Raw genomic sequence first — 230,686 nt, 5'->3', positions numbered from 1 at the left:
CCATGGCGTCGGCCGGCAAGACGCTGGTCGAGCTGTTCGGGCTCGCTCGTGAGCTCAACATCGACGCCGAGGGCATCGACATGGGTCCGTCCCCGACGGACGCCGCCCTCGCCGCCGATCTGGTGCTGCCGATCGAGGAGCTCGACCTCACGGTCCGCTCGTACAACTGCCTCAAGCGTGAGGGCGTCCACTCCGTGGGCGAACTCGTCGCCCGCTCCGAGGCCGACCTGCTGGACATCCGCAACTTCGGTGCGAAGTCCATCGACGAGGTCAAGGCGAAGCTGGCCGACATGGGCCTGGCCCTGAAGGACAGCCCTCCCGGATTCAACCCGACCGCGGCTGTTGACGCCTTCGGTGCGGACAACGACGCGGACGGCGGATTCGTCGAGACCGAGCAGTACTGAAGGCTGCGCTCCGACAACCGGCGCCCCGGTCCTGACCAGGGCGCTCGGATCGGCGCGGATCTTTCATGAGGGGCACCCCGGGACGGACCGGGGTGCCCCTTCGCACGAACGGCAGTCCCCGACGAGCATGGTCTCGTCGGGGACTGCCGTTCGTCTTCGGCAGGTGGAGGGCGGCACCGCGTCTGATTGAGCGCGCGTTGCCCGGGAAAGCGGGTTGCCTGGGAACTTGAGCGACGTGCTTCGGACCGGAGGCACGCCTGGGGGAGCCACTGTGGCTGCTCCTTCGTGTGTCGAGGTCTGCCGGCTCCGCCGGTGAGTGATGCCGCCCCGGCGGGAGACACCCGCCGATGCCCGGCCTGTGCACACCCGGGTCGCGTCGACACGCCCTGGTGACCAGGAAGCGCTGGTCGGCCATCGCCGCGCCGACACCCACGCTCCGAGGAGGGCACGTGACAACATCCCGGTTGTACGGACGGCTCCGGGCCGCCGGGCCCGATTCCCGCCGTTCCGCCGAGAAGCAGACCCTGACCGCCGCAGGACGGGCGGGCTTCTCCGCGCGAGGTGTGGTGTACGTCCTCATCGGAGCACTGGCCGTCCGGATCGCCTTCGGCGGTGGCGAGGAGTCGGCGGACCGCCAGGGCGCGCTGTCCCAGATCGCGGAGCAGCCCTTCGGGAAGGTGATGCTCTGGGCGCTGGTCGTCGGGTTCGGCTGCATGGCGTTGTGGCGGGGTGCCGGCGCGGTTCTCGGCCGGGGGGCTCGGCGCAAGGCGGGCTCGCGGATCCTCGACGGAGGGCGGGCGCTCTTCTACGCCGCCGTCTGCTGGGCCACCGCCGTGTACGCGGCCGGAGGCGGCCAGGGCTCCAGCGGGAACGCCCAGTCCCAGGACTGGACGGCCTCGGCGCTGGGACTGCCCCACGGCCGGGTTCTGGTCGGCGCCGCGGGCTGCGTTCTGATCGGCGTCGGCGTGGTCCTGGCCGTCCGGGCGGCCATGCGGCGCTTCCTGCGGCAGCTCGACACGGGCGCCATGAGCCACCGTACGAAGCAGGTCGTCACCGGTCTGGGGGTGGGCGGAGGTGTGGCACGTGGTGCGGTCTTCGCCGCGGCCGGGGTCTTCGTCCTGGTGGCGGCCGTCCGCTTCGACCCGCACGAGGCCAAGGGGATGGACGCGACGCTGCGCAGTTTCACGCAGACACCGGCGGGGCCGTGGCTGCTGGTCGCCGTGGCGATCGGGCTGGTTCTCTTCGGAGTCTTCTCTTTCGCCTCGGCGCGGTGGCGTCGGCTGTAGGGCGGCGCACCGACTCGATCGAGTGGCTCGCGTGCCTACCCGAGATCCGGAGTGGACGCAACCGCTGGCGGTGGCAGGGCGGGAGCAAGGGATCTACCGTGAAAGCAGGAAGCAGATCCCAGGAGCGCGTCATGATCATCCTCGGACTCGTCATTCTCGTCGCCGCGGTGGTCGTCGGTGTCGTCGGCGTTGTGTCCAACAGCGGCGGTGCCCACGATCTCACCGGCGGATTCTCCGCCTTCGGAGTCGACATCACCGGCTCCACCGGCACCCTCTTCCTCTGCGGGATCGTCGTAGGGGCAGCGGGTCTGCTCGGGCTGAGCCTGCTCCTCGCCGGTGCGAGCCGGGGATCGCGGCGCGGCGGCACCGGACGGCACAGCGTCAAACGGTCCAGGCGCTCGACAGCCGTACCCGAGGACGAGCGGGACGCCCTGATCGAGGATCGTGGCTCCTCCCGCTCGTCCGGCTCCTCCCACGAGCGGTCGGCCCGGCTGGACCGAGAGGACGAAGATCCCGGCGGACCGGCCGAACGCCCCCGCGGGAGACACCACTGGTTCCATCATCGGGCCGCTCACTGACGACCCGGGCCCGCCGCCCGGCGACCTGCCGCGCACCTCACGCACGGTCTGGGACCCCCGACCGCTCATAATCGGGGGTTTTCGCATGTGCGGATCCGGGCCCTCAGCACCGGCCCCCGAGAACCTCGCACAAGCGGGTGTGCAACAAAACGCGCCCCCCACCGCATCGATGTATACGGGGGAGCAAGTTCCTCCACGAGAGGAGAGCACACAGTGACCGTGGGACGAAGGATCGCAGGACAGTTGGCGGGGGTGGGGGCGATCACGATGGTGATCAGCGGAACCGCGACCGCCGAACCGGCGGGGGGAGGCACCTGGACGGAGACGTCCACGGGCCAGGTCTCGGTGATGACCGTGGCCCAGCCGAGCGCGACGAAGACCTGGGCCGCCGGAGCCGAGATCGTGGGGGACCCGGAGAGCGGCTTCTTCCGGTTCACGCCCGCCATGTACGAACGTGACCTCGCCCGAGGCGGGGCGTGGAAGCGGACGGCGCTCCGGGGCGCCGACGCGTGGGACAGCCGAATCAACGACATCAGCACCGCCGCCGACGGCTCGGCGTTCTTCGTCGGTGACCAGGGACAGGACGGCCAGGGCGTCCTGGTCGGGCGCTACGTGGGGGGCGCCTGGCAGCTGACTCCCGGCACACTGCCTTCCGGGACGGTGGAAGGCAGTCTGCTGTCGGTGAGTTCGGTCTCGGGCAAGGACGCCTGGGCGGTGGGCCAGGGCTACACGGAGGACACCTTCACCCAGATCCCGGTCGTCCAGCACTGGGACGGCCGTCGGTGGAAGTCCGTAGAGATTCCAGGGTCGGCGAACTGGGGCCTGAACCAGGTCGTCGAGCTGGCACCGAACGACGTGTGGACGGTCGGAGTGGACTACGACACCGGTCAGTCCGTCGCCGTGCACTGGGACGGCCGCCGGTGGACGCGGACGCCCACCCCCGCGTTCCCCGACTCGGCGGTCCTCTTCGACATCGCCGCCCGCAGCTCGACGGACATCTGGGCCGTGGGCTGGTCCCGCGACACCGACAAGCAGCGTCCGGCGGGGATGGCCCTGCACTGGGACGGCAAGTCGTGGAAGCAGGTGCCGCTGCCCGCGGGCACCTTCTCACTGCAGGCGGTGACACTGCGGCCGAACGGCGGGCTCGCCGTCGTGGGCGGGAACGACGACGCGGCCGTCGGCCTGACCTGGACGTCCGCCGAGGGCTGGCGGTCGCTCGGACTGCCCGGGAGCGACCCTCAACTGCCCCTCGGCGTCAGCTCGGTGGTGGCCAACGGCACCCGCCTGACCGTCGGCGGCTGGCACTACCGGTCCAGCGGCGACGGCGACACCTTCAGGAGCGGCGCCATCCTCACCAGGTAGGGGGCCTCACCCAGAGGGTTCCTCCCGCAGGGGGCGTTCACGCCGTCCCGTCACGGCGGCAGTGCAGGAAGAGATGGGGCTCGGGCCCGGCGGCGGGGTGATCGGGGGTGAAGACGGTGCTGTGGCGGGACAGCACCGTCAGCCCCGCCGCGCTCACCATGCCGATGAAGTCCTCCTCGGAGAAGCTCGTCGCACGGACCGGCTCGCCCATGAACACGAACTCCATGTCCTCCACGTCCGCGGGCACGGTGGCCACCACCAGATGGCCGCCGGGCCGCAGCGCGAGGGCCAGGCGCCGGGTCAGGGCGGCCTGCTCGGCGCGGGTCATCTGCAGCAGTGAGAAGAAGACGCACACGCCGTCGAGCGAGTCGGCCTGAAGGGGCAGCTCCCGGATGTCGCCGCAGCGGAACTCGGCTCCGGGGACCTGACGGACGGCGAGTTCGACCATGACGGGGGAGACGTCGACCCCGAGCACCGTGTGCCCTGCCGCGACCAGCGCCGCCGCGGTGGGCTGCCCGGTACCGCTGCCCACGTCCAGCGTGCTCGCGCCAGGAGGCAGCCGCTCGAGCAGCCAGTCGAGCGCGGCCACATGCGCGGGGGCATGGGCGAACGCCTTCTCGTACTCGGGGCCCAGCGCGTCGAACAGCACGGCAGCGGGCGGCCGTTGGTCCTCGTGCCTCACGTCGGTGTCCCTTCGCTCGCCGGTCTGCATCGTCGCACCCGTCGCCCCTGGGCCACAACGGTCGACCGATGGGCGTCCGGACGGGCCGGGCAGGGAAGAATGGGGGCCGTAACCCACGGTCGGACCCTTGCGGAGGAGCGGGAAATGCAGGACGCGCGAGCGGGACAGGTCGCCGAACCCCAGGACCTCATCGATGTGGCCCGCCTGGTCACGGCGTACTACGCGCTGCACCCCGACCCGGCCGAACCCGGCCAGCGGGTGGCCTTCGGCACCTCGGGACACCGTGGCTCGGCCCTCGCGACGGCGTTCAACGAGGACCACATCGCGGCCACCAGCCAGGCCATCTGCGAGTACCGGGCCGCCCGGGGCACCGACGGTCCCCTCTTCCTCGGCGCCGACACACACGCCCTGTCCGAACCCGCGCGGATCACGGCACTGGAGGTGTTCGCCGCCAACGACGTGACCGTCCTCATCGACCGGACCGACGGCTACACGCCCACCCCGGCGGTCTCGCACGCCATCCTCGCCCACAACCGCGGCCGCACCTCCGGCCTCGCCGACGGCGTGGTGGTCACCCCCTCGCACAACCCGCCCGCCGACGGCGGCTTCAAGTACAACCCGCCGAGCGGCGGCCCCGCCGGATCCGAGGCGACCTCCTGGATCCAGGACCGCGCCAACGAGATCATCACCGGTGGCCTGAAGGACGTACGGCGCATCCCCTACACCCGCGCCCTCGCCGCACCCGGCACCGGGCGGCACGACTTCCTCGGCGCCTATGTGGCCGACCTGCCGAACGTGCTGGACCTGGAGGCGATCCGGTCCGCCGGTGTGCGCATCGGCGCCGATCCGCTGGGCGGCGCCTCTGTCGCGTACTGGGGGCGTATCGCCGAACAGCACCGGCTCGACCTGACGGTGGTCAACCCGCTCGCCGACCCCACCTGGCGTTTCATGACGCTGGACTGGGACGGCAAAATCCGTATGGACTGCTCCTCGCCGTACGCCATGGCCTCGCTCATCGAGCAGCGCGACCGGTTCGACATCGCCACCGGCAACGACGCCGACGCCGACCGGCACGGCATCGTCACGCCGGACGGGGGGCTGATGAACCCCAACCACTATCTGGCCGTGGCGATCTCCTACCTGTTCTCGCACCGGGAGCAGTGGCCGGCGGGGGCCGGGATCGGCAAGACGCTGGTGTCGTCCAGCATGATCGACCGGGTCGCGGCGGATGTAGGCAGGCAGCTGGTCGAGGTCCCGGTCGGATTCAAGTGGTTCGTGGACGGCCTGTCCGACGGAACGCTCGGGTTCGGCGGCGAGGAGTCGGCGGGCGCCTCCTTCCTGCGCCGGGACGGCTCGGTGTGGACCACCGACAAGGACGGCATCACCCTGGCCCTGCTCGCCTCCGAGATCACCGCGGTCACGGGCAGGACCCCGTCGCAGCACTACGCGCAGCTCACCGACCGCTTCGGCGCCCCCGCCTACGCGCGCATCGACGCCCCGGCCTCCCGCGAGGAGAAGGCCCTGCTCGCCAGGCTGTCCCCGGGCCAGGTCACCGCCGACACCCTCGCCGGCGAGCCGGTCACCAAGGTGCTCACCGAGGCCCCCGGCAACGGCGCCGCCCTCGGCGGCATCAAGGTCGCCACCGAGAACGCCTGGTTCGCGGCCCGTCCCTCCGGCACCGAGGACGTCTACAAGATCTACGCGGAGTCCTTCCTCGGCGCGGACCATCTGCACCGGATCCAGGAGGAGGCGCGGTCCGTCGTACTCACCGCCCTGGGCACCTGACACGGACCTGACCCCGCTACGGCACTCAGCGCCGCCCGGGCCGCCTCCGGGCACGGCCCGGCGGCCGGTGAACTCCGGACCGGACCGAACCCGATGTACCGCCTGCCGCGTGTGCGTGCACCCCGTCGGACGACGGCCCGCCCCACACGCGGCACGGCACTTTGACGTCTCTTGGGACGGCCGAGGTGCATGGAGTGCGGTCATCGGGCAAGGTGCGAGGAGTGACACGTGTGGGAATCATCGTCCTGACCTGGGCCGCAGCCATCGCCGCGGTCGTGGCTTCGCTCCTCGTCTCGCCCGTCTGGCTGTTCGCCGCTCTTCCACTCGCGCTCGTGAGTCTGCTGGGCACCTGGGACCTGCTGCAGCGCCGGCACTCCGTGCTGCGCAACTATCCCGTCCTGGGGCACGCCCGCTTCCTGCTGGAGCGGATACGTCCCGAACTCCAGCAGTACTTCATCGAGCGGAACTACGACGGGCGGCCCTTCGACCGGGACGTGCGCAGCATCGTCTACGAGCGCGCCAAGGGGACCGACGCGGAGGAGCCGTTCGGCACCGAACGGGACGTGTACCTGCCCGGCTACGAGTTCCTCGTCCCCTCCATGGCACCCCGCGCGGTGCCGAAGACACCACCGCGGGTGCGCATCGGCGGTCCCGACTGTGCCCGCCCGTACGACATGGCGCTGCTGAACGTGTCGGCGATGAGTTTCGGCTCGCTGTCGGCCAACGCGATCCTCGCGCTCAACGGGGGCGCCGCGGCCGGCGGCTTCGCCCACGACACCGGTGAGGGCGGCCTGTCGGAGTACCACCTGCGTCCGGGCGGCGACCTCGTCTGGGAGATCGGCACCGGCTACTTCGGCTGTCGCACGGGCGACGGTGATTTCGACTCCGGGGAGTTCGCGGACAAGGCGGCGCACGATCACGTCAAGTGCGTGTCCCTGAAACTCTCCCAGGGAGCCAAGCCCGGAATCGGTGGTGTGCTGCCCGGAGCCAAGGTCAACGCGGAGATCGCCCGGGTCCGGGATGTGCCGCAAGGACGGACGGTCGCCTCACCGCCGTACCACCGGGTGTTCTCGACCCCGCGAGAACTCGTCCGTTTCATCGCCCGGATGCGGGAGCTGTCCGGCAGGAAGCCGGCCGGCTTCAAGCTCTGCGTGGGCTCGCGGCAGCAGTTCCTCGCCGTGTGCAAGGCCATGCTGGACGAGGGAACGGCACCCGACTTCATCGTGGTGGACGGAGCCGAGGGCGGGACCGGTGCCGCGCCGCTGGAGTTCGCCGACCATGTGGGTACCCCCCTCACGGAGGGGCTGCTCACGGTGCACAACGCGCTCGTCGGCACCGGTCTGCGTGATCGGGTCAGGATCGGTGCGAGTGGCAAGATCGCCACCGGTACCGAGCTGGTCAAACGCATGGTGCAGGGCGCCGACTACGGCAACGCCGCTCGGGCGATGATGTTCGCCGTCGGCTGCATCCAGGCGCAGCGGTGCCACACCAACACCTGCCCCACGGGTGTCACGACCCAGGACCCCCGCCGGACCCGCGCCCTCGACGTCCGGGACAAGACGCCGCGCGTGCAGCGCTTCCAGGAGGCGACCGTGGCCGGCGCACTGCAGATCATGGCGTCCATGGGCGTCACCGACCCCGCCCAGTTGCGCCCGCACATGCTCCACCGGCGCATCGACCCCTGCGCCGAGCGTTCCTACGAGGAGTTGTACGAGTGGCTCGAGCCGGGCCAGTTGCTCGCCGAGCCGCCGGCCTCGTGGGCGGCCGACTGGCAGGCCGCCGACCCCGACCGTTTCACCGTCTGACCTTGTGACCTTGTGACTTGTGACCTGGAGGATCCCGTGGCCCGTACCGTTGCCCGCCTCATCGTCGACGCACTGAGCGAACTCGGCGTGCGTCAGGTCTTCGGCGTCGTGGGAGACGCGCTCAATCCCCTGACGGACGCCCTCCGCACCACGGAGGGCCTCGAATGGGTGGGATGCCGGCACGAGGAGGCAGCGGCGTTCGCCGCCAGTGCCCAGTCGCAGCTCACCGGAACCCTCGGCGTGTGCATGGGCACGGTCGGACCCGGTTCCGTCCACCTCCTCAACGGGCTGTACGACGCGGCCAAGAGCCACGCCCCGGTGCTGGCGATCGCCGGTCAGGTGCCGCTCGCCGAGCTCGGCAGCGACTACTTCCAGGAGGTCGACAACGACGCGCTCTTCAGCGACGTGGCCGTCTTCAGCGCGACCATCACCTCACCCGACCAGCTGCCGCGGCTGCTGGAGACGGCCGTGCGCACCGCACTGGGCCGCAAGGGCGTCGCCGTCCTCACCGTGCCGGGGGACCTGGGCGATCAGAAACTGACCGCCGACCGGCCGGCCCGGTTCTCCCTGAACCCTCCGGTCAGCCGACCTGACGACTCCGCCGTCCGCCGCGCGGCGGAACTCCTCGACCGCGCCGAAAACGTCACCCTGCTCGTCGGGGAAGGCGCCCGGGCGGCTCGCGAGGACGTCCTCGTCCTCGCCGACCGGCTGGCGGCACCGATGGTGCTCACCCTGAAGGCCAAGGCGGGCTTCGAGGGCCCGGCCAATCCCTTCCAGGTCGGCCAGACGGGCCTGATCGGCAACCCGGCCGCCGCGGCGGCCCTCCAGGACGCCGACACCCTTCTGCTGCTCGGTACCGACTTCCCTTACCGAGACTGGTATCCAGAGGGCCGTACGGTCATCCAGGTGGACACCGAGGCCACCCATATCGGGCGCCGGGTACCGGTGGACGTCGGGCTGGTGGGCGACACCGGCGCCACCGTACGCGACCTCCTCGGCCACCTCGCCGACCGGCCCGAGGGGACCCGTGACCGCTCCCACCTCGACAAGGCCCGCGCACACTTCGACCAGTGGCGCGAAGGCCAGGCCCGGCTCGCCGATCCCGCGCACGACAAGGGGATCGTGGGCCGCCTCCGTTCCGCGCTGGACAACCGCTCCCACGACATCCGGCCCGAGGCACTGGCCGCCGTCGTGGACCGGGTAGCGGCCGACGACGCCGTCTTCACCTCCGACACGGGAATGGCCACGGTGTGGCTCTCGCGCTTCGTCGAGATGCGCGGGGAGCGGCGCCTGCTCGGTTCCTTCAATCTCGGCTCGATGGCCAACGCGATGCCTCAGGCCCTGGGAGCCCAGTGCCTCGACCGGGACCGCCAGGTCGTCGCCTTCTGCGGGGACGGTGGGCTGAGCATGCTGCTCGGTGATCTCATGACCTTGAAGACCCACCGCCTTCCCGTCAAGCTCGTCGTCTTCGACAACCGGCGACTGGGCATGGTCAAACTCGAACAGGAGCAGGTCGGGATGCCGGAGTTCGGCACCGTCCTCGACAATCCCGACTTCGCCGCCGTGGCCGAAGCCATGGGCATCACCGGTATCCGGGTGACGGACCCCGCCGACCTCGAAGACGCCGTGCGGCGGGCGTTCCACACCGCGGGCCCCGTCCTGCTGGACGTCCTCACCAACCCCGACGAGATCGCCGTACCCGCCAAGCCGACGGTGGAACAGGGCTGGGGTTTCGCGGTGGCCAAGGTGAAGGAGGTCGTACGGAGCCACGGCGACACGAGTGATCACTGATAGACCGCGAAGCCGAGAAAGTTCGGAGGAACATCCGAGGAATGTATGTCGGCGGTCGGGGTACACGCGTCCGAGCCGGACGATGAACCGGCGACGACGAGACCGATCGACCGGGAGGGGCACATCATGACGACGACCGCGCGGACCACCGAACAGAGGGTGGACGTTCCGGAGATCGCGGACCCTTCCAAGGTCGCGCCCAAGGACGCGCGTGAACTGTCGAAGCTGTTCTTCGACCGGCTCACGGTGCTGGAGGAGGGCACGCCGGAGTTCCAGTACGCGCGCAACACGCTGATCGAGATGAACATGTCGCTGGTCCGTTACGCGGCCGGCCGGTTCCGCAGCCGTGGTCCGGAGGAGATGGAGGACGTCGTCCAGGTCGGCATGATCGGCCTGATCAAGGCGATCGACCGGTTCGAACTGACCCGTGAGGTGGAGTTCGCCTCCTTCGCCGTCCCGTACATCGTCGGCGAGATCAAGCGGTTCTTCCGCGACACCACCTGGGCCGTGCACGTGCCCCGACGGCTGCAGGAGGCTCGCGTCCAACTGGCGCGCGCCAACGAGGAACTGCACGGCAGGCTGGGCCGGACGCCGACGACCAGTGAGCTGTCCGAGCTGATGAGCCTGCCGGAGGACGAGGTCGTCGAGGCCCAGCTGGCCTCCAACGGCTACAAGTCGGCTTCCCTCGACGCGGCGATCGGCGGCAGTGAGGACGGCGAGGCCGCGCTGGCGGACTTCATCGGCGACGAGGACGCGGCCCTCGAACTGGTCGAGGACTTCCACGCCCTCGCCCCCATGCTCGCCGAACTGGACGTGCGTGAGCGGCAGATCATCCACTGGCGCTTCGTCGACGAACTCACCCAGGCCCAGATCGGCGAACGCCTCGGTGTCTCCCAGATGCACGTCTCGCGGCTGATCACCCGCCTCCTGACCCGGCTGCGCGCGGGCATGCTCACCACCCAGTGACATCACCCGAGTGACATCCGGCGGCCTGTGCGGGGGGAGTGAGGGATCACTCCCCCCGCACAGGCTTCGCCAGCTCCGCGTTGAACTGGGCGCCGACCAGAAGTGCCAGGTTGGACAGCCACAGCCAGACCAGGAAGACCACGATGCCGGCCAGCGACCCGTACAGACGGTCGTAGGTGCTGACGTGCGCCGTGTAGACGGCGAAGCCGACAGAGACGGCCAGCAGGAGTACGACCGCCAGCGCGCCGCCGGGCGCCATCCGGTGGACGGGGCGGGTGCGTGCCGGGCCCGAACGGTACAGGACGAGCACCAGGGCGACGGCGACCACGGCGATGACCGGCCACCGCACGGCGTTCCAGGCGAACTGGGTGCTGGTGCCGAGATCCAGCGCTCTGCCCAGACGCCGGGTGAGGTTGCCGGTGAGCAGCAGCGCGAGGGTCGAGGTGAGGAACAGGGTGATCAGGACCAGCGCCGTGCCGATGATGCGCGGAGCGGTGCGCCAGACCGGGCGGTCGGCGTCGACGCGATGCATCGAGTAGATCGCCCGGCGGAAGACGCTCAGATAGCTGCAGCCCGACCACAGCGCTCCCGTTCCCGCGACGAAGATCAGCGTCCACGCCGTCGACGACTGCTCGGCCATCTGTCGCAGGGTGCCGCGCAGCAGCTCGCGTGACGCGGCCGGGGCGGCCTGTGTCATACGGTCGATGACCTCGGGTTTGGCCGTGGGCATGGTCAGACCGAGGATCGAGAGGATCACCAGCAGCAGGGGGAACAGGGCCAGAACCGCGTAATAGGTCAACGCGGCGGCCCAGTCCGTGACGTCCTCGTTCCAGACGGTCACCGGCGTCCGGCGCAGCGCCGCCCGCCATCGCTCGCAGATGTGCTTCACCTTTGCCTTTTTCAAGAGCATCACCAGTGCTCGTGCTGGTGCCCCGGCTTTCCCTTTATAAACAGGGTGCAGTCGGTGAATGGCGGCGGAATTGCAGGGCACACGGCAATGTAGGAGGTTGATAAAAATGGTTCCCCTGCTGATTGTTCTGCTTCTCGCCCTGCTGCTCTTCGGTGCCGGATTCGCCGTCAAGATTCTCTGGTGGGTCGCCGTCATCGTGCTTGTGGTGTGGCTTCTCGGCTTCGTGATGCGTTCCACCTCTGCCGGCGGCAGCCGAGGCCGCTGGTACCGCTGGTGACCTGACCAGCACGCACGCGTTCGTTCCGGGGCCCGGCCGTCACGACGGCCGGGCCCCTTCGTGTTTTCGGAGGGGGCGAGGTGGAGACATGGGGAAGGTCGTACCGCCTGTGCGTATCGCGAACAGTGGCAGGGGTAGGCGTCTTCGTAGTCGGGGGCGGGACGGGCACGCACGAGGGAATCCGTGCGACCTCCTGCCGTGTACCCGTCCCCGGCGTGTTTCCGTCCACCACGATTTCCGTATCCGGCGGTTTCCGGGCCGCGGCGCCTGAGTTCAGAGAAAGCGCCGGATCGGGGTGACAGCGGTTTCCCTGACGCGTTGGAGCGGCGTCCGCCGCCTCCAACGAGTGAGATCGATGTCCACGCTGCGTGCGAGGTCCGCGTCGTAGTCCCGTTCGAGCGAGGCGGTGAACTCCTCGTCCAGGACGGCGAGCATCACCTCTTCGTCGTGGTCCATCGACCGACGGTTGAAATTGGTGGAGCCGATGAGGGCGGCGACCGAGTCCACGGTGATGATCTTGGCGTGCATCATGGTCGGCTGGAACTGACGGATGTGTACACCGGCCTCCAGCAGACGGGTGTAGTGGTGTTGACCGGCGAGCTGACAGGCCCGCTGGTCGGTGTGAGGGCCGGGCAACAGGATCTCGACGCGCACGCCGCGACGAGCGGTTTCGCACAGCAGGTCGATGAAGTAGGTGTCCGGAGCGAAATAGGCGGTGGCCAGCCGGAAGCTTTCCTCGGCGGAGCTGAGCATGACCCGGACGAGGGTCTGCATGTCCTGCCAGCCGATACTCGCGGAGCCGCGAACGACCTGCACCACCGACGAGCCTGTCTGCGGGTGTTCCGTGAAGCGGTCGCGGTCGTCGAAGAGTTCGTCGTGGCACTCCGCCCAGTTCTGCGCGAACGCCGCGGCGATACCGTCGATGGCGGGACCGCGCACCTGGACATGGGTGTCCCGCCATTCGGCGGGGCCGCGCGCGTCACCGCACCACTCCTCCGCGATGCCCACACCCCCGGTGAAGGCGGTGTGCTCGTCGACGACGAGGACCTTGCGGTGGCAGCGGTGATTCTGTTTGAACGGCGACAGCCAGGCGGGTTTGCGGAACCAGGCCACCTCCACTCCGGCGGAGGTCATGAGGTCCAGCAGCTCCCGCTCGATCTCCTTCGCGCCGAAGCCGTCCAGCAGCAGCCGCACCCGTACCCCCGCGCGGGCGCGGTCGGCCAGGGCGGCGGCGAAGTCGTGAGCGATCTGGCCCCGCCAGTACACGAACGTCATCAGGTCGATGGTGTGCCGAGCCTCTCGGATCGCCCCGAGCATCGCGGGGAAGATCTCGTCGCCGTTGCGCAGGGGTACCAGTTCGTTGCCTTCGGTGGCGGCCACGCCGATCAGCCGCTCCAGGCGACGGCGCAGGCGCAGCTTGCGCGCTTCCGCGTCAGGTGCCGTCTTGTGAGCAGGGGGTGCAGGTATACCGCCGAGTGTCACGCCGAAACTCCCACCGGACTATGAGGACGGAACGTCACGGGCTGTTGGACGAGCCCGCACAACCACGTTCCCGGTCGGCGCCGCGGCACTCCCCCGGAAGGCATGGAGGCGTGGGCGACGCACGGTCAACCACGCTCGGCGATCTCGCCCGCGATTTCCACGGCGATCTCGATGGCCCGTGCCGCTAGCGGGGAGTGGGTGCGATGCGCCTGCCACAGCAGGAAGATCTCGCGCGGCGGCGGTGCCGGCTGGAGTTCGTGGACGCACAGCGAGGCGTCGGAGCCGACGTCGGCGCTGTGGACGGCGAGTCGAGGCAGGATCGCCGAACCCATGCCGGCGCGCACCATCGACAGCACGGTCTCGTTGCCCGCCGTGCGGCACACGATGTGCGGCCGTACGCCACGGCGGGCGAGCGCCTGTTCCATCCGGGCCTGGTCGCAGATCGCCGGGTGAGCCACCATGGGCGCACCGTCGAGTCGGGCCAGGCGTACGGGGCCGTCGGGAAAGGTGCCGCGGCGGGCCACCAGCAGGTAGGGATCGTCGAGCAGTTTGCGGTGTTCGACGTCGCCGTCGACACGGCCGTCGAAGAACGTCAGGTCGAGCTCATGGACTTGGGGCTGGTCCGTCTCCTCCTCGAACAGCCTGATGTCGCAGTCGGGGTGCTCGTCCCGGAGCCCGCGTACGAGCAGCGGAAGGATCACGTTGGACACGCTCTGGAAGGTACCGATGTCGACCCGGCCGTCACCGGCCTTGAACCGGTCCACGGCTGCCGACAACGCCTGGGACTTCGCGAGCAGATCGCGTCCGTGGGCCAGTACGACCGTGCCGAGCGGTGTGATCCGCACCGGTTTGGGGCCGCCGGGCCGGTCGAACACGGCGCCGCCGACGGCCTTCTCCAGAGCCGCGATCTGCTGACTGACCGTCGACTGGGTGTACCCGAGTCGAGCGGCGGCCCGCCCGAACGACCCCTCGTCGGCCACCGCCGCCATCGTGGCGAGATGCCGCAGCTCCACCTCGGACATAAGCCCACCTCAGCCGTTGACATCGGCATTCACGATTGACTTGATCGGAAACTATCGCTTTTCACGATGGAAAGCCGAGTCTAGCGTGATGTTCATGACCAACAACCTTTCGCATGGCGAGCAGCTCGTGAAGATCAACGACACCGAGCTGTGCTTGGAGACCTTCGGCAACCCCGCGGCCCCGGCGATCCTGCTCATCGACGGCGCGTCCGCCTCGATGCTGTGGTGGGAAACCGAACTGTGTGAACGGATCGCCCGCGCCGACCGGTTCGTGATCCGCTACGACAACCGGGACACCGGCAGATCCACCAGCTACCCGCCGGGCCGACCCGGCTACACGTTCACCGACCTCGCCGGGGACGCGCTCGGCGTCCTGGACGCCCTGAACGTCCGGCGCGCGCACATCGTCTGCCGGTCCATGGCCGGCGGCATCGGGCTCATCGTCGGGGTGGACCACCCCGACCGGGTGGAGTCGCTGACGTTCGTCTCCACCTCCACGGGCGAGGAAGGGCTCCCGTCGTCGTCGGACGGACTCGCCGACGGCATCCCCGCCGATCCGGACCCCACCGACGCCGGCGCGGTGGTGGACTTCGTCGTCGCATCGGCGAAGGCGTGCTCGGGCGGCTCGCCCTACTTCGACGAGAGCGCCACGCGCACGCTGGTCGAACAGGACGTGGCCCGCACGCGTGACATCGCCTCCACCCTCGTCAACCACTACGCGATGACCTTCGACGGATCGTCCCGCGATTTCACGTCCGTCAGCGCACCGACCCTGGTGGTGCACGGCGACCACGACCCCGTTCTCCCACTCCCGCACGGACACGCGCTGCGCGACGCGATTCCCGGCGCGACACTGCTGACCCTGGAAGGCGCAGGACACGATCTGCCGAAACCGCTGTGGGACGTGTTCGTCCCGGCTCTGCTCCAGCACACCGCGGGTGGCCGGCCATGACCCGGCTACGGTCGGCGCTCTGGCTGCCGCTCTTCGACGAACTCGCCGACCCTGCGGCGATCGCCCGGCTGGCCGCCGAGGCGGAGGAGGCCGGCTGGCACGGCGTGTTCGTGTGGGACCACCTGAGCTGGCGGGCGCCGGTCCGCCGGGTGGCCGACCCGTGGATCACGCTGGCCGCGATCGCCACCGCCACCGAACGCCTCCGGTTCGGCCCCATGGTCACCCCCCTCGCCCGCCGTCGGCCGTCCAAGGTCGCCAGGGAGACCGCCACACTGGACCGGCTCGGCGCCGGCCGCCTCACCCTCGGCGTCGGTCTGGGCAGCGATCGCTTCGCCGGCGAACTGAGCGCGACCGGCGAGGAACTCGACGACCGGCGGCGGGGCGAGATGCTCGACGAGTCACTGGAGATCCTCACCGCCGCGTGGTCCGGCGGACCCGTGCACCATCACGGCCGCCACCACACCGTCGACGGGATCTCCTTCCTGCCCGAACCGGTTCAGCGCCCCGGCGTGCCCGTGTGGGCCGCGGGACTCCCCGGCAACGTCAAACCGCTGCGCCGTGCCGCCCGGCACGACGGGTTCGTTCCGGTCAACCTCCAACATCCCGACCAACTCGCCGACGTGGTGACCACCCTCACCGGTCTCCGCCGACGAACGACGACCCCGTACGACATCGCCGTCCCCCTCCCGCCCGGCGCCGATCCCGCACCCTATGTCCGTGCGGGTGCCACGTGGTGGCTGGCGGAGTTCGCGCCGGAGACAGTGTCGCTGGACCAGGTACGAGGCGTACTGCGGGACGGCCCGGTCGACACAGACACAGCCGTAGACACAGACGTCGAAAGGATTCGGTGACGGTGATGTCCGACCTGTTCGACTACGACGCGGAACTGCGCGCGCACAACGAACTCTTCCGAGCCGCTGCCGGCGTCGGCCCGCGCGACCGTGTGCTCGACATCGGCTGTGGCACAGGCCAGTCCACCCGCGAGGCCGCCCGCGCCGCCGGCGAGGGAAGCGCGGTCGGGGTCGATCTCTCCGCGCCCATGCTGGATCGGGCCCGTCGGCTCAGCGACGACCAGGGGCTGCGCAACATCACCTATCAGCAGGCGGACGCCCAGACCCACCGCTTTCCACCGGCCCGTTTCGACCTCGGCATCAGCAGGTTCGGAACGATGTTCTTCGCCGACCCGGTCGCCGCGTTCACCAACATCGGGTGTGCGCTGCGCCCCGAGGGGCGCCTGGTGCTGCTGGTCTGGCAGGAGCGTGACCGCAACGAGTGGGCCACCGCCATCCGCCGGAGCCTCACCGCCACCTCCGCCCCACCCGAGGGTCCGGACCCGTTCTCACTCGCCGACCCGACCGTCACGAAAGACATCCTGACGGCGGCCGGCTTCGCGGGGGTCGACTTCACGGACGTACACGAGCCCGTCCACTACGGCCCGGACAGCGCCACCGCCTTCGACGCCGTGCTCCGGCTGTGGGAGGTCAGGGACCTGCTCGCCACCCTCGACGCCCCGGCGGCCGACCAGGCACGCACGCGCCTACGCGCCACCCTCGACGCCCACACCACTGCGGACGGCGTGCACTTCGACTCGCGTGCCTGGATCGTCACCGCGCGCCGCTGTCCCTGACCGCCGTCGGGAGAGGGCGGCCGGAAACCCGTTTCGCCCGTCCTCGCCGCGTCCGGTACGGTCGCGGGGTCGTTTTCCCTGCCGGGCGCCCATGAGGTTCACGTGGGGCCACCCCGGCGGTTCCCAGGCTGAGAGCAGGTTCGGTTATGGCATGTCGTATCAGTGAACTCGTGCTGGGTTGTCGCGACCCCGAGGTGCTGGCACGGTTCTGGTGCGAGGTCCTGGACTTCGTCGTGCTCGACCGCGAGGGCGACGACATGTACGAGATCGGGGCGCGCGACGGGTTCGGCGGTTCGCAGCCGACGATCATCCTCAGTCGCAGGGACGAGCCGGAGAAGGGCAAGTCCCGGCTGCACATCGACGTCAACGCCACCGACCGCGACCAGGACGCCGAGCTCGAACGCCTGCTGAAGCTCGGGGCGCGCAAGGCCGACATCGGCCAGACGGGCCAGGAGCAGTGGCATGTCCTGGCCGACCCCGAAGGCAATGAGTTCTGCCTCCTCAAGTCCCGCCTCAACCCTCTCTGACACGCAGGACCGTGCGCTGAGCGAGGTCTCGGGTAAAGGATTCTTCGACTGAGAAGAAACCGAACACCGGAGACCTCGTAGCCATGCCCACCGGCTGACGAGGCGGCTCGACCCGACCGATGCGCAGTGCGCGCCCGGAACCGCCGTTGCCGGCGCCCGACAGGCCGTTCCCGGACGCTCTCAAGCGGTTCACGAGGGGCGGTCCAGAAGTATGTGCTACGCCAACCCTGTTCGACAGAAGGTGCGGGCATGACAGCGACGGAGCACATTCACCGAGCCGCGGCGCCCCCTGTTCACCAGCAGGCCGAAAACCGTCTATTGATAGCTGTCCGTCAATATTTCGCCGGGGTTGCGCACCGCGTGCCCCTTTGTCTCCGGGGGGACACTCCGCCAGGCTCGCCGGGGTTCCACAGACGTCCGTGTCGCCGACGCGGCCTCGTCATGCGCCACAGAGCGGCAGAGTACGAGAGGAAGGCATACGTGGAAGACATCATGACGCCGGATGTGAAGATCGTCCGTTGGCCGGCCGAGTCGGGCAAACTGGAGGGCTTCCGTATGCAGGGACTGCCCTGCCTCCTGGTGGTCGCCAGAGGTGCGCGGGTGCCCGAGTTGGCGGGCGCGCACGAGGACTGGGTGCGACAGCCGGTGGAGGCCTGGGAGTTGAAGACCAGAATCACGTCCCTGCATCTCAAGGCCACATCACAGAGCGCTCCTCCCGTCGTGGACGAGGACGGGCTGCTTCGCTACGCGGGCGCTGTCCTGCCCCTCACCGTCTCGGAGGCCGCGGTGTTGCGTGGGCTCGTACAGCGTCGCCCGGGAATGGCGAGCCGGGCGGAACTGGCGGAGCGGCTCCTGTCCGCCAACCGCTCCGCCAGCCAGAACGCACTCGACCTGCACATGATGAGGCTGCGGCGGAAGGTCATGTCCGTCGGGCTGGCCATAGAGACCGTGCGGGGGCGCGGGTTCCTTCTGAAGACCCGGTCCCTCGCCGATCCGAGCGGTTGACGTTCCGGAAAGGAGGAGAACGGACCCTGGGACAGGTGACGAGCCAGGGTTGGCCGAGGGGCGCAGGCTGCTGGGAGCGGTCCGGACGGGCGGAGGCGTACCGGCACTCTCAGACTGTGGCTGTTTCGGCCGGGTGCCCGGCGTGTACGGGGGCGCGTCGGCTCTTCGTACGGCCGGGCACCCGGTGGTACCGGGCCGGGCCGGACGAAGCGCCACGACCCGGCTGTCGCAAGGTCGTCTCCCGCCTGGTGGTACAAGCTGTGCGAGCGACCTCGCCCGGCGCGTTCCGGACGCCGGGCGTCGGCCACCGCATGGGACACGGCTCCCGGGCCATGCGGTGGCCGACCTGTCGTCGGCGCCGTACGCGACCCGAGGCGCGCCGATGCGGTGCTGACCCGTGGATCCCGGTGCGTTGATCCGCCGCATCACCTGGCGGGACCCGTCTATCGCGCCGGTTGGGTGGCGGAGTCGGGGGATTCGACGGCATCCGGCCGCGCGGCGGTGGCGGTGCCCGTGGGGGCGTCGATCCGGCCCGGCAGCCACACCGCGGCCACGACCGCGGCCAGCGCGAGCGCCCCGGCGGCCACGCCGAAGCTCACATGCATGGCCGACAGATACGCGTCCTGGGCCGTGGCCAGCAGTCCGGGGATCTGCTCGCGTGCGCCGGCCGGCAGAGCGCCCGCCTCCTGGAGTTCGCGGACCGCGACCACCGTGCCGCCCAGGGACTCCGAGGCCGTCTCCCGTACGCCTTCCGGGAGCACGTTCACGGCGCCGCCCAGCTCGTCGCGGTACCAGACGGACAGGATCGAGCCGAGCACCGCGACGCCGAGCGCGGCGCCGATCTGTCGCAGCGTGTTGTTGACGCCCGCGCCGATGGCGGCCTGCTCGGGTGCGACCACGGCCATCGTGGTCGTCGTGGTGGTGCCCATGACCAGGCCGAGGCCGAAGCCGGAGACGCCGAGCAGGATCTCGTACCACCACAGCGCGGTGTCGGCGGCGATGCCGGCCTGCCCGGTGAACGACAGGGCCAGCAGCAGCAGTCCGGTGGTGACGACGGCCTTGGGTCCGAAGCGCATGGCCAGCGGGTTGCTGAGGATGGCCGAGGCCACGGCGCCGACGGCCACCGGGAGCAGGATGAGGCCGAGTTCGAGGGGTGTGTGACCGCGGATGGCCTGGACGTAGAAGACCATCAGGAAGGTGCCGCCGGTGAGCGCGAAGAAGGAGAGGGCGAGGCTCGCGGTACCGGCCGCGAAGGACTTGTTGCGGAACAGCTTGACGTCCAGGGCCGGTTGCGCCGTGCGGCTCTCGAACAGGACGAGTACGGCGAGCAGAACCACTCCGGCGACGATCGTGCCCAGGACCTCGACGCTGGTCCAGTCGTTGGTCTCGCCGCCTCGGATCACCCCGTAGACCAGTGCGCCGATGCCCGCGATGGACAGCAGGACGCCGGGGACGTCGATGCGTGGCCTGGTCGCCGAGCGGGACTCGGCGAGGACCACCAGGAGGAGCACGGCGCAGACGGCGGCGATGGGCACGTTGATGAGGAAGACGGAGCCCCACCAGAAGTGTTCGAGCAGGAAGCCGCCGGCGATCGGGCCCAGGGCGATGGACAGACCGCCCAGCGCCGACCAGATGCCGATCGCCTTGCCGCGTTCCTCCGGGGCGAAGATGTCATTGATCACCGCGAGCGTGGCGGGCGGCACGACCGACCCGGCCACACCCATGACTCCGCGCCAGAAGATGAGTTGCTGGGGGGTGTCGGCGAAGCCGGCGAAGGTGGAGGCCGCGCCGAAGACGACCAGCCCGATCACCAGGACACGACGGCGGCCGAAGGCGTCGGCGAGGATTCCGGAGGAGAACATCAGGGCCGCGTAGAACAGGATGTAGGAGTCCAGGGCCCATTGGAGTTCGGCGTTGGTCGCGCCGACGTCCTGCTGGATCGTCTGCAGGGCGACGTTGAGGATGGTGTTGTCCATCATCACCATCAGGAAACAGCAGCCGAGGACCGTCATGATCAGTCCGCGTCCGCGCACGGGCGCGCCCGCCGATAATGCCCCGTTCACTACGCACCTCCAGTCAGAGGGGCGTCCCGCACCGGATGCCGCGCCCCACGCATCTACTACGGGAGCATAGTAGGTCGCGGGTGCGGGGGTGGGTGGTGATGGTGAAGTAATCCAGAAAGACGGTCCGGGAAGACGGCGGCCCGCTCGACGGGTTGGGCGCCCCGGCTCAGTGCCCGGGGCCCTCGTGCAGCAGCTTCTCGAAGCGTTCGCGCAGGTCGGGGACGTTACGGATCTCGTCGAGGAAGTGACCGACCGCGCTCACCCCGAAATCGCGGATGACCTCGCGCACGGCCATCGCCGCCTCGTCCGTGACACACGGGGTGTACGCGTAACCCCGGCCCGCCTTGGTGCGGTTGGCCGCGCCCTTTTCGGCGAGGCGGCTCAGCACGGTCATGACGGTGGTGTACGCCAGCGGGGTCTCACGGCCTGTGTTGAGCGCGCCGAGGACCTCCCGGACGGTCATCGGTTCGGGCGCCTGCCACAGAACCTCCATGATCTCGTTCTCCAGCGGGCCGAAGACGAGGCATTCCTGGGAGGTGCGGGATCGGTCGGCTGTCACCCCTTCAATCTACGGTGCCCGGGGCCCGAACGCCCAGAGGTGCCCGGATCGGACGAGGCGGGACCGGGCCGCGCCGCGTCCGCACGGAGGGGCCGCCCAGCGGGAACCGGTTCGGTCCGCTCGTCGCGCCGCTTCGTTTCGATTGCGCGCGGGTGGTCGGAACGCGTTCTCTTTCAATACTCCTTCCCCTTCCTTTTCCCGTCCTGTCGATACTCCCGTCCGTGCCCCCGAGCGATTCCTAAGATGCGGTCAACGCCGATGCGGCGCTTCGCTCTTGGGAATGTGTGACGGGAGAATCAACCATGACTGTCTTCGAGTCGACCGAAGTGGCCGAGCGGGTCTTCGGCACCCTCTTCGAAATCCTGTTGAAGGACGAGCAGTTCACTTCGCAGTTGCGTGCGAGCAACCTGTCCATCCGGCTGACCCAGACCAACCCGGACTGTGTGGTGCACGTGTCCGCGGACGCGCTGACGGTCGGGGCCGACGCACCCGAGGACGCGACGATCAGGATCAGGATGACGTCCGACACCGCACACCAGCTCTGGCTCGGCAAACTCATGATGCCGACCGCCATCGCCACCGGAAAGGTACGGATCCGGGGAAAGGTCGCCCGGGTACTGGAACTCGTGCCCATCCTGCGGCCCGCCTTCGACCGCTATCCCGAACTGGCGGCCCAGGAAGGGCTTCCCGTCTGAGAGCCCGCTCCCGCCGGTGCCCGACGGACCCACGTCACGGCACCTCGGTAATTCCCCTGCCTCAATCGGATCCGAGTTACGGAGTTTCGAGACCGACATGACGAACAACGACGAACTTGAGCTCAATTTCGACGTCCTCCCCGGCGAGGTGGAGAAACTCCGCCGCCAGGTGCGGGAATTCGCCCGCGAGGTCGTCGCACCCCGGGTGACGGCCCTCGACACGGCGCCCGCCGACGACTTCGACTGGGACATGGTCGCCCAGGGGCACGCCCTGGGCCTCACCCGCGTCGCGGTGCCGAAGGAGTACGGCGGCCTCGGCCTCGGCATGATCGGCTGCTCGGTCGCACTGGAGGAGGTGGCGTCCGTCTGCGCCGGCACCGCCCTCGTCTTCGGTGCCGCCATGCTCGGTCAGACCCCGGTACTGCTCTCCGGCGACCCCCGGCTCCAGGCCCGGTTCCTGCCCATGTTCTCGGGCGACGCCCCGGTTCTGGCCTGCAACGCGGTCACCGAGGAGGAGGCGGGCTGCGACCTGATCATCCCGGCCAACGCCGTCCACGCCCGCGACGTGATGACCGCCCGCCGCGACGGCGACCACTACGTCCTGAACGGAAAGAAGAGGTTCATCACCAACGCCCAGGTCGCCGCCTTCGCCTCGGTGTTCGCCAACATGGAGGGCGCGCCCGGCGCCACCGGCCTCACCTCCTTCATGGTGCCGCTCGACCTCCCCGGCGTGGTCCGGGGACCGGTGGCCGACAAGATGGGTTACCGGCTCTGCCTCGGCAGCGAACTGGAGTTCCACGACGTCCGCATCCCCGCCGAGAACATGATCGGCGAGGAGGGCGACGGCATGGCCATCAACATCGCGCAGAGCAACATGGCTCGCGCCTCCGTCGCCGGAATCTCCGTCGGCGTGGCCCGGGGCGCCCTCGAACAGGCCCTGGAGTGGTGCGACACCCGCGTCCAGGGCGGACTCCCGCTGCGCGAGCACCAGTTCACCGCTGCCAAGCTCGCCGAGATGTCCGCGAAGGTCGACGCGGCGCGGCTGCTCTACCTCAAGGCCGCCCACAAGGTCGACAACGAACTCCCCGCCCCCCAGTACGAACCGGCGGCGGCGAAGCTCTTCGCGGACCGCGTCGCCATCGACGTCGCCGACATGGCCATGTCCCTCACCGGAGCGCGCGGCTACGTGAAGTCCTTCGGCATGGAGAAGCGGCTGCGCGACGCCTACGGCGCCCGGATCTACGAGGGCACGCCCGAGGTACTCGCCCTCGCCATCACCGAGAGCCTCTACGCCGCCGGAGAGCCGATATGACGGGCCGGGACAACGGGTCGGAATCCACGCGGCAGTTACCGGAGCGGGAACGAGAACGGTACGTCTCGGACATCATCCGGCTGCACTCCACCCTGGACTTCCGCTCTCTGCCCGACCATGTCCTCGGGGACCCGCTCTACTCCGTGTACGACCCGACGGACGAACTGATCACCCTCACCGTCGAGGACGACCAGCTCCCGCTGCGCTACCTCAACGGCATCATGGGCTTCAGGCTCGTGCAGTATCTGCGGCTCGGCTGGATGTCGCCCCAACTCGTCTACGAGCGGGCGGTCTTCCGGGAGACGGTCCGCCACCCGCCGGGTGTGCAGAACGTCCACACCGTCAGCCTGTGCACCCGCACGGGCCGTATCCGCGGCTACATCAGCCTCGGCTGCTCCCAGGACCCCGTGTCCATGCCGCTCGACCATCCCGACCGCGGCCGGTTCTCCACCGAGGCGGCCCACGACATCGACCTGCTGGGCCGGTTCGCGGCCGACGGCCTGGGCACGCACCAGGCTTTCGAGATCAAACGGTTCGTCCGCGACCTCGAACTGCCGCCCGGCCCCAGCACCGAACGGGTGCCCTGGCATCTGCTGCTGGGCCTGGGCAGGGTCATCTCGGGAGCGGGGGACCGGATGCGCCTCATGCTGGGCGACGCCAAGGAGAAGGTGGCGATACGGCACTTCCGGCTCACCGGCTTCGACCTCCAGATCGACCGCGGCACCTCGCCCCGGCTGCCCGAGACAGATCTCATGGCGCCCATCTACGACCAGGACGTCATCGCCGTTCCCTTCGTCGCGCCGGTCCACGCCGACCTCGGCGACTACATGGACCTGATCGAGGACTACCTCGGTGGCGGCCCGGACGCGATGACGCTCATGGAACTGGTCGCCGCCATGACCGCCCGCAGGACGGGCGCGTACCGGATGAAGGAGGCGTCGTAGATGAGCGGTGGCAGTGGTGCCGAGGCACAGGAGAAGGCCTTCTACGGGGAACTGACCACCCGTAACAAGGGCGTGGTCAGCACCGGGGAACAGGCCGTACTGCGGGGCGCGACCGTCCTCGTCGCCGGCTGCGGGTCCATCGGTGGAGCGGCAGTCGAGCCGCTCGCCCGGCTCGGAGTGCGTTCCTTCGTACTGGCCGACCCGGGCACGTACGAGGTGAACAACCTCAACCGGCAGAGCGCGGCGGCCACCGACGTGGACCGCAACAAGGCCACGGTCGCCGGTGAGCGGGTTGCGGCCATCAATCCCCACGCGGACGTCAGGGTCTTCCCGGAAGGGGTCGGCGAGGAGACGGTGAAGGCGCTGGTCGACGACTGCGACGTCATCGTGGACGGCGTGGACGTGACGACCATGGACGGCTGGCGGGCCAAACACCTGCTGCACCGCATCGCCGTCGAACGGCGGCTGCCGCTGGTCACCGGATGGGACATCGCGGGCGCCCAGTACGTGCGCTGCTACGACTACCGCTACATCAGGGAACCGTTCGACGGAGCGATAGCCGAGGCCGACCTGGACCGGCTGACCTCCTGGCAGCTGCTGCTGCGGGCCGTGCCGCTGAAGTACGTGCCGGTGGAGATGCTGGTCGAGGTGAGGGCGAACCTGGGGCGGCCCGACTACAGCTTCCCGCAGGTCACCTACGTCGCCATGGTGTTCGGTGCCATCACCTCCCACATGGTGGTGAAGTTGCTCTCCGGGGCGACCGTGCGCCCCGAGGTGTACATCGACGTGCACCAGCAGATCCGCTCCACGCGGCGCCGGATGGCGACCCGGCTGCGCCGGACGGCGGCGCTCGCCGCCCTGGCTCCGGGGCTGCTGAGACTGGCCCGCGGCCGGAAGGGGAGCTGACCCGATGTCCGATCTCCACGAGCTGACGGCGCTCGAACAGGCCGCCGCGATCGCCGAGGGCGAGCTGTCCCCGGTCGAACTGACCGACCACTACCTCGGTCGTATCGAGGAAGCGGACAAGGAACTTGGCGCGTACCTCACGGTCACCGCGGAACTCGCCCGGTCCCAGGCGGAACGTGCCGAGCGGGAGGCTGTGGCAGCCCGTCGGGACGGCAGGCTCCTGGGAGCGCTGCACGGGGTTCCCGTACCGATCAAGGACCTCGTCCAGGTCGACGGGGTGCGGTGCACCTGGGGCTCGGCGGTCTTCGCCGGCCATGTCAGCGACACCGACGACCATGTGGCCACCCGGCTCCGGGAGGCCGGCACGGTCATGCTGGGCAAGACCAACACCGCCGAGTTCGGGCTGCCCTGCTACACGGAGAACAGGCTCGGCCCGCCGACCCGGCACCCGCTGAGTCCGGGGCACTCGCCCGGCGGATCCAGCGGCGGCGCGGCGGCGGCCGTCGCGGCGGGCCTCGCACCCCTCGCGCACGGCACCGACGCCGGTGGCTCCGTACGCATCCCCGCCTCCGTCTGCGGCCTGGTCGGACTCAAGCCGAGCCGGGGCCGGATCAGCAACGGGCCCTGGCGCCCGGACGTCACGGGGCTGTCGGTGCACGGTGCGCTGGCCCGTACGGTGGCCGACGCGGCGGCGCTGGTCGACGTGATGGCGGGGCGGATGCCCGGCGATGTGTACACCGCGCCCGCGCACGCCGGGGGCGTGTCCCTGGTGGAGCACGCGCGCCGGGAGCCCCGTGCGGTGCGCGTGGCGGTGCTGCGCCGGCCCATGGTGCCCGACGCGCTACTGCACCCCGACTGCGAGGACGCTCTCGACAGCACGGCGGCCGCCCTGGCCGCGCTGGGACACGAGGTGGAGGAACTGGAGATGCCTCCCGACGGGGGCGTCCTGGAGGCGTTCACCCGGGTCTGGTCGGTGGAGGCGGCGTCGTACGAGGTGGGGCCGGAGCGCGAGGGGGAGCTGATGCCCTTCACGGCCTGGCTCAGGCAGACCGCCGCCGGGGTGTCCGCGCGGGACTACCACCAGGCGCTCGCCACGTTCCGGGGCCTGGGGCAGATGCTCACGGACCTGCTGTTCGCCGCGTACGACGTGATCCTCTCGCCGGCGCTCGCCGAACCGCCGGTGCGGATCGGGGAGTTGCGCGACGACACCGATCCGGTGGCCGAGTTCGCCAGAATGACCGCGTTCATGCCGTACACCGCGGTCTACAACCTCACCGGCATGCCCTCGATCACCGTCCCGCTCACCCGCAACGCCGAGCGTCTGCCGATCGGCGTACTGCTGGGCGGGCGGTACGCGGACGAGGCGCTGCTGGTGTCGCTGGCGGCCCAGTTGCAGCAGTCCGCGACGACGTACTGAGGCACTCGGAGGCCGAGGGGATCCATTTCTTTCGGTCACTGGCTGGCGCGTATTCGCCCCTGTTTGCAATGGCAGTGTTCGCAATCGGATTAACTGGTCAAGTCGGAGTAAAATTCGCGGGACAGTGAATCCTCATTTTGTCCGGTTCTTGCTGGTTCTGCGGCAGGGGGTACCCAACGCGTACCCCCTGTATTCCTTGTGTTCCTTTTCGTTTCCGGGCTGTGCGGCTCGGTATAGTAATCCCGTCGCCATGGGGGAGAGGTGGCGATCCTGGGGAGGATGGGGGATGCTGGTGGAATTAAATGTTCTTGGCGCGCTGGAAATGCGTGTCGGCGGGAAGTCGGTGGTTCCTTCCGCGCCGAAACTCCGGCAGATATTCACGTTGCTGGCCATGCGTGCGAACACTGTGGTGACGGTCTCCGAAATCGTCGAGGAAGTCTGGGCGGGAGAACCCCCGAAAAGCCTTTCCACCACTCTGCAGACCTATATTCTGCAGATTCGGAAATCGCTCAGGGAGGCGCGGTCCGGGGTCGTCGGTCCGGTGCCGGAAAACGATGGTGTCGAAGGATCCATCGTGACCTATGACCGCGGATATCTGTTCAGCGCTCCGCAGTCCATCCGGAAGGACTTCGAGGAATTCACCCGGTCCGTCGAGACCGGGCACCAGTACGTGCAGAGGGGCAGGAACGCGGAGGCGGCCGAACTGCTCGGCGAGGCACTCGCGCTGTGGCGCGGTGACGTTCTCGTCGACGTCCGGCGCGGTTCGGTCCTGGACGCCTATGCGGTCAAGCTGGAGGAGGTGCGTCTCTCCGCGCGGATCCTGCGCCTGGACGCCTGTCTCGGACAGGGCGGCGATCTGCACCTGATCCCTGAACTCAACGCGTTGGTCGGGCTGCACCCCCTGAACGAGACGCTGCAGTACCAGCGGATGGTCGCCCTGTACCGGTCGGGTCAGGTGGCCGAGGCGCTGGCCGGCTACCGGTCCTTCTACGCGCAGATGATGGAACTGCTCGGGATAGAGCCCTCCGCGCACCTGCGAGACCTGCAGTCCGCCATCCTGAACTCCGCCCCGGTGCTGTCGGCCGTGGCGACCTCCGAGGAGATACGCCGGGCCGTCTCGGACGACGAGGTCGACGGGCGAGCGGTGCCGGCCCGGGTCCTTGTCCCGACCTGGAGCCACTCCCGTCGTTCCTCTTCCCCCGACCGCTGGAGGCCGAAGGCGACGAAGGCGTTCCTGCCGTCCAGGACGTCGCCCTCCAGGGGTGCGCGCCGGATCACGCTGGACGCCGCGGGCATTCCCCTGTCCGCGCTGATCAGTGAACCCGTCGAGGCGCCCACCCGGGCCGTCGTGGTCGCCATCCATGACAGCGGTACGAACGCCGACTACTTCGACGGCCGGGCCCACCCCCAACTGTCACTGCTGACGCTGGGATCGGCCCTCGGCTACACCGTCCTCGCCGTGGACCGTCCGGGCTACCGTCTCTCGGCCACTCAACTGCCCTGCGGACTCGGCCTGTTGGGCCAGGCCGCCGCCCTGCGCGCCGCTCTGGACGACTTCTCCTCCCGCTTCGCCACGGGCGGCGGCCTCTTCCTGCTCGCGCACTCCTACGGCGGCAACGTGGCGTTGGCGGCAGCCGCCGACCACACCCCGCCCGGGCTGCTCGGCCTCGACATCTCCGGCTGCGGTCATGAGTACGCCGTCGACCCGCACGAGGAGTCGTTCCTGCTCGACCGGGGCCGGTCGGCGAAGAACTGGGGTCCCCTGAGCCTCTACCCGCCGGGCACGTTCAGTGGCGCGCGTTGCAGGGCCGAGGACATGCCTGCTCGCGAACGTGCCGAACTCGCCGGCCGGCCCGGTCTGTTCCGCTCCGTCGCGCCGCGCGTCCGGGTCCCGGTTCGGCTGACGTTCGCCGAGCACGAGGCGTGGTGGCGCCAGGACGGCGACACCCTGGCCGATCTGGCCGCACAGTTCGTCGCCGCCCCCCGCGTCACCGTCGACCGCCAGCCGGACGCCGGTCACAACATCAGCCTGGGCTGGGCCGCCCGTTCGTACCACCTGCGCGCTCTGGCCTTTCTGGAGAGCTGCCTGGTTCCCCACGAGACGACCGGTGCCGAACGGTCTGCGGCGGTCTTCTGACGTGCCGGACCCGGGGCGCTCGCTCGAACGACCCGCCGGGGCCGGCGTTGCCGGTCAGGTCAGTTTTCGGCAGTACAGCGCGTCCGGGGTCCGTGCCGAGCCCAGCCGGGCCGTGTACGCGATCCCGGCCGCGTACTCGTCGTCCGCGCACTGGCCCTTGTAGTGGCCCTGGGCGAAGTCGCCGCCCCTGGCGGCCGGGCCCCGGTTGTCACCCCGGTCGAACCAGACGGTTCGGCCGCCGGCGCCGAGCCTCCCGACCGGAGCGGCCGCGCACAGGGCCGCGGAGACGGCGGAGCCCCGGACGCTGTAGCCGGTCAGGAAGTGGCCGTCGGCGCACTGGAGTTTGGTGTATCCGGACGCCCAGTCGCCGCCCGGCCGGACATGGCGTTCGTCGACGACCACCACATGTCCGCCGTCCGGGTCCCACAGGGGGCCGGTGGACACGTCCGAACACAGGCCCCGGTTGCCTGTGTGGCTGAGGCCGAGCAGCCGCTGTCCGTCGGGGCACACCGTCTTGCGGGCGCCGGAGTCCCAGTCGGGCAGCGCCCGCATCCGCCGCGACTGGACGAAGTCGCCGTGATCGGGGCTGAGCATCGACCAGTCCGTCACGCGCTCCACCGGGCCGGTGCGCCCCGGGGCCTCGATGAGCCGGGTCCAGGCAGCGGCCCGCCAGTCGTCGCCGTCGTAGACGCCCATACGGTGGCCCTGGGCGTCCCAGTGCAGGAGGGCCCAGCCGTTGCCCTTCCGGTTCTCGTGCCGGCCGACGAGTGGCCAGTACGCGAAGTCGGCGTCGGTGCGGATCAGTTGGTCGACGAAGTTCTCGAACCACGCCCGCGGCTTGCTCCCGGTCTCGTCCCGGCCGCCGACACCGAACTCGCTGATCCACAGGGGCGCGGTGAAGTGCTTGTCCGTCTCCGCGGTCACGAAGAAGGCCTGACGGTCCAGAACCCTGATCAGTTCGGCCGGGCTCAGGTCGCGGTAACGGGGATCACTGGTCTCGCCGGTGCCGGTGGCGCCGCTGTGGTTCGGGCCGGTGTAGTCGTAGAAGTGGGCGGAGTACACGAGCTTGCCGGAGCCGACGAGGGTGTGCGAAAGGCGGCGTACGGGCTCCAGGGTGGGGCGTTCGTGGGGCAGACCGTCGACGGGGATGCCGGTCCAGTTGATGCCCTCGACGATGATCAGAAGGTCGGGGTCGGCCTCGGTGAGGATACGGTCACCGACGCGCTGGGAGGCGGCGAACCAGTCGTGGTCGTCACCGGACCCCCAGTTGGGGTCGTCCAGGACGTTGCGGCGCACCTCGTTGTAGAGGTCGGCGCCGACGACGCGCTGATTGTCGCGGTAGCGGCGGGCCATGAAGAGCCAGTCGTTCTCCCAGGTCCCGGTGGACTGGCTCGCGTTCCAGCGTTCGTTGCCGTCGACTCCGCAGCACCAGCGGGTGGTGTTGGTGTGGTTGTTGAGGATCACCGCGAGTCCGGCGGCGGTGAGTTCCCGTACGGCCACGTCGTACACCTGAAGCGGGGTCCTGCCGCGCAGGGCGGGATTGGCGGCCACGGAATCGTCGGTGACGGGACGGCTGTCGTGGATCATCTCGTTGGAGAAGGGCAGCCGGACGCTGTTGATGCCGATCTCCCGGAAGCCGGCGATGATCTCGGCCATAGGAGCCCGGTCCAGGCCGAGCGGCATCCTGCCGGAGTTCTCCCCGGCGTGGTGGTCGGCGTCGTTGTCAGGGTTCCCCGAGCCGTTCCAGGTGCCGCTGGCGCCGTGCCAGTTGCCGGACCGCAGCTTGAAGCGGTCGCCGTTCGCGTCGACGATCCAGCGCCCCCGGGTGCTGAGTGGCGGCGTCCAGCCCGCCGCCTGCGCGGCGGCCTGCGGCCGGGCGCCGGCCACGGGGGCGGCTTCCCGTCCGGTCGCCGCCTCGGCCGTGGGCGCCACGGCCACCAGGAGGAGTACGGCGGCCAGGGCGGCCCTGGCCCTGGCGAAGGTTCCCGGCACGGTCGGCCTCCCGAGGCGACGTTGTCATGGCATCGTCATCATGGAGGGCTGTGCGGGATTGGTCCAGTCCTATGCGCGGCGAAACTGTCGCCGCGCCGCCAAGTGCCGCGCACGGCAGGCGGTTCACGGGAGGCTCTGCCGGACCCGAGGGCGGGCAGTCGCAAACCACCCGCACCACGGAATCGGCGCCAGGGACGGGAGGGCCCGCTGGGGGCCGGTCGTGTCAGGTGACCAACAGGCGGTTGAAGAACGAACGGTAGTGGCGCAGTGCCAGCCGCAGATCCTCGGTGTTCGCCTGTCCGCCCCGGTTCCACTGTCCTTCCAGTTCCTGCTTGTGGTCGGCGAACGTGGCGGCGAGTTTCTGCATCACCTCGGCGACGAGGGCGTCGGCGGTGTGCACGGCGTCGCGAGGGTCGTCCACGAACTCGTTCTGCACCTCCTGCCAGCGGGTGCGGAATCCTTCCTCGTCCTCGGGGGTGAGGAGCTGGGGTGCCTCGTCCTCGGCACGGTCGCCCGGGCCCGCCGCCCGGTGCCGCTGGGCGTCCGAACCGGTTTCCGTCATCTCGTCCCGCGTGCCGGAGTCGGTCGCCTCGGGCTCGTCCTCGGCTGGGTCGCTCGGCGTGGTCGTGCTCTCGCCGGGGAAGGTCGGCACCTCGGCCGACGTGTCCGCCGTCCCGTCCCCGGTGTACGTGTCGCGAGGGTGGGCGAGGTCGTCGGTGGACAGGCCGCTCCCGGTGGTGCTGTCCGGCAGGTCTTCGCGTTGCATGTCTTCTCCGTTCCCGGACGCCAGGGGCTCCCGGATCGGGTGACGGGCTGGTCACCGAGCCGGTCAGGCCCGGGTGCGGCGGGGTCCGCCGCCGTCGGAGAGCAGCTCGTCGAACAGGGTCCGGTAGTGCACCATGGCGCCCCGCAACTGTTCGGTGGTCGCCTCGTGGCGGGTGCTCAGCACATTGACGTCGTGGGCGGCCTGGTAGTGCTCAAGCGTGCGGCCGTGATCGACGGACAGGTCCTTGAGCTGTTGCTCGAAGTCCTCGGTCGGGTAACCGCGCTCGTGCATCAGGGAAGTCACCAGGCGGTCCGCGTCATGCACGGCGTCCTCCGGACGGTCCACGAACTCGTCCTGTACGCCGGTCCAGTCTTGGGCGTACCGCTCCCTGACCCTGCTGTCCAGCGGCTTGATGTCCAGCGAGTCGTGCCGCTTCTCACGCGCCCTGAGCTCACGCTCGCCGGCCATGCGGCTGTCGGCGTCCTCCACCGTTCGTCCGTACTCCGGGCCGAAGCGCTCGCGCAGCATCTGGCGACGCATGAGCAGCCGGACCGCCACAGCCGCCAGAGCGATCACCACGACGACGGGAATGATGATCGCCAGAAGCGTTCCTGTCGACATCGGTAGCCTCCTCAGATATGCCCTGTGTATTCATATTTATTGGGGTTACCGCTGGTTTGCCGTTGAAACGGAGATACGGGAACGAATCGCCGCAGTCGGGCGCACCGACCGCGCCGGACACATGGACCGGACACATAGAGGTGACGTGACGGGGCACTTGGGTCTCCCGGCCAATCAAGCAAGAGGGACAAGAGGGAGCCGACTCGTGATCATCGCTGGAGTCATCGGATTGTGTGTGGTGCTGGCCGTGCTGGCCTTCTTCCTTCCGCGCCTGTCGCGCCGCCCCGAACGCGGTACGCAGCGTTCGCTCGGCGCTGGTGCGCGGGCCGGCGGCAAGGCGCCCGGCATTCTGGGCAGGATCTTCAGCAAGCCGTTCCACACCAGTTCCCGTGCCGTGGGCCGTAGCGGCTCGGCGGGCCGACGTACCCGTGGCCGTATGCCGTTCTGAACTCAGTACACAGACACAGGCCTACGCGGGAGTGGTGGGATGAGGGCTGACCAGGCCGACGAGCTGCTGGACGGGCTGACCGTGGACACCAGCCGACAAGAGCGACCGATCCTGCTGGACGGGACCGGCCGACCGCTCGGGACCTGGCGCGAGAACCACCCCTACGACCACAAGGTCAGCCGAGGGGAGTACGAGCGGATCAAGCGCGTCCTGCAGATCGAGCTGCTCAAACTCCAGCGGTGGGTGAAGGACACCGGTGCGCGCGTGGTCGTCGTGTGCGAGGGGCGTGACGCGGCGGGCAAGGGCGGCACGATCCAACGTCTGACCGAGCGGCTCAATCCCCGGGGCGCGCGAGTGGTGGCTCTGGACAAGCCCACCGAGCGGGAGGCGGGCCAGTGGTACTTCCAGCGGTACATCCCGCATCTGCCGACGGCGGGAGAGATCGTCTTCTTCGACCGGTCCTGGTACAACCGGGCCGGCGTGGAGCGCGTGATGGGCTACTGCTCGAAGGACCAGTACGAACTGTTCCTCCAGCAGTGCCCGGCCTTCGAGCGGATGCTCGTCGACGACGGCGTCCTGCTGGTCAAGTTCTGGTTCTCCGTGTCCCGCGCCGAGCAGCGCACCCGTTTCGCCATCCGGCAGGTCGACCCCGTGCGGCAGTGGAAACTGTCGCCCACCGACCTGGCCTCGCTGGACCGGTGGGACGACTACACCGAGGCCAAGGTCGACATGTTCCGCGCAACCGACACCGAATACGCCGCCTGGACCGTCGTGAAGAGCAACGACAAACGTCGCGCCCGGCTGGAGGCCATGCGCAGTCTGCTGTCGCGCGTCGACTACACCAGCAAGGACGCTGAGGCGGTCGGCGCCCCGGACCCTCTGATCGTCGGCGCCGCCAACACCCTCCTGGAGCCCGGCGAGGAGGACACCACCCTCTCGCCCACGCCTCTGTCCCACCGAACCAGCGGGCCCGGCAGTCACCCCGGTTCCACCTGACGCAGGGGCGGCATCGAACGGGACGGGCGTATCGGCCGCGATCCCGCCGACCGGGGTGCTCATGGAGCCGGGAGCCGGCCCGCCGAGAGGGTCACGGACGGCAAGGGTCGTGCGGGACGCCACTCGTCCAACTCGGCCCCTGCGGCTACGTAACGAGATCGATCGAAGAATTTCGGTCGGCGTGGCACCGTTCTCGCTTCATTTCCCTCTGTTCAGATAGCCGAACTCACTGTGCACAGTGAGCGCTTGGCTACACCTTGACCCAGGGGGAAGAAAAATGACCAGTCCACGTAACAAACCAAGACGTTTCGGACGGATCGCGGCCGTGGGAGTCGCGCTGACAACCCTCATGACCGCCGTGACGGGGACGGCCACCCAGGTCGCGGCCTCCTCGAAGACGTCGGAGAAGCCGCCCGTGCCGTCGCTCACCTGGACGGACTGCCAGGGCGGCTTCGAGTGCGCGAACGCCGACGTTCCGCTCGACTACCGCAAGCCGCGCGGCAAGACCATCACCCTCGCCGTGGTCCGGAAGAAGGCCGCGGACCAGACGAAGCGCAAGGGCACGTTGTTCCTGCAGCCCGGCGGGCCCGGCAACTCCGGTGTCGACTTCGTACGCAACAACTACGCGGATCTGCCGGCCGCACTGCGCGACTCGTTCGACGTCTTCGGCTACGACGTCCGTGGCGTCGGCCGCAGTTCAGCACTGACCTGCTTCGACGACGCGAGGTACACGCGAGCCGTCACGGAGGCGAAGGGCGTGCCAGGCCCGGACGCCTACGAGCCGGCCCTGCGCCAGGCCGCCGAATTCGACCAGGCCTGCGTGGACAACACGGGCGAGCTGCTGCCCTACATCGGCACCGAGTACGTCGCCCGGGACATCGACCTGCTGCGGGAGGCGCTCGGGGAGAAGCAACTCACCTACTACGGACGGTCGTTCGGGTCGTACATCGGCACCGTCTACGCGGCCATGTTCCCCAAGCGGGTGCGGGCCCTGGCGCTCGACGGAGCGTACGACCCCGTCCACTACGCCAACCGTCCGTACGCGTACGACCGGCCGCAGTACCTGGCACTGGACGGCGCGATGGGCCGCTTCCTCGACTGGTGCGCCGCGGACCGGGCCACCTGCGGGTTCGGCGACGGCGATCCGCGCGCGGCCTTCGAGAAGCTGAAGGCCGACCTGGACGCCAACCCCGTCCCGACCGCCAACGGCGGCCAGGCCAACGGCTACACGCTGGTCTACCGGCTGATGTTCAACATCAACGAGGGCAAGGTCATCTGGCCCGAGTTCGGCGCCGCACTGCGCAAGGCCCAGCTGCGGGACAACACGTCCTTCCTGCTGAGGCCGCCGTCCCCGGCCAGCTTCGACTTCCTGGGCCCGAACGTGGCGGTCGAGTGCGTCGACCGGGACTACCCGCGCGACCTGGGCCTGCTGAAGCGCAAGGTCACCGCCTTCGCGAAGGCCGCGCCGCTGCTCGGCCCGGCGATGGCGTACGGCCCTCCGACGTACGACCACCAGCACGCCACCGCCTGCGTCCAGTGGACCGGTGGGCACGTCAGTCGCTACGACGGTTCCTACCGGGCGAAGGGCTCGGCGCCGATCCTCGTCCTCGGCACGACCGGCGACCCGGACACCCCGTACCAGGACGCGGTGGCGCTGTCCCGGCAGCTCGACAACGCCTCGCTCCTCACCTTCCGGGCCGAGGGTCACACCGCGTTCGGCCGCAGTGCCTGCGCGACGGACGCGGTCATCGACTACCTGGTGAACCGCAAGGTCCCGGCCTCCGGCACGACCTGTGCGGACGAGACACAGCCGCCGTCGTCCACACCGACGACGGCCCCGCCCGGCACCACGCTCAGCGAACTGCGTAACGGCGTCAACGAGCGCGTCGAGCGCATCGGCTCCGTGAGCTGACGTTCCCTGTCCGACCCCGGGGCGCCGGTCTGCCACGACCGGCGCCCCGGGCATCGCCGAGCCAGGAGTCAGGAGTGCCGGCCGCCCGGGGTGAGGGCCCGCTGAGGGTCCGCCTGCTGGAGTTCGGCGAGCAACTCGCTCTGACCGGTGATCAGTTCGGTCAGGATCCGGCGTGCCGCGCGGAGAAGTTCGGCCACATCGCCGCCGGCCAGGGCGTAACTGACGGTGGAGCCCTCCCGGATGGACACCACGATCCCCGAGCGGCGCAGTACGGCCAGTTGCTGGGAGAGGTTGGACGGCTCGATCTCGATCTCGTTCAGCAGGTCACGTACGGGGACGGGGCCGTTCTGAAGCAGTTCCAGGACCCGGATGCGCACCGGGTGTCCGAGCATCCGGAAGAACTCGGCCTTGGCCTGGTAGAGGGGCACCTGCATGGTGAATCGCTCGCTCCCTGCCGCATTCGACGGGCCGCACCCGGACCCGGTGACCCGGTACCTGCCACCACGGGCGGTCCTGCGGACCGATTCTCGTGCATCCGGCCCCGCACACCCACCGGATTGATCTGATCCCGATGTGCCCAGTTGAAGAAATCTTCAAGTCGTGGGCGTGCGAGGCTACGGAGAACGCGGCTCGCTACACGTCCAGTTGGGCTTCGACGCTCTTGAGCTGGTGGCGGGCCATCGCGAGGTTCGACTTCTTCGCATCGAGCACGAGGTAGAGGAACAAGCCGTTGCCGCCACGGCCCTTGAGCGGCCGCAGGATGTGGTACTGGCTGCCGAGTGTGATCAGGATGTCCTCGATCTCGCCCTTGAGGCCGAGGTGTTCCATGGTGCGGGTCTTGGCGCGGATCACGTCCGTGTTGCCCGCCGCCGCGACCGTCAGGTCGAGGTCCTTGCTGCCCCCGAGCGTGCCCAGCGCCATGCCGCTGGTGTAGTCGACCAGAGCGGTCCCCAGCGAGCCCTCGATCGAGGCCATGATCTCCTTGAGGCAAATCTCCACATTGCTCATACCGGTATCTCCTCCGCGTCCTGCGAGAGGCGGGCGTCGCCTCCTCGCCATTGCACGGACCCTATGAAGGGCACCCGGCCGGTGACCTTGGTGTTTCTGTACTGGCCGAGGGAGCCTCTGAAAAGTCGGATGATGCTACGTATATGACCGCTCGTGTCTGCCCAATGACCACTGGTACGGACAACTGGCGGGCCGTCGCGAGTCACCTCTGGCGGTCAGAGGCCTATCGGGGGGATACGGGGGCACACGTGTCTCACCCTTCGAGAGGAGCCGCTCCATGCTTGGTATAGCCGCGGCAGTACTGTTCTTCATCGCGTTCCTGATCAACGCCGCCGACATCTCGACGAACGACGTGTTCTCGTCCACGAACGTCATGCTTCTCGGCCTGATGCTGCTGGCCCTGCACGTCGCGGGAATCGGAAGCGGCTGGTCCGGCCGGAGACGCTGACCCCCCTTTCCCGCCGGCGGTGCCAACGGCCGTGTTTGAGAGGGGGATCTGAGGCGACACGGGGGAAGAAGGTTCTTTCGAGTGAGACAGGAGTGAGTGACTGTGGCTGCGGACGAGAAGGCCCAGGCCAAGGGCGAGCAGGCCAAGGGCAAGGTCAAGAAGGTGGTCGGCGGCGCGGTGGGCAACGAGTCCCTGAAGGCGAAGGGACAGGCCGAGGAGACCAAGGGCGACCTGCGTGCGGCCAAGGAGAAGGTCAAGGACGCGGGCAAGCCCAAGTAGGCGCATGTCCACTGGTTCACGCCCACTGATCCCGGCAGCCTTTTCCGCGGGCTGCCGGGATCAGTGCTGTCCGGACCGGGTGAGGACGCGGTCAGACGGGTTGCCACAGTTCGACTCGGTTGCCCTCGGGATCGGTGACCCAGCCGAATCGGCCGACGTCCGTTCTCGTCGGCATCCACGCCCAGGCAGTCGCGATACCACGCACTCAGGGCCGCCGCCCGCATGAAGTAACCGCCGATTCCCAGCACACGTTCCATGCCGTCATCCTGTCAGGCCTCGTGCAATTCGGTGAAGGTATCGAAACATTCGAGAAAATGGGCTTGAAGCATTTACCCGGGTTTCCTGAGATGTGTCGATGCCGCTGACCGATGTCTTGGATGGTGGAACATATTGTGCCGATGAACTGCAGAAATGGGACCTTCAGTTAACCATCGCTCACTTCGAATGTTTCGAAGAAAATACCGAACTATTGACAGTTGATGTGGCCCGGCCAACACTGTCGCGTGTTCCGCAGCCCCCATCGGTCCCACAAGGACGAGGAGGAAACACGCGCATGAAACACGCACCCGCACCCGCACCCGCATCCGCTTCCCGGCTCAGGCTGCTCATCAGTGGCGTCTGCACCATGCTGCTGGTCGCCGTGGCCACACTGACCCTGCCGACCACCGCTCAGGCCGCCACGGTCGTCACCACCAACCAGACCGGCACCAACAACGGCTACTACTACTCCTTCTGGACCGACGCGCCGGGCACCGTCTCCATGACCCTGAACTCCGGCGGCAACTACAGCACCTCATGGAGCAACACCGGGAACTTCGTGGCCGGCAAGGGCTGGAGCAACGGCTCACGCAGGACCGTCAGTTACTCGGGCAGCTTCAACCCGTCCGGCAACGCCTACCTGGCGCTGTACGGCTGGACGTCCAACCCGCTGGTCGAGTACTACATCGTCGACAACTGGGGCACCTACCGGCCCACGGGAACGTACAAGGGCACCGTCACCAGCGACGGCGGCACGTACGACATCTACCAGACGACCCGGTACAACGCGCCGTCCGTGGAAGGTACCCGCACCTTCAACCAGTACTGGAGCGTCCGACAGTCCAGGCGGACCGGCGGCACCATCACCACGGGCAACCACTTCGACGCCTGGGCCCGCGCCGGGATGCCGATGGGTGCCTTCAACTACTACATGATCCTCGCCACCGAGGGTTACCGGAGCAGCGGCAACTCCAACATCACGGTGGGCTAGCCATGACCCTCGTGAAAGCAAGGCGTCTCCCGTTACTGGTCGCCGCCGCTCTGGCGGCCGCCACCGCGCTCACCGGCCATGCCGCCACCCCGGCGCGGGCCGCCGCCTGCAACGGGTATGTCGGGCTCACCTTCGACGACGGCCCGTCCACCAACACGACCGCTCTGCTGGGCGCCCTCACCCGGAACGGGCTGCGGGCCACCATGTTCGACCAGGGCCAGTACGCCGCGGCCAACCCTGCCCTGGTCCGTGCCCAGGTGAACGCCGGTATGTGGGTCGGCAACCACAGCTACACGCACCCGCATCTGACCCAGCTCGGTCAGTCGCAGATCGACTCGGAGATCTCCCGGACCCAGCAGGCCGTCGCCAACGCGGGTGGTGGCACTCCGGTGCTCTTCCGTCCGCCGTACGGCGAGACCAACGCGACGGTGAAGGCCGTCGCGGCCAAGTACGGTCTGACCCAGATCATCTGGGACGTCGACTCGCAGGACTGGAACGGCGCCAGTACCGACGCCATCGTGCAGGCCGCCGCCCGGCTCACCAACGGGCAGGTCATCCTCATGCACGACTGGTCCGCGAACACGCTCGCCGCAGTGCCACGCATCGCGCAGGGCCTGACCGGCCGCGGTCTGTGCGCGGGAAGGATCTCCCCGGCCACCGGCCGAGCCGTGGCTCCTTAGCCGGCCCCTCCGACCGCGTCGGTACGCGGCGGTTCCCCACCAATGGCGCGACGGCCCCCAACCGTCGCGCCATTGTGCTCCTGGGGTGGACCCACATGAACCATGAACGAGACGACAGTGGGTAGGCGAGATCACGAGACGGAAACAAACAACGAGCTGAGACGAAGCAGAAACGATCCATGGGAAGAGTTCTATGGGCACCCCGACTAAAAACCGGGCATCGGACGAACGGGAACCCGCAGTCCTGCGATACAGCGCCGCCTGGGACACGACAGACGCATCGATCGCCGACGCCCGAGCGGCCGTCCGCGCGCTGCTGGCCGACGCCGGCCACCCCCCTGACCACCGGCCCAGCCAGGACGCCCAGCTGGTCGTCAGCGAGCTGGTCACCAACGCGCTGCGCCACGCCCCGGGCCCGGGCGGTCTGGCCCTGGAGGTGACGCCCGACGCCGCCCTGCTGCGCATCACCGTGCGTGACAACTCCCCACGCCCACCCGAGCTTCGCGCACACGACGTCCGCAGCGTCGGCGGGCACGGCCTGCAGTTGGTCACCCGCCTGTGCGAACAACTGCACACCATCGCCCTGGACACCGGCAAACAGATCGTCGCTCAACTGCGCCTGCGCAGCTCCGCCGAGTAGCCGACCTCGCGACTTCGTCCTCCCCGGCTTTGTCCTGGGCAGGCGCGACGGCGTACCGGAGGACGGCATCGCGTGGCGGCAGCCGGGAGACAGGGCAACCGCGAGACGCCCGGACGTTCGCCGCACCGGGCCCTGGTGAAGCCCGCTCTGCCACAGCCGTGTAACAGCGGCCGCACAGGTACAACCACCGCCCCGCTCCGCCGGTCGAACCCGGTGTGTCGCACAACTGCGCCGCGGCGGAACCGGTGCCGCCCGGCGCGACTCCTCTCGTCCCGACCGAACCCGGAGTTGCACTGTGCCCAGGAAGTCCTTGTCCACGCGGCTTGTCGTCACCGCCGCGCTCCTGCTCACCGCAGGCACCCTGTCCACATCCACCGCGTCGGCGAAGCCCTCCGACGACGCTCCCGCCCGCACCTACGTGCTGAAGGTGAGCACCAACCCGACCACCACCGACTTCTCCCACCGTCGCGTCGACGTCACCGGTACCGTCACCAAGGCCGACGGGACCCCGGCGCCCAACGTCCCCGTCACCATCCAGGAGGTCATCCGCTTCACCAGCTGGAATCCCTGGGGCGACCCGATCGACCCCACCGACTACGAGCCGCGCGACCTGGGCACGCCGGTCACCGACGCCAAGGGCAAGTTCACCATCCCCCACGTCGACATCGACCACGTGACCGGCAGCAGCCTGCTCGACGTCCAGCGCAAGGTGGAGATCACGGCCTCCTTCGACTTGGACGGCAACGGCAACACCCCGGAGGACGGCTCCTTCGCGCGCACCCTGGTGACCACCAAGGCCAAGGCCACCTCGGTCACCTACAAGGTCAGCAAGAAGAAGGTGAAGAAGGGCGACATACTCACCATCCAGGGCAAGGTCGCCCTTCCCAAGGGGATGGACCGCGAGGGCACGCAGGTCTTCCTGCAGACCTACTGGGAGAACGAGTCCCGTGTGCAGACGACCACTGAGGAAGACGGCTTCTTCGTGATGTCCGTACGCGTCCGGAACTACGACGGCACGTTCAAGCTGCGCACGGCGCCGAGGGATCTCTACGTGGCGGGCACGGTGCAGAACCTCCCGATCACCAACACCTCGCTCCCTCGCAGGTAAACCTTCAGACAGCGGGACCTCGGCCCGAGGCGGCCGAATGTCCCCGACGAAAGGGGGCCCGGTGCCCCCGGCAACGGGTCACTCTCGATTCACTGGAGGGTGACCCTTGGGGGTGTCCGGCTGTCCGGCTGCCCTGGGCCACGGGGTCCGCGGCCATGTTGCTGCGCAGGGAACGCCTCCGCTTGGATCCTGCTGCCGGACGGTGCCGCCGACCGTTTCCACGGTGCCTACCGGTCGACCCCGGACGACGCGACCCTGCGACGGGCGCGGGGCTGGGCGGTGTTGCACGCCCTCAGCAGGATCCTCATCGCGGACGCCGGCGTTCGAGGCCGCCCCGGTGGCAAGCCCACCTGGAGCCCGCCCGCCCATGCCTCGCTGCGACGCCTCCTCGCGACGGCCGGCCACTGATGGGCTCCTGACACGCCATGGGCCTCGCTCGGCCTGGAGAGCAGAATGTGACCATGCAACTTCCCACCCGGGCCGTCGAGGCCACCGTGCTGATCGAGGTCGTGAGGATGTCCGGCCTCCCGATCAGGCCAGGCACCCCGTACGTCGGCGAGGTCGTCGCCCACTGGGCCGGGAACGAGGCTTCCAGAGCCCTGGCCCTGATCGAAATCCTGCCGGGCAGTGCACAGTTCCGCTGCGGCTTCTCGCCGGGCTGGGGCATCCGGGCGTACGAGGACAGCCTCGACCAGGTGTTGTTCGAGGCGGCATTCTGCTTCAGGTGCCACGAGGTCCGGATGCGCGGCACGGTCGTGCCACCCGCGCTGTCCACGCAGTTCTTCGACGCGGATGCTTCGCCGGCCCGAAATCTCCTGGCCCTCTTCCGTGAGGCGGCCCCGAAGCCGGAGGTCCTCCCAAAGTGACGTACGCCCGTTTCCTCGGCATCACCGATCTGGTCGAAACTCCGTCCGTGGCGGTCGTGGTCGACGTCATGCGCGCGTTCACTGTGGCTGCCTGGGCCTTCGCCCAAGGCGCGCGGAAGATCGTTCTCGCCGAGTCGCTCGACGAGGCCCTGGCGCTCAGGGCTCGCCACCCGGACTGGGTGGCGCTCAAGGACGGTCCGCCCGCGCCGGGGTTCGACCTGGTCAACTCGCCCGGTCTGCTGCGCTCCGTCGACCTGCGCGGACGGACCGTCGTGCAGAAGACCACCGCGGGGACGGTCGGCGCCCTGGCGGTGAAGGAGGCGCCGCTGGTGCTGTGCGCCGGCTTCGTGGTGGCGGAGGCGACGGCTCAGCTGCTGCGGGCCCACGGCAGTGACGGCGTCACGTTCGTGGTCACCGGCGACGACGGGAAGGCCGAGGAAGATCTGGCGTGCGCCCAGTACATCGCTCGGCGGGCCACCGAGGCCGAGACGGACGCCACTGACTTCCTCCGCCGCGCTGCCGAGTCGCGCGCCGCCGCCCAACTGGCGGCGGGGTTGCGTCAAGGAGCCCATCCCGACGATGTCGCACTGTGTCTTGAGATCGACCGGTTCCCCTTCGCCATGGTGGCGACCTCGGAAGACTCGCTCATGGTCCTGCGTCCACACGCGATGCCCGCGAGTGCGCGAAGCGGCCGGTTGCCGAACACACCGTGCCCAGATCCCGGGCCGGAGGTCAGGTGACCGTGAAGTCCTGGAACTCCGCGATCCCACGGGTGGCGGTCCAGCCGTTCGCCGCCGTCATGAAGACCCCCACGTCCTGGGTGGCGGCGACGCCACCCGGCGTGGCCTTGCCGACGGTGGTCCAGGCCGTGCCGTCGGTGCTGGCCTCGCCCGTGTAGACGGAGCCGACGCGGGTCAGACGCAGGAACACCGGTGCGGCGAAGGAGCCCGCCAGCGCGATCGAGTCGAACGTACCGTCCTGGCCGGAGTCCCAGGACAGCACGCATCCGTTGGACGGCGTCACGGCCAGGTTGACGTACCCGGGGGAGCCGTCGGCGGACAGGTCGTCGCGGACGATGAGCCCGGCGCGGGCCCACCCACCGGTACTGTCCTGCGAGGCGACCCGCACCGTGGCGGTCGAGGCCGAGCCGAACGCGCCCGCGCGATGAACGGCCCCGAACTGGTTGGTGCCGGCCCACAGATCGGCGCCCCCGCCCTCGATGGCCAGCGCGGCGCCCGCCTGGCCGAAGACGGCGTCGTTGAAGTTCGCGGTCCGGTACGGGGCGCGCACCCCCGTGCCGGCCATGAGCCGCACCGACGCCGAGGCCGAACCCCGGGGCGTACCCGCCGAGCCCGCCGATCCCTTCGAAGCGCCGCCGCGGTACGACGCGGTGGCCCGGACACGGTTGACCAGAGCGTCGACGGAACCGGTGAGGGTGATCTCGAAGGCCGCCGAGAACCTCTCGCCCGGCGCGACCGAGGCGGCGGTCACCGCGCCGACCGGCCTGGCTGTCAGCCCCTCCGGCGTCTCGACGGCCAGGGTGACTCCGGTCGCCGGGGCGAACCCGTTGCGGTTGGTGAACGACACGGTGACCGTGACCGCACCGCCCTCGGACACCGCGCCCCTGGGGGAGGAGGCGGTCAGCGTGACCTGGTGGGTGTCGGCGGCCAGGGTGTCGCGCACCCGTCGTGCCAGCCGGTGGATGTCGCCGCTGGTCTTCGTCGGGTAACTGTCGTGCCCGTGCGCCCAGTTGTCCTCCAGGGTGAACCAGTCGACCGACTTCGGCGGCCGGTTCTGCCGCAGGGCGCGGGACAGCTCCCGGAAGTAGAGCGTCCAGCGGGTCAGATAGAGGCCGCCGACCAGCCCGGACCACTCCCGGTTGGCATAGTCGTGCAGCCCCTCCTCGCTGCTGGCCCGGCCGCCCCAGGTGGTGATGATCGACCGGGCGTCGTACTCCAGCTGGTCCTTCTCGGCCCTGGTGCCGCCCCAGGAACGGGCGTCGGCCAGCCACCTCCCGAGCAGGTGCTGCCCGCTGGTGGCCAGCACCCTGTCCATGAGCTTCATCCAGTCGAGCCAGACGCCGGTGAGTTCGTCGAAGCGGGCCCGGTCGGCCGTGTCGTAGGCGGCCTTGATCTGCGGCAGCAGCATCCGGCTGCGGTTGGACAGCACCTGCCGGGTCACATCGGCCAGGTCGTAGCGGTACGCCGAGTTGTCGCGCGCCGCGGGCGCCACCTGGAGCAGTTCCGTCAGCGCCAGGTCGAACGCGGTGGTGTCGTAGCGGTCCGCCTCAGGCCCCCAGGCCGCCGCTTTGTTCGCGCCCAGGCTCGGACGGGCCCCGAACAGACCGTCGGGCGCCTCGCTCCATCCGTCGGCGCGGGTCATGCCGTACGCCGTGTCGCCGATGATCCGCCAGGCCGCGAGGGCGTGCGGGTCCTCGGCGCCGTACCGGGACACGGCGTACGACGCGAACCAGTCGTCGAGGTCGATCGTGCCGGGCGTCCAGGCCAGGTCGGTGAGCAGGGCCAGCGCGGCGTGGTTGTTGTCGGCGGCCTCCGGCATCGCGGCGATGCCGGCCAGGGCGCTGTCGTCCTTGTCCCGCCACTTCGGGTACTGCTCCACCCAGTCCGGGGCGTTGGCCCCCATCGGGGTGTGACCGCCGAAGTTCCAGATGCTGCCGAACGCGTACGGCGTGCCGCCCCAGTCGCTCTCCCGATCGGTGACCGTGGAGTAGCGGTCCGACAGACCGTCGACGACGAACATCCCGGACCTGTCGACGGCGTCGAGGATCTCCCTGCTCGGGTTGTTCTGCCAGCCGAGGATCGCCCAGACGGCGCCCGGACGGGCCTTGCGCAGCGCCGCCTCCACGGCCTTCGCGGCCTGTCCCACGGGTACGTCACCGGCGTTGCCGCCCTCGTGCAGCAGATCCATCTTGTACATCGTGCTGTCGCCGAAGCGTTCCGACTGGGCCCGGTAGAAGGCGGCGGCGACCTCGCCGAACGCGGTCGTACGCGGGTCGAGCCAGTCGGGTCGCTTGAAGGCGCCCCAGTCGCCCTGTGGTACGACCGCCGCGTCACCGCCGTTCTTCGCGACGAACCCGTCGGGCACGGTACCGAAGTAGCCCGGGAGCACGGGAGTCATACCCAGCTCACGCAGCCGGGCGGTGATCTTCACGGCGAGGTCGGCGCGCTTCTCGATGAGCCGGCGGGACACCGGGCCGCCGAACCCCGACATGTTCTGCAGCAGCCACCACGGCTGATGGGCCGGGGCCGGGATCCACGCCCTCAACTCCGCGTCCGAGTAGCCGAACCGGCGGAAGGTGTCGTAGTAGACCGCGTCGCCGCCGGTACAGACGAGGACCTCGTTGATGCCGTGCAGTGCGAGGACGTCCAGCTCCCGTTCCCACGCGTCCCAGCCGCGGTAGGGGCCGGTGTACCCGTCGTTGGTGTCGTTGAGGGCGAACCGGTGCGGCACGTTCGCCGATCCGGCGACCTCCCCGTGCGGGGCGGGCAGCAGACTGGGAAGGTCCAACTGCGCCCCGTTCCAGGAGATGTCGGCCTTCGCCACGCGCGCGAGATAGGTGTTGACGCCGGTGAGCAGCACCGCCGGACTGGTGCCCTCCACGGTGATCGCCCCGGCCCGGCCGGTGACCCGGAAACGGTCTGTGGCGCCGCCGGCCAGCGTGCGCAGCGTGACCTGCCGGTGGTGATCGGGGAGCAGCCGCCGCAGCGCGAGAGACGCCGCGGTGGTGCTGAACGGCTCCGCCACCCCGCCCGCCGCCGCTGGGGCAGCCTGGGCGCCCTGCGGCGAAGACAGCAGCACCACACCGCCGAACACGGCTCCTCCGGCCAGCAGACGTCGGCGGCTGAGGGGTTGATTGCCTGTCATGAACGGTCCTACCTTTCAAGGCTTTGGCGGATCTCTGTTGCTCGGGCGGCCCGGCCGCACCGCGGCCCGTGTCAGACGACGGAGTGCAGTTCTCTGTCCGCGAGAGCGACGCCGGAGGCGAAGAGGCTGACGGGGTTGTCGTCCCGCCCGGAAGGGGTGTTGCGGTATGGCAGCACCACCGCGGCGGAGGCGTACTCCCCGTACCAGTCGGGCACCTCGACGGAGAAGTCCTGCTCGGTGCCCTCCGCGTACGAGACCTTCCCGGGGCCCGTGCCGGACAGCTGTACGCGTCGGCCGAACGACACCACGTTGTCCCTGGTCCCCGGCCCGGTGTCCGGCCAGGTGAAGGTGATCCCGCCGAAGGCGACCGAGGCCCCCGGGGTGAGCCCGGCCGACGCGAGCGCCTCGGCGGACAGGCTGGAGCGCGAGCCGTCGATGTCGGCCGTGGTGGTGGCGTCGTCCGAGGAGATCCCGGTGTTGCCGAAGGCACCGGCCAGGGATCCGTACGGGAGTTGGAGCAGCTCGGTCGCGCGGGTGCGGTCCGACCCGTTCTCGTGCACGTCGTAGAGCGCGTGCGCGAACAGCGGGACCACTCCTGCGGCTTCGTCGGAGAGGTACAGCACCGTGCCGCGCAGCGGGATCCCGGTGGTGTTGGTGAGCTCGGCGGTCAGTGTCACCGCCTGACCGGGCTCCGGGGCGGCCGGCTCGTGGGAGAGCGACACGGGTGGCGGGAGGAAGTCCTCCTCGGGGTGGCAGGGGCTCATGCTCCCTCCACGGAGAAGCGGTCGAAGACCGCGCGCACGGTCGTCCCGGGATAGTTGGTGTTGACCGCGCTGGCGACCACACCGGCGTCCAGGGCCCCGCTCGCCGACGGCACCGTCACGCTCGCGACCTCGGTCCAGGACAGCAGGTTGGTGGTGCTGTATGCCGTGTACGTGGTGCCGGACCGCACCAGCCGCAACCAGGACGGGTGCGCGGAACCACCGCCGCCTGCCCAGGTGTCGAGCCTGCCGTCGCCGTCGCTGTCCGTCATGAACTCCAGGCCGAACCGCAGCGACATGGTCAGTACGGCGTAGCCGCCCTTCTCGGGTGCCGTCAGGTCGTTGGCGACGGCGATGCCGAACTTCGCGGTGGGGTTGTCGGTGCCGGTGAGGCTCACCGCCTTGACCTGCACCACGCTCGACCCGGTGGCGGCGCCGGGGAGGAGGACGACCCCCTTCTCGTCGGCGCCACCGGACAGGTCCCGGCCGCCCGCCCAGATCACCAACTGGCTGCCGTACCGGCCGAACTCGGCGTCGTCGGTGGTGGCGTACGTCCGGTACGGGGCTCCCACCTCATTGGGCTCGTAGGGGACCGTGAACGTCTTCGCGGCCCGCGCGCAGTCGCTGCCGCACCCGTCGACGTCGAAGACCGCGTGCGCGGTGAACGCCACGTCCCCGGCCACGTCGGCCGGCATCCGCGTCTCCCACCGCCGGGTGATCCGCGCACCCCGCCGCAGATCACCGAGGGGGACGGTCTTCGCCGCCGTGGTGGCGCCGGGGTCGATCAGATGGAGCACGGCGTTGCGGAGCGGGAAGGAGCAGTCGTTGGTGAGGACGGCGGTCGCGGTGACCGTGTCGCCGCCGGTCGGTTCGGCGGGTTCCGTGGTCACGGTGAGCGTGGGCCCCAGGGTGTCGTACGCGGTGGTGTCGCGGATTCCCATCCGGCTCACCGGTCCCAGTCGACGGTGAGGACGTTGGCGATCTCGCTGGGGAGGGACGGCGGGACGGTGATGTGGATCCTGCCGTCACGGCGGGTCCACCTCAGGTCGCCGCTTCCGCCCAGCAGCCTGATCCGTGAGGTGGCGCCGACCGGGATGTCGCCCGGGACCGAGACGGTGCCGCTGGGCGCGCCCAGCACGATGATGTTGAACCTGCCCGGGGAGACGGTGTAGCGGATGCCGGGCGTGCTGCCCTCCTCCTCGGCCCGCACCCAGGGCGTCGAGCCGTAGATCGCGGGGCCGTTGACCTTCAGCCAGGACCCGATGTCCCGCAGCCGCTCCTGCATGACGGCGGGAATCGTGCCGTCCGGCCTGGGGCCGATGTTCAGCAGCAGATTGCCGTTCTTGCTGACCACGTCGGTGAGGAGATGGATGAGGAACTCGGAGGTCTTGTAGTCCTCGTCCGGTTCGTGCTTGTTGTAGCCCCAGGAGTAGCCCATCGTCATGCAGCACTCCCACTTCTGCGGATCCATCGTGGGATTGGTGCGCTGCTCGTAAGTGGCGAAGTCGAAGTGGGTGTCGAAGCGGTCGTTGATCACCACGCCCTTGGGGTGTCTGCGGTTCTTGGCCCGGTTGTAGTAGTGGGCCATGGGTTCCTCGCTGCGCCACGGCGGGTTGCCGTCGGGCCGGAACCACTGTCCGTCCGCCCACAGCAGCTCCGGGTCGTAGCGGTCGATGATCTCGTACAGCTGTTTGAGTTCGTAGTCGCCGACATAGTCCTGGACCGGCTTGTAGCCGGTCAGCGGGATCTCCTCGTCGGTGTAGAAGTTGCGCATCGGCCTGCCGATCGCCGGGTTGAAGTACTCGCCGAGCGAGTAGTACAGACCGGGCCGCACGGTGCCGCGTCTGCGGGCGGCGGCCATCAGCTCGCCGACGAGGTCCCGCTTCGGGCCGTACGCGACGGAGTGACGGTTCGTCACCCTGCTCGGGTAGAGGGCGAACCCGTCGTGGTGCTTGCTCGTCAGCGCGAAGTACTCGGCGCCCGCCTGCTCGAAGAGCCTCACCCAGGAGTCGGGATCGTACTTCTCGGCCCTGAACCGGGGGATGAGGTCGTCGTAGGTGACGTTCTCGCCGTAAGTGTCGCGGTGGTACTTCCACTCGGCCGAGCCCTTGGTGCTCTGGTACCACAGGTACCACTCGGAGGCGCTTCTCGGTGTCGCGCCTCCGATCACCGAGTAGACGCCCCAGTGCACGAAGACGCCGAACTTGGCGTCCTTGTACCAGCGCGGCACCGGATGGGTGTCGAGGGACGACTTCGTGGGCCGGTAGTCGGGGATCCCGGTCCCGTTCCCGGTGGGCGTCGGGCCGGTGAGGGCCTCGGCGGTCCCGGGCGGGGCGAGGAGCACGGCGCCGCCGACGGCGGCGGCCGTGGTCATGAGCTGCCTGCGGTTGACTGCCATGGAGGTGCCTCTCACTTGGCGGAGGAGAAGGAGTCGAGGACAGCGGTGGTGGTCTGGCCCGGGTAGTCGAGGTTGACGGCGCTCGCGACCATCCCCGCGTCGCCCTCGCCGCCGCTCGCGGACGCCACCGTGGCGGTGGCGATCTGCTGCCAGGCGATGCCGTCGGCACTGGCGTAGGCCGTGTACGTGGCCCCGGAGCGGGCGAGCCTCAGCCAGGCGGGGTGGTAGGAGGAACCGCCGCCGGCCCAGGTGTCCAGGCGGCCGTCGCCGTCGCTGTCGGTCATGAACTCAAGGCCGAACTGGGCGGACATGGTCAGTACGGCGTAGCCGCCCTCCCCGGGCGCCGTCAGGTCGTTGGCGACGGCGATCCCGGCCTTGGCCGAGGGCCCGCTGCCGGTCTGCGTGACGACCCGGGCCGTCACGGAACCGGAGGAGGGTGCGGCGCCGGGGAGGTAGACGGCGGCCTTCTCGTCCTTCCAGCCGGACAGGTCCTGGCCGCCCGCCCAGATGGCGAACTGGCCGCCGTTCTGAGCGTATTGGGCGGAGTCGGCGGTGGCGGTCGTCCGGTACGGCGCCCGCACGCCGGAGGGGACGGGGGTGACCGTGGCGTCCACCTCGTCGGTGTCGGACCGCCGTTCGCCGCCCTGCCGGTAGGAACCGCGCACCGCCAACGGGTGGGTGCCCCAGACGGTGCCGGAGCCGGGGGTGACGGTCCAGGTGACGGTGGCGCTCCTGCCGGGGCCCAGGACCCGGAGGCGGGTGCCGCCCGCCGGTTCGGCGGTCCAGCCCGCCGGGAGATCCAGCCGGGTACGGACGTCGGTGACCGCCGAGCGGCCGTCGTTGGTCAGCGTCGCCGTGATCCTCGTGCCCTGGCCGCCGGCCTGCAGGCTCGGCCGGTACGGGGTGAGGCGGACCCGGGTCGAGGGGCAGTCGCCCGCCACGCGCAGACCGGGCAGGTCGACGGCGTCGGCGAACGCCTTCATACCGGTGTCGTTGGGATGCAGATGGTCGCCCGAGTCGAACGCGGCGGCGTAGCGGGTGGGGTCGGCGGGGTCCCGTACCGCCCGGTCGAAGTCGGCGTACCCGTCGAGGACGCCGCCGGAGTCCCGGACGAACGAGTTGACCTTCTGCCGGTCGGCTTCCTTGGCCTCCGTCCACCAGTCGCCCCACCCCCGGTACGGGACGACGGTCGCGCCGATCAGCCGAAGCCCCCGGGCACGCACACGCCGGGCGATCTCCTTGATGCCGTCGATCACCTGGTCCCCGGAGGCGCCGCCCCAGCTGAGGTCGTTGACGCCCTCGAAAAGGATCACCGTCCGGGCGTTCGGCTGGGCCAGGACATCGCGCTCCAGCCGTTCGAGCGCCGACGGGTTGCCGTCCGTGCCGGCGGTGATCCGGTTGCCGCTGATGCCCTCGTTCAGCACTCCGGCGGTGGTGGAGCAGCCGGACAGCCGGGCCGCCAGATAGTCGGGCCAGCGCCGGTCGGCGTTCGCCGTGGAGGACGCCCCGTCCGTGATCGAGTCGCCGAGCGCGACCACGGAACCGGCCGCGCCGCCGCCCCGTACATCGACACCGGTCAGGAACGGGAACGTGGAGTCCGTACGGGTGAAGGCGGTGCCGGCGGCGTCCCCGGCGTGGTCACCGCCGCCGTCGGGCGTCCAGTAGACGGTCTGCAGGCCCATCCAGTGCTGGCTGATGTGGGTGAGCCGGCCCGGGAAGTACAGGCTGACCACCACGCCGCTCCGGGCGGGCACGGAGAGCCGGACCTGGTCGCTCGCCGCCTCCCCGCCGGCCGGGATCGTCAGCTCGCTCCTCCCGCCGAAGCCGAGCCTTCGCGGCTTCGTGACCGCGCCGCCGCCGTCACCGAGTCCGACCGTCGCGTGCCCGACGGTCACCGGCTCGGTGGTGAAGCCGTTGGTCAGCCGGATCCGCACACTCGACCCGCCCGCGCTCACCCGCACGGGAATCCGTACGGTCACCTCCGAGGTGCCCGGGTCGTACGCGGCGTGCTGGGCGGTCGCCCAGGTTCCCGTCCACCCCTGTGTGTGCCGTGTCTGTTGCGTCCGCTGAGCCGCTTCCGCCGTGGGGGCCGGGAGCAGCAGTCCCGCCACCAGGGCGATCACGGCCATGGCCAGGGCCGCCGGTCTTCCGCCGTGTCCAACAACTCCGAGCACTACCGGTCCTCCTCAGGAACAGCCGCGGCCGAGGCCGAGCGACGTCAGGTCGATGGAGTCGGCGAGCGCCTGCATACCGGCGTCGTTGGGATGCAGATGGTCGCCCGAGTCGTACGTCTCGGCGAGCCTGCGCGGGTCCGCCGGGTCGCGTACCGCCCGGTCGAAGTCGGCGTAGTCGTCGAAGACTTGGGCGGAGTGCCGTACGAACGCGTTGACCCGCCGGCGCCGCGCCTCCGTCTCCTCGGTCCAGCCACCCCAGGTGAAGCCCATGTACGGGGTGATGGTGGCGCCGACGACGCGCACACCGCGTTGGTGGGCCCGGCGCGCGATGGTCCGCATCCCGGCGATGATCTGCCCCGCACTCGCCCCGCCGAGGTCGTTGATCCCCTCGAAGAGGATCAGGGTCCTCGCCCCCGGCTGGGACAGCACATCCCGTTCGAGACGGTCCGGCGCCGACGGGTTGGTCTCCGTCCCGGCGGTGATCCGGTTGCTGGTGATACCCGCGTTGAGCACCCCGGCGCCGGGCCGGCACGCGTTCAGCCGCGCGGACAGCAGGTCGGGCCAGCGCCGGTTGGTGTCGGCCGTCGAGTAGGACCCGTCGGTGATCGAGTCGCCGAGCGCCACCACCGCCCCCGCCCCGGGCGCGCTCACGTCGACGCCGGAGAGGAACGGCCAGCTCGTGGTGGTCCAGGTGAAGGCGTCACCGCCGGTGTCGGCGGCATGGTCGCCCGCCCCGTAGTCCGTCCAGTACACGGTCTGCTGCGCCCACCAGTGGTCGGTGATGTGGGTGACCCGACCGGACAGATAGAGGCTGACCACCAGGTCGGCACCGGCGGACAGCGGGAACCGGACCGGGTCGCTGACGGCTGTGCCGCCCGCCGGGATCGTCACCTGCGGCTTCCCGCCGAATCGCACCTCGTACGGCCGCTCGACCGCGGAGCCGCCGTCGCGGAGCCCCACGGTCGCGTGACCGATCGTCACCGGCTCGGTGGCGTACGCGTTGGACAGCCGGACGCGTACCCGGGAGCCGCCGACGCTGGTGCGCACCGGCATCCGCACCGTGGCCTCGGACATCCCGGAGACCTCGTAGTGCTCGCTCGGAGCCGTCGCCCACGTGCCCGTCCAGCCGTGCCCTTCGGCTCCTCGGCCGGCCTCGGCGGGTGCCACCGGCCCCGCCAGGACGGCGATGAGCGCCAGCAGCAGAGCGATGGGGCCTCCGCGTATCGCCCGCGTCGAGACGGCCATCAGGAACCGTCCGCGCAGGTCAACCGGGCGCCCGCCCAGTCGGCGTGGTCGCTGGAGACATCGCCGTCCCCGTCGACGACCAGGTCCAGCCAGCGGGCGCCGGACACGTCCACGTCGAGGGTGGTGCCGCCGTCGGAGCCGGACAGGACCGGGGTGGTGGCGAGGGTGCGGCCGTCGGCGACCACCTGGAAGGAGACGCTGCCGCCGTCACCGACCTCGTCGTCCAGCCCGGCGACGGTGGAGAACCGGGTGCAGCCGCCGCCCAGGTAGACCCCGACCCGGCTGTTCGCGTGGACGCCGAGACCCTTGCCGTAGGCGGTCCCGGCGATGGTGAGGGTCCGTCCGTCGCCCGCCGCGGCCTCACCGTTGGACAGGTCCTTCTCGACCGGACCCCAGCCGTTGACCGCCTTGACCAGGGTCAGGTCGCTGACGTAGGCGTCCTTGGAGAGCCCTGGTGGCGGCACCTGCACGGCCCGTTCCCCGGTGACACTCCTCGGGCGACCCGGCTGTCTCAGTCCGGCGGTCGCGGACAGCACGGCGTAGTGAACCGGTTCGGCGGGCGGGGTCACGGTGTAGTGGACGGTCACCGACGCGCCGGGCCTGACCCGGTCGAAGACGGTGGCGCCGTCGGCGGTCGAGGTCCAGCCGTCCGGGACGGTCAGTGACACCTCGACGTCGCGGGCGGTGGGGGCGTCCTTCGGCACGGTTAGCGTGACCGGGACCTCGGCGGCCGTGCCGGTGCTCAGGAACGGCTCGGCGTGCACCGTGACCCGCGCGCCCGGGGCGGGCATGGCGTAGGTCCTCGCGTCGTACGAGGGCGCGGACACCGTGTTCACCTTGATGCCGCCGGCACTCGCGCCGAGGTCGACGAGTCTCACCGAACCGGGGCCCGCCGCCTTCCCGGTGGACCAGACCGCCAGGGCGACGGTGTTGTCCCCCTGCTCGCGCAGGATGCCCTTGGGCACGACGAACCGTGTCTGGGGCCCGGTGCCGGGCAGATAGCGGCCGATCAGCCAGCCGTTGACGAAGATCTGGGCGCGGTACGCCGTGCTGCCGCCCTCGGGCTCCGCGAGGTCCAGCGCGAGGGCGTTGTCCTGGCCCGTCGGCAGATCGAGATTCGCACCGGTGCGGTACCAGCGGACCCCGGGTTCCACGGCCCCGGACCGGGCGGACGCGGACAGTGAGGTGCTCTGCCAGCCGCCGTCCGGATAACCCGGCAGCGACCAGCCGGCCCGCTCTCCGTACAGACCGCCGTTGTTGTAGGGACCTCGTGCGGTGTCGACAGGGTTCTCGCCGCCCCTGCCGCCCTGGATCTTCCAGGTGAGGGTGGAGGCACCGCCGATCACCTCGGCGCCGAGCAGGCCGCGTGGTTCCTTGGAGTAGTCGTGGCCCCATTCCTCGTTGTGGCCGGCGTTCTCGACGAGGACGGCGAGCACGTTGTCGCCGGCGTCCTTGAGCGCGCCCGCCGGGATGCCGAAGGTGTGTGCGCCGTCGCCGGAGCTGCCGAGGTAACGGCCGTTGAACCAGACCGCGTACTGGCCGGTGGGACCGGTGTCGGCGTTCAGCGCGAGCGCGGTCGCCGCGCCGGTGGTCCTGAACCGGCCCCGGTACCAGACATCGCCGTGGTGGAAGCCGTACTCGTCCATCGCCAGCACCGGCAGCGAGCCGTTCAGTTCGGCGTTGGCGGCGGTCAGGCGGGCGGCGGTGGGCCAGGTGGAGTCGTCGAAGTCCCGGGCGCTCTCGGGGGCCTCCTCCTTGTACTTCCAGGTCGTCAGCGCGGGCAGCCGTACCGCGCGCGGTGCCTCGGTGACTGTGGTCCTGCGGCCGTTCCAGGTCGCCTTCCGCGTGTTGGCGATGACCTCGATCCTGGCGGCCCCGGTCGAGTCACCCGTCAGCCTCAGGACGCCGCCCTTGACCTCCGCCGTACGGACCAGGGACGGGCCGCGTACCAGGACCGGCCCGTCGGCGGTGTCCTGCCGCCACCAGTGCGCGGTCTCGGCGACATCGGCGATCAGCAGCTCCAGGCCGTTCACCAGCACCCGGGCCAGGCCCTTGTGGGTGTAGTTCAGCCGCAGGTCGCCGCGTTCGGCGTCCCAGGCGGTGCCGACCTCCCCGGCGAGCACCCGCACCCGGGGCCGCTTCGCGTACCGCAGTACGGTTTCGCCGGGTTCGCCCGCACGCCCGTACAGCAGGGCCACCTCACGGCCGCCGATCGTCGCGTGCGTCATGATCTCCGAGGTGGAGTAGACGAGCCGCTGGTCGCCCAGGTCGTAGCCGGCGACGAGGAGTTTCGCGTCCCGGCCGTCGACGGTGATCGCGCCCCGCTGTGGTACGCGCGGGTAGTCGCCGTCCGAGCCGCTCAGGGACAGGGTGGTCTCGTCCCTGTCCTTGACCCGGGTGTCGGCGTGCCGGACGGTGAGGAACTGGGTGCCGTCGTCGGGGTTGACGCGCCGGTCGACGCGCAGCGCGTCGTCGGAGAGGACGGGCGCCTCGGCCCTGTCGGTCCGAGCCAGTGCGCCGACCGAGTTGACGAAGTAGCCGAGCCGCTTGAACTCCTGGTACTTCTCCGTCAGTTGGCGGGACTCGTTGATCGGGGCGCCGTAGTCGTACGACGTGTAGACGGCGTTCGGGTCGGCGAGCCAGCCCCAGTTGGTGCCGCCGTACGTCATGTAGAAGGACTGACCGGAGACCCCGGCGGCGATGTTCATCTTGCTGAACACCCGGGTGAAGGCGGTGCCGGTGAGCTTCCCGCAGTCCTGGTAACCGGTGCCGCCCCACGGGTCGAAGGCGCCCCCCTGGGCCTCGGGGATGATCAGCGGTGACTCGGGTTTCCAGTCGTTGACGTGGGAATAGTCGGGCAGGTTCTTCCAGGCGTCCGGGTTCTCGCAGTCGAAGCCCTGCGGGTAGGCGTCGAAACCGTAGATGTCGGGGGCGCCCTTGCCGCTCACCCAGTTCCGGTTGGCGCCACCGTCGTTGACGAAGGTCGGCACGTCGATGCCGTCCTCCTTCGCCCAGTCGATGAGCGTCTGCATGTAGTCGGCGTCGTGGCGTCCGCCCTGGTACTCGTTCTCGACCTGATACAAAATCACCGAGCCTGTGCCGCGCGTGAGTTGGTGCCGCGCGATGATCGGGTTGATCCGGCTCATCCACTCCCGGGCGTCCTTCAGATACCCCTCCTCGGAGGTGCGGTTCACGCCCGCGCGGGTCTTGCGCCACGCCGGGAAGCCACCCCCGGAGACCTCGGCGTTGATGTAGGGGCCGGGCCGGGCAATGACGTAAAGACCGGCGCGCTCGGCCTCGTCGAGCAGCCGCTCCACGTCACGGATGCCGGTGAAGTCGTACGAGCCAGGCTGGGCGGAGTGGTAGCCCCAGTCGAAGTAGAGCGAGACGGCGTTGAACCCGCCCGCCTTGATCTTCTGCAGCACGTCACGCCAGGCGTCCGGACTGGGCAGCCGGAAGTAGTGGAGCTCGGCGCCCCAGATGTACAGGGGTTCGCCGTCGACCCGCACCGAGTACTGGTCGTAGGTGACCGAGTGCGGTCTCCCCGCCGCGGGCACCGCCTGTGCCTGTGCCTGCGCCTGCGTCGGGGGAGCGGCGGCGGTGGCGGCCGGAGCGCCCAGGGACGTGGTGGCCAGCACCGAGGCGAGCAGCAGCGATCCCAGGTGCCGTCTCATGAGGTCAGTCCCTTCACCACGGCCGCCCGGGCGGTCTCGATGTCGGTGACGTTCTTCGTACGGCCGTCCAGGTCCCGAGTGGCCTTCGTGAGGGCCTCCGTGAGAGCGGTACTGTCACCGCCGTCCTTCTCGCGGAGCTGCGCGATCAGCTCGAAGTCCTCGATGCCTTCCTTGAGTTGCTCCCAGCGGATGCTGGACATCGGCCCGTTCCTCCCGGGGTAGACGAGATACTCGTCGCCCTGGGTGAAGATGTGCACGGGCTGTTTGAAGGGGTCGCTGGTCCAGCTGTTGTACGACCAGCGCAGGAACCCGTCGAGGTCGCGCCGCGCGGAGATCCACGGCAGCATCCGCGATTCGACGGCGGGGGAGTAGGACAGCGTGTTGGGGTGGGCGGGCGCGCCGTACACGTAGAACGTGGTGGTCCTGCCGGCCGCGCGACGCTCGGCCGCCTTCTCCTTCGTCATCGCGTCGATGCCGCCCCAGTCCACCGACAGGTTCGACGCGACGCCCTCCGTGGTGATCGATCCGGCGACGGAGATACGGTCGTCGAAGACCGGCGCCACTTCGTGCACGAAGTCCTTGACCACCGTCATGGTGCCGATCGGCCGCTCGTCGAAGGACAGCCAGGCGTCCTGGAGGCGGCCCTTCTTCCTCAGATGGGCCTCGAAGGCGCGCAGATAGGCGCCCCAGGCCTGCCGCCAGCGGTTCCCGCCCAGATCGACGTTCTCGTAGACGGTCTTCCCGGTGCGGGTGTCGGTGTAGGTGAGGTGTTCCTGGTCCTGGAAGGCCAGCATCGAGAAGGCGCCGATGTCGGGGCCGAGACCGGCCTTCCTGGCGGTCTCGACGTACTTGTCCCAGCGGTCGAAGTCGAAGGCGAACCCGGTCCCGTTCCACTTCCAGCCGACCATGCTGGTGTACGGCGTCGCGGTCTGCGACTCCCGGGTGCCGAGCGACCACTGGTGGTGCCAGGGGTTGTCGACGATCGTCGTGTTGATGACCTTCTGGCCGCGCGACGCCAGATCGCGGTTGTACGCCTCGATCAGCTTCCAGTGCTCCTTCGACCACGGCTTGACCCCGTGCGCCTGGGCGATGGTCTCCGGCTGCGCCCAGACGTCGAGGAAGAACCGGTAGTCGGCGGGGGCGGGCACGGTGGCGTCGGCGACATCGATGGTGAGCGGGTACGTGGCCAGGGTGCCGCCGTCGACGTCGACGCGGACCGTGCCCCTGTACGTGCCGGGGCGGGCGGCCTTCGGGATGCGGAAGGTGAACCAGAGCGGCTGCGCGGCGTACGCGGGCACGTCGACCGAGGAGCGCTCCTCCAGCGGGTCGCCGACGACGTCCGGATCGCGGTCGCCCGACACCTCCCTGGCGGAGCTGACCTGGTCGATGGTGGCCGACCAGTCGACCTCGCTCTTGGAGCGCTGTACGGGCACGTACTTCACGAACCGCACCCGCGTACTGTCACCGTCGAGCTTCGCGCCGCCCGGCCCGGTCAGATCGCCGACCCTCGCCTTCACGTCGTCGAGGTTCCTGCCGGAGGCGATGGCCAGCTGCGCGGAGACCTGCTCGCCGCGTACGGCGTCCAGGGTGAGTTCCTTGGTGTCCCTGCCCTCGATGGCGGTCATCGGATAGCGCGGCACGCGGACCTCGGCCGAGCTCGCGAAGGATCCGGTGGGCACCCAGGTGATGGTGTCCCTGGTGCCCATGGCGTCCGCGACCTTCACGGTCAGCCAGGTGGTGGTGGGTTTCCGCCGGTCGTCGTCGCCGGTGGCCGCGATGACGGTCGTGGTCGTCGCGACGAGCGCGCCGGCGAGGAAGGCGGCGGCGAGGGCGGTTACGCGTGCGGGTACGCGGGTGGGCCATGGCATGGTGGATCCCTTTCGGAAAAGGGTCGTCGGGTGCTGCCGAAGGTGGCGGCGGGGGTGCTCCCGGCCTGCGACGACCGGGAGCACCAGGGGGTGGTGACCGGTCAGGACGCGGTGACGGAGAAGTCGTCGAAGACGGCCCGGATCCGTTCGCCGGGGTAGTTGAGGTTGACCGCTGAGGCGATCACTCCCGCGTCCCCGGTGCCGGAGGCCGAGGCGACCGTGGCCGAGCCGACGGTGGACCAGGTGGTGCCGTCCTTGCTCGCGTACGCCGTGTACGTCGAGCCGTCGCGCACCAGCTTGAGGTGGGCCGGGTGGTAGGTCTGTCCGCCGCCCGCCCAGGTGTCGAGCTTTCCGTCGCCGTCGCTGTCGGTCAGGAACTCCAGGCCGTACTTGTCCGTCATGACGAGGACCGCGTAGCCGCCCTTCTCGGGCGCGGCCAGGTCGTTGGCGACGGCGATGCCGGCCTTGCCGAGTGGGCTGGCGGAGTTCTGCGAGACGACTCGCGCCCGCACGGCGGTTCTGTCACCGACCACGCCGCTCTCGTAGACGGCGGCCTTCTCGTCCTTCCAGCCCGACAGGTCCTGGCCGCCCGCCCAGATGGCGAACTGGTCGCCCGCCTGGGCGAACTGGGCGCCGCCGGTGCTGTCGGCGGTGCGGTACGGAGCCGAGACGGCACCCGGCTCCGGTCGCACCTTCACCGGGACGCGGTCGGTGACCTTCGTACCGCCGTCGTAGGTCACCGCCCCGGTGAGGGTGTGGCTGCCCCAGTCGGCGTCGGCGGGCGGGGTGACTCTCCACCGGGTGGTGAGCGTGGCGCCGGCGGTCAGGGACCTGGTGGTCGCGGCTGTCATGGCCTCGGCATGCCAGCCGGTGGGCGCCGCCAGCGTGACGGTGACCTTCCGCAGCGGCCGGGAGCCCCAGTTGGTGGTCGTGGTGGTGATGTCGAAGGCCTCGCCGTTGGTGGTCTCCGGTGCGTCGGGGGCGAGCAGCACGGAGGCGGCGGGAGCGTCGTTGCTCCGCAGGGCTCGCAGGGCGGTGTCGGCGCCCCTGGCCTTGAGGTTCACGAAGGCCGGGGTGACTCCGAGGGGAGCGCCGTAACCCTTGAGGTCCTTCGGGCCGCGGATCACGGTGCCCTGGTTGACGTCGTACCAGGTGCCAGGCGGCAGATGTACGTTCCGGGTGGCCCTGTCGGTCACCTGCGGGGCGGCGAGGACGGCGGGGCCGAGCATCCACTCGTCCGGGACGGTGTAACCCGCCTTGTCCTTCGGGAAGTCGAAGAACAGCGGCCGGACGATCGGGTCACCGGTTCTGAGAGTCTCCCTGACCTGGTCCCAGATGTAGGGCGCGAGACGTTCGTGCCGTTTGACCGCCGCCCGGTAGAGGTCGATCGTCTCCTGGTCGTAGACGACCTTCTGGCCGGTCGTCACGTCGATGGTGTCGACGGGTGAGGTGGACGAGTACATCAGTGGCATCAGCGACGCCACCTGAGCCGAGCGGATCAACACCTCTTTTTCTGGGGCCGGTTGGCCGCCGGAGCCGCCGATCATGTCGGTGGTGACGAAGGGGTAGCCGATCGTGGAGATCGCGAGGTTCTGGGTGACCGAGGCGCGGACCGAGTTCCAGCCGGTGCCCTTGTCGACCTGCCGGGTGACGAACCCGGCGCGGTGGGCCGTGGAGTCCCAGTGCACGCGGATGCCGACGCCCTGCAGGTCGAACTCGTCGGCGAGTTCGGTGCCGAGCCGCTGGTAGTCGGTCGGCTTGTATCCGTCACGCGGGGCGCACTTGTCGTCGAAGAAGCGGGTGTCGAACTTCAGGCCGTCGATGTCGTAGTCGCTCATCAGGGACTTGACGCGGCCGGTGTACCAGGCCCTGGCGTCCGGGTTGGCGAGGTCGATGATCCCCGCCGTGCCGTTCCACCAGGTCACCGTGCACGGCTTGGTGGTGTCGGCGGCGTCCCCCAGCAGGTAGCCCTTGTCGACGGCGAACCGGTAGTTGTCGGAGTCGAGGTTGATCCACAGGGTCGTCCAGAGCCCGAAGCCGAGGCCGAGGTCGTGGATCTTCTTCGACATGGCCTTCGGGTCGGGGTAGGCCTTGGCGTCGAAGGTCAGATTGCCGTAGTTCGACTCCCACTTGTCGTCGAGCTGCAGGGCGTGCCCGTCGAGCCCGGCGGCCCCCAGGTCGGTGGCGTAGTCGAGGAGCTTTTCCTGGTCGATGTCGGTGTAGAACTGCGCCCAGGAGTTCCAGACGGGTTTGGCGTACTGCTCGTATGTGGCGTCGCTCTTCGCGGGTTTCCCGACGATGCCCACGTAGTCGCGGTAGACCTCCAGCGGTGACGACTCGACGAAGACGGTGGCCTTGTAGGTGTCGGCGGACCGTACGTCGAAGCGGCCCAGTCCGTCCTTGCCCTCGTTGATCGCCACGTCCATGACGTTCCCGGTGTCGACGCGGAGCCCGGTCGAGCTGGCGGTGTACCAGAACGGGTCGATCATGTTGTACGAGGCGGGGGAGAACGCCGGGTGCTCGACCTCACCGCTGTCCAGTGGCCAGGGCTGGTCGGTGCCGGGTCCGCCCTGCGGTGTCTCGGCCTCGCCGTGCCCGTACCAGTGCCCGGCGGAGGCCAGGTCGTAGGCGAGTCCCAGCCGGTCCGGCTCGACTCCCTCGACGTTCCAGTCGAGTTGGTAGCGGTCGGCGGCCGGAGTGACCCGCGCTTGGATGCCGGCCCCGTCGAGGGTGGTGTCGGCGGTCAGGGTCAGGACGCCGTTCTTCCAGCTCCAGGCGGTGACGTCGGTGGCGTGCTGCCAGGCGCCGCCCGAGCGGAACCGTAAGGCACCCGTGTCACCGGCCGCGGTGGCGAGGACGGGGGTGCCGGCCCGCTCGGTGGTGAGGGCGAGTTCGCGGTCGGTGGATATGTCGACGGTGTAGCCGGAGGTCTTCCCGGCGGCCGGCACGGTCAGCGTCAGGCCGTCCGCGGTTTCGGTCACCCTCGGCCGCGGGGCCGCATCGGCCCGCACGGGCTGGGCGAGGACTTCCGTGCCCGGCGAGACGATGGTCAGGGTCAGGGCGGCGGCGAGTGAGGCGCCGACTCTACGGGGCTGTGCACGCACTGGTGTCCTCCAGCGGGGAGAGGCATGGAGTCTCTGACAAGCTGTGCAAGATCTTGTAGTTTTGCGCACATACTCTTGCAGGAAAATTCATCTGTCAACGATGCGTTCCCTGATTCCTGTGGGGCCCTGATGGCCGGAGTCGCCGCCGACGACGGAAAGGCCCGCTGCTCACGGCATGAGCCGCGGGCAGCGGGCCCGGCTTCGGAAGTCCGTTGAATTGGGAGGTGCCGCGGTCCATCCGGTCGGCGACGGAGCAGGGACCGACGGGCCGTCCGCGCTCGCACGCGGAACCTTCGTCGCCCGCGAGGTGTTCGGCATGGCCGTCCGTCGCGAACGCCCGTGCGGGGCGCGGATGTTCAGGCGCGGATGATCTCCACTCCGGCGGCGGTGAACGGCTCGATCAGCCCGGCGGGAGCGTCCTTGTCGGTCACCAGCACATGGACGTCCTCCAACGGACAGATCCGCGCGAACGCCCGCTTGCCCAGCTTGGAGGCGTCGGCGACCACGACAACCTGCTGGGCGCGCCGCGCCAACGCCCGGTTGATGCTGGCCTCACCCTCGTGATGCGCGGTCGCGCCGTGCACGGAGTCGATCGCGTCCACACCGATGAAGACGTGATCCAGCGTGATCTCGGCGAGCAGTTCGGTGGCCAGCGGCCCGATCAGTTCGTACGAGGCCGGGCGGGCCACTCCGCCGGTGACGACGAGCTTCACATGGCGGCGTACGACCAGCTCGTTGGCGATGTTCAGGGCGTTGGTGACGATCGTCAGCGACGGCTCGGCACCGCCCTCGGGGCCCAGGTCGCTCCTGGTCGCCAGCGCCCGCGCGACCTCGGTGGTCGTGGTGCCGCCGTTCAGACCCACCACCGCTCCGGCCCTGACCAGGCCGGCCGCCGCATGCGCTATGCGTTCCTTCTCGGGTGCGTGGCGTGCCGCCTTGTACCGCAGGGGCAGGTCGTACGCGATCGCGTTGATCACCGCGCCACCGTGGGTACGGGTGACCATCTGCTGGCGAGCCAGTTCGTCGAGGTCACGCCGGATCGTCGCGGCGGACACCGCGAGTTCGGCCGCGGCCGCCTCGACCTCGATACGCCCGTCGCGCGTCAGCAAGTCCAGCAGCGCGCTCCACCTGGCCTGCGGTGCCGCCATCTCAGTCGCTCCCTGTCGGTGGGGTTTGCGCCCATGAAACCACGGCAGGGCAGCACTTTTCTGACGCTCGACGCCTATTTCAGCAATTTATCGTCCCCAAAACAGCAATTTCCTGCAACACCGTCCAGGATTGCCGTCACGCCGTCATACACGGGAGCTGTGCCCGGAAGCCGTCGTCCGGAAAGGCCGGCCCGGTCGTCACGGCGTGGAGAACAGGCCGGGCCCCGCAGGTGACGATCCGTCGGCGCCCAGGCCGTTCGTGACCCGCAGGAAGTCCAGTTTCTCGGCGTCCACGGAACCGGCGGCCACCGTGTACACGACCAGACGGACGTCGCAGCCCGGGACGGTGAGCACGTCGCAGTCGCACGTCACCTCGCCGACCTGGGGGTGCACGACGGTCTTGCGGGCCGAGACGTGCGGACCGACGGCGCCCTCGTCCCACAGCCGGGTGAACTCCGCGCTGGTGGAGCGCAGTTCCGTGACCAGGTCGCTCAGTCCGTGGTCGCGCGGGTAGTCGACGAGAGCCGTGCGCAGATCGGCGACGAGCGCGGTGTTCAGAGAGTCGCCGTCCTGGATCACCGGCCAGGCCGCGAGCCCGCTGGATCCCGGGGCGAAGACCGCCCGCACCAGGTTCCGCTCGACGTCGGTCCGTGCGCCGGGGTCGCCCAGCAGGACCGTCCACGCGGGAGTCCACGACAGCAGGGTCCAGTCGGCACTGAACACACCCACCGGGAACTCCCCGAGGCGTGCCAGCATCCGCTGGACCCCCGCGGGAACATGTGCGGAGATCGTCCCCACCTGCGGTGGGAGGAGGCCGGCCAGCCGGTAGGCGTGGTCGCGTTCCATGGGTTGCAACTGCAGTGCCCTGGCCAGGCTCGCCACGACCTGCGCCGAAGGGCTCGTCGCACGCCCCTGCTCCAGCCGTACCACGTAGTCGACGGACAGTCCCGCGAGGTCGGCGAGTTCCTCGCGTCGCAACCCCGCGGCACGCCGTCCGGGCCGCGAGGTCCGCCCGACGTCGAGGGGAGAAAGCCGGTCGCGCCAACGGCGCAATGCCGTGCCCAGGGTCTCGTCCACCCGACCATTGTGTCCGCCGGACAGCCGGCGTGCCTGGTACTGGCAGTCCTACCGTCGCAGCGGGCACTGGTTGTCCTCACGGCACAGGCCGACAGTGAACGCATGACAACAACATTCATCACCGGGGCCAACAAGTCCCTCGGATACGAGACCGCCCGCCGACTGATCGAGGTTGGCCACAGCGTCGTCGTCGGCGCTCGTGATCCGGAGCGAGGCCGGGCCGCCGCCGACGCGCTCGGTGCGCGGTTCGTCCAGATCGATGTGACCGACGACGCGTCGGTGGCCGCGGCCGCCGCCGACATCGAGGCCCGCGAGGGCGGCATCGACGTGCTGATCAACAACGCGGGTGTGTTCGGGACACACAGCTCCGCCGACCGGATAACGGCCGCCGACGCCGACGCTGTGTTCGAGGTCAACGTCGTGGGGATCGTCCGGGTCACGCACGCGTTCCTGCCCCTCCTGCGCAGGTCGTCGAACCCGGTCATCGTCAATGTGTCGAGCGGTATGGGTTCCTTCGCGGCCACTCACGACTCCGAGCGCGTCGAGGGGCGTGCCATCGCGCCGCTCTACACGGCGTCGAAGGCCGCCGTGACCATGCTGACCACCCAGTACGCGAAATCCTGGCCGGACGTGAAGGTCAACGCGGCCGACCCGGGCTACACCGCGACCGACTTCAACGGGCACAGCGGCCCCCAGACGGTGACCGAGGGGACCGACGCGATCGTCGAGCTCGCCACCATCGGGGCGGACGGACCGTCCGGAACCCTCCGTGACCGTCATGGTGACCTGGCCTGGTGATCCACGGCTTCGCGACGGCGGTCGGCCATGCGGGGCGGGGGGGTTGGAGCGGTCCCCGGCATGACAAGCTGTGCTTTCCACTGATCGGTCCCAGGAGGTCACCATGGCTGCAGAGTCTCCATCACCCGAAGCTTCGGAGCCGGTTGACGGCGAGAGCGCTGCCCTCGCGCCCGACGACGAGGGGCAGGACGACGGTCAGGACGACCTGAAGCGAAAGTTCCGGGAGGCACTCGCGCGCAAGCGCGGTCAGCAGGCCGACGCCGTCGACGGCGCCGCGAACAGCGACAGGTCGAAGATCCACGGCGCGCACGGGCCGGCCGCGAGCCAGCGGTCGTTCCGTCGCAAGAGCGGCGGCTGAGCCCGAACCGCCTCCGGACGACCTCCGGGCCGGACTCCGCTCAGCAGGATTCCGGTCGTGCCTGAGGAAGCGATGTGACCTGCTGTGACAGACCGCCCCCAAGTTGGGGGCGGTCTGTTCGTGTCGCTGGTTGAGCCGTGATGACCTCGTCGGCCGCTTGTAGAAGGTGAGTATCGGGGTACCTGCGTCGGCATGGCACCGGAAACCGATCACTCCGCATCCGTACGAGCCCTGCGCCAACTGCGCCGAATCCGCCTTTTCTATGCCGGTGGTGCCGTCCTGTGGGCGGTCTCGGCCGCGTTGGGAGGATGGGACGACCCCGGCGGCCGGCAAATGTGGGTGTCGGTGGTCCTCCTGCTGGTCTTCACCGGTCTGCTGTCGGCGACGTCCGTGTGGCTGGGGCGTCGGCAGTCCTCCCGGGCCGGCGGCCCCGTGCACCACGCCGCTCCGCGGCGGACTCCGTGGCATGGCCAGGCAAACGCCTGAGTGTGCGGAATCGCGAGACCCTGCCGAGCGTCGGACTCCCCTGGGCGCGAGCCTGCCCGGGCGAGGTGCTCGACGGGACACCCGCCAGGTCCGGAAGCCGCGAGTGGCCATGCGGGACTGCGGGACGCCGGCAGCGCACAACTCCCAGTGGGGACCGCGCTTCACCCCGGGCCGGCACCTCGGACGTCGGACGCCGGGCGTCGCCGGGTCAGTTGGGCGGCGATGCCCAGCGTCGCCAGGCCGGACAGCGCCATGGCCGTTCCCGCGTCGCTGAACTCGGCGATGGTCCCGAACGCGACGGGGCCCAGACCCTGCGACGACATCATCCCGGCGGAGAGCAGGCCGAACGCCTGGCCGCGTGCTGTTTCCGGGACCGCGTCCAGGAAGGGGCGCTGAAGGCCGAGTCCGTAGGCGAAACCGGCCCCGGTGATCAGCAGGAGCACCGCGCAGACCAGCCACGGCGGATCGACGGCGAAGACGAGCAGCGGCGCGCCGAGGACCACCACCAGTGCCGGGACCAGACGTTCCCGTGCGGCGGGGGAGAGGAATCGGCCGACGACGAGGTCCCCGGCGAGCATGCCGACCGGCAGACAGGCGAGCAGGGTCCCGGTGGAGCCGGCGGACATGTTCCGGCCGCCCGCGAACGGGACGACCAGGCTCTCCGCGCCGGCGACGAACGCGGCAGGCAGCCACTGGGCGAGCAGCAGCGTCCGTACGGTCCGGTCGGCCAGGAGTGTGCCACTCTCCGTCCAGCTGTGACGGAGCACCGACGCACCGGGGCCGGGCCGCGCCGCCCTGCCGGGCGCGGGCAGGTCGGGCAGTCGTACGCGAACGCCGATCGCGGCGACGAGATACGCGGCCGAGCTGAGCAGCAGTGAGTTCCGCGGCCCCAGCGACACGATCGCGACCCCGCCGCCGGCCAGACCGAGCAACTGGGCGCCGGACGCGGCCATGTTGGACAGTGAGCGCCCGAGGACGTAGGCGTCGCCGGTGAGTGTCTCGGCGACGAGCCGTACGGAGACGCCGCTGAAGACAGGGGTCAGACAGGCCACGGCGGCGAACAGGAGGAGGAGCACCGGCACAGGCAGGGCAAGCACCCCTGCCGCGGCGGCTGTTGCGCCGGCCAGGACGTGGCCCGCGACGACGAGCGGGCGCGGGCGGACCCGGTCGGCGAGCGAACCGAGGAAGAGCGAACCCGCGAGCTGTGGCAAAAAGCCGACGCCGAAGGTCAGGGCACCCAGGAGAGGTGAGCCGGTTGTCGTGAAGACCAGGACCGACAGGGTCATGATCCGTAGTGAGTCGGCGGTGACCGTCAGGGTTCGGGTCAGGAACAGCAGCCGGAACCGAGGGTCGGCCAGCACTTCGCGGTAGGTGGCGTGCCGGCTCGAATCAGGGGTGATCGTCACGGGGGTAGCGTGCCGGGGGTGCCGTGGTCCGGTCCACCGTTGTGCCCCGGGGCGGGACAGGATCCGGGACAGTGGTCCCATCTTCCTGGGACGTGTGATGCCGGAGAATGGTGCAGCGTACAGGCGCCTCCGGCCCGGTGGTCACGTTCCTCCGTCGGCCCCGAGGTGCCGATCCGCCTGCCCCACCTGCTCCGTCACCGACCGAAAGGGATAGGACATGCTGATCGACCACATCGACGTACCCGAGCTGGCTCCTGAGACGTATCTCGAGGAGGAGGCCCCGGACGTGGCCACCGACTCGCCCGCGGAGCGGGCCTGGCTTCCCTCCTACCAGGCTGCCCTGACCGTCTGACGCACAGCGCGCACCCGGCAGGGGTGGCGTCCCCAGCCGGTGGGCCCGCCCCTGCCCCTGCCGCCCGATATCGAAGGACGGTTCGTCGTTGTTGTCCGAGCTTCCCGCCACCGAACCTCCGTCCACCGGTCTCCCCTCCACCGGCCTTCGCGCATCCGACGCGGTCGCCCGGGCCGACTCCCTGCTCTGTGCCGACCGGCAGTTCGGCGACTCGGCAGCCGTCGGTGAGCGCAACTTCGCCCGGTTTCGGCTGGGATTGACCATGCTGGCCCACCGGGACGACAGCTGCGCGCAGGCGTTGCGTACGACGGCCGCGGAACCGGAGGAACGGCTGCGGCCGCTGTTGTTCGACCCGGTGCTGCGCCAGTGCTTCGAGGACGACATCCTGCGCCTGGAGAACGGCACGCTCGAACGCAGCGCGCTCGGCGGGTACTTGGTGGAGTACAGAGGCGAACGGCCGGTGACCGACCCGCCGTCGACGGGACCCTGCGAAGGTCTCACCCAGCCGCGCCGCCGCGCCTGGCCCGGCCTCGGGAACGCTTGGCTCCTCACCGAGTTGAAGCCACGCGACCCGGTGGACGAGATGCTCGGCGACCGACTCATGGAGCTGTACCGCGACGCGCTCGGCGACGGCCCCGCCCAGGCGCAGGCCCCGGTCAGTCCGACGAGCGCCGACCGAGCCATCCTGCGGGAGGGCGCGGAACTCCTCGCGTCACTGATGCCGGTGACAGGCGCGAGCGTGCTCGGACACATCACCATGGTCGGCTTCACCCGCCGGGAGACCCAGGAAGGACCTCTCCAGTCGATGTCCGGTGGCGACCCGCTCCCGTCGTCGGTGCTGCTGGCCCCCGAACGCTGTACGAGCCCGTGGCTCGCCGCCGAAAGCCTGTTGCACGAGGGCTCCCATCTCAAGCTCTTCGACGCGCTGCGGACCGGCTCCGTGGTCAGGAACGCCACGGAACGGGTTCCGATCCCGTGGCGCATCGGGTCCTGGACGGTCATCCGGGTCTTCGTCGCCCTCCACTTCTACGTGCACCTGCTGGTCTTCCAGGCCGCGGCCACCGCCGCCGACCAGGCGGTCCGCAAGCGGTTCGGCCCACCCCCGGCGGCCGAGGTCATCGACGAACCCAGCCCCGGCACCCCCGCCGCGCTGCACGGAAGTCACCGGACCAGCGAGGAACGGGCGCGCTACCTCGCCGAACGCGTCCTGGCACTGCCCGAAGAGGCGTTGACCGAGAACGGGCACCGGTTCGCGCGCTGGCTCCTCGCCGTGCTCCGCCTGGTGGACAAGGACGCGCCGACACCCCAGGACCGTGCCGGGACAACGGCGGACGGGCCGTCCGCCGTCGCGCCGCTCACGGGTGCCTACCAGCGGGTCACCCCGGTGGACGCGTGCGCACTGCCCGGCCTGGGCCAGCTCCTCGTCGGTGACGCTGCTTCGGCCCGGATGCACTGGCTCAACTCGCGCTCGTGGACGGTCTATTCGCTGTGTGACGGCCGGGACCTCGACTCGCTGCGCGCCGCGTACGCCGACGCGGCCGGACTGACGCCCGGCTCCGCCGAGGCCGACCGGCACGTGGGCGACAGCGTGCGGCAACTCGTGGCCGCGGGCCTCGTCACCCGACTCGGCTGACGCTTCCTCCCGCCGGGGGCCCTGACAGCCGTACGGAAAGAATGGCCTCCGAACGGCTGGAGGCGTGGATCTTCGGCAGAATGGCCGAGACGTAGTTGCGCACGGTCTTCTCCGAGATGAACAACTCCCGTGCTATCCGACGGTTTCCGTAGCCGAGGGAGACCAGCCGCAGCACTTCCTGCTCCCGGTTGGTGAGCGCCGGGAACCGAGGGATCTCATCGGTTCCCGCCAGGCGCGTGAGGAGGGCGGAGAGACTGTCGCCGATCCGGGGGCCGAGTGTGACGCAACCCCGTTGCACGGCCCGCACGATGCGCAGGAGGTCCGCGGTCTCCGTGTCCTTGAGGAGATAGCCCGTCGCGCCGGCGGTCAGCGCGGCCAGCAGGAGGCTGTCGTCGTCGTGCTGCGGGGACACCGCGGCGATCATCCGGGTCGTCGGACTCTGTCGGTGCAGCCGCCGGAGCAGCCCGACTCCCGTACTACCGGGCAGATCGAGGTCGACGAAGACCACGTCGGGCCGCTGTTCGAGCACCGCCCGCACTCCCGTGTGCGGGTCTCCGGTCGCGCCGGGGACGGTGAATCCGTCGCCCTCCAGCGCGGCCCGTAAGCCGTGCAGCATCAGAGGAATGCTCTCGATCAACACCACGCGCGCACCGGCATCGCGGACCGCATCGGCCATTCCTGAGTCCATCCTCACAACTGGGTTCCCGAGCCGGTCCGGAGTCGTTGCCGCAGCCTATCGGCTACCCGGCTTCACGCCGGTGCATTCGTCGGCGAGTCCGTCAACGGCCATGGCCGGCAGGGAGGTTGGGTGCTCGACAGCTCGCCGAAAGGGAGGTTCGGAGCGGAATTTCCGAAACCTGGCGATAGACGCGTCCAACCATCCGGCTGTCCCGATTGTCTGACAGGGCATCGCACCACACGGGAACCAGAAGGAGGCTGCTCGCCGATGAAACGCATGACAACGGTGCTGGCAACGCTGGCGCTGGTATTAGCAGGGGGAGGCGCCATTCCGGTCGCCGCCGACGCTGCCGCACCGCAGACCGCCGCCTGCGAGACGGGCTGGGGGAGCCAGAACAAGTCGGAACCGGGATCGATCGCGATGACCGGTGCCCTGGCGAACGTCCGGACCGGCCGTCACGCCTGCTACGACCGGATCGTCTTCGACATTCCGGGCATGACCACCGCCGATCCGGCCCTGTACTGGGTGCAGTACGTGGATGGCCTCAACCACATCCCGTCCCAGACCGGGATTCCCGTCAAGGGCGGGGCGGTCATCGAGATCGAGGTCACCGCACCGGTCAACCAGTCGCAGTATCCGGTCGAACTGGCTGATCCACTGCCGGGTCTGGACTTCACCGGCTACCGGACCTTCAGGGACGCCAAGTTCGGCGGCTACTACTACAACGCCACCCACATCGGACTCGGTGTCCGGGCCGTACTGCCGTTCCGCGTACTGGTACTGCCCGGACGCGTGGTGGTGGACGTGGCGCACACCTGGTAGCCGCGTCAGGGCTGCCCGGTGTCGACGCTGACCCGACGAGCGGCCACGGCAGGGAATGCGTGACCGCTTCCGTCAGCTCGCCGAAGACCCGCGGAGGTGCCCCCGCACGAGCCGGTCTGCCCGCGCGGCGTCAGCAGCGGCGGCGAAAAGGGACAGGGCATCCCGATCGATAGGCTGACGGGTATGAATCCTGGCGCCCAGCACCCCGACGCTCCCGCTGCCCAGCCTCTGCGCAGTGACGCCGAGCGCAACCGGGAGCGGATCATCGCCGCCGCGCGCACAGTGTTCGCGCGGGAAGGGCTGAACGCGTCCATGGCCTCCGTGGCCCGCGAGGCGGGCGTGGGGATCGCCACCATGTTCCGCCGGTTCCCCACCAAGGAGGAACTGGTCGACGCGGTCTTCTCCGACCGCATGGGCGCCTACGCCGACGCGGTCACCGTCGCCCTGGACGACCCCGACCCCTGGAACGGCTTCGTCGGCTACATCGAGGCCGCCTGCGCCATGCAGGCCACCGACAGCGGCTTCGCCGACGTCCTGACCATGACCTTCCCCACCGCCAAGGTCCTGGAGCAACGACGCAACGAGGCGTACCAGGCCATGCTGGTCCTCATCGACCGCGCCAAGGCCACCGGCCGCCTGCGCGAGGACTTCGACCCCTCGGACCTGGTACTGATCCACATGGCCAACACCGGCGTAGTCAACGCCACCGGCGACGAGGCCCCGGACGCCTGGCGACGCGTCGTCGCCCTGCTCATCCAGTCTCTCGAGACCCCGGCGCGCGGCCCCCTGCCCGCCTCACCCGGGCACGAACCCCTCTACCAGGCGATGCTCCGGGCCGGCCGGGGCACTTCCGCGCCGGCGCCGGGCAAGAGCGGCTGACCCCGGGGACCGGGCCGCTTCACCGTCGAACACCACGAGCAGCACATCGCTGTACCGACCAGCGTCGCTGTCTGCTCCCAGGCAGGTACGTGCACTCGGCAGAGAAGAAGACGGTATGCAGCCACATGAACTTCGTCGAGCAGTCGAGGAAGGACGGGCGACAGCTTCGGAACTCGGCCTTCAGGTCGACGACGCGGTCGTCATCCACAACTCGGACCGGGTCGCGCTGCACCTGATCCCGTGCGGGGTGCTGGCCCGGGTCGCTCCCGTGGGGCATCTGGCCGACTCCGAGTTCGAAGTGGAGGTCGCTCGCCGTCTCACCGACATCGACGCCCCGGTGGCTGAGCTGGACCCCAGGGTCGAACCCCGTGTCCATGTGCGTGCCGCCTTCGCCATCTCCCTGTGGACCTACTACGAGCCGGTGGGAGCAGAGATCGCACCGGCCGACTACGCGGACGCGTTCAGTCGGCACCATGCCGCACTGCGGCAGGTCGATCTGGATGCACCGCACTTCACCGAGCGAGTCGCCGGAGCGCTGAGAGAGGTGAACGACCGGGCGCGGTCACCCGAACTGCACGACGCCGACCGGCGGTTCCTCAGTGACACCCTCAGCGGACTGAGCACCGCGATCAGCAGCTCGACAGCCGACGAACAGCTGTTGCACGGAGAGCCGCATCCGGGGAACCTCCTCAACACGAGGAGAGGGCCACTCTTCGTGGACCTCGCCACATGCTGCCGTGGGCCGATCGAGTTCGACCTCGCTCATGCGCCCGAAGAAGTGGGACAGCACTACGCCGGGGCCGACCAGGACCTGATTCACCGGTGCCGCGCGCTCAACTGGGCGATGTTCTCGGCCTGGCGCTGGCGCCAGAGCGATCAGATGCCTGACCGGGACCGCCGGCGAGCTGAGGGACTCGACCGGGTTCGTGCCGCCCTCGACCGCTGCTGACTTGTCCGAGCCGGAGACAGAGGGCCGAAGCTCTCCCATCCGTTGTGGTGGGACCTGCCAACCGGGCCGGTGTCACGGTCTTCGACGTGACGGGTGCGTGACGTGACAGTCCGGCTCGGCTCGGCCGGGCTTGCGGACACTTCGGCGTCCGGAGAAGGCACCGGTCCCCGGACAATGACCGTCATGACGTCTCTCCACGCCAACCCTCTCTTCACCCGCCTCGCCGATGCCGAACGGATCCTCGTCGCGGGCGCGGGTGGTGGTTTCGACATCTACTCCGGTCTGCCGTTGGCCCTTTCCCTCCTGCATCAGGGCAGGCAGGTACATCTCGCCAACCTGTCCTTCAGCGCACTCGCCGGACTCCCGCTCGACGACTGGGCCGCCCCCGACCTGGCCGCAGTCACTCCCGGCTCCGCCCCGCACCAGAACTACTTCCCGGAGCGAACCCTCGCGCAGTGGCTGCGCCGGCACGGCTATCCGTCGACCGTCTACGCCTTCCCGCAGACCGGGGTACGTCCGCTGCGTGCCGCCTACCAGGCGCTGATCGAACTGCACGACATCGACGCCGTGGTGCTGGTCGACGGCGGAACGGACATCCTGATGCGCGGTGACGAGGCCGGGCTCGGCACTCCCGAGGAGGACCTCACCAGCGTGGCGGCGCTGGCAGCGCTGGACGGCATCCCGACCCGGCTCGTGGTGTCGGTGGGCTTCGGCGTGGACGCATACCACGGTGTCAATCACGTGCACGTACTGGAGAACATCGCCGCGCTGGAGCGTGACGGTGCGTACCTCGGCGCGTTCTCGATACCGCGGGCCACCCGGGAGGGCGCTCTCTACCTCGACGCGGTGGCACACGCTCAGCAGCACACCCCGGAGCACCCCAGCATCGTGAACGGATCGATCGCCGCGGCAGTGCGCGGCTCCTTCGGTGACGTCCGTTTCACTGATCGCACGCGCGGGAGCGAGCTGTTCGTGAACCCGCTGATGTCCCTGTACTTCGCCTTCGACCTCCCCGGCCTGGCCGCCCGCTGCCTCTACCTTGACCGGATCGAGGACACCTACCTGATGCGCCAAGTCCATTCGCGGATAGCCGAGTTCCGCGAGTCAAGAGTGACTCGCCCACCCCGTGGTTTCCCCCACTGATCCCACACTGAACGCGGCGCGCCCTTCGGAACGGCGCGACATCGGTTCCTCCTGACGTGCCGGCGGGTCGTGCGGACGGGTGGGGCTGCTCCCGTGTTGCCGGAGCAACCCCACCCGTCCGAACTCCGCCCGCTCTCCGGTCAGCCGGTGGCGAGGCGGTTCTTGAGTCCCTGTCCGAAGGCGGTCGGGGTCCCGTTGTAGTCGGTGATGAGGGACGGTCCGGACTTGCAGTCCCATGTGTTCCAGGTCCAGCCCAGGTAGCCGAGATCCCGGTTGTCCAGCCAGTTCATGAGGGTGTCGATGTAACCGTGGGCGCAGTCGTCCTGGCCGATCTCACCGACCACCAGCGGATAACGGGCGGCGACGGGTGCGATCTGGGAGTCCCAACAGTTCTGGGTGTTACAGCTGTTGAAGTTGTACGAGTGCCAGGACGCCACGAGTTTCCCGGCCGGGTCCGAGGGCGCGTACGTCAGCCACCCCGTCAGGTCGTTGGAGTAGTTGATGCCGCCGACCATGATGTAGTTGGTCGCGCCGGTGGACCGCACGGTATTGACGAGAGTCTGCATACCGGCCACGGAGTAGAGGAAGCCGACGCAGGCCGAACCCCCATCGCGCCAGCACTTCCACGAGGCGTTGTGGTCGAACATCACCAGGTTCGGGAAGGGCTCGTTGAACAGGTCGAAGACGACAGCCTGGTCGTTCTTGAAGGTGTTGGCCACCGACTTCCAGAAGTCCGGAGTGTGGTCGCTGTTGGGCATGGGCTTCTGGCACTGCGAGGCGTACGTCCAGCAACTGGAGCCGAAGCCTATGTGGACACCGCTGCTCCAGTGCAGTTCGAGGATGACGTACAGGCCGGCCTGGCGGAGCCGGGAGACGTAGTCGGAGATGGCGTTACGGTAATTGGTGCCACTGTAGGCGGAGTTGACGCCGTTGATGCCGAGCCAGCAGTCCTCGTTGAGTGGAACGCGGACGACGTTGGCCTGCCAGTTCTTGATCGCCTGGATCGAGTTGCCGTCGGCGGGGCCGTCGAAGATGCCCCGGTTCTGCACGCACATGAACTCGGTGCCGGAACGGTTGACTCCGCGCAGCCTGGTGGGCAACGCCGTGGCGGAGGCGGCATGCCCGGTGACGGACGTACTGTCAGCAGCCTGTGCGGCGGACACCGGCTCGGGCACGAGCAGCGCTCCGATCAGGCCCAGCAGCATGGCGAGAGCGCCTGCTGCCCAGCGGCTTCCAGCAGTTGAGTGACGAACTCTCATCGTGTCTCCCGATGGGGGGTGTTGCGTGGAGCGCATCCCGTACGCGCCTCACGCCGGGAAAGTCGGGGTGCGAGGTTGCTCAGCGAAACCGGACGCCATGGTCGCCGCGTGCTCCCGTAGGAGGCGCGTCATGGCCGGGTGGCGTTGGCGGGCCATTCTTCCAGGTGATCCACAAGCTGTCGTGGTCCGGGTGGATGCGACTCGGGGCGCGATCCGACCCCCTGGTGGCGTCGTGTGTGCGACAGGCCCTGTCACGGGTCGTTCCGCCTCGCGGTGACGTTTTCGGGGGTGCCGGACGGCAGGCCGGGCATACGGGGCGAGGACGCGGGTGGCGGAAGGTTCCACGGCCGAGGTCGCGACGTGCGGCAGGCGGCTCGGCCACATTGCCGACGGGACCCCGGGGATCCCGGACGCTGCCCCTTGGGTCCTTCCGCCGTGGGGAGGGCTTCGTCTACAACGGGTGTACAGGGCAGCTCAGTTACCAAGGAGGATCACCTGTGCACTCCGTTGATCGGGAGCACCGCGAGGCCGGCGGGCGGGCATCGGACGCGACACGCCGGACCAAGGCGCCGACGGCGATGAGCAGTGCGTGGATACGTCATCTGCAGCGCGTGGCCACGGGCGGGGCCGACCGGGCGACGGAGACCGGCGGCCTGCCCCAGGTGCAGCGGGCCGCGGTGGACGAGGGTATACGGTCGTCGTCGCGGCCTCTCGACACCGCGCTGCTCGGCGAGATGGAGGAGCGGTTCGGGGGCGCCGACTTCAGCGGTGTGCAGGTGCATGACGGGCCGGCGGCGCAGCGGGCGGCCGCCGCGGTGGAGGCCAGGGCGTTCACCAGCGGCGCGCACATCGTCGACGGTGGCGGGATGTCCAAGAAGGACTGGGCGCACGAGCTGGCGCACACCCTCGACCAGGCGGCGGGACCCGTACCGGGCACCGACAACGGCGCGGGCCTGAGTATCTCGAGCGAGGGCGACGAGGGCGAACGCCGGGCGGTCGCGATGGCCGACCAGGTGATGGGCACCCCCGCACCCGTCCAGCGCCTGCCCGCCGAGCACGACCACCGGTCGGACCACGCGGAGCACGGCCACGCGCATCCGCGGACCGGTCCGGCGTCCGTTCAGCGGGTGGGGCAGAGCGCAGTGACCGGGGGTGCCGCCGAGCCCGAGCAGGCAGAGCAGAGTTCGGCGGCCGAAGGGGCAGGGAAACAGGCCGCTGGGGCGGAGGTCATCGCCCGTCTGAGTCAGTCGATCGAACTGCACACGGTCCAGAAGAAGACGAAGAAGAACGTTTTCGCGCCGGGCACCTGGTGGCCCGAACAGTGGATGCGCGAAGGGCCGGCCAGGCTCAGGAAGACCCTCGACCGGAGGGTGATGCGCGGCGAGGCGTTCAACGACCAGGACCTGGACGACATCAAGCACCTCTCCTCGGTGAACGCGGAGTGGCTCCAGAAGGTGGGCATCGGCACCTACGAGCAGGCCGAGAAATACAGTGAGGGCGGGTTCAAGGACTGGCTGACGCTTCCCGCGGGCAAGCGCGTCCTCACGGCCACCCTGGCCGTCCGTGCCAACCACCCGGCCGTACGCGGGGCGGGCCAGGGCACGCCCATCTCGCCGGACTACACCCTCGGCCGGTTCATGATCACCAAGGCGCCCGGTGTCGAGCCGCAGGAGAAGGAGAACCTGGAGGGGGAGCGCGATCAGCAGATCCGGGAGACGGCCGTCGACACCCTTCACCCGGCCGGGATCGCACCCGAGCGCCGGCACCCGGACGGCGTTCCCGGGGCGAGCCCGGCGACAGCCAAGGGCAAGGGCAAAGGTGTGAGCACGGCGTCGACCCACGAGGCGAAGGACGCGCGGGCCCGCGAGATGCTCACCAAGGTGCTGCTCATCCTGCAGCACGGGCTGAAGCTGTACGACCCGGAGGCCGGGGCGCACGTGGCCGACTACGAGAAGGACGTCATCCGCGCCCTCGCCCACGGCGGCCGGGTGAACATCCGTATCCCCGCACTGAGTTCCGCCGACGCCCCGGCCTACTCACTGCCCGAGTTCCTGGGCGTGACCCAGGACGACAGTTCGAACACTCGCGCGGGGGACGTCATCGATCGCGGCTTCGCCACGCACCGGACCTCCATCGGAGCGAACAAGGAGGGCAGGCCCGGCGCGTTCAAGGAGAAGGGGGGCCTCCTGGCGTCGGCCACCAACGCGCTGTCCCTCGGTGCCGATCGTCCGGACCTGTGGGGACAGGACATCTCCGGCGGCGGTCTCGGCTCCAAGGACTGGAACGGCGATGTGGTGCTGCCGAACGGGTCGTACGGCCACATGCTGCTGGTCCACCACCGGCCGACCACGAAGAAGGACGGTTCGCTGCAGATCGGCATCGAGACCCTCGCGCCCCACGCCGCCAGTCCGGTGGGCTACGAGCACGACTTCCGCTCCACCGAGGCCACCGCCAACCCGGAGTCGGTCATGCACGGCCACAAGGGTGACAAGGTCGGCTCGGGCGGGCTGGGCAAGAACGAACGCCTGGTCGAACTCGGGGAGATGGGCAAGTCCCATGCCAGCGGCGACTGGCGCACCTTCCTGGACGAGATCAAGAAGCAGTGGGACGCCGCGCTGGCGGAGACCGAGGACGGCTCGAAGGAACGGCGGGCCCTGTACGAAGGCCTGGTCGGGCCCAGGGCGCAGCCGAGGTCCTGACGACAGCGGCCCTACGGACCCGAGGGCCCGGCCGCGGGACCGCATGTGTCCGCAGGGCGCGGTGAACGTCGGCCGGGGGTGGCCGCACGAGCGGGCGGGCCGGTCCGTTGGGCGACGAAGACGCGACAGGGAGTGACGGATGCGGGGCCGGGTCCCGCGGACCCGCGCCCATGGTGGAGAATCGTCGACATGAGTGAGAACGTCTACTTCCAGGTTTCCGCGAACGGTGAGGACCTCGGGCGCATCGTCTTCCGGCTGTTCGACGATGTCGTGCCGAAGACCGCCCGCAACTTCCGCGAGCTGGCCACCGGCCAGAACGGTTACGGCTACAAGGGCGCCCCCTTCCACCGTGTCATCCCCGAGTTCATGCTGCAGGGCGGTGACTTCACCAACGGCAACGGCACGGGCGGCAAGAGCATCTACGGTGAGAAGTTCGCCGACGAGAACTTCCAGCTCAAGCACGACCGGCCGTTCCTGCTGAGCATGGCCAACGCGGGTCCGAACTCCAACGGCTCGCAGTTCTTCATCACCACCGTGGTGACTCCGTGGCTCGACGGCAAGCACGTCGTCTTCGGCGAGGTCGTCGAGGGCGCGGACATCGTCAAGACGATCGAGGCGCTCGGCAACCGCTCCGGCGCCACCTCGAAGAAGCTCGTCATCGAGGAGAGCGGCGTCGTTTCCCCCGCCTGATCATCGTCCGTAGCGCGCCTGCGGCTACTGGACACGGTGAGTGTCCAGGGCTGCCGGAGGACGCGACGTCAACGGGGGGACAGGCCGGGCTCGGCGCGGCGCCCGCGGGCCGGGTGCCGTCGGCGCCCGGCCCTGTCCCGGGCGCCGACGCGGACCTCCACCACCGGCCCGGGGCGCACACGGGTGACGGTCGAGGTCTCCTGCGTCGCCCGCCCGGCGGAGAACGGCCGGCCCGTTCACGAGTACCGGCCGGCGGTCGTGGCCGACAGCCCGACGAGAGCACGGCCGGCCCCGTACGGCGGCATGATGCGCCGCATTTCCGGCGATGCGCCGACACGTCACACATGAGCGGTCCCGCGCCGTCGCATCCGGCGGTGGACCGGCCTCCGGTCGATGAACATCCCGTGCCCGCAGTCGAGTTGACGGAACGTCACATCCCGTGAGCCCAGCCGGGGTTCGGTGGCCGCGCGGGTCGTCGGGACGGCACCGGTCCCCATGGCTTCCTCCCCGTCTCCGCCGTCGCGCGGTTCGACAAGGCGATGCGGTTCATGCCCTGGGCCCGTCCGGTAGGGGTCTCGTCGAGGCTCCTGATCGGTCGCTACCGGTCCCGCGACGCCGAGGCCTGCGGAAATCGAATACGACCGCCACCGTTGACTTCTCCATGGGGTGGGCCCTAGCTTCAGCGCCGAGCGGTTCGACGGAACGTGCTCCGTTCGGTATATCGACCAAGCTGGTGGGTTTGGTTGTCGCGCTCCGGAGGGACCCCATGCCGATCGTTCACTCCCGGAGCATGACGCCTGCGCGGGACCGTCCTCACCGACGTTGACATCGGCCTCCGCATCGACGCCTGGCCCCGCCGAGGGCGCCGACCGGAAGGGCTGTCCGGTAGAGGCATCCCCAGAACGACAGGAGATGTACATGCGTGCGGTTCTCTCCCGGCTGGCGACGATACTGGTCGTCGCCGGCCTGCTCTTCACTTCCCAGGCCCTGACAACGCCGCAGCGGGCCGCCGCCGCCGACCCGGGCTACCTGATGGTGCACTTCACCGGGGAGGGGTCGACCAACCAGCAGATGTACCTCTCGCACAGCACGGACGGCGTGCACTGGAACGACCTCAACGGCGGCGGGATGGTCCTGCGCTCCACGGTCGGCACGAAGGGCGTGCGTGACCCCGCACTGGTGCGCTCGCCCGATGGCAGCAAGTACTGGATCATCGCGACCGACCTGTGCATCTCCTGCGGGCAGAGCTGGAGTCAGTCCATCAACGACGGCAGCCGCAACCTCGTGGTGTGGGAGTCGACGGACCTGGTCACCTGGTCGCAACCGCGGTTGCTGAACGTCGCCGGCGCCATCCCCGACGGGCGCAACGCGTGGGCGCCGGAGGCCATCTGGGACCCGGCAAGCAATGACTACATCGTGTACTGGGCGACGAACGTGCCCTTCAACGGCGCGACCAAGCACCGCATCTTCTACGCCCACACCAGCGACTTCCGCACCATCAGCACCCCGCAGATCTACATCGACCGCCCCGGAGCCCAGGAGATCATCGACACCCAGATCATCGAGGTGCCGTCCGGCGTCGGCAACTACCGCTACGTAAGGGCCTCCGGCGACGGCCAGATCACCCTCGAAGGCAGCAACTCGATCCTCGGAACGTGGACCAACCTCGGCAACCTCTCCGGCATCGGCCTCACCGGCGCGATGGTCGAAGGCCCGATGTGGATGAAGTTCAACGGCACCGACAAGTGGGGCCTCTACCTGGACCAGTACGCCTCCAGCGGCGGGTACATGCCGGTCCTGACGACAGACCCGTCCAATCCCGCCGCCTATCAGAAGCAGGCGTCGAGCAGCTACAACATGGGCGGCACCAAGAAGCGCCACGGCTGGATCCTGAACCTGACGGCCGCAGAGGAGAACCGCGTCCTCGCCCGCTGGCCCAACACCGCGGTCAACCGCCTCCAGTCGTACAACTTCCAGGACCGGTACGTCCGGCACACCAACTTCGACGTGCGTATCGACCCGAACGTCAGCCCGGCCGAGGATTCCGGATTCCGGCTGCGGACGGGCCTCGCGGGCACCGGGACCGTCTCCTTCGAGTCGGTGAACTTCCCCGGGTACTTCCTGCGCCAGGACGGAGCCGACTTCCAGCTCGTCCACAACGACGGCACCAGCCAGTTCGCCCAGGACGCCACCTTCAACCAGGTCGCCGGGCTCGCCGACTCGACGTGGTCGTCGTTCCAGTCGTACAACCACCCCGACCGCTATATCCGCCACTACGCCTACCAGTTGCGGCTCGACCCGATCACCACCGCGACGGGACGCGGTGACGCCACCTTCCGTGTGACGAGCTGACCCGACAGCGGTACTGCTCCGGATTCTCCGGGTGAACGGCCGACCGGGCCCAGGTTCAGTGATCCGAACCGCTGGGGCCGGTCGCCCCAGCCCTTCCGCGCCGCGCGGCTGGGCTCAGATCCAGGTGTCGAGCCACATCCTGGCGTGCCAGTCGGCGTACGGGATCGTCTGCCCGGAGTAGATCGGGAAGAAGTAGACGAAGTTCCAGGCGATGAGCAGGACGAGGACACCCGCGGCCACCGTGCCCCGTACCCGGCGCTTCTCAGTCGCCCCCGGCGGGCCCAGCAGAGCTCCCAGCATCATGGTGACGGCCAGACACAGGTACGGCACGAAGACGATCGCGTAGAACGAGAAGATCGTGCGGTCCTGGTACAGGAACCACGGCAGATAACCGGCACCCACCGCACACAGGATGGCGCCGGCACGCCAGTCGCGGCGTAGCGCCCACCGGTAGAGCAGATACACGAGCGCGCAGCACGCCGCCCACCACAGCAGCGGGGTGCCCAGGGCGAGGACCGCCTGTGAGCAGTCGGTCGCCGTGCGGCAGCCGTCGGTGCCGGGTTTCGGTGACTGGTAGTGGAACAGCACAGGCCGACCCTGGATCAGCCAACTCCATGGATTCGACTCGTACTTGTGCGGAATGTGCAGACCGATGTTGAACCGGTACACCCCCGACTCGTAGTGCCACAGGCTGCGCAACGGCGCCGGAATCCACGACCAGACGCCGCCACGGCCGTCCGCCCAGTGACGTCCGTATCCGTCGTCGGACAGGAACCAGCCGGTCCAGGTCGCCAGATACGCCATCACGGCGACCGGAACGACGGTCAGCACCGACCTGCCGAGGTCCCTGCGCAGCACCGCGCGGTAGGGGTGGCGCGCTCCGGCCACGCGGCGCGAGCCGACATCCCACAGCAGGGTGAGGACCACGAAGAGGACGAGGAAGTACAGACCGTTCCACTTGGTCGATGCCGCCAGCCCCAGGAAGAGACCCGCTGCCGCTCGCCAGGGCCGCACTCCCGTTCCGGCGTGATCACCGGTGTGCGCGTCCGGGCGTACCCGACCGTCCTCGTCGACCGGCAGCGCCGCCGCGAGCCGGGCGCGCGCGTGGTCGCGGTCGATGAGCAGGCTCGCGAACGCCGCCAGTACGAAGAACATGACGACGAGGTCGAGCAGGGCGGTGCGGCTCATCACGTAGTGCAGGCCGTCCACCGCCATCAGCGCTCCGGCGAGGCAGCCCAGCAGTGTCGAACGGAACAGACGGCGCCCCGCCCGGCACAGCATCAACACCGACAGCGTGCCGAGTACCGCCGTCATGAAGCGCCAGCCGAACGGGGTGAGACCGAACATCCACTCGCCCACGGCTATCACCCACTTGCCCGTGGGCGGGTGCGCGACGAAGGAGCCGGTGTCGGAGAGCGGGATCACCTGCGGATCGGCCATGATCTGCGGGTCGGCGATCTTGCGGTCCGGCCAGGTGCCCTCGTAGCCGAGCCGCAGCAAGGACCAGCCGTCCTTGGCGTAGTACGTCTCGTCGAACACCACCGCTCGGGGGCTGCCCAGATGCCAGAAGCGTGGCAGCCCGGCGAAGAACGCCACCAGCAGTGGCCAGCCCCACCCCGCCCGGCGCGCCTGCGCCGGGGACAGCCCGAGCGGGTCGCGGAGTTGTGGCCAGGGTCGTTGCCGTGGCTGTGGTGCGGGAAAGGGCGCGGTGAGGCGGTCGTACACGGACGCGTGCGCCTGCCCGACGTACCCGAAGCCGCGCAGCCGCCGTCGCCAGGAGATCGACGGGGGATCCGCCGCGTTCCCGGTCGCGGGGACGGGGACGGGCGTGCTCTTCTGGATCACGTGGTGGGTTTTCCGCTCGTCACGAGTCGGTACGGCGCCGACCGTGGCCGAGCGGTCGGCGTGGAGGCCGGATTCGAGCGCTCCTCGGCGGTCGACGCGGGGCGGACCACCGGCGGCCCCGGGATCGTCTCGGCGGAGGTGACGGGGCGGGGCCTGGGCATGGTCCCGCCGTGGGCGACAGTGTCCGTCAGAGCCATCAGTGCGACTCCGCACCCGGCGATCGCCAGCGCGGAACCGGTGGCCACCCATGCCGTCCGGAACCGCTGCCGGGCGCGCACGGCGGCTCGCAGCCGGAGCCGATGCCGGTCCTCGTACGGCGTGTCCTGTCGGCTGTCACGCAGCATCCGCGCCAGGTCCTGCTCGAAGTGATCCATGGCTCCTTCTTCACTCCACCGGTTCGACCGCGTCGGACATGAGCCGCCGCAACCGCGCGACACCGCGTGTCGTCAGAGAGCGGGCGGTGCCCACCGGACACCCCAGCACCTCGGCGACCTGCCGCTCGGGCAGATCCTGGTAGTAACGCAACACGACCGCGGTGCGCTGCCGCGCCGGCAGCAACGCCAACATGGCCTCCAACCGGGTCCGTTCGTCCACGGCGGCGGTGGCGTCGGACACCTCGGGCGGATCGGGCAACTGGTCCACAGGGCGCTCGCCCCACCAGCGGCGCCGAGCCGAGCGGGCCGCGGCACGGGCCAGCACCTTGCGTACGTACGCCTCGGGCGCCTGCTCGGCCACCTTCGGCCAGGCGAACCAGAGCTTGACCAGCGCCTCTTGCAGCAGATCCTCGGCACGGTGCCGGTCTCCGCCGGTCAGCAGCCGCGCCAGGTGAAGCAACACCGACCAACGAGCCGCCACGAAGCGGTCGAACTCATCGGCCCGCAACTGCCCCATCGGTGTCGCCCCTTGCCCCCTGCCGGACTAGCCGGCCCTTGCCGTGTCTTCGCGGCGCGGAGCGGCGGACACGTCCATCGACCGCGTACGCCGCCGCGCGACCGCGGACCCCCTACACCTTCACTAAGACACTGGGCAGCACCTGGCTATGCACCCTGACCGTATGGCGTGGGTCACATGGACCCTCCGCCGGACGCACCCCGGGTCCGTCCCGACTGGCGGAACGGACCCGGGATCCGCTGTCGGCCGATGCTGTCAGCCGATGTGGAAACTGTCCCCGTAGACCTTCCAGTCCAGCGGCGGATCCAGGTTCAGGTTCCCCTTGCGGAGGAAGACCCGCTGCGCGGTGTCGACCCGGCTGGTGTCCGAGTGGGCCTCTTCCTGCTTCATCGCCCAGACCCGGGCGTCGAGGAAGGCGTTCAGATACGTCACCTCGTTGCCGCCCTGCGCCGGCGGCTTGGCCTTGGCCAGCGCCCGCTTGCGAATGTTGCCGAAACTGGTTTTGTCGTCGCCGTTGCCGTGCATGACGATCGCGTCGTAGTACGCGAACTGCCCGAGTACGCCGATGCCGTCGGCCTTGCCCTGCTTGACCGAAGGGTTGAAGTAGACACGGTCGCGCTCGTCGTTCTGTGCCTGCTGAAACGCCGAGTCCTGGGCCGCGCGGCGCCAGTCGGCGGGGAAGCCGGGGTCCAGCCCCTGGTGCGAGTCGCTGCCGTCGACGTCGCGCAGGGCCGGCAGGTACTTGGCCAGGACGTTGCCCGGCTTGCGCCGGGTGTAGAGCTCCACGAGGTCCAGCATGTCGCCGGTGCCGGAACAGAAGCCGATGATTCCGGCGGTGTAGCCGCGACCGTCGCCGATGTCCTCGATGTACTTGTACTGGGCCTTCCAGTCCAGCGACGAGTTCTCCGCGCTGGACACCAGCTTCATGGCGATCTCCTTCTTCGCCGGGTCGTCCAGGCCGACGGCGGCGGCGGTCGCGGACTGGCTCGCGACGAGGGGGCCCACCACCAGGGAGGCTCCGATCAGGGTGAGCAGCGTGCGGCGTGACGTGCGTATGTGGGGGGTTTGCACGGGGTCCCTCCAGGGGTTCGGTCGTGCGCTCAGCCAGGTGCCCGATCGTTCGAGCAGACTGTTAGGAAGGTTTCCTACCAGACTTTGCGGATGGCGTACACCCGTCAAGGAGAAGGGAGTTGGTTCTCGGTGGGCCCGCCGCGGCCGGCTGATCTTCACAGATCGCGCGTCGCACCGGCGTGGCCCACGCCTCGTACCCGGCCCGGCGCAGCCGTCTCCCGGGCGGCCTCGGCGACACGGACTCGACTGGATTCGCGAACAGTCGAGAATCACTCAACGGCGGCCGGGCGCGCGGCCCGCGACGCCCTCACGGCATTGCGCGTCACGAGGTGCGCCGGCTGAGCGCGCTCCCGGACTCCGGTCGGCGAGTCGATCGCCCGGTGGCTGCCGGTTCCGCAGGGCGAGTTCGGCAAGGGTGTTACCGCGCAGCGCCGCGAGCCTCCACAAGGCGCCGCTGTGCATCCGACACCAGCTGCCGAAGCCGCCCCGGCCGCACCTTCTCGCTCTCCATCCACTCGTCCAGGCGTGGACGCAGGTGCCGAACCATGCCGGGGCCATGGCGACGCAGCACCGAACGACTGACCGAGATCTCTTCCTGGATCTCTCGTCGGAGGTCATCGGTCCAGCCCTGGCTCCGGTCCACCTCTCCCAGAGGCGCCTTGAGGGCGGCCACTGCCTCATCAAGTACCTCAAGCAGGTCCAAGGCTCCTCCAGGGGCCGCGGCGGGATTCCCGGCGTGGCGAACTCTAGGGGCTGCGGGCAACGGGGCCGCACCGGGCCGTACTTGTCTCTGTCGTGCGATGTCACGGGTACCGCACCCGAGTCCCGAGTTGTCGAGCGAAAACCGTTGGGCTGCCCGACTCGCCTCAGGCACGATCGACCTGTGGACACCTACCTGGAGACCGAACGCCTGGCCCTGCGCCGCTTCACCGCCGATGACGCGGACCTGCTGATCGAGCTGGACAGCGACCCCGCGGTGATGCGCTACCTGACCGGCGGCCGTCCGACCGCGCCGGAGCTCGTCCGCGATCGCCACCTCCCGAACATCCTCGCCGGCTACGAGAAGTGGGGCGGCGATCTCGGACTGTTCGCCGCACAGGAGAAGGACGGTGGCGTGTTCGTCGGCTGGTTCATCCTGCGTCCCGAACCGGAGGGGCCACTGGACGCGGTCGAACTCGGCTACCGGCTGCGGCAGGCGGCCTGGGGCAGGGGCTACGCCACCGAGGGCTCGCGGGCCCTGCTGGAGAAGGCGTTCACGGAGCTCGGTGTGCGCATCGTCTGGGCGGAGACGATGTCTGTGAACCGGGGTTCGCGCAACATCATGGAGAAGCTGGAAATGACACTCGTGGGCACCATCCCCACCCCTTCCGGCATGGAGATGATCGAGGGCTCCGAGCATGGAGGCGTACGGTACGAGATCACCAGGGAGCGGTGGGGGCGGCAGTAGCAACGGCGCGAACGGCCGTTCCGTGTTGACGCCGCGGCCGTCCGCCGCCCAGCTCTTCGAAGCCTGGGCCGACGGAGGCTACCGCGGCACGGTCGAGCGGACGTACGGATGGCTTCGTCGGCCGAGGGGCCGCTGCCCCGCCTGCGGCGCGACCTCCACCCGTCCGCAGCCAAGTCCTGCGCCGACACGGCGCCTGATGGGGTGTCGGCCAGAGTGCTCGACGTGGTCGTGACGATCGCTGAGGCGTCCGGTGGCCCCCTCGCACCGCTGTTCGCGGGGCGGGCGTCGGACGACGGGGGCGGCAGCTGCCGATGGTGATCTCCGCCGACGGCGCGACGGCCGCCCCCGGCCCGCTGAAGACCGTAACGGCGGAGCCGGGCAGCCGGGTCGGGCAGGCTGCGGCCCTTTCGCGTGCGGTCGTGGCGGAGACGGTCGGACGAGGGCCCGCGGTCCGGCCCGGGGCGACCGTATGAAGGCCGCCGTCTGGTACGGAGCCGGGGACGTTCGCATCGCCGAGGTGGACGTCCCCGTGGTCCGGATCGGAGAGGTGCTCATCGAGGTGGCCTACTGCGCCATCTGCGGCAGCGATCTGCACGAGTACGCCGACGGGCCGCACGCCATCCCGGTCGCCGAGCCCCATCCGGCTTCCGGCGCCACGGCTCCACTCGTCCTCGGTCATGAGTTCTGCGGGACGGTGGCGGACCTCGCCGCGGGAGCGGGGCGGCGCCACCGCAAACCGTGCCGCGCGGCGACACGGCAGCCGGTGGAGAAGGCCGGAGTCCTCGCCCTTCGCGGGAAGGAGCGTGTCAGGCCCCTGGGTGCAGGCCGAGCGAGCCGGGGGTGGGGTCGCCCTTGACCTCACCGAAGTAGAGGGCGAAGGTCTGCTTCCAGCGTTCGACGGCGGCACGGTCGGACATGAAGCGGGGGAAGCCGTCGACATGGGCGTTGGGGTACTCCCAGATGGGCTTGAGGCCTGCCGGGGGTGTGATGTCGGTGCGGACGGACCAGCCGTTGAAGGAGCCGTTCTGCATCTCCGTCGACAGCTGCCAGTTGAGGAACAGCTTGGCGGCGGTGGTGTTCTTCGCCTGCTTGAGTACGGCTGTGCGCTGGCCCCAGGCCATGAAGGGGTGTCCGGCGCCGATGGCGAACGTCACGGGAGCGGTGCTGACCGCGGACCCGGCGGTGCCGACACCGATGACCTTCTGCCCGCCGAAGACGGCTTCGCCGGGCGTGTTGCTGCCACGGGCGAACCGCACGTCCTGGGCGGCGAACTTGGCGACCCAGTCCCAGCCGTACTTCTGGGCGTACAGGGTGTAGAGGTAGAGGACGGCGTCGTCGTCGTGCGGGTAGGAGGAGGCGATCTTGCCTTTCCACTTCGGGTCGACCAGGTCGCGCGGGGTGAGTGGTGTGGTCGCGCCGACCGCCGCTGTGTCGTACATGAAGCTGAAGGCGATGGCTCCGGTGGCGACCCATGCGCCCTCGGGGTCCTTGAACTTGTCGTAGACCTTGGCGAAGCCGGCGGGCTTGTAGCGCAGGAGGCGGCCCTGCTGCTTCCAGCGGTCGAAGTCCTGCAGGGTCTGGAACTGGACGACGTCCGGAACCAGGGTGTCGGTGGCGAACTGGTTGTCGACGCGGACGTCGTGGTACTTGCTGTAGTCGACGATCAGTGTCAGGTCGATGTCGGGGAAGCGGGCCTTGAAGGCTGCCTTGGTGCCGTCCTGCTGGGTGGGGGTGTCGCCGCCGGCGTAGACGACGAGTTTGCCGCCCTCGGCGAGCGCGGCCCGGTAGAGCTCGTCGAGGGTCCTTCGCTCCTCGCCCCGGGTGGTGCTGTGGGAGGTGGCTGGGGAGGCGGCGGCCGGGGCGGTGTTCGCGGCGACCGCGCCGATACCGAGGGCGGCGCCCGCTCCGGTGGTGAGGACACGTCGTCTGCTGAGGAAGCTGGACATGCTGAGGAAGCCTCTCTGGCGGGGGGTGGGGTACGAAGTCGCCGGTGCCCCGGCAATTGCTTCGGGGCGCCGGGCGGCCTCCATCCTTGCCCCGTTGGCCACGCTTGGGCAACGTTTCCCACGGGTGGAGTCCGACATTCAACCGAACGGTTGAACGTTTCCTCGCGGTCGTCCGGGCCCGCTGTGTGGGTCGGTGGGTTATGCGGGTGGGTGGCGAGAGACAGGGGGGCGCGGGTCGTCGGCCTCACCGTCGACGGCCGGGAGGACGAACCGCTCGGCCTCGACGACCCCGCCCCGCTACTTGGCCGGCGGGTCGCCGGTGCGCGTGCGGGATGGACGCAGTCCGCCTACCGGATTCGCGCGGCGCGTACGGAGTCGGACCTCGACCGGGGTCGTCTGCTGTGGGACAGCGGCAAGGCGGGTTCCCCGGCCCGGAAACGACATCGTGTGGCACGGTCCCGCCCGAGCCTCCGGGGACCGGGTGGTCCGGCAGGTGCGGGCGTGGGACACCCACGACGAGGCGACACCGTGGAGTCGGGCCGCCTCGTGGGAGATGGGGCTCCTCAAGCGCTCCGACTGGGGTGAGGGCCGCTGGATCGAATGCGCGGGCCGCACCCCCGACCAACCGTTGCCCCTGTTCGCCCGCGCCTTCCATGGCACCCACCACCGCCAATCCCCAGGGTCTGACGACCGTTCCCGAAGAGTCGGGCATGGGCAACTCCAAGAACCACATGATCCTGCTCCAGATCGAGGAGTGGTTCCACAGCGGCGTGGTCGGCATCCGGCAGGCGCGCGGGAAGGCCGGCTTCCGTGAGCTGGTGATCGACCCTCGCCCGGTCGGCGGTCTCACCCACGCGAGGGCAGCTACCGCACGCCGTACGGTGTGGTGTCCGCGCGGTGGACGCGAGGCGACGGCACGTTCCGCCTCGACGTGGACCTGCCTGCGAACACCACCGCGCAGGTCCATCTCCCCACGGACGGCCGCGCCCCTCACTCCGTCGGTTCGGGGAGGCATACGTTCACCGCGCACGATCCCCTGACCGGCTCCCGTGCGGCCGGGAGGTGATGCGGGCGTTGACCCGCCGCATCCAGTCCCGGTCGGTGTGCCACATGGGGTGGTGCGGGGCGGCGTTGGAGGTCAGCACGAGGCCCTGGAAGCCTGCCGCGAGGCAGCGGTCGACGACGAACTCGGCGATGTCCTTGCCGACGGCGTCCTCCTCGAAGCGGGTGAGGAGCGGGGTGTAGCCCACGACGCCCTCGCCGAGGACCGCGGGGATGCCACGCACACGGGCGAACTCGGCGACGGCGTCGACCCACCCGGCGAGCGTGTCCCGCATGGCCTGCCGGTGCGCCGGATAGTTCTCGTAGAGCCACAGGTCCCAGCGGTCGGGGTCGACCCAGTCGAGGGCGTAGAACAGTTCGCGCGGGATTCCGGTGGCGGCCAGCCGCCAGGGTTCGTCCGGCTGGTAGTCGGCGAAGGCGGGCGCGTCGGGGCGCAGCATGGCGGCCAGCACGGGGGTGGGCCAGGTGGCGTTCTCGGGCGCCGCCTCGGTGCCGTGGCCCAGTCCCACCGCCTCGTAGAGCGCGCCGAGCACGCCGTAGACGTAGAAGTGGAAGTGCGCGATCTGTGCCCCCTCCGGGAGGTCGTCGATCTCGCTCGGCCAGGGTTCCCCCAGCGAGTAGGTGACGGTGACCTCGGGGTGACGGGCCCGCAGCAGCTTCACGGCACGGTCGAGAGGGCCGCGCAGGTAGGCGTAGTGGGTGACGCCGTCGCGCGGGACCAGGGAGCAGTTGTCGACCTCGTTGTGCACCTCGACGTAGGCGACGTGCTCGGCGAGTCCGCGCTCGGTGAGGAAGTCGAGGAGCCCGGCGAGCGACTCGGCGACCACCTCCGCCCGCTCAGGACCGGGCACCTCTGCCAGGGCGCGGTGCCAGGCGTCGGTGTCGGCGAAGCAGGGGGACTGCTGGTACTCCCAGGACGACACGATCACCTTGCAGTCGTGCCGGGCCGCCGCCTCGAACAGCTCGACGAGCCGCCGACGGCCGTCCAGCGGATAGCCGCCGCGTACGTCGTACCAGCGGGTGCGCTGTCCGAACTCCTCGCCCAGGCCGCGGACCTGGATCGACTCCGGTTCCTTGACGCGTCCGGAGAACAGCAGGAAGGGCATGGCGCAGACGCGCACGGTGTTGAAGCCCCGGTCCACCGTCTCGGCGAAGGCGCGGTCGAGGTCGGCGAACGGCTCACCGGGACCGGCCTGGGTGTACCAGCTGAAGTCCCACAGGGTGATGGCCAGTTGGCCCGTGGTCCCGGGCGCGGTGGCTTGCTGCGATGCGGTCATGGGGTCACCTGTCGTTCGTGTGCGGAAGGCGCCGTCGGCGGCTCGGCGGCACCACGCTAGCTCAATTCATTATTTATGAATAATCCTTGACGCGGATGACGGGGTTGTCCAGGCTGTGGGGCGGACGAATCCGTACGTGCCTCAAGGAGCCGCTCGCCATGACCTCATCCATCCATCCGTCCCGGCGTACCGTCGTCACGGCACTCGGCGCCGGCGCCTTCGTCGCCCTGCCCGCCTGGCCCCGGACCGCACAAGCGGCAGACGGCACGGCGGTGGCCGCCGCGAACGGCCCGGTGCTCGACACCCACCCGGCCACCGAGCCCTCCGGCACCCATGTGCGTGATGTCGGCGGCACCAACGTGGTCTTCCAGTACGGCGCGGTGCTGCCCGCCTTCGACGGCTGGCGCACCCATGAGCCCACACGCGACTACCTGTCCCTGGACAAGCGATGGCGGTTCCGCTTCGACCCCGCCGACCAGGGACTCGACGAGGCCTGGCAGTCCCCGCGCCACGACGACCGGGGCTGGGGCCACATCGACGTCCCGTCGGCCTGGGACCTGCTGGACACCCCGGACTTCGGCTCGGAGTCCGCGCCCTTCGGCAAGGGCACCGCGTTCAAGGACGGCTACGCCTGGTACCGCACCACCGTCGACGTACCCGCGTCCTGGCGTGCCCGGCACGTACGCATCGCCTTCCTGGCCGCCGGCTACAGCGCAGAGGTCTGGCTCGACGGGAAGCATCTCGGCAAGCATGAGGGTGCGAACTCGCCCTTCGCGCTTCCGGTGGCCGGGGCGCTGAGGCCGGGAACACGTCAGACGATCGCCGTGCGCGTCTTCCGACGGGCGAGCTACACCGACTACACGGCCGCGACCGCGCAGCCGGTCACGGACGACCACGAACTGCCGTACAAGCCCGTCGACTACTGGCCCTACGCGGGCCTGACCCGGTCGGCCTGGATCGAGGCGGTCCCGCAGGTCACCGTCACCAAACTGCTCGCCGTCGGAGCGAACGGGTGTCTTGAGGCGCGCGCGGTCGTCGAGAACCACTGCGCCTCCGACTTCGAGGGCCGGCTCACGCTGGATCCCGGCCGGGGGAGCGGTGGCCGGCCCGTCGTGGTCGCGGCCCGGATCGCGGCCCGCTCGGCAGGCGTCGTACGCGTCTCGGTCCCCGTCCCGCACGCCCCGCGCTGGAGCCCGGCCTCGCCGCACACCCTCACCGCCCGCGCCACACTGACCGCCGGAAGGCACGCCGGCCCACGCGTGGACACCCTGTCCACCACCTACGGTGTGCGTGAACTGGCCATCTCGAAGGCGCAGTTGAGGCTGAACGGCAAACCCCTCTTCCTCAAGGGACTCAACTGGCACGAGGAGACCGCCGCGCACGGCAGGGCGATGACACCGGCCGAGTACGACCGGGAACTGGGCCACGTCACGGCGGTGGGCGCCAACTTCATCCGCAACTGCGTCTACAACCGCCACCCGTACGTCTACGACTGGGCGGACGAGCACGGCGTGCTGGTGATGGACGACATCGACACCATGTGGCTCAACACCGCGCAGGAGAAGCTGCAGACCGAGCGCTACGGTCTCGCCCGCGCCCTGGCCCTGACCATGGCGTGGAACCAGCACAACCACCCCTCGGTGATCCTCTGGGGGCTCCAGAACGAGTCGGAGATCGACGCCGCGGGCGCCCCGGTCTACCGGGCCTGGCTCGCCGACCTCAAGGCGGCCGTGAAGGCGGTCGACCTCACCGCCCGCCCCGTGACCTGGGCGTCCAACACCAGCAACGACCCCGCGTTCGACCTCGCCGACGTGATCGGGTTCAACGAGTACTTCGGCTACTTCTACGGCAAGGACGCCGACCTCGGCCCCACGCTCGACGCGGTCCACGCGAAGTATCCCGGCAAGCCGATCCTGATCACCGAGAACGGCACCTGGTCCGAGGCCGGCACCCACGGCCCCAGCGACACGCAGGGTACGGAGGAGTGGCAGGCGGCGAGCTTCACCGCCCACTGGGCACAGGTGACCGCGCGCAGCGACTTCGTCGCCGGATTCACCTACTGGGTCCTCAAGGACTACAAGCAGCGCGCCGGATACAACCAGGCCTACAACGGCATCTCCGTCATGGGCCTGCTGACCTTCGCGGCAGAGCGTCCCAAGCTGGTCTACGACGTGTTCCGGAAGGCGGTCGTTCCCGGGGGCAAGTGACGCCGAACGGGGAGTAGAGGGAAGGGGAGGGGCGATCTGCCCCTCCCCTTTGTGCGCACCGGTGATGTCGGTCAGCCCTTCACGCTGCCCTCGGTCAGACCGCTGCGCCAGAAGCGCTGCAGGGCGACCATGGCGATCATCAGAGGGACGACGGAGACGAAGGCGCCTCCCACGGTCAGCTGATAGAGCTGCGGCTGGCGGTCGGCGAAGGACTGCCACGACGTCAGTCCCAGGGTGATGGGATACAGCTTGGAGTCGGACAGCATGACCAGCGGCAGGAAGTAGTTGTTCCAGATGCCGACGAACTGGAAGAGGAAGATCGTCACCAGGGCCGGGGTCATGATGCGCAGAGCCACCACCGTGAAGATACGGACCTCTCCCGCGCCGTCGATACGGGCCGCCTCCAACAACTCGTCCGGTATGGACGCCGCGGCGTAGATCCGGCACAGGTACACGCCGAAGGGGCTGACGAAGCTCGGCAGCAGTACGGCCCAGTAGGTGTTGGCCAGTCCTGCCTTGCTGAACAGCAGGTACATGGGCAGCGCCAGCGCCGTCGCGGGGATCAGGACGCCGCCCAGCACGACGTTGAAGATCGTGTCGCGGCCGGCGAAGGAGAACTTGGCGAGCGCGTAGCCGCACATCGCGGCCAGCAGCGTCGCCACGGCCGCGCCGACGCCCGCGTACAGGATGCTGTTGGCGGCCCAGCGCAGGTAGATGGCGTGGTCGTAGGTGACCACCTGGTGCAGATTGCTCAGGAACCGGGGGTGGGAGAACCACAGTCCGAAGGTGCCGAACAGGTCGCCGGTGGATTTGGTGGACGCCACGACCAGCCAGTACACCGGGAGCAGGAAGTACCCGGCGGCGGCCACGAGCAGGCCGGTGACCAGGATGCGGCTGCGCGTGGTGACCCCGGTGATGCCGCCGCGCGGCCTCGTGCGGTCGTCGGGGGCCGGCGTCTCGCCCTGCGGCGGGATGGTGCGGGCCGGTGTCCGGAGGCTCACGCGTCCCCACCCTTCTTGTTGATCAGCCGCAGGAAACCGAAGGAGAGCACGAACGCGGCGAGGGCGAGCAGCACCGCCTCGGCAGCGGCAAGGTGGTAGTTGTCGTTGGTGAACGCCTCGTTGTAGGCGCTGAGGTTGGGGGTGTACGCGCTGTCGATGCTCGACGAGACGGGCTTGAGCACCAGCGGCTCCGCGAACAGTTGCAGCGTGCCGATGATGGTGAAGACCGTGGTGAGGATCAACGCCGGGCGCAGCAGCGGCAGTTTGACGTGGCGGACCGTCGCCCACGCGCCGGCGCCGTCGATGCGGGCGGCCTCGTACAGCTCCGTGGGGATGGTGCGCAACTGGGCGACGAGAACCAGGACGTTGTAGCCGGCGAACTCCCAGGTGACGATGTTCGCGATGGACCACAGAACCGTGTTTCCGCCCAGCAGATCGACCGACAGCCCCAGATGACGCATGCCGTCCACGAGAGGGCTGACTCCCGGTACGTACAGGAAGCCCCACAGGATGGACGCGATGACGCCCGGCACGCCGTAGGGCAGGAAGAAGGCGGCGCGGAAGAACCGCACGCCTCTGGCCGAGGCACTGTCCAGCAGCAGTGCGAGCCCGGCGGCCAACACGACCATCACCGGCACCTGGACGGCCGCGAACAGCATGACGCGGCCGATGCTGCGCAGAAAGGCGTGGTCGGACAGCGCGTCGGAGTAGTTGCTCAGCGCGACGAAGACGGTATGGCTGCCGCCGAGCCCCAGGGCGCCGGTGTACTCGACGTCCATGACGCTCTGGTAGACGGCGTAGCCGATGGGGAGGGCGAAGGCCAGGAGGAACAGCAGCAGGAACGGCGCGACGAAGGCGAAGGGCGCCAGGTTTCTGCGGCGGCGGGGCGCTCGGGTGGTCATCAGGGTTCTTTCTGGAGTCCGGAGGGGAGAACGGCGGCGGCCGTGTCGCGCCCTCCGGAGGTGGTCACTTGCCGGTGGAGACCTTCAGACCCTTCCTCTTCAGGTCCTGGACGGTCTGCTGCTGCGCCTGCTTGACCGCGGAGACGAACGTGCCCTTGCCGGCCAGGGCGGCCTGGAAGCCGTCGTTGAGGTGCTGGTAGGTGGCGTCGATCGTCGGGATCCACTTCCACGAGTTGTCGATGCTCTTGTCCGCCTGCGCGAAGACCTCGTTGTACTTCTGGCCTCCGAAGAACGGGGACGGCTTGTCCAGCGAGGAGCCCTGGTAGCCGTCGGCCGACGCGGGCCAGCCGTAGCCGCCCTGCAGCAGCAGGTCGACGCTCGCGGGATCGGTGTTGAGCCATTCCGCGAACTGCAGAGCCTCGGGAATGTGCTTGGCACCCTTGAGGACGGCCGTGGAGGAACCTCCCCAGTTCGCGGACACGTTCGCGCCCTTCGTCCACTGCGGCATGGGCGCGACCGACCACTTGCCGGTGGTCTGAGGAGCGTTCCCGCTGATGATGGCGTCGCCCCACTGAGCGCTGACCCACGAGGTGATGCCACCGGTCTGCAGGTCCTTGTACCAGCCGTTGGCGAAGTCGGGCTCGGTCTTGATCACCTTCTTGGTGCGCAGGTCGTCCCAGAAGGCGGCGACCTTGAGGGTCTGCGGGGAGTCGATGTTCACCGTCCAGGTGTCGCCGTTCACGCCGAACCACTTCGCGCCGGCCTGCCAGGCGAGTGCGGTGAACCAGGCGGAGTTGCCGGCGGGGAAGGTGCTGATGTAAGCCTTCGGGTCGGCGGCGTGGATCTTCTGCGCGGCCTGGGCGAACTCGTCCCAGGTGGCGGGCGGCGTGATGCCCCACTTCTTGAACAGGTCGGAGCGGTAGAACAGGCCCATCGGGCCGGAGGCCTGGGGGATCGCGTAGACGGCCTTGCCGAAGACTCCCTGCTCCCACTGCCAGTCCACGAACTTCGAGCGGTCCTTGTCCGCGCCGTACTGGGACAGGTTCACCAGGCCGTTCTCCAGCAGGAACGACGGGATCTCCTGGTACTCCACCTGGGCCAGGTCGGGCGCGTTGCCGCTCTTGAGCGCGGCGCGCATCTTCGCGTAGCCGCCGCTGCTGCCCGCCGGGATCTTCTCCAGCTTGACGCGGATGTCCGGGTGGGTGGCGTTCCACTTGTCGACAGCCTTGTCGACGCCGGGAACCCACGACCAGAAGCGCAGGTCGACCTTCTGGCCGGGCTTGACAGGTGTCTGGACCGCGGGGTCCTTCGAACCTGTCGAACCACCGCAGGCGGAGATCAGCAGCGAGGCGGCGGCAAGGGTCACTGCGAGTGCGCCCCGGCTTCTGCGGAGGTGTGTGGTGCGGCTCATGGGAGGAGGTCCTTCCTGGCTTCGTACGGGAGGTGCCTGTTGCATGCCGGTCAGTGTTGGAGCGTCATCGCCACCCCGTCAAGATATATTCATAATTAATTGAAAGAGCTATGGTGGGCGTAGGCAGCCGGACGGAAGAGGTAAGCGATGACGGAGTGCCACAGGATGGCGGGACGCGTGGCAGTGATCACCGGCGGCGCACACGGCATCGGCGCGGCCACGGCCCGAAGGCTCGCGGCCGAGGGCGCGACCGTCGTGGTCACCGACGTGGACGACGCGGCGGGCAAGGCGCTCGCCACGGACATCGAGGACGGCGCGGGCCGTGCGGAGTACGTGCGCTGCGACGTGACCTCGGCAGCCGACTGGGAGAATCTCGCCCGCCACGTGACAGAACGTCACGGGCGGCTGGACTTCCTGCACAGCAACGCCTTCGCCCAGGTCAACAAGCCCGCCCACGAGCTGAGCGAGGCCGAGTGGGACGGTCAGATGGCCGTCCTGCTCAAGCCGGCCTGGTGGGCCATGAAGACGTTCGCGGCTCTGCTGCGCGAGGCCTCCGGCTCCGTCGTCCTCACCTCCTCGGTGCACGCGGTCATCGGCCTCCCGAACCACGCCGCCTACGCCGCCGCGAAGGGCGCGCTGTGCTCGCTGGGACGGCAGTTGGCCGTCGAGTACGGGCCCGGCATCCGGGTCAACACCGTCCTGCCCGGACCCATCCTCACCGCCGCCTGGGACGGCATCCCGGAGGCCGACCGGGAGCGCAGTGTGGCCGCCACCGCGGCGAAGCGGTTCGGGCAGCCGGAGGAGGTGGCCGCAGCCGTCGCCTTCCTGGCATCGGCGGACGCCTCCTATGTGACCGGAGCGAGCCTGGTGGTTGATGGAGGATGGAGCGTCATGAAGGAGTCCTCGTGAGAGGCGCGTACCCCGCGACGGGCCGTACGCGGTCTCGGCGAACAGGACCGGAACGGAAACGGAGAACACGGTGATCCATCCCGGTAGGGGGCTGCACGGCCAGGCGGTTGAGGAGCTGGGCCGACGCATCATCCGCGGCGACTACCCCCCGGGCTCCGTGGTGGACCCGACCAACTTCGAAACAGAGCTGGGCGTCAGCAAGACCGTGGTCCGCGAGGCGATGCGCGTGCTCGCCTCCAAGGGCCTCCTGGAGTCACGGCAGAAACGCGGTACGACCATCCGGCCCCGCGCCGACTGGAACCTGCTCGACAGCGACCTGCTGCGCTGGCAGGGCAGCAGCGCTCCGACCGACGCCTTCCTGGAGGACCTCGCCGAGGTCCGCGCGATCGTGGAGCCCGCCGGAGCCCGGCTCGCCGCGACCCGCCGTACCCCAGCCGACCTGGACGCGATGCGACAGGCGCTGCACGCGATGGCGGCGGCGGGTGCGGACGGGGCGGCGATGGTCGAGGCGGACCTGGCCTTCCACCGTGCCCTGCTGGACGCCGCCCACAACGAACTGCTCAGCCGGATGGAGGTCGTCATCGAGGCCGGCCTGCGCGTCCGCGACCGGATCGTGCACGGCGCCCAGCACTTCTCCGACTCCATCCCCGTGCACCAGGAACTGGTCGACGCCGTCGAGGCGGGCGACCCGGACGCCGCCGCGGCGGCCGTCGCCTCGCTCCTGGCTCAGGCCTCCGACGACCTGGCCGCCGTACAGGCCGGACACGACAGGCACGACAGGGAAGAACGCGCCGCCGACGTCGCGACCGATACGCCGCCGAAGGAAGCTCCTTGAAAATAACCGGACTTGAGACGTTCCTGGTCGCCCCGCGCTGGCTGTTCCTGCGCGTCGCCACCGACGAGGGCGTCACCGGCTGGGGCGAACCCGTGATCGAGGGCCGCGCCGAGACCGTACGCGCCGCCGTCCACGAACTCGCCGACCATCTGGTGGGCCGGGACCCACTGCGCATCGAGGACCACTGGCAGGTACTCACCAAGGGCGGCTTCTACCGGGGCGGCCCCATCCTCTCCAGCGCCGTCGCCGGCATCGACCAGGCTCTCTGGGACATCGCCGGCAAGACCTACGGCGTCCCCGTGCACCGCCTCCTCGGCGGCCCGGTGCGCGACCGCGTCCGCATGTACGCCTGGATCGGCGGCGACCGCCCCGGCGACGTCGCCGAACTTGCCGAGGAACAGATGAAGGCCGGCTTCACCGCCGTGAAGATGAACGGCTCCGCCGAACTCGCCCCGATCGACACCCCGGCCCGCACTGCCGAGGTCGTCGCACGCGTCGCCGCCGTCCGTGAGGTGCTGGGCGACGAGCGGGACATCGCCGTCGACTTCCACGGCCGCGCCTCCACCGCCATGGCACGCCGTCTGCTGCCCCAACTGGAGCCGCTGCACCCGCTGTTCGTCGAGGAACCCGTCGCGCCGGAACACTCGGCCAACCTGCGCAGCCTGGTGGAGTCCACAAGCATCCCGCTCGCCACCGGCGAACGCCTCTACTCCCGCTGGGACTTCCGCGACGTCCTGGCCAGTGGCATCGCCGTCGCCCAGCCCGACCTCTCGCACGCCGGCGGCATCTCCGAGGTCCGCCGGATCGCGGCCATGGCCGAGACGTACGACGTCACCATGGCCCCGCACTGCCCGCTCGGCCCGATCGCCCTGGCCGCGAGCCTCCAGATCGCCTTCTCCGTACCGAACTTCCTCATCCAGGAACAGAGCATGGGCATCCACTACAACCAGGGGTCCGACCTGCTGGAGTACGTGATGGACCCCGAACCCTTCCGGTTCCGGGACGGGTACGCCGTCGCCTCCACCCGCCCGGGCCTCGGCGTCGACATCGACGAGAAGGCCGTACGCCACGCCGCGGAGACCGGCCACCGCTGGCGCAACCCCGTATGGCGCGGCCCCGACGGCGCGTTCACCGAGTGGTGACCACCACCGTGCCCCCTTCCCCGACCCGCACGCCCAAGGAGAGCCCGCTCCCATGAACCTGGTGGAATCGCTCCGAACCCACCGCCTGCTGGCGATCGTCCGCGGCAAGGATCCGGCCGCGGCCCTGCGCACCGTACGCACCCTCGCCGAGGAGGGCATCGAGGCCGTCGAGGTCTCGCTGACCACCGCCGACGCCCTGACCGTCATCCGCCGATCCCGCGCCGAACTGGGACCCGAAGCACTCCTCGGCGCCGGCACCGTGCGCTCGGCCGCGGACGCCGCCCGAGCCGTGGACGCGGGCGCGTCGTACCTCGTCACCCCCGCCCTCGTCGACGGCCTGGAGGCGTACGGCGTCCCCGTGCTGATGGGTGCCCTGACACCCAGCGAGATCGAGGCCGCCCTCGCCCGGGGCGCCGCCGCGATCAAACTCTTCCCCGGATCCGTCGGCGGCCCCGGCTATCTGAAGGCCCTGCGCGACCCGTTCCCCGAGGTGCCCTTCGTGCCCGTCGGCGGAGTGGACGCCACGGCCGCCCGCGCCTACCTGGACCGGGGTGCCATCGCCGTCGGCGTCGGCTCCCCGCTGGTCGGGGACGCTGCCGACGGTGGCGACCTCGACCAACTCCGGGCCCGGGCAGCGGAGTTCCGTGAGATTGCCGCAGGGGGGACGTCGTGACGACAACGGTCGGCCAGGCCGTGCCCGACGTGGTGACCTTCGGCGAGACGATGGCGGCGATGCGGGCCCACGGGGCGATGCGACTGGGCGGCAGCCTCGACCTGTCCGTGGCGGGAGCCGAGTCCAACGTGGCGATCGGCCTCGCCCGGCTCGGCCACCGGGCACGCTGGGCAGGCCGGGTCGGTGCGGACGAACTGGGCGCACTGGTCCTGCGCACCCTGCGCGCCGAGGGCGTCGACATCGAGCACGCCGTCACCGACGACGCCGGCCGCCCCACGGGACTGCTGCTGACCGAACCCCGCCTGGGCACGCTCACGCGCGTCAGCTACTACCGCACGGGATCGGCGGGTTCGGCGGTCTCACCGGCCGACGCCCTCTCCGCGCTGGCCGCCGGGGCCCGCGTCCTGCACCTGACGGGCATCACCCCGGCGCTCGGCGCGTCGGCGGCGGAGGCCGCGCTGGCCGCCGCCGAGGCAGCTCACGACGCCGGCATCACCGTATGCCTCGACGTCAACTACCGCTCCCGGCTGTGGACCACCGACCAGGCCCGCACGACCCTCCGGCCGCTCCTGGACCGTACCGACCTGCTCATCGCGTCCGAGGACGAGCTGCCGCTGATGCCGGCACGATCCGGCGCGACCGAATCCGAGGCCGTACGCGCCATCCTGGCCGCCGGTGTCGACGAGGTGGTCGTCAAGCGTGGCGGGCGCGGCGCGACCAGCTTCACCGCCGACGGGGCGACCGACCGGGCGGCACGCCAGGTCGACGCCGTCGATCTGGTCGGCGCGGGAGACGCCTTCGTGGCCGGATACCTGTCCGGAGTCCTGGACGGCGCCGACGTCACGGCCCGTCTCCACCGAGCGGTCACCACCGCCGCCTTCGCCGTCGCCACCCGGGGCGACTGGGAAGGCCTTCCGACGCGGGACGAACTCGGGCTGCTCGACGAGCCCGACGGAACGACCATCCGCTGACGTGGGAGACCTGACATGACATCAACGGCAGCGTCCGCGACGGTTCTTGTGGACGGAGGATACGAACTCGCCGAGGGCGGCCGATGGATCGACGGCCGGTTTGTGTACGTCGACATCCTCAGCGGCCGGCTCTTCGAGCTGCGTGCCGGCACCGGAAGCGGGACGCCGCGTCAACTGGCCGCACTCGACGTGCCGTTGGGCGCCGTCGCACCGGTCCAGGACAGGCCCGACACGTGGATCGCCGCCGCCGGAACCGGCATTGCGCTGCTGACCGCCGACGGCGCGCTGGAATGGCTGGACCGCCCGGAGGACCGTACGCCGGTCCCCAGCCGCATGAACGACGGCGTCGCCGACCCCGGCGGCCGCTTCTGGGCGGGCAGCATGGCCTACGACGGCACCCAGGGCGCGGGCTCGCTCTACCGAACCGACCTCGACGGCACGGTCGTACGCGTCCTCGACGGCCTGACCATCGTCAACGGCCCGGCGTTCACCGCCGAGGGCGCGATCATGTACGTCGCCGACACAGCCGTCGGCACCATTCTCCGCTGCCGGGTCGACCCCGCCTCGGGTGAACTCGACCTCTCCGGCGGCCCCGACATCTTCGCCCGACTCCGTGACGACGAGGGCAGCCCCGACGGCATGACCGTCGACGAGGAGGGTTGCCTGTGGGTCGCGATGTGGGGTCCCGGTGCGGTCCGCCGCTACCACCCCGACGGTCGCCTGCTCCACACCGTGACCGTCCCCGCCCCGCATCCCACCTCGGTGTGCCTGCACCCCGACGACAGCCGACTCCTCGTCACCACGGCCCGGTACGGGGTGAGGAACCCGACCCCGGCCGACGGATCGGTGCTCACGGTTCCCGTGGCGGCCCGGGGTACGGCGGCCTGCACCTGGCGGGGCCGACTCTGAAAGGGCCCCTTGATCACACGCGTCCAGACGCGTTCCGGGCGCCGTACATCCTTGTCGACCGAGGTTCCTGGTGAAGAACTCCTCCAGTTCCTCGAACCGAATCAGGTCGGTGCTGAGGTCTCTCCTTGGGCGGGCTGACGGCATGACGCAATCGGAGACTACGGTCGGGCGGCCACCCGGCCGCAGAGGGGTCAGGGGGCGTCTTCGATGGTGACGCCGGCCTTGTCGTCGGCGGCGAGCGCCGCAGTGGCACTTTCGGGCATGTGGCCCAGGGCGCGTAGTAGGCGAGGTCGCCGGTACGGGGGTGGACTCCGCTCGGGGCGCCGGACGCGGACAGCGGACGTGGCAGATCGGCGATCTTCTCGTTCCGGTGGAAGTCGGTCAGGCTCAGGGTCAGGGGGAGCTGGGCGGCGAAGTCCCGGGCCGCGGCGCTGTCGTTGAGAGTGGCGTCGACCGGGGTGCCGTCGATGGTGATCCGGATGTTCATGGCGGTGGACCTGCCAGGGAGTGGGGTGGATGCGGGACCTGTCGTCGCCCGCTCCCGCGTGCCCGGTGGCGAGGACGAGTCCCGGGAGGAGGACTGGGCGGAGGGCTGGGAGGGTGACGAGGCTTCGGTGCAGGCGGTCACTGCCGGCAGCAGAGCCCCGGCTGCGATGCCACGGGCCGGCAGAGCGGAATGCGCGGTCGGCGTCAGGGGGCCTCCAGAGATTCAGCCGGGCAGGGGCCCGGAGTAGTGGCGGAACCCGTCGCGCCCGGTATGCATGTCGTACAGGCGCCGGGCCAGGGCATCGGGGCTGCTGTGTTCGGTGTCGGGCCGGATGGCGCCCGGCACGATGAGCTGGGCGACATGGATGTTCTGCGGGGCGAGGGTGTCGTGGAGCATGCGGGCGTACGCGCTCTCGGCGGCGAAGGCGATCGAGGTGCCGGCGACGTTCGGGTTGGGGCGTACGGCGCTGGCGCCGTTGACGAACAGGACGGTGCCGCGGCCGAGTTCGCGCATGCCGGGCAGCACGGCGTTCACCGCGGTGACGGGGCCCTTGACGGAGAAGGCGAGGGGCGCGGCGAGGTCGGCGGCGCTGGTCTCCAGGACCGGCTTCATGAAGTCGGCCCGGGGGACGGGGCTGTACTGCAGGATCTCGACGGTCCCCAATGAGGTGCCGGCCGCGTGCAGGGCCGCGGTCAGGGACTCGATGTCGAGGACGTCGGCGGCGAAGCCGCGGGCCTCGATGCCGCCGCGGGTCAGCTCGGACGTGAGGTCGTCCAGGCGCTGGGTGTTTCGGGCGATGAGGGCGACGCTGTGGCCGGCGTTTCCGAAGCGGCGGGCGGTGGCGAGACCGAGGCCGGGTCCGGCTCCGATGAGGGCGAAAGTGGTCACGATGGTCCTTGTCCACGAGGCTGTCCGGGGGTCGGGCTCTGGGGAGGGGCGGGCAGAGGGGCCTGTCCGCCGCCCGCGGTGAACGACGTACGGCTCAGGGTTTCAGAAGCGCCTTGACGGCGCGGCGTTCGTCCATGGCCCGGTAGCCCTCGGCGACCTGGTAATGACTGCTCCGGGCATGGTCGTGTTTCCTTCGCTACGAAGTGTGGATCCGCGGCCGGGAATCCGGAACGGCTGCTCGAAATCGAGCCTTGCACGCGGGGCCGGGGGTGAAAAGCGGAGGAATCAATCCGGGGAGGGAAATATCCAGGGAGGAAATCCTCGCCCCCCTTCTCCAGGTGCCATCGATGGAGCGCCGGGGCAGGTGCAGCGTCGCGACAGCCATCGCCGGCGCCCCGACGATCATGCCGACGGCGAACGCCGTGATCAGCAGACCCGCGTTGGACACGCTGACACGCAGATCGCCGGCGATCTCCGGCAGCAGGCCCGCGACGACGAATTCGGTGGTGCCCATGAGGAATGTCCCGGCGGACAGCACCAGGACGACGAAAGGCAGCCTGCGCGTTCGGACATCGGTCGGAGGTGGCATTCGGCGGCATTCTCTTTCATGGCGACGTGCGACCGTTGTGAGGCCGAGAATCCCCGAAAGCATCGCACCGCACGGGCGTTCTGTGAGGGGGAGGAATCTCTCCCTGCTCCATCCACGACCTCGACCTGGGCCGGCCGATTCCGGCCTGGTGCCCGCGCGTGCGATACCGAAGGTGTCGATCAGCACGTTCCGGACACCGGATCTCTCCCGTGCCCCACTGTCTCCGGCACCGCCTCGGAGACACGGTGGATCGGCCCGCGACCCGAACCAGCCCGGCGGTCCGGGCAGGATCGCCCGGACCGCCAGTACCGCTACGGCGTCACAGAGTGGTTCGTCGTCGCCGGGGTCAGGACTGGTTCCACTCCTGTGACCAGGCGGTGTAGCAGTCGAACTGAGCTTGCTGGGCGCCGTCTCCGGTGTTCTCGTTGAGGGGCTGCAGGCATTTGCCGCTGTGCCGGGCGACCAGCCGCGGCCAGCCGGCGTGGGTGCTCGACTGCGTGATCCACTGCTGGTTGTAGCCGGTGTTGCAGTCGGCTGTCCGGACGATCGCGTTGGTGGACTGGCTGGAATTCACGACCTCCATGCATCTGCCGCTGCTCGCGACGACCACCTGGAAGTAGCCGCTGCTTGTCGCCCTGAGCGTCCACTGCTGGTTGACGGTTCCGTTGCAGGTGTACTGCTGGACCACGGAGCCGTTGGTCTGCCCTCCGACGGCCAGGCACTTGCCGGTGTAGTAGTTCTGGAACTGGTAGTAGGTCACGGACCGAGGCTTGACGGTCGTGACACCCGCGTTCGCCGGGGAGGCGAAGGCCAGGACCGAGAAGGTCGCCGCGGCCATCGCCGTGAGCCTGGTGGCAGCCTTCCGGACGGCAGTTCTGTTCATGCTGCTGTCTCCTCATCGCTTGTGCCGGGACTGTGCGGTGACGGCATCGCCGCGAGGGTCAGTGATAGAAGTACGGATCCAGGACGGTGACCTCGGTGATCCGGTCGACGGGCAGGCCGGTGGTCTGCGCGGCCTGGCGCACCGCTTCCGGAGACGGCCCGTCGTACACGCAGTAGGTCACGCTCTTGTCGCGGCTCACGTAGGAGTGCACCCAGGTGACGGCCGACGCGGAGTTGCCCTCGATGACGCGCGTACAGGTCTTGGCGCCCTCGTCGTTCGTCGGGATGTGCAGACCCTCGGGGAAGGTCCGTTGTACGAGATATCGCGGCATGTCGCACGCTCCTTTCCGACCACCACTGTCGGGCTGGGAGCGGGCGTGGGACATCGGGAGCCGTTCCCTATGTTTGCTCGGCGATCTCCCCATGTCTGGCGGCCTCCTGACGGGTACGCACGCCGAGCTTGGCCAGGATGGAGGAGACGTGATGCCCGGCCGTCTTCTCCGCGATGCGGAGCCGGTCGGCGATCTCGGAGTTCCGCAGCCCGTCCCTGAGCAGGCGTAGGACATCGGCTTCGCGCGCTGTGAGCCCGTCGGGATGGGCGAGAGTGGAACGCCGCGGGGTCCGGAATCCCAGGTCGCGCATCCGCCGGGCCACCATGTCCGCGGCGGGTCGCGCCCCGAGGGCCTCGAACCCGCGCAGGGCCTCACTCAGGTGATCCGGGCTCTGCGCGAGCGCCATGGCCGACTCGTACGGGCAACCCAGCTCGTCCCAGGCCCGGCCGGCCTCGGCGGGGTTCATCCGATACGGCGCGGCGGTGTCCGGGTGGACTTCCCCGGGCTCCGGGTGGAGCCACTGTCCGAGTTCACCGATCGCCCAGCCGATGCCGAGCCGTACCGCCCGGTCGTATGTCTCGGACAGATGGCTGTCGGCCTGTCGGCCGCTCAGCCACGCGAGCTCGGCGAGTCCGGCCTCGACCGGCCACAGGCGCTGCAGGTCACCGGTCCGTTCGGCGAGCGACCAGGCCTCGTCGAGAGTGTCCGCCGCACCCGGATCTCCCCGCCGGGCGCGCAGCCGCCCCAGCACCGTGAGCGCGACGATCCGGCTCGGCGTGCACTCGGTGACTCCCACCTGCTCCACCAGCGCTTCTGCCGCGGACCACTGCCCTTGCTCCCACCGGCACCGGGCCAGCCATGCCGTGGCGTAACTCCGTACGTCGTCCAAGTCGCGGTCCGCACACCACTTCAGGGCCTCGTTCAGCCAGTGTTCCGCGATGTCGTAGCGGCGGATCTCGCCTGCCGCGGATCCGAGGTTGACCATCGCGCTCCCGACGGCCCCGTCGTCACAGGCCGCCCGGGCCGCCCGAAGACTCCGGAGCATGGTCTCCATGGCCAGGTCGGGCTCGGTGGACCACAGGGCGGAGCCGACCGCGTTGAGCGCCCGGGCCAGCAGGGTCTTCTCACCGAACCGCTCGGCGAGCACGGCGGCGCGGTTGCCGTTTCGCACCGCCCCGGGGACGTCCCGGGCAAGCATCAGAAGGTACGCAGACCACGTGTACGCGGCTACCAGCCCCGGGCCCTCAGGCAGCCGCTCGGCGAGAGCGAGCGCCTGCCGCACCATGTCGTGGGCCTCGGCGTTCAGGCCCTGGTTCCACAAGTAGTAGGAGCAATGTGCCATCAGAGCGGCCTCGCGCTCCTGGTCGCCTTCGGCCCGCCAGTGCTCGACAGCCCGTCGGGCGGAGATCACGGCCGCCGCAGCCCGTCCCGCGTGCGCACACGCCTCACAGTGGCGTTCAAGCAGCTCCGCATGTCGGCGCGGGCTGATTCCGTCGGCGAACCGCAGCGCCTGGGCGTAGTGCTCGGCCGCCTGCCGGTGAGCACCGACGGCGGTTGCCCGCCTCGCCGCCGCACCGGAGTGTACGAGAACGGCCGCCGCGTCGCCCGCTTCCTCCGCGTGATAGACGAGCCTGGCCGGATCGCTGCCCCACTGCGTCAGTGCGGCCAGCGCATGCTCATGCAGCTCGGTCTTGCGCGCCGACGCGATGCTCTCCTCGATGGCCAGCCTGGCCAGCTCGTGGCGGAACAGGATCCGAGTGCCGTCGCGAACCAGCATTCCCGCGTCCACGCAGCCGTCAACAGCTCTCCTGGGCGCCTGGACCAAGGGCGCGGGAGCATATCCGGGGAAGACGGCGACCGAGTCGAGTGCGTCGCGTTCCGCGGGGCCGAGACCGGCCGCCCGGGCCAGCACCGCGTCGCGTACCGTCTCGGGGACCCTGTGGTCCGGGTCGGCCAGGACCTCGGTCACGAAGAAGGGGTTGCCGGCGGCCCGCGCGTGCAGTTCCGCGGCATTCGGACCGTCCGGCCCGACCAGTGTCGCGACGGCCGCGGCCGAAAGCGGTGACAGCCGGATACGCAGCACGCTCCTGTCGGTGGCGAGCGTTCCCAGCACCGCGCGCAACGAGTGATCGGATCCGACCTCGTCGTCCCGGTAGGTGATGACGAGCAGGCCACGGGTGGAGGAGATGCGGCGGGCGGTGAACATGAGCAGGTCGAGCGTCGCTTCGTCGGCCCAGTGCGCGTCCTCCACCACGGCGACGGCTTCCCGTGTCGTCAACTGGTCCAGAAACGCGCTGAACATGGCGTGCCGCGGGCTCTCCGCGGCCATCGCGGCGGCCAGTTCACCGGTCACCTGCCGTGCGATGTCGTGGAGCGGGCCGAGCGGCTGCGGCGTGCGCAACGCGTCGCACGAACCCCAAAGGACCGGCCGTGTCAGGCTGTCGCAGAACGCCCTGACGAGAGAGGTCTTGCCGATACCCGCTTCACCGGACACCAGGACCACCCGCCCTGCTGGGCAGCGTCGTAGTGCGTCAAGCCAGTGCTCCCGCTCGAGTAATGCCATATCGGGGATGGTAGCCCCGGCTTCGGCGCGGGTCGGTGGAGCCGCAACGGAGGATCGGTCCGCTGGTAGGCGAGTGCTCCCGGTCCCCGGGCCGGCCTCGTGGTGTGGCGCGGGTCACGGGAACTCCTCGGTCCGGCCGGAGAGGTAGGTGGTGTGAGAAGCGATGAACAGGAAGATCGGGAGCGCATGCGCGCACGAATCAGGGCGGGTGATCGCGAGGCGTTCGCCGCGCTCTACGAGGAGTACGCGCGGTCGGTCTACAACCATGCCTACCGGCTGACCGGCGATTGGTCGGCGGCCGAGGAGGCCTTGTCCGAGACCTTTCTGGCCGCCTGGCGTACCCGGCACGCCGTCGAGCCGGAGGGCGGCTCGCTGCGGCCGTGGCTGCTGGGTATCGCCACGAACAAGGCTCGCAACGCCAACCGCGGTATCGGGCGACGCCTGGCCTTTCTGGCCCGCCGACCCGACCCGGAACCGGTGGCGGACATCGCGGACGCCACGGCCGGACGCGTCGACGACACACGGCGGCTCGCCGCGGTCCGGCAGGTACTGGGCCGACTCCACCGCCAGGAACGCGAGGTGCTGGCCCTCTGCGTCTGGTCCGGGCTGGACTATGCCGAGGCCGCCGAGGCCCTGGGCATCCCGGTCGGCACCGTGCGGTCGCGGCTGTCCCGCGCCCGTACCCGCCTGCGACGACTCACCGACGAGCAGCTCCGCCGGACACCGGACGGGCCCGTGCGGGAAGCACGACCCGGAGAAGAGATCCGGTCCGGAAGGGAACCCCGCCAACGCCGCGGAGAGGTAGAGAACAGGGCCGCGTTCGTGGCCCAGCCCATCCAGGAGGAAGCCCGATGAACGACCGTACCTCCGGCCTCGAACGGGCCGAACGCGAGGAACTGGCCCGGCTGCTGCCGGCCCCGGCCGATCGGGACCTGCCCCCGGGCCGTCATCTCCACCACAAGGACACCCTGATGCGTCTGATCGACCAGGACGGCGACCGCACCACCGCCCGCCCCCGACCCCGCCTGCTGCGCCCCGCCGTCCTGCTGCCCGCCGCCGGACTGGCACTGGGCGGGGTACTGCTCACCACGCTCACCGTGACCGGCCGCGATCACGCTCCGGCGTCGTCCGCCGGGGGCACCGGCTCCGAGGTCACGGCCCCGCGTGCCGGCGCGGCCGTGCTGCTCGACCGAATCGCCTCGGTCGCCTCGAAGAGCGACGAACAGACGGTCTTCGGCGACCAGTTCGTGTACGTGAGGACACTGCAGTCCGAGAACGAGGGCGAGTTCGACGGCCCGGTGAAGCTGACCGCGCCCCGTGAGCGCGAGGTCTGGATGACGCAGAAGCAGGGACCGGTGATCGACGAAGGCCTGATACACCAGGACGGCTCGTACTTCCCGATCACCGTCGGGGTCCCGGACGGCGAGACGCCCGTCGGCTACCCGGCGGGCCTCAACCGGCCGACGTACACGTGGCTGGCCACCCTGCCCACCGACCCCGACGCCCTGCTCCGGAGGCTCACCACCGAGATCACCAGGGACCAGGACGCGCGTGATACCCCGGCCGAGGACCGGGACCCCGACCAGGACGCCTTCGGCGCCATCGGTGGGCTCCTGCGGGAGACGGTGATGCCGCCGAAGACCGCGGCAGCCCTCTACAAGGCCGCGGCGAAGATCCCCGGCGTGACCGAGGACTCCGACGCGGTGGACGCGGCCGGCCGGCACGGGATCGGCGTGGCCCGCGACAACACCCGGACCGGTTGGCGCACCGCCTGGATCTTCGACCGCACCACCCTGGAGTACCTGGGCGAACGGACCTACCTCGTCAGGGACACCTCCATGGGCAAGAAGGGCACCCTGATCGGCCAGTCGGCAGTCCTGGAGCGCGCGGTCGTCAACGCCCTCCGCGAAAGGCCGTCGACCAGCAGGCCGTCGACGACGACCTGATCCCGACAGAGGGCCGGCGGGGCTGGGGCTGCCGGAGTGCGGCTACGGGCCCCGGCCCCGCCTGCTCTCCTTACGCGTCGGCCTAGCTCGTCCAGCTGTGGGCAACGTCGACGACGACCCGGTCGGCCAACTGGATCACGCGGAACGGCAGTCGGGCGCGGACGCCGACAGCGACCTGCGTCTGACCTTCGAAGGTGCCGCCGAACCGGGTGTCCCGGAAGGTGTTGTACCCGCTGATGTTCACGCTGGGCAGCGGCTTGCCCACCTTGCCCGGATAGGTCGGCACGCCGGCCTCCAGGTCGAAGCTCCACGCGCCGACGCGGATGGCGAGGATCGCCCCGCCGGTCACCGGGATGTACTGACCGGAGGGATCGGCGTAGAACCGGTCCACGTACTGGACGTTGTAGCCGACCTGGCCACCGCCGGGTATGTCGAACACGACGCGGTCGTAGCACTCGTGCTGTCCGGTCCTGACGTCCGTCAGGTGATCGGCGCCCATGACGGCGCCACCGCTCTTGGCGCCGCTGCCCCAGCCCGTCGGGCAGGCCGCCGCCGTGCGCGGGTACTCCGCCGGAGCGGCGTCCGCGGTGCTCGCCGCCGTCCCCAGCATCGCGCCCGCGAGCGCGAGTGCCGTCCCTGCTGCCCTGATACCTCGCATGATGTCCCCCTTGGTCGTGCAACTCTGGCATCTGGTGAGACGGTCCGTAATACCGGAAGGTTGTACGCCAGGCAGGACAATTGGGCAATCCTGCCGTCGGCGAATTTCCCGGGATACTGGTCGCTCATGGATATCAAGCACGGGTTCGACCCCTTCGCGCCGGGCTGCGAGGTCGACGTGCTGAGATCCCGATTGTGAGGCTGTGAGGCGGCGCGACGGGGACCCGCAGGTGTGCGGGTTGCCGCGCGGTGGTCAGGATGTGTTCAGGTTCCTGGTGGCACGGTCGCGTTTCATGACATCCGAGACCGCCAAGACCTCCGAGACAGCGACGGGCCACAGGTCTGTCCGCACCGCCCCGGGCCACCGACCGCACTGGAACAAGGTGCCCGAAGTCACCGTGTACTTCTGGGTGATCAAGGTGCTGTGCACGACGGTCGGCGAGACCGCGGCCGACCTGCTGAACGAGAAGGCCGGCCTGGGCCTGACCGGAGTCTCACTGCTGATGAGCGGGCTGCTGGCGCTGGTCCTCGTCGTCCAGTTCCGTACCAGCGCCTACCGTCCCGGCGTGTACTGGACGGCCGTGGCCCTGATCAGCGTGGTCGGCACCCTGATCAGCGACAACCTCACCGACAACATGGGCGTACCGCTGACCACGAGCACCACCGTCTTCGCGATCGTCCTCGCGATCGTGTTCGCCGCCTGGTACCGCAGCGAGCGGACCCTGTCCATCCACAGCATCGACACGCTGCGCCGCGAGTCCTTCTACTGGTTGGCGGTGCTGTTCACCTTCGCTCTGGGCACCGCGGCGGGCGACCTGGCCGCCGAGCGTATGGCACTGGGCTACTGGGTCTCCGCGCTCCTGTTCGCCCTCGCGATCGCCGCCGTCGCGGTGGCACGCTTCGCGCTCGGGTTGAACGCGGTGTGGAGCTTCTGGATCGCGTACGTCCTCACCCGTCCGCTGGGCGCCTCGATGGGCGACTACCTCTCGCAGCCCACCGGCGACGGCGGCCTGGGCATGGGCACCGTGGTGACCAGCGTGCTCTTCCTCGCGGTCATCCTCGGACTGGTGGTGTTCCTGGCAGTGACACGCAAGGACGTCACCGAGCGGGAAGACCTCGCCGGTACGGCATAGCGGCCCGCGGGGCAGGCGGTTGAGGAGCGCCCCGCGCCCCGCAGGAACGGAACGGCGGACTGGTAGGCCGGCCGTGCTGCCGGCGATCCTGGTCGGCCTGATGTCGTATGCCCAGGTCCTGGAGTGCCGCACCGCCGCTTCGGATACGGAGGCCGTCGAGAGGGCGGGGCCGTCAGCCGGCGGGCAGTCCGACGGTGAACCGGGCCCCGGGCACGTGCCCGGGATCGTAGGACACTTCACCTCCGACGGAGCGGGCCAGGCGTCGCGCCAGCGGCAGGCCGAGGCCCGCTCCGCCGTGTCCGTCGCAGGCGTCGGCCCGGTGCCCGGGCTGGAAGAGCCGGCCCGCGAACGACGGCGGCACGCCGGGCCCGTCGTCGGCGACATCGATGCTGACGCCGCCTGCTGGCTCCCGCCGAGCGGTGACGGTGACCTGCGAGGTGGCGTAGCGGACGGCGTTGGCGAGCAGCGGACTGACGATACGTTCGAGGAGGGCGGCCTGGGCCCCGGCCCGCAGTGCGTGCTCTCCGCGTACGTCGACCGTCACCCGAGCCGGTGTCTCCAGGCGGGCGGCGAGTCGGTGCATCGCCGGCAGGATCTCGGCAGTGCCAGGGGTGCTGGTCGTGCCCTCGCGGGCGTCGTTGAGCAGGGTGTCGCAGATCGTACGCATGGACAGGGCGGCGTCGGCGATCACCTCGTGGGTGGCCTCGGTGTCGGCCGCCGAGCGGGGACGGTCCCGCCACCAGTCGAGTTCGGCGATGATCCGGCTGAGCGGAGTGCGCAGTTCGTGCGACAGCTCGCCGGTCAGCAACTGCTCACGGTGCAGAACGGCGCGGATGCGGTCCAGCAACGCGTCCAACGACGCCCCCAGACGCGCGAGTTCGGCGGGACGCCGGACAGCCGCGAAACGGTCCTCGGAAGTGACGGCACTCCACTGGGTGGCCTGGTCGGTCATGGCGCCCACGGGACGCAGCGCGCGTCCGACAGCGAGACGCGTCAGCAGGTAGGTGCAGGCGAGCATGACGGCGTCGAGACACAGTGAAGCCCAGAGCAGGGTGGCGGCCGAACTCCGGTAGGGGGAGAGATCCAGCGCGGTGACGACGGTCACCGTGCTCCGCCCGCCGGTCACGGGCACTCCGCACAGCCGGGCGAGGCCCGGTTCGTCGACGGTCACGCAGTGGCTTCCGCCCCGCTGGGCGAGTTCGCCGGCGGCATGGGCCAGCGGGTTGTCGGCTGTGGTGGACGGCGGCTGTTCGAGCAGCCGTGTGTCCGCGTAGATCCACACGTTGGTGTCGAGAAGCCGGTCGTTGACGGTTTCCAGGACGCGTACGGTGCGGCCGCTCGTGTCGATGGTGGTGGCTACGGCGGCGGCGCGGGCGTGCAGTTCGTCGTCGGCCTGCTGCTGCAGGCGGTGGCGGATGAGGGTGTTGAACGCGACGGTGAGGACCACCATCAGGAGGGCGGCGGTGGTGAGGGCCACCAGGGACAGACGGCCTCGTAGGGTGCGCGGCGCCAGGCGGGAGAACACGGAGTTCATGACAGACGATGGCCGATTCCTCTGGAGGTGGTGATCGTCAGGGCGCTGCCCGCCTCGCGTAGTTTGCGACGCAGCCGGGTCAGGTACTGGTCGAGGGTGTTGTCGCTGACCTGGGCGCCCTCGGGCCAGCCTGCTCTGAGCAGTTCGCGTCTGCGCACGACACCACCGGCGCCCGCCATGAGGACGGCGAGGAGTCGGAATTCCGTCGGGGTCAGATCGACCGGGGTGCCGTGCACGCCGACGCTGTGCCGCACTGCGTCCAGGACGAGGTCGCCGACCGTGGCCGGCGGGAGGGGCGCGGCGCGTTTGACGGCTGCCCGCAGCCGGGCGGCGAGTTCGGCGAGGTGGAAGGGTTTGGGCAGATAGTCGTCGCCCCCCGCGGAGAATCCCGACAGCCGGTCGGTGAGCCGGTGACGGGCGGTCAGGAAGATGACGGGGGACAGGAACCCGTTCGCCCGCATCGCCTGGCACACGTCCCGTCCGTCGGCGTCGGGCAGCCCGACGTCCAGGACGGCCGCGGCGATGTCATCGGTGGCCAGCCGCAGGGCGGACGCCCCGTCCGGCGCGGGCACGGGGTCGAAGTCCTCTTCGCGCAGGCCGCGCAGCAGGACGTCACGCAGGGCGTGGTCGTCCTCGACGACCAGGATCTTGTGGCGCATGGTCCTCCGCCGGCTCTTGGCCGGTGTGCGTCGTGGCCTGGACAGATTCTTCGGGCAGCCACCACGTGGCGGCGCACAGCCACAGCCCGAGCCAGCCGAGGGCGAACAGCCAGCCGCCGACGACATCGGTGAACCAGTGCACCCCGAGGTAGACACGGGTCAGTCCGACCAGCGCGCCCCAGCAGCCGACGACGAGGGCGAGCAGGTTCCGGCCGCGTGGGGCGCGCACGTACACCGCTATGACGAGGAGCCCGGCGGTGAGCGCGGCGGTGGTGGCGTGGCCGGAGGGGAAGGCCCATCCCGAAGCGTGTGTGGCCCAGTCCGCGGGGGCCGGGCGAGGCCGGGCGACGAGTTCCATCACGCCGTGGCGAGCCGCCTGCGCCGTCCCGAGGCAGACGAGACAGAGAGCGGCGGCGACGGCCCGTCGGCGCGGAGTGCGCCCGGCGATGATCCCGGCCAGCGCCGCGAGGACGTACGGGATGACGCCGGTGCCGGTTGCGGTCAGACCGTGGGCCAAGGCCACCGCCACGTCCGGGCGGTGACCGACGGACCAGGACGTCAGATCCTCGTCGCCGTACAGGGGCTTTCCGTCGCCGAGGACGACCATGGTCAGCACGACGAACGCCGTCCACGCACCCAGGCCGACGCTGCCCGCCAGTTCGCGGACGTCGCGGCGGTTCATGACGCCACCAGGAGCGGACGCAGCCGCGTGCCGGTGGTCCACCTGGCCAGGGCATCGGGACGCCGCCGCAGCAGCACTGTCGTGGACAGACCGACCAGCGCGCCGACGACGATCCCCGCCGCGACGTCGTGGGGATAGTGCGCGCCGACCCAGACCCGGGAGACCGCCATCGCACAGGCCGCCAGGGCCGCCACCGCACCGAGCCGACGGGCGACGCACCACAGCGCCACGGCGGACGCCGCGGCGATGGCCGCGTGGTTGCTGGGGAAGGACCAGTCGCCGGGCGCGGGACACGCCTCCAGGGTGGTCACGCGCAGGCTCCGGCAGGGCCGCACCTCACGCACCACCAGTTTCAGGACGGCATCGACTCCGTACGCCACGACCACGATCACCGGCACGGCCAGCGCGGTCAGCGCGGCCGTGGCACTCACCCGACGCGCCTGCCACCAGGCCACGGCCATCAGCACGGCGAACACCGCCAGACCGTACGTCGACCAGGTCGACACCACGTCGTCCAGCAGGCCCGGCGAGCGACGGGCGAGATCCACCACGTCGGTGTAGGCGAAACCGTCGATCGACGAGCCGCTCAGCGCGAGGATCATCCGCGGGTCTCCTTCGTCTTGGCGGCCCGGCGGGAGCGGTAGAACTCGGAAGCGACCGGAACCAGCGACACGGCCACGATCACGGCGACGATCGGCAACAGATAGCGGTCCACGTCGGGGACGGAGGAGCCCAGCGCGTATCCGCCCAGTGTCAGACCCACACTCCACACGAGCCCGCCGACGACCTGCCACAAGGTGAACGTCCGTACCGGCACCCCCAGCGCGCCCGCGATCGGATTGAGGACGGTCCGTACCACCGGCACGAACCGGGCCAGCATGATCGCCTTCGCGTGCCCGTACCGCTGCAACAGCTCCTCGGCCCGGTGCGCACCTTCCCGCAGGCGGACCGAACGGCCGCGGGCCAGGAGAGCCCCGCCCGCCTTCCGGCCGAGCAGATAGCCGCACTGTGCCCCGGCGAGGGCACCCACGGCCGCGGCCACCAGCAGCGGGGCGAGCGACAGCCTCACATCGCGCTCGCCACTCCCCGTACACAGCAGCCCCGCCGTGAACAGCAGGGAGTCGCCGGGCAGGAAGAAGCCGATCAGCAGGCCCGTTTCGGCGAACAGCACCACGCCGACGCCCAGCACGCCGAAGGCGGAGAGCAGCGACGACGCGCTGAGGACGTTCACCGCGAGGTCCGATGCCGTGAACAAGGGGGGTGCCGTCATGGGACGCGGGCCCTCTCATACTGGACGGGCGGGGGCACGCGACAGCGGCCACCCGAGTGACTACAATTCTGTAGACGGTCTACTGAACTGTAGACGATGACAGGGTGAGGATCGTTCCCATGACCGACGCGAAGGACGAACGCCGGCCGGCCGGTGAACTCGAAGCAGCCGTCATGGCCGCCCTGTGGGCCGCAGGCGTGCCCCTCACCGCCGGGGAGGTGCAGACCGGACTCGCCTCCGACCTGGCCCGCACGACGGTGACGACGATCCTTTCCCGCCTCTACGACAAGGGTGTCGTCGACCGCCGTCCACAAGGGCGCGGCTTCGCCTACCACCCCGTACAGGACGCGCCGGGGCTCACCGCGCGGCGCATGCACACCGAACTCGACCGTGATCGGGACAGCGACCGCGAGACGGTCCTGGCCCGCTTCGTCGCCCAGCTCACCCCGGACGACGAACAACTCCTGCGACAACTGCTGGAGGACGAGTGACAACCCTCCTGCTGCTGATTCCGCTCCTGCTGCCCCTGGTAGCGCCGCCGCTCGCCCGACGGGTTCTCGAACGGCTGGCCCCGGCCACCGCGCTGTGGGCGCTCGCCACCGTCGTCCTCGTACTGGCGGGTGCCTGTGTGGCCGCCCTGGGCTCCCTGGTGCTGACCGGACTGCTCAAACTCCCCGCGTTCGCGGCGCTCGGTGAACTCGTCCACCCCCTGCGCACCCCGTCGGGCTCCCTGATCCTCCCCGCGTCCGCCATCGCCACCGGCCTGGTACTCGTCGGCGCCTGGACCCTCGCCCGCTCGGTGCTGCGGCAGACGCGCGCCTTCCGCACCGCCCACGCGGAGGCCGACCGACGGCCCGCGGCAGGCGACCTGTGCGTCGTCGACTCGCCCGAGCCGGACGCGTACGCCCTGCCCGGACGCCCACACCGCATCGTCGTCACCACCGCCATGCTGCGCAGCCTCGGACCGGACGAGCGCGAGGCACTCTTCGCTCACGAGCGCGCCCACAACGCCGGTGGCCACCACTACTTCCTGGCCGCCGCCGAACTCGCCGCACACTGCCACCCCGCACTGCGCCCCGCGCGCGCCGTCATCCGGCTGGCCGCCGAACGCGCCGCCGACGAAGCGGCGGCCGCCGCCGTCGGGGACCGGCGCCTCCTGGCTCGGGCCATCGCCCGTGCCGCCCTCGCAGGTCGGAGCGCGCGCTCCAGCCGCCCCGACCTCGCTCCGGCGGCGACGACCGGCCCCGTACCCCAGCGGGTCGCGGCGCTCCTCGCCGCTCCCGCGCCGCGTCCGCGCGCCCTGTGTGCCATCGCCTTGCTCCTCGCCGCCTGCACGGCGCTGTCCGCCGCCGCCGCGACGGCCGGCGCGGTCGCCTTCCACCACGAGGTCGAGGTCGCGCAGGGCGAAGCCCCACGCTGACACCCGCGGGGCGGGCACGAATCTCGACCGCCGACCGCCGACCGATGCGTCATCGTCGACGTCGGCCCTGGGGGCTAGCCCTGGTCAAGGCCCGTCGACTCGCCGGTCACCCACTCGCTCCACGGCATGTTCCAGTCGCTGAGGCCGTTGTCCGGGGCCAGCACGGTTTTGTCCTCGGAGTTCTTGACGATCACGACGTCGCCGATCATCGAGTGGTCGAAGAACCACGCGGCGGGTTGCCTGCCGTCGCCCCCGCCCCTGACATCCTTCAGGCCTACGCAGCCATGGCTGGTGTTGGCCTTGCCGAAGACCGAGTCGGCGGCCCAGTAGTTGCCGTGAACGAACGTGCCCGAGTCGGTCAGGCGCATGGCGTGCGGTACGGCCCTGATGTCGTACGAGGGTTTGCCGTTCTTCTCCGTGAGGCCGACGCTCGCACCGTTCATATGGGTGTGCCCGAACTTCTCGGAGATCACCATCCGGCCGTTGTGCGTCGGATGCTCGGGGCCGCCTGACGAGATAGGGACGGTCCTGATCGTCCTGCCGTCCCGTACGACGGTCAGCCGCTTCGTCCTCGCGTCCACGGTGCTGATCTGGCTCCGGCCGATCGTGAACGTGACAGTCCTCCGGACGCCCTGGCGATCGAGTGTGACGGTGACGGTGGAGCCGGGCTTCCAGTAGTGCTCGGGGCGGAAGTCCAGACGGTGGTCGTTGAGCCAGTGGCCGACCACCTGCTGGCCGCTGCTGGAACTGACCTGGATCTCCGACCGTACCGCGGCCCGGTCGCTGATCGCCCGGTCGAAGTCGACCCTCACCGGCATACCCACACCGACGGTCGAGCCGTCCTCGGGGGAGAGGTGCCCGATGAAGTCATTGGCCGGGGAGACCGTGGTGATCGTGGCGCTGTCGGTGGCGGAACGGCCCGCGGCGTCCTCGGCCTCCGCGGCGATCTGATACCTCGTGGCACGCTCCAGCCGGCCGTTCGGCTTCCAGGAGGTGCCGTCCGCGGACAGAGTGCCCGGTATCTCGGCGCCGGTCGCGATGGCGGTCATGGTCACCTGGGTGAGCTTCCCGCGGCTGACGGTGACGCCGACCGGGTCGTTGGCCCCGACGCCGTACGCGCCCTGCCCGGGCGTTATGTCCATTCGGGCGTCGGAGGCCACCTGAGCGCCCGCCTGTTGGGCTTCTGCCTGCGATGCCGGGACGTTCCCGGCCTTGTTGCCGTCGTCGGCGGCGGCGTCGCTCACGCCGCCGAGGGCCGTGACCGCGAGTACGCCGCCAATTGCGCCGGTCGTGGCCAACAGTCCGGTGCGTCGTTTGCTGAGCATGATGAAACGCTTCTCCCATGGCACTGGATTTGCATCCCTGAGCCGATCGCCGAGTGGTGCAACCGGCCTGGAAACCATAGGCATGCATTTATCGATAAATGGATAAATTGTGGCGAAGGGCACCGTTCGCGACGGGGCGCTCCCGGCCGAACGGCGCCGAAATCATCGGACAACAGGACAACGAGGCGCCGGCCGGTCGTGGACGGTCGAAGAATCTGTCAGCCGACCCGAAGACCGACCGCCAGCGTCAGTTCGAGGACCCGGCGTGGCGATGCCAGATCCGGAAACAGCTCCCGCAGCTGCGACATCCGGTACCGGACCGTCTGGGGATGGACGAACAACGCCGCCGCCACCTCGTCCCGCCTGCCCTGGTGCAGCAGCCACTCCCGCAGGGTCTCCTCCAGTCGCCGTGCGGTCGCGGCAGGCAAGGTCCGCAACGGTGCGAGGGCTCGGGCACGCAGGTCCGTGAACGCGTCCGCGTCGGCGCTCAGCACCAGCTCGGGCAGGTGGTCCTCCGTGTCGCGAATGTCGGAGGAGAGCATGCGCGCGCGTACGGCTCTCGCGTACGAGGCCGACGCACGAGTCCATGGCCGGGCCGGACCGACCACGGCCGTGCGGTCGGTCATCTGCCGCAAGAGATGTGATCGGTCGGCATCGGGGACGAGCAGCACACCGGTGGCGTCCGGCAGATCGTCCAGGACGAGCGTGCTCGGGTCGAGCGCGCGGTAGGCGGTCCGGGCCTGGGCGGCGGGCAGCAGGACAGCGGTCAGCGACACCGGAGGCTGCCACCCCGCCCGTTGGACAGAGGCCAGCAGCACCTCCGGGCTCGCGTCGGCGAGGAGGTCGCGTGCCAGTTGTTCGAGGTGGCGCTCCTGGGCCCTGCCCCGGGCGGCCAGTTCGTCGGCGTGGCCCGCGGCGCTCGCGGCGGAGAGCTCGTCGATGTAGGCGAAGGTCAACTCGGCGAACTTGGCGACCTCGGCGGCGGGCAGACCCGCGGGTACGGCTCCCGCGGCCAGGCCTCGCCAGGCCACACGGGCGCCGACGCGGTAGGCGCTGAGCAGGGCGTCCATCGAACGGCCGTCGCGCACCTCGCCCCGGCCCAGCTCGTAGGCCGCGTCACCGGCGTCGCCGCCCGTGGCGTTCCCGCTCGCCAGGTCCAGATAGTGCCCCAGGGCGGTACGGACGGCACGGCGGATGGTGGCGCCCATGTGCCCCGAAAGAGCGTTGGCATAGGGAGGGACCTCGTCGATGATCGCCTGGACGACCTCGTCGGCGGTGGTCTTCAGCGCGGCCCGCAGTGCGGTGACCGTCGTCTCATCCAGGGCCAGTTCGCTGGCCCTCCGGATTGCATGGCTCATGTCTTTGTTCCCTGCGAACAATTCGGCCGACCAGATTTACGTCCTGCGGTCAGGACTTTACGCCCTGAGGCACAGCAAGCTGGAGTCATGACGAGTACAGCCCTCCGCAGCAGGGCGAGGAAACTGCTGGAGATGGTCACGACGCCGCTGCTGCCGTCGGACTACCTCGACCTGGTCAGTCCGCTGCGTGCGGGCGCTGACCTGCGTGGGCGCATCGAGGCCGTGCACCCCGAGACGGCTGATGCCGCGACCGTCGTGATCAGACCGGGACGGGGCTGGCGCGGCCACACGGCCGGTCAGTACATGCGGATCGGGGTCGACGTCGACGGAGTACGCCTGTGGCGGGCCTACTCCATCACCTCGCCGACCGACCGCCGGGACGGCCGCGTCACGATCACCGTGAAGGCGATCCCGGACGGCAAGGTCAGCAACCACCTGGTCCGCAGGGCGAAACCAGGCACGCTGATCCAGCTCGACCAGGCGACCGGTGACTTCGTGCTGCCGCGGGCGAAGCCCGCCAAGGTGCTCTACCTGACGGCCGGCAGCGGCGTCACGCCGGTGATGGGCATGCTGCGCGACACCGAGTTCGACGACGTCGTCATGGTCCACTCCGCGCCACAGCCGCAAGACGTGATCTTCCGCGCCGAACTGCACGACCTGGTCGCAGCCAAGAAGCTGCGGCTCACCGAGCTGCACACCGACACGGACGGCAAGCTCGACATCGCCCGTCTCGAGGAACTCGTGCCCGACTGGGCCGAGCGCGAGACCTGGGCCTGCGGGCCCGCGGGCCTGCTCGACGCCGCAGAGAAGCACTGGACCGAGCACGGCGTCCCCGAGCGCCTGCACACGGAACGCTTCCGCCCCGGAATCGTCGTCACCGGCGACGGCGGCGAGGTCACGTTCAGCGCCACCGGCAAGACCGTCGACGCGGACGGCGCCACGCCGCTGCTGGACGTCGGTGAGGAGGCCGGCGTGCTCATGCCGTCCGGGTGCCGCATGGGCATCTGCTTCGGCTGCGTCACGCCGCTCAAGGCGGGCGCCGTCCGCGACCTACGCACCGGCGAAGTCACCGAAGCCGAGCCGGGCGTCCTCATCCAGACCTGTGTGTCCGCCGCCGCGGGCCCCTGCGACATCGAACGGTAGGAACACCTTGACCGCCATCGACCCCACCGCCCACCTGACCGCGGAGCAGATCGAGGAGCTCGGCCGCGAGCTGGACGCGATCCGCGACGAGGTGATCGCCGACCGCGGCGAGAAGGACGCCGCCTACATCCGCAAGGTCATCTCGGCGCAGCGCAAGCTCGAACTCGTCAGCCGGGGCGTGCTGCTGTTCTCGATCTTCCCGCCCGCGTGGCTGATCGGCACCGCCGGTCTGTCCGTGGCGAAGATCATGGACAACATGGAGATCGGCCACAACATCCTGCACGGCCAGTGGGACTGGATGCGGGACCCGAAGATCCACTCCACCACCTGGGAGTGGGACCACGTCTCGCCGTCCGAGCAGTGGAAGCACTCGCACAACGAGCTGCACCACACGTACACCAACGTGATCGGCAAGGACAACGACCTCGGCTACGGCATCATGCGCGTCGACGAGGACCAGCGGTGGCACCCGTTCCACCTCGGCCAGCCGCTGTGGAACTTCCTCAACGCCTGCTTCTTCGAGTACGGCATCGCGGCGTACGACCTGGAGCTCGGCAAGAACCTGCACAAGCGCCGCCGCAACAACCCGGAGTTCCGCGAGCGGGCCAGGGCCGTGGGCCGCAAGATCCGCAAGCAGGTGCTCAAGGACTACGTGATCCACCCGCTGCTGTCGGGCCCGTCGTTCCTCACCACGCTCGCCGCCACGTTCACCGCGAACCTGGTCCGGAACGTCTGGACCCACTCGGTGATCATGTGCGGGCACTTCCCCGAGGGCGTGCAGGTCTTCGAGCGCCGTTCGATCAAGGGCGAGACGCGCGGCCAGTGGTACCTGCGCCAGATGATGGGCTCGGCGAACATCAGCGGCAGCAAGGCCATGCACTTCATGTCCGGCAACCTGTCGCACCAGATCGAGCACCACCTGTTCCCGGATCTGCCGAGCAACCGGTACGCCGAGGTCGCGGTGAAGGTGCGCGCGTTGTTCGAGAAGTACGAGCTGGAGTACGTCACCGGGCCGCTGCCCAAGCAGGTCTTCTCCGCGTGGCACAAGGTCTTCCGCCTCTCGCTGCCGAACAAGAAGCCCAAGACCAGGACGCCGGACCGCGAACAGGAGCTCGTCGCGGCCTGATTCCCGATAGCGGTCCGGGTCTTTCGGTCGTACCGACGCACCCCGGTTTCGGTGAGATCCGTCGCGGACAGTGGGCGACCACGACCGCGACGGCCCGCTGTCCGGCTGTCCCGACACCTGGACGCGCGCCAGGAGCGCGGCTCGCAGCCGGCGGCAAGCGCGCCCGGCGCGGGGTGGTAGGGCACTGACCTGCCACGGTCAGCCCAACTCGGCATCCGCCGAGCAGAACGGTGCCGCCCGTGTCGGTGCCCGTACAGCACGCCCACGGCTTGCCGGACGGGCGTCGCGGTCACGGTGCGCTGCGGCCGCTCAGAGGTGGCCGTCCAGGAACTCCCGTACCTCGGCGCTGGTCATGGGCCCCGTGCCGTCCGCCACCGCCACTCCCTCCTTCAGCAGCACGTAGGACGGGGCCGCGGTGATCCCGTATCGCTCGGTTGCGGCCGGACAACGCGTGATGTCGGCGCGGACGGCCGTGAGGCGGCCTGCGTAGTCGTCGGCGATGCCACCCATGACGAGGTCCATCGCCCGGCAGGGCTCGATCGCCTTGGGCCATGTCCCGGTGAAGTATGCGAGCACCGGAACTCCGCTCATCCCGAGGATGAAACTGAACTCCGCGTCCTCACGGGGTTGGTGAACCCGCTTCGCCATGGAGGCTCCTGACCTCGTGTTCCGTCATTCCATCCCCATCATCCCGCCTCTGGTGACCCGGCCCGGACACCCTGCCGACCGCCCCGCCGGTCACCCGGCTCGCAGCCCGCCACGCGCCCATGGGCCGGCTCGTGCCGAACAGGTGCAGGCGGCCGGCAGGTTCACCTTGGCCTCACGTCGACGCGACCGCGCGGCCGGTGATCCTCCGTCAGCGGCGCCGGCCGGTGGCCAGGATGACGAGGAACTGGCCGCCACCCGCCTCGATGTCGGCTGTCACCGGCAGCCCAGGGGTCAGCCGGGAGAACCGGTCCACCAGCCAGTCCGCCGCCTCTTGGGCGTCCTGCCTGGTCGGACAACGGCCCACCATCTCGCGGCCCCCCTTGCGCTCCAGCCGCGCGGCAACCGTGATCAGCGACGCGGGTTCCACCACGTACAGGCGGTCCGGCCAGGCGATGACCACCTTGACCGCACCCTTGCGGGTGTTGCACCCACGGTGTGCGAGCCGCTCGGCAACCTTGGCCTTCCGGTCGGCGGTCCGGCTGTCAACGCTGGGCCCCTGCGGGTCGTTCACGGATTTGTCGGGGTCGACCGGTTCGTCGCACACCCAGCATCGCCAGCCGTCGCGCTCGGCCACATCATCAAGGGAACTCATCGAAGCAAGCTAGCCTGTCCGGCCGCCACACCGCGCACCAGGGCCTCGGCGTTCAGGCGAGCTGTCGTCCGTATCGCTCCTGCATTACGCGAGAATGATCAATTGTCTCCGCCGCCGCCCGGGGGCACCAGCCTCGGGGTGAAGCTCGCCGTGGTACCGCAGGCATCAGCGAATGTCACTCCCGACAACTCCACGTTGATCAGGCAGGTGGCGAGGCCGAGGAACTCTTCGTGGACGTCGTCGCGTCGTGCCCAGCGGATGCGCAGACGGCGGAAGCCATGCAGCCAGGCGATCGTGCGCTCGACGACGTAGCGGAAGATCCCACTGCCACGCCCCGATCCGCAGCAGGCGGCCCACTTGATCCAGAGGGTGTGATCCGGAGGGCCGCGCGACGCACGCCTACGGTTTACGTCGACCCGGCGACCTTCGTGACCGACCCTTTCGGCGCGGGTGCACGGGCATCCGGGCCTCTGGCCGAGCTCTCCGTACCCGGTCCGGCGCCGCAACGGTGTTCGACGGGTGGGGTGACGCGGCGATTCGGGCGGCGGGCAACGGCCGGCAGGGTGCGGTCGGCACCGCCGAGTTCCCGGTGGCCCCCGCCCCCCATTGACGGGTGCATGTCTATTTTCGGCCATGCACCCACAACGTCCAGGCACGAAAAGGTACTTCCGCACAGGAGCACCCGTCTGACATCTTGCGTCCACCACTCGTTTCGTACGGCCCGGCCGGTGCTATCCGCACGGTCGGGCCGTCTTCGGAGGACGCATTGATACCCCACATATCCGGCCGCCCCAGACGCACGCTGGTGCTGGCGGCCACGCTCGGCGCCGCTCTCGCGTTCGGCGCCCCCGGCGCCCTCGCGGGTACGCTTCCCGTCGCCCCCTCCACCGCGCCGGCCGCCAAGGCCCAGTCTCCGGCCGCCGTACCGGCTGCCCTGAGTGCGACCTGGGTGGCCGGCACGCGTGCCTACCTCGTGATCACCGCCCCCGGTGACAGTTCGGCGGTCCGCTCCGCGATCGCGGCCAACGGCGGCAGCGTCTTCTCGAACTTCGACGCCATCGGCGTGATCGTCGCCCACTCGGCGTCCAGCGGATTCGCCGCCACCATGCGCGCCGTCACCGGCGTGCAGCAGGTCGGCGCCACGCGCACCTCGGACGTCCCGGCCGACGCCTACACGCCGGCGCTCCCGGCCAATCCGGCCCAGGCCTCCACCCCGGCCGGAGAACCGGTCCGGGCCGACATGAGCCAGATCAAGGCCGACCAGGCCTGGGCCGTGAACCCGGGCTCCGCCTCCGTCAAGGTCGGCATCCTGGACACCGGTGTGGACGACCAGCACCAGGACCTGGCGCCCAACTTCGACGCGGCCGACTCGGTCTCCTGCGCCTACGGCAAGCCCGACACCCGTGCCGGCGCCTGGCGGGACGTCGACACGCACGGCACCCACGTAGCGGGCACCGTCGCCGCGGCCAAGAACGGCAAGGGCGTCGTCGGTGTGGCCCCCGGGGTGAAGATCGCCGCGGTCCGGGTCGCAGAGCCGGGCAACTCCTTCTTCTTCGCCGAGAACACCATCTGCGGCTTCGTCTGGGCCGGTGACCACGGCTTCCAGGTCACCAACAACAGCTATTACACAGACCCGTGGCAGTTCAACTGCCCGGACAACATCGACCAGGCCGCCATCATCGAGGGCGTCAAGCGCGCCCAGGAGTACGCCGAGAGCAAGGGCTCCCTCCAGATCGCCGCCGCGGGCAACGAGAACTACGACCTCGCCCACAAGACGACCGACTCCGCGAGCCCGAACGACTCGACGCCGACCACCCGCACCATCACCAACGCCTGCCTCGACATCCCGACCGAGCTCCCGGGCGTGGTCACGGTCGCGGCCAACGGCACGGGCGTCACCAAGGCCTCGTTCTCCAACTACGGGCAGGGCGTCATCGACGTCGCGGCGCCGGGCAGCAGCGTGTACTCCACCGTCCCCGGCGGCGGCTACGGCAGTAAGAGCGGCACCTCGATGGCCACCCCGCACGTGGTCGGCGTGGCGGCGCTCATCGCCAGCGCCAACCCGGGCATCACCCCGGCGCAGCTCCGAGCCAAGCTGGCCGCCCAGGCCAACGACATCGCCTGCCCCTCGGACAGCCGCTGCACGGGCACGACGGCCAACAACTCGTTCTTCGGCGAGGGACAGGTCGACGCCCTCAAGGCCGTCGGGGCCACCCCGCCGCCCGGCGCGTACTTCGAGAACCTCGCGGACTTCGCCATCAACGACAACGCGACCGTGGAGAGCCCGATCGCCGTCACCGGCGTGACCGGCAACGCCCCGGCCACCCTCAAGGTGGGCGTGGACATCAAGCACACCTACATCGGTGACCTGAAGGTCGACCTGGTGGCGCCGGACGGCACCGTCTACACCCTGCACAACCACACCGGCGGCAGCACCGACAACATCGCCCAGACCTACACCGTGAACGCCTCCTCGGAGGTCGCGAACGGCACCTGGAAGCTGCGAGTCAACGACAACGCGGCCTCCGACACGGGCACGATCGACGCCTGGAACCTGACCTTCTAGGGCAGGGCCCGGCAACGCCCGGGTACAGCTGCGGCACGCACTGCGCCGGCGACAACTCCTGCCCGAAGCCGCGGACAGGGCTGGCCGCGGTCTGGCCTGGGCTGCGAACTGCACGGCGGCGGAGGCCAGATGGCCCTGACCGCGGCGACGTACGCCGCGGTCGGGGCCCCATGCCGGACGCATCCCGGAAGGCATCGGACGGCCTGGGGCCGATGTCCAGAACACCGTGCGCCTCCCTTGAGGAGTCGCAGAGCCGCGACACCGCTACCCGACGGGCAGCGGTGTCGCGACTGCGCGCGCCGCGGCCCGAGGACCCCGGCCGGTCCCAGCGGCGGGCCGCCGACCGACGTGGCCTTTGCCTCTGGAGGCTTTCACTCCTGCTGCTCCGCGACCTGGTCGTCGCGTCGCAGACTTGGGAACGCCGGGTGCCCGGGCCAGTGGCGCCGGACGCGGTCGCAGGTCCGGATCGACCATCGGTTCGCGGCCCCCGCCCGTCCGTCGCAGCCGCCGCAACGGGGCCTTGCCGGAGGCCACTTCCTCCGCACCCAGCGACACGCTCGAACCTGACTGCCGGCACTGCCGGGTGCTCCTCCGTTGCACCAGTACCAGGCAAACGAGGCGGAGCGGGAAGCCAACGGGTCAATGGTCTGCGGGCCGTCACTTCGGGGCATCGTATGGTCAAGGGGAGTTCATCAAGCCATTTGCTCCGACGACGTGCCCGTTCCCGCCTGGGTCGCATCCGTGCCCCAGCTGGCCAGCAATCGTAGAGCCTCCGCCGACGGGGAGTTCGGTTCGGCGTGGTAGGTCACCAACATCTACTCGTGGGCGTCGGCCTGGTGGAACGATTCGAGGCGGAGATCGAGTTCGCCGACGAGCGGGTGGTGCAGGCGCTGGATACCGTGGCACTTCTCCTTGACGTCGTGGGTGGCCCACAGCCCCCTGAACTCCTCGCTCTTCACGGAGAGTTCGCCCACCAGGGCGGACAACTGCGGGTCGTCCGGATGGGAGCCGGCGTCCATACGCAGCTGAGAGACGACGTCGCTGGCTTTGTGCTCCCAGTTCACGAACAGGTCACGGTACTCGGGCCGCAGGAACACCAGCCGCGCCCAGTTCTGCTCCCTCGCCGGCAGCTCGGCCCAGTCACCGAAGACAGCCGCGGCCATCCTGTTCCAGACGAGGATGTCCGAGCGCCGCCCCACGAGGATCGCCGGAACACTGTCCATGGTGTCCAGCAGTGTCCGCAGGGGGCCCCGGACCTGCCGGCTGCGGCCGGCCGGCTTCTTCTTCTGCTGTTTCGGCTTCGCCAGGTGGGTGAGGTGGAGGCGCTCGGCGTCGCTCAGCCGGAGCGCGCGGGCGATGGCGTCGAGGACCTCCACCGACACGGTCCGCCCGTTGCCCTGTTCGAGCCGCGTGTAGTACGCCACCGACACCCCGGCCAGCTGCGCCAGCTCCTCGCGGCGCAGCCCCGGCACTCGTCGGTAACGCCCGAAGCCCCGCAGACCCACGTCCTCCGGCTTCAGCCGGGCCCGTCTGGTGCGCAGGAACTCACTGAGCTCGGCACGCGGGTCCAGAGCGCCGGCGGCGGGCTCGTGCACCGGTTCGGGGTGTTCGTCCATGCCGCAAGTATCCATCGTCGGACACACACCATCCTGACCCAATCAGTGGTAGGCACGGCGGACGTACACAGATCCGTGACCTGGGCGTATACCGGCCCGCCCGAGAGGCTGGTCACTGTGCCCGGCCGGAAGGCAGCCGGGGCGTGACCTGCATCAGGAACGGAGCACATCCCATGAGCGCAACAGGTGCGAAGGAGTCGAGGACGCGCCGGAGCGAACCGGCCGCGGAGGTGGTCGGCCGCCTTCGTGCGACGTTCAACACCGGTGTCACCCGAGGACTGGACTGGCGTGTCAACCAGTTGCAGCGGCTGCGGGCGCTGCTGGTGGAGAACGAGCAGGAGCTGATCCAGGCGCTGTGGGCGGATCTGCGGAAGAACGCCGCCGAGGCGAAGGTGCAGGAGATCGACTTCACCGTCGCCGACATCGACGAGGCACTGGCGAATCTCGAGAACTGGCTTCGGCCTCGTCCGGTCGAGGTTCCCGCCCATTTCGGCGCCGCGACCACGGCCTACACCACGTACGACCCGCTCGGGGTCGTCCTGGTGATCGCTCCGTGGAACTTCCCGCTGCACCTTCTCATCGACCCCATCATCGGCGCGCTGGCCGCCGGGAACACGGTGGTGGCCAAGCCGAGCGAGATGTCGGTGCACACCTCGGCAGTGGCGTCACGCCTCCTGCGAGAGTACTTCGACGCCGACGTCCTCACCGTCGTCGAGGGAGGCGCCGAGGAGACCACGGCCCTGCTGGCGCAGCGTTTCGACCAGATCTTCTACACCGGCAACGGCACGGTCGGCCGGATCGTCATGGCCGCGGCAGCCAAGCACCTGACCCCCGTCACGCTCGAACTCGGGGGCAAGTCGCCGGTTTTCGTGGCGCCCGACGCCGATGTGGAGGAGACCGCGAAGCGGCTGGTCGGCGCCAAGTTCGGCAACGCGGGGCAGCAGTGCATAGCCCCCGACTACGTACTGGCCGACCCTGCCACGGCCGCCGCGCTGGTTCCGGCCCTGCGCGCGGCGGTCGAAGACCAGTTCGGTACCACCCCGCAGACCTCGGCAGGCTTCGGCCGGATCATCAACGAGCGGCACTTCGACCGGCTCACCCGTCTGCTCGATTCCGGCCGGGCGGCGGTGGGGGGCAGGCACGACCGTGACGACCTGTACATCGCACCGACCGTGCTCACCGATGTCGACCCCGCATCACCCGTCATGCAGGAGGAGATCTTCGGTCCGATCCTCGCCGTCGTCGAAGTCGAAGACCTCGATGCCGCCATCGCCTTCATCAACGAACGCGACAAGCCCCTCGCGCTCTACGCCTTCACCACCTCCGAGGCCGTCAAGTCGCGCCTCGTGAACGAGACGTCCTCCGGAGGTGTCGCCTGGGGCCAGCCGGTGATGCAGCTGCTCATGCCCGGCCTGCCTTTCGGTGGTGTGGGCGAGAGCGGTATGGGCCGCTACCACGGCCGGTACTCCCTCGAGACGTTCAGCCACCTCAAGGCCGTCGCGGACGCGCCGCTCAGCTGAGCCCGTGCTCTCCCGACACAGGCTGTCCGACTGGTGATCGGTCACGCAGAAAGTGCCTCCGACCAGCAGTGAAGAGCACTGAGGTCCCTGCTCCGCCGATCACCCGTTTCCGGACACGGCGCCTGGCCATGCCGCCGCCAACCTCTTTCACTTGAACCCTTCTTCGAAGGAAGCTGCCATGACCACCGCATTCGACCCGATCGACCTGGGCGGCAGGACACTCGCCAACCGCATCGCGATGGCGCCCATGACCCGTAGCCGCGCCGACGCTCCCGCAGCCACGGCGACGGAGCTGATGGCCACCTATTACGCCCAGCGCGCGAGCGCCGGCCTGATCATCACCGAGGGCATCCAGCCGTCGGCGGACGGCCAGGGCTACACCAACACGCCCGGCCTGCACTCCGCCCAGCAGGTCGACGCCTGGCGGAAGGTGACCGACGCCGTCCATGCCCGGGGCGGCACGATCTTCGCGCAGCTCATGCACACAGGCCGGATCAGCCACCCCAGTCTGCTGCCCGACGGACTCGTCCCTGTCGCCCCCTCTCCCGTCGCGGCGGCGGGCCAGGTGTTCACCCACCGAGGCCCCCAGGACTACGTCACGCCGAAGGAACTGGACGCGACCGACATCACGCGGACGATCGCCGACTACGCCGACGCCGCACGCAACGCGATCGCCGCCGGTTTCGACGGCGTGGAGATCCACGGGGCCAACGGCTACCTGGTCCACCAGTTCCTCGCCCCCAACACCAATCTGCGCACCGACAACTGGGGAGGCGGTGCCGCGAACCGGGCCCGCTTCGGCATCGAGGTCGCCACGGCCGTGGCGGAGGCGATCGGCAGCCACCGGACCGGCTTCCGTATCTCCCCCGGCAACCCCTACAACGACATCGCCGAGACCGACCCGGCGGACGTGCTGGAGACCTACACCAACCTGATCGCGGGACTCGCTCGGTTGGACCTCGCCTACCTGCACCTGGTCGAGAGCCCGGACCGCGACCTGACCGCCCGGCTGCGCGAGGACTGGCCGAAAGCGTTCATCCTCAACCCCTTCACCCACCCCGAGATCACCGGCCCCGGCGCCCTCGCCCACATCACGGACGGCTCCGCGGACATCATCGCCTTCGGCGCGCTGTTCCTGGCCAACCCGGACCTGCCCGCCCGCCTCACAGTCGGCGGCCCCTACAACACCCCTGACGCGGCCACCTTTTACGGCGGCGACCACACCGGCTACACCGACTACGCCACGCTGCCTACTGACATCGCATGACCTGAAAGGAAATCACCACCCGCGAGTACGGCAAGGCAGGACGCGTTCGTGACCGCGTCGGAGTGCGGCTGCCAGAACCGACGCCGCTACAGGTCCAGGGCCCTTCACACCGGAGGGCCCTGTCCGTTGCCCGCAGTGGGCAACGGACAGAACGAAACCTCATCCACAACTTCGCCTCGTACCACCGCTCCTGGCCCGTCGGCGGCTCAGGCACGGTCTGGGTGAGTGCCACGGACACAGGGAACTCCAGGCGACAGCCCTGCGGTGCGAGGTGCGCGCGCCCGCGTCGCGCGGCGGATGCCACCGAGCCGGTCCACCGGATCTGAGCACATCGGTGGTGCAGATGAGTACGACGACTCATGCCCCGGCAGGCGCCGACCGCCGACGATGAGATCAACATCGTCGAGACCGGGAGACTGCTCATGATCAGCCGCATCGCGGATCTGGTGGTGCCGGCTCTGGGCCGCCTGTCGGTGACCGCGGACCCGAGCGCCGAACTCGCGCCGGGCAGCATCATCGCCGCGAACCACACCTCGTTCGCGGACCCCGCCATCGTGATCGCCGCGCTGCGCCGCCTGGGCGCCGAGCCGGTCATCATGGCGGCCGCGGGATTGTGGCGCATCCCGGTGCTCGGCCGTGCGCTCGCCCGCGAAGGACACATCCCTGTATTCCGTGGCGACCGGCGGGCCGCAGCGGCACTGGACGAGGCGGCCGACGCTTTGGCGCGTGGGCGGCTGGTCCTCATCTACGCCGAGGGCGGGCTGCCCCGGCGCAGGGACGCCGCGGAGGCTGCCCCCGGGATGTTCCGCAGCGGGCTGGCCCGGCTCGCCGAGCGCACCGGCGCGCCCGTTGTGCCCGTGGGTCAGGCGGGCGCCCGCCTGGTCACCTCGGGCAGTGCGGTCAAGCAGATCGCAGGACTCGTCACCGCGCCCGTACGCAGGCCCGCCCTTCACGTCCATGTAGGGGCTCCGCTGTCCCTGACGAGTGATGGCACGGTGCGGGCTCGGAACGCGGTGACCGCTGCCTGGCGGACGGCGGCGGCCCGCCTGGGTCAGGGTACGGCGCCCGCCGCGTAGCCCGGGCCTGCCCGCAGGGTCGACGCCGGGCCCTGCGTGGCCCTGCGTCGCGGGCCGGCTCCCCTGCGGACGCGCATCCGTACCTCGTCCAGCGCCACGGGAACGACGTAAGCCTCCCCCGTATGCAGACCGTCATCGAGGAGTCCGGCCCGGGTGGAAACGACGATGCCCGCTTGGACGCCGGGGACACTTTGCACCCTGCCACCGCCGATGACGGCGAGGCCGTCCTCGGATCTGGCAGGCGCAAGGCTGACCCCATGAGCGTGTTCGAAGCCACCGGCAAGATGCCCTACGACTTCTCCCCAGCTCGTCCGCGCTGTATGGAACTGGCGGAGGAACTGTCCGCTCAAGACTCACCCGCTACCTGAAACACGGGGGAGTGGTGGCGCTCCAGAGGGTTCTGGAAGCCCGCCATCCATACCCTGGCGCCGTAGTTCAGCGCGTGTACCGTCATACGGCAGTCGGGCGGACCGGAGATCCGCACATGCCGATCGCTCAGGCAGGGCGCGGGCGGCGCGGTCAGAGCACTGGTGTGGTGGAGCGACACTGACCGGGTGGCTGACTCGCCAGATCCGGCAGAAGGAATCCGGTTGGGCCTGTCCGCGGACGATGCGTACCCTGTCGGACCATGTGCTATCACGCGTTCAACGGCGCCTTCCGGCACTACGTGTGCATCGCGTGCCGGCTCTCCTTCAAAGGGAGCACGTGGCCGATCCGGAAGCGCATATGCCCTGGCTGTCGTGAACAGCTCGTATTCGCCGGCTATGACTTCGCCGCGCCCCGGCGACGCGACACGAAGGCATGGTCCGTCGTTGCGACCGTGCTCGCGGAGGGGCTGACCTACGATCACCGCCCTGGCTGCGGCTGCTCGCCACTCCCTTCCTTCCGGCCCCGGACTCGAGCTCAGGTGCGTGTCCGGCGCCGCGCAGCTGAGCGGCTGGGCCTTCCTCTGTCGGTGACCCTCGCTCGCCGCGACGCCTTCACCTCGGAGAGCCGTGACGAGCAACCACCCCCGCCGTCGGCCGCGAAGCGCGATACGACCTGAGCGTCGCGTCGACGCGAAATGCCGCGCCGGCCGGATGAACGGTCAAGGCATGGTTCGCCCTGGGAAGATCCCGCTGTGGCTGGAGTGATCACGGCAACGCAGCCGTCCTGGATACTCCCGTTCGCTGGGCTGCGCCCATGCGACTTTCAAAAGCTGGTCACGCCGCTGCGCCGGGAAGGCGTCGATCGGACTCGCCGAGGGCGTCCCTGGTCACTGACGCTGGAAGATCGGGTGCTCCTGGTCGCCGCTTACTGGCGGACCAACCTGTCATTGCGGCAGCTCGCCCCACTGCACGGTATGAGGGGCCGCGAAGTTTCCGGACAGGCACCGTTCTCATCGCCGCCGGCGGCTACCAGGGCGCTGGCTTTGTGGTCCCGCATCGCCGGCCCGCAGGTGGCGAACTGTTCGGATGGAAGCATGAGCACAACCGCTCCCACAAACAGGTCAGGACTCGCGTCGAGCACGTCTACGCAATCTTGTCGAGCACGTCTACGCAATCTTGGGGATCGCCCACTTCCACGACCTTCGGGGACAGCACTCAGGGCCCTGCGGTGTCGCCGCCACGGGCGTTCGGCCCGCCACCACGACGACTCGCGGCGCCGGGTCTGTCGAGGAAAGCCACGGTCAGGGTGCGTTGAACAGAGCGGGGAAGCGGGGGGCCAGCCAGGGTTTGCGGCCCCAGGCGAGCACAGCTCCGCGTGCCATGGCCTGCCACGGGCCCAGACGTCCCAGGGCGATGAGGAGGAAGGCGACCGGCTCGGTGAGGATGGTGCAGTCCGAACGCTCCGGCGCGTCAGGGAGCACCTCGACCGTGCCGTCGGCGAACGTGACGCCGAAGGTCGCGCCACCCCGGACGCGCAAGGTGAAACGGGCCGTCAGGGCGGAGGCGGCAGCGACGCGGGGCATCGCCGTCTTCAGGAACGGCAGGCACAGCCCGACCCGCATCGCATTGATCATGTGCGGCCGACGCAGCCCGCGGGCGAGATCGTAACCGTGGCCCAGCATGTGGGCCAGCAGATACGAGGCGAGAATGTCCTGGTCCATTGGACCGAGCGGAGTCAGAAGTGTCCGGCCAGCGGTCCCGTCCGCCACGGCTCGGTCCACCGCGCCCAGGAACACGTCGGCCTGCTCCACGATCATCGCAGCCAGCGTTTCCGGCGTGCGCTCGGGGAACTCGATGAGACTCTGTGCGTTGGCCGCCGCGAGACTCTGCGGCGTGCCGTCTCCGTAGTGGCGTTCCTGGCCGGACGCGAGATCGGCCATCAGGCCGTTGGCCAGTGCCAGGTGGGCGGCCGTCTCGCCGACGGTCCACTCCAACTCCGGTACAGGAACGGTCATGTCCGTCTCACCGTCCAGGAGCGCGGCTATGGCACTGGCGGTCTCCCGTATCGCCTGCCCGAGTCCTTCAGGCAGGGAGTCCCCGGTCCTGGTCTGTGTTTCCCGGTCCACGCCGCTCGTTTCTCCTTGTGTCTCCGTGATCACGCGCTTGTAGCGCGGTACAAAACCAGACCCACCGGTCCGGGGCAAGGGCCGTGCGCGCCCGCATGCAGGGCGCTTCGAGAACCGAGACCGTCAGGAGAACGTGGGCACCGTCCTGGTGCCCACGCCGAGTGGTCCGGAGCCGCATCACCCTCACCAACGACGCCAGGACCGGCACTCATGGTGAGTGGCCCCGAAATCTCGGACGAGCATTCAACGGGGTTGTCCTGCACAAGGAAACGAGGATGAAGTGGCGCTGCCAATGAGTACTCGTCGCAGTTCCGCGAGGAAGCCGTCCTGATCGTGTTGGAGTCAAGCAAGACGATCTCCGAAGTCGCCCCGGAGCTTGAGCTGAACGCGGAGACGTTACGGTCCTTCTCCGTGCCGCCGCGCCGGCGGCCCCCACCTCGGGCCGCGCAGAACGGTCTCCGAGCCGACTTCATGCTGGTGGAGCCTGATCGGGCCGACCTGGAAGCCCTGGCTTCTCTCGCCGACGAGGGTCGGATCACAGTCCACAGCGATCGCACATTTCCTCTCGACCAGGTGATCGACGCCCACCGCATGGGCGAGAAGGGTCGAACCACAGGGAAGATCGTTCTGGTTCCGTAGACGAATGTGCTCGACAAGTGCGTGCCGTGCTGACGAGCCGGTCGGCGGCGTCGCTGAAAGGGTGGGCGGTATGCCCCTGGGGTCTTGATCCGGTCGCCCGGCATGCAACGCGGCGGCGAGCGGCTGGACATGGGGCGCGCGCCGTCTTCACACGGGCACCTCGCGCAGTGGGAGCTCGTCGGCCGCAGCGAGCATCTGAATGCAGGCCTGAGTACCGGTGCGGTGCCGATGATCCGCAGGACGCGGGAGTCGCGCGGCACCGATCAGAACGGAGCAGCCGATATGAGCGAAGCACAGGAGGAATCCCGACCCCGGGACCCGGGACCGGCGCCTGCCCCCGAAGTGCTGGAGCGGATCCGGCGGGAGCAGCGTCACACGCTGGGGCTGCTCACCGTCTGCGCGGTGGGTCTGGTGCCCTGGACAGTTCTGCTGGCGCTGACCCTGCCGTCCCACTACCAGGTCCACCAGTGGCGCCTGGCCTGGGTGGGGTTCGACGTCCTTCTCGTGGTCGCCATGACCGCCACGGCGTTCTTGGGCTGGCTACGGAACAACGCTGTCATCGTGCCGGCCATCGGCTGTGCCGTTCGACGTGCAGCCCAACATCGAGTTCGTCGGCAACGCCTACGCCGAGATTCGGGCACCCCGGGTACACCTTGCGGCGGGGTGGTGCGCGAGCACCCTGTCCGGCGCGAGTCTCCTGCCATCACACGAGGCTCGGCGACAGGAGAGACGCAATGGCCACGAACAGCGTCCCAGACGTCCCTCCAGAGAACGCCGTGATCCGCAGGTATGCGCTGCACCCGGCCGGCCTGGGCATCAACTCGACGTCTTCTCCGCACGGTGGCCGGTTCTGCTCGGCCGTCCCGCGTCGGGCGGCCTGCTGTCTTTCCGTATCGGTCATCCCGAGCGCGTGCCGGGCCTGAGCCCGCGCCGCGGTCTCGACGATGTTGTGACCGGCTGACCACTGCTGCCAGTCACTGCTCCCGGAACTCGAACAGTACGCACCGAGCGGGTTCATGGCCGGCGAGGAGACGCTCGGCACTGCCTGGCTGCACGCGGCCCAAGGCAGGCTCAGCCGCGCCCGCGAAATCCTGCGGATCGCGGCCGGCGACGCTCGTCGCACCGGCCACGTCCTGTCCGAGGTCCTCCTGCTCACAGACATCGCACGCCTCGGTGACGCCCCGAGCGTCCAACACCGCCTCGCCGAACTCGCGACCCAGTGCGACGGAGCCCTCACCCATGCCCGCGCACGGTTTGCAACCGCCCTCGCCGACAACGACCCGGGCCGCCTCGTGGAGTGCTCACACGCTTTCCAGCAGATGGGCTCGCCCATCCTCGCGGCGGAAGCGTCAGCCGCATCAGCCAGCGCCTGGACACACCAGGGTGAACCCCGCAAAGCAACTGCCGACGCCACTCGGGCCGCAGCGCTCGCGGCCCAGTGCGAGGACGCCAGGACCCCGCTCCTGTCCATGCTCGGCACCCCTTCCGTCCGCCTGACCAAACGCGAACAAGAGATCGCCCTGATGGCCGCCGCCGGGAATTCCAGCAAAACGATTTCCCAACACCTCACACTTTCTGTCCGAACTGTCGACAATCACCTCCAGAATATCTATCTCAAACTCGGAGTACGTACCAGGGCTGACCTGGCAAAAACCCTTGAATGCGAAGCGACCCGCCAGCAGAAATCGCCTGGAGGGTGACCTGAATATGCCGTCACTCAAGCCGGGACCGTCTTGTTCTGCAGGGGGAACGGCGGCCTCCCGCCGAGTATGCAGCGCCTCGAGACCCGTGTGCGTAATGGAGACGACCAGACGTCCCCCGGCCACCAGAACGCGCCGCACAGCACTGATCGCGGCTGCGAGGTCGGGCACGTTACCGTCACCCCGGATCTACCGCCGTCTGATCGACGAGCACTCCTCGTCCGAGGCGTTGCGTTGACCACTTGAACCCGCACCGATGAGAGGGCGCAAGCGTCCTGCGAGCAACCGCGAGGTCCGGCCAGGGACTGAGGGTCGGTGTTCACATCTTGCTCGCGACCACCATGTAGTTCTCGGCCTCAAGATCGAACGTGCTCAGTTCCGTTTGGAGTCCGACTCGGTGCAGTTCGACTTCGAGTTCCTCGTACCGGTAGGGCCAGCAGGACAGCAGCTCCGAGCGGACAAGAACCAACCCGGTCGCATCAACCTGCGCGATCGCAATCTCGATGTGGTGCTCCTCCTCCCAATGCGGCGCAATCTCCCAGCGGTAGACCACGACGGCATCGCGACCGTTCCGGCGGACGAGTCTGTCACTGATCTCCAGCCGGGAACCTCTGGCCCTCACGAGTTCCCAAGTGCGGGATGTGAGTACCAAGCGCCCGCCGGGGCGCAGAAGCCGTGACATCGACTCCAGAGCAGCACCCCTGCCTGTCGTACCCGCGGCATGGTGAAGCGAGTTGCCGACGCAGAACACCATGTCGAACGTGTTGTCCTGGAAATGGTCGGGCAACTCTTCCCAGTTCGCCCGTACGGCCCGGACGGATGCCCCGAACTCCTCAGACAACTCTGCAGTCCGACGAACCATCGCCTCGCTGGCGTCAGTTGCGACAACCTGCATGCCACGACCGGCGAGGCCAACCGCCAACTGTCCGGTTCCGCACGAACAGTCGAGGACGTGAGCATTCGACGGCAGGAGACTGAGGACGTCGTCGAACGACGCAGCGAACTCGGCTGGAGGCAACTTTGCATCCGAGATGAGCCATTCGTACACCTCGGCAAGCACGTCATAGCCTGTCACAACCACTACCTCCGTCACCCGGCAGACTCACGGTGGGACGTCAGTCCATCAGCGGAGAAAGCCGGGCACCAATGGTTTTCGCAAGGATGACTCTGACGGTGTTTGAGGTCAGCAGGATGGGCGCTGGGGCGGGGAATCGCGGTGGCCTTCCCGATCCCCGCGACCACCTCGTCCGCCGGCACCCCACGCGCCGGGCCCGAGCTCGGTGCGGTCTTCCACCCGCTGCTTGAGGCCGGTGTTGAAGGCGGCGTACCCGTCCTTTTTGGGTGTTCTGAGGAAGGGCCGGATCAGGGTGACCAGGGCGCCGGAGAATTCCTCGTGGTTGGTCAGGCGGGTGGTGCCGTCGTGGTTGGGGGAGAGGACGAAGGAGTGCTGGCCGTGGAACAGGTGTTTGATGCCGAGCGTGCCGACCCACCGCAGTTCCCGGCCAGGCGTCGCGACGGTGACCGTGGGCCTGAAGGTCATGCCCGGCATGCGCATCGTGAGCCGGTTTCCCACTTGAGCTGTTCCCTCGGCTGAGGAGAAGGTGCTCCACTCGCCGTAGGCGGCGAACTCGGTAAGGACGTCCCACACCGCCTGCGGGGTGGCGTCGATGTCGATGACGGCGGTGAGGACCGGCTTCATGGTGGTTTCCACTTCTGGCTGGTGCGGAGGAAGGGGCGGGGGCTCGGCGAGCGGGTGGTGTACCGGTGGCCGATGGGGCCGGGGACCGGCGTGGAGCGCAGTCCACGGCGGTCAGAACGTCACGCCCGGCGCGGCCCCGCGAGAGGGGGCGCTGTCGGCGCCGGTGGCCGTGGTCTCCCGCAGGCCGCGGTCGAGGAAGTTGATCATCCAGGTGAAGCTGTCGTCGATGTCGGTGGCGAACCGGAACCCGCCGGCTGCTTCCAGGGATGCGTATCCGTGCAGGACGGTGCGCAGCATCCGCAGTGCGTGGATCTGCTGGTCGGGGTCGATCCGGTAGCCGTGCAGCATGGCCGTCCAGGAGTCGACCACCCGGTTGAGGGCGTCGATGAGGGGGTCGTCGGGTCCGGTCGGGCGGGCGGCGTTGGCTGCGGCGTATCGGCCGTGGTGATCCTTGACGAATGTCCGCATCGCCTGTGCGCCGCGGATCAGGGCTTCGGTGCCGGACCGGCCCTGGATGGCGTCGCGGATGGCGTCGGCGCACTGGTTCATGGCCAGGATGGCGATCCGGTGGGCGAGGTCGGTCTGGCCGGTGACGTGTTTGTACAGCGAGGGGGTCTTGACCCCGAGCCGTTCGGCGACCAGGCCCATGCCGAGCTGGTCGAACCCGACCTCGTCGACCAGGGCGGCGGCGGCTTCGGTGACCGTCGCGGCGGTGAGTCCGGCTCTAGGCACGGCCGGCCGCCTTGGCCAGGAACGGCAGGGCCAGCGCGAGGACCTGGTCGGGGGTCTGGGCGTGCGGGTAGTGGCCGGCGCCGTCGATCACGGCCAGCTCGCCGAGGCCGGCGGGCAGGTCGGCGATGATCTTCGCGCCTTCGGCTCGGGGGTCGGCCCAGTCGGGGTCCAGGCTGCCTTCGACGATCAGGACCGGGCAGGTGACGTGGGCGAGCTGGGCGCCGGCGTCGGTGGGATTGGACTTGCACATGTCCTGCAGGGCCTTCATCCGGCCGGGCTCACTCAGTGTGGCCTCTATGCGGGTCACTTCGCTGTTCCAGTCGGCGGGCTTGGCCGGGTAGGCCACGTCGAGGTACTTCTTCCAGTCCGCCAGGCGTCCCCGGACGATGACCTGCGCCATCCGCATGTACCCGGTCCGGAAGCGCTTGACCCGGATCAGCCCGCCCAGGTCGACCGGCTGCGCACGGGTGAACGGAGCCAACTCGATCACTCCGCCGATCACATCGGGCGCAGTGGCGGCCGCGATGGTCGCTGCGCCGCCGCTGATCGACTGCCCGATGATCACGGCCGGGCCGCCGAGGTGACGCACGACGGCGACCAGATCTCCGGCGATGTCGGTGCGGCTGTAACCGTCCCAGCCGAGGCTGGACTCACCGCACCCGCGGATGTCGACGTTCGCGACCCGGTAACCGGCGGCCACCAGGCCGGGAACGAGGAAGCGGTAGGAGTGCCGGCTGTCGCCGATGCCGTGCGCCAGCACGACGAGGGGACCTTCCCCGGTCACGTCGAAGGCGATGGTGTTCTTGCCGATTCTCAGGTGCTCGGTCATGCCGTCCCCCATCAAAGTGGCTAATGTTGTTAGCCATAGACTAGTCACATTAGCTACCAGGGTCAACGCCACACCAGCCGCGCTCGATCGGGAGCCGAGCCCGGAGCGATGGGCTGTCGCACGGCGTAGGGCTGTTTTTCCGCGAGAACTACTGGACCCTCATCACCGCAGACGGAAGAGGGGGAGGGGGGCCGTCGGTGGCGGTCGGCCAGCCACTGCCGTGCCAGGCGGTAGTGCTTCGGTCCGTATCCGCGTTGAGAGTCCATGAAAGAGGGGAACCCCAGCCGACGCACGGCTGGGGTTCCTTGAGGCGGTGGGTGTCGGTCAGCAGGTGGACTCGCCCGTGCGGTGAACGGCTCTCTACGTGTCTGTCGGCGGATCCCGCCACATCGTGATCACCGCGGATCGGGCGGTTCAGCGCTGCAGGGTGAGCACGCCCGGCCGGTACGGCAGTTGTATGTAGGGGGTGCCCGACGGTGTGGTGGTGGACAGGCCCTGGTAGAGGAGTTGCAGGTTGCAGGGGTCGATGGTCATGGTCTGGTCGGGGTTGTTGCGGACCAGGTCACCGTGGCTGATGCTGTTGGTCCAGGTGGCGCCGCTGTTGGCCTTGCCGGCGAAGGGGTTGGACTCGGTGGCGGCCTGCGGGGTCCACGGACCGTTCAGGCTGGAGGCCGTGAACGAGCGGAAGAAGCGGTCCTCAGCCGCACCGCGAGCCTCGACGATCATGAGGTACTGGCTCTGGCCCTGGACCTTGTACACCTGTGGCGCTTCGAACAGGTTCTTCTCCGTGTCGCTCATGACCGTGGTGTACGACGAGCCGAAGCTGCTGGGGAAGTTCCCGACAGGCATGGTCGACCTGTAGATCTTGCCGTTGTCACCGGCGAAGAACATCGACATGGTCTGGTCGTCGGCGATCAGGGTCGGATCGATCGGGGTGCCGGTGGGGAGGCTGCCGGTGAACAACGGCTGCGGCGCGGACCAGCTGGTGGGGTCGGTGGGGTTGCTGGACGTGCGGTAGGCGAAGGTCCAAGCGGTACCCCACCCCAGTGAGGCCAGCACCCAGGTGTTCTTGGGCGCGAAGTAGAACAGCTGGGGCGCCACCGCGGACGAGGGCATGGTGATCTGGGCGGCCGAGGCCATGTCCGACCAGTTCGTGAAGGGAGCGAACCCCATCGATTTCCACGACGATCCGTCGGAGTAGGTCGCGTAGACCAGGTGTTTGCCGTTGGACGTCACGGTGGTGAAGTCCTTCAGCGAGGCCCACCCGTTCGCCGGCTGCGCCAGAGCGCCCGTCGAGGTCCACCGGTACGTTGACGGAAGGGCACACGAGTTGGTCGTGCCGGACAGACCGGTCCACTTCTGGTTGCCGGCGCCGTTGCACGTCGCGATCTCCACCGCGGTGCCGTTGGCCGTACCGGCGCCGGTCACCGCCAGGCACAGCCCGGACTCCACGGCGACGACCGTGCCGTCGGTGTTCACCCGCCACTGCTGGTTCGAACCGCCGTTGCAGGCCCAGATCACCGGCCGTGTACCGGCCGTCGTGGCGTGGCCCGGGACGTCCAGACACTTGTTGCCGTACACGGTGAGCCGGTTGCTGTCCGTCAGCGTCCACTGCTGGTTGGTCCCGCTCCAGCAGTCCCAGATCTGCAGGTTCGTGCCGTCGGTCTGGCCGGCGCCCGGCACATCGAGGCATCGGCCGGAACCGGCACCGCGCAGGGCGCCGCTGGTGGCCGCCTGGGCCGGGCCGGCGACGAGTAACGCGCCCAAGGAGACCAGGGCCGTGACCGTGGCGGCGAGTACCACGGACAGCGGTTTGCGGCGGGAAGTACGTCTGCGCATGGAGACCTCGTGATCCTTGAGTAAGCGGTGCTGGTGGCCTTCGTCGGAGGCTGCGCGCTTGCCGATGCGATGCGGCTCTGGCATTTGTTCGGCATGTCGAACTCAGGTCGGAATGTCGATCGACCTGAGGATGAGAGAGCGGACGAACGGCGTCAATACTTCTCGCACGATTCGCGCCCCGCCCCGCCCGAGTCCGCGTAGAGCAACTGCCCACCCGTACAAAGGTGGTGCCAGGAAAAGCCCCGTGCTGCTGGACCACCGCGCGCAGCCGGGTCAGGTTCTTGTGCGCGGCTTCGGTCTGCCCAGACGCTGGTCAGCGCCTGCCGCACCACGAAGCGCCCTGAAAGAATCCTCCGGATCGAGGCAACCCTTTGCGAGGCCTGTGACCACAAGAGGTCATGATCCAGCCCATGTGGCCTTCCCCCGGCCCTTCCGGCCGCTGGATCCGACTGACATCTGGTGTGTACGGCACGCAAGGAGAGCACCTCCCCATGAAGAACCCGACCAACGGCGGACGCCGTGGGCGTCACCGCCGTCGCTGGACCGCGACTGGTCTGCTGCTCGGCGCGCCCACTCTCGTCGTGCCGTATCTCCTGTTCTCGCAGGAGGACTCGCAGGCCGCGACGGTCGAGGCGGGCGCCTACTACCGGCTGGTCTCGGTGAGCAGCGGCAAGGTGCTGGACGTCAACGCCTACTCCACCGCCGACGGCACCCGTATCCAGCAGTGGACCGACCAGAACACCCCCAACCAGCAGTGGAGGCTGCGGTCCACCGGGGACGGCTACTACGAGCTGGTGAACCGCAACAGCGGCAAGGTGCTGGGTGTGGAGGGTGCTTCGACCGCCTCGGCCGCCTTCACCGAGCAGCAGACCGACAGCTCGTCCACCGCCCAGGAGTGGCGGATCGACGATGTGAGCGGTTCCTCCGCCGTCACCCTCACCTCCCGCAAGAGTGGCCGGCTCCTGGACGTCCGCGGACACTCCAAGGACAACGGCGCGGCCATCATTCAGTACTCCGCCACGGGCGCCGCCAACCAGCAGTGGAAGCTGGTGAAGACGGCCGAGACCCAGACCTCCGGGACCGGTGAGGCACAGACCACGGCCGCGGCAGGACCGTATGTGTGGAAGAACGCCCAAGTGGTGGGCGGCGGTTACGTCACCGGGTTGGTGTTCAACCCGAAGGAGAAGGGCCTGCTGTACGCGCGCACCGACATGGGCGGCGCCTACCGCTGGGACACCGGGGCGCAGCAGTGGATCCCGCTGACCGACTGGCTCGGTGAGAAGGACTGGAACCTGCTGGGCATCGACGCGCTGGCCACCGACCCCGTCGACCCCAGCCGGCTCTACCTGTCGACGGGCACCTACACCAACGAGTGGGCGGGCAACGGCGCGATCCTGCGCTCCACCGACCGGGGACGTACTTTCCAGCGGACCGATCTGCCCTTCAAGCTGGGCGGCAACGAGCCGGGCCGGGGGGCGGGCGAGCGGCTCGTGATCGACCCCTCCGACCATGGGACGCTGCTGCTGGGGACCCGTAAGAACGGCCTGTGGCGCAGTAAGGACTACGGTGTGACGTGGCGTCAGGTCTCGGCGTTCCCGGTCAAGGACGGTGCGGGCAGCGGCGCGGGAATCTCCTTCGTGACGTACGGGCCGGCCGGCAGTAACACGGTGTATGTCGGTGTCAACGACACGTCCACGCCTTTGTACCGTTCGACCGATGGGGGCAGTAGCTGGCAGGCGGTTTCCGGGCAGCCCACCGGTCAGATGCCGCAGCACGGTGTGGTCACGGGTGACGGGTCGCTGTACCTGTCCTACAGCAACAGCATCGGCCCCATGGACGCGACGGCGGGCTCGGTGTGGAAGTACACGCCGTCCGGCGGCGTGTGGAAGAACATCTCGCCCTCGCAGGGCGGTTACGGGTTCTCCGGTCTGGCCGTCGACCCGCGGAAGCCGTCCACGGTGATGGTCACCACCCTGGACCGCTGGTGGCCCGAGGACGAGATCTACCGGACCACCGACGGCGGCACGACCTGGAAGGCCCTGGCCGACAAGTCGCAGCGGGATGCCTCCGGTGCTCCGTATGCCGGTACGCACACCGGGCACTGGATGACCGCGCTGGCCATCGATCCCTTCGACTCCGGGCACGTGTTGTACGGCACCGGCAACGCCATCTGGGGCAGCAAGGACGCGAACGCCTCCGACAGCGGCGGCACCAGCCACTGGGTCTCCGGAGCGCGCGGGCTGGAGGAGACCTCGTTGGCGGACGCGATCGCCCCGCCCGGCGGCGCCACCGTCATCACCTCCATGGGCGACCAGGGTGGCTTCCGCCACGACTCCCTGGCCGAGGTGCCCTCCGGGCGGCTGAAGAACCCGCTGATGAGCAGCAGCACCGACATCGACTTCGCCCAGTCCGCTCCCTCGGTGATGGTCCGTGTCGGGACCGGCGGCGCGCAGGACGGCGCCTACTCCACCGACGGCGGCAGCACCTGGAACGGCTTCACCGCCGAACCGGTCCCCAGCGCGAACATGGGCCATGTCGCCCTCGCCGCGGACGGCACCACCGTCGTCTGGGCCGAATCAGGCCAGGTTCCCTACCGCTCGAAGGACAAGGGGGCGAGCTGGTCGAAGGTCAGTGGCCTGGGCGCCGACGCCGTCGTCGTCGCCGACCGCTCCTCGGCCAACACCTTCTACGCGCTGACCAACGGCACGCTCAACGCCAGCACCGACGGCGGCGCGACCTTCTCCCCCCGTGCCACCAACCTGCCCTCCGGCCGCCTCACCGCCGTCCCCGGCATCAGCGGTGACCTGTGGATCTCCGGCGGCGACAGGGGGCTGCTGCACTCCACCGACGGCGGCCGTACCTTCACCACGCTCGGGTCGGTGAAGTCCGCTTCCGCCCTCGGCTTCGGCAAGGCCAAGACGGGCACCGACTACCAGGCCCTCTACCTGATCGGCACCGTCAACAACGTGACCGGGGTGTTCCGCTCCACCGACAAGGGCGCCACCTGGCTCCGCGTCAACGACGACGCCCACCAGTGGGGCGCCATCGGCAGCCTCGGCGTCATCACCGGCGACCCCGACACCTACGGCCGGGTCTACATCGGCACCAACGGACGCGGCCTCCAGTACGGCGACCCGTCCTGATCGCAGCACCTCATTCACACGGCGGGGCCGCAGGCACAACTGCCTGTGGCCCCGCCGTGGTTGACGGACGTACGTCAGGGGACAGCGGGGGCGCGGATGGCGCCGCGGCTGCCAGACGCGCTCCTCCTGGAAACCGCTGCAACGCTTCATGGGTCGCTCTCAGCCATCTGCGGAACATGGAATGTCTGCGGCAAATGAAAGGCCACTTGAGGGGATCAAAGCGCCTATTCTGCTCTGCGTATACGTACTTTCATCCTCTCAACTGTTGACACGGGGCAGTTACGTGACTGACCTTCATGCGTAACATCCGGCGCTTCGGAGCCCGCCTGGAGAGCCACGCCCAACCGGGAGAACACCCATGTCGTCAGGAAGACCGTCCCGCCGTACTTTCCTGGGGGCTGCCGCCGCCACGGCACTGCCCGTCGTCCCTGCCTTCTCGAGCCTGGTGTCCCAGGCGGCAGCCGCCGAGCTGCAGACCAACCTGGAGAAGCTGGTCAACATGCGGTTCGGCATGTTCAACCACTTCAACCTGGGCACGTTCACCAACGAGGAGTGGGCAGAGCCGAACCAGAACCCCGCTCTGTTCGCCCCCACGGCCGTTGACTGTGCCCAGTGGGCGGACGCCGCGGCGGCGGCGAAGATGAGCTACGGCATCCTGACGACCAAGCACCACGACGGCTTCGCCCTGTGGCCGAGCGCCTACGGCACCCAGAACGTCGCCAACAGCTCCTACAAGCAGGACGTGGTGAAGGCGTACTGCGACGCCTTCCGAGCCAAGGGACTGAAGGTCGGACTCTACTACTCGATATGGGACCGCACCTTCGGCGTCGAGGCGTGGGAGAGCCGGCACAAGGTGTCCGGGCTCGACACCACGGATGCCATCCAGCCCGGCGACATGACCTTCATCCTCGGCCAGATCACCGAACTGCTCACCAACTACGGCACCATCGACATGTTCATAACGGATGGTTACGCGTGGCAGATGGGCCAGCGGGCCGTCTCCTACCAGCGGATCCGCGAGCACGTGAAGTCGCTCCAGCCGGACATCGTCATGATCGACCACGGTGCGCTGTCGGTGCCGTTCCTCGGTGACGCGATCTACTTCGAGGAGCCGCTGGGTGTCTCGGCGCCGACCGGAAACACCTACGCCGCCACGCAGGGGCAGACGATCAGCAACGGCTGGTTCTGGCATCCGTCCACGCCGACCGAGGGCCTGATGGGCAAGGACGCGATCCTGTCCCACCTGGCGGACCTGGAACCGAAGTACACCTCGTTCATCCTCAACTGCCCGCCCAACCGCAACGGCAGGCTGGACACCAACATCGTCAACCGGCTCGCCGAAGTCGGGGCGGTATGGAGCCCCAACACCTCCCGGCCGCCGCTGCCCACCCAACTCCTCCGCGCCGAGCACCCCGTCACACCCGTCAGTGCCTACGCGACCGGCTTCCACACCGGCGAGGGACCGCTCAACGCCATCGACGGGCTGAGCGACAGGGGCTACGAGACCTGCTGGTCGACCTGGGGACTGTCCCCGGCCCTGCCCCACTCGATCACGATCGACCTCGGCGGGGTGTGGAGCAACGTCTCCACCCTGGAGTACCTGCCCAAGCAGTGGAACCGCAGCAACACCACCGACGGCGACATCACCTCGTACACCATCTCCACGAGCACCGACGGAACGAACTTCACTCAGGTCGCCACCGGCGCCTGGGCCGGAGACCGCGCCACCAAGGTGGCCGAATGGCCCGCCCGGAACGTGGGATTCGTACGCATCCAGGCCAACGCGGCCACCGGCGGCTACGCCAACATCGGCGGCCTTCACATCGGCGGCCGGACCGCCAAGCCGGCCCTGGTGTCGAGTGTCCTCCCGGGCGACGGCACGGTCTACCGCATCGTCAACCGCAAGAGCGGCGAGGTCGTCGACGTGTTCGACTTCGGCACCGCCAACGGCACCAACATCCAGCAGTGGCCGTGGCTGAACAACACCGCCCAGAAGTGGACCTTCGCCTCCACCGGTGACGGCTACTACGAGATCAAGAACGTGAACAGCGGCAAGCTGATGGAGGTGGCCGGACTCTCGCGGGTGGACGGCGGAAACGTCTCCATCTATGCGGACAGCAACGTTCCCCAGCAGCACTGGGCGGTTACGCCCACCGGTGACGGCTACTACTACCTCACCAACCGGTTCAGCGGGCTGTCGCTCAACGTCGACTCGGGCTCGACCGCTGACGGGGCCAACATCAACCAGCTCACCTACACCCGCGCACTCGAGCAGCAGTGGCAGATCATCGCCCTCTGACAACCGCGGCAACAGTCGGCGCCTTCACCGACGACCGTCGTCGGTGGAGCCATGTACGCGACCTTGCCCGAGGCGACGGACGCGGGGGCACCCTCATCGAAGAGGGCGCTCTTGCCGCTGCCGCTCGGGCCGATGAGGGCCGCTAACTCGCCCGGCTCCACGGTCAGTTCGATGTCGCGCGGTACTTCGAGCGACCCGAACGCCCTTCTCGCGCCACGTGCTTCGAGGCTCACGACCGGCCCTCCTTCGCCAGGGCCCGTTCCCTGGGCGGAACGAGCCGTCGGAGCAGGTACGTCGCCCAGAACAGGGCGATGCTCAGTGGCGCCGTCAGGGCGACCGCCGCGAACACCAGGTCGGTGCGGAACGCGCTCTTCCAGCCGTCCGGGAGGGTGAAGCCGGAGAGTCCGGCCCTTCCGTTCGGGCCGGTGTGCAGGTGACATCGACCGCGGACGGTCGTCCGCTCGGTCCGGGTCGGAGGCGGCGGGCGCACTACCGCCTCCGCGCCCTGCGGTGTGGGTGTCAGTTGCCCGGGGCCGTGAGGCCGCTGACGGTTTCCCGGATGGTCGGGCGGCGGTACAGCTCCTTCAGCCGCAGCGACGGCAGGCCCCGCGCGCGCAGGGCCGCGCCTATGCGGACGGCGAACAGGGAGTTGCCTCCCAGGTCGAAGAAGTCGTCGTCCAGGCCGACCGGCACGCCGAGCACCTCGCTCCAGATCTCCCGCAGCCGCTCGGTGAGCTCGGCGTCGCCCGTGACGGGCATGGTGTCCTGGGCCGACGACCGGGGCACCGCGGGTGCGGGGAGCTTTGCCGCGTCGAGCTTGCCGTTGGCCGTCAGCGGGAGCGTGTCGAGGGAGGTGACGGTGGCGGGGAGCATGTAGTCGGGCAGGATGCCCGCGGCCCGCTTGCGGACGGTGCCCGGGTCGCCCCCGGCCGACAGGACCACGTACGCGTCGATCCTGGCCGTGGCGGCGTCGGCCGGATCGGCGCGGCGCACGACGACGGCCGCCGTCCGCACGTCCGGGTCCTCCAGCAGGACCGAGCGGATCTCGTCGAGCTCGATGCGGAAGCCGCGGATCTTCACCTGGCTGTCGATGCGCCCGAGGTGTTCGAGACAGCCGTCGGGGCGCAGGCGTCCCAGGTCGCCACTGCGGTACATGGTGCCGCCGGTGAACGGGTCCGGTACGAACCGCTGGGCGGTCAGGTCCGGCCGGCCGAGGTAGCCCAGCGCGACTCCGGCGCCGCCGACGCAGATCTCGCCGGCCACGCCGGGTGGCAGCAGGCGCCCGGCCGGGTCCGTCACGTACAGGTGCCAGCCGGGCAGGGCGGGGCCGACGGAGCGGGTGGCGGCCAGGGCCAGTTTCCGGGTGACGGTCTGTTCGGTGACGTGGACGGTGGTTTCCGTGATGCCGAACATGTTCACCATGCGGCAGGCCGACTCGGGATGCCGGTCGAACCAGGGCAGCAGCATCCGCGCGTCCAGGGGCTCACCGCCGAAGACGACGAGCCGGACGGACACGTCACTGTGGTCGACGCCCAGGAGCTGGGCGAAGGCCGACGGGGTCTGGCTGAGCACGGTGACCTTCTCGGCGACGAGCAGGTCGCGGAAGCGGTCGGGTTCGCGGGAGACGAAGTACGGCACCATGACCAGCCGCCCGCCGGTCACGAGGCAGCCCCAGATCTCCCACACCGACAGGTCGAAGGCGCTGGAGTGGAACCAGGTCCACACGTCCTTGGCGCCGAACCCGTACTCGACGCGGGTCGCGTCGATCAGGGCGATCACATTGCTGTGCGGTACGACGACACCCTTGGGTCGGCCGGTGGAGCCGGAGGTGTAGATGACGTAGGCGGCGGTGTCCGGGGAGGGGAACGGGAGGGCCGTGTCGTCCGTCCCCGAAGGCGCGGAGTCCAGCAGCTCGTCCGGGGTCAGCGCCACACAGCCCGGCACTGGCGGGAACTCCGGCAGCCGGGTGACAACCACGCCCAGCTCGGCGTCCTGTGCTGTGTGGGCGATCCGGTCCTTCGGGTAGGCGGGGTCGACGGGGACGTAGGTCGCGCCGGTCTTCAGCACGGCGAGCAGGGTGACGACGAGTTCGGCCGAGCGCTCCAGGCAGACACCCACCCGGTCGCCTCCGACGACTCCACGGGCCCGCATGCCGCGGGCCAACAGCTCGGCCCGCTCGTCGAGTTCGCGATAGGTCAGGCCCGCCGCCCCGTCGGTCACGGCGATGTCGTCGGGTGTCGCGGCAGCCGCGCGGGCGACCGCCTCGGGGATGCTCACCTCCTCGGTCACCAGGGTGCGCGTCGGCCGGCCGAGCGCTGCGGTGCGGGCACGTTCGGCCTCGTCGAGGAGCTCGACGGCGTCGACCGGGGTCTGCGGGGCATGCAGGACCTGCCCGTGCACGTGGACGAGGTGCCGTACGAACTGCGCGGCGATCTCCGGGGAGAAGTGGCTGCCCAGATGGTCGCAGCGCAGCCGCAGGCCACCGGAGTCCCGGAAGACGGAGAGGGTGAGCGGGAACGGCGCCGCCAGGCAGGGCACGTACGCGCCGGGCAGCTCCGCCTCGTCGAAGAGCAGGCCGACGAGCGCGGGCCCGTCGGCGGCGGTGGGCTTGAGCTGACCCAGTGTGGGGGCTTCCCGTACGGCGAGGGAGCCGTGGTCCGTGCCGATGACCGGCGCGGACTCGGGGTCGTAGCGGCGCAGCGTGACGGCGAGGGCCACGAGCCAGCTCGTCTCGTCGCCCCCTTCGTCCAGGGAGACGAGGTGAGGGACGGTGGGGCCGTCGTGGCCGAGCCCCCATGCGGGGGCGGGAGCGAGTGCGGGTCCCCCGGGGACCGGGCGGCGGGTGGGCGTATCGCCGGAGTCGACAGACTCGCCGGCCGCTATATGTGCGAGGGCCGTGCGGTCCCACTGGTCGCGTGGGGCCACCACGATCAGGTCGCACGGGCCGTCGGCGTAGCGCAGCAGGACCCTGCGCGGTCCGGAGGCGGGGCGGGCGAGTTCGACGGCGCGGCGCCGCTCGGCGAGCGCGTCCGCCGCCGGTACGGGTACGTCCTCCGTCCACAGCCCCGCAGGGGTCGCCGTGTTCGGGGAACGGTCCGAACGCACGCGTACCGCATGGCAGCGCGCCGCAGAAAGGAGAGGGCCTGGCACGAGGGGTACTCCTTGTTGTTCAGGGGGTGTTGAGAGGCGTTCAGAGGTGTTTCAGGTTGTCCGGAGGGGCCGCAACGGCGTGCGTACCGCTCAGCGGATGCTGAAGCCGCCGTCCACAGTGAGGACCGAGCCGGTGATCTGCCTGGACTCGTCGGAGGCCAGGAAGACGATCGCGGCGGCGACGTCCTCGGGTTCGATCAGCGCGTTCATGGGCTGCGCCTCGACGAAGGTCCTCTCGTGCTCGTCGACGGACACCTCCAGCGCGCGGGCGATCTCGGCGAGCATCCGGCCCTCGGCCTGCGCGTCGTCGCGCACCGATCCCGGGCAGACGGCGTTCACGCGTACCTTGGTCGGCGCGTAGTCGAGGGCGGCGGCCTTGGTGAGGCCGACGACGGCGTGTTTGGCGGCGACGTAGCCGGCGAAGTGCCGGTAGCCGACGAGTCCGGCCGTGGAGGCGACGTTCACGATGCTGCCGGCGCGCCGGGCGCTCATCGCCTTGCCGACCTCACGGATGACCCGCCAGGCTCCGGAGAGGTCCACGTCGATCATCAGGGACCACTCGTCCTCGTCGATCTCGTGCACCGGCTTGCCGGAGGGCGCGGCGATGCCCGCGTTGTTGACGGCGACGTCGATGCGGCCGAACCGGTCCTCGGCCCGCGCCACGGCCTCCCGTACGGCGAGCAGGTCGCGGATGTCGGCCGCCGCGGTGAGGACGGCGGCGCCCGCCTCGCGGCACAGGTCGGCGGTGTGCTCCAACTGGCTCGGCGTGCCCAGCGGGTAGGGCACGCCGGGCAGGTCGGCGCAGATGTCGAGCAGCGTGAGGTCGGCGCCCTCGGCCGCGCAGGCGACCGCGGTGGCCCGGCCCAGGCCGCGGGCGGCGCCGGTGACGAGGACCGACTTGCCGTGCAAACGCATCGGATGCTCCTTGGGAGAGTCGTGAGTGCCCTGCTGAGGAGGGGACGGGAGGGGAGGCGCGGCTACAGCACCGACGAGACGATCAGGCGGACCAGCGAGGAGGAGGAGTCGGCCAGGTACATGTGGCCGCCGGGAAACTCGACATGCTCGAAGTCCTGGCCGGCCGCCTTGCTCCAGGCATCGGCCTCGTCGTAGTCGACCAGGTCGTCGTCCTCGCCCCGCAGGACGGTGAGCGGCGCCTCCAACGGCTCGTCGGTGCCGGGCGTGTAGGCCTCGTGCATCTCGACGTCCGCGCGCAGGGTGGGGAGGATCATGGCGCGCATCTCCGGGTCGTCGAGCGCGGGGTGGTGATAACCCGCGAACTCGCCGACGCGGGCGAGGAAGTCCTCGTCGGAGAGGCCGGTGGCGTGCTGTTCGCGTCCGCTTGAGGGTTCGGGGGATCCGCTGACGAACAGGTGAACGAGCTCGATGTCGGGTTCGGCGTGCAGCCGGTGGGCGAGTTCGTAGGCGAGCACGGCGCCGAGGCTGTGCCCGAACAGGGCGACGCGGTGATCGTCGCCGTCACTGAGGCGTTCCCGCAGCTGGGCCAGGAGTCCGTCCGCGGCCGTCTGTACGTCACGGTAGGGCTCCTCGTCGATCAGCCTTTCCCGGCCGGGCAGTTGCAGCGCCACGATCTCCAGCGCGTCCCCGGCGAGGGCCGTCCAGGGGCGGTAGAACGACGCGCCCGCTCCGGCGTACGGGAGGCAGACCAGCTTGGTCGTGTCAGAGGTGGTCATGAGTGTGGGTGTCTCCTTGTGAGTCGTGTGCGGAATGGGGGAGTGGGCTGGGGCAGGGGGTGGGACCGGGGGCGAGCAGGCCCGCGAGTGCCGCGGCCTCGGCGGCGACGCGCATCGCGTCGGCGGCGCGGTCCGGTCCGGGCAGCCCGGGGCCGACCGGCATCAGGTTGAGCGTGGTGGCGCCCGCCTCGGCGAACGCCGTCATCCGCTCGGCGATCCGTTCCCGCGGGCCGAGCAGCGAGGTGGCGTCGAGAAACTCGAGCGGTACGGCGGCCATGGCGCCCGGGAAGTCACCGTCCAGGAACCTGTCCTGGACGGTACGGGCCTGGGAACCGAAGCCCATGCGCTCGGCCAGCTGGGTGTAGTGGTTGTCGTCCCGGCCGCCCATGCCACCGAGGTACAGCGCGGCGTACCCCCGTACCCGGCGGGCACAGGCCCGCCAGTCGGCGCCGGTCACCAGCGGGACGCAGGGGGCGATGTCGAACCCGTCGAGGGTGCGCCGGGACTTGGTGAGGCCGGCCCGCAGGGGCTCGAGCTGCTTGGCGGCGTGGGCTGGTGAGAAGAACACCGGCAGCCAGCCGTCGGCGATCTCCCCGGCCAGTTCCAGGTTCTTCGGGCCGAGGGCGGCGAGGTAGACAGGGAGGTGCTCGCGGGGCGGCCGGATCGTCAGGGTGAGCGCCTTGCCGGGGCCGTCCGGCAGCGGGAGCGTGAAGTGCCTGCCCTCGTACTCCAGAGGTTCCCGGCGCAGGGCGCGGCGCACCAGGCTGACGTATTCGCGGGTACGGCCCAGCGGTGAGCCGAATCTGACGCCGTGCCAGCCCTCCGAGACCTGCGGGCCGGACACGCCGAGGCCGAGCCTGAACCGTCCGCCTGACAGGGTGTCGAGGGTGGCGGCGGTCATCGCCGTCATGGCGGGCGAGCGGGCGGGGATCTGCAGGACCGCGCTGCCGACGTCGATGCGGGAGGTGCGGGCGGCGATCCAGGACAGCACGGTCACGGCGTCGGACCCGTAGGCCTCCGAGACCCACACCGCCGAGTAGCCGAGTTCCTCGGCCAGGGAGGCGAGCGAGATGTTGGACGCGTCGTTGCCGCCGACCCAGTAGCCGAGGTTGAGGCCGAGACGCAGGGTGGGAACGTTCATGGGTACTCCTTGGCGGGCGCCGGCTCGGGCGTGCCCGCTGTCAGCGGCTGGTGCGGGTGTGGTGGCGCCATGTCGAGAGGGAGGTGAAGACGGCGATGATCAGCACCGAGCAGCCCACGGTGTACAACTCCGGGTGAAGTGCGGGCCAGCCGTGCTGGACGGAGAAGCCCGGCGGGGGCGGGTTGCCGAAGAGCTCGCGCAGGGCGTTCGCGAGCGAGGTGATGGGGTTCCAGGCGGCCACCGTGGACAGTGGGCCGGGGAGGGTCGCTCCGGAGACGAACCCGGAGGAGATGAACGTGGCCGGGAACAGCCAGATCACTCCGAGGCTCCCGGCCACCTGGGAGTTCGGCGATACGAGGGCGACGAAGACGCCGATCCACGACATCGCGAAGGAGAACAGCAGCACCAGCAGGATGCCGGCGGCCACCTGGACGGGGCCGGTGTGTGTGCGCCAGCCCATCAGCAGACCGCAGGTGGTGGTGACGGCGAGGCTGGCCACGCAGGTCGTGAGGTCGGAGGCCGTCCGGCCGAGCAGCAGGGCCACGCGGGAGATCGGCAGCGTACGGAAGCGGTCGACCATGCCCTGGTCCAGGTCCCGGGAGAGCCCGACCGTGGTGAAGGTGGTGGTGAAGGCCACGGTCTGGGCGATCAGCCCGGCGAACATGTACGAGCGGTAGGCCGTGCCGCCCAGGCTGTTGCCGAAGATGTACCCGATGAGCAGGGCGTACACGACCGGCTCGACCAGGCAGGAGATGAGCAGTCCCGGAGTGCGCCGCAGGTGCAGCAGGTTGCGCAGGGCAAGGTCCGTGCTCTCCGCGACGACACGGAGCACCGGAGTGCGCCGGGCCCGGGTCACGTCCGCGGGTGAGGCAAGGCCGCCGGTGGCGGGTGCGTCCCGGTGCGGGGTGCCGGTCCTGTGGACGTCGGTGGGCGCGGTCATCGTGTCGCCTCATGCCGCGCGCGGCCGGTCAGGCCGAGGAACACGTCGTCGAGGGTGCAGCGGCCGAGTCCGATCTCCAGTACGTCGACCTCTTCGTCCGCCAGCGCGGTGAGGGCGCGGCCCAGTGCTGCCCGGCCGTCGGTGGTGGCCGCCTCGACGCGCCGGGCACGGCGGTCCACCGTCGGGGGCGCGCCGGTGGCCCGTGCGGCGGCGCGTGCCGCCGCGTCGAGCTGGTGGTCTTCGGCGACACACAGGACGAGCCGGTCTCCGGCGGCTGCCTTCAGTTCGTCGCTGGTGCCCTCCGCCACCACCCGGCCCCGGTCGATCACGGTGATCCGGTCGGCGAGACGGTCCGCCTCCTCCAGGTACTGGGTCGTCAGCAGGATCGTGGTGCCGCCGGCGACCAGCTCACCGACCGCCTCCCAGGTGTCGAACCTGCTCTCGGGGTCGAGGCCGGTGGTGGGCTCGTCCAGGAGGACCAGGGGAGGGGAACAGACGAGGGCGGCGGCCAGATCCAGCCGTCGCCGCATCCCGCCCGAGTAGGTGCCGGCTCGGCGCCCCGCGACGTCGGTGAGCCGGAACCGGGACAGCAGGTCGTCGGCGACGCGGCGGGCCGCAGAGCGGCCCAGACCACGCAGTTTCGCGAGGAGGAAAAGGTTTTCGAAGCCCGTAAGTAAGCTGTCGACCGTCGAATACTGGCCAGCCATTCCGATCGTGGAGCGCACCTTTTCCGGTGCCTTTGTCACGTTCCAGCCATTCACGAAAGCGTGTCCGGAATCCGGCTTTAGGAGGGTGGTAAGAATCTTTACCAGAGTGGTTTTACCGGCTCCGTTCGGACCCAGGAGGCCCATGACCTCACCTGTTTTCACCTCCAGGTCGATGCCGCTTAACGCAGGGCTGTCCTGAAAGTGCTTGTGCAGGCCGTAGACGGCGACGGCGGACGTGGTGGGGGTAGGCACAAGTCCGTTCTACGCTCACCGTTGACCGAAGTCGATCATGGAATGCTAAAGACCACTTGTATGTTCGATGGTATTAATTTGCCGATGCGTAGAGATTTCGCTACCGGATCGTAAACCATGATCACGTAAGTTTTCTACTGTGCGAGAATTACTCACGAATCTGAGGGAGCGGGCAGCGCGCAATCCGCGGCAGCCTGCGGTAACATTCGTCTCCGAATTCACCGATCTCAGATGTGCGGTGCGCGACCGCGGGGAACTGGATCTACATTCCCGGCGCATTGCCTCCTGGCTCCAGCAACGATTCTCCGCGGGAGACCGGGCGTTGCTCGTCCACTCCCCGGGAATCGAGTTCACCACCGCCTTCTCCGCCTGTGTCTACGCCGGCGTCATCGCGGTGCCCTCCCCCCTGCCGGGCCGTTACCGGCACGAGCGCCGCAGACTCGCCGCCATCGCCCGCGACGCGAGGGTGAATGTCGTCCTCACGCAGCAGAGCGATCTGGCGGACGTGGAGAAGTGGATCGCCGAGGAGGGCATCGTCGGGGTGGTCTGCCACGCCATCGACGCCGGTGACGGAGACCCGGACGCCTGGACCGCTCCCGAGGTGTCGCCGGAAACCCTGGCGCTGCTCCAGTACACCTCGGGATCGACCGGCGACCCCAAGGGCGTCATGGTCACCCACGGCAACCTGGTCGCCAACGTCGAGCGGATGGTGGACACGTTCGGCAACGACAGTGGCACGACGTACGGTGGCTGGATCCCCCTGTACCACGACATGGGGCTGATCGGCCTGATGCTGCCCGGCCTCCTGTCCGGCAACGGGTACGTCCAGATGGACCCCATGTCCTTCCTGCGCCGCCCGTACCACTGGCTGCGGATGCTGGAAGCCTGTGACGTCGGATTCACCGCCGCGCCCGACTTCGGCTACGAACTGTGTGTCCGGCGGGTCACCGACGAGCAGCTCGCCACGCTCGACCTGTCCCGGGTCAAGGCCGCCGACGGCTCGGAACCGGTCCGCGCCGACGTGGTCGCCGCCTTCACCGAGAGGTTCGCCGCCGCAGGGCTGCGGCCCGACGCGCTCATCCCCGTGTACGGCCTGGCCGAGGCGACTCTGATGACCTCAGCCACCATCGGGCGGGCACCCCTGCGTACCGCCGTCGACGCCTCCGCGCTGGAGAGCCGTGTGCTGCGACCGGTCGACGGTGCGCGGCCGTCCCGCACGCTCGTCGGATGCGGGGCGCCGACCGGCTCCGACGTCCTGATCGTCGATCCCGACACCGGGGAGGCCCAGCCCGAGGGCGGGCTCGGCGAGATCTGGCTCGCCGGCCCCTGCGTCGCCGCGGGTTACTGGGAGAACGAGGACGCCACCGATGCCACGTTCCGGGCGTACACCCGTGACGGACGCGGTCCGTTCCTGCGTACGGGTGACCTCGGCGGCCTGCTCGACGGTGACGTCTACATCACCGGCCGCCGCAAGGACGTTCTCGTCCTGCACGGGCGCAATCTGCACCCTGCGGACATCGAGTACGAACTGCGTTCCGGACACGAGGAGTTGGAGGGCCTGCACGGGGCCGTCTTCATGGTCGGGAACGACGACGGGCCGGACACCACTCCCGCCGTCGTCGCCGTGCACGAGATCCGCGCCCACTGGGGCGCCGAACGGCTGAGCGAGATCGCCGTCGACATGAAGCAGACCGTGGCCCGGGAGTTCGGCGTACCCGTCGCGGCGGTCGCGCTGGTGCGGCCCGGCGGCGTCCGGCGGACCACGAGCGGCAAGGTGCAACGCTCGGCGATGCGCGGCCTCTACCTCTCCGGAGAACTGGACACCCTGCACCTCGGCGAGGACCGCCTGCTCACCGCGGCCCTGACCGAACACCGGCGGGTGAGCGCGCGATGACCACCACGGCCGCCCTGGAGGTCCTGCTCGCCGCCCACGAGAGCGACGCCTTCTCGCCCGACGCACTCGGCGCACTCGACGCCCTGGAGGAGTTTCCCGACAGCGCTGTCCGCCTCCTCGACGACGCGGGGATGTCCGCCCACTACGTCCTGTCCCCGGACGGCGACTTCAGCGAGACGCTCCGAATGCTGCGCACGGTCGCCCGCCGTGATCTGACGGTGGCCGTCGCGCACGGCAAGACGTTCCTGGGGGCGGCCCCGGTATGGGTGGCCGGCACCCCCGACCAGGCCGCCCGGCTCGCCGAGCGGGTGCGCGGCGGCGAGGCCGTCTGCTGGGGACTGACCGAGCGCGACCACGGCGCCGACCTGCTCGCGAGCGAGTTCGCGGCGGTGGCCGAGACCGACGCGGGCACGGACACGGGTGCGGTGGGTCCGGGCTGGCGGCTCACCGGCGAGAAGTGGCTCATCAACAACGCCACCCGCTCCACCCTCGCCTGTGTCCTGGCCCGCACCGACCCGGCCGGCGGCGGACGCGGCTTCAGCCTCTTCCTCGTGGACAAGCGCCGGCTGCCCGAAGGCGCCTGGCACAACCTGCCCAAGGTCCGCACGCACGGCATCCGCGGCGCCGACATCAGCGGCTTCGCCCTAGACGACGCCCCGGTGCCCCCCGGCGCCCTCGTCGGCGAAGAGGGCGACGGGATCGCCGTGGTGCTCAGAACGCTCCAGCTCACCCGCGTCGCCTGCACGGCACTCTCCCTCGGCGCCGCCGACCACGCCCTGCGGCTGGCCCGCGACTTCGTCACCGGACGCGAACTGTACGGCCGCCGCCTCGCCGCCGTTCCGCACGTACGGCGCATCCTCGGCCGGGCAGCCGCAGCCACGCTGACCGCCGAAGCGGTGAGCGCGCTCGCCGCCCGCTCGGTGCACACCCTGCCCGGTGAACTGAGCGCGATCTCGGCCATCACCAAGGCGTACGTCCCCACGCTGACCCAGGAGACGCTCGGCTCGCTCGGCGAACTGCTGGGCGTACGCGGCTTCCTCACCTCGCCGCCCGGCGACGGCTTCGCCAAACTCGAACGCGACCACCGCATCTGTTCGATCTTCGACGGCAGCACGGTCGTCAACCGTGCGGCCCTTCTCAGCCAGCTGCCGCGCCTGGCACGTCAGTTGAGCCGCGGCCGCTTCGACGCCGAAGGCCTGCGAGCCGCCGCCGACCTCACCGCGCCGCTCCCTCGGTTCGACCGCGACCGGCTGACGCTGCGATCCGTCACGGGATGCAGCGCCGTACAGGCACTGACGAACGCGGCGGCGCGCATGGAGGCGGAAGGACCGCCGCAGGCGGGCCCGCTCATCGCCCGCCTGCTCACCGACCTCGCCCTGCTGGAGAGGGAGTCGGCCACCTTCGTACCGATGACGGGCGGACTGGCCAGCACCGCCTTCCACCTCGCCGAACGCTACGAACGCGCCTACGCGGCCGCCGCCTGTGTACTGCTGTGGCTGCACAACCCGCCGCTGCGCACGGGACGGCTCGGCTCCGACGGCCTGTGGCTGCGGGCCTGCCTGACCGCCCTGCTCGGCGAGGACGACAACGACGTGTTCGACGACCTGGCCGACGTCGTACTCGCCACGCCCGCACCGGAGTTCACCCTGTGGGAAGGTGCCGCATGACAGCCGAGTCCGGCCTCGCACCCAAGCGCGCCGACGAGCTGGAGCACCTGCTCGGCAGACTGTCCGATCCGGACAGTCCCACCGGTGCGACCGCGATCCTCGCCGCCGACGAGCAGGCGGAGACGCTCACCGCCGGAGAGACGCTGCTGCACTCCTACGGGCTGAACGCCGAGTTCGTACCGCCCGCGCTGGGTGGCAGGCTGGAGCGGGCCGACCATCTCGCCGAGGTCATGCGCACGCTCTACCGACGCGACCCGGCGCTCGGCCTCGGCTACGGCGCCAGTTCGCTCATCGCCGGAGTCACCCTGTGGACCGCCGGCGACGAACAGCAGACCGGGCATGCCGCCCGTCTGCTCCTGGCCGGCCGGCGTATCGCCATCGCCTTCCACGAGCTGGCCCACGGCAACGACATGGCGGGCACGGAGTTCGCCGCCACCGCCGCCCCCGACGGCCTGCGGCTGAGCGGCCGCAAGGAGGTCGTCACCAACATCGCACGCGCCGACGCCATGGTCGTCCTCGCCCGCACCGATCCCCGGCCCGGTCCGCGCGGCCACTCCCTGGTCCTCGTCGACCGCGCGAACACCGATCCCGCCCGCCTGACCGACCTGCCGCGCTTCGGTACCGTCGGCATGCGGGGAGTACAGCTCGGCGGCCTGGCCTTCGACGAACTGCCGGTGCCCGCCTCCGCGGTGCTCGGCCCGGTCGGCTCCGGCCTGGAGACCGCGCTGAAGGCCCTCCAGATCACCCGCACGGTCCTGCCCGCGATGGCCAGCGGCATCCTCGACACCGGACTGCGCATCGCCGTGGACCACCTGACACGGCGTCGCCTCTACGGAAGCCCGGCCACCGCGCTCCCGCACGTCCGCTCCGTGCTGGCCGGTGTCTTCGCCGACCTGCTGCGTGCCGAGGCGCTCGGCGCGGTCGGCGCCCGTGCGCTGCATGTGGTGCCCGGCTCGGCGAGCGTGTACGCCTCCGCGGTCAAGTTCGAGCTGTCCCGGCTGCTGCTGTCGGCCATGGACCGGCTCGCGGAACTCCTCGGCGCGCACTTCTATCTCCGCGAGGGACCCACCGCGCTGTTCCAGAAGCTGCTGCGTGACCTCGCTCCCGTCGGCTTCGGGCACATCGCGCGCGCCGCCTGCCAGATGAGCCTGCTGCCCCAACTGCCCCTGCTGGCCCGCCGCACCTGGGCCCGCCCCGGCACCGAGGCGCCGGCCGACCTGTTCGCGCTCGCACGGCCGCTGCCGCCCCTGCCGTACGACCGGCTGGCCCTGCACGCGGCGGGCCGCGACCCGGTCATGGGCTCCCTGGCCGCCCTGGCCGACGCGTCCTGGGCACCCGAGCACGACGACCTGCGCGCGACACTCCGGGACGACCACGCCGAACTGGCCGAACTGGCCGCCGCCTGCGAGGGGTTGTCGCCGGTGGACCTCGGCGTCGACGCCCGCCCCGAGCACTACGGCATGGTCACCCGGTATGTACGCCTCCTGTCACGCACCGCCTGTACACAGGTGTGGCGGCACGCTCCGCCCGAGAGCTTCCTGGCCGGCCCCGCCTGGCTGCGCGCGGCACTGTGGCGCTCGGCACCTGGCCCGCACCGGCCGGGCCCCCTGCCCGACCAGGTCGAGGAGGCGCTCTTCGCCGAACTCCTGGACCGCCAGGACACCGGTCGTTCCTTCGGTCTGACCGGGAGACCGCTCGCCGTCTGAGAACCGGCCGTCGCCACCACCCGATGGCCCCCACTCACCATCAGCACGCCGTGCGCCGTGCGCCGTCCGGCCCCCGCCCGGGACGGGCAGAGCCCCTCCGCCGTACGGCCGCCGCGCACCCGGCCGTGCCGCCGCCCCGCGCTCCGGCTTCCTTTCTCTCTCCCCCCGCTCAAGAAAGTGACCCCCTCATGACCGCTGGCAACCAAGACGTGCACACCTGGCTGACGGAACGCGTGGCGACCTATCTGCGCCGCTCGCCCCAGGACATCGACACGTCCGTCCCGCTGGCCGACTACGGCCTGGACTCGCTGACGGCGCTGGCCATCACCGCCGACATCGAGGACGAGTTCGAGGTGACCGTCGATGACGCGCTGACCTGGGACCACCCGACGGTCGACGCGCTCAGCGAGGCCCTGACCGAGCTGTTCGGCGCACAGCCGGACGCGGCCCCGGCCGACGAGAAGCGGGCCTGACCATGAACGACGCCGCCTCGACCAACCCGGACCTGCCGCTCACGGCCGCCCAGCACGGCGTGTGGGTCGCCCAGCGCCTCGCCCCCGACAGCCCGCAGTACACCTGCGGCATCTACTACGACGTCCCCGCACAGGTGGACCGCGCCCTGCTCGCCCACGCCGTTGAGCGGGCCGTGGCGGAGACCGAGGCCCTGCGGGTCCGCTTCCACGACGACGGAGAGACGATCCGTCAGACTGTCGACCCGTCCGTCACCGGCGAACTGGCGTACGTCGACCTCAGTGGTGAGGCCGATCCGGCCGGGGCCGCCCGGGACTGGATCGACGCCGACCAGGCCCGGCCCGTCCCGGTCACGGACGACCGGCTGTTCCGGCACACCCTGCTGCGGCTCGGACCCGACCGGCACTGGTTCCACTTCCGCTACCACCACATCCTCCTCGACGGCTACGGACAGGTCCTGCACTGCCGCCGTCTGCTGGAGGTCTACACGGCACTGGCCGCGGGCGAGCAGCCGCCCGAGAGCGGCTTCGGCCCCCTCGGCGATGTCCTGGCCGAGGAGCGCGCCTACCTCGGCTCCGCCCGCCGCAAGCGCGACAGCGCCTACTGGCAGCGGGAGTTCGCCGACCTGCCCCGGTCCACCGAACTCGGCTCCGGCGCCACCGGACTGGCGCCCAGCCTGCCCGCCACGACCGGCCGCCTGCCCGAGGAGACCGCGCTCAGGGTGCGCGGCCTCGGCGGGGCCCGCTGGTCCCTGCCGGTGATCGCCGCCATGGCGGCCCACACCCACCGTGTCACCGGCGCCCACGACGTCCTCGTGCGCGTCTTCATGGCAGCCCGGCTCAGCCCGCACGCCCTGGCGACACCCGCCATGCTCGTCAACGACATCCCGCTGCGGATACCTGTCGACGGCTCCACCACCTTCGCCGAACTGCTGGACCGCGTCGCCGCCCGCCTGGCCGAGGCGAGCCGCCACCAGCGCTACCCGCACGACGAACTGCGCCGCGACCTCTCCGCCTCGGCCCGTCCGGGGACCCTGAGCGGGCCGTCCGTCAACGTCCTCTCCTTCGCCGCCGCCCGCCTGCCGTTCGGCACCACCGAGGCCGAGGCGCACCAGCTCGCCTCCGGCCCGGTGCGCGACCTCGCCGTGCACGCCTACGGCGACCCCGAGGCGGGCGACGGCATCGAGCTGACCGTCAACGCCCACCCGGGACGCTTCACCCCCGAGACGGCCGCCGCCCACCGCGACCGCTACGTGCGCCTGCTCACCGCGGTCACCGAGCGGCCGGACCTGCCCATCGGCGCCGTCGATCTGCTGGACGACGCGGAACGCGCACGTTTTGACGCCCGCAACGACACCGGCCACGCGAGCGACGCGCGCTCCCTGGTGGAGCTGTTCGAGGCTCAGGACCCGGCTGCCGAGGCAGTCGTCTTCGAGGGCGAGCGGCTGACGTACGGCGAACTGGGCGCCCGCGTCAACCGGCTCGCGCACGCCCTGCGCGGGCGGGGCGTGGGACCCGAGTCGCGGGTGGCGGTGGTGCTGCCGCGCTCGCTCGACCTGATTGTCGCGCTGTGGGCGGTGCTGAAGTCCGGTGCGGCGTACGTGCCCGTCGAGACCGGCTACCCGGCCGACCGGATCGCGTACGTCCTCGCCGACTCGCGCGTGTCGTTCGTGATCGACGAGGACACCGTGCGCACCCTCGGCGACGACGAGCCAGCCACCGACCCCGGCGTTGTCCCGCGGGGGGACAACGCCGCGTACGTCATCCACACCTCGGGCACCACCGGCCGCCCCAAGGGTGTCGTCGTCACCCACGCCGGCATCACCAACATGCTCGACTGGATGCAGGACGAGTACCGGCTCACCCCGGCGGACCGGGTCGTGCACAAGACGCCGGTCGGGTTCGACGTGTCGGTGTGGGAGGTGTTCTGGACCCTCACCCGTGGCGCGACCCTCGTCGTCGCCCGTCCCGACGGCCACCGCGACCCGGCCTACCTGGCCCGGCTGGTCCGCGACGAGCAGGTCACCGTCATCCACTTCGTGCCCGCGATGCTCGGCCCCTTCCTCGACGAGTACGCCTCCCTGCCCACGGACGCGCTGCGCATGGTCAGCTGCGGCGGTGAGGCGCTGCCCGCCGGGCTCGCCGACCGCTTCCACCGTGAGTGCGGCGGCCGGCTGCACAACTCCTACGGGCCCACCGAGTTCTCGGTGACCGCCACCTCTCATGCCTGTGTGCCCGGCGAGGCCGTCACGATCGGCACGCCCACCCACAACTCCCGTGCTTATGTGCTCGATCCGGCCCTGCGACCGGTACCGGACGGCGTCACCGGCGAGCTGTACCTGGCGGGCGTCCAGCTCGCCCGCGGCTACTTCGACCGGCCCGGCCCGACCGCCGAGCGCTTCGTCGCCGACCCCCACGGGCCGGCCGGCACCCGCATGTACCGCACCGGGGACCTGGTGCGCCGACGGGCGGACGGCGACCTGGAGTTCGCCGGACGCGCCGACGACCAGATCAAGATCAACGGGCAGCGCGTCGAACCCGCCGAGGTCGAGGCCGTCCTCGCGTCGGTGCCCGGCGTCGAACAGGCCGTGGTCCTCGTCCACGACTCCGAGACGGGCGCCCGGCAACTCGTCGGCTATGTGACCGGTACCCCCGAGGCCGACCCCAGGGCCCACCTCGCGGCCCTGTTGCCCGCCCACATGGTCCCGGTGACCGTGCTCCTCCTGCCGTCGATCCCGGTGACCCCCAACGGCAAGACCGACCGCGCCGCCCTGCCCGCCCCGGCCCGGCGGGTGAGCGGCCGTGCCCCCGAGACCACCGGCGAGCACCTCCTGCACGGCATCGCCGCCGTACTCCTCTCCCGTCCCGAACTGGGCGTGGACGACGACCTGTTCGCCCTCGGCGCGGACAGCATCCACGCCATCCAGCTCGTCAGCCGCGCCCGCCGCCAGGGCCTGCGGCTCACTCCCCAGGACGTCTTCGACCACCCGACGGTCGCCCGGCTCGCCCTGGTGGCCACGACGGAACCGGCGGCCCCGCCCGTCAAGGACGACCCGGTCGGTGAACTCCCCGAGACCCCCATGTCCCGGCGCCTCGCCGAACGAGGCGGCCCCACCGCCGGCTACGCCCAGTCGCTCCTCCTCGCCGCCGGGCCGGAACTGTCGTACGACAGGCTGTCCGCCGCCCTGCAAAGGGTGCTCGACCGCCACGACGCCCTGCGCCTGCGCGCCCGGCACATCCGGCCCGTGGGCGCCGTACGGGCCGAGGACTGCCTGATCCGCGCCCTGGACGAGGACGTGGCCGGGCACAAGGAGACCGCCCGCCGCGCGCTGTCGCCGGACGACGGGGTGATGGTACGGGCGGTGTGGTTCGAGTCCGGCCGGCTGCTGCTCGTGCTCCACCACCTGGTCGTCGACGGCGTGTCCTGGCGCATCCTGCTGAGCGACCTCACCGAGGCGCTCGCGGGCGCCGAGCTGTCCCCGCCCGCGACCTCGCTGCGCCGCTGGGCCGGACACCTCAGTGCCCCCATGGACGAACTCCCGCTGTGGACCGACCTGTTGTCCACCCCGGAACCCCTCCTCGGTACCCGCCCGCTCGACCCGGCGAGGGACTGCCACCGCACGGCCCGCTCGGTCACCGTCACGGTCCCGGCCGACCTCACCACCACCCTGCTGGCCACCCTGCCCGCCGCCTACCGGGCGACCCCGGACGACATCCTGCTCGCCGCGCTGTCGGCGGCCGTACAGCGCCACCGGGGTGAGGGACCGGTCCTGGTCGACCTGGAGGGACACGGCCGCGATCACCTGCCCGACGGCATGGACCTGGCCACCACCGTCGGCTGGTTCACCCGCATCCATCCGGTGCGACTGGGTCCCGGCACCGGGACCGGCGCCGACCTGATCAAGCGCACGAAGGACGAACTGCGCGCGATCCCGTACGGCGGTCGCGGTCACGACCTGCTGCGCGAGGGGCTCACCGGACTGCCGACGCCCCAGATCGCCTTCAACTACCTGGGCCGCCTGGACGCCACCGACCTCGGCGGCTGGCAGCTCGCAGACGGCGCGACGGCCGTGGAACTCCTCGCCGACGACGCCCTGGCGCTCACCCACACCCTTCAGATCGACGCCCACGTCCGCGACGGTGAGCTGACCGCCGAGTGGACGTATCCCGCCGGTGTCCTCACCGAGACCGACGTACGCGCCCTCGCCGAGGCGTGGACAGGAGCCCTGGCCGAACTCGCCGCGCACACGCGGGGCGGACTCACCGTCTCCGACGTACCTCTCGTCCGGATCACCCAGGAGGAACTGGACAGGTTCCGGGGCGCCACCGACGTCCTGCCGCTCTCCCCGCTCCAGGAGGGCCTGCTCTTCCTCGCGTTGTACGAGCCCGACGATCCCTACGTCGGCCAGCTCGTCCTCGACATCGACGGCGGCTACGACCCCGACCGGATGAAGGCCGCCGCGGCGGCACTGCTGCACCGGCACCCGAATCTGCGCGCCGGCTTCCGCACCCGCCCGACGGGCGCGGCCGTCCAGGTCGTGCCGGCCGACGTGAAGGTGGCGTGGAAGGAGGAGCGGGAGGGGACCGGCCTGGAGGAGTTCCTCGCCCGGGACCGGGCACGCGGCTTCAGCGTCGTGAGGCCGCCGCTGATCCGGTTCACCGCGCTCGGCGACCGCCTCGTCATCACCCACCACCACCTCCTGGTGGACGGCTGGTCGCTGCCGCTGCTGGTACGCGAGCTGTTCACGCTGTACGGCGGCGGCGAACTGCCCCCGGCCCCCGCCTACCGCGACTACCTGGCCTGGCTCGCCGAGCAGGACCTGGACGCCTCGGCCGAGGCGGTGGGGGAGCGGCTCGACGGCCTGGCCGCACCCACCCTGATCGCCCCCGCCGGGCACACCCCCGAGGGATACGGCTCCCACGAGGTCGTCCTGCCCGAGGCGCTGACCGACGCGCTGACCTCTGTGGCCCGCGCGCACGGGCTCACCCTCAACACCGTCTTCCAGGGCCTGTGGGCGTTGCTGCTGGGCGGGCTGACCGGACGGGACGACGTCGTGTTCGGCGCGACCCTCTCCGGCCGACCGCCCGAGCTGCCCGGCGCGGAGTCGACGATCGGGCCGTTCATCAACACGCTCCCGGCCCGGGTCCGGATCGAGCGGAACGAGCCGCTGGCGGAGCTGCTGGCCCGGGTGCAGAGGGAACAGCAGGCGCTGCGGCCGCACCAGCACGCCTCCCTGGCGACGGTCACCCGCTCGTCCGGCTTCGAGTCGCTGTTCGACACCATCATCTTCTTCGAGAACTACCCGACGACCGACGGCATCGAGGCCGGCGGACTGCGCCTGGCCCACGCCGACCTCGCCGAGCGGACCCACTACACCGTCAGCCTGTACGTCTTTCCCGGCGAGCGGCTGCGGCTGCTGTGGGGCTACCGCAGCAGCGTCCTCGGCCCGGAGGCCATCACACGGCTCTCGGACCGCCTGACCGAACTGCTCGGCGAGGCGGTGGCCGGACTCGACGTACCGGCGGGGGAGTTGACGGCCGTGTCCGAGGAGGACCGGCTGCTGGTCATGGGCGAGCGCGCCACCGACCTGTCCGACGGCCGGGAGAACACCGGGCCGGGCCGGGGCGGGGTTCCGCGCACGCCGCAGGAGGAGATCCTGTGCGGCATCGTCGCCGAGGTCCTCGGCGTCGAGGAGGTCGGTGTCGACGACGAGTTCTTCGCGCTCGGCGGCACGTCGATCCTGATGATCCGGCTGGTCCACCGTGTGCGCGACGAGTTCGGTGTCGACCTGTCCCTGCGGGACGTGTTCGCCGCCCCGACCGTCGCCGGGGTCGCCGGGCGGCTCTCCGACATCGGCCCGCAGGCCAAGCGCATCACGGCGGACGAACGGCCGGCCCGCGTCCCGCTGTCGTTCGCGCAGGAGCGCATGTGGTTCCTGCAGCGGCTCCAGCGCGGTTCGGGCTCCTACAACGTCCCCATCCGGATCCGGCTGACCGGTCGCCTGGACGCGGACGCGCTCGGCGCCGCGTTCGCCGACCTCGTCGCCCGTCACGAGGCGCTGCGCACGCTCTACCGGGAGGACGACGAGGGCCCGCACCAGGTCGTGCTGCCCCCGGACACGCCCTTCGTCATGGAGGTCGTACGGGACGCCGGCCCCAACCCCGACCTGGCCGTCTCCGCCGGCCGGCCCTTCGACCTGGCCCACGACCTGCCGATGAGGGCGACGCTCTACCCGACCGGCCCGGACACCCACGTACTGCTCTTCGTGGTGCACCACATCGCCACCGACGGCGCCTCGCTGCGTCCGCTGACCGAGGACCTGTCCGCCGCCTACCGCGCCCGGCTCGGCGGCGGCGCGCCCGACTTCGCCGAACTGCCCGTCCAGTACGCGGACTTCGCTGTGTGGCAGCGCGACACCCTGGCCGGGGACCTGCCCCGGCAGATCGACTACTGGAAGCGGAACCTGGACGGACTGCCGCCCGAGGTCACCTTCCCCGGAGACCGGCCGCGCCCCGCGGTGGCCACACACCGTGGCGACCACGTGGAGTTCGCGGTCGCACCGGAGCTCTATCAGCGGGTCCTCGACCTGGCGGGACGCACCCGCTCCACCCCGTACATGATCCTTCAGGCGGCCGTGGCGACGCTGCTGTCCCGGCTCGGCGCGGGCGAGGACATCCCGCTCGGCGGCATCATCGCCGACCGGCCCGACTCCGTGCTCGACGACGTCGTCGGCGTGTTCATCAACACCCTCGTCTACCGCTTCGACACCTCCGGCGACCCCCGCTTCGAGGATCTGCTGGACCGCGTCCGCGAAACCGGACTGGCCGCATACGCGCACCAAGGGGTGCCGTTCGAACGCCTGGTGGAGGAGCTGAACCCGGAGCGGTCCCGGTCCCGGGCCGCCTTCTTCCAGGTGATGCTGGCCTGGCTGGACCTCACCGACGCCCGCATCGACCTGCCCGGCGTGCACGCCGAACCCGGCCCGGTGACCAGCGGTACGTCCAAGTTCGACGTGCACTTCGACTGCCATGTCGAGGGCGACGGGCTGCTGTGCCGCCTGGAGTACACGACCGACCTGTACGACCGGCGCACGGCCGAGAGCTTCGCGGCCCGCTTCGTCCGCGTCCTGGAGACCGTCACCGCCGACCCGGCGCTGCGGTTGTCCCAGGTCGACGTGCTCGACGCGGACGAACGCGCCCTGGTGCTGGAGCGCTGGAACGACACCGTCGTACGGTTCGACGACCAGCCGTCGGTGGTGGAGCTGTTCGAGAGGCACGCGGCCCGGCACCCGGACGCCGAAGCCGTCCGCTTCGAGGGCGAGCGGGTCACGTACGGCGAGTTCAACACCCGGGTGAACCGGCTCGCCCACGCGCTGCGCGAGCGGGGTGTCGGGCCCGAGTCACGGGTCGCCGTGATGCTGCCGCGCTCGGTCGATCTGATGGTGGCCCTGTGGGCGGTGCTCAAGGCGGGTGCCGCGTACGTGCCCATCGACACCGGCTACCCGGCCGACCGGATCGCGTACATCCTCGCCGACTCCGCCGCCCGGCTGCTGATCTCCGACCGGGACATCGACGGCTTCGAGCGGATCGCACCCCACGCCGAAGGGCCCGCGCGGAACCCGGGGGTGACGGCCCACGGCGCCAACGCCGCTTACGTCATCTACACCTCGGGCTCCACCGGCCGGCCCAAGGGCACGGTCAACACGTACGCGGGCATGGCGAACCGCCTGTACTGGATGCAGCGCGACCATCGGCTCGCCGCCGGGGAACGGGTGCTGCAGTCCACTCCGGTCAGCTTCGACGTGTCGGTGTGGGAGGTCTTCTGGACCCTCATGTACGGCGGCACCCTCGTCGTGGCCCGCCCCGACGCCCACCGCGACCCGCTCCAGCTGGAGCGGCTGATGCGGGAGGACTCCGTCGCCGTCGTCCACCTCAGCGCGTCCATGCTCGGCGCCTATCTCGCCGAGACCCGGCTGCCGGGCTCCGTGCGTCTGGTCGTCTCCGGCGACGAGGCCCTGCCCGCCGAGCTGGTCCGCCGGTTCCACGAGGACTCCCGCGCGGTGCTCCTCAACGCCTACGGCCCCACCGAGGCCGCCGTCGACGTCACCGCCTGGGCCGCGCCGCCCGACACCGGGACCGTGCTGATCGGCGGTCCCGTCGCCAACACCCGCGCCTACGTGCTCGACGCGACGCTGGCTCCGGTCGCCCCCGGGGCACCCGGCGAGCTGTACATCGAGGGCGTTCAGCTGGCCCGCGGCTACCTGGACCGGCCCGCCCTGACCGCCGAGCGGTTCGTCGCGAGCCCGTACGGGCCGCCCGGGGCGGTGATGTACCGCACCGGGGACGTGGCGCGCTGGACGGCGGGCGGCGAGCTGGAGTATCTCGGCCGCGCCGACAACCAGGTCAAACTGCGCGGCCTCCGCGTAGAACTCGGCGAGGTCGAGGACGCGCTGGCCGACCACCCGGCCGTCGCGCAGGCCGCCGCGGCCGTGCACGGGCAGCGGCTCGTCGGGTACGTCGTGCCCGCCTCCGCGGGGGTCCCGGTCGACGCCGAGGCACTGCGCGACCGGCTCACGGCACGGCTGCCGGAGTACATGGTCCCGGCCCGGATCATCGAGCTGGACGCCATGCCGCTCACCCCGAACGGCAAGCTCGACCGCAGGGCACTGCCCGTCCCGGAGCAGACCCACGCCTCCGGGCGCGGGCCGCGCACCCCGCAGGAGGAGATCCTGTGCGGGCTGTTCGCCGAGGTGCTCCGGGTGGGCGCGGTCTCGATCGACGACGACTTCTTCGCGCTCGGCGGCCACTCGCTGCTGGTGACCCGGCTGGCCGGCCGCATCCGGGCCGCGCTGGACGTCGATCTCGAACTGTCCGTGCTGTTCGAGGCGACGACCGTGGCGAAGCTCGCGGCCCGGCTCGGCGACGGCGGACCACGTCGCGGCGGCGTCACCGCACCGCCGCGCGAGGGACGCCTGCCGCTGTCGTACGCCCAGGAACGGCTGTGGTTCCTGCACCGCTTCGAGGGCCCGTCCGCGACGTACAACCTGCCCGTCGCGCTGCGGCTGACCGGCGAGCTCGATGTGGCCGCGCTCACGACCGCCCTGGACGACCTGGCGCTGCGGCACGAGGCACTGCGTACGGTCTTCGCCGAGGACGGGGAGGGTGCCCACCAGGTGGTCCTGCCGTCGGTGCCGCCGCTGACAGTTGTCCGCGCCGACGAGGACGTCCTCGACGAGCGCGTCGCCGACGCAGTCCGGACCCCCTTCGATCTCTCCGTCCAACCCCCGCTGCGCGCCACCCTGTTCGACCTCGGCGCGGGCGAGCACGTGCTGCTCCTCGTCCTGCACCACATCGCCGGTGACGGCGCCTCCATGGCTCCGCTCGCCCGCGACCTCGCCACCGCGTACGCGGCCCGGACCCGGCAAGAGCAGCCCGCCTGGGCTCAACTGCCGATCCAGTACGCCGACTTCGCCGCCTGGCAGCGGCGCGCGCTCGGCGAGGCCGACGACCCGGACAGTGTCCTGTCCCGCCAGCTCGACCACTGGCGCACGACGCTCGCCGGACTGCCCGAGCAGATGGAGCTGCCCTTCGACCGGCCCCGGCCCGCCGTGCCCACCCACCGCGGCGACACCGTGCCCTTCACGGTCGCGCCCGAGGTCCACGAAGCCCTGGTCCGGCTCGCCCGCGACCACCACACGACCGTCTTCATGGTCGTACACGCCGCTGTGGCCACCCTGCTGCACCGGCTCGGCGCGGGCGACGACATTGTGATCGGCTCGCCGGTCGCCGGCCGCACGGACGACACCCTGACACCTCTGGTCGGCTTCTTCGCCAACAACCTCGTGCTGCGCACCGACCTGACCGGCGACCCCGGCTTCACCGAGGTGCTGCGCCGGGTGCGGGCCGCCGACCTGGCCGCCTACGCGAACCAGGACGTGCCGTTCGAGCAGGTCGTGGAGGTGGTCAACCCGGCGCGTTCCACCGCCCGGCACCCGCTGTTCCAGACCGGCCTCAACTTCAACAACGCCGACCAGCAGGCGGCCCTCGACCTCGCCGTCGACCTGCCCGGCCTCACGGCGCGCGTGCGGCCGGTCGCCTCGCCCGCCGCCAAGTTCGACCTGTCGTTCTTCCTCACCGAGCGGCCCGAGGGCGGGGTGCACGGGCTCCTGGAGTTCGCCACCGACCTGTTCGACCGCGACTCCGCCGCCCGCATCGCCGAGCGCTTCACCCGACTGCTCACCGCCGTCACCGCCGAACCCGGCCGCCCGGTGGGGGAGTTCGACGTCGTGGACGCCGACGAGCGGCGGCTGCTGCTCACCGAGTGGAACACCACCGGCCACGAGGTGCCGTCCCAGACCCTCACCGAACTGGTCGAGGCCCAGACCGCCCGCACCCCGGACGAGCCCGCCGTCGTCTTCGGCGACACCGAGCTGTCGTACGCCGAACTCGACGCCCGTGCCAACCGGTTGGCACGGCACCTGATCGGCCTGGGAGCCGGTCCGGAACGCTACGTCGCCGTCCTGATGCCGGTGTCCGAGGGCATCCCGGTGACGCTGCTCGCCGCGCTGAAGACCGGCGCCGGCTACCTGCCGCTCGACCCGTCCCACCCGGTCGACCGGCTCGCCTTCATGCTGCGGGACATCGCGCCGGTCGCCGTGGTCACCACGGCCGAACTCGCCGATACCGTCGGCTCGTTGACGGACGTGCCGGTCGTGCTGACCGACGATCCCGCGATCGCGGAGCAGCCTTCCGAGCCGCTCACCTCCGTGGTCCGGCGGCCCGAACACGCCGCGTTCGTCATCTTCACCTCGGGCTCCACCGGGCGGCCCAAGGCGGTCGTCGTCGAACACCGGTCGCTGGTCGCCTATCTGGCCTGGGCGACCCACGCGTACGAGAGCCTGCGGCGACGCGTCCTGGTGCACTCGCCGGTCTCCTTCGACCTCACCGCGACCGGCATGTTCGGCCCGCTGATCTCCGGCGGCACCGTCGAACTCGTCCGCTGGACCGCGAGCGGCCCCGATCCGGACGCCCGTGTCACCCGGCCCGACTTCGTCAAGGCCACCCCCAGTCATCTGCACCTGCTGGGCGTGGTGCCCGAGGAGTACTCGCCGGGCGGACAACTCGTCCTCGGCGGCGAGTCCCTCCTGGGCGACGTGCTGGACGCCTGGCGCGACCGGCATCCCGGGGTGACCGTCCTCAACGAGTACGGCCCGACCGAGACGACCATCGGCTGCAGCCTGTTCCGTATCGAACCCGGCGACCCGGTTCCGCCCGGCGTCATCACCATAGGCACCCCTGCCTGGAACACGCGGATGTACGTGCTGGACGCGCTGCTGCGACCGGCACCCGTCGGCACCGCCGGCGAACTGTACGTCGCGGGCGACCTGGTCACCCGCGGCTACCACGGCCGCCCCGGCCTGACCGCCGGGCGCTTCGTCGCGAGCCCGTTCGGCCCGCCCGGGTCCCGGATGTACCGCACGGGCGACCTGGCCCGCTGGACGGCCGCCGGACGCCTGGAGTTCGTCAGCCGCGTCGACGACCAGGTGAAGATCCGCGGCTTCCGCATCGAACTCGGCGAGGTGGAGGCCGTCCTGACGGCCCGGCCGGGCATCGACGCCGCGGCCGTGGTCGTCCGCGAGGACACCCCGGGCGACAAGCGCCTCGTCGCCTACGTCGTGCCGGAGCAGGGGCACCCGGCGGACCTGGCCGCCCTGCGCGGCGCCGCCGCGCGGGCCCTGCCCGACTACATGGTCCCGGCCGCGTTCGTCGTGCTGCGGACCCTGCCCCTGACCGCCAACGGCAAGATCGCTCGCAAGGCGCTGCCCGCTCCCGACCTCACCGCCGAGAGCTCGGGCAGGCCTCCCGCCCCGGGCACGGAGCGGGAGATGGCGGGCCTCTTCGCCGCCGTCCTAGGGGTGCCCGAGATCGGCGCCGACGACGACTTCTTCCGCCTCGGCGGCCACTCCCTGCTCGTCGCCCGGCTGGTCAACCGGATCCGCGTCGGCCTCGGTGTGGAGCTGTCCGTCCGGGAGGTCTTCGAGCACCCGACCGTCGCCGGCCTCGCCGAACTGCTGTCGGACCGGCCGGCACAAACCTCCCGCCTCCCGCTCGTCCGGCGCGAACGGCCCGAGCGGATGCCCCTGTCGGCGGCACAACGGCGGATGTGGTTCCTCGACCGGCTCGACGGCCCCTCGCAGACCTACACCATCCCCGTCGTGCTGCGGATGACCGGCGCCCTCGACCGGGACGCTCTGCGGGCCGCCTTCGGCGATCTGGTGCGGCGCCACGAAGTGCTGCGCACGGTGATCGCCGAGGGACCCCAGGGCCCGCACCAGGTCGTCGTCGACACGGAGCCGCACTTCACGGTCCGCTCGTCCGACCCGGCCGACTTCGCCGTGAGGCTGGCGGAGGCCGCCCGGACGCCGTTCGTCCTCGACCACCAACCGCCCATCCGCGCCGCGCTGTTCACCGACGGCGAGCGCGAACACGCCCTGCTGCTGCTCCTGCACCACATCGCGGCCGACGGCGCGTCCATGCGGCCCCTCGCCGAGGACCTCTCCACGGCCTACGCCGCCCACCTCGCCGGCCGCGCCCCCGACTGGGCTCCACTGCCCGTCCAGTACGCCGACTACGCGCTGTGGGAGCGGGAACTGCCCGCCGACCGGCTCGACTTCTGGACGAGGGAGCTGGCCGGGAGCCCTGACCAGATCGAACTGCCGACCGACCGGCCCCGGCCCGCCGTCGCGTCCCAGCGCGGGGGCACGGTGCCCTTCACGGTCCCGGCCGCACTGCGCCGCCGTATCGACGTGCTCGGCCGTGACCGGGGCGCCAGCGCCTTCATGGTGCTGCACGCCACGCTCGTCACCCTGCTGACCCGGCTGGGCGCCGGCGGCGACATCGTGATCGGGACGCCCGTGGAGGGCCGCCCGGACACCGCGCTCGAACACCTCGTCGGACTGTTCGCGAACACCCTGGTACTGCGCGCCGACACCTCCGGTGACCCCACGTTCGAGGAACTCCTCGACCGGGTGCGGGCGGCGGACGTGGCGGCGTACGACCACACCGACGTGCCGTTCGAGCACCTGGTCGAGGTCCTCAACCCGGCACGCTCCCGAGACCGGCACCCCCTGTTCCAGGTCATGCTGACGGTCAACCAGGAGGCGATCGCGCCCACCCTGCCCGGACTTGAGGTGACCGTCGGGGACCTGCACGGCGACCTCGCCAAGTTCGACCTGTCGCTGACGCTCACCGAGAGCGGCGAAGGGGGCTGGTCCGGATCGGTCGAGTACGCCTCGGACCTGTTCGACCGCGCCACCGCCGAGAGCGTCGCCGCCCGCTACCTGCGCCTGCTGGAGGAGGTGACCGCCGACCCGGCGCGTCCCCTGCACGCCTTGCCCCTGCTCACCCGCGCAGAACGCGAGGACGTGCTCGTGCGGCGCAACGACACCGGCCGGCCGCGGCCAGAGGCGTCGCTGCCGGAGATGTTCGAGGCACAGGCGACGCGCACCCCGCACGCCGTGGCCGTCGTCTCGGACCGTACGGAGCTGACGTACGAGGAGCTGAACCGCCGCGCCGACGGGCTCGCCCGGCACCTGACCGGCCTGGGGGCCGGACCGGAGACCGTCGTCGCGGTGGTGCTGCCGCGCCGCCCGGAGGTGGTCGTGGCGCTGCTCGCGGTCCTGAAGACCGGGGCGGCCTATCTGCCGGTCGACCCGGCCAACCCGCAGGCACGGATCGACGCGCTGGTCGCCGACGCGGGCGCCGCGATCGTGCTCACCGAGGACACGCTCAGCGCGGTTGAGGACACCCCCGCGGACGGTGCCCCGGGCGTCCGGGTCCACCCCCGCCAGGCCGCCTACCTGATCCACACCTCCGGATCGACCGGCCGCCCGAAGGGAGTCGTCGTCGATCACGGGTCACTCGCCGCCTATCTGAACGAGGCCGCGGCGATGTACCCGGCCGCGTCCGGCGAGTCCCTGGTGCACACCTCCCTCGCCTTCGACATGCCGGTGACCACCCTGTTCACTCCGCTGGTCACCGGCGGCCGGGTGCGGTTCGCGGAACTGGACGCGGACACGCCGACCCCCGGCCTGCTCAAGGTCACCCCGAGCCACCTGCGGCTGCTGGAGTCGCTGCCCGACCGCGTCAGCGACGCCCGGAACCTGGTCATCGGCGGCGAGGCGCTCGACGGCACCGCCCTGCAGGCGTGGCGCGAGCGGCACCCCGAGGCCGTGGTGATCAACGAGTACGGTCCCACGGAGGCGACCGTCGGCTGTGTCGTCCACCGGCTCGAACCGCACGACGTCCTGGTTGCGGGGCCGGTGCCCATCGGCCGCCCCATCGGGGGCGCTCGTGTGTACGTGCTCGACGACCGCCTCCAGCCCGTCCCGGACGGCGTGTGGGGCGAGCTGTACCTGGCCGGAGCGGGACTCGCCCGTGGCTACGCCGGGCGGCCCGGCCAGAGCGCCGAGCGGTTCGTCGCCGACCCGTACGGCCCGCCCGGCACCCGGATGTACCGGGTGGGCGACCGGGCCCGCTGGAACCGCGCCGGGGTGCTGGAGTACGCCGGACGCGTCGACGACCAGGTCAAGGTCCGGGGTCACCGGATCGAGCCCGGCGAGATCGAGACCGCGCTGACCGCGCTCGACGGGGTCGCCCGAGCTGCCGTGACCGTCCGCGAGGACCGTCCCGGCGACCAGCGGCTGGTGGCCTACGTCGTCGCCGAAACCCCGCTGGTGGCCGATGAGTTGAAGACCCGGCTCGCCGACGTCCTGCCCGCCCACCTCGTACCGTCCGCGTTCGTCGAGGTCGACGCGATCCCGCTGAACGCCAACGGCAAGCTCGACCGCAGGGCGCTGCCCGCCCCGCCGGACACCTCGGCCGGTACCGGCCGGGCGCCGCGGACCGAGCAGGAGGCCCTGCTGTGCGGGCTGTTCGCCGAGGTGCTGGGGGTGCCCGAGGTCTCCGCCGACGACGATTTCTTCGCGCTGGGCGGTCACTCCCTGCTCGCCGTCCGTCTGGCCGGCCGGATCGGTGAGACGCTGGCGGCCCGCTTCAGCCTGTCGGCGCTTCTCGAAGCACCGACCCCGGAGGGACTGGCCCGCCACCTCGTGCGGAGCGGCCCGTACGCTCCGTCGTGGGTGCCGGACTCGGAAGCCGAGCTGAGTCCCACCCTGCGCTTCACGTCCGGCGAGTCCCCCGCCGGCCCGCCCGACGTGCCGCGGGCCGACCCGCACACCGGTGGTCCTCAGGAGATCCTGCTGACCGGGGCCACGGGGTTCGTCGGAGCCTTCCTCCTGGCCGAACTGCTGCACCGCACATCGGCACGGGTGCACTGCCTCGTCCGTGCGCGGACCGACGCCGAGGCGGGCGAGCGGCTGACCGGGGCCCTGCGCCGCTACGGCATCGACCTCGGTCCGACGCCGGACGATCCGCGGCTGCGTGTCGTCCGGGGGGACCTGGCGGCAGTGGACCTCGGCCTCGAACCCGCGGACTGGGCAGGGCTGCGCGAGCGGGTCGACACGATCGTCCACAGCGGCGCACACGTCCATCACCTCTCGCCGTACACGCGGCTGAAACCGGCCAACGTGGAGGGCACCCGGACGCTGCTGCGCCTGGCCGCCGAAGGCAGGCCGAAAGCGTTTCACCACCTCTCCACCCTCGGTGTGTTCGGGCTCGGCCAGGACTCCCGGCGGGTCACGGAGGATTCACCGATCGACGGTGAGAAACACCCGTTCGGCAACGGGTACGCGGCGAGCAAATGGGTCGCGGACCGGCTCGTGGAGCGTGCCCTCGAACGGGGGGCGGCCGGTTCCATCCTCCGGCTCGGCCGCGTCTGGGCGCACACCTCGACCGGCGCGGTCAGTCCGGACGACATGTTCTCCCGACTGCTCACCAGTTGTGCCGCGCTCGGCTGCCATCCCGTGGGGGCGGAACTGGAGGAAGCGCTGCTCCCCGTCGACGTCCTGGCCCGCGCCGTCGTGGAACTGATCCTGACCCCGAGGGGAACCGCCCGTGTGCACCACCTCCACCACCCGCGCAGGGTCGGAGTCGACGTCTTCATGAGCGGCTACGACCGGATGCGCGGGACGGTCTCCGAAGCGGTCCCGCTCACCGTGTGGCTGCAGCGCCTGCGGCGCGCGAGCGAACGGGGACAGGACCTGCCGATCCTGCCCTACCAGGCCTATCTCGAAGAGCACGCGAGGAACGCGGAGCACGCGAGGAACGCGCCGGACCCACAGCGGCCGACCCTGGAGTTCGGGAACGACAGGACGCTTCAGCTCCTGCGGGATCTGGCGGTCGCGATCCCGGACATCGACGAGGCCGCGATCTCCCGCTACTGGGACTTCGTCGAACGGTGAGGCGAGCCGCGCGGACCGGCTCCGGCGGCCCGGCTTCCCCCGAGCGCCCATCCGGCCACCCTCACCGACCGCCTTCCACATCGACCTGACGACCTGCCACACCGCCCGGACCACCGGCCCGAGCCGTGGCCGAAATCCCCCCACCGGGAGGCTGAGCGCCTCCCGGCTCCCGAAAGGAACACCGACCGTCATGACGAACCCCTTCGAGGACATCGACGGCACCTACCGGGTCCTGGCCAACGACGAGGGCCAGCACTCGCTGTGGCCCGACTTCACCGCCGTGCCCGCCGGCTGGACCACCGTCTTCGGCCCGGACAACCGCACCGCCTGCCTGGAGTACGTCGAGCGCGAATGGACCGACCTGCGCCCCACGAGCCTCGTCCGGGCCATGGGCAAGTGACGAAAACGCATCGGACGAAAGGGAACACTGACGTGAGCAGCCGCGTCGAGATGACGCAGGCACCGTACGCCCCGGTGAGCGCCGACGGCACGGTGCGGTACGACGCCCCCACCCTGGCCCGGCTCGGTCATGTGGCCGCGGAGCTGCTTGACCAGGCGAGCGACCGGGTCGACGACCCGGCATGGGTGGCCCTCGCCCGGCACGCCTGGGAGGACGTCCCCGCCGGCATACGGCGCACCGTCCGGGAGTTCCGCAGGCATTCCGGCCCCGACGGTGCCCTCGTCCTCAGAAGGCTCCCCATCGGTGCGGCGCACCTGCCACCCACCCCCATGGTGAAGGGCTCGGTCCAGCACCACCCGTCCCTGCCCGCGGCGATACTGCTGCTGTTCGCGGCCGGGCTCGGCGACCCGGCCGCGTTCGCGGCGGAGAAGTCCGGCGCCCTCGTCCAGGACGTGGTGCCGGTGCCGGGCCAGGAGCAGGTCCAGGGCAACGTCGGATCGGTCGAACTCACCTTCCACACCGAGAACGCCTTCCACCCCCACCGGCCCGACCACGTGATGCTGCTGTGCCTGCGCCCCGACCACGGATGCGTCGCCGAGCTGCGCACCAGCTGCGCCCGACGCGTCCTGCCGCTGCTGACACCCGGCACGCGGGAGGCACTCGGCAGGCCCGAGTACGTCACCGAGGCGCCGCCGTCCTTCGGCCCGGTCGGCGAAGGCACCACGCACACCGTGCTCACCGGCGACCCGGACGACCCCGACTGGTGCTTCGACGAGGCTGCCACCAAGGCGGTGACCCCCGAGGGCCGAGCCGCCCTCGCCGAACTGGCCGAGGTGGCACACCGCACGTACACCGGGGTGCTGCTGCGCCCCGGTGACCTGGCGGTCGTCGACAACCGGATCACCCTGCACGGCCGTTCGGCGTTCACTCCGCGCTACGACGGCCGCGACCGCTGGCTCCAGCGGACCTTCGCCTTCAGCGACCTGCGCCGTTCCCGCGACCACCGTCCCGATGACGGAATGGTGCTGGCCAAGTGAACCCCTCAAGTGATGTCGGCCCGCCACGCGTCACGAGATCCGTTGACATGAAAGGTACGTGCTGAGATGGCCGAGACCGACCGGACGCCCCTCGCGGTGTTCGAACGTCACGAGTCGAACGTACGCAGCTACTGCCGCGACTTCCCGGTGGTCTTCGAACGAGCCGCCGGACACCATCTGTGGGACACCTCGGGGCGCCGCTACGTGGATCTGCTGTGCGGGGCCGGCTCGCTCAACTACGGCCACAACCCGCCCGAGATCGTCGAACGGGTGACGGCCTACCTCACGGCCGGCGGCCCGGTGCAGTCGCTCGACCTGCACACCACGGCCAAGGCCGACTTCCTGGAGCGGTTCACCAGCCGCGTCCTTCAGCCGCGCGGCCTTGGCGACCACGTCGTCCAGTTCCCCGGACCGGCTGGCACACTCGCCGTCGAGGCCGCCCTGAAACTGGCCCGCAAGGTCACCGGGCGCACCGAGGTGATCGCCTTCACCGGAGGCTTCCACGGCGCGTCCCTCGGCGCCCTCGCCGCCACGACCTCCCCGCTGCTGCGCGGCGCGGCGGGCGTACCCCTGACCGACGTCACGATCCTCCCGTACGGCGACGCGGCCGAGCCCGATCCGTTCGCCGCCCTGGAACACGCCCTCGGCCAGGGCGCGGTGACGCCCCCGCCGGCCGCGGTCCTCCTTGAGACGGTGCAGGGTGAGGGCGGACTGCACACCGCTCCCCGCGCGTGGCTGGCCCGGATCCGTGAACTCGCCGACGCCACCGGTGCGTTGGTCATCGTGGACGACATCCAGGCGGGCTGCGGACGCACCGGTACCTTCTTCAGCTTCGAGGACGCCCCCGAACTCCGCCCCGACCTGGTCTGCCTGTCCAAGTCCCTCAGCGGAATGGGGCTGCCGATGGCGGCGCTGTTGATCCGGCGCGAGATCGACCGTTGGGCCCCCGGCGAGCACAACGGCACGTTCCGTGGCCACAACCTCGCCTTCGTGGCGGGCTCCGCGGCACTGGACCACTGGACCGACCCGCACTTCACCGACCACGTCGCCGAACTGGCCGCCGCGATCCGCACCAGCCTCGCGGGCATCACCGACGCCCTCCCCGTGGGTGCCGCCGAAGCCGTCGGCAAGGGAGCGATGAGCGGACTGAGATTCCCCGACCCCGGGACGGCCGAGCGGATTCGGGAGGCGTTGTTCCGCGCCGGCATCGTCACCGAGACCTCGGGGTCGGGGCATGTACTGAAGCTCCTGCCACCCCTGACGATCTCCCTCACCGAGTGGAAGGAAGTGGCGGACACCTTGGGCGACACCGTCCAGGCACTCGCCACGGCGTAGTCACCCGACGCCCTCCCGACGCCCTGGAGACGAACCGAGCCGCAAGGTCCCGGACGTCCCCGGGGTAGGCGTGCGTTCAGCCCGCTACGGTGGAGACCGCCTGGTCACCCGGCTGCCGGACGTGGTGAAGGCCGAGCGCCGCCCCCGTCCCGACGACGGTGGCGGCGACCGCGAACGAACGCGGCTGCGACCTCTACCAGGCGAAGGCCTCCGGAGACGGTCCCGGTCCCGGGAAGATCTCGTCCAGCCCGGCCAGTAGTTCCTCGCTCAGATCCAACTCGACGGCGCGCAGCGCGGATTCGAGCTGCTCCGCCGTGCGCGGGCCGACGATCGGGCCGGTCACACCAGGTCGGGTGAGCAGCCAGGCCAGGGCGGCCTCTCCGGGCTCCAGACCGTGCTTCTCGAGCAGATCCTCGTACGCCTGGATCTTCGCGTGCACCTCAGGGCCGGACATGGCGCCGGCGGCTCGCCCCTCGCTGCGCCGACCCCCCTCGACCTGCTTCTTCAGCACGCCGCCGAGCGCACCACCGTGCAACGGCGACCACGGGATGACCCCTAGGCCGTACTCCTGTGCGGCCGGGATGACCTCCATCTCGGCGCGGCGCTCGTAGAGGTTGTACAGGCACTGCTCGCTCACCAGGCCGATGGTGCCGCCGCGACGGGCGGCGATCTCGTTGGCCTGGGCGATCTTGTAGCCCGGGAAGTTGGAGGACCCGACGTAGAGGATCTTCCCCTGCTGGACCAGTACGTCGATGGCCTGCCAGATCTCCTCGAACGGCGTGTCCCGGTCGACGTGGTGGAACTGGTAGACGTCTATGTGGTCGGTCTGGAGCCGCTTGAGCGACGCGTCCACGGCGCGCCGGATGTTCAGTGCCGACAGCTTCTCGTGGTTGGGCCACACCGCGCCCTCCGGGCCCATACCGGCGTACACCTTGGTGGCGAGGACGACCTTGTCGCGCCGCTCGCCGCCCTTCGCGAACCAGTTGCCGATGATGCTTTCGGTACGGCCCTTGTGCTCGCCCCCGCCGTACATGTTCGCCGTGTCGAAGAAGTTGATGCCCGCGCCCAGCGCCGCGTCCATGATCGCGTGGCTGTCGGCCTCGTCGGTCCGCGGACCGAAGTTCATGGTGCCGAGGACGAGTCGGCTGACCTTGAGGCCCGTGCGTCCAAGTTGCGTGTACTTCATGGCCTGCACGCTAGTCGCGTGGAGTGCGCTCTAGGCAAGGGCGCATTTCCGCGTTCCGCACCGCACTGACAGGCCCTGCCCCGCAACCGGTCACCGAGACCCGTCACCGGCGATGCGAAGCCCCGTCGAACTCGGGGCAGGAGGGCCAGGCACCGAAGACGGTCCGCATGACGTGGGCGGGGGACCGCAGGACCGCCGTCGGACAGCGGCGGCTCTTCGACCTCGCCGCTTGCGGCGAGGTGCTCGACACCTGCCGTCGTGGCCCTGGGCCTCCAGTTCGTTGGACATGCCGCCGTCCAGGACGAGGGGGCCGGCGGCCAGGGCGTCGCGGAAGGTCGTCACAGCACTCTCGTCACGAAGTCGCGGGTACGGGGGTGTTCGGGCTCGGCCAGGACGCGGGAGGGCGGTCCGGACTCCAGGACCCGGCCGTCGTCGAAGACGATCTCGTCGGCGACCTCGCGGGCGAACCCCAACTCGTGGGTGACGACGAGCATCGTCATGCCGTCGGCGGCGAGGCCGCGCACGACGTCCAGGACCTCACCGACCAGTTCCGGGTCGAGTGCCGAGGTCGGCTCGTCGAACAGCATGAGCTTCGGCCGCATGGCCAACGCGCGGGCGATGGCAACCCGTTGCTGCTGGCCGCCGGAGAGCTGGGCGGGGTAGGCGTCATGCCGGTCGGCCGGTCCGACCCGGTCGAGGAGCGCCAGCGCCTCCTTGGTGACCTCGGCGCGGGGGCGGCCCACGCCGGCCGGTCCCTCGGCGACGTTGGCGAGGGCCGTCAGGTGCGGGAAGAGGTGGAAGCGCTGGAAGACCATGCCGATGTCACGGCGCTGCCGGGCCAGGTCACGGCGGCGCAGTTCACGCAGGCCGTCCCGGTACGGCTCGTACCCGATCGGTTCGCCGTACACCAGGATCCGGCCGCCGTCGGGCCGCTCCAGACGGTTCACACACCGCAGGAAGGTGGACTTCCCCGACCCGGAGGGCCCGATCACACACGTGACCGTCCCGCGCGCTACGGAGAGGTCGATTCCGCGCAGCACTTCACGCCCGGCGAAGGACTTGCGGACACCTGTGGCCTCGATCATCATCGGCTGCCGCCCTTCGCGAAGTGCCGTTCGAGGTAGTGCTGGCCGATGTTCAGCAGGGTCGTGACGGCCAGGTACCAGATGCTGGCGACGATCAGCAGCGGGATCGTCTGGTAGGTGCGGGAGTAGACGATCTGCACGGAGTACAGCAGCTCCGCGTAGGCCAGCACGCTCACCAGGGAGGTCGTCTTGAGCATGGAGATGGTCTCGTTGCCGACCGGCGGGATGATCACCCGCATCGCCTGCGGCAGGACGATCCGGCGCAGCGTCCTGGCCCGCGACAGGCCCAGCGCGTCCGCCGCCTCCCACTGCCCGGCGTCGGCCGAGCCGATCCCGGCCCGGATGATCTCGGCGAGATAGGCGGCCTCGTTGAGGCCGAGACCGAGCAGGGCCGCGGTGAAGGTCGTGATGACGGAGTTCGCGGAGACGTCACCGATCGCCGGCAGCAGGGGCAGGTGCAGGTGCAGCGTCGGGTACAGCGCGGAGATGAAGCCCCGGAAGAGCAGCTGGACGAGGAGCGGGGTGCCCCGGAACAACCAGATGTACGCCCAGCTGACGCTCCGAGCGACGCGGTTGTCCGACAGCCGCATGAGCGCCAGCGCGATACCGAGCACGAGCCCGATCGCCATGGCGGCGGCGGTGAGCTCCAGGGTGGTCAACAGACCTGTCATCACGGTCCGGCTGAACAGCCAGGCGCCGACCGTGTCCCAGCCGAAGCGCCGGTTGGTGATCAGTGACTGGAGCAGGCTCGCGGCCAGGAGCACGACGACGAGGGTCAGCACCCACTGGCCCGGCCTCGGCCGCGACGGCCAGCAGATCCACCCCGGCACGGAACTCGTTCCCGTCCCGGGCGAGTGTCCCGGTGCCGACCAGATCCCGCAGCAACCGCGACGCCTGCCCCTTGTCCAGCCCGCTCTCCTCCGCCAGCCGGACCACCCCGGGTCCTCCTCGGCTGTCGAGCTCCCCCCGGACCACCCGTTCCACCAGCCCGAGCCCCCTGGGCAGTGCACCCGTCGCCACGTCCATGCGCCGGATGCTACAGATTCCCGCGAAGACCGCGGGCACCAGGACCGAGGCGATCACCGAAGAGCCCGATCACATGGAGGGCGAGCTGCGCCGCGGCCATCCGGCTCGACGCCCCCATCAGCGGTCGTGACGTCTATGCGGGGTGACGGTGGCCGGCGCCTGGCATGGCCCGCGATCTCGCAGCCAAGATCCCCGACATCGGCATCCCCGAGAGCCTGGTCGCCGAGGTGCAACCCGACCATGACGCCGGTGTGGCCGCAGCGTGCGAACAGGTCCTGAAGCGAAGCGGCTCGTGCGCGAGAAGCGGGAGCCGATCGACTTCGAACGCGGCCGTGCCCAACTGGCCCACATGCTCGGCGGCGGAGTCGGCCTGTCGCAACTCCCGCTGGACGCGCTGCTGCCGGAGAGCCTGCTACCCGACGCGGCGTCGGTCAACCGCCGTCGCGGCCGGGTCGACATCTTCACCGGTTACGCGCGGCAGGGCTACACGCTGCGGGAACTCATCACCGCGGCACAGGACACCGGACACTGGGCGGCCGCGGGAACCCCCGAGCAACTCGCCGACGCCATCGAGGAACGCTTCCGTGCAGGCGTCCTGGACGTGATCTCCCTGGGCGACCTCACGGACCCACGCCAGCACGACTTCGTCGTCGACGGCCTCCTGCACGAGCTGCGCAAACGCAAGATCGTCGCCGCCGACTGCACCGGCACCACGCTCCGCGAGAACCTCGGACTCGAACTGCCGGCTCGCGACACAGCACCCGTCCGGGTCTGACCCGATCCGCGCCCGGGACCGGCCGGGCCCGGGCCCGGATCGCAGCTTCACCGAACCCCAACTACTGTGCACAGAAGCTTCGTTGACACCGGCTGGACGACGTGCTTGCATCGCGTCATGCTTTCGCCGGAGCCTCTGACCCGTCGCCGCGCCGTGGACCTTGTCCGGGTGGCCGCCGCGCTGTGTCGGTTCCCCGGCTGATCGGTTTCCTCCCCGGGTTCCCCTCTTCGGCGGCCCTGTCGCGCACGCACCGTCGGATTCCGTCTCCGCGGGCCTGCCCAGGACCCTCCCCGCGAGTCGGCTGCCGTGCTCCGCCCGACTCCCTTTCCCCATCCACCCAGCCAGGACCGCCGCAACTACGTGTGGAACAACAACCCTGACACCGCCACCCTCGGCAATGATCACGGCCGCTTCATCGACGACGAGTTCCGGGGCCGCGATCGTGACCACTGCCCACGGTGACGCCTGCCGCTGTCACCACCGCCCACCGGGAGCGGTCGGCTGCCCCTGCCATCCGCCCACGTACGTGACGCGACGGAGCGTCAGACCCGCAACGGCCCGGCGCGGCGCCGTCGTTCGGTGCGTCCCTCAGCGTCCGTGGGGAATTTCTCCGCCGTACCCCTTCTGTTGGCCGGCTCTGGCTACCTTCGCCTCGCCCGGTCCGGTACAGGAGAGGTACATCCATGAGCACGCCGATCCACCGCACCTCGACACGGCAGTCCGCAGCGGGCCCGGCGTCGGCCCGGCGCCGCGAGGGGGGAGTCAGGACCGGGAGTACGTCCGCACGCCCGCTGGAGCGGGCTTTGCTGGAGATGCAGTCCCGCGCCGGCAACCGGGCCACGGCTGCGGTGGTGCAGCGCGTCCGGGACGCCGAGAGCGGGAATGCGGCGGCGAACGGTGACGCGGCCCCCGGAGCGAAGAAGAAGGACTACCGCGACCGGATCGCCGCGCTCCTCGACAGGTTCAAGAAGAACCTCGAACCCATCGACACCTTCATCAAGGGCTTCCAGACCCCCACCAATGCGGCCTTCACCCAACAGGCCGCCGTCGCGACCAATGATGGCCTCAAGCACTCCGCCGCCGCCTCGGGGACCTCCGCAGCGTCGGGCAACCTCCTCACAGAGGCCGCCGGCACCGTGGTCAATGGCATGGACGCCTACAAGAACATGAAGGATGCCAAGAAGCACGAGACCGGGGCCGACCACCACAAGGCCAAGAAGAAGGCCAAGACCAAAGGGGTCGACACGGTCGTCGGCGCCGCCAGTTCGGGAAGCTACGGCGCTGCCATCGCCAAGGAGGCGACCAAGATCCAGAAGGCGGCGGACGCCGCGGTGGCATCCGAGGCGAGCGGTATCGCCAGCGCGTCCATCGGCGCGATCAAAGGCGTGCGATCCGCCTTTCGCGTCGGGGGAGCAGCCAACAAGTACAAGCAGGTCAAAAAGCTGGGAGATCCCCATCTCGTCCAGGCGGGGTCACTGGCTCGGCTGAACGAATCGCACGAGCAGGCCGGCTGGGCCGCAGCGGAGGCATACGCCGCGCTGGACACCTACTGGAAGCATGAGGGCCCGGGACAACTGGAGGCCGTTTCCGAGGCCATCGACGCCGCCTGGGAGGCGATGGGTGAAGCCCGTGACGCTGCCGAGAACCTCCAGCACGCCGAAGACGACGTGGAAAAGCTGAGCAAGGTGCAGCAGTACGCGAAGAAGAAGCAGCTCACCAAGATCGGCAAGGAGACAGCCGGCGGCGGGGGCGAATCGTTCAAGGCCGCAGCCGGCGTCGTGACGGCGGTCGCGGCGGGAACGGTCGGGCTGGCGAGCAACCCGGTCGGATGGGGCCTCGCCGGGGCCGGGGCCGGTCTTGTCCTCGGCGTCACCATGTACAAGGCGCTCCGCGCCGCCACGAAGCGCTACGAAGAGGTCCACCACCCCGAGCGCTGGGCGCCGCAGGGCGAGACCCCGGCGGAGGCCGCCTCCCGCACGGAGTCGCTGAAACACGCGATGAAGTTCTGGAAGAAGGTGTCGAAGGGCGAACGCCAGGCCATGGCGCGCGAGATCTACGCCCTGGCGGCCGGCCCGGATATCTCCGGGAACACCACGGCCGAGATGCGGGAGTCCGCCAGGTCCCTGCTCATCGCCCTCAAATCCGGCCCCGCCAAGCACAAGCTGGAACCGGACGCGTGGGCCGAGACCCTCAACGACCCAGCGAAGACCTCCGGTTGGATCGCGGAGATTGCGGAGCAGTTGGCCTCGGGGTGACCTCTTGCGTTGCACCACCCGCCACACCGGCGACGGCGGCCCCGCAGAGTCCTGGTGCGCGCGCAGTACCGTGGAGTCGACGCTCACCAACTCCAGGCCGACCAGCCCACGTCCGGCCGCCTCCGCGATCAACGCGTCCATCACCCCCTGGAACACTCCGGCCCTGGCCCAACTGCTGAACCGGGAGTGCACCGTGGACCAGGACTCGTACCGGGCGTTGTGGACAGCGAGGTCAGGACATCGCGGCCCCTGTGGTGGCATCGCGTGTGTTGGTGAGAAAACGGGTGGCGGGCAGGCTTCCGTCGGAGCCGCGTGGGGCGGTCGTCGTCGTGGAGCCGGTGAGGCGCAGGACGGCAGTGGTCCAGCCCGGCTGGTCCCAGGAGTCGCCGGTGTGCCGGGCCCTGTTTCCCAGCCAGCCGTCGGGATGGTTCGCCAGGGCGAGGTTGTGCTCGAGTGTCGCCGCCGAGTGGACGAAGGCGAAGCCCGCCGCCCCGTTGCGGTAGGCCGTGTTGCGGGTCAGCCGGGGGGTTCCGCTGTCGCCGACCTCGGTGAATCCGAAGCCGGCGTTGTCCCAGGCCGCACTGTTGGTGACGGTCTGGACGGCCGGGTTCGCCTGGTCGGTCGTACCGCCACCGCCGCCGAGTTTGAAGCCGCTGCCGCCGCCGGAGAAGTCCGTGATGCCCCAGTGGTTGACGCCGTTGCCGAACGACCAGGTGCGCTCGACGGCCACGGCACCGGTGAAGCCGCTGACGTCCGTGCCGTCGCCGGAGTTGTCGTACGTCCGGCAGCCCTGGACCCGGTTGCCCGTGCCCGAGCCGTCCCGGAACACCAGGCCGTCGGCGTACCCGCCGCTTGAACCGGACTCGTGGTTGTCGAAGAAGTCGCTGTCGAGCACGAGGTTGTCGTTCGTTCCGGCGCCGTGGAACAGAAGACCGATCCGGCCGTTGCCGTGGACGCTGAGCCGGGCGAGGACGACGTCGTGGCAGGACGCGCAGGCGTACGCGATGTCGGGGGCGTTGACGATCTCCAGCCCCCGCACGGTGAGATACGCGCCGCTCTGGACGACGAACGGGGTGCCGGCCGAGAACCTGGCACCATCGAACAGGGGCCGTTCGTCACGGTAGTTGCTCACCGTGATCCGACGGTCCGCCGTGCCGGAGGTCTTGAGGGCCATCGTCCCGGCCGGTCGATACGTCCCTCCGCGCACGGCGACCGTCTGGCCGGGCCGGGTCGCGGAGAGGGCCCGGGTCACCGTGGCGAACGGCCGGGCAAGGGTGCCCGGATTCGTGTCGTCACCGTCGGGGGCGACATAGTGGTCGGCGGTCGCTAGGCCGGAGTAGGTGTGGGCGTCGGCGGCCGGGGTGGTGGCCGGAGCGGTCGGTGAGGCGGCGGGGGACGGGGAGGCGGATGCGGGGGCCGCCGGGCCGGGGTCGTGCGCGGTGCTCGCGCCCGGGGCCGGGGCCGGGGCGGGGGCCGCGGCTCGCGGAGCCGGAGTGGCGTCCGGCAGGTACTGATGGATCCCGATCCCGATGCCGGTGACCGCGACCAGTGTCGCGGTGGCGCCGACGGCCACGGCGGACTTGGCCGGCATCCGGCCCACGACGTGCTGCACGGCACGCCACAGCGAGGCCAACGCCCCCGATGTCAGCCCGTGTTGGCCGACGAGGCCGGGGATTCCCGCCGCCAGCGCGGCCGGGACCGCCAGCCCGCTGAGCCGGATCGGCACGTCGTCGATCGAGCTCCGGTGACCGACCGCAGCCTGGCAGCGCGGGCACTCCCGCACGTGTCGGCTGAGCCTGGTCAGGACCCGTGCTCCGGGCGCGGCCGGGCCGCCTGTCGTCAGCGAGGTGAGGTCGGCGCACCGCGGTCGGGCCCGCCACGCGGCCAGTACGCCGACGGCGAGTTCGAGCTTGGCCTTCATCCGCTGGATGCGCACGGCGGTGTGCGGGACGGTCAGGTCCAGCGCGGCGGCGACCTCGGCGCGACTCAACTGGCCGGCGGTCTCCTGCCACCACAGTGCCATCGTCCGGCGTTCCTCGTCGCTGAGCCAGCGGCCGGCTTCCAGCAGGTCACTGCCCGCGCGGGCCAACGCGCGCCGGTCGACGGTGAGTTCGGCGAACTCGGCGGAGGCGTCCGGGATGTCGCCGGTCTCGGGCAGGGACGTCTGATGGACCGTGGAGGCCTTGCGGCGGCGCCCGTGGTCGTACATCTGGCGGACGGCGATGGCCACGAGCCAGCCCCGGAACCGTTCGGGTTCCCGCAGCCGGGGGAGCGCTCGCAGTGCGCGCAGCATGGTCTCCTGGACGACGTCGTCCACGTCCGGGTGGCCGTGCAGTCCGCGCCCGACCACGTTGTAGACCAGGGGCAGATACTCCTGGAACAGGGCGGACCGGGCGGCGGCGTCACCGGAGCGGGCGGCCTCGACCAGCTCGGTTCCCGACCACCGCACCGCTGTGTCCGCCGCCGTCGGCGGCGCGGCAGCCTCGTACACGTTTTCCTCACAGAGTCGTTCCTCGGCGGAGGCGGTCATGATGGCACGCGCTGCCGGGGAGTCAAGATCCAGTCCCGGCGGACGAGGACGTGAAATTCGTGTGTGGGTTCCTGTTATGGCTCGTGCTGGTGGGCCGTCTCCGAAACGACAGCGGAGAAAGGAACCGAGGAAACATGTACCTCAGACGCGGCAAGCGGGCCCGAAGCAAGCGACCCCGGTGGCGCATCGCGGCACCCGTCGGTGTGGCGGCCCTCGTCGTCCTGGGCGGTGTCGCGACGGCGGCCAACGTCGTCGGGGGCTCCGGCGGCGACCAGGCGACCGGCGTCAAGGCGGGCACGTACACCCTGGCGGTCGCGAAGAGCGGACTGTGCCTGGACCTCGTCGGGGGCGGTTCGTTCCCCGGCACGCAGGTCCAGCAGTGGGGCTGTGCTCCTGGGCAGGGAAACCAGAAGTGGACCTTGGTGGACCGGGGATCGGGCCGGTTCGCCGTCAAGTCCGTGGCCGGCGGGCTGTGTCTCGACGTCACCGGTGGCTCCACGGCCTCCGGGACCCGTCTCCAGCAGTGGGGCTGCGGGAACGACCAGGCCAACCAGCTGTGGAAGCTGACGCCGACGCGGGACAACACGTACCAGATCGTCAACGTCGGCAACGGCCTGTGCGTCAGTGACGCGGGGGCGAGCACCGCGCCCGGCGCCGCCGTCATCCAGGAGACCTGCTCCACCAACAGCAACAAGCGCTGGTCGCTTACCCCGGTCGCCGCCGCCTCCTCGACCTCGACCTCGTCCTCGAACACCGCGCAGTCGCCCGCCACTTCGGGTACGACCATCACTGTGGCGGCCGACGGCAGCGGCGACGCGACCACCGTCCAGGCGGCGATCGACAAGGTCCCGGTCAACAACACCAAGCCGGTGACCGTCGCGATCAAGAAGGGCACCTACCGGGGCGTCTTCACCGTCCCGGGCAACAAGCCCTTCGTGACGCTCAAGGGCCTCGGGTCCGCCGCCTCCGACGTCGTGCTGGTCCAGAACCACGGGGCCGGCACCAAGAAGGCGGACGGGACGACGTACGGAACCTCCGGCAGCGCGACCGCGTTCGTCGACGGCCACGACTTCTCGGCCTCGAACCTGACCTTCTCCAACGACTTCGACACCGGGACCAACAGCACCGGCCAGGCGGTCGCCCTGAGCCTCTCCGCCGACCGCGCGGTCCTCACGAACGTACGGATACTCGGCCACCAGGACACCCTGCTGGTCAACAACTCCGCGCGGGCCTACTTCCTGAAGTCCTATGTCGAGGGCACCGTCGACTTCATATTCGGCGGCGGGATCGCTGTGTTCGACCAGAACGAGATCCACCAGGTGGGCAGCGGCGGTTACCTCACCGCGGCCAGCACACCGGCGGAACGCGCCTACGGCTACCTCTTCTACAAGTCGAACATCACCGGGCCCACCGCCACGAAGACCGGCAGCCTCGGCCGCCCGTGGCGTCAGGGAGCGCAGGTCCTCTACCGCGAGTCCACCCTCGGGTCGTTCGTCAACACGGGTAAGCCGTGGAGCGACATGTCCGACTCGGTCTGGACGAAGGCCCGCTTCACGGAGTACAAGAACACCGGCGCCGGGGCGACGGTCAACGCCAACCGGCCGCAGTTGAGCGACTCCCAGGCGGCGAACTACACCCCGGCCAAGTACCTGGCCGGCTCGGACGGCTGGAACCCGATCGCGACAGCGACCGCCGGCACCTCTACGGGGACGACCACGCCGACCACCGGCACAGCGACCGGTACGGTCTGCAAGCCCACGGCCTACGGAGCGAAGGCCGACGGCACCACCAAGGACACCGCCGCCCTGCAGAAGGCGATCAACGCCTGCGCGGGCAAGGGGGGATCCGTCGAGCTGACCAGCGGAAAGTACCTCTCGGGTGCTCTGACCCTGCCCGGCGACCTCACCTTCCGGATCGACTCCGGAGCGACCCTGCTCGCCTCGCAGGACGCGGCCGACTACGCCTCCTCGGGTTCGAAGCTCGCCCCGCTGCTGGCCGGGTCGGGGAAGAACCTCACCATCACCGGTGGGGGCACCATCGACGGCCAGGGCGCCCCGTGGTGGGCGAAGACCAGGGCGGAGAAGGCGGCGGGCCAGACCCTGTCGTCGCGGCCCGGTCTGGTGTCGGTCAACGACGCCTCGAACCTGAGGATCACCGGAATCACGCTCAGGAATGCCCCGAATGTGCACCTCACCCTCAAGAAGGTGACCACGGCCGTCCTCGACAAGCTCACGATCTCGGCGCCCTCGGACTCGCCCAACACCGACGGGATCGACGTGTGGTCGTCCTCGGGCGTCGCGGTGACGGGCAGCACGATCGACGTCGGTGACGACAACATCGCCATCGACTCCTCGACGGCCAACGGGCCCGCCCACGACATCTCGCTGAGCGGCTGCACGATCCTGCACGGCCATGGACTGTCCATCGGCAGCTTCACCGCCGGTGGCATCTACAACATCAACATCCACGACAACACCCTCAAGGGCACCACCGCGGGCGTCCGGATCAAGACCGCACGCGACCGGGGCGGCGAGGTCCACGACATCACGTACAAGAACCTCACGATGACCGACGTGACGACGCCCATCCAGATCGTCGGCTACTACCCGAAGGTCCCCGCGGACGGTGACGCCGCCCAGGCGGTCACCAGCAACACCCCGAACTACCACGACATCACCATCGCCGACATCACCGCGACGGGCGCCAGGGAGGCAGGCCAGATCGTCGGCGTCCCCGAGCGTCCGATCACCGGGCTCACCCTTACCTCGGTCACGATCAGCGCCAAGACCGGCCTGACCGTCCGCAACGCGACGGTGCGCACGAACTCCACCACGGTCAAGCCGGCCTCCGGCTCGGCGTACCTCGTGCAGAGCAGGGCCACCGTCAACTGATCTCACGCAGCACGTACTACGCACTACGCAGGGGGCCGGGCCTGGCCGCGAACGCACGATGGTCCGGCCCCCTGCGTAGGCCCCGACGTGTGCTCGCCCTGCAAGGTCGCGGTCAGGGCAGCGATGCCCCTGTTCTGGAGGGGGAGTCGGTGGTGGAACCCCGGCCCGCCCGGGAGCAGGTCGCGCGGTGCCCTTCGACGTTCCACCGGTCCTCGGAGTCTTGCGCGGTGGCCGTGAGGAGCACCTCCACCGATTCGACCTTCGGGTCCTCGGCGTGGCGTGCGCTGACGGCCGTACAGGCCAGTTGAGCGAGGGCATCCGGCGACATTGACTTGGCGATGTTCGCGAAATCCCTCCGGCTGTCGAAGCCCAGCTCGATCGACACCCTGGCGCCGTCGGCCACCCGGAGCGTCCGATTACTCCGCAGGCTAGGCAGCCTGCTGGCCAGGCCCTCGCGCTGCTCGGCACTGGTCGGGCCCTGGAACAGCAGCCACATGGCCGCTTCGACGCCTGGCCGCTGCGGGATCCTGCGGGAGACCGCGATCAGGCCGCCCTTGCCCGGGAAGTAGAGCGTGACGGTCGACCGGGCACCGGTGGCGGGCTGCCCCGACCCCACCACCCCGGTCGTGGGGATGCCGCAGGCGCCGAGCAGGAGCGCCGACGAGAGCAGCAGCGCGGGCCGTACGGCCCGGCGGGCGGGGCTCATGGCCGGCTCCCCTCGACCGATTCGGCCCGTTCGGCCCGTTCGGCAGGTTCGAATGGTTCGGATGATGACTCGTCCTGTCGCAGCGGGAGTTCCACGGTGAAGACGGCGCCGCCGTGCGGGCCGTTCGCCGCCTGGACGGTGCCGCCGTGCAGGCGGACGTTCTCCGCCGTGATGGCTAGGCCGAGGCCGCTGCCCTCGGTCCTGGTGCGGGCCGCGTCCGACTTGTAGAAGCGGTCGAAGACATGGGGCAGGACACTCTCGGGGATGCCCGGTCCGCTGTCCAGGACCTCGATGACCGCCCGCCGGCCGTCGTCGGGGTGCTCCCACGCGTAGAGGTTCAGCTGTATGGGGAGTCCGCCGTGGCGGAGGGCGTTCCCGACCAGGTTCGCGACGATCACGTCGAGCCGACGCGGGTCGAGGCTGCCGCGGAGTGTGCCGGGCGGCGGCAAGCGGACGTCGACCGTCTCCAGCCAGGCGCGGGAGGCGAGAGTGCGCCGGATGCAGTCCGCGAGGTCGATCTCGTCCAGGTGCAGACCGGCCGCGCCCGCGTCGAAGCGGGAGATCTCCATCAGGTCCTCCACCAGGCGGGCCAGCTTGACGGTCTCCTCGCTGATGAGCCGTACGGCGGTGGCGGTGTCGGGGTCGAGGTGCGCCGCGTCCTCGTCGAGGATGTCGGTGACCGCCGACATGGCGGCCAGCGGGGTGCGCAGTTCGTGCGAGACATCGGCTGCGAAACGGCGGGCACGTGCCTCCATACGGCGCAGTTCGGCGACCGACTCCTCCAGGGCGGCGGCGGTCTCGTTGAAGGTGTGCGAGAGATCGGCGAGTTCGTCGGAGCCGTTGACGGCGAGCCGGGTGTCGAGGTGGCCCTCGGCGATGCTGCGGGTGGCCCGGCGCAGCTCGCGCACCGGCCGCAGTACGCCACGGGCGGCCAGCAGCGCGAACAGCACGGCCAGCACCAGCGCGGGAACCGTGGCCCGCTCGACAGCGGGGACCAGGGCCTGGACGTAGGCCTGTTCGTTGGTCTGCGGCACTGTCAGGAAGACGCTGACCCCGGACAGGTCGGTCGTGGGCTTGTCCACGCTGCCGAAGGTGACCGGCAGGCCGACGACGAGGGCGGGGCTGCCCCCGGTCGTCACCCGCTGGAAGACGGTGCTCCCGTCGGAGGCCACGGCCGCGCGCAGCTCGGACGTCAGCTCCTCGAACCGGTCACCCGGTGTGGAGGTGCCGCTCAGATCGCCGTAGGTGGCCAGCACCCGCCAGTTCCTCGACGGTTCGGAGCGTGTCAACCGGTCTGCGAAATCGGCCAGTTGTTTCTCGTCCGGCGGAAGTCGAAGCTCGGGTGCGAGGGAGTTGACACGGTCGCGGAACTGCGCGATCACCCCGTCCTGGCTCTGCTGGAGTACGCCATTGCGCGCCTCCCGGAACGTCAGGGCGCCGGTCGTCAGCGTGGCGACGCCGGCGACCAGCAGGAAGGCCACCAGCAGCCGGCCGCGCAGGCCGCGCAGGCCGCGGAGTGGAGAGGGCGTCTTCACCGGGTCCTGAACTGGTAGCCGAAGCCGCGCACGGTCTGTATGTAGCGCGGCTGCCCCGGAGGCTCGCCCATCTTCGTGCGCAGTCGTTTGACGCAGGCGTCCACCAGCCGGGAGTCGCCGTGGTAGCTGTGTTCCCAGACGGCCTGCAGGAGTTGCTGCCTGCTGAACACCTGCCCGGGCGACGCGGAGAGGGTCAGCAGGAGCCGTAGTTCGGAAGGGGCGAGGGCGACCGGTGCGCCCTCGCAGGTGACGGTCAGTGCGGCCCGGTCGATGGCCAGTTCCCCGTGGGTCTCGATCTTCGGTGCGGCCCCGTCGGCGGCTGCGCTGCCGACCCGTCGCAGGACGGCACGGATACGGGCTTCGAGCACGCGGGCCTGGACAGGCTTGACGACGTAGTCGTCGGCTCCCGCCTCGAGACCGATCACGATGTCCACGTCGTCGCCCCGGGCGGTCGCCATGATGATCGGCACCTGGTCGTCGGCCCCGCGGATACGGCGGCACACCTCGAGCCCGGACATGCCGGGCAGCATCAGGTCGAGGACCACGACGTCCGGCAGGAACGACCGCAGCTGTTCCAGTCCCTCCTCGCCCGTCCGGGCGGCGGCGACGTCGTGCCCCTGGCGACGCAGCGCGAGCTGGACACCCTCACGGACAGCGCGGTCGTCTTCGATGAGCAGGACACGTGGCATGTGCTCAGTATCCGTGTAACTCCAGGCCGGGCCGGTGCTGTTACTGGACGATCACATACTCGCCCCCCTCGGCCGGCTGTTGCCGTTTGATCACACTCCGGGCCAGTTCCCATCACACCGCCCGGCCAGCCTCATCCATCATGACCACCAAGACGAACATGCCCAAGAGGCTCCGCATTTCCGTGGCCACCGTCCTGGCGATCGGCCTGCTGCCATTCCTGGCCGCCTGCGGCGGTTCGGACGACGGGTCCGGCACGGGTTCGGGTTCCGCGGCCGGCAACGCGGCGAACGGCAGCACGACGAACGACAGCACGACGAACGCGGACGGGGCGGTGCAGCTCACCATTCCGGACGGCGTGGACGACTACACCAAGAAGCTGTACATCACGGAGAACGTCCTCGCCGCCTGCATGAAGAAGCAGGGCTTCACCTACACACCGCATGTGGGGACGCCGCCCAGCGATGACGGTTTCGCCGGGATCGACGGGTTGGACTACGCGGTGGCGAAGAAGTCCCGCGCGAAGTACGGGTTCGGCAACTACGCGGCCACCGTCTACCCCGACGACCCCAACGCACCCGGCAGCAACGCCGGAGGAAAGCAGGGCGGAAAGGTGGTGACCGCCCCCGACAACGACGAGAAGGGGCTCACCCCCGCCCAGCAGGAGGCGTACTCGACGGCGCTGTATGGCCCCCCGGCCGCGACCAAGGCGGAGGAGAAGACCGCCGGCTGCGAACTCGAGGCGTCGGAAGCGGTGAACGGACCCGCGTTGAGCGCCGCAGAGGAGAAGAAGGCATGGGAAGCCAAGCAGGAGGCGAACCGCGCGAACGGTCTTGAGCTGAACGGTGACACCCAACTGGTGCAGCTCGCCCAGGAGTTCGCCGCCTGCCTGCGGGCGCAGGGCATCCCGGTGAGCACCACCCAGCCGACCGGCATGGCCGACATGGTGCGCCTCGGCCAGCAGACCCCGGAGAACATCAGGAGCATGACCAAGGAGGAGGCGCTGCCGCTGCTCACCAAGGAGATCGATATCTCCCTGAAGGACCTGGAGTGCGGCAAGAAGTTCCGGGCCGCGTACTTCCCCAAGGAGAAGGCGCACCCGTACTGGGGGGAGGGCGCATGAGCCGGCTCAGCAGCCGTAAGAAACTGGGCGCGTTGGTCGGCGTGGTGGTCCTAATCGGCACGGGCGGCTGGATCGCCGGTACGCAGGTGCGCTCGCCCGCCGACGCCGCCGCCGCGCACACCGCGCCGAAGGCCGGCCCGGTGACCGCGGCGGTCCAGCGGCAGTCACTCACCGCGACCGTGGTGGCGTCGGGGTCCGTCGAGTTCGCCTCGCCGCGTCCACTCGCGCTGGCCGGCGCCGTCGGCACCGGAGCGTCCGCGGGCGCGGCCGGCGAGGGCGCGGAGCAGCGGATCACCAAGGCACCGGTCGCCGGTACCAAGGTCAAGGAGGGCGACGTACTGATGACGGTCAACGGCCGTCCGGTGCTCGCGCTGAGCGGATCCGTACCGATGTACCGCGCGCTGGCCCCGGGTGCCTCCGGCGACGATGTGAAGCAGCTCCAGCGGGCGTTGCGGCGGCTCGGCTTCGATCCCGGGTCGATCAGCGGCAACTACCGCCAGGGCACCGCGTCGGCGGTCACCAACTGGTACACGAGCAAGGGCTACGAGGCCCAGAAGCCCAGCATGGAGGACCAGCAGCAGCTGGGCCAGTTGGAGCAGGCGGTGTCCTCCGCCCAGCAGGCTCTCCTCACGACCAACAGCACGAGCGGCAGCGGCAGCGGCAGCGGCGACGGCGGCACGGAGACAGGGACAGGGACAGACACCGAGACGGGGACGGGGACAGAGGCGGGAGCGGGAGCGAACAGCGGCGCGAGCACGCCGAACCCGCAGTCCAGCACGGACGCCCAGATCCACCAACTGCAGCTCGAGTCCGCGAGGAAGTCGCTGGACATGGCGAACGACGCGCTCAGCACCTTCCAGGCCTCCTACGGGACGAAGGTCCCGGCCGGCGAGGTCGTCTTCTTCCCGAAGCTGCCCGTACGGCTGAACAAGGTGACGGTGAAGACGGGGGACACCGCGTCCGGCCCGATCGGCACCGTGACCAGCTCCGACCTGGAGGTGCAGGCGGTCGTCCCCGGCGCGGACGCCGAACTGCTGCGGAAGGGCATGGCCGTAGAGCTGACGACGACGGACGGCAAGAAGGCCAAGGGCACGGTGTCCGCGCTGGGCGCCGACGCCGCCGCGTCCTCGACGACAGAGACCACGGGCTCGGGCGAGGACGGCGAGGGATCCGCCGGGACGACGACGGAGGGCACCGAGACCGATGTCGCGGCCGGGGACACCGGCACCTCCGATGCCGGCTCCTCGGCCCCGGTCCAGCTGCGGATCTCCGTAGCCGACCCCGGCGAGCTCGCCGACGAGGCCGAGGCCGCGGTCAAGGTGACCATCAAGATCGGCGCCTCGGACGGCAAGGTGCTGGTCGTACCGCTCGCCGCGATCCGCACCTCGTCCGACGGCAAGGTCCGGGTACAGGTCGAGCGCGCCGGCAAGCTCAGCGACATCCCCGTCACCGTCGGGCTCTCCGCGGCCGGCCTCGTCGAGGTGAAGCCGACCAGCGGCACGCTGAAGCAGGGCGACAAGGTGGTGGTGGGCGAGTGATCCCCGGCCCTGCCGGTGTCCCGGGTTCCGTCTCCGCCCCCGGCGCCTCCCTCGTCGCCGACGCCGTCATCGAACTCTCCGGTGTGGAGCGGACCTTCGACTCCGAGCCGCCGGTGCACGCACTGCGCGGTGTGAACCTGACCGTTCGGCGGGGCGAGCACCTCTCCATCGTCGGCCCGTCCGGGTCCGGGAAGTCGACGCTGCTCAACACACTGGGCCTGCTCGACCGGCCCACCGCCGGTACGTACCGGCTGGACGGCGTGGAGACGACCGGGCTCGGCGATCTCGAACGCACCGCGCTGCGCGGCAGCCGTATCGGGTTCGTGTTCCAGGCCTTCCACCTCCTCCCGTACCGCACGGTCGACGAGAACGTCATGCTGGCCGAGGCGTACCGCAGGCCACGCCCGGGGCGCGGGCGCGGTACCCGGCTCGACCGGGCCCGGGAGGCGCTGGACCGGGTCGGGCTCGGGCACCGGTCGGGCTTCCGGCCCGACCGGCTCTCCGGCGGCGAACGTCAACGCGTCGCCATCGCACGGGCGTTGATCAGCGATCCCGCGCTGCTGCTCTGCGACGAGCCGACCGGAAACCTGGACAGCGAGAACACCCTCTCCGTACTGGAACTCTTCGACGACCTGTGTGCCCAGGGCATGACCCTGGTGCTCATCACCCACGACGAGACGGTCAGCCGTCGCGCGGGCCAGCGGGTCCGCATCACCGACGGCAGCCTCACCCTGGAGACCGAGTGAAACGGGCATCAGCCGAGGCCGGGGCGCGTGTCGAACGCCCCCGGATGGACCCCCGGGACCTGTGGACGGAAGCCCTCGCGGGCGTCATGGCCCGCCCCGTACGGTCCGCCCTGACCACACTCGGCACCGTGCTGGGCATCACCACACTGGTCATCACCATCGGGGTGGCCTCCACCGCCGGCAACCAGATCGTCGGCCGGTTCGACGCACTCACCGCGACCTCGGTGACCGTGACGGTGCCGTCCGTGCCGGTCGGCTCGGACGCCGAGCCCCTGGTGGACTGGTCGGGGACCGACGCGGTCCGGCGGCTGGCGGGCGTGGACTCGGCCGCCGCCCTCGCCGACTCCCCGCTGACCACCAGCGTCCAGGTGCGGTCCAACGACGTGAAGGCGCCCGGTGACGTCTCCGCCCAGACCCTGGCCGTGGTGGCCGCCTCGGCCGACCTGCCCGCCGGAGTACGCGGTGCGATGACCTCCGGACGGTTCTACGACACCGGCGACATCGCCCGCCACGCGCAGGTGGCGGTCCTCGGCGACCAGGCGGCACGGCTGCTCGGTATCAACCGGGTGCAGGACTCCCCGGCGATCTTCTTCCAGGGCCAGTCGTACACCGTCATCGGCATCCTCGGCGGTGTCCAGCGTGAGCAGCGCCTGTCCACCGCAGTGATGCTCCCGCCGACCACCGCCGCGGACCGCCTCGGCCTGGAGGACGTCACCCGGGTGCTGATCAACACCGCGCTCGGCGCCGCCCGGCAGGTGGCGAGGCAGGCACCGATCGCCCTGGCCCCGGGTCAGGAGACCTCCCTCTCCGTGGTGGCACCGCCGGACATGACCAAGGCCCGCGACGGGATCCAGAGCGACGTCAACGGCCTCTTCCTCGTCCTCGGCCTGGTCTCGCTGGTGGTGGGCGCGATCGGCATCGCCAACGTCACCCTGGTGACGGTGATGGAGAGGGTCGGCGAGATCGGCCTGCGGCGCGCGCTGGGCGCCTCGCGACGGCAGGTGGCCGGCCAGTTCCTCCTGGAGTCGACGACGATCGGCCTGCTCGGCGGCATCGTCGGCGCGGCCCTGGGCATCGCCGTCGTGGTGGGCGTCGCCGTGTTCAAGGAGTGGACCCCGGTCCTGGACCTGAACCTCGCCCTCGGCGCCCCCCTCGCCGGAGCTCTCGTCGGCCTCCTCGCCGGCCTCTACCCGTCGCTGCGCGCCGCCCGGATGGAACCGGTGGACGCGCTCCGGGCGCCGTCCTGAGCTGCTGCTGCTGCCGCCGTCGGGACGGCGACGGACGGACGGACGACGGACCGGACGGTCAGTTCATGTGCCCGGCCGGATGTTCGGTGCGAAGCGGGCCAGGGCGACCGCCTCGACGGCCGCGATGACGTTGTACGCGAGTGCGGACACCGCGGTGAGCACCGCGACCGAGGCCCAGAGGTGGTCGTAGTCGAAGAGGGAGGAGTCCTTGAGCATCGCGTAGCCGAGGCCCTGCCCGGTGGAGAGCCACTCGGCGAGCATCGCGCCGATCAGGGCCCCGGGAACACCGACGCGGGCGCTCGCGAAGAAGGCGGGGACGGCGCTGGGCAGCATGACCTTGCGGGCGATGGTCCAGTCCCCGGCGCCGTACGCGCGGCACAGGTCGGCCGCCTGGCGGGAGGCGGAGCGCAGGCCGAACGTCATGGTGACCAGGGCGGGGAAGAAGACGATCAGGCCGCTGATGACGGTGGTGGCCATCAGACCGCGGCCGAAGACGAGGGTGATGAGCGGGGTCATCGCCACCAGGGGCACGGACCGCACGACGACCGCCATCGGCAGCAGCGCCTGCTCGACGCTGCGCACCAGGACGAAGACGACCGCCACCGCCACCGCGGCCACCAGCCCGGCGACGAAGCCGAACCCGGCGTCGAGCAGTGTGCGGCCCAGACCGGAGGAGACCAGGGAACGATGGGCGCCCGCGTCCGCGCCCGTGAACAGGTAGTGGAAGATGTCGACCGGTGACTTGGCCACCAGCGGGTCCAGGTCGTAGACCTGCAGGAAGATGATCCACAGGACGATGACGGCCGCCATCGTCACGACCACGTTCAACAGCGGGCGCAGCACGCCCGCCGCGAAGCGCAACGCGGGAGCTGTTCGTGTCTCTGCCGCCGTGCTCATGCGCCTGCGCCTTCCACTGTCGTCGTGCGCGACCACGGCAGGGCGTAACGGGCGACGAGCCCGACCGCGCCGTACGCCACGCCTGCCACCGCGCCCGACACCAGGGCGATGCCCCAGGTGCGCGGTACGTCGAGCTGCTGCTGCGCGATGGTCATGGCGATGCCGAGCCCGCTGTCGACGCGGCCGAGGTACTCGCCGATGATCGCGCCGAGCAGCGCCGCCGGCCCGGCGATCCTGAGCGCCGCCAGCGTGCTGGGCAGCGCGGCGATCAGACGGACCCGCAGCATCTGCTGCCACCGGCCGCCGCCGTAGGCGCGTACCAGGTCCAGTGAGGCCGGATCGGCCGAGCGCAGTCCGAGCAGCGCGCCGATGAGGGTGGTGAAGAAGACCGACAGTCCGGCCATCGCCGACATCGGCTTGTCCCCGTCCAGGACGAGCGACAGGATCGGGCCGATCGCGACGATCGGCAGGCAGTAGGAGGCCACCGCGATCTGCGTGACCACCCGCTCCAGTACGGGCACCAGCAGCACCAGCACCGCCAGGCCCAGCGCCAGCGCGTTGCCGATCAGATACCCGGTCAGGGCCTCGCCCACGGTCTGTGTGACATGCGGGCTGTAGAAGGTCCAGCCGTCGTCGAACACGCTCGCGACCACCGCCCAGGGGGTGGGTACGCCGTCCCCCGGGCCGAAGACCGTGGTGGACAGCAGCGACCACGCCCCGATCAACGCCACGATGCCGAGGGCCCCGCCGGTCCAGGCGGAGCGCCGGGCACTCATGACGCCTCCGCCGCGAGCCCGGCGGCGTCGGTGCTGGTGTCGGTGTCGGTGTCGGCGGGGGAGTCGGCGCGGCCGAAGAGGAGCTCCGACAACCGGTCGGCATACGCGTGGAACTCGGGCGAGCGCATCATCTCCGGGGTACGCGGCCGGGGCAGGTCGATGGTGACGACCTCCACGATGCGGCCGGGCCGGGGGGACATCACGGCGACGGTGTCGCTGAGCAGCACGGCCTCGTTGACGGAGTGGGTGACCAGCAGAGTGGTCACCGCGCGGGCCTGCCAGATGCGCTGGAGTTCGAGGTTGAGCCGCTGGCGGGTCATGTCGTCCAGAGCGCCGAACGGCTCGTCCAGCAGCAGCACCTTGGGGTCGACGACCAGCGAACGGGCGATGGCGACGCGTTGCCGCATACCGCCGGAGAGCTGGGCGGGGCGGGCCTTCTCGAAGCCTTCGAGGCCGACCAGTCTGATGAGGTCGGAGATCGCCGCCGGGTCGGCCTTGATGCCGCTGATCTCCAGCGGCAGCCGTATGTTGGCGGCGACCGAGCGCCACGGCAGCAGCGCGGCGTCCTGGAAGGCGATGCCCAGGTGGTGCCTTTTGCGGGCCTCCTCCGGGTCCTCGCCGTGCACGAGCGCCGTACCGGAGGTCGGGCTGTCGAGCCCGGCGAGGATCCGCAGCACGGTCGACTTCCCGCAGCCCGACGGCCCGAGCAGCGCGAGGAACTGGCCCTCGGTCGTGTCGAGGTCGACACCGGCCAGCGCGGGGACGCGCTGCCGGCCGAGCTTGAACTCCTTGCTCAGCCCGCGCAGGGACAGCCCGGTGCCGGTGCCGGTGCCGGTGCCGGTATCCGTATCGGACGGTGCGGGGTCGTCGGGAGCTTCGGGAACGGCGGCTGCGGTACTCATCAGACGGTGACCTCTGGGTGCGGGGCGGGTGCGGGGTTGGTGGGATACGGGGCCTCAGATGAGGCTGGGGTCCTCCTTGTAGACCTCTTCGATGATCGAGAGGTCGAAGAGCTTGTCGGCGGTGATGTCGAGCCCGCCGTACTTCAGCGTCTTGACGTTCTCCTCGATCAGCTCCGGCGTGACCGTGAACAGGCCGTTCTTCTTGGTGTCGGCGCTCACCATCAGCTTGCTCTCGTCCGTGGACTCGAGGGTCTGCTCCTCGGTCGTCAGCCCGAGCCCCTTGCCGTACGTCTCCGCCGCGAGCTTCGCACCGAGCCCCGGGTCGGCGATGTTCGCCTTCCAGCCCTTGATCTCCGCGCGCAGGAACGCCTTGAGCAGGTCCCGCTGGTTGTCGATGGTCTCCTGGCGGACGCAGTACGTCTCCGAGACCAGCGGGTAGCCGGTGTCGGCGAGCAGCATCGTCGCGACCTTGAAGCCCTTCAGACGCAGCGTGTTCGGCTCGTTCGTCACGAAGGAGAACCAGCCGTCCACGGTGCCCTGGGTCAGGGGCAGCGGGTCGAACTGCACCGGCACCTTCGTGATCTTCGATTCGTCCAGTCCGGTGGCCTTGACGTACGCCGCCCACACGGACTCGTTGCCTGCCTGGATACCGATCTTCTTGCCGTACATGTCCTGCGGCTCGGCGATCGGGTTCTTGGCCATCGACATGATGCAGAACGGGTTCTTCTGGAACTGGGCGCCGATGATCTTCAGCGGCGCGCCCTTGGAGACGGCGGCACCGGTGATGTCGGGGGCGCTGATCGCGACGAGTGCCTTCTTGGTGACGACGTCCGTCTCCATCGGCGTCGCGGACGGGCCGCCGCCGATCAGCGTGACCTTCGAGAAGCCCTCGTCCGTGTAGTAGCCCTTGCTGTCCGCGATGTAACTGCCCGCGAACTCGACGTTCTTGATCCAGGACAGCCGAAGCGTCAGCTCACCGAAACCCTTGGTACCGGAGGAGGGCGTGGAGGAGGTCGACGACGAGTCGGAGTCGCCGCACGCGGCGAGCAGCGGGCCGCCGAGCAGCACGGCGCCGCCCAGCTGCAGTCCCCGTCTGAGGAAGAGACGGCGGTCGGTCGCGGCGAACGATCTGTCGTCACTGCTCGTGCTTCTGGTCATGGCGCGCGTTCCTTTCGCTGGCCGGGTGGGCGCCGGCTCATGGCGGACATGGAAAACATGGAAACGTGGTTGGAGCGAGGCCCGGACGCTGCCGAGCCGTTCTCCGCCTCGGGCGGCGACCGGGGTCGGAGACCGAGGAGAGGTTCGGGGGTGCGGGCGCGCGGGGTGCGCTGGGGCGCCGCGGTCGACCTGCCGCGAGGTGCGGGGGAAGAAGGCCTGCGGGCGGCAGGCCGGTCCGGAGCGCAGCACCGCGGAACCTCGGAAGCCCGGAACCTCGGAAGCGCTGAACCCCGGGAGGTGCGAAACCGCGGAAGCGTGGACCCGGGGACCTGGGCGGGACTCCCTGTCGCGTCAGCGGTAGGAGGTCAGCCGGGAGCACCCTCGGGCGTCGGATGTGAGCCGTGTGCCACGCGTCCGCGCGTCCAGGCCGACTGATGGACCCGGCACCGGAGGTCCGTGCCGCGCTCGCTGACAAGGCTCATCGCGCTTCCCTCCGTGCTCGGTGCCGACTGTCTGCCGGACGACCAGGCCGAGAGTGACGCACGTAGATTGCCCATTCGTTCCGCGTCCGTTACTTACGGATTCCATGCCCGGTTTTGACCCGGGTTGCCGACCCGGCCGAGAAGGTGGGGCTTGAGCGGGGGCTTGGACAGCACCTCCGGCAGCCCCGCGTTCGCTACGTCAGGACGGCCATTCCGGCTCGGCCAGGGTCGCGTCGAGTGCGTCCAGGAACACCCGCGCGGGCTGGGACGCGGGCGGCTTGCCGTATACGGCCGCCACGACCTGTCTGCGCATACCGGGGATCCGGTCGAGCCTGACCCCGGGGTGCCGGTTGGCGAGGAGGGTGAGCCCGGGCAGCAGGCTCACGCCGAGCCCGGCCGCGACGAGCGCCTGTACGGCGACGTAGTCCTCGGTCTCGAACTCGACGACCGGCGCGAACCCGGCCCGTCCGCAGGCCGCGACGAGATGCTCGCGGCAGCGTTCGCACCCGGCGATCCAGCGGGTGCCGGCGTACGTCGCCAGCTCCGCCCGGGGTCCGTCCCAGGGACGGTCCGCCGGGGTGACCATGTACAGCGGTTCGTCGAGAAGCGTCGTCATGGTGATGTCACGGCGATCGCGCTGGGGCGGGTCGCCGTGCTCGAAGATCAGTGCCACGTCGACGTCGTTGTTGCGCAGGGCGCTCAGCGCGTCCGGCGGTTCGGCCTCGCGCAGGATGAGCTCGATGCCGGGATGCTCGGCCAGGACACGGGCGGCCGCGAGCGGCACCAGCGTGGCCAACGCCGAGGGAAAGGCGGCCAGCCGGACCCGGCCGGTGCGCAGCCCGGCCAGTTCGTCCAGTTCGGCGTGCGCCGACTCGACCTGCGCGAGGATCGACTCGGCACGGTCGGCAAGGAGTCGGCCGGCCTCCGTGAGCCGGATTCCGCGTCCCATCCGCTGCAACAGCGGTACGCCGACCTCGGCCTCGAGTTTGGCGAGCTGGTGGCTGACCGACGGCTGGGCGTAGTGCAGCGCCTCGGCGGCAGCGGTGATCGAGCCTTCTCGGGCGACGGCCACCAGCACACGCAACCGACTCAGGTCGAGCATGCGCGAATCATAGCCAGCTTCGAAGACAGCCTCGAAAACACGCATTGGTCCGCTGCGGGTGGTGCTGGGAGGGTGAGTGAGAAAGTTCGTGCGAGACGCTTTGTCCCTTTTGCGTATTACGCGCGCCTGTCTCCGGGCGCGGAAAGGAGACGTCGGATGACCACGGCTGTCAATCCACCGTCGCGATCGCGATCGATGTCGGTGAGCGACCGCGCGGCGCGGACCCTCGCGAACGCCACCAAGACAGTTCCCCAGATGTCCTCCATCACGCCTCGCTGGCTGGTGCATCTGATGTCCTGGGTGCCCGTAGAGGCCGGCATCTACCGGGTGAACAGGGTCGTACATCCCGAGTCGGTGCAGATCGAGTGCGACAACTACGACGAGGCGCCGCTCCCCGACACCTTCGTCGACTACGAACAGGAGCCCCGCGAGTACCGGCTCAAGGCGGTCCAGACGGTCCTTGACCTCCACACCCGGATCGCCGACCTGTACTCCAGCCCGCACAACCAGACCGCACAGCAACTGCGGCTGACCATCGAGGCGGTGAAGGAGCACCAGGAGGGCGAGCTGATCAACAGCCCGGAGTACGGGATGCTGAGCAGCGCGGCGCCCACGCAGCGGATCTCCACGCTCGGAGGGCCGCCCACGCCGGACGACCTGGACGCCCTCATCACCAAGGTGTGGAAGCAACCGGCCTTCTTCCTCACCCATCCGGAAGGGATCGCCGCGTTCGGCAGGGAGTGCACGCGGCGAGGTGTCCCGCCGGCCACGGTGAGCATGTTCGGCTCGCAGTTCCTGACCTGGCGCGGTCTGCCGATCATCCCCTCGGACAAGGTCCCGCTGGAGAACGGGAAGACCAAGTTCCTGCTGCTGCGGACCGGCGAGTCGCGCCAGGGCGTGGTCGGACTGTTCCAGCCCGGGCTCGCGGGCGAGCAGGGGATGGGGCTGTCGGTCCGCTTCATGCAGATCGACCGCAGTGCCATCGCCTCCTACCTGGTCTCCCTGTACTGCTCGCTCGCGGTGCTCACCGAGGACGCGCTCGCCGTGCTCGAAGACGTCGAGGTGGACAAGTTCCATGACTACGCCCCCAGCTACCGGTAACGAACCCGCCCCGGCGTGGCTGCCGGACGAGGAGACGCTGAACCGGCTGGCGGGGGAGTTCTTCCGAGCCCTCCCCGGCCAGCCGGCGGTCCCCGACGGTTCGGCGCCGGGTATGCGGTCGTCGGTGCCCGACGTGCCGTCGTCGGGTACGCATGCTCCGGCCCCCGGCGGTTCGTCGTCCGGTACGCAAGCGTCGGCGCGCGACGGTTCGTCGTCGGGCGCGGGGGCTCCGGCCTCCGGCGGTTCGGCGCCGGGTATGCGGTCGTCGGTGCCCGACGTGCCGACGTCGGGTACGTACGCTCCGGCGCGCGGTGGTTCGTCGTCGGGTGGTCAGGATCCGGTGCGCGAGGGTTCGTGGGCCGCCACGCCCGCTTCGGTGGGCGACGGTTCGGCGGCGTGGCCGATGCCTGCCGGGCTGCCGCTCGCGGATCCGCCGCCTCCGGCGCCGAGGGCCGGCATGAGTCCGCCGGCCGGGCCGCCACCGACCAGTGCTCCTGCCACGTACGGGGCAAGTGTGCCCGGCGTCACCGGACACACCCCGGAGCTGCCGACCCTGCCGGTGGTGCCGGGGACGTCCGTGTCGTCGCTACCGCCGGTACCGGCTTTCGCCCCGGCCCAGCTCTCCGCGCCAGGCTCGTTCTACTTCCTCGACGAGGCGCCCGGGTTCCCCGCCGAGGCCCCGGAGCTTCCCGGCTTCGGGCACCTTGGGCTGCCGCCCCTGGCCGATCCCGCGGTGCCGACCACACCGACGGCGACGACCGCGCCGTACTACTTCGTCCAGGAAGGCGGCGCTCCCGGCGTACCGGGTGCCCCCGCCGCACCGGTGGGGCTCCCGCTCGATCAGCATCCGGCGTTCGACGTGCGGGCGGTCCGCCGGGACTTCCCGATCCTGTCGGAGCTGGTCAACGGCCGTCCGCTGATCTGGCTGGACAACGCCGCGACCACGCAGAAGCCGCAGGTGGTGATCGACCGGCTGGTCGAGTTCTACTCGCGGGAGAACTCCAACATCCACCGGGCCGCACACGAACTGGCCGCCCGGGCGACGGACGCCTACGAGGGTGCGAGGAAGACCGTCGCCCGGTTCGTCGGGGCGGGCTCCGCCGAGGAGATCGTGTTCGTCCGGGGTACGACCGAGGCGATCAACCTGGTCGCCAAGGCGTGGGGCCCGCGACACCTCCGCGCGGGCGACGAGATCGTCCTCTCCCACCTGGAGCACCACGCCAACATCGTGCCCTGGCAGATGCTGGCGCAGCAGACCGGCGCGGTGATCAAGGTGATCCCGGTCGACGACGCCGGGCAGCTGCTCCTCGACGAGTACACCGACCTGCTGTCCGACCGGACCAGGCTGGTCGCGGTCACCCAGATGTCCAACGCGCTCGGCACCGTCGTACCGGTCGAGCAGATCATCGAACTCGGGCACCGGGCCGGGGCCCGAGTCCTGGTCGACGCGGCGCAGTCCGTACCGCATCTGCCGATCGATGTCAGGGCGCTGGACGCGGACTTCCTGGTCTTCTCCGGGCACAAGCTGTTCGGGCCGACCGGGATCGGGGTGCTCTACGCCAAACGCGAGGTGCTGGAGGACATGCCTCCGTGGGAGGGCGGCGGCAACATGATCACCGACGTCACCTTCGAGAAGTCGAGCTATCAGCCGCCGCCGGGCCGTTTCGAGGCCGGCACCGGGAACATCGCCGACGCGGTGGGGCTGGCCGCGGCCATCGACTACGTCGAGCGCGTCGGCCTGGCGAACATCGGCGCCTACGAACACACCCTGGTCGAGCACGCGACCGAGGGGCTGCGCGGGGTGCCGGGGCTCCGGCTGATCGGCACGGCCCCGCACAAGGCGAGCATCGTGTCGTTCGTCCTGGACGGCTACGAGCCGGCCGAGGTGGGCACCGCGCTCAACGAGGAGGGGATCGCGGTGCGTTCGGGCCACCACTGCGCGCAGCCGATCCTGCGCCGGTACGGCCTGGAGGCCACGGTCCGGCCGTCGTTCGCCTTCTACAACACGCACGAGGAGGTGGACACGCTGGTCACGGCCGTCCACCGCCTCGCGGACCGGGGCGGAGGGCGCCGCCGCTAGCCGGCGCTTCCCGGTCGGTCAGGACCGGGTGCGCGAAAGTACGCCAGAAGTGCCTTCCGGACGAGTACGAGGGAGACCTGCCCGAGGTCTCCGCCGTGCCGGCCGGAAGGCACTTTCGCGCGTTCGACGGCGGCGGTGCGCCCGTCGTCCTCGGGATCAGCGCACGCTGCGCACAACAGGGGCGGGGCCCGGCGTTCGGCTCGGGGGGTTCCTGTGTCGCACCTTGAGGGATCCCGCACAGCGGCTTACGGGGACCTTCCATCGCGGAAATCTGCCCGTAACGCCCAGTGTGTCTACTCGCATGCAACAAAGATTCACCACAGTGGACACCCAAGGAGGGGCCCATGGTGACCGCCACACCCGATCTCCCCGCACTCCCCGATCTCGCCGAACTGGTCCGCGCCGACGGCATCGAGTTCGTACTCGCCGTCTTCGTCGACCTGACCGGCAAACCGTGCGCCAAGCTCGTCCCCGCGCAGGCCGTCGAGGAACTCCGTGACGAGGGCGTCGGGTTCGCCGGTTACGCGGCCGGCGCGCTCGGTCAGCAGCCCAGCGACCCCGATGTCGTCGCCCGCCCCGACGCCTCCTCGTACACCCCCGTCCCCTTCGTGAAGCCCGGCCTCGCCCTCGTCCACTGCGACCCGTACGTGGAGGGCGAACCCTGGCCCTACGCCCCGCGCGTCATCCTGCGCCGGCTGCTCGAACGGGCCGCCGCCCAGGGGCTGTGGTTGTCCGTGGGCGCCGAGGTCGAGTACTTCCTCGTCAACCGGGACGAGCACGGTGTGCTGAGCGTCGCCGACGCCAGGGACACCGCCGCCCAACCCTGTTACGACGCACGCGGGTTGACCCGGATGTACGACCACCTCACCGCGGTCTCCAGCGCCATGAACTCCCTCGGCTGGGGCAACTACGCCAACGACCACGAGGACGGCAACGGACAGTTCGAGCAGAACTTCAGGCACGCCGACGCCCTCACCACCGCCGACCGGGTCATCACCATGCGGTACCTGGTGTCGATGCTCGCCGAACAGCGGGGCATGACCGCCACGTTCATGCCGAAGCCGTTCACCGACCGCACCGGCACCGGCATGCACCTGCACATGTCGCTGTGGCGGGGCGACGAACCCGCCTTCCCCGACGCCACCGACGGACGTGGCCTCGGACTCTCCCCGCTCGCCTACTCGTTCGTCGCCGGCATCATCGAGCACGCGCAGGCCCTCCAGGCCGTCATCGCGCCGACGGTCAACTCCTACAAGCGCACCGGGGCGGTGAACACCCGCTCGGGCGCCACCTGGACACCGCGCACCGCGGGGTACGGCGGCAACGACCGCACCCACTTCATCCGCGTACCCGACGGCAACCGCATCGAGCTGCGCGGCGGAGACGGCGCCTCCAACCCCTACCTCGCCGCGGCCGCCGCCCTCGCCGCAGGCCTCGACGGCATCGAACGCGACCTCGACCCGGGCGAGCCCGGCGCGGCAGGCAAGGGCCCGGAACTCCCGCCGACCCTGCTGCACGCCGTGGAGGCGCTCCAGGCGGACGAGGTGATCAGCGGCGCGCTGGACGCGGCCGGGGCCGGGGTGAGCCGGTACTTCGCCGACCTCAAGCGCGAGGAGTTCTTCGACTGGCACGCGACGGTCGGCCCCTGGGAGCTGGACCGCTATCTGACCGCCTTCTGAAGGGATTTGAGATGTGCGGAATCGTGGGGCTCCATCTGCGGGAGCCCTCGCTCGAACCCCGGCTCGGTGAACTGCTGACCGCGATGCTCGGGCAGGTCGTCGAACGCGGCCCCGACTCGGCTGGTGTCGCGGTCTACGGTGACACCCGGCTGTCCCCACCGGGGCGGACCGTCGTCTCGCTGCTGGGCACCTCGAAGGCCGAGGTGGAGGCCGTACTCCCCGGTGTCCAGGCTTACGACGCCGACGCCACGACCGTGGTCCACGCGGGCGTCGACCAGCTCACGGCAGCCCTGCCCCACACCACGGTCATCGGCTCCGGTGAGGGCTTCGTCGTGCTCAAGGGCACCGGAAATCCGGTGGAGTTGGCGGACGCCTTCGGGCTCGCCGGCGTCACCGGCTGGCAGGGTGTCGGCCACACCCGCATGGCCACCGAGTCGGCCGTGACACCGGAGGGTGCACACCCCTTCTCCGTCGGCCCCGGACAGTGCCTGGTGCACAACGGCTCCTTCGCCAACCACGCCACCATCCGGCGTGAACTGCGCGCCCAGGGCGTCCCGTTCGACAGCGAGAACGACTCCGAGGTGGGTGCGCGGTTCGTCGCCCGCCAGCTGGAGCAGGGCGCCGATCTGGAGAAGGCGCTGCGGCTGCTCTGCGAACGCTTCGACGGCTTCTACACGCTGCTGGTGTCCACCGGCGACTCCTTCGCGGTCGTCCGCGACGCCATCGCCTGCAAGCCGGCGCTCGTCGCCGAGACCGACGCGTGGGTGGCGATGGCCTCCGAGTACCGGGCACTGGACGTCCTGCCGGGCATCGAGGACGCCCGCATCTTCGAACCCGAGCCGGAAGAGGTGTACGTATGGCGACGCTGATCGACCTGTCCCAGACGCCGGTACGGGAGCTCAACCAGGCCCTGCACACTCCTGGCGGCGAGGATGTCTGGCGCATCCTCAACCCGCGCGGCGCGCACGCCGTGGCCTGCGGAATCCAGGAGGATCTCGCCGTCGACATCGAGGGCCACGTCGGCTACTACTGCGCCGGCATGAACCAGCGCGCCACCGTGACGGTGCACGGCAACGCGGGTACGGGCGTCGCCGAGAACATGATGTCCGGGACGGTCCGGGTGCGCGGCAACGCGTCCCAGTCGGCCGGGGCCACCGCCCACGGGGGCCTGCTGGTGATCGACGGAGACGCGTCCGCGCGGTGCGGGATCTCCATGAAGGGGGTGGACATCGTGGTCGGCGGCAATGTGGGGCACATGAGTGCGTTCATGGGGCAGGCTGGACGGCTGGTGGTGTGCGGGGACGCCGGGGAGGCTCTCGGCGACTCCCTGTACGAGGCTCGGATCTACGTCCTCGGCTCGGTCAAGTCGCTCGGTGCGGACTGTGTCGAGAAGGAGATGCGGCCCGAACATCTCGCCGAGCTGAGCGAGTTGCTCAAGGCGGCCGAGCGGGATGAGGATCCTGCGGATTTCCGGCGGTACGGCTCCGCCAGGACGCTCTATCACTTCAAGGTCGACAACTCGGCTGCGTATTAGCTCCGCCGGGAGGTCGGTTTTTGGCTGCGGGTCGCATGTGGCCGGTCGCGCAGTTCCCCGCGCCCCCAAAAAAGGCACATCCACTCGCCCCCTTTCAGAGGAGCTGAACCCTTGGAACCCGCATCCCGTGGTCTGCGCGAGTCGGCGACATTCGACCGTGCCACCATCCACGCCATCCAGCGTGCCGCCGAGACCGGCATCTACGACATTCGTGGCTGGGGCGCGAAGCGCCAACTGCCGCACTTCGACGACCTGTTGCTGCTCGGCGCCTCCATGTCCCGCTACCCCCTGGAGGGTTACCGGGAGCGTTGCGACACCGACATCGTTCTCGGCGCCCGGCACGCCAAGAACCCCCTTCGTCTCGCCACCCCCGTCACCATCGCCGGTATGAGCTTCGGGGCCCTATCCGCCCAGGCCAAGGAGGCCCTCGGGCGCGGCGCGAGCGAGGCCGGTACCTCCACCACCACAGGTGACGGCGGGATGACCCCCGAGGAGCGCGGCCACTCCAAGCACCTCGTCTACCAGTACCTGCCGTCCCGCTACGGCATGAACCCCGACGACCTGCGTGCCGCCGACGCCATCGAGGTCGTCCTAGGGCAGGGGGCCAAGCCCGGCGGCGGGGGCATGCTGCTCGGGCAGAAGGTCACCGAACGGGTCGCCGGTATGCGGACGTTGCCCGTCGGCGTCGACCAGCGCAGTGCCTGCCGCCACCCCGACTGGACCGGCCCCGACGACCTCGCCATCAAGATCCTGGAGCTGCGCGAGATCACCGACTGGGAGAAGCCGATCTATGTGAAGGTCGGCGCGACCCGCACGTACTACGACGTGAAACTCGCCGTCCACGCCGGCGCCGATGTCGTGGTCGTCGACGGTATGCAGGGCGGAACGGCCGCCACCCAGGACGTCTTCATCGAGCACGTCGGCATCCCCACCTTGGCCGCCCTGCCCCAAGCGGTGCGTGCACTCCAGGAGTTGGGCGTCCACCGCGAGGTCCAGCTGATCGTCTCCGGCGGGATCCGGGGCGGCGCCGACATGGCCAAGGCCCTCGCGCTCGGCGCGGACGCGGTCGCCATCGGCACCGCCGCGCTCATCGCCCTCGGCGACAACCACCCGAAGTACGACGCCGAGTATCGCAAACTCGGCTCCGCCGCAGGCTACTTCGACGACTACCAGGACGGTCGCGACCCGGCCGGCATCTCCACCCAGGACGAGGAACTCGCTGCCCGCCTCGACCCGGTGGACGCCGGACGCCGGCTCGCCAACTTCCTGCGCGTGATGACCATGGAGGCCCAGACCCTCGCCCGCGCCTGCGGCAAGGCCCACCTCCTCCACCTGGAACCCGAGGACCTGGTCGCCCTGACGATAGAGTCCGCCGCCATGGCCCGTGTCCCGCTCGCGGGCACCAACTGGATCCCCGGGGAGGGACTGTGATCGCCGTCGTCGGCGCCGGCCTGATGGGCGCGGCCACCGCCTGGCAACTGGCCCGGCAGGGACACGAGGTCACCCTGATCGAGGCGTACGACGTCGGTCACCGGCACGGCAGTTCGCACGGCAGCTCGCGCATCTTCCGGCGGGCGTACGCCGACCCCTTCTACGTAAGGCTCACCGGCCAGGCGTACGAGCAGTGGCGGGAGTTGGAGGACGACAGCTCAACTCCCCTGCTGCGCAAGACCGGTGGGCTCGACATGGGCGAGGACCGTGACCCCGGGGCGATCGCCGGTCTCCTCGGCGCGTCCGGAGTGCCCCATGAACTCCTCGGCCCGGAGGCCGCCTCCGAGCGCTGGCCCTACATCCGGATCACCGGCCCGGTGCTGTATCACCCGGACGCGGGCACGGTCGACGCCGACGAGACCGTCGCCGCCTGTGTACGCCGGGCGATCGAACACGGGGCGCGGGCGGTCATCGGCACCCGGGTCACGGGCATCGACGTCCGGGGGAGCGGCAAGGTGCTCCTGCGCACCGACGACGGCCACGAGATCGTCGCCGACACGGTGGTCGTCGCGGCCGGAGCCTGGCTGCCCAACCTCCAACTTCCGTTCCCCCTACCACCGTTGGCGGTGACCCAGCAGCAGGTCTTCCACTTCCGGCAGCGGGACCCGGCCGCCCGGTGGCCGACCCTGATCTGGGACGGCGCGCTGCACCTCTACGGCCTGCCCTCGGGAAGCGACGGCGGCCCGCTGCCCGCGATGAAGGTCGCCGAGCACGACCGCGGCACGCCCACCACCGCCCGTACCCGCGACGGGGTCGTCGACGGGTCGTCGCGCACCCGGGTGAGCGGGTTCGTCCGCGACCGCCTCCCCGGCCTCGTGCCCGACCCGGTCGCCGAGGCGACCTGCCTCTACACCACCACCCCCGACGAGGACTTCGTCCTCGACCGCCACGGCCCGTTCGTCGTCGTCTCCCCGTGCTCGGGCCACGGCGCCAAGTTCGCCCCGCTCATCGGCGCGATGGCCGCCGACCTGGCCACTGGCCGCGCCGAGCCCCATCCCCGTTTCCGGCTGCTGCGTCTTCCCGGGGGATAACCCCCGGACCCCCAGCAGAAAGGCAGGTCGGCAAGGGATGGCCGGCGCGGACATCGCGCCGCGAGCCTGCGTAAAATGCGCCGATGACCGACCAGGACGACACAGCGCAGGACCCCGACTCCGACGACAAGGCGCTGGAGCGCGTCATCGCGGTGCGGGCCCGTGAGTACCGGCAGGCGGCGGGGCTGTCGGTCGGGGAGATGGCACAGCGGGTCGGTATCTCGAAGGCGATGCTGTCGAAGATCGAGAACGCCCAGACCGCGTGCAGCCTCACCACGCTCTCCCGGCTCGCGCGCGGTCTCGACGTCCCGGTCACGGCTCTGTTCCGCGGTATGGACGACGAACGCGAGGCCGTCTTCGTCCCGGCCGACCACGGCGCCCGGATCGTGCGGCGCGGTACGAAGGTCGGCCACGAGTACGCCCAGCTCGGCTCGCTGCGGGGCGCCCACAAGCGGATGGACGCGCTGCTGGTCACGCTGACCGAACAGAGCGAGGTCTTCCCGCTCTTCCAGCACGCCGGCACCGAACTCCTCTACATGCTGGAGGGCGTCATGATCTACGGCCACGGCAAGTCCAGCTACACCCTGCGCCCCGGCGACGCCCTCCAGTTCGACGGCGAGGCCCCGCACGGCCCCGAACGGCTTGTCGAACTACCCATCCGCTTCCTCACGGTGACGGCCTTCGGGGACAGCCCGCAGCACTGAAACCCGGCCTTAATCGGCCACGGAGGTGTCCTGTAACGCATCACCTGTCTACTGCGGTGAAACGTTGTTTCCCCCAGTTGGACCTCTCCGTGGAGTGTGCGCATGGACACCGGAAGTACTGCCTGGATGCTCGCGAGCACGGCACTCGTCTGTCTGATGGTGCCGGGCCTGGCGCTCTTCTACGGCGGCATGGTCGCCGCCAAGAGCGTCCTGAACATGATCATGATGACCTTCGGCTCCGTCGCCCTGGTCGGCTGCATCTGGGTCGTCTACGGCTTCTCGGCCGCCTTCGGCGACTCGATCGGCGGCGCCGGCCTGCTCGGTGACGTCACCGAGTTCTTCGGCATGAACGGCGTCATCTCGGACGACCCGAAGGCGGTCATCCCGCTCTCCGTCTTCGCCGCCTTCCAGGCCCTGTTCGCGGCCCTCACCGCCGCCCTGATCTGCGGCGCCATCTCGGACCGCATCAAGTTCGGCGCCTGGATGGCCTTCACCGGCATCTGGGTCACGCTGGTCTATCTCCCGGTCGCCCACTGGGTGTTCGCCTTCGACGGCAAGGGCGTCGTGGGCGGCTGGATCGTGAACAAACTCGGCGCCATCGACTACGCGGGCGGTACGGCCGTCCACATAAACTCCGGCGCGGCGGCGCTGGCCGTGATCCTCGTCCTCGGCAGACGCATCGGCTGGCAGAAGCAGGGCGGCCAGGAACGCCCGCACAACCTGCCCCTGGTGATGCTCGGCGCGGGCCTGCTCTGGTTCGGCTGGTTCGGCTTCAACGGCGGCTCCGCGCTGACCTCTTCCAACGCGGCCTCCGTCGTCGTCCTCAACACCTTCACCGCCACCTGCTCCGCGATGCTCGGCTGGCTCCTCGTCGAGAAGGTCCGCGACGGCCACTCCACGACGCTGGGCGCCGCCTCCGGCGCCATCGCAGGCCTGGTGGCGATCACCCCGTCCTGCGGCGCGGTCTCCCCGCTCGGCGCCCTCGCCCTCGGTGCCGTCGGCGGCGCGGTGTGCGCCCTCGCGGTCGGCCTGAAGTACAGGTTCGGCTACGACGACTCCCTGGACGTCGTCGGCATCCACCTCGTCGGCGGCCTCACCGGCACCCTGCTGGTCGGCGTCCTCGCCACCTCGGACGCCCCGAACGGCGTCGACGGCCTCCTCTACGGCGGCGGCTTCTCCCTCCTCGGCAAGCAGGCGGTCGGCGCCTTCTCCGTCCTCGCGTACTCCTTCGCCGTGACCTGGCTGATCGCCAAGGCTCTGGACAAGACGATGGGCCTGCGGGTCCGCCCCGAGGTCGAACAGGAGGGCGTCGACGTCCATCTCCACGCGGAGAGCGCCTACGACCTCACCCACCCACCGGTCACGTCATCGTCCCCGGTGCCGGAACCTGCCGCTGCGGGATAGGGGCCACCTTCCACCGCCCGGCCCAGCCACGGGACGGGCGGGTCGGGGCGCTGGGCGGGTGGGGCGCCAGTCCCTCGCCGGCCCCTGCAGGAGCAGCTCGCCGGCCGGCGTCCCAGGTACGCCCGCCGTGGAAGTCCGGCACTTCCACATGCGCGCGCAGCCGGTGGATGTTCTCCCCAAGTCCCTTGGGCACCCAGGTGAAGGAGGGCCGCAGTGCTCCAGGGCCGGCGTTCGAGTTTTGTCGTCCCGACGGTGCTCGACGGTCCCTGGAAACCGCCGAGAGCCTGTGGGGATCGTCATGGCATGCGCGGGTTCACCCGGTCACCCATGTGAGTCCGTCCTCCGAGGCCATGAGGCCGCCGGGGTGCAGCGGGGTCTCCTCCTCCAGTGGGCCGCCGAAGACACCCCGTTCCTGGAGGATCGTGCCCTCCTGGAAGACCTGGCGGATCGAGGGGGCCTCGAAGAGCGGATTGCGCAGGCCGTCGGAGTCCGGGAGCCTGCTGACCGCGTGGTCGAGTTCCGAGGCGGTGGCAGTCAGGCGGGCGCCCGCCTGCCCGGGCCCGGCGAGGGACGTGTCGCCGGAGGCCAGTCCGCCCACCAGTTCGACGAATGCCTCCATTTCTGTCGCGTCGACGTGGGTGACCTTGCGGGCTTTCCAGAAGTACGACCGCTCGTCCTGGTGCATGTCGTAGAAGGAGACCAGGAACTCGTGGAACAGGCCGTACTCGTGACGGTAGCGCGCCTCGAACTCGTCGAAGAGGCGGTCCTCGTCAAGGGATTCGGCCAGGCCGCTGTTGATGGAGCGGGCCGCGAGCAGAGCCCCGTACGTGGCGAGGTGCACTCCGGAGGACAGCACAGGGTCGACGAAGCACGCCGCGTCGCCGACCAGCACCATGCCGGGCCGCCACAGACGCGACTTCCAGTACGACCAGTCCTTGCGGACCCGCACCTGGTCGTACGGCGCCTCGGTGGCCTGCGCCACTCCGTCCAGGAGACCCCGGATCTCCGGGCAGGAGTCGATCAGCCCGCGCCAGGCCGTCACCGGGTCCCGCTGGATCGCGGCGGCGTTGTCCCGGCCGACCACCGCCCCGACGCTGGTGAGGTCGTCGCGGAGCGGGATGTACCAGAGCCAGCCCTCGTCGAATGCGGCACAGAAGATATTGCCGTCATTGGGCTTCGGGAGCCGTTCGCCGCCGGCGAAGTAGCCGAACACCGCGATGTTCCGGAAGAAGTCGGAGTGTGTCCGCCTGCCGCCGACCTCACCGTGGATCCGGCTGCCGTTGCCGGACGCGTCCACGACGTAACGGGCCCGGGCCTCGCGGTTCTCCCCGGCGGGCCCCGTCCAGCCGACGCCCCGGACGCGCTCCTCGTCGCCGAGCACGCCCTTGACCCGGCAGCCCTCCCGGACGTCGACGCCGACCCGGCGGGCGTTGTCCAGCAGGATCGCGTCGAACCGGGACCGCTCGACCTGGTAGGCGAAGGAGGTCGGGTCGGCCAGCCGGGGGGACAGGGCGAAGGAGAACTGCCAGGGGTCCGGGTTCCGGCCCCAGCGGAAGGTCCCGCCGCGCTTCGTCTTGAAACCGGCTCGCGCGACCTCCTCCTCGACGCCCAGGATGCGGCACACGCCGTGCACGGTGGAGGGGAGCAGCGACTCGCCGATCTGGTACCGGGGGAACGTCTGCTGCTCCAGCAGGAGGACGCGGTGACCCCGCAGGGCGACGGTCGTCGCGGCGGTCGACCCGGCCGGGCCGCCGCCCACGACGATCACGTCGAACTCTTCAGTCTCCACTGACTTCACTGGCTCCACCGTTTTCGCTGCCGTCGCTGCCGTCGCTGCCGTCGCTGCCGTCGCTGTCTCGCGGTCGGGGGTCATCGGGGGTCACCGCTCTCCGTCCGCCGCTGTGCTCGGCGTCGGCGCGGCGCCGATACTGCCGAGGGAACCGATCCAGGCGCGGACGGCCGCCGCTGTGGTGGGGGTGTGTTCCCGCATGAACGAGAAGTGGTCGCCGGGGACGTCGACCCGGGTGTGCGGCAGCGGCCAGGAGGTGCGCCACTCGCCCGGGGCCGCGTCCGCCGCCATCGCGGGCGTCGGCCGGGTGGCCCGGACCAGCAGAGTGGGGGTGGTGACCGGCTCCGGCTCCCAGTCCTGGAACATCCGGGTGTACGCGCCCAGCGCGGCCACCCCGGTGTCCTCGTCCCCCGTGAACCGGGTGCCGCCCAGGAGCGGTGCGATCACGGCGGGCAGGGACAGCAGCCACGCCTTGTCGCTGTTGCCGCCGTTGACCAGGTACGTGTCGAGCAGCACCTGTCCGACGGGCGGGTTCCCCATGGCTTCGAGCCGCCGGGTCAGCGCATGGGCGACCGCGCCTCCGGTGCTCACGCCGACGATCACGAAGGGCCGGTCGCCGACGTGCGCTCGCACCGTCTCCGCGTGTGTCCGGGCGAGCGTGTCCCGGTCGGCCGGCACGGCAGGGCCCGCCCCGATGCCGGGGTGCGGGAGTTCGAGAACCTCCAGTTCACCCTGGAAGTGGGCGTGGAATCCGGCGAATTCACCACCGGGGGCGGCGAAGGGCGGGTGGAAGCCGTTGAGGAAGACGAGTACCGGGCCGGCCTGGGCACCGTCGGCGCGCCGCAGCGGGGGCAGGGCGTGCTCCCGGCAGGCTTCGGGGCCGAAGGTCGGCAGCGCCCAGGAAGCGGTGACCAGCATGTGCATCGCCGCGACCACCTGCCCGGCCTCGCAGACCCGCCGGTAGAGCGAGGAGAGCGTCTGCGCGGGCCGGTCCCCGGCGGAAGCACGTTCCGGCTCCGGTGCGACGTCGGGCAGGTCGTCTGCGACATCGGGCAGGTCGTCCAGTAGGCCGAGTACATGACGGGCCAGATCCTGGGCCGTCGGGTGCTCGAACACCACGGCGGCGGACAGCCTCAGCCGCAGGGCCATGCTCAGCCGGTTGCGGACCTGGACCGCCATCAGGGAGTCGAAGCCCAGCTCGGCGAAGGACCTGCCGGCCGGCAGCGCGTCGGCGTCCGGGTAGCCGAGAACCGTGGCCACGTCGGCGCGCATCAACTCCGCCAGGGCGTCTTCCCGCCGGCCGGCGGCCAGCCCGGCCAGCACCTTGCGCCAGGCGCCCGGCTCCCAGAACTGCTCCGCGCCGGGCGAGGAGCTGTCACCGGCACCCCCCCGGTCCCGGCGGCCGGCCTGCGGGGCGGCACGAGCCCGCGCAGCGGCGCCGGCAGGAGTCCTTGTGCGGCCCCGAGCGCCGCCCGGTCCAGCAGTACCGGCGCCAGCACGGGTTCGCCCGCGCGCAGCGCCGCGTCGAAGAGGGCCAGGCCCTGCTCCACGGAGAGCGCCCGGAGCACCTCACCGGCCGACCGGTGCGGGACCCTTCCGACCCCATCGGTCCCCCCGGCCATCCCGGCCCCGTGGTCCCAGGGTCCCCAGGCCAAGGACACTGCGGGCAGCCCCAGTTGGGATCGGTGTCGGGCCAGGGCGTCCAGGAAGGCGTTCGCCGCCGCGTAGTTGCCCTGCCCGGCGCGGCCCAGTAGACCGGACACCGAGGAGAACAGGACGAACGCCGACAGGTCCAGGTCCCGGGTCAGCTCGTGCAGGTGCCAGGCCGCGTCAACCTTCGGCCGCAGGACGGCCGCCATCCGCCCGGGTGTCAGCGCGGCGAGGACACCGTCGTCCAGCACCCCCGCCGCATGCACCACGGCGGTCAGCGCGGGCGAGCACTCCTTGATCACCTCGGCCAGCGCGGCGCGGTCGGCCGTGTCACAGGCCACGATCCGTACCTCGGCGCCCAACTTCTCCAGCATGGCTCGCAGTTCCCCGGCATTCGGCGCCTGGGGCCCCTGTCGGCCGGTGAGCAGCAGGTGGCGTACGCCATGGGCGGTCACGAGATGGCGGGCGACCTCCGTGCCGAGCGCGCCGGTTCCGCCGGTGATCAGGACCGTGCCGTCGGGCTCGAAGCCGCCGCTCCCGGCGGTGGGTTCACCGGCGGCGACCAGTCGCGGGACCGTCAAGTGACCGTTCCGTACGGAGAGTTGGCCCTCGTCGCTCGCCGCCGCAGTGGGGAGCAGCGCCAGTGACTCCGGCCGCCCGTCCACATCGACGAGGACGACACGTCCGGGCAGCTCCGTCTGCGCGGCACGCACCAGCCCCCACACGGCGGCCCCGGCCGGATCCGGCGCGGAGGCGGTCGCGTTCCGTGTCAGCACGACCAGACGGGAGCCCGCCGTCCGAGGGTCGTCCTGCCAGTCCTGGAGGGTACGCAGCACCCTGCCGGTCAGCCGGTGCACGGCGGCGAGCGGATCGGTATCCGCCCACGGACCGCCGTCGACGGCGGTGACGACCACGGTGTCCGGTTCGGGTGCGTCGGTTCCCACCAGGCCGGGGAGTGCCCCGCGCAGGTCCAGCCCGTCCGGGCCGACCAGCGCCCAGCCTCCGCCGGTCACGGGCCGCCGCTCGCCGCGCGGCTCCTCGACGCCGGTCCACTCGGGGCGCAACAGGGCCCGGCGCACGGTGTCGGCCGTCGATTCGACCGTCTCGGTGGGGAGTTCACGCGTGGTCATGGATTCCACGTGAGCCACCGGGCGCCCCGACAGGTCGGTCAGGGTGAGGGTGACCGAGTCCGTCCCGCTCGGGGCGATCCGTACGCGCACCTCCGACGCGCCCGTCGCGTACAGCCGTACGCCGCTCCACGCGAACGGCACCCGGACCGTGCCGGAGCCAGGAACCGGGCCCGTCAGCAGCGGGGCGTGCAGGGCCGCGTCCAGCAGCGCCGGATGGATCCCGAACCGGTCGGCGTGTTCCGACTCCGCCTCGGGCAGGCGGACGTCCGCGAACACCTCCTCGCCGCGCCGCCAGAGCGCCCGTACGCCCCGGAATGCCGGGCCGTAGCAGAGGCCGGCCTCCGCGAGGCCGCTGTACGCTTCGGCGAGGTCGACCTCGGTCGCGTCCCGCGGCGGCCACACCGCCGGTTCCGTCTCGGGCCGGGTGGTGTCCGTGCGGCCCAGGATGCCTGTGGCGTGCCGGGTCCAGCCGGGCCCGGGGCCGTCGGCGGCGGGCCGGGTGTGGATGTCGACCGGGCGCCCGCCGGAGTCGTCCGTCGGGCCCACGACGACCTGGACGTGAACGCCCGTGGCCCGGGGCAGGACCAGCGGCGCCAGGACCACGAGTTCACCGAGCGTGCCGAAGCCGACCTCGTCACCCGCCCGTACGGCCATCTCCACGAGCCCTGTCGCGGGGACCAGGACCCGGCCGCCGATCACATGGTCGGCGAGCCACGGGTGAGTGGTGGTGGAGAGCAAGCCGGAGAACACCGTCCGGCCGGTGTCCGGCACGGTGAACGCCGGTCCCAGCAGCGGGTGTTGGTGCGGGTCCGTGGTGGCGAGGGGAGCGCTCGGCGCGGCCAGCCAGTACCGCCGGCGTTGGAAGGCGTATGTCGGCAGATCCTCCAGGTGCGGTGCATCGCTGCCCGCGAACACGGCGGACCAGTCGACAGGCGTTCCGCGTACATGGAGGCGGGCCACGGCGGTCGACAGGCTCTTCGGTTCGGGATCGCCGCCACGAACGGCGGCGACGCACACGGGGGCGTGGCCCTGTCCGTCCGGGCCGCTCAGACAGTCCTCGGCGGCGGCGGTGAGCGCCGCCCCCGGGCCGATCTCCAGGAACCCCGACACCCCGTCGTCCCCGAGCCACCGCACGGCGTCGGCGAACCGCACCGGCAGCCGGGCGTGCCGCACCCAGTACTCCGGCGAACACAGTTCTCCGGCCTCGGCCGGGCGGCCCGACACGGCCGAGACGACCGGGATCCGTGGCGGTCGGAACGTCAGCCCCTCGGCGACCCGGCGGAAGTCGTCGAGCATCGGTTCCACGAGCGGCGAGTGGAAGGCGTGAGCGACCCGCAGCCGAACGGTCCTGCGACCTCGCGCCTCGAATCCGGCCGCCAGGGCCAGCACCGCGTCCTCCGCTCCCGAAATCACCACCGCGCGTGGGCCGTTGATCGAGGCGATCGTCACCTGTCCGTCGAACGCGGGGAGTTGCGCGAGTACCTCCTCCTCCGTCGCGTGCAGCGCCACCATCGCCCCACCGCCCGGCAGGGCGTGCATCAACCGACCCCGGGCCGCGACGAGTTCCGCCGCGTCGGCCAGGTCCAGCACCCCGGCGACATGGGCGGCCGCCAGTTCCCCCACGGAGTGCCCGGCCAGGAAGTCGGGGCGCACGCCCCAGGAGTCCAACAGTCGGAACAGCGCCACCTCGAAGGCGAACAGACCGGCCTGGGTGTAGTCCGTACGGTCGAGAAGGGCGGCCTCCGGCGTGCCCGGCATCGCGGACAGCACCAGGTCCAGAGGGTGCTCCAGACGGCCGTCCAGGGCCCGGCAGACCTCCTCGAACGCCGAGTCGAAGGCGGTGAAGGCCGCGCGTGACTCCGCACCCATGCGGGCAAGTTGAGAGCCCTGGCCGGTGAACAGGAAGGCCGTGCGGACGCCGGGACCGGCGACGGCGCGATCCGTTCCCCTCCGGTCGGCGAGCGCGTCGAGGGCGGTCAGCATCCGCGCCCGGTCGTCGGCCGCGACCATCGCCCGGTGGGCGAGCGGGGACCTCGACACGGCCAGGGTGACCCCGACGTCGGTGGGCGACAGGTCGGGCCGGGACGCCAGATGGACGGCGACACGCCGGGCCTGGGAGCGCAGGGCGGCCTCGTCGGCGCCGGACAGCAGCCAGGGCGCCGGAACCTGTGTACCGCGCGGTCCGGTGTCGGGTTGCCGAGGGGGCTCCTCCAGGATCACATGGGCGTTGGTCCCGCTGATGCCGAACGCGGACACCCCGGCCCGGCGTGGCCGGGAGTCCGTCACCGGCCAGGGGCGGGACTCGGCCAGCAGCTCCACCCGGCCTGCCGACCAGTCGACGTGGGGGCTGGGTTCCCGCGCGTACAGCGAGCGCGGGAGCCGCTCGTGGCGCATGGCCTGCACCATTTTGATGACCCCGGCGACACCGGCGGCGGCCTGGGTGTGCCCGAGGTTGGACTTGACCGAGCCGAGCCACAGCGGCGGCTGGTCCTCGGCCCGCCCCTGTCCATAGGTGGCCAGCAGGGCGTTCGCCTCGACGGGGTCGCCCAGCGCGGTGCCCGTACCGTGCGCCTCCACCACGTCCACCTCGGCGGCGCCGAGCCCGGCGTCGGTCAACGCGCGGGTGATCAGGCGTTGTTGGGCCTGCCCGTTCGGCGCCGTCAGGCCGTTGGACGCGCCGTCGGAGTTGACTGCCGAACCGCGCAGCACCGCCAGGACGGGGTGACCGTTGCGGCGGGCGTCGGACAACCGCTCCAGCAGCACGAGGCCCACGCCCTCCCCCCAGCCGGTGCCGTCCGCCGAGGCCGAGAACGACTTGCAGCGGCCGTCGGGCGACAGGGCGCGGTGCCGGCTGAAAGCCGCGAACGCCTTGGGCGTCGCCATCACGGTGACACCCCCGGCCAACGCCAGAGAACACTCGCCGGAGCGCAGCGCCCGCGCCGCCCAGTGCAGAGCCACCAACGAGGACGAGCACGCGGTGTCGAGCGTGATCGACGGCCCACGCAGGCCGTACACGTAACTGATCCGGCCGGAGGCCACACTGCCCGCCGATCCCAGGGCCAGATGGGCCTCCAGCTCGTGCCTGTCCAGGCGCGTGGAGTAGTCGCCGTGCATCACGCCGACGAACACACCCGTGTCGCTCTCGCGCAGCGCCGCCTGGGAGATGCCCGCCCGCTCCCAGACCTCCCACGAGGTCTCCAGCAGCAGCCGCTGCTGCGGGTCCATGGCCAGCGCCTCCCGTGGCGAGATCCCGAACAGGGCCGCGTCGAACTCGGCGGCCCGGTGCAGGAATCCGCCGCTGCGGGTGTACGACGTGCCGACCCGGTCCGGGTCCGGGTCGTAGAGGGCGGCCAGGTCCCAGCCCCGGTCGGTGGGGAAGCCCGAGACCGCGTCCCGGCCCTGCGCCACCAGGTCCCACAGATCCTCGGGGGAGTACACGTCCCCGGGATACCGGCAGCCCATGGCGACGATCACCACAGGATCGTCCGCCTCCGTTACGGAGTGGGGGTGCGGCACGGGTACGGGCGCCGGGGTGAAGAGGATGTCGTGCACGTGCCGGGCCAGGGCGTCCGGCGTGGGATGGTCGAAGACCAGCGTCGACGGGAGCCGCAGCCCGGTCGCCTCGCCGAGCCGCTCGATCAGCGTGACGGCTCCCTCGGACGTCAGCCCGAGATCGGTGAACGGGCGGTCGGCGTCGAGCTCTTCGTACGATCCGTCGCCGCACACCGAGGACGTCTGCGCGAGAACCGCCTCGCGCAGGGCGCGTTCCCTCCCGTCCGGCGGGAGAGCGAGCAGGCGTCGGCGCAGGGCACCGCCGGTCGAGGTCGGGAAGGCTGGGCGGACCTCGGACACCGGTCGGGCCAGGTCCGGCAGGACCGCGTGGCGGGTGATCTTGCCGGACGCCGTACGCGGGACGGCCGCGATCTCGTGGATCTCGGCGGGCAGCTTGTACGCGGCCAACCGCTGACGGCACTCGGCCAGTATCCGCCGAGGGTCGAACCCGTCCGGTTCCGGAACGACGTACGCCACCGGCACCTCGCCGAGGACGTCGTGCGGCCTGCCCACCACCACCGCGTCCCGCACGCCGGGGCAGTGCAGCAGGACCTGCTCGATCTCGGTGGGGTGCATGTTCTCCCCGCCCCGGATGATCAGCTCGCTGACCCGGCCGGTGAGGGCGAGATGCCCGTGCGCGACGCGACGCCCCAGGTCGCCGGTGCGGTACCAGCCGTCCCGCAGCGCGGACGCCGTCGCCTCGGGCCGGCGGTGATAGCCGGTCATCAGACTCGGCCCACGCGCCCAGATCTCGCCCTCGTCACCGTCCGCGACGTCGTCGCCGGAGCCCGGATCGACCAGCCGTACGTCCATCCCCGGGACCGGCAGCCCACAGGAACCGTCGACCCTCGGGCCGTCCGGCCGGTTCACCGCGATCATCCCGCAGGTCTCGGTACTGCCGTACGCGTCGAGCAGCGGCGCCCCCAGCAGCTCCTCCACCGCCCGTCGCAGGTCCGGCGCACTCGGGGCGCCCGCCACGACGCATGTCCGCAGCGCGGGCACGGGCGCGGTGTCCCCGGCCGCCGACGCCACCAGCTGGTGGTACACGGCGGGCACCCCGGCCAGGACGGTGTAGGAGCCGCCCAGGGACGCGCGAGGCGTGTGCAGCTCCCTCAACAGGCCTCCGGGAGAAAGGAGTTCGCCGGTGATCCGCGCGCTCGCGCCGACCGCGGTGACCCCCAGGATCGCCAGCGAGTGCCCGAAGCTGTGGAACAGCGGGAGCGGCCAGAGCAGCCGGTCCTCGGGGGAGAGCCCGAAGAGCGGCGCGTAGCAGGCCGCCACCGACCACAGGGCCGCGCGCTGCGTGGACAGCACACCCTTGGGCCGATGGGTGGTGCCGGAGGTGTAGAGCATCCAGGCCGTCTCGTCGAGCCCGAGGTCGTCGCGGGGCGGCACGGCGGGCTCCGCCCCGGCCGCCTCCTCGAAGAGGACCGTGCCGACGGGGGCGTCCGACGGCACGGGACCGTTGCCGGTGAGCAGGACGCGCGTACGGTGGCTCAGGCGCCCCGCGCTGTTCAGGCGGGCCAGGTGGGCGCGGTCGGTGACGACGGCCGATGCTCCGCTGTCCTCCAGTAAATGGACCAGTTCGGCTTCCGAGGACCGGGGGTTGAGGGGCACACCGACCGCACCCGCCCGGACACCGGCGAGCACGCTCTCCACCATCTCCACACGGTTGCCCAGCAGGATCGCGACCCGGTCCCCGCGCCGCACACCCGCCCCCGCGAGATACGCGGCCAGCCGACCGGTGCGCCGCTCCAACTCCGCGTAGGTGACGTCCCGTTCGTCGTCGGCGTACGCCACCCGCGACGGCGACCTCTCGGCGTGCGCCCTCAGCAGTTCGGGCAGCGGCCGGATCAGCTCGTCGCGCGTCATGTACCCGCCCCTCCGGCGCGTGGCGGCGCACGGCCGTTGTCAATTCCCTTGCAGAGCAACGGTATTGATCGTAAAGGCAGGTCGGCCGGATGATCGGATGTTTCGGCGACCGGCGTTGCGCCGTGTCTGCCCGTGCCAGCAGTGGGCGTTCTCCCGCATCACCCGCCGTCTTGCTGCCCCTTGCCGCGTCATCCGGTCACTGGATCGTCCACGCCTGGTTGGACTGGTTCAGTGCCATCCACTGGTCGATGGCGGCACCGTTGGCCGTCGAGCCGGCGCCGACCTCCAGGACCTGCTTGGTCTCGAAGTTGCGGATGAGGTATCCGCCGCTGGTCGGCTCGAAGTACCAGAGCTGGTTGTTGCCGCCGTTGTAGGAGTACTGCTGAAGATTGGTCCCGCTGTAGTGGGTTGCGGCGTTGATGTCGAGGGCCTTGCCGCTGTTCCTGTTGACGATCTTGTAGAGCTGGCCGCTGACCTGGACGATGTTCCACTGCTGGTTGGTGCCGCTGTTGGCCGGCCACTGGACGACGCTCGCGCTGTCGGCGGTGGAGGCCTGGTAGACGTCGGCCAGCTGGCCGCTGTTGACGTTCTTGATGGTGTAGTACGTCGACGGGTTGACGTTCGGCGTGCCGGTCGCGTCCTCCAGTGCACCGCCGGCCTGCTGCACGCCCCTTCGGGCCGTCAGCTCACCGTGCCGCAGAAGGGCCGGCGGATTCCGGCCCCGGATCAGCTCTCCTGCACCGCCGACTTCGCCTGGCCCGTCCGCTGGTGGATCGTCGGTTCTGAGGGGAAGCCGCCCCGGGAGTCGTCCCGGTACGAGCGGGCCCGGGTCGCCGGCCTCGCTCTGCAGAACGCGATCCGTGCCGCCCTCACCGCCCCGCCCGACGTACCGGACGAAGCGTCGGCCGCGACGTCGGCCGCACCGCACGCCGTCGACCATCCGGGCCGGGACGCCGCTCTGACTCCGGCGCAGCGGGCCGCTGCCATCCAGGCCCACCAGGAGGCCGTGATGCCGCAGGAGTATCTGGAGGGCCGTACGACGGACCCCGCGACGTGGGTGACCTCGCCGCAGAACCTTGCCCGTATCGCCGCGATCACCTACGCGGCAGAGGCCCGCGGCCGCACGGTCGAAGAGCGGGCGGACCAGACGAGGCAGGCAGGCCAGGCGCAGCAGGCCCCGGCGGCCGACCCGGGCAGTCCGCAGCAGCGGCCCCCACGGCGCAGCCGGACCAGGGCAGGGGAGCGGGAGGACCAGGCCGCTGAGGGAGACCGGAGCCCGCCCGGCGGAACGGACGGCGAAGTCGTCGGGCCGGCTGCCGGGACGCGGCCGGCACCCACGTCCGGGAGGCGGCGGGGACGGGCGAGGGTGCGGGGGAGTGACCCGCCGAAGCATGGAGGCCCGCATGGTCGACCCGATCCCGCCGTACCTCACGCCGGAGCAACTGAAGCACCTTCAGCGGCTTGCCGACGCGTCCCGGCTGCGCGTGGCGCTGTATGCGTCTCCGGAGCCGCCGCCGGTCCGGCGCCGCTCGCCGCAGTACCCCGGTGGCCGATCGAACCCGTGGTGGTCCGTGCGCCTGCGCCGACGGCGCCAGCGGTGAGTGCGGGGCATCCCGGCATCCGGTGCGCGCACCGACGATGTCGTGCGCTCGCCGTGCACCGCGCCGCGAACATCGGGTGCGCACGGCCGGCCGCGCCGCGCGCACCGGCCCGCGCGTCGACGATGTCGTGCACTCCGCCCCGACCTGCCAGTGCGCACCGCGATGTCCGCGAGAGTGCCCGGCACTCCCTGGTGCGCATGCGCTGAGTGACGGTGCACGGGCCGGTGCCGCCGGTGCGCACCCCTTGTCCAAAGGTGCCGCGCCGAATGCGCACCCCTTGTCGAGTGGGGAATCAACCCTTGTCGGGGTCGCAATCGGCGACGGTCTTCCTGGACCACGTTCACTACCGCCCGGATCATCCCTTTTTGTGTGCGCGATCCTGTGCACCGAGGGGAGAACTCTCCCTCCCGCGCCCGCTCTTGGCCCTCCACGCTGGGTGAGCTGGTGCACGGTGCGGTGCGCTCTCCCGAACGGCGGTGCGCGCGCCGCGCGGGAGGGACCTGCCTTGTGCGCACCGGACCGGGAGGGAACCGCACCGGTGCGCGCCGCTGGTGGGGGAGTGCGTTGCGTCGTGCACGACTCATCGCGCCGCGCGCCCGTTGGGTGCCGCGCTGTGTGTGGGCGGTGCGCGGTTGTACGGGCTGGTCAAGGCCGGAATTCCAGTCGGGCAGAAGCGTTTTGCCGCCAACGATCAGTAATCAACCCACCGTGTGGAGTGGTTCCGGCTACAGGTGTGCTGGGACGTGCATACGACGGGGAGGGCTGGTCGGTGGTTCTGACGATGAACGTGGCGGTGCTGCTGGCGGTCATCATCGTCTTGCGGCTGGGGCGGCGTACGCAGGCCCGCAGCCGCAACGACGAGAAGCTGACCGTCGTCATCGTGCTGGTCTTCGGCGTGCTGATCGCCCCTACCGCGTTCGGCCAGACTGTCTTCGATGTGGTCGGCCAACTTGCGCAGGGCGTGACCCAGTCGGGCAGCCCCTGAGCTCTGTGCCCTTCCCGACCTCGCCGCCCCGAGGCGGCGGCGGTGTGGCATCGGCCACAGACGAACCATCTGGTCAAGGGGTGGTCAAGGGTCATAACGGACACCGAGCGCCTGGGTGGCCAGGTCACGGACAAGGCGTGATCCCGCAGGGTGGCACCTGTCCCGCACGCACCGGATGCGCGCGGGACGGACGAACAGCCGCCCACCCCGGCCCAGGTGCCGGAGAACTGCGAGGACACGGTGCCCACACTGCCGATGCCCGGTCCTGCTGCCGCTTCCCGCCGCGCCCGTCCGGGATCGGGGAGCTCCGTCAGCCGCCAGGACCCCACCGCCCGGTCCGGCCGCGCGCGCCGTCCTGGGGGCTGGGCAAGCCCTCGTGAGCTCCTGCCGCCTGCGCTTGCGGTCCCCTGCCGATGCCACTTCCGTGCCCGACACCCGCCAACTCCGCATCTCCCCAGCTCACCACAGCTTTCCGGGATGGTGCCGGACCGTCACAACCCTCTTCTCTCCCCTATTGCCTGAGTTGGTTGTCGGTGGTGGGGGAGAGCATCGGGTCCGGGGGCCCGGTGCCCTCTGCGGCCGGGGGCCGGCGCCCGGCTGGTGGCCGGACGCGGACGACGGGAGGGCGGGCCTGATGACGGGCAAGCGCAAGGCGAACGAGGCGGGATCGTCGAACGGCCTGCGCGCAGATGTGCTGTGCGTGCTCGGGGTGCTCAAAGTCGCGACCGCCGACCAGATCCAGCGGCTGGCCTCACCGCACCTGACCTACCGGCACACCTTGAAGAAGACGGCGGCCGTACGGAAGGAAGCGCGCACCGCTTCCCACCGTGGCGCGGCGAACGACCTGCGGCGGCACGGACTGTCCGTCGACGGTGGCCGTACCCGGGGCGGGGAAGAAGTCCGGCTGCTCACCGCGGCCGGGCTGGCCGCCGCCGCGATCGACCTGGACCGTGAGCCGGAAGAGATGGGCGGCATGCCCAAGAGCGCGGGCCGCTCCGGCGCCTCCCACCCGATGACGGTGAACGAGGCGGTGATCGCGCTGATCCGCCCGGTGCCCGACCTCGGCCTGGTCGCGGGGGAGCCGGCCGAAGCGGTCGCTGCCGCGCAGGCCGCCGTCGACGCGCCCAAGGGGATCGGCACCATCACCTCCTATGCCACCGAGGTCGCGCTCCCGGTGAAGGGCACCTGGAAGAACCCCGCGATCGGCAGCGCCCGCGCCGATGTCGTCGTGGTCGCTCCGGGCGACGGTGTGCCGCTGCTGTTCCTCGAGGTCGACAACTGCACCGAGGAAGCCGTCCTGATCGCCGCGAAGTTCGACAAGTACATGCGGTTTTTCAAGAGGAGGGAGAAGGACACAGACGGCATCGAGAAGCCGATGTGGCGCACACGCTGGTCCGCACCCGCCTGGGAGGGATACGAGCGGGTGCACCCGCCGGTCCTGCTCGTCTTCCACCAGCTCGGCAAGCGGTCCACCAAGAGCCAGATACAGAAGGTCGCCGACCTCACCCGCGACCACTGGCAAGGCCGATGGCACCGCGAGGAAGGCTTCCACTCCTACGACGGCTGCATCCCGGTCGTGGCGACCACGCTGGAGCTGCTGCGCGAACACGGCCCGGCCGGGCCCGCGTTCTGGCGCTTCGTGCGCGACCGCCGCGAGCCGCTGCTGGACGCGATCGGCAACCCCCGCCGAGAGGCCGCCCTCGCCCGGCGCCGCCAGGCCCATCAGGAACAGGAACGGCGGCGCGAGGAACAGGAAGCTGCGGAACGGGAAGCCCGGCGCCCCGTCTGCACGTACTGCGGGCAGAAGTTCAGCGACGACCGGTGGACAGCGGTCGACGTACGGGACCGGAGTCAGCCTCGCGAGTCGCACCCGTACCTGTGCGAGCACTGCCGGAGCCGGGCCGTCGCAGCCGAGCGGCAGGCCGAAGCCGACGAACGCGAGCGTCAGGAACAGGAGCGCTTTCGCCAGGAGGTGGAAGCCGAGCAGGCCTCGCGGAAGGCCAGCGGCTGGCTCGGACGCTGGCGGCCCTGACCGGGCAAGCCCTGGCGCCGGTTCGCCGTTGTCGGCGTTATTCGGGGAAGTCTCGTGAGTGACCGTCATCGCACCGGATGTCGTCACAAACAATTCGCAGAGGTACCTCGAACCCACCTTTGCGTGAGAACGGGTTCTGCGAACCGAACCGGCCCTTCGCGGTCACCGGAGCGTCCGGTTTTGATCTTGCTCGGGCAAAGGGTCGTTTGTGGGAGCGGTTCTGATCGGTGTTTGTCGCGGGACTGCCGTGGACCTGGTGGACTGTTCGGTCGTGTGCCCGTTTCCGGGCCGGGTGACTTCGACGTGGTCTCGGGTGCCCCAGCGGTCCACGCGGTGGCAGGTGGCCATCGCGTAGAAGTACATGGGGCGCAGGATCAGCGCCCGCCAGGCGGAGGCGAGAGGAGCGAGAGCGAAGAGAAGGAGGGCCTGGCGCAGGCGCATGTCGGTGCGGTGGACGGTGAACAGGCGCAGGGCCATGAGGTAACTCATGGTGGTGCCGATGACGATGCTGGCGGTGACGAGTGTGCCGGTGTGGCCGCGCAGGTCGGGGTCGGCGAGGATGACTGCGGGGACGGCGATGCCGAGCGTGATGTGGACGTATTCGGCGATGGTGGACCAGAAGACGATGCCGGTCAGAGGCATGTAGCGAAGCCACCACAGGTGGCGGACGGTGGTGCCGCGCATCCAGCGCATCTGCTGGCGCATGTAGTGGGACCAGCGTTCGGGGGCGAGGGTGAAGACGAGCGACGAGGGCTGGTGGACGGTGTCGCCGGCCAGGAGCCCGTAGAAGGTGAGCATGGAGTCGTCGTTCATCTGCATCGGCCGGCCCCGGAACGTCTCGTGTTCGTAGACGCCCGCCGCGTTGCGCACGACGTGGGCCCGGTAGAAGGCCAGAGTGCCTGAGTTGATGGTGACCCGGCCCAGGACGGACTGGGCGGAGCGCAGGCCGCGGGTGAAGGGAAGGTAGAGCAGGTTGATCATCCGGGTCAGGGCGTTGGCGTCGTGGTTGAGGACGACGACCTGACCGGCGACGGAGGTGACCTTCGGGTCGGCGAACGGCTTCAGGCCCTCCGCGATCGCCTCGGGGTCGAGGATCGAATCGCTGTCGAGGGTGACGAAGACATCGGCATCGTCGGTGGCCAGGACATGCATCTGGGCATGCCGCTTGCCCCGGTTGACCGTGCGGTCCCAGGTCACCTCCACCCCTCGGGCCGCGGTGCGCTCGAAGAGCTCGGCGCGGACGTCGTCATACGTCATCGGTGTGCCGTCGTCGTGGACGGAGCCGTCGTCGACGATCCGGATCCTGTTCACCGTCCGGGTCTGCACGAGCAGGGAGTGCAGACAGCCCCGCAGCACGTCCGGGTCCTCGTTGTAGACCGGGACCTGCACGGTGACCTTCAGCCGGTCCAGCGCCGCCTGAGCCTGCGGGGGCGCGGTGCGGGGCCGCTCCAGCCAGGACAGCGGCACCCACCACAGCAGCAGGAACGACACCAGCCACGGCAGCACCATCCCCTGGCTCCCGCTCGCCAGCGCGGCGACCGTGCTGTAGACGTGCGCCACACCCCAGGCCAGAAGGGCCGTCAGCGGAACAGCGCCCAACAGAAGGACACCGAAGGACGAGGTGTGCCATGCGCGCGGGAGCGGGGCCACGCCCGGCCACCGCCTGGGCACGCCGTCCACGCGAAGAGCCGCGTCGGTGGATACCTGTCCGCGGCCGGAGGTCCGGGTGGGCGGGGTCACTGTTCGACCGGGCCCTTGCCGCGCCGGAACGAGATCCTGACCAAGACGGCCCCCACCAGCACCGCAACCACGCTGACGGCCACCAACCACACCTGACCCGTCGCCAGGCCGGTGGCGGCCAGAACGCTTCCGGGACCCACGATCGATCCATAGGGCATGACGTCTCCTCAGAGAAACAAGAAATGCGGAATGCCCTTTATATATTCAGTACCGCCGAAATTGGATCATCTGTGTCTTTTCATCGCACGCTAGGGCGGCGCCTTCCACAAGGCGCAGGCGGTCCACTTCGCCGACTGACAGGTGGAAGTCGCCCACCCCACCCCGGCCGGGAACCTGGTGCCCGACGGCGTGGTGCTCCTGGCCAATGGCACCAGTGCGTTTGTGGAGATCGACCGCACCATGTCCTATGCCCGCCTGGTCGCCAAGCTGGAGCGCTACGACGCCTACCGCAACGCGCCCGCGTCCGGGCGCGGGAACGCTGACGCTCGGAGGGGGGCTTGTTGGTGTGCACGACGGCGGCTGGCCTGGTGTGTTGTTGGTTTGCTGAGAAGCTGGAGGGAGTGGCTTATGGAGGGTGGTTAGGGGCTTGAGCTGGAGTTGTTGGTGGTGTGTTGAGGAGAGTTGGGCTTGTTGTAGGTATCGGTAGGGTCAAAAGGTTCGGCGAGTGTTTGGGCTGCTCAGGGGCTTTTTGTCTGGTCGGGGGCGGTGTTGTGCTGGTGCGGGTTTCCTGATCGGTTGTGCATGGTCGGTGGGTGCGCGTACGGATCAGGGGAGGCCGGGGTGCGGTGAGAGCTGCAGGTTGGGCTGGGTGCGGGGGAGTTGCGTTCGCTGCAGGGCTGGTTGCGTGCGGATCCTGTGGCGCGCCGGTCTGTTGTAGTGGGGGCGTGGGGTGGTGTGCCGGGGCCGGGGGAGATGGGCACGGTCCTGGATGTGCTTGAGCTGGTGACGGGCAATGGGTGGAGCGCGGCGTCGTTCGTGCTGGCGGTCACGGCGTGGCGGCAGAGCCGACCGCAGCGGCCGCGGGTGGAGATCCGGCGCGGGGAGACGGTCATCGTCCTTGTGGAGGGTTCTGAGGAGGAGATCGCGCGGGCGGTTCGGGTGCTTGAGGCCGTCGGCGGCGGTGAGGGCGGGGATCGATGAGTGTGCTGCCCGATCCGGGGGCCTCAAGGGCTGTGCTGGTGGGCACGAGCCGGTATGAGTATCTGGAGCAGTTGCCGGCTGTCTCGCAGAACGTGCAGGCCTTGGCTGGTTTGCTGTGCGGGCCGTTGTCGTTGCAGTTGCCTGCCCGGCATGTGACGGTCGTGGAGAATCCAGTTGCTGCGCAGGTGGTGGTGGGCGAGGTGCGGCAGGCGGCC

183 protein-coding genes and 10 pseudogenes (1 of these 193 cut by a window edge) are annotated in these 230,686 nt (G+C 70.3%); 105 read left to right on the top strand and 88 right to left on the bottom strand.

All coding sequences use genetic code 11. The features are described 5' to 3' along the window. The 4 genes from PV734_RS20295 to PV734_RS20280 form a co-directional block, all read left to right on the top strand. Positions 1 to 404: the end of a DNA-directed RNA polymerase subunit alpha gene (locus PV734_RS20295; protein ID WP_006373391.1), read on the top strand. It extends 619 nt beyond the left edge of the window; the window shows 404 of its 1,023 coding nt (coding positions 620-1,023); the start codon falls outside the window, past its left edge; the stop codon is at positions 402 to 404. 449 nt (positions 405 to 853) lie between these two features. Beyond that, positions 854 to 1,690, top strand: coding sequence for a DUF1206 domain-containing protein (locus PV734_RS20290; protein WP_319094366.1), 837 nt, complete (start codon positions 854 to 856; stop codon positions 1,688 to 1,690). A 131-nt stretch (positions 1,691 to 1,821) separates the two neighbouring features. Then, positions 1,822 to 2,268 (top strand): hypothetical protein, encoded by a 447-nt coding sequence (locus PV734_RS20285; RefSeq protein WP_319290694.1) that lies wholly within the window; start codon positions 1,822 to 1,824, stop codon positions 2,266 to 2,268. Positions 2,269 to 2,481: 213 nt separating this feature from the next. Next, positions 2,482 to 3,630, top strand: coding sequence for a hypothetical protein (locus PV734_RS20280; protein WP_319290692.1), 1,149 nt, complete (start codon positions 2,482 to 2,484; stop codon positions 3,628 to 3,630). 37 nt (positions 3,631 to 3,667) lie between these two features. Here PV734_RS20280 and PV734_RS20275 read toward each other — a convergent pair whose 3' ends face one another. Further along, a complete protein-coding gene (locus PV734_RS20275) occupies positions 3,668 to 4,312 on the bottom strand; it encodes a class I SAM-dependent methyltransferase (RefSeq protein ID WP_319290690.1) in 645 nt (214 codons plus the stop codon). Positions 4,313 to 4,456: 144 nt separating this feature from the next. Here PV734_RS20275 and pgm point away from each other — a divergent pair, with 144 nt between their 5' ends. The 4 genes from pgm (at position 4,457) to PV734_RS20255 (ending at position 10,659) form a co-directional block, all read left to right on the top strand. Continuing rightward, on the top strand, positions 4,457 to 6,097 hold the full coding sequence (pgm, locus tag PV734_RS20270; RefSeq protein WP_319094362.1) for a phosphoglucomutase (alpha-D-glucose-1,6-bisphosphate-dependent): 1,641 nt from the start codon (positions 4,457 to 4,459) through the stop codon (positions 6,095 to 6,097). A 236-nt stretch (positions 6,098 to 6,333) separates the two neighbouring features. After that, positions 6,334 to 7,902, top strand: coding sequence for an FMN-binding glutamate synthase family protein (locus PV734_RS20265; protein ID WP_415924239.1), 1,569 nt, complete (start codon positions 6,334 to 6,336; stop codon positions 7,900 to 7,902). A 36-nt stretch (positions 7,903 to 7,938) separates the two neighbouring features. Continuing rightward, positions 7,939 to 9,693, top strand: coding sequence for a thiamine pyrophosphate-dependent enzyme (locus tag PV734_RS20260; protein ID WP_319094360.1), 1,755 nt, complete (start codon positions 7,939 to 7,941; stop codon positions 9,691 to 9,693). Positions 9,694 to 9,816: 123 nt separating this feature from the next. Continuing rightward, positions 9,817 to 10,659, top strand: a complete 843-nt coding sequence (locus PV734_RS20255) for an RNA polymerase sigma factor SigF (RefSeq protein ID WP_415924238.1) — start codon at positions 9,817 to 9,819, stop codon at positions 10,657 to 10,659. 46 nt (positions 10,660 to 10,705) lie between these two features. Here PV734_RS20255 and PV734_RS20250 read toward each other — a convergent pair whose 3' ends face one another. After that, entirely contained in the window at positions 10,706 to 11,563 is an 858-nt protein-coding gene (locus PV734_RS20250; protein ID WP_319094358.1) for a YihY/virulence factor BrkB family protein, read from the bottom strand. 112 nt (positions 11,564 to 11,675) lie between these two features. Here PV734_RS20250 and PV734_RS20245 point away from each other — a divergent pair, with 112 nt between their 5' ends. Continuing rightward, entirely contained in the window at positions 11,676 to 11,846 is a 171-nt protein-coding gene (locus PV734_RS20245) for a hydrophobic protein (RefSeq protein WP_319094357.1), read from the top strand. A 273-nt stretch (positions 11,847 to 12,119) separates the two neighbouring features. On the opposite strand, the gene PV734_RS20240 is transcribed toward PV734_RS20245, so the two are convergent. Further along, complete coding sequence (locus PV734_RS20240) at positions 12,120 to 13,328, bottom strand: phospholipase D-like domain-containing protein (RefSeq protein WP_319094356.1); 1,209 nt, start codon at positions 13,326 to 13,328, stop codon at positions 12,120 to 12,122. Between the two features lie 125 nt (positions 13,329 to 13,453). Then, positions 13,454 to 14,350, bottom strand: coding sequence for a LysR family transcriptional regulator (locus PV734_RS20235; RefSeq protein WP_319094355.1), 897 nt, complete (start codon positions 14,348 to 14,350; stop codon positions 13,454 to 13,456). A 94-nt stretch (positions 14,351 to 14,444) separates the two neighbouring features. Here PV734_RS20235 and PV734_RS20230 point away from each other — a divergent pair, with 94 nt between their 5' ends. From PV734_RS20230 to PV734_RS20210, 5 genes are all read left to right on the top strand, one after another. Next, positions 14,445 to 15,302, top strand: a complete 858-nt coding sequence (locus PV734_RS20230; RefSeq protein ID WP_319094354.1) for an alpha/beta hydrolase — start codon at positions 14,445 to 14,447, stop codon at positions 15,300 to 15,302. Next, the gene (locus PV734_RS20225; protein WP_319094353.1) at positions 15,299 to 16,153 is read left to right on the top strand and encodes an LLM class flavin-dependent oxidoreductase; all 855 of its coding nucleotides are present in this window, start codon (positions 15,299 to 15,301) and stop codon (positions 16,151 to 16,153) included. The genes PV734_RS20230 and PV734_RS20225 overlap by 4 nt, the downstream gene beginning before the upstream one ends. 5 nt (positions 16,154 to 16,158) lie before the next feature. Then, positions 16,159 to 16,929: a class I SAM-dependent methyltransferase gene (locus PV734_RS20220; RefSeq protein WP_319290685.1), complete on the top strand. Its 771-nt coding sequence runs from the start codon at positions 16,159 to 16,161 to the stop codon at positions 16,927 to 16,929. A gap of 146 nt (positions 16,930 to 17,075) precedes the next feature. Next, positions 17,076 to 17,456, top strand: a complete 381-nt coding sequence (locus PV734_RS20215; RefSeq protein WP_319094351.1) for a VOC family protein — start codon at positions 17,076 to 17,078, stop codon at positions 17,454 to 17,456. 480 nt (positions 17,457 to 17,936) lie between these two features. Then, positions 17,937 to 18,461: a winged helix-turn-helix domain-containing protein gene (locus PV734_RS20210; protein ID WP_319094350.1), complete on the top strand. Its 525-nt coding sequence runs from the start codon at positions 17,937 to 17,939 to the stop codon at positions 18,459 to 18,461. 443 nt (positions 18,462 to 18,904) lie between these two features. On the opposite strand, the gene PV734_RS20205 is transcribed toward PV734_RS20210, so the two are convergent. Continuing rightward, positions 18,905 to 20,524, bottom strand: a complete 1,620-nt coding sequence (locus PV734_RS20205; protein ID WP_319094349.1) for an MFS transporter — start codon at positions 20,522 to 20,524, stop codon at positions 18,905 to 18,907. 166 nt (positions 20,525 to 20,690) lie between these two features. Further along, a complete protein-coding gene (locus PV734_RS20200; protein WP_006374164.1) occupies positions 20,691 to 21,083 on the bottom strand; it encodes a BlaI/MecI/CopY family transcriptional regulator in 393 nt (130 codons plus the stop codon). Positions 21,084 to 21,385: 302 nt separating this feature from the next. On the opposite strand from PV734_RS20200, the gene PV734_RS20195 reads away from it, so the two are divergent. From PV734_RS20195 to PV734_RS20170, 7 genes and pseudogenes are all read left to right on the top strand, one after another. Continuing rightward, positions 21,386 to 21,778: an SCP2 sterol-binding domain-containing protein gene (locus tag PV734_RS20195; RefSeq protein ID WP_319094347.1), complete on the top strand. Its 393-nt coding sequence runs from the start codon at positions 21,386 to 21,388 to the stop codon at positions 21,776 to 21,778. A 97-nt stretch (positions 21,779 to 21,875) separates the two neighbouring features. Continuing rightward, positions 21,876 to 23,090 carry an acyl-CoA dehydrogenase family protein gene (locus PV734_RS20190; RefSeq protein ID WP_319094346.1) on the top strand — a complete coding sequence of 405 codons (1,215 nt, stop codon included), beginning with the start codon at positions 21,876 to 21,878 and terminating at the stop codon, positions 23,088 to 23,090. Next, positions 23,087 to 24,034 (top strand): hypothetical protein, encoded by a 948-nt coding sequence (locus tag PV734_RS20185; protein WP_319094345.1) that lies wholly within the window; start codon positions 23,087 to 23,089, stop codon positions 24,032 to 24,034. Before PV734_RS20190 ends, PV734_RS20185 begins: the two co-directional genes overlap by 4 nt. Continuing rightward, entirely contained in the window at positions 24,035 to 24,940 is a 906-nt protein-coding gene (locus PV734_RS20180) for a ThiF family adenylyltransferase (RefSeq protein WP_319094344.1), read from the top strand. A 4-nt stretch (positions 24,941 to 24,944) separates the two neighbouring features. After that, on the top strand, positions 24,945 to 26,357 hold the full coding sequence (locus PV734_RS20175) for an amidase (RefSeq protein ID WP_319290680.1): 1,413 nt from the start codon (positions 24,945 to 24,947) through the stop codon (positions 26,355 to 26,357). A 250-nt stretch (positions 26,358 to 26,607) separates the two neighbouring features. Beyond that, positions 26,608 to 26,865, top strand: a pseudogene (locus tag PV734_RS45865) (AfsR/SARP family transcriptional regulator); the annotation flags it as partial. 66 nt (positions 26,866 to 26,931) lie between these two features. Then, a complete protein-coding gene (locus PV734_RS20170) occupies positions 26,932 to 28,494 on the top strand; it encodes an alpha/beta fold hydrolase (protein ID WP_319094342.1) in 1,563 nt (520 codons plus the stop codon). A 54-nt stretch (positions 28,495 to 28,548) separates the two neighbouring features. Here the strand turns inward: PV734_RS20170 and PV734_RS20165 are convergent, their stop codons facing one another. The 3 genes from PV734_RS20165 to PV734_RS20155 form a co-directional block, all read right to left on the bottom strand. Continuing rightward, on the bottom strand, positions 28,549 to 30,486 hold the full coding sequence (locus tag PV734_RS20165; protein WP_319094341.1) for a glycoside hydrolase family 5 protein: 1,938 nt from the start codon (positions 30,484 to 30,486) through the stop codon (positions 28,549 to 28,551). Positions 30,487 to 30,709: 223 nt separating this feature from the next. After that, positions 30,710 to 31,252 (bottom strand): hypothetical protein, encoded by a 543-nt coding sequence (locus tag PV734_RS20160; protein WP_319094340.1) that lies wholly within the window; start codon positions 31,250 to 31,252, stop codon positions 30,710 to 30,712. Positions 31,253 to 31,315: 63 nt separating this feature from the next. Beyond that, positions 31,316 to 31,873, bottom strand: a complete 558-nt coding sequence (locus PV734_RS20155; RefSeq protein WP_319094339.1) for a hypothetical protein — start codon at positions 31,871 to 31,873, stop codon at positions 31,316 to 31,318. Between the two features lie 205 nt (positions 31,874 to 32,078). On the opposite strand from PV734_RS20155, the gene PV734_RS20150 reads away from it, so the two are divergent. The 3 genes from PV734_RS20150 to PV734_RS20140 all read left to right on the top strand — a co-directional run bounded on the left by PV734_RS20150 (position 32,079) and on the right by PV734_RS20140 (position 35,229). Then, positions 32,079 to 32,321, top strand: coding sequence for a DUF6411 family protein (locus tag PV734_RS20150; RefSeq protein WP_319094338.1), 243 nt, complete (start codon positions 32,079 to 32,081; stop codon positions 32,319 to 32,321). A gap of 39 nt (positions 32,322 to 32,360) precedes the next feature. After that, on the top strand, positions 32,361 to 33,317 hold the full coding sequence (gene ppk2 / locus PV734_RS20145) for a polyphosphate kinase 2 (RefSeq protein WP_319094337.1): 957 nt from the start codon (positions 32,361 to 32,363) through the stop codon (positions 33,315 to 33,317). A gap of 277 nt (positions 33,318 to 33,594) precedes the next feature. Next, positions 33,595 to 35,229: an alpha/beta hydrolase gene (locus tag PV734_RS20140; protein WP_319094336.1), complete on the top strand. Its 1,635-nt coding sequence runs from the start codon at positions 33,595 to 33,597 to the stop codon at positions 35,227 to 35,229. 68 nt (positions 35,230 to 35,297) lie between these two features. On the opposite strand, the gene PV734_RS20135 is transcribed toward PV734_RS20140, so the two are convergent. Next, positions 35,298 to 35,663 (bottom strand): metalloregulator ArsR/SmtB family transcription factor, encoded by a 366-nt coding sequence (locus PV734_RS20135; protein ID WP_319094335.1) that lies wholly within the window; start codon positions 35,661 to 35,663, stop codon positions 35,298 to 35,300. A 199-nt stretch (positions 35,664 to 35,862) separates the two neighbouring features. Further along, complete coding sequence (locus tag PV734_RS20130; protein WP_189149357.1) at positions 35,863 to 36,237, bottom strand: hypothetical protein; 375 nt, start codon at positions 36,235 to 36,237, stop codon at positions 35,863 to 35,865. Positions 36,238 to 36,514: 277 nt separating this feature from the next. Here PV734_RS20130 and PV734_RS20125 point away from each other — a divergent pair, with 277 nt between their 5' ends. After that, positions 36,515 to 36,685 (top strand): hypothetical protein, encoded by a 171-nt coding sequence (locus PV734_RS20125; protein ID WP_319094334.1) that lies wholly within the window; start codon positions 36,515 to 36,517, stop codon positions 36,683 to 36,685. A 102-nt stretch (positions 36,686 to 36,787) separates the two neighbouring features. After that, complete coding sequence (locus PV734_RS20120; protein WP_319094333.1) at positions 36,788 to 36,964, top strand: CsbD family protein; 177 nt, start codon at positions 36,788 to 36,790, stop codon at positions 36,962 to 36,964. Between the two features lie 91 nt (positions 36,965 to 37,055). Here PV734_RS20120 and PV734_RS45860 read toward each other — a convergent pair. Beyond that, positions 37,056 to 37,221: pseudogene (locus PV734_RS45860) on the bottom strand (VOC family protein). A 296-nt stretch (positions 37,222 to 37,517) separates the two neighbouring features. On the opposite strand from PV734_RS45860, the gene PV734_RS20115 reads away from it, so the two are divergent. From PV734_RS20115 to PV734_RS20085, 7 genes and pseudogenes are all read left to right on the top strand, one after another. Continuing rightward, a complete protein-coding gene (locus PV734_RS20115; protein WP_319290678.1) occupies positions 37,518 to 38,213 on the top strand; it encodes a glycoside hydrolase family 11 protein in 696 nt (231 codons plus the stop codon). A gap of 2 nt (positions 38,214 to 38,215) precedes the next feature. After that, entirely contained in the window at positions 38,216 to 38,893 is a 678-nt protein-coding gene (locus PV734_RS20110) for a polysaccharide deacetylase family protein (protein WP_319094330.1), read from the top strand. 193 nt (positions 38,894 to 39,086) lie between these two features. Continuing rightward, a complete protein-coding gene (locus tag PV734_RS20105; protein WP_319094329.1) occupies positions 39,087 to 39,533 on the top strand; it encodes an ATP-binding protein in 447 nt (148 codons plus the stop codon). Positions 39,534 to 39,843: 310 nt separating this feature from the next. After that, a complete protein-coding gene (locus PV734_RS20100; protein WP_319094328.1) occupies positions 39,844 to 40,641 on the top strand; it encodes an acyl carrier protein in 798 nt (265 codons plus the stop codon). A gap of 174 nt (positions 40,642 to 40,815) precedes the next feature. Next, positions 40,816 to 41,049 (top strand): annotated as a pseudogene (locus PV734_RS20095) (aminoglycoside phosphotransferase); the annotation flags it as partial. Positions 41,050 to 41,102: 53 nt separating this feature from the next. Further along, complete coding sequence (locus PV734_RS20090) at positions 41,103 to 41,507, top strand: hypothetical protein (RefSeq protein ID WP_319094327.1); 405 nt, start codon at positions 41,103 to 41,105, stop codon at positions 41,505 to 41,507. Next, positions 41,504 to 42,247, top strand: coding sequence for a 2-phosphosulfolactate phosphatase (locus PV734_RS20085; protein WP_319290676.1), 744 nt, complete (start codon positions 41,504 to 41,506; stop codon positions 42,245 to 42,247). Before PV734_RS20090 ends, PV734_RS20085 begins: the two co-directional genes overlap by 4 nt. On the opposite strand, the gene PV734_RS20080 is transcribed toward PV734_RS20085, so the two are convergent. From PV734_RS20080 to PV734_RS20030, 11 genes are all read right to left on the bottom strand, one after another. Next, a complete protein-coding gene (locus PV734_RS20080; RefSeq protein WP_319290674.1) occupies positions 42,240 to 45,392 on the bottom strand; it encodes an alpha-N-acetylglucosaminidase TIM-barrel domain-containing protein in 3,153 nt (1,050 codons plus the stop codon). The two genes, PV734_RS20085 and PV734_RS20080, sit on opposite strands and share 8 nt — an antisense overlap. 71 nt (positions 45,393 to 45,463) lie before the next feature. Further along, positions 45,464 to 46,156, bottom strand: a complete 693-nt coding sequence (locus PV734_RS20075; protein ID WP_319290672.1) for a beta-glucosidase — start codon at positions 46,154 to 46,156, stop codon at positions 45,464 to 45,466. Beyond that, on the bottom strand, positions 46,153 to 47,094 hold the full coding sequence (locus PV734_RS20070; RefSeq protein ID WP_319290882.1) for a hypothetical protein: 942 nt from the start codon (positions 47,092 to 47,094) through the stop codon (positions 46,153 to 46,155). Before PV734_RS20070 ends, PV734_RS20075 begins: the two co-directional genes overlap by 4 nt. Positions 47,095 to 47,099: 5 nt before the next feature. After that, a complete protein-coding gene (locus PV734_RS20065; RefSeq protein ID WP_319290670.1) occupies positions 47,100 to 48,551 on the bottom strand; it encodes an alpha-L-fucosidase in 1,452 nt (483 codons plus the stop codon). An 11-nt stretch (positions 48,552 to 48,562) separates the two neighbouring features. Beyond that, a complete protein-coding gene (locus tag PV734_RS20060; RefSeq protein WP_319290668.1) occupies positions 48,563 to 50,725 on the bottom strand; it encodes a GDSL-type esterase/lipase family protein in 2,163 nt (720 codons plus the stop codon). Positions 50,726 to 50,737: 12 nt separating this feature from the next. Then, positions 50,738 to 51,970, bottom strand: a complete 1,233-nt coding sequence (locus PV734_RS20055; protein ID WP_319094321.1) for an SGNH/GDSL hydrolase family protein — start codon at positions 51,968 to 51,970, stop codon at positions 50,738 to 50,740. After that, positions 51,970 to 55,644 (bottom strand): beta-galactosidase, encoded by a 3,675-nt coding sequence (locus PV734_RS20050; RefSeq protein ID WP_319290666.1) that lies wholly within the window; start codon positions 55,642 to 55,644, stop codon positions 51,970 to 51,972. The genes PV734_RS20055 and PV734_RS20050 overlap by 1 nt, the downstream gene beginning before the upstream one ends. After that, positions 55,641 to 57,512: a DUF4091 domain-containing protein gene (locus PV734_RS20045; RefSeq protein WP_319094319.1), complete on the bottom strand. Its 1,872-nt coding sequence runs from the start codon at positions 57,510 to 57,512 to the stop codon at positions 55,641 to 55,643. The genes PV734_RS20050 and PV734_RS20045 overlap by 4 nt, the downstream gene beginning before the upstream one ends. A 101-nt stretch (positions 57,513 to 57,613) precedes the next feature. Continuing rightward, positions 57,614 to 60,616: a TIM-barrel domain-containing protein gene (locus PV734_RS20040; RefSeq protein WP_319290664.1), complete on the bottom strand. Its 3,003-nt coding sequence runs from the start codon at positions 60,614 to 60,616 to the stop codon at positions 57,614 to 57,616. A 356-nt stretch (positions 60,617 to 60,972) separates the two neighbouring features. Beyond that, positions 60,973 to 61,764, bottom strand: a complete 792-nt coding sequence (locus tag PV734_RS20035) for a DeoR/GlpR family DNA-binding transcription regulator (RefSeq protein ID WP_319094317.1) — start codon at positions 61,762 to 61,764, stop codon at positions 60,973 to 60,975. 198 nt (positions 61,765 to 61,962) lie between these two features. Then, positions 61,963 to 62,841: a helix-turn-helix transcriptional regulator gene (locus PV734_RS20030; protein WP_319094316.1), complete on the bottom strand. Its 879-nt coding sequence runs from the start codon at positions 62,839 to 62,841 to the stop codon at positions 61,963 to 61,965. 102 nt (positions 62,842 to 62,943) lie between these two features. Between PV734_RS20030 and PV734_RS20025 the strand changes: the two genes are divergently transcribed. The 3 genes from PV734_RS20025 (at position 62,944) to PV734_RS20015 (ending at position 64,483) form a co-directional block, all read left to right on the top strand. Then, the gene (locus tag PV734_RS20025) at positions 62,944 to 63,639 is read left to right on the top strand and encodes an SDR family NAD(P)-dependent oxidoreductase (protein ID WP_319094315.1); all 696 of its coding nucleotides are present in this window, start codon (positions 62,944 to 62,946) and stop codon (positions 63,637 to 63,639) included. Between the two features lie 103 nt (positions 63,640 to 63,742). After that, positions 63,743 to 63,997, top strand: a complete 255-nt coding sequence (locus tag PV734_RS20020; RefSeq protein WP_319094314.1) for a DUF5302 domain-containing protein — start codon at positions 63,743 to 63,745, stop codon at positions 63,995 to 63,997. A gap of 192 nt (positions 63,998 to 64,189) precedes the next feature. Next, complete coding sequence (locus PV734_RS20015; RefSeq protein ID WP_319094313.1) at positions 64,190 to 64,483, top strand: hypothetical protein; 294 nt, start codon at positions 64,190 to 64,192, stop codon at positions 64,481 to 64,483. A 161-nt stretch (positions 64,484 to 64,644) separates the two neighbouring features. On the opposite strand, the gene PV734_RS20010 is transcribed toward PV734_RS20015, so the two are convergent. Beyond that, positions 64,645 to 65,889 (bottom strand): MFS transporter, encoded by a 1,245-nt coding sequence (locus tag PV734_RS20010; protein ID WP_319290662.1) that lies wholly within the window; start codon positions 65,887 to 65,889, stop codon positions 64,645 to 64,647. Between the two features lie 217 nt (positions 65,890 to 66,106). Between PV734_RS20010 and PV734_RS20005 the strand changes: the two genes are divergently transcribed. Further along, positions 66,107 to 66,241 (top strand): hypothetical protein, encoded by a 135-nt coding sequence (locus tag PV734_RS20005; protein ID WP_319094311.1) that lies wholly within the window; start codon positions 66,107 to 66,109, stop codon positions 66,239 to 66,241. Positions 66,242 to 66,332: 91 nt separating this feature from the next. Next, complete coding sequence (locus tag PV734_RS20000; protein WP_319290660.1) at positions 66,333 to 67,874, top strand: aKG-HExxH-type peptide beta-hydroxylase; 1,542 nt, start codon at positions 66,333 to 66,335, stop codon at positions 67,872 to 67,874. On the opposite strand, the gene PV734_RS19995 is transcribed toward PV734_RS20000, so the two are convergent. Beyond that, positions 67,858 to 68,550 (bottom strand): response regulator transcription factor, encoded by a 693-nt coding sequence (locus PV734_RS19995; RefSeq protein WP_319094309.1) that lies wholly within the window; start codon positions 68,548 to 68,550, stop codon positions 67,858 to 67,860. The two genes, PV734_RS20000 and PV734_RS19995, sit on opposite strands and share 17 nt — an antisense overlap. A gap of 270 nt (positions 68,551 to 68,820) precedes the next feature. On the opposite strand from PV734_RS19995, the gene PV734_RS19990 reads away from it, so the two are divergent. The 4 genes from PV734_RS19990 (at position 68,821) to PV734_RS19975 (ending at position 72,346) form a co-directional block, all read left to right on the top strand. Beyond that, positions 68,821 to 69,375 (top strand): hypothetical protein, encoded by a 555-nt coding sequence (locus PV734_RS19990; RefSeq protein ID WP_319094308.1) that lies wholly within the window; start codon positions 68,821 to 68,823, stop codon positions 69,373 to 69,375. 183 nt (positions 69,376 to 69,558) lie between these two features. Further along, positions 69,559 to 70,254 carry a TetR/AcrR family transcriptional regulator gene (locus tag PV734_RS19985; protein ID WP_319094307.1) on the top strand — a complete coding sequence of 232 codons (696 nt, stop codon included), beginning with the start codon at positions 69,559 to 69,561 and terminating at the stop codon, positions 70,252 to 70,254. A 115-nt stretch (positions 70,255 to 70,369) separates the two neighbouring features. Then, positions 70,370 to 71,203 carry a phosphotransferase gene (locus tag PV734_RS19980; RefSeq protein WP_319094306.1) on the top strand — a complete coding sequence of 278 codons (834 nt, stop codon included), beginning with the start codon at positions 70,370 to 70,372 and terminating at the stop codon, positions 71,201 to 71,203. 183 nt (positions 71,204 to 71,386) lie between these two features. Beyond that, positions 71,387 to 72,346 (top strand): DUF1152 domain-containing protein, encoded by a 960-nt coding sequence (locus PV734_RS19975; RefSeq protein WP_319290658.1) that lies wholly within the window; start codon positions 71,387 to 71,389, stop codon positions 72,344 to 72,346. Positions 72,347 to 72,486: 140 nt separating this feature from the next. Here the strand turns inward: PV734_RS19975 and PV734_RS19970 are convergent, their stop codons facing one another. Further along, a complete protein-coding gene (locus tag PV734_RS19970; RefSeq protein WP_319094304.1) occupies positions 72,487 to 73,605 on the bottom strand; it encodes a glycoside hydrolase family 5 protein in 1,119 nt (372 codons plus the stop codon). A gap of 497 nt (positions 73,606 to 74,102) precedes the next feature. Here PV734_RS19970 and PV734_RS19965 point away from each other — a divergent pair, with 497 nt between their 5' ends. Both PV734_RS19965 and PV734_RS19960 read left to right on the top strand, forming a co-directional pair. Then, positions 74,103 to 76,304: an eCIS core domain-containing protein gene (locus PV734_RS19965; RefSeq protein WP_319290656.1), complete on the top strand. Its 2,202-nt coding sequence runs from the start codon at positions 74,103 to 74,105 to the stop codon at positions 76,302 to 76,304. Between the two features lie 189 nt (positions 76,305 to 76,493). Beyond that, on the top strand, positions 76,494 to 76,994 hold the full coding sequence (locus PV734_RS19960; protein WP_006377106.1) for a peptidylprolyl isomerase: 501 nt from the start codon (positions 76,494 to 76,496) through the stop codon (positions 76,992 to 76,994). Between the two features lie 338 nt (positions 76,995 to 77,332). Here the strand turns inward: PV734_RS19960 and PV734_RS19955 are convergent, their stop codons facing one another. Then, the gene (locus tag PV734_RS19955; protein WP_319094302.1) at positions 77,333 to 77,491 is read right to left on the bottom strand and encodes a hypothetical protein; all 159 of its coding nucleotides are present in this window, start codon (positions 77,489 to 77,491) and stop codon (positions 77,333 to 77,335) included. Between the two features lie 421 nt (positions 77,492 to 77,912). On the opposite strand from PV734_RS19955, the gene PV734_RS19950 reads away from it, so the two are divergent. Continuing rightward, positions 77,913 to 79,346, top strand: a complete 1,434-nt coding sequence (locus tag PV734_RS19950; RefSeq protein WP_319290654.1) for a glycoside hydrolase family 43 protein — start codon at positions 77,913 to 77,915, stop codon at positions 79,344 to 79,346. A 114-nt stretch (positions 79,347 to 79,460) separates the two neighbouring features. Here the strand turns inward: PV734_RS19950 and PV734_RS19945 are convergent, their stop codons facing one another. The 5 genes from PV734_RS19945 to PV734_RS19925 form a co-directional block, all read right to left on the bottom strand. Continuing rightward, a complete protein-coding gene (locus PV734_RS19945) occupies positions 79,461 to 81,191 on the bottom strand; it encodes a dolichyl-phosphate-mannose--protein mannosyltransferase (protein ID WP_319094300.1) in 1,731 nt (576 codons plus the stop codon). Then, positions 81,188 to 81,565 (bottom strand): hypothetical protein, encoded by a 378-nt coding sequence (locus PV734_RS19940; RefSeq protein ID WP_319094299.1) that lies wholly within the window; start codon positions 81,563 to 81,565, stop codon positions 81,188 to 81,190. The genes PV734_RS19945 and PV734_RS19940 overlap by 4 nt, the downstream gene beginning before the upstream one ends. 10 nt (positions 81,566 to 81,575) lie before the next feature. After that, positions 81,576 to 82,082, bottom strand: a complete 507-nt coding sequence (locus PV734_RS19935) for a SigE family RNA polymerase sigma factor (RefSeq protein ID WP_319290652.1) — start codon at positions 82,080 to 82,082, stop codon at positions 81,576 to 81,578. 255 nt (positions 82,083 to 82,337) lie between these two features. Further along, positions 82,338 to 83,153, bottom strand: a complete 816-nt coding sequence (locus tag PV734_RS19930; protein WP_319094297.1) for a chitosanase — start codon at positions 83,151 to 83,153, stop codon at positions 82,338 to 82,340. A gap of 418 nt (positions 83,154 to 83,571) precedes the next feature. Then, entirely contained in the window at positions 83,572 to 83,856 is a 285-nt protein-coding gene (locus tag PV734_RS19925; RefSeq protein WP_319290650.1) for a hypothetical protein, read from the bottom strand. Between the two features lie 180 nt (positions 83,857 to 84,036). Here PV734_RS19925 and PV734_RS19920 point away from each other — a divergent pair, with 180 nt between their 5' ends. The 3 genes from PV734_RS19920 to PV734_RS19910 all read left to right on the top strand — a co-directional run bounded on the left by PV734_RS19920 (position 84,037) and on the right by PV734_RS19910 (position 85,456). Next, the gene (locus PV734_RS19920) at positions 84,037 to 84,600 is read left to right on the top strand and encodes a GNAT family N-acetyltransferase (protein ID WP_319094295.1); all 564 of its coding nucleotides are present in this window, start codon (positions 84,037 to 84,039) and stop codon (positions 84,598 to 84,600) included. 108 nt (positions 84,601 to 84,708) lie between these two features. Then, complete coding sequence (locus PV734_RS19915) at positions 84,709 to 84,918, top strand: hypothetical protein (protein WP_319290648.1); 210 nt, start codon at positions 84,709 to 84,711, stop codon at positions 84,916 to 84,918. A 151-nt stretch (positions 84,919 to 85,069) separates the two neighbouring features. Continuing rightward, a complete protein-coding gene (locus tag PV734_RS19910; RefSeq protein ID WP_319094293.1) occupies positions 85,070 to 85,456 on the top strand; it encodes an alcohol dehydrogenase catalytic domain-containing protein in 387 nt (128 codons plus the stop codon). On the opposite strand, the gene PV734_RS19905 is transcribed toward PV734_RS19910, so the two are convergent. After that, the gene (locus tag PV734_RS19905) at positions 85,407 to 86,546 is read right to left on the bottom strand and encodes an ABC transporter substrate-binding protein (protein WP_319094292.1); all 1,140 of its coding nucleotides are present in this window, start codon (positions 86,544 to 86,546) and stop codon (positions 85,407 to 85,409) included. The two genes, PV734_RS19910 and PV734_RS19905, sit on opposite strands and share 50 nt — an antisense overlap. 883 nt (positions 86,547 to 87,429) lie before the next feature. Between PV734_RS19905 and PV734_RS19900 the strand changes: the two genes are divergently transcribed. Continuing rightward, on the top strand, positions 87,430 to 87,612 hold the full coding sequence (locus PV734_RS19900) for an alpha-L-rhamnosidase C-terminal domain-containing protein (protein WP_319094291.1): 183 nt from the start codon (positions 87,430 to 87,432) through the stop codon (positions 87,610 to 87,612). Here PV734_RS19900 and PV734_RS19895 read toward each other — a convergent pair. Further along, a complete protein-coding gene (locus PV734_RS19895; protein ID WP_319290646.1) occupies positions 87,566 to 88,885 on the bottom strand; it encodes a cellulase-like family protein in 1,320 nt (439 codons plus the stop codon). The two genes, PV734_RS19900 and PV734_RS19895, sit on opposite strands and share 47 nt — an antisense overlap. A gap of 158 nt (positions 88,886 to 89,043) precedes the next feature. On the opposite strand from PV734_RS19895, the gene PV734_RS19890 reads away from it, so the two are divergent. Continuing rightward, entirely contained in the window at positions 89,044 to 91,092 is a 2,049-nt protein-coding gene (locus tag PV734_RS19890) for a glycoside hydrolase family 2 protein (protein ID WP_319290644.1), read from the top strand. Positions 91,093 to 91,163: 71 nt separating this feature from the next. On the opposite strand, the gene PV734_RS19885 is transcribed toward PV734_RS19890, so the two are convergent. From PV734_RS19885 to PV734_RS19875, 3 genes are all read right to left on the bottom strand, one after another. Next, positions 91,164 to 92,093: a carbohydrate ABC transporter permease gene (locus PV734_RS19885; protein WP_319094288.1), complete on the bottom strand. Its 930-nt coding sequence runs from the start codon at positions 92,091 to 92,093 to the stop codon at positions 91,164 to 91,166. Continuing rightward, positions 92,090 to 92,995, bottom strand: coding sequence for a sugar ABC transporter permease (locus PV734_RS19880; protein WP_319094287.1), 906 nt, complete (start codon positions 92,993 to 92,995; stop codon positions 92,090 to 92,092). Before PV734_RS19880 ends, PV734_RS19885 begins: the two co-directional genes overlap by 4 nt. Before the next feature lie 64 nt (positions 92,996 to 93,059). Then, on the bottom strand, positions 93,060 to 94,406 hold the full coding sequence (locus PV734_RS19875) for a sugar ABC transporter substrate-binding protein (protein ID WP_319094286.1): 1,347 nt from the start codon (positions 94,404 to 94,406) through the stop codon (positions 93,060 to 93,062). A gap of 177 nt (positions 94,407 to 94,583) precedes the next feature. Here PV734_RS19875 and PV734_RS19870 point away from each other — a divergent pair, with 177 nt between their 5' ends. The 6 genes from PV734_RS19870 to PV734_RS19845 all read left to right on the top strand — a co-directional run bounded on the left by PV734_RS19870 (position 94,584) and on the right by PV734_RS19845 (position 99,845). Then, a complete protein-coding gene (locus PV734_RS19870; protein ID WP_415924233.1) occupies positions 94,584 to 95,315 on the top strand; it encodes an SDR family NAD(P)-dependent oxidoreductase in 732 nt (243 codons plus the stop codon). Between the two features lie 70 nt (positions 95,316 to 95,385). Further along, complete coding sequence (locus PV734_RS19865; RefSeq protein WP_319094284.1) at positions 95,386 to 96,150, top strand: FadR/GntR family transcriptional regulator; 765 nt, start codon at positions 95,386 to 95,388, stop codon at positions 96,148 to 96,150. Further along, positions 96,147 to 97,292 (top strand): galactonate dehydratase, encoded by a 1,146-nt coding sequence (gene dgoD / locus PV734_RS19860; RefSeq protein WP_319094283.1) that lies wholly within the window; start codon positions 96,147 to 96,149, stop codon positions 97,290 to 97,292. Before PV734_RS19865 ends, dgoD begins: the two co-directional genes overlap by 4 nt. Positions 97,293 to 97,344: 52 nt before the next feature. Continuing rightward, a complete protein-coding gene (locus PV734_RS19855) occupies positions 97,345 to 97,965 on the top strand; it encodes a bifunctional 4-hydroxy-2-oxoglutarate aldolase/2-dehydro-3-deoxy-phosphogluconate aldolase (RefSeq protein ID WP_319290639.1) in 621 nt (206 codons plus the stop codon). Then, a complete protein-coding gene (locus PV734_RS19850) occupies positions 97,962 to 98,936 on the top strand; it encodes a sugar kinase (RefSeq protein WP_319290637.1) in 975 nt (324 codons plus the stop codon). Before PV734_RS19855 ends, PV734_RS19850 begins: the two co-directional genes overlap by 4 nt. Positions 98,937 to 98,951: 15 nt before the next feature. Further along, complete coding sequence (locus tag PV734_RS19845; RefSeq protein WP_319290635.1) at positions 98,952 to 99,845, top strand: SMP-30/gluconolactonase/LRE family protein; 894 nt, start codon at positions 98,952 to 98,954, stop codon at positions 99,843 to 99,845. A 13-nt stretch (positions 99,846 to 99,858) separates the two neighbouring features. Here the strand turns inward: PV734_RS19845 and PV734_RS19840 are convergent, their stop codons facing one another. The 6 genes from PV734_RS19840 to PV734_RS19815 form a co-directional block, all read right to left on the bottom strand. Beyond that, positions 99,859 to 100,332 carry a cyclophilin-like fold protein gene (locus tag PV734_RS19840; protein ID WP_319290633.1) on the bottom strand — a complete coding sequence of 158 codons (474 nt, stop codon included), beginning with the start codon at positions 100,330 to 100,332 and terminating at the stop codon, positions 99,859 to 99,861. A gap of 222 nt (positions 100,333 to 100,554) precedes the next feature. Then, positions 100,555 to 101,220: an SDR family NAD(P)-dependent oxidoreductase gene (locus tag PV734_RS19835; RefSeq protein WP_319094278.1), complete on the bottom strand. Its 666-nt coding sequence runs from the start codon at positions 101,218 to 101,220 to the stop codon at positions 100,555 to 100,557. A gap of 196 nt (positions 101,221 to 101,416) precedes the next feature. Next, positions 101,417 to 101,734, bottom strand: a complete 318-nt coding sequence (locus tag PV734_RS45855) for a hypothetical protein (RefSeq protein ID WP_415924232.1) — start codon at positions 101,732 to 101,734, stop codon at positions 101,417 to 101,419. Between the two features lie 421 nt (positions 101,735 to 102,155). Further along, positions 102,156 to 102,692 carry an RICIN domain-containing protein gene (locus tag PV734_RS19825; RefSeq protein ID WP_319290631.1) on the bottom strand — a complete coding sequence of 179 codons (537 nt, stop codon included), beginning with the start codon at positions 102,690 to 102,692 and terminating at the stop codon, positions 102,156 to 102,158. Positions 102,693 to 102,750: 58 nt separating this feature from the next. Then, a complete protein-coding gene (locus tag PV734_RS19820; RefSeq protein ID WP_319094276.1) occupies positions 102,751 to 103,023 on the bottom strand; it encodes a DUF4242 domain-containing protein in 273 nt (90 codons plus the stop codon). A 67-nt stretch (positions 103,024 to 103,090) separates the two neighbouring features. Continuing rightward, positions 103,091 to 105,586, bottom strand: coding sequence for an ATP-binding protein (locus PV734_RS19815; RefSeq protein ID WP_319290629.1), 2,496 nt, complete (start codon positions 105,584 to 105,586; stop codon positions 103,091 to 103,093). 186 nt (positions 105,587 to 105,772) lie between these two features. On the opposite strand from PV734_RS19815, the gene PV734_RS19810 reads away from it, so the two are divergent. Further along, positions 105,773 to 106,441 carry an RNA polymerase sigma factor gene (locus PV734_RS19810; RefSeq protein ID WP_319290627.1) on the top strand — a complete coding sequence of 223 codons (669 nt, stop codon included), beginning with the start codon at positions 105,773 to 105,775 and terminating at the stop codon, positions 106,439 to 106,441. Next, on the top strand, positions 106,438 to 107,532 hold the full coding sequence (locus PV734_RS19805) for a CU044_5270 family protein (protein ID WP_319290625.1): 1,095 nt from the start codon (positions 106,438 to 106,440) through the stop codon (positions 107,530 to 107,532). Before PV734_RS19810 ends, PV734_RS19805 begins: the two co-directional genes overlap by 4 nt. An 82-nt stretch (positions 107,533 to 107,614) precedes the next feature. On the opposite strand, the gene PV734_RS19800 is transcribed toward PV734_RS19805, so the two are convergent. Next, entirely contained in the window at positions 107,615 to 108,190 is a 576-nt protein-coding gene (locus PV734_RS19800) for a hypothetical protein (protein WP_319290623.1), read from the bottom strand. A gap of 114 nt (positions 108,191 to 108,304) precedes the next feature. Here PV734_RS19800 and PV734_RS45850 point away from each other — a divergent pair. Next, positions 108,305 to 108,388, top strand: a pseudogene (locus PV734_RS45850) (aminoglycoside phosphotransferase family protein); the annotation flags it as partial. A 94-nt stretch (positions 108,389 to 108,482) separates the two neighbouring features. Continuing rightward, complete coding sequence (locus PV734_RS19795) at positions 108,483 to 109,322, top strand: hypothetical protein (RefSeq protein WP_319094271.1); 840 nt, start codon at positions 108,483 to 108,485, stop codon at positions 109,320 to 109,322. A 172-nt stretch (positions 109,323 to 109,494) separates the two neighbouring features. Here the strand turns inward: PV734_RS19795 and PV734_RS19790 are convergent, their stop codons facing one another. The 5 genes from PV734_RS19790 to PV734_RS19770 are packed head-to-tail and all read right to left on the bottom strand — an operon-like array spanning position 109,495 to position 113,467. Next, complete coding sequence (locus PV734_RS19790) at positions 109,495 to 110,856, bottom strand: HAMP domain-containing sensor histidine kinase (RefSeq protein ID WP_319290621.1); 1,362 nt, start codon at positions 110,854 to 110,856, stop codon at positions 109,495 to 109,497. Continuing rightward, positions 110,853 to 111,515, bottom strand: a complete 663-nt coding sequence (locus PV734_RS19785; protein WP_319290619.1) for a response regulator transcription factor — start codon at positions 111,513 to 111,515, stop codon at positions 110,853 to 110,855. The genes PV734_RS19790 and PV734_RS19785 overlap by 4 nt, the downstream gene beginning before the upstream one ends. After that, positions 111,469 to 112,197: a phosphatase PAP2 family protein gene (locus PV734_RS19780; protein WP_319290617.1), complete on the bottom strand. Its 729-nt coding sequence runs from the start codon at positions 112,195 to 112,197 to the stop codon at positions 111,469 to 111,471. The genes PV734_RS19785 and PV734_RS19780 overlap by 47 nt, the downstream gene beginning before the upstream one ends. After that, positions 112,194 to 112,799 carry a phosphatase PAP2 family protein gene (locus tag PV734_RS19775; protein ID WP_319290616.1) on the bottom strand — a complete coding sequence of 202 codons (606 nt, stop codon included), beginning with the start codon at positions 112,797 to 112,799 and terminating at the stop codon, positions 112,194 to 112,196. Before PV734_RS19775 ends, PV734_RS19780 begins: the two co-directional genes overlap by 4 nt. Then, on the bottom strand, positions 112,796 to 113,467 hold the full coding sequence (locus tag PV734_RS19770; protein ID WP_319094266.1) for a DedA family protein: 672 nt from the start codon (positions 113,465 to 113,467) through the stop codon (positions 112,796 to 112,798). The genes PV734_RS19775 and PV734_RS19770 overlap by 4 nt, the downstream gene beginning before the upstream one ends. A 119-nt stretch (positions 113,468 to 113,586) precedes the next feature. Here PV734_RS19770 and PV734_RS19765 point away from each other — a divergent pair, with 119 nt between their 5' ends. Continuing rightward, a complete protein-coding gene (locus PV734_RS19765) occupies positions 113,587 to 113,958 on the top strand; it encodes a BlaI/MecI/CopY family transcriptional regulator (RefSeq protein WP_319094265.1) in 372 nt (123 codons plus the stop codon). Next, on the top strand, positions 113,955 to 114,887 hold the full coding sequence (locus PV734_RS19760; RefSeq protein ID WP_319094264.1) for a M48 family metalloprotease: 933 nt from the start codon (positions 113,955 to 113,957) through the stop codon (positions 114,885 to 114,887). The genes PV734_RS19765 and PV734_RS19760 overlap by 4 nt, the downstream gene beginning before the upstream one ends. A 74-nt stretch (positions 114,888 to 114,961) precedes the next feature. Here the strand turns inward: PV734_RS19760 and PV734_RS19755 are convergent, their stop codons facing one another. After that, entirely contained in the window at positions 114,962 to 116,212 is a 1,251-nt protein-coding gene (locus PV734_RS19755; RefSeq protein WP_319094263.1) for a L,D-transpeptidase, read from the bottom strand. A 218-nt stretch (positions 116,213 to 116,430) separates the two neighbouring features. Next, entirely contained in the window at positions 116,431 to 117,570 is a 1,140-nt protein-coding gene (locus PV734_RS19750; RefSeq protein ID WP_319094262.1) for a helix-turn-helix domain-containing protein, read from the bottom strand. 87 nt (positions 117,571 to 117,657) lie between these two features. Here PV734_RS19750 and PV734_RS19745 point away from each other — a divergent pair, with 87 nt between their 5' ends. Together PV734_RS19745 and PV734_RS19740 are read left to right on the top strand one after the other, a co-directional pair. After that, on the top strand, positions 117,658 to 118,713 hold the full coding sequence (locus PV734_RS19745) for a ferredoxin reductase (protein WP_319290613.1): 1,056 nt from the start codon (positions 117,658 to 117,660) through the stop codon (positions 118,711 to 118,713). Between the two features lie 7 nt (positions 118,714 to 118,720). Next, positions 118,721 to 119,839 carry an acyl-CoA desaturase gene (locus PV734_RS19740; protein WP_319094260.1) on the top strand — a complete coding sequence of 373 codons (1,119 nt, stop codon included), beginning with the start codon at positions 118,721 to 118,723 and terminating at the stop codon, positions 119,837 to 119,839. A 309-nt stretch (positions 119,840 to 120,148) separates the two neighbouring features. On the opposite strand, the gene PV734_RS19735 is transcribed toward PV734_RS19740, so the two are convergent. From PV734_RS19735 to PV734_RS19725, 3 genes and pseudogenes are all read right to left on the bottom strand, one after another. Continuing rightward, positions 120,149 to 120,487, bottom strand: a complete 339-nt coding sequence (locus PV734_RS19735; RefSeq protein WP_319094259.1) for a thioredoxin family protein — start codon at positions 120,485 to 120,487, stop codon at positions 120,149 to 120,151. A 208-nt stretch (positions 120,488 to 120,695) separates the two neighbouring features. After that, positions 120,696 to 121,139, bottom strand: a complete 444-nt coding sequence (locus PV734_RS19730) for a hypothetical protein (protein ID WP_319094258.1) — start codon at positions 121,137 to 121,139, stop codon at positions 120,696 to 120,698. 197 nt (positions 121,140 to 121,336) lie between these two features. Next, positions 121,337 to 121,474, bottom strand: a pseudogene (locus PV734_RS19725) (transposase); the annotation flags it as partial. 470 nt (positions 121,475 to 121,944) lie between these two features. Here PV734_RS19725 and PV734_RS19720 point away from each other — a divergent pair. Then, the gene (locus PV734_RS19720; protein ID WP_319094592.1) at positions 121,945 to 123,705 is read left to right on the top strand and encodes a S8 family peptidase; all 1,761 of its coding nucleotides are present in this window, start codon (positions 121,945 to 121,947) and stop codon (positions 123,703 to 123,705) included. A 692-nt stretch (positions 123,706 to 124,397) separates the two neighbouring features. On the opposite strand, the pseudogene PV734_RS19715 reads toward PV734_RS19720, so the two are convergent. Beyond that, positions 124,398 to 125,321: pseudogene (locus PV734_RS19715) on the bottom strand (helix-turn-helix domain-containing protein). A 173-nt stretch (positions 125,322 to 125,494) separates the two neighbouring features. On the opposite strand from PV734_RS19715, the gene PV734_RS19710 reads away from it, so the two are divergent. The 5 genes and pseudogenes from PV734_RS19710 to PV734_RS19690 all read left to right on the top strand — a co-directional run. Then, complete coding sequence (locus tag PV734_RS19710) at positions 125,495 to 126,841, top strand: aldehyde dehydrogenase family protein (protein WP_319290611.1); 1,347 nt, start codon at positions 125,495 to 125,497, stop codon at positions 126,839 to 126,841. Positions 126,842 to 127,019: 178 nt separating this feature from the next. Beyond that, the gene (locus tag PV734_RS19705; RefSeq protein ID WP_319290609.1) at positions 127,020 to 128,108 is read left to right on the top strand and encodes an alkene reductase; all 1,089 of its coding nucleotides are present in this window, start codon (positions 127,020 to 127,022) and stop codon (positions 128,106 to 128,108) included. A 422-nt stretch (positions 128,109 to 128,530) separates the two neighbouring features. Continuing rightward, positions 128,531 to 129,184 (top strand): lysophospholipid acyltransferase family protein, encoded by a 654-nt coding sequence (locus tag PV734_RS19700; RefSeq protein WP_319097537.1) that lies wholly within the window; start codon positions 128,531 to 128,533, stop codon positions 129,182 to 129,184. A 122-nt stretch (positions 129,185 to 129,306) separates the two neighbouring features. Beyond that, positions 129,307 to 129,552: pseudogene (locus PV734_RS19695) on the top strand (MerR family transcriptional regulator); the annotation flags it as partial. A gap of 752 nt (positions 129,553 to 130,304) precedes the next feature. Next, positions 130,305 to 130,702 (top strand): annotated as a pseudogene (locus tag PV734_RS19690) (transposase family protein); the annotation flags it as partial. 151 nt (positions 130,703 to 130,853) lie between these two features. Here the strand turns inward: PV734_RS19690 and PV734_RS19685 are convergent. After that, entirely contained in the window at positions 130,854 to 131,678 is an 825-nt protein-coding gene (locus PV734_RS19685; protein WP_319097522.1) for a maleylpyruvate isomerase family mycothiol-dependent enzyme, read from the bottom strand. A 333-nt stretch (positions 131,679 to 132,011) separates the two neighbouring features. Between PV734_RS19685 and PV734_RS19680 the strand changes: the two genes are divergently transcribed. Next, positions 132,012 to 132,317, top strand: coding sequence for a zinc-binding dehydrogenase (locus tag PV734_RS19680; RefSeq protein WP_319290607.1), 306 nt, complete (start codon positions 132,012 to 132,014; stop codon positions 132,315 to 132,317). 1,016 nt (positions 132,318 to 133,333) lie between these two features. Next, the gene (locus PV734_RS19675; RefSeq protein WP_319290605.1) at positions 133,334 to 134,017 is read left to right on the top strand and encodes a helix-turn-helix transcriptional regulator; all 684 of its coding nucleotides are present in this window, start codon (positions 133,334 to 133,336) and stop codon (positions 134,015 to 134,017) included. A 319-nt stretch (positions 134,018 to 134,336) separates the two neighbouring features. Here PV734_RS19675 and PV734_RS19670 read toward each other — a convergent pair whose 3' ends face one another. The 5 genes from PV734_RS19670 to PV734_RS19650 form a co-directional block, all read right to left on the bottom strand. Next, the gene (locus tag PV734_RS19670; protein WP_319290880.1) at positions 134,337 to 135,092 is read right to left on the bottom strand and encodes a class I SAM-dependent methyltransferase; all 756 of its coding nucleotides are present in this window, start codon (positions 135,090 to 135,092) and stop codon (positions 134,337 to 134,339) included. 108 nt (positions 135,093 to 135,200) lie between these two features. After that, entirely contained in the window at positions 135,201 to 135,716 is a 516-nt protein-coding gene (locus PV734_RS19665; RefSeq protein ID WP_319290603.1) for an SRPBCC domain-containing protein, read from the bottom strand. A gap of 111 nt (positions 135,717 to 135,827) precedes the next feature. Beyond that, positions 135,828 to 136,448 carry a TetR-like C-terminal domain-containing protein gene (locus PV734_RS19660; protein ID WP_319097492.1) on the bottom strand — a complete coding sequence of 207 codons (621 nt, stop codon included), beginning with the start codon at positions 136,446 to 136,448 and terminating at the stop codon, positions 135,828 to 135,830. Further along, positions 136,441 to 137,277 carry an alpha/beta hydrolase gene (locus tag PV734_RS19655; protein WP_319290601.1) on the bottom strand — a complete coding sequence of 279 codons (837 nt, stop codon included), beginning with the start codon at positions 137,275 to 137,277 and terminating at the stop codon, positions 136,441 to 136,443. The genes PV734_RS19660 and PV734_RS19655 overlap by 8 nt, the downstream gene beginning before the upstream one ends. 414 nt (positions 137,278 to 137,691) lie before the next feature. Beyond that, the gene (locus tag PV734_RS19650) at positions 137,692 to 139,116 is read right to left on the bottom strand and encodes a non-reducing end alpha-L-arabinofuranosidase family hydrolase (RefSeq protein WP_319290599.1); all 1,425 of its coding nucleotides are present in this window, start codon (positions 139,114 to 139,116) and stop codon (positions 137,692 to 137,694) included. Positions 139,117 to 139,607: 491 nt separating this feature from the next. Here PV734_RS19650 and PV734_RS19645 point away from each other — a divergent pair, with 491 nt between their 5' ends. Both PV734_RS19645 and PV734_RS19640 read left to right on the top strand, forming a co-directional pair. Beyond that, complete coding sequence (locus PV734_RS19645) at positions 139,608 to 142,259, top strand: RICIN domain-containing protein (RefSeq protein WP_319290598.1); 2,652 nt, start codon at positions 139,608 to 139,610, stop codon at positions 142,257 to 142,259. A gap of 358 nt (positions 142,260 to 142,617) precedes the next feature. Next, positions 142,618 to 144,558 (top strand): RICIN domain-containing protein, encoded by a 1,941-nt coding sequence (locus PV734_RS19640; protein WP_319290596.1) that lies wholly within the window; start codon positions 142,618 to 142,620, stop codon positions 144,556 to 144,558. Here PV734_RS19640 and PV734_RS19635 read toward each other — a convergent pair. The 8 genes from PV734_RS19635 to PV734_RS19600 all read right to left on the bottom strand — a co-directional run bounded on the left by PV734_RS19635 (position 144,513) and on the right by PV734_RS19600 (position 152,439). Further along, positions 144,513 to 144,791, bottom strand: coding sequence for an ATP-binding cassette domain-containing protein (locus PV734_RS19635; protein WP_319290594.1), 279 nt, complete (start codon positions 144,789 to 144,791; stop codon positions 144,513 to 144,515). The two genes, PV734_RS19640 and PV734_RS19635, sit on opposite strands and share 46 nt — an antisense overlap. After that, positions 144,788 to 145,048, bottom strand: coding sequence for a hypothetical protein (locus tag PV734_RS19630; protein ID WP_319290592.1), 261 nt, complete (start codon positions 145,046 to 145,048; stop codon positions 144,788 to 144,790). The genes PV734_RS19635 and PV734_RS19630 overlap by 4 nt, the downstream gene beginning before the upstream one ends. 29 nt (positions 145,049 to 145,077) lie before the next feature. Further along, positions 145,078 to 147,663, bottom strand: a complete 2,586-nt coding sequence (locus PV734_RS19625; RefSeq protein WP_319290590.1) for a non-ribosomal peptide synthetase — start codon at positions 147,661 to 147,663, stop codon at positions 145,078 to 145,080. A gap of 135 nt (positions 147,664 to 147,798) precedes the next feature. Beyond that, entirely contained in the window at positions 147,799 to 148,623 is an 825-nt protein-coding gene (locus tag PV734_RS19620) for an SDR family oxidoreductase (RefSeq protein WP_319290588.1), read from the bottom strand. Positions 148,624 to 148,685: 62 nt separating this feature from the next. Next, positions 148,686 to 149,399 (bottom strand): thioesterase II family protein, encoded by a 714-nt coding sequence (locus PV734_RS19615; protein WP_319290586.1) that lies wholly within the window; start codon positions 149,397 to 149,399, stop codon positions 148,686 to 148,688. After that, entirely contained in the window at positions 149,386 to 150,525 is a 1,140-nt protein-coding gene (locus PV734_RS19610) for an LLM class F420-dependent oxidoreductase (protein ID WP_319290878.1), read from the bottom strand. Before PV734_RS19610 ends, PV734_RS19615 begins: the two co-directional genes overlap by 14 nt. A gap of 55 nt (positions 150,526 to 150,580) precedes the next feature. Further along, positions 150,581 to 151,480, bottom strand: a complete 900-nt coding sequence (locus tag PV734_RS19605; protein WP_319097484.1) for an ABC transporter permease — start codon at positions 151,478 to 151,480, stop codon at positions 150,581 to 150,583. Beyond that, the gene (locus tag PV734_RS19600; protein WP_415924231.1) at positions 151,477 to 152,439 is read right to left on the bottom strand and encodes an ATP-binding cassette domain-containing protein; all 963 of its coding nucleotides are present in this window, start codon (positions 152,437 to 152,439) and stop codon (positions 151,477 to 151,479) included. The genes PV734_RS19605 and PV734_RS19600 overlap by 4 nt, the downstream gene beginning before the upstream one ends. Positions 152,440 to 152,578: 139 nt before the next feature. Here PV734_RS19600 and PV734_RS19595 point away from each other — a divergent pair, with 139 nt between their 5' ends. From PV734_RS19595 to PV734_RS19560, 8 genes are all read left to right on the top strand, one after another. Then, positions 152,579 to 154,333, top strand: a complete 1,755-nt coding sequence (locus tag PV734_RS19595; RefSeq protein WP_319290584.1) for a fatty acyl-AMP ligase — start codon at positions 152,579 to 152,581, stop codon at positions 154,331 to 154,333. After that, positions 154,330 to 156,000 (top strand): acyl-CoA dehydrogenase, encoded by a 1,671-nt coding sequence (locus tag PV734_RS19590; RefSeq protein ID WP_319290582.1) that lies wholly within the window; start codon positions 154,330 to 154,332, stop codon positions 155,998 to 156,000. Before PV734_RS19595 ends, PV734_RS19590 begins: the two co-directional genes overlap by 4 nt. After that, positions 155,997 to 157,706, top strand: a complete 1,710-nt coding sequence (locus PV734_RS19585; RefSeq protein WP_319290580.1) for an acyl-CoA dehydrogenase — start codon at positions 155,997 to 155,999, stop codon at positions 157,704 to 157,706. The genes PV734_RS19590 and PV734_RS19585 overlap by 4 nt, the downstream gene beginning before the upstream one ends. A 188-nt stretch (positions 157,707 to 157,894) precedes the next feature. Then, positions 157,895 to 158,179: an acyl carrier protein gene (locus PV734_RS19580; protein WP_319097480.1), complete on the top strand. Its 285-nt coding sequence runs from the start codon at positions 157,895 to 157,897 to the stop codon at positions 158,177 to 158,179. Positions 158,180 to 158,181: 2 nt separating this feature from the next. Beyond that, positions 158,182 to 174,537: a non-ribosomal peptide synthetase gene (locus PV734_RS19575; protein ID WP_319290578.1), complete on the top strand. Its 16,356-nt coding sequence runs from the start codon at positions 158,182 to 158,184 to the stop codon at positions 174,535 to 174,537. A 190-nt stretch (positions 174,538 to 174,727) separates the two neighbouring features. Continuing rightward, complete coding sequence (locus tag PV734_RS19570; RefSeq protein WP_319097478.1) at positions 174,728 to 174,937, top strand: MbtH family protein; 210 nt, start codon at positions 174,728 to 174,730, stop codon at positions 174,935 to 174,937. Between the two features lie 50 nt (positions 174,938 to 174,987). After that, positions 174,988 to 175,974 (top strand): TauD/TfdA family dioxygenase, encoded by a 987-nt coding sequence (locus PV734_RS19565; protein WP_319290873.1) that lies wholly within the window; start codon positions 174,988 to 174,990, stop codon positions 175,972 to 175,974. Between the two features lie 66 nt (positions 175,975 to 176,040). Then, the gene (locus PV734_RS19560; RefSeq protein WP_319290576.1) at positions 176,041 to 177,309 is read left to right on the top strand and encodes a diaminobutyrate--2-oxoglutarate transaminase; all 1,269 of its coding nucleotides are present in this window, start codon (positions 176,041 to 176,043) and stop codon (positions 177,307 to 177,309) included. A 193-nt stretch (positions 177,310 to 177,502) separates the two neighbouring features. On the opposite strand, the gene PV734_RS19555 is transcribed toward PV734_RS19560, so the two are convergent. From PV734_RS19555 to PV734_RS45845, 4 genes and pseudogenes are all read right to left on the bottom strand, one after another. Further along, positions 177,503 to 178,495, bottom strand: coding sequence for an aldo/keto reductase (locus PV734_RS19555; protein ID WP_319097475.1), 993 nt, complete (start codon positions 178,493 to 178,495; stop codon positions 177,503 to 177,505). Between the two features lie 338 nt (positions 178,496 to 178,833). Beyond that, positions 178,834 to 179,580, bottom strand: coding sequence for an amino acid ABC transporter ATP-binding protein (locus PV734_RS19550; RefSeq protein ID WP_319290870.1), 747 nt, complete (start codon positions 179,578 to 179,580; stop codon positions 178,834 to 178,836). Then, positions 179,580 to 180,410, bottom strand: coding sequence for an amino acid ABC transporter permease (locus PV734_RS19545; RefSeq protein WP_319097474.1), 831 nt, complete (start codon positions 180,408 to 180,410; stop codon positions 179,580 to 179,582). The genes PV734_RS19550 and PV734_RS19545 overlap by 1 nt, the downstream gene beginning before the upstream one ends. Positions 180,411 to 180,471: 61 nt before the next feature. Beyond that, positions 180,472 to 180,606, bottom strand: a pseudogene (locus PV734_RS45845) (hypothetical protein); the annotation flags it as partial. A 292-nt stretch (positions 180,607 to 180,898) separates the two neighbouring features. Between PV734_RS45845 and PV734_RS19540 the strand changes: the two are divergent. The 3 genes from PV734_RS19540 to PV734_RS19530 all read left to right on the top strand — a co-directional run bounded on the left by PV734_RS19540 (position 180,899) and on the right by PV734_RS19530 (position 183,636). Further along, positions 180,899 to 181,381, top strand: a complete 483-nt coding sequence (locus tag PV734_RS19540; protein WP_319097473.1) for a hypothetical protein — start codon at positions 180,899 to 180,901, stop codon at positions 181,379 to 181,381. A 117-nt stretch (positions 181,382 to 181,498) separates the two neighbouring features. After that, a complete protein-coding gene (locus PV734_RS45840; protein ID WP_415924237.1) occupies positions 181,499 to 181,582 on the top strand; it encodes a putative leader peptide in 84 nt (27 codons plus the stop codon). 482 nt (positions 181,583 to 182,064) lie between these two features. Further along, positions 182,065 to 183,636, top strand: a complete 1,572-nt coding sequence (locus PV734_RS19530) for a hypothetical protein (RefSeq protein WP_319290575.1) — start codon at positions 182,065 to 182,067, stop codon at positions 183,634 to 183,636. A 232-nt stretch (positions 183,637 to 183,868) separates the two neighbouring features. Here PV734_RS19530 and PV734_RS19525 read toward each other — a convergent pair whose 3' ends face one another. Continuing rightward, positions 183,869 to 186,166 (bottom strand): sigma-70 family RNA polymerase sigma factor, encoded by a 2,298-nt coding sequence (locus tag PV734_RS19525; protein WP_319290573.1) that lies wholly within the window; start codon positions 186,164 to 186,166, stop codon positions 183,869 to 183,871. 134 nt (positions 186,167 to 186,300) lie between these two features. On the opposite strand from PV734_RS19525, the gene PV734_RS19520 reads away from it, so the two are divergent. Further along, positions 186,301 to 189,057, top strand: a complete 2,757-nt coding sequence (locus PV734_RS19520; protein WP_319290571.1) for a pectinesterase family protein — start codon at positions 186,301 to 186,303, stop codon at positions 189,055 to 189,057. A 112-nt stretch (positions 189,058 to 189,169) separates the two neighbouring features. Here PV734_RS19520 and PV734_RS19515 read toward each other — a convergent pair whose 3' ends face one another. Genes PV734_RS19515 through PV734_RS19505 form a run of 3 tightly spaced genes read right to left on the bottom strand, consistent with a single transcriptional unit; the run spans position 189,170 to position 191,987 of the window. Continuing rightward, positions 189,170 to 189,763 carry a hypothetical protein gene (locus PV734_RS19515; protein ID WP_319290568.1) on the bottom strand — a complete coding sequence of 198 codons (594 nt, stop codon included), beginning with the start codon at positions 189,761 to 189,763 and terminating at the stop codon, positions 189,170 to 189,172. Beyond that, on the bottom strand, positions 189,760 to 191,298 hold the full coding sequence (locus tag PV734_RS19510; RefSeq protein ID WP_319290567.1) for a HAMP domain-containing sensor histidine kinase: 1,539 nt from the start codon (positions 191,296 to 191,298) through the stop codon (positions 189,760 to 189,762). The genes PV734_RS19515 and PV734_RS19510 overlap by 4 nt, the downstream gene beginning before the upstream one ends. After that, positions 191,295 to 191,987, bottom strand: a complete 693-nt coding sequence (locus PV734_RS19505) for a response regulator transcription factor (protein ID WP_319290565.1) — start codon at positions 191,985 to 191,987, stop codon at positions 191,295 to 191,297. The genes PV734_RS19510 and PV734_RS19505 overlap by 4 nt, the downstream gene beginning before the upstream one ends. Before the next feature lie 140 nt (positions 191,988 to 192,127). On the opposite strand from PV734_RS19505, the gene PV734_RS19500 reads away from it, so the two are divergent. The 4 genes from PV734_RS19500 to PV734_RS19485 are packed head-to-tail and all read left to right on the top strand — an operon-like array spanning position 192,128 to position 196,639. Continuing rightward, positions 192,128 to 193,108: a hypothetical protein gene (locus PV734_RS19500; protein ID WP_319290563.1), complete on the top strand. Its 981-nt coding sequence runs from the start codon at positions 192,128 to 192,130 to the stop codon at positions 193,106 to 193,108. After that, positions 193,105 to 194,646, top strand: coding sequence for a peptidoglycan-binding protein (locus tag PV734_RS19495; RefSeq protein ID WP_319290562.1), 1,542 nt, complete (start codon positions 193,105 to 193,107; stop codon positions 194,644 to 194,646). The genes PV734_RS19500 and PV734_RS19495 overlap by 4 nt, the downstream gene beginning before the upstream one ends. Next, positions 194,646 to 195,392, top strand: a complete 747-nt coding sequence (locus PV734_RS19490) for an ABC transporter ATP-binding protein (RefSeq protein ID WP_319097530.1) — start codon at positions 194,646 to 194,648, stop codon at positions 195,390 to 195,392. Before PV734_RS19495 ends, PV734_RS19490 begins: the two co-directional genes overlap by 1 nt. Then, the gene (locus PV734_RS19485) at positions 195,389 to 196,639 is read left to right on the top strand and encodes an ABC transporter permease (protein WP_319097463.1); all 1,251 of its coding nucleotides are present in this window, start codon (positions 195,389 to 195,391) and stop codon (positions 196,637 to 196,639) included. Before PV734_RS19490 ends, PV734_RS19485 begins: the two co-directional genes overlap by 4 nt. A gap of 63 nt (positions 196,640 to 196,702) precedes the next feature. On the opposite strand, the gene PV734_RS19480 is transcribed toward PV734_RS19485, so the two are convergent. The 5 genes from PV734_RS19480 to PV734_RS19460 form a co-directional block, all read right to left on the bottom strand. Continuing rightward, positions 196,703 to 197,536: an ABC transporter permease gene (locus tag PV734_RS19480; RefSeq protein WP_319097462.1), complete on the bottom strand. Its 834-nt coding sequence runs from the start codon at positions 197,534 to 197,536 to the stop codon at positions 196,703 to 196,705. Further along, entirely contained in the window at positions 197,533 to 198,312 is a 780-nt protein-coding gene (locus tag PV734_RS19475; protein WP_319097461.1) for an ABC transporter permease, read from the bottom strand. Before PV734_RS19475 ends, PV734_RS19480 begins: the two co-directional genes overlap by 4 nt. After that, positions 198,309 to 199,214, bottom strand: coding sequence for an ABC transporter ATP-binding protein (locus PV734_RS19470; RefSeq protein ID WP_319290560.1), 906 nt, complete (start codon positions 199,212 to 199,214; stop codon positions 198,309 to 198,311). The genes PV734_RS19475 and PV734_RS19470 overlap by 4 nt, the downstream gene beginning before the upstream one ends. 54 nt (positions 199,215 to 199,268) lie before the next feature. After that, a complete protein-coding gene (locus tag PV734_RS19465; RefSeq protein WP_319097459.1) occupies positions 199,269 to 200,372 on the bottom strand; it encodes an ABC transporter substrate-binding protein in 1,104 nt (367 codons plus the stop codon). A gap of 681 nt (positions 200,373 to 201,053) precedes the next feature. Next, positions 201,054 to 201,956 carry a LysR family transcriptional regulator gene (locus PV734_RS19460; RefSeq protein WP_319097457.1) on the bottom strand — a complete coding sequence of 301 codons (903 nt, stop codon included), beginning with the start codon at positions 201,954 to 201,956 and terminating at the stop codon, positions 201,054 to 201,056. Between the two features lie 255 nt (positions 201,957 to 202,211). On the opposite strand from PV734_RS19460, the gene PV734_RS19455 reads away from it, so the two are divergent. The 9 genes from PV734_RS19455 to PV734_RS19415 all read left to right on the top strand — a co-directional run bounded on the left by PV734_RS19455 (position 202,212) and on the right by PV734_RS19415 (position 212,980). Next, complete coding sequence (locus PV734_RS19455; protein ID WP_415924230.1) at positions 202,212 to 203,057, top strand: family 2A encapsulin nanocompartment shell protein; 846 nt, start codon at positions 202,212 to 202,214, stop codon at positions 203,055 to 203,057. Then, positions 203,032 to 205,137 (top strand): family 2A encapsulin nanocompartment cargo protein cysteine desulfurase, encoded by a 2,106-nt coding sequence (locus PV734_RS19450; protein ID WP_319290558.1) that lies wholly within the window; start codon positions 203,032 to 203,034, stop codon positions 205,135 to 205,137. Before PV734_RS19455 ends, PV734_RS19450 begins: the two co-directional genes overlap by 26 nt. A 344-nt stretch (positions 205,138 to 205,481) precedes the next feature. Next, on the top strand, positions 205,482 to 206,816 hold the full coding sequence (glnT, locus tag PV734_RS19445; protein ID WP_319097453.1) for a type III glutamate--ammonia ligase: 1,335 nt from the start codon (positions 205,482 to 205,484) through the stop codon (positions 206,814 to 206,816). Between the two features lie 11 nt (positions 206,817 to 206,827). Then, positions 206,828 to 207,685, top strand: a complete 858-nt coding sequence (locus tag PV734_RS19440; RefSeq protein ID WP_319290556.1) for a glutamine amidotransferase — start codon at positions 206,828 to 206,830, stop codon at positions 207,683 to 207,685. Next, positions 207,673 to 208,350, top strand: coding sequence for a glutamate synthase (locus tag PV734_RS19435; RefSeq protein WP_319290554.1), 678 nt, complete (start codon positions 207,673 to 207,675; stop codon positions 208,348 to 208,350). The genes PV734_RS19440 and PV734_RS19435 overlap by 13 nt, the downstream gene beginning before the upstream one ends. Before the next feature lie 111 nt (positions 208,351 to 208,461). Next, a complete protein-coding gene (locus tag PV734_RS19430; protein WP_319097450.1) occupies positions 208,462 to 209,781 on the top strand; it encodes an FMN-binding glutamate synthase family protein in 1,320 nt (439 codons plus the stop codon). After that, a complete protein-coding gene (locus tag PV734_RS19425) occupies positions 209,778 to 210,872 on the top strand; it encodes an FAD-dependent oxidoreductase (protein ID WP_319097449.1) in 1,095 nt (364 codons plus the stop codon). The genes PV734_RS19430 and PV734_RS19425 overlap by 4 nt, the downstream gene beginning before the upstream one ends. 83 nt (positions 210,873 to 210,955) lie before the next feature. After that, on the top strand, positions 210,956 to 211,576 hold the full coding sequence (locus PV734_RS19420; RefSeq protein WP_319097448.1) for an XRE family transcriptional regulator: 621 nt from the start codon (positions 210,956 to 210,958) through the stop codon (positions 211,574 to 211,576). Positions 211,577 to 211,678: 102 nt separating this feature from the next. Further along, positions 211,679 to 212,980 (top strand): ammonium transporter, encoded by a 1,302-nt coding sequence (locus tag PV734_RS19415; RefSeq protein ID WP_319097447.1) that lies wholly within the window; start codon positions 211,679 to 211,681, stop codon positions 212,978 to 212,980. A 313-nt stretch (positions 212,981 to 213,293) separates the two neighbouring features. Here PV734_RS19415 and PV734_RS19410 read toward each other — a convergent pair whose 3' ends face one another. The 4 genes from PV734_RS19410 to PV734_RS19395 all read right to left on the bottom strand — a co-directional run bounded on the left by PV734_RS19410 (position 213,294) and on the right by PV734_RS19395 (position 223,640). Next, positions 213,294 to 214,853 carry a tryptophan 7-halogenase gene (locus tag PV734_RS19410; RefSeq protein ID WP_319290552.1) on the bottom strand — a complete coding sequence of 520 codons (1,560 nt, stop codon included), beginning with the start codon at positions 214,851 to 214,853 and terminating at the stop codon, positions 213,294 to 213,296. A gap of 6 nt (positions 214,854 to 214,859) precedes the next feature. Continuing rightward, positions 214,860 to 216,041 carry a thioesterase domain-containing protein gene (locus tag PV734_RS19405; protein WP_319290550.1) on the bottom strand — a complete coding sequence of 394 codons (1,182 nt, stop codon included), beginning with the start codon at positions 216,039 to 216,041 and terminating at the stop codon, positions 214,860 to 214,862. Then, positions 216,041 to 222,973 (bottom strand): SDR family NAD(P)-dependent oxidoreductase, encoded by a 6,933-nt coding sequence (locus PV734_RS19400; protein WP_319290548.1) that lies wholly within the window; start codon positions 222,971 to 222,973, stop codon positions 216,041 to 216,043. The genes PV734_RS19405 and PV734_RS19400 overlap by 1 nt, the downstream gene beginning before the upstream one ends. A gap of 196 nt (positions 222,974 to 223,169) precedes the next feature. Beyond that, the gene (locus tag PV734_RS19395) at positions 223,170 to 223,640 is read right to left on the bottom strand and encodes an RICIN domain-containing protein (RefSeq protein WP_319290546.1); all 471 of its coding nucleotides are present in this window, start codon (positions 223,638 to 223,640) and stop codon (positions 223,170 to 223,172) included. A gap of 709 nt (positions 223,641 to 224,349) precedes the next feature. Here PV734_RS19395 and PV734_RS19390 point away from each other — a divergent pair. From PV734_RS19390 to PV734_RS19380, 3 genes are all read left to right on the top strand, one after another. Beyond that, entirely contained in the window at positions 224,350 to 224,574 is a 225-nt protein-coding gene (locus PV734_RS19390) for a hypothetical protein (protein ID WP_319290544.1), read from the top strand. A 769-nt stretch (positions 224,575 to 225,343) separates the two neighbouring features. Then, a complete protein-coding gene (locus PV734_RS19385; protein ID WP_319097442.1) occupies positions 225,344 to 225,559 on the top strand; it encodes a hypothetical protein in 216 nt (71 codons plus the stop codon). A gap of 634 nt (positions 225,560 to 226,193) precedes the next feature. Next, positions 226,194 to 227,591: a replication-relaxation family protein gene (locus PV734_RS19380; RefSeq protein WP_319290542.1), complete on the top strand. Its 1,398-nt coding sequence runs from the start codon at positions 226,194 to 226,196 to the stop codon at positions 227,589 to 227,591. Between the two features lie 162 nt (positions 227,592 to 227,753). Here PV734_RS19380 and PV734_RS19375 read toward each other — a convergent pair whose 3' ends face one another. Together PV734_RS19375 and PV734_RS19370 are read right to left on the bottom strand one after the other, a co-directional pair. Continuing rightward, positions 227,754 to 229,241, bottom strand: coding sequence for a glycosyltransferase family 2 protein (locus PV734_RS19375; protein ID WP_319290541.1), 1,488 nt, complete (start codon positions 229,239 to 229,241; stop codon positions 227,754 to 227,756). 86 nt (positions 229,242 to 229,327) lie between these two features. Continuing rightward, entirely contained in the window at positions 229,328 to 229,489 is a 162-nt protein-coding gene (locus PV734_RS19370; protein WP_319097438.1) for a hypothetical protein, read from the bottom strand. A 142-nt stretch (positions 229,490 to 229,631) separates the two neighbouring features. Between PV734_RS19370 and PV734_RS19365 the strand changes: the two genes are divergently transcribed. The 3 genes and pseudogenes from PV734_RS19365 to PV734_RS19355 form a co-directional block, all read left to right on the top strand. Beyond that, positions 229,632 to 229,913: a replication-relaxation family protein gene (locus tag PV734_RS19365; RefSeq protein WP_319097437.1), complete on the top strand. Its 282-nt coding sequence runs from the start codon at positions 229,632 to 229,634 to the stop codon at positions 229,911 to 229,913. A 237-nt stretch (positions 229,914 to 230,150) separates the two neighbouring features. Next, complete coding sequence (locus PV734_RS19360) at positions 230,151 to 230,471, top strand: effector-associated constant component EACC1 (RefSeq protein ID WP_319097436.1); 321 nt, start codon at positions 230,151 to 230,153, stop codon at positions 230,469 to 230,471. Beyond that, positions 230,468 to 230,686: pseudogene (locus tag PV734_RS19355) on the top strand (caspase family protein); the annotation flags it as partial. The gene PV734_RS19360 and the pseudogene PV734_RS19355, both read left to right, overlap by 4 nt.

The organism is Streptomyces sp. AK08-02 (genome assembly GCF_033795085.1).
Taxonomy (GTDB): domain Bacteria; phylum Actinomycetota; class Actinomycetes; order Streptomycetales; family Streptomycetaceae; genus Streptomyces; species Streptomyces echiniscabiei.
The sequence above is the reverse complement of the archived record's forward strand: the minus strand, read 5'-3'. Positions and strand labels throughout refer to the sequence as shown.

Coding starts and splice junctions, on each gene's coding strand:
- PV734_RS19790 (WP_319290621.1), bottom strand. CDS start 110,856: ATGAACTCCGTGTTCTCCCGCCTGGCGCCGCGCACCCTACGAGGCCGT.
- PV734_RS19780 (WP_319290617.1), bottom strand. CDS start 112,197: ATGAACCGCCGCGACGTCCGCGAACTGGCGGGCAGCGTCGGCCTGGGT.
- PV734_RS19405 (WP_319290550.1), bottom strand. CDS start 216,041: ATGCGCGCCGACGTGGCCACGGTTCTCGGCTACCCGGACGCCGACGCG.
- PV734_RS19905 (WP_319094292.1), bottom strand. CDS start 86,546: ATGTCCAGCTTCCTCAGCAGACGACGTGTCCTCACCACCGGAGCGGGC.
- PV734_RS19855 (WP_319290639.1), top strand. CDS start 97,345: ATGAACCTGGTGGAATCGCTCCGAACCCACCGCCTGCTGGCGATCGTC.
- PV734_RS19500 (WP_319290563.1), top strand. CDS start 192,128: ATGACCACCAAGACGAACATGCCCAAGAGGCTCCGCATTTCCGTGGCC.
- PV734_RS20235 (WP_319094355.1), bottom strand. CDS start 14,350: ATGTCCGAGGTGGAGCTGCGGCATCTCGCCACGATGGCGGCGGTGGCC.
- PV734_RS19840 (WP_319290633.1), bottom strand. CDS start 100,332: ATGAACATCCGGATCACCATCGACGGCACCCCGGTCGACGCCACTCTC.
- PV734_RS20115 (WP_319290678.1), top strand. CDS start 37,518: ATGAAACACGCACCCGCACCCGCACCCGCATCCGCTTCCCGGCTCAGG.
- PV734_RS20035 (WP_319094317.1), bottom strand. CDS start 61,764: ATGGCGGCACCGCAGGCCAGGTGGAGCGCGCTGCTGGACTTGCTGACG.
- PV734_RS19980 (WP_319094306.1), top strand. CDS start 70,370: ATGCAGCCACATGAACTTCGTCGAGCAGTCGAGGAAGGACGGGCGACA.
- PV734_RS19590 (WP_319290582.1), top strand. CDS start 154,330: ATGACCACCACGGCCGCCCTGGAGGTCCTGCTCGCCGCCCACGAGAGC.
- PV734_RS19700 (WP_319097537.1), top strand. CDS start 128,531: ATGATCAGCCGCATCGCGGATCTGGTGGTGCCGGCTCTGGGCCGCCTG.
- PV734_RS19480 (WP_319097462.1), bottom strand. CDS start 197,536: ATGAGCACGGCGGCAGAGACACGAACAGCTCCCGCGTTGCGCTTCGCG.
- PV734_RS20245 (WP_319094357.1), top strand. CDS start 11,676: ATGGTTCCCCTGCTGATTGTTCTGCTTCTCGCCCTGCTGCTCTTCGGT.
- PV734_RS19895 (WP_319290646.1), bottom strand. CDS start 88,885: ATGACCGCATCGCAGCAAGCCACCGCGCCCGGGACCACGGGCCAACTG.
- PV734_RS19950 (WP_319290654.1), top strand. CDS start 77,913: ATGCGTGCGGTTCTCTCCCGGCTGGCGACGATACTGGTCGTCGCCGGC.
- PV734_RS19655 (WP_319290601.1), bottom strand. CDS start 137,277: ATGACCGAGCACCTGAGAATCGGCAAGAACACCATCGCCTTCGACGTG.
- PV734_RS19525 (WP_319290573.1), bottom strand. CDS start 186,166: ATGACCGCCTCCGCCGAGGAACGACTCTGTGAGGAAAACGTGTACGAG.
- PV734_RS19705 (WP_319290609.1), top strand. CDS start 127,020: ATGACCACCGCATTCGACCCGATCGACCTGGGCGGCAGGACACTCGCC.
- PV734_RS19465 (WP_319097459.1), bottom strand. CDS start 200,372: ATGACCAGAAGCACGAGCAGTGACGACAGATCGTTCGCCGCGACCGAC.
- PV734_RS19640 (WP_319290596.1), top strand. CDS start 142,618: ATGTCGTCAGGAAGACCGTCCCGCCGTACTTTCCTGGGGGCTGCCGCC.
- PV734_RS19615 (WP_319290586.1), bottom strand. CDS start 149,399: ATGACCACCTCTGACACGACCAAGCTGGTCTGCCTCCCGTACGCCGGA.
- PV734_RS19585 (WP_319290580.1), top strand. CDS start 155,997: ATGACAGCCGAGTCCGGCCTCGCACCCAAGCGCGCCGACGAGCTGGAG.
- PV734_RS19775 (WP_319290616.1), bottom strand. CDS start 112,799: ATGATCCTCGCGCTGAGCGGCTCGTCGATCGACGGTTTCGCCTACACC.
- PV734_RS19985 (WP_319094307.1), top strand. CDS start 69,559: ATGAATCCTGGCGCCCAGCACCCCGACGCTCCCGCTGCCCAGCCTCTG.
- PV734_RS19880 (WP_319094287.1), bottom strand. CDS start 92,995: ATGACCACCCGAGCGCCCCGCCGCCGCAGAAACCTGGCGCCCTTCGCC.
- PV734_RS19370 (WP_319097438.1), bottom strand. CDS start 229,489: ATGCCCTATGGATCGATCGTGGGTCCCGGAAGCGTTCTGGCCGCCACC.
- PV734_RS20090 (WP_319094327.1), top strand. CDS start 41,103: ATGCAACTTCCCACCCGGGCCGTCGAGGCCACCGTGCTGATCGAGGTC.
- PV734_RS19665 (WP_319290603.1), bottom strand. CDS start 135,716: ATGAAGCCGGTCCTCACCGCCGTCATCGACATCGACGCCACCCCGCAG.
- PV734_RS20105 (WP_319094329.1), top strand. CDS start 39,087: ATGGGCACCCCGACTAAAAACCGGGCATCGGACGAACGGGAACCCGCA.
- PV734_RS19440 (WP_319290556.1), top strand. CDS start 206,828: ATGTGCGGAATCGTGGGGCTCCATCTGCGGGAGCCCTCGCTCGAACCC.
- PV734_RS19805 (WP_319290625.1), top strand. CDS start 106,438: ATGAACGACCGTACCTCCGGCCTCGAACGGGCCGAACGCGAGGAACTG.
- PV734_RS19580 (WP_319097480.1), top strand. CDS start 157,895: ATGACCGCTGGCAACCAAGACGTGCACACCTGGCTGACGGAACGCGTG.
- PV734_RS19815 (WP_319290629.1), bottom strand. CDS start 105,586: ATGGCATTACTCGAGCGGGAGCACTGGCTTGACGCACTACGACGCTGC.
- PV734_RS19570 (WP_319097478.1), top strand. CDS start 174,728: ATGACGAACCCCTTCGAGGACATCGACGGCACCTACCGGGTCCTGGCC.
- PV734_RS19605 (WP_319097484.1), bottom strand. CDS start 151,480: ATGACCGCGCCCACCGACGTCCACAGGACCGGCACCCCGCACCGGGAC.
- PV734_RS19415 (WP_319097447.1), top strand. CDS start 211,679: ATGGACACCGGAAGTACTGCCTGGATGCTCGCGAGCACGGCACTCGTC.
- PV734_RS19675 (WP_319290605.1), top strand. CDS start 133,334: ATGGCCGGCGAGGAGACGCTCGGCACTGCCTGGCTGCACGCGGCCCAA.
- pgm (WP_319094362.1), top strand. CDS start 4,457: ATGCAGGACGCGCGAGCGGGACAGGTCGCCGAACCCCAGGACCTCATC.
- PV734_RS19995 (WP_319094309.1), bottom strand. CDS start 68,550: ATGGCCGATGCGGTCCGCGATGCCGGTGCGCGCGTGGTGTTGATCGAG.
- PV734_RS20075 (WP_319290672.1), bottom strand. CDS start 46,156: ATGAGCCCCTGCCACCCCGAGGAGGACTTCCTCCCGCCACCCGTGTCG.
- PV734_RS20195 (WP_319094347.1), top strand. CDS start 21,386: ATGACTGTCTTCGAGTCGACCGAAGTGGCCGAGCGGGTCTTCGGCACC.
- glnT (WP_319097453.1), top strand. CDS start 205,482: ATGGTGACCGCCACACCCGATCTCCCCGCACTCCCCGATCTCGCCGAA.
- PV734_RS19555 (WP_319097475.1), bottom strand. CDS start 178,495: ATGAAGTACACGCAACTTGGACGCACGGGCCTCAAGGTCAGCCGACTC.
- PV734_RS19755 (WP_319094263.1), bottom strand. CDS start 116,212: ATGCTCAGCAAACGACGCACCGGACTGTTGGCCACGACCGGCGCAATT.
- PV734_RS19475 (WP_319097461.1), bottom strand. CDS start 198,312: ATGAGTGCCCGGCGCTCCGCCTGGACCGGCGGGGCCCTCGGCATCGTG.
- PV734_RS19750 (WP_319094262.1), bottom strand. CDS start 117,570: ATGAGCCATGCAATCCGGAGGGCCAGCGAACTGGCCCTGGATGAGACG.
- PV734_RS19515 (WP_319290568.1), bottom strand. CDS start 189,763: ATGAGCCCCGCCCGCCGGGCCGTACGGCCCGCGCTGCTGCTCTCGTCG.
- PV734_RS20110 (WP_319094330.1), top strand. CDS start 38,216: ATGACCCTCGTGAAAGCAAGGCGTCTCCCGTTACTGGTCGCCGCCGCT.
- PV734_RS19460 (WP_319097457.1), bottom strand. CDS start 201,956: ATGCTCGACCTGAGTCGGTTGCGTGTGCTGGTGGCCGTCGCCCGAGAA.
- PV734_RS19845 (WP_319290635.1), top strand. CDS start 98,952: ATGACATCAACGGCAGCGTCCGCGACGGTTCTTGTGGACGGAGGATAC.
- PV734_RS19955 (WP_319094302.1), bottom strand. CDS start 77,491: ATGGGGACCGGTGCCGTCCCGACGACCCGCGCGGCCACCGAACCCCGG.
- PV734_RS20285 (WP_319290694.1), top strand. CDS start 1,822: ATGATCATCCTCGGACTCGTCATTCTCGTCGCCGCGGTGGTCGTCGGT.
- PV734_RS19520 (WP_319290571.1), top strand. CDS start 186,301: ATGTACCTCAGACGCGGCAAGCGGGCCCGAAGCAAGCGACCCCGGTGG.
- PV734_RS19960 (WP_006377106.1), top strand. CDS start 76,494: ATGAGTGAGAACGTCTACTTCCAGGTTTCCGCGAACGGTGAGGACCTC.
- PV734_RS19825 (WP_319290631.1), bottom strand. CDS start 102,692: ATGAACAGAACTGCCGTCCGGAAGGCTGCCACCAGGCTCACGGCGATG.
- PV734_RS19745 (WP_319290613.1), top strand. CDS start 117,658: ATGACGAGTACAGCCCTCCGCAGCAGGGCGAGGAAACTGCTGGAGATG.
- PV734_RS20015 (WP_319094313.1), top strand. CDS start 64,190: ATGGCACCGGAAACCGATCACTCCGCATCCGTACGAGCCCTGCGCCAA.
- PV734_RS20185 (WP_319094345.1), top strand. CDS start 23,087: ATGACGGGCCGGGACAACGGGTCGGAATCCACGCGGCAGTTACCGGAG.
- PV734_RS19970 (WP_319094304.1), bottom strand. CDS start 73,605: ATGAGAGTTCGTCACTCAACTGCTGGAAGCCGCTGGGCAGCAGGCGCT.
- PV734_RS19820 (WP_319094276.1), bottom strand. CDS start 103,023: ATGCCGCGATATCTCGTACAACGGACCTTCCCCGAGGGTCTGCACATC.
- PV734_RS19935 (WP_319290652.1), bottom strand. CDS start 82,082: ATGGGGCAGTTGCGGGCCGATGAGTTCGACCGCTTCGTGGCGGCTCGT.
- PV734_RS19565 (WP_319290873.1), top strand. CDS start 174,988: ATGACGCAGGCACCGTACGCCCCGGTGAGCGCCGACGGCACGGTGCGG.
- PV734_RS19550 (WP_319290870.1), bottom strand. CDS start 179,580: ATGATCGAGGCCACAGGTGTCCGCAAGTCCTTCGCCGGGCGTGAAGTG.
- PV734_RS20080 (WP_319290674.1), bottom strand. CDS start 45,392: ATGACAGGCAATCAACCCCTCAGCCGCCGACGTCTGCTGGCCGGAGGA.
- PV734_RS19800 (WP_319290623.1), bottom strand. CDS start 108,190: ATGCGAGGTATCAGGGCAGCAGGGACGGCACTCGCGCTCGCGGGCGCG.
- PV734_RS20230 (WP_319094354.1), top strand. CDS start 14,445: ATGACCAACAACCTTTCGCATGGCGAGCAGCTCGTGAAGATCAACGAC.
- PV734_RS20070 (WP_319290882.1), bottom strand. CDS start 47,094: ATGGGAATCCGCGACACCACCGCGTACGACACCCTGGGGCCCACGCTC.
- PV734_RS19380 (WP_319290542.1), top strand. CDS start 226,194: ATGACGGGCAAGCGCAAGGCGAACGAGGCGGGATCGTCGAACGGCCTG.
- PV734_RS20125 (WP_319094334.1), top strand. CDS start 36,515: ATGCTTGGTATAGCCGCGGCAGTACTGTTCTTCATCGCGTTCCTGATC.
- PV734_RS19810 (WP_319290627.1), top strand. CDS start 105,773: ATGCGCGCACGAATCAGGGCGGGTGATCGCGAGGCGTTCGCCGCGCTC.
- PV734_RS20135 (WP_319094335.1), bottom strand. CDS start 35,663: ATGCAGGTGCCCCTCTACCAGGCCAAGGCCGAGTTCTTCCGGATGCTC.
- PV734_RS20225 (WP_319094353.1), top strand. CDS start 15,299: ATGACCCGGCTACGGTCGGCGCTCTGGCTGCCGCTCTTCGACGAACTC.
- PV734_RS19765 (WP_319094265.1), top strand. CDS start 113,587: ATGACCGACGCGAAGGACGAACGCCGGCCGGCCGGTGAACTCGAAGCA.
- PV734_RS20220 (WP_319290685.1), top strand. CDS start 16,159: ATGTCCGACCTGTTCGACTACGACGCGGAACTGCGCGCGCACAACGAA.
- PV734_RS20180 (WP_319094344.1), top strand. CDS start 24,035: ATGAGCGGTGGCAGTGGTGCCGAGGCACAGGAGAAGGCCTTCTACGGG.
- PV734_RS19575 (WP_319290578.1), top strand. CDS start 158,182: ATGAACGACGCCGCCTCGACCAACCCGGACCTGCCGCTCACGGCCGCC.
- PV734_RS19650 (WP_319290599.1), bottom strand. CDS start 139,116: ATGCGCAGACGTACTTCCCGCCGCAAACCGCTGTCCGTGGTACTCGCC.
- PV734_RS19450 (WP_319290558.1), top strand. CDS start 203,032: ATGACTACGCCCCCAGCTACCGGTAACGAACCCGCCCCGGCGTGGCTG.
- PV734_RS19620 (WP_319290588.1), bottom strand. CDS start 148,623: ATGCGTTTGCACGGCAAGTCGGTCCTCGTCACCGGCGCCGCCCGCGGC.
- PV734_RS20025 (WP_319094315.1), top strand. CDS start 62,944: ATGACAACAACATTCATCACCGGGGCCAACAAGTCCCTCGGATACGAG.
- PV734_RS20130 (WP_189149357.1), bottom strand. CDS start 36,237: ATGAGCAATGTGGAGATTTGCCTCAAGGAGATCATGGCCTCGATCGAG.
- PV734_RS19530 (WP_319290575.1), top strand. CDS start 182,065: ATGAGCACGCCGATCCACCGCACCTCGACACGGCAGTCCGCAGCGGGC.
- PV734_RS19505 (WP_319290565.1), bottom strand. CDS start 191,987: ATGCCACGTGTCCTGCTCATCGAAGACGACCGCGCTGTCCGTGAGGGT.
- PV734_RS19975 (WP_319290658.1), top strand. CDS start 71,387: ATGACGTCTCTCCACGCCAACCCTCTCTTCACCCGCCTCGCCGATGCC.
- PV734_RS19915 (WP_319290648.1), top strand. CDS start 84,709: ATGGCTTCGTCGGCCGAGGGGCCGCTGCCCCGCCTGCGGCGCGACCTC.
- PV734_RS19420 (WP_319097448.1), top strand. CDS start 210,956: ATGACCGACCAGGACGACACAGCGCAGGACCCCGACTCCGACGACAAG.
- PV734_RS19785 (WP_319290619.1), bottom strand. CDS start 111,515: ATGCGCCACAAGATCCTGGTCGTCGAGGACGACCACGCCCTGCGTGAC.
- PV734_RS19890 (WP_319290644.1), top strand. CDS start 89,044: ATGACCTCATCCATCCATCCGTCCCGGCGTACCGTCGTCACGGCACTC.
- PV734_RS19990 (WP_319094308.1), top strand. CDS start 68,821: ATGAAACGCATGACAACGGTGCTGGCAACGCTGGCGCTGGTATTAGCA.
- PV734_RS19770 (WP_319094266.1), bottom strand. CDS start 113,467: ATGACGGCACCCCCCTTGTTCACGGCATCGGACCTCGCGGTGAACGTC.
- PV734_RS20005 (WP_319094311.1), top strand. CDS start 66,107: ATGCTGATCGACCACATCGACGTACCCGAGCTGGCTCCTGAGACGTAT.
- PV734_RS20160 (WP_319094340.1), bottom strand. CDS start 31,252: ATGCAACGCGAAGACCTGCCGGACAGCACCACCGGGAGCGGCCTGTCC.
- PV734_RS20140 (WP_319094336.1), top strand. CDS start 33,595: ATGACCAGTCCACGTAACAAACCAAGACGTTTCGGACGGATCGCGGCC.
- PV734_RS19730 (WP_319094258.1), bottom strand. CDS start 121,139: ATGAGTTCCCTTGATGATGTGGCCGAGCGCGACGGCTGGCGATGCTGG.
- PV734_RS20020 (WP_319094314.1), top strand. CDS start 63,743: ATGGCTGCAGAGTCTCCATCACCCGAAGCTTCGGAGCCGGTTGACGGC.
- PV734_RS19400 (WP_319290548.1), bottom strand. CDS start 222,973: ATGACGCGCGACGAGCTGATCCGGCCGCTGCCCGAACTGCTGAGGGCG.
- PV734_RS45855 (WP_415924232.1), bottom strand. CDS start 101,734: ATGGGCACCACCGAATTCGTCGTCGCGGGCCTGCTGCCGGAGATCGCC.
- ppk2 (WP_319094337.1), top strand. CDS start 32,361: ATGAGGGCTGACCAGGCCGACGAGCTGCTGGACGGGCTGACCGTGGAC.
- PV734_RS20215 (WP_319094351.1), top strand. CDS start 17,076: ATGGCATGTCGTATCAGTGAACTCGTGCTGGGTTGTCGCGACCCCGAG.
- PV734_RS19735 (WP_319094259.1), bottom strand. CDS start 120,487: ATGGCGAAGCGGGTTCACCAACCCCGTGAGGACGCGGAGTTCAGTTTC.
- PV734_RS20190 (WP_319094346.1), top strand. CDS start 21,876: ATGACGAACAACGACGAACTTGAGCTCAATTTCGACGTCCTCCCCGGC.
- PV734_RS19560 (WP_319290576.1), top strand. CDS start 176,041: ATGGCCGAGACCGACCGGACGCCCCTCGCGGTGTTCGAACGTCACGAG.
- PV734_RS19455 (WP_415924230.1), top strand. CDS start 202,212: ATGTCCTCCATCACGCCTCGCTGGCTGGTGCATCTGATGTCCTGGGTG.
- PV734_RS20050 (WP_319290666.1), bottom strand. CDS start 55,644: ATGAGACGGCACCTGGGATCGCTGCTGCTCGCCTCGGTGCTGGCCACC.
- PV734_RS19910 (WP_319094293.1), top strand. CDS start 85,070: ATGAAGGCCGCCGTCTGGTACGGAGCCGGGGACGTTCGCATCGCCGAG.
- PV734_RS19435 (WP_319290554.1), top strand. CDS start 207,673: ATGGCGACGCTGATCGACCTGTCCCAGACGCCGGTACGGGAGCTCAAC.
- PV734_RS20045 (WP_319094319.1), bottom strand. CDS start 57,512: ATGCCATGGCCCACCCGCGTACCCGCACGCGTAACCGCCCTCGCCGCC.
- PV734_RS19410 (WP_319290552.1), bottom strand. CDS start 214,853: ATGACCCCCGACCGCGAGACAGCGACGGCAGCGACGGCAGCGACGGCA.
- PV734_RS20155 (WP_319094339.1), bottom strand. CDS start 31,873: ATGTCGACAGGAACGCTTCTGGCGATCATCATTCCCGTCGTCGTGGTG.
- PV734_RS20065 (WP_319290670.1), bottom strand. CDS start 48,551: ATGGCAGTCAACCGCAGGCAGCTCATGACCACGGCCGCCGCCGTCGGC.
- PV734_RS19940 (WP_319094299.1), bottom strand. CDS start 81,565: ATGGATCACTTCGAGCAGGACCTGGCGCGGATGCTGCGTGACAGCCGA.
- PV734_RS20175 (WP_319290680.1), top strand. CDS start 24,945: ATGTCCGATCTCCACGAGCTGACGGCGCTCGAACAGGCCGCCGCGATC.
- PV734_RS19795 (WP_319094271.1), top strand. CDS start 108,483: ATGACATCCGAGACCGCCAAGACCTCCGAGACAGCGACGGGCCACAGG.
- PV734_RS45840 (WP_415924237.1), top strand. CDS start 181,499: ATGCTTTCGCCGGAGCCTCTGACCCGTCGCCGCGCCGTGGACCTTGTC.
- PV734_RS19645 (WP_319290598.1), top strand. CDS start 139,608: ATGAAGAACCCGACCAACGGCGGACGCCGTGGGCGTCACCGCCGTCGC.
- PV734_RS19710 (WP_319290611.1), top strand. CDS start 125,495: ATGAGCGCAACAGGTGCGAAGGAGTCGAGGACGCGCCGGAGCGAACCG.
- PV734_RS20055 (WP_319094321.1), bottom strand. CDS start 51,970: ATGGCCGTCTCGACGCGGGCGATACGCGGAGGCCCCATCGCTCTGCTG.
- PV734_RS19470 (WP_319290560.1), bottom strand. CDS start 199,214: ATGAGTACCGCAGCCGCCGTTCCCGAAGCTCCCGACGACCCCGCACCG.
- PV734_RS19495 (WP_319290562.1), top strand. CDS start 193,105: ATGAGCCGGCTCAGCAGCCGTAAGAAACTGGGCGCGTTGGTCGGCGTG.
- PV734_RS19875 (WP_319094286.1), bottom strand. CDS start 94,406: ATGAGCCGCACCACACACCTCCGCAGAAGCCGGGGCGCACTCGCAGTG.